This window comes from Sporosarcina sp. G11-34, from assembly GCF_026931025.1.
Genome location: NZ_JAHNZW010000007.1, coordinates 1 through 230,686, shown reverse-complemented (window position 1 = coordinate 230,686; position 230,686 = coordinate 1). Strand labels below are relative to the sequence as shown.

Below are 230,686 nucleotides of genomic sequence, written 5' to 3'. Positions count from 1 at the left end.
TCGCTTTACGGCGTTTGTTAGTGTAACCAGCGTGTTTACCCATACGTTTGAACTTTCCTTTGTAATTCATAACGTTTACTTTTTCTACTTTCACTCCGAAAACAGTTTCCACAGCTTGTTTGATGTGTGTTTTGTTTGCGCGAGTATCAACTTCAAAAGTATACTTTTTGAATTCCATTTGTTCAGAAGAACGCTCGGTAATGACCGGACGTTTTAGAATATCACGTGCTTCCATTAACCAAGCACCTCCTCTAGTTTTTCTACTGCGGCTTTTGTAATGACAAGCTTTTCGTGTGCAACAAGGTCTAGGACGTTGACGCCACTAGCAGTGATTACGCTAATTCCAGGGATGTTACGAGCGGACAATGCCACTGTTTCATCAAGGTCAGCTGTAACAATCAAAGCTTTCTTCTCGATTGAAAGGTCTTTCAATACTTGAACGAAGTTTTTAGTCTTTGGTGCATCGAATGCAAGTCCTTCAAGAACTAAAATGTTCTCTTCACGCACTTTCGATGAAAGAGCTGAAAGAAGTGCAAGTCTGCGAACCTTTTTAGGTAGTTTGTAAGCATAGCTTCTAGGTGTTGGTCCGAATACGATTCCGCCTCCACGCCATTGTGGTGAACGAATTGATCCTTGACGTGCACGACCAGTTCCTTTTTGATTCCATGGCTTACGTCCACCGCCTGCAACTTCTGAGCGGTTTTTTACTTTGTGGTTACCTTGACGCAAAGTTGCGCGTTGTTGGACCAATGCTTCAAACAGCACTGCTTCATTTGGCACGATTCCGAAAACCGCATCGTTTAGTTCGATGTCGCCAACTGAAGAACCTGTTTGAGTTAATACAGATACTTTAGCCATTCCAATTTCCTCCTTTCTTTAGTGGTCAGTTCCCTTTAATAGCACTTCTCAATTGAATGAGTGATTTGCGTGCTCCTGGAACGTTACCTTTTATGAGTATTAAGTTACGCTCAGCGTCAACTCGTACGATTTCAAGATTTTGACTTGTAACCGTTTTGCCACCCATACGACCTGGCATTTTTTTACCTTTGAATACACGTTGTGCATCCACTGAACCGATAGAACCTACCGCTCTGTGGAATCGTGATCCGTGGCTCATTGGTCCCATTGAATAACCGTGTCTTTTAATAACACCTTGGAAACCTTTACCTTTTGATTTACCTGTTACATCAATAATGTCGCCTGCAGCGAACGTATCGACTTTGACTTCCTGACCAACTTCGTACCCATTAACGTCTAACTCGCGGAATTCGCGAATGAAGCGCTTAGGTGCTGTTTCAGCTTTTGCAACGTGGCCTTTTTCAGGTTTGTTGGAAAGCTTATCTCGTTTATCATCAAATCCAAGTTGGATTGCTTCGTAGCCGTCCGTTTCTTGTGTCTTCTTTTGAAGAACAACGTTCGGTGTAGCTTCAATCACAGTTACCGGTATAAGATCACCGTTTTCAGCGAAAACTTGTGTCATACCGATTTTTCTACCTAAGATTCCTTTGGTCATTTGTCACACCTCCTACAATATAATAGTTTTATTAGAGCTTTATCAACCAAGTTTTATCAGCACGTACTAAGTGTTGAAAACAACTCTTCTTGTGTTGAAAATAGCCATTGTTTAATAATTAAAGTTTAATTTCAATGTCTACGCCAGATGGAAGATCTAGTTTCATCAACGCATCGACAGTTTGTGGTGTCGGGTTAACGATATCGATCAAGCGTTTATGTGTACGCATTTCAAACTGTTCGCGCGAATCCTTGTACTTATGTACCGCACGAAGAACTGTATAAACAGATCTTTCAGTTGGTAGTGGAATCGGACCCGATACACTAGCACCCGAACGTTTTGCTGTTTCAACAATTTTCTCAGCTGACTGATCCAAAATCCTGTGATCATATGCTTTCAAACGAATACGAATCTTTTGTTTTGCCATTATTTTCCCTCCTTTTCGCCTAATTTGATAGACATTCTCCACGAAAATTTCCCACACACCGCCATGGCAAAGCGGCCTGGTGTGTCGGCAACCTCTCGCTTCATCGCAGTCAAAGACCAACATTCAACAGTATACACAATTTTAAAGCATTGTGCAAGTCATTTGTCGAAATAGATTTCTTAACCTTTTTTATTATAGTTGTATCCCACTGAAATTGCAACCCTTACACAAAAAGTCAGAACAATTCATCCCGCAATCAAACACAAACCCGCAGATGATGTCTTGAATCATCTGCGGGTTTGCCTAGTATGCAGAAGTTTTTCAATGAACTAGATTGAACTCCGGTTGATTTAAGTTAAAAAAGAATCATAGCTGTAGCCCAACCAAAAATAATGAGTGGGATATTGTAATGCAAAAATGTCGGTACACATGAATCCCAAATGTGGTTATGTTGTCCGTCCGCATCTAACCCCGCAGTAGGACCGAGTGTAGAATCCGAGGCTGGTGAACCTGCATCGCCAAGTGCACCGGCCGTCCCGATTAGCGCGATGATTGCCATCGTGCTAAACCCAAATTCCAAACTTAGTGGTACAAAGATTGCAGCGATAATTGGAATTGTAGCGAATGACGAACCGATACCCATTGTTACGATTAATCCGATAAGGAGCATTAATAAAGCGGCTAGACCTTTATTGTCACCCAAAAGGTTACTCGTATTTTCCACAAGCGTTGCAATATGCCCCGTTTCTTGAAGCACTGATGCAAAACCGTTTGCAGCGATCATAACGAATCCGACGAATGCCATCATGCGCATTCCTTCATTGATAAGTCTATCTGCCTCTTTCCACTTCAATGCTCCGGTGATATACAAAATAAAGATTCCTGTAATTGCACCTGCAATCATTGACTGCGTAGGTATTTGAACGGCAAGTGCTCCGATAAGAGCAAGAACAGTGAACACAATGTTACGTGTCTTAATAGTGACTACCTCTTCAGCGATTTCCATTTTCCTATCTTCATATTCCCTTGGTTTGCGATAGGAGATAAAGACTGCAATCAGAAGTCCTACTACAAGTCCTGCGACGGGCAACGCCATCGCTTTTGGAATATCCGCCATGTTAATCGGTAATCCAGCTGCGTCCATTTGGATTGCAAGTATTTGGTGGAAAATAAAACCGAATCCATATGGAAGCAATATATAAGACGCTGTTAAACCAAAAGTTAAAACAGAAGCGATTAAACGACGATCGACTTTCAGTAAGTTTAAGATATGCAAGATTGGTGGAACTAATAATGGAATGAAAGCGATATGAATCGGAATTAAGTTCTGTGAAAAAATAGCGACTAGAAGAAGTATTAATATAATAAGTACTTTCCCAAGTGCCGTCCGATCTTCTTGTCCATCTTTCTTCACAATTTTAAGCATAGCGTTTACAAGAATTTGCGGTATACCTGTTTTTGATATCGCAACAGCGAAACCGCCTAAAAGCGCATAACTAAGCGCAATTGTTGCACCGGAGCCAAGTCCTTCTGTAAACGAAGTGATCGTTGCATTTATCGACATTCCACCGGCTAATCCGCCAGCAATTGCACCAGCTACAAGTGCAAGAACAACATTGACTCGAAGCAAGCTTAGTATCAACATAAGAAGAACTGCTATTATTACTGCGTTCATAAAATATCCTCCTAAAATCAATTACTTCACCCTACTAAAGTGGTGAAGTACATCTATTAATTTAGCAGAGACTGTCACACCTGTCAATGATTAAATAATGGACATCGCTGGACAAAGCGGACATTCTGGGCGATTGAGTGGAGATTAATCCCGGAAGAGTGGACATTAATCGAAATACAGTGGACATCCCTGGAAAGAGCGGACATTCCGCGCGATTGGGTGGAGATTAGTCCCGAAAGAGCGGACATTAATCGGAATACAGTGGACATCCCTGGACATAGACTACAATAGCAATAAATCTATCATTTTCTAGACAAAAAAATCCCGCCACAGTGGACGGGATTTAAAAATAAAATATTATTTTTGGATTGTTGCTACAACGCCAGCGCCTACAGTACGTCCACCCTCACGGATAGAGAATTTCGTACCTTCTTCAAGAGCGATTGGAGCGATTAGTTCGATTGTCATTTCAACGTTATCTCCAGGCATAACCATTTCTACGCCTTCAGGAAGATTACAAACACCAGTTACGTCAGTTGTACGGAAGTAGAACTGTGGACGGTAGTTTGTGAAGAATGGAGTATGACGTCCACCCTCTTCTTTTGAAAGAACATAAACTTCAGCTGTGAAAGATGTATGTGGAACAATTGTACCTGGTTTAGCAAGTACTTGTCCACGTTGGATATCTTCACGTGATACTCCACGTAGAAGAGCTCCAATGTTGTCGCCAGCTTCTGCATAGTCAAGAAGTTTACGGAACATTTCTACTCCTGTAACAGTAGTAGATTTTGCTTCTTCAACGATACCGATGATGTCAACAACGTCTCCTACTTTAACTACTCCACGCTCAACGCGTCCAGTAGCAACTGTTCCACGTCCAGTGATTGAGAATACGTCCTCAACTGGCATCATGAATGGTTTTTCAGTATCACGTGGTGGTGTTGGGATATACTCGTCAACAGCAGCCATAAGTTCAACGATTTTTTCTTCCCATTCTTCTTCGCCTTCAAGTGCTTTAAGAGCAGATCCTTTGATAACAGGAATGTCATCGCCAGGGAAGTCGTATTCAGATAGAAGATCGCGAATTTCCATTTCTACTAATTCAAGAAGTTCTTCGTCATCAACCATGTCACATTTGTTCATGAAGACAACTAGGTAAGGAACACCAACTTGACGTGAAAGTAGGATATGCTCACGAGTTTGTGGCATTGGGCCATCAGCTGCAGAAACAACTAGGATTCCGCCGTCCATTTGTGCTGCACCAGTGATCATGTTTTTAACATAGTCCGCGTGACCCGGGCAGTCAACGTGTGCGTAGTGACGAGTAGCTGTTTCGTACTCGATGTGAGACGTGTTAATAGTAATACCACGCTCTTTTTCTTCTGGTGCGTTATCAACGTCAGCGTAAGACTGTGCAGTCCCACCTGATCTTTTTGCAAGAACCGTTGCGATTGCAGCAGTTAGAGTTGTTTTACCATGGTCAACGTGACCGATTGTTCCTACGTTAGCATGTGCCTTGGAACGGTCGAATTTTTCTTTACCCATTTTTAGAAATCCTCCTTAGGAATATAAAAAGTTTTTTAGTTGAAGGTATCAGGGGAGTTTCCCCCGACAACCTGTATCTTACAATTTTTTTATTTATACTGCAAACAAAATTGAATTATAATTATTCGCCTTTGTTTTTCTTGATGATTTCTTCAGCAATTGACTTCGGAACTTCTTCATAGTGATCGAACACCATTGAGAATACTCCGCGTCCTTGCGTGTTTGAACGAAGTGATGTAGCGTAACCAAACATTTGAGCAAGAGGAACCATCGCGCGCACAACTTGTGCGTTACCACGAGCATCCATTCCCTCAACGCGGCCGCGTCGAGAAGTAATGTCACCCATGATGTCTCCCATATACTCTTCAGGAATAATTACTTCTACCTTCATCATTGGCTCTAATAGAACCGGGTTAACTTTTGAAACCGCGTTTTTAAGAGCCATAGAAGCAGCAATTTTAAACGCCATCTCGTTGGAGTCAACGTCATGATAAGAACCGTCATATAGACGAGCTTTAATATCAATCAATGGATATCCAGCAACTACACCGTTATCAAGTGAGTCGCGGATTCCCGCTTCTACCGATCCGATATATTCACGTGGAACTGATCCACCAACGACGTTGTCAATGAATTCGAATCCTTTTCCTTCTTCGTTCGGAGAGAATTCGATCCAAACGTGACCAAACTGTCCACGTCCACCAGATTGACGAACAAATTTACCTTCAACTTCCGCAGAGCTGCGGAATGTTTCACGGTAAGAAACTTGTGGAGCTCCTACGTTAGCTTCAACGTTGAATTCACGACGCATACGGTCTACAAGAACGTCAAGATGTAGTTCACCCATACCAGCAATGATTACTTCTCCTGTTTCTTGGTCTGTATGTGCGCGGAATGTTGGATCTTCCTCTTGAAGTTTAGCAAGAGCCATACCCATTTTATCTTGGTCAGCTTTTGTTTTTGGTTCAACAGAAAGTGAAATTACTGGTTCTGGGAAGTCCATTGATTCTAGGATAACAGGAGCTTTGTCGTCACAAAGTGTATCTCCAGTACCTGTATCTTTAAGGCCTACTGCAGCCGCGATGTCTCCAGAATGTACTTCCGCGATCTCTTGACGAGAGTCTGCGTGCATTTGTAGAATACGTCCTACGCGCTCACGCTTGCCTTTCGTAGAGTTCTGTACGTATGATCCGGACTGTAAAGTACCAGAGTATACGCGGAAGAATGTTAGTTTACCTACATAAGGATCCGTCATAACTTTAAATGCAAGTGCCGAGAACGGCGCTGAGTCGTCTGCATGACGCTCTACATCTTCGTTTGTTTCAGGATTAGTACCTTTCATAGGTGGAATATCGATTGGTGATGGAAGGTAGTCGACAACTGCGTCAAGAACGAGTTGGACACCTTTGTTTTTGAAAGCAGTTCCACATACAACTGGATAGAATTCAACAGCTAATGTCGCGTTGCGAATTGCTTTTTTGATTTCTTCCTTCGTAATTTCTTCTTCTTCCAAAAACTTATTCATAAGATCTTCATCGAATTCAGCAACTGCTTCGATTAGCTTCTCACGGTATTCTTGTGCTTGTTCAAGATGCTCAGCTGGAATTTCTCTTACTTCAGCGTTCAATCCTGAGTTGTCTGGATAGAATGTAGCATTCATTTCAACTAGGTCGATAATCGCTTCGAAATCATCTTCAGCGCCAATCGGTAGTTGAATTGGATGTGCATTTGCAGCTAGACGGTCACGAAGTGTTCCTACTGAATAAAGGAAGTCCGCGCCTGTTTTATCCATTTTGTTAATGAATACAAGACGTGGTACACCGTAGTTAGTAGCTTGGCGCCATACTGTTTCAGTTTGTGGCTCAACGCCTGATTGCGCGTCAAGTACAGTTACTGCTCCATCAAGTACACGAAGTGAACGTTCAACTTCAACAGTGAAGTCTACGTGACCCGGTGTATCGATGATGTTTACGCGGTAACCTTTCCACGCTGCTGTTGTTGCAGCAGAAGTGATCGTGATTCCACGCTCTTGTTCCTGCTCCATCCAGTCCATCTGAGATGCACCTTCGTGCGTTTCTCCGATTTTGTGGATTTTACCTGTGTAAAATAGAATCCGCTCAGTCGTTGTTGTTTTACCAGCATCGATATGAGCCATGATTCCAATGTTACGAGTATTCTCTAAGGAGAACTCTCTAGCCATAATGTATTTCTCCTTCCGTCTCGGATTAAAGTTGTAATGAAATTACGAACCTTACCAGCGATAGTGAGCGAATGCTTTGTTAGCATCTGCCATTTTGTGCAATTCTTCGCGACGTTTCACGGATGCACCTGTGTTGTTAGAAGCATCAAGAATTTCATTTGCAAGACGTTCTTGCATTGTTTTCTCTCCACGTTTACGAGAATAGTTCACAAAGTAACGTAGTCCAAGAGTCGTACGACGCTCAGGACGAACTTCTACAGGAACTTGATAGTTTGCTCCACCTACACGGCGTGCACGTACTTCAAGTACCGGCATTACGTTAGCAAGAGCTGCTTCAAATACTTCTAGTGGATCCTTGCCAGAACGTTCTTTTACAAGTTCGAACGCACCATAGAGGATATTTTGTGATGTACCTTTTTTACCGTCAACCATCATTTGGTTGATAAGACGTGAAACCAGTTTCGAGTTATAAATCGGATCTGGAAGTACGTCGCGTTTTGCAACAGGACCTTTACGAGGCATGTTGTTTTCCTCCTTTCGGGATTGGAGCTTTTAAGCGGGTTACGCTTAAATAGCTTTCATTAGTTTTTAAGCGGTTTACGCTTAAATAACTTTTGGTTAATTTATTATTTTTTAACTTTAGGTTTTTTTGCTCCGTACATTGAACGACTTTGCATACGGCCAGTAACTCCAGCTGTATCAAGTGCTCCACGAACGATATGGTAACGCACACCAGGTAAGTCTTTAACGCGTCCTCCACGGATAAGTACCACACTATGCTCTTGCAAGTTGTGACCTTCACCAGGGATATAAGCGTTAACCTCTAATGAGTTAGTCAAACGAACACGTGCATATTTACGTAGTGCCGAGTTCGGTTTCTTCGGTGTCATTGTTCCAACACGTGTACAAACACCCCGTTTTTGTGGTGAGTTTACGTTTGTCATTGACTTTTTAAAGCTGTTATAGCTTTTTCCGAGTGCTGGTGCTTTAGATCCTTCCACTTTAGATTTACGTGGTTTGCGGACCAATTGGTTAATTGTAGGCATCGGTTTGTCCTCCTCTCAAATGTTTATTTGTAAGACCACACATCCAGGTGGTTCATTTTTAGGTAAAAAACAAAGTCTTTGTGCCTCGAGAACACAAACACTGTTATACAGTAATCGCAACCACGGCTGCACTAACTTGTATGCCGCATGCTTCTCCAAGTTTCCTTTTCGAATCGACATATGTTACAGGGACACTAGCAAGTTCGGCTTCCTCCATTGCTGGAGTTATTATCCGTTCTTCAGCATCCTGCGCAATAATAACTTCCGCTACTATACCTGCACGAATTGCTTTCACTGTCTGCTTAGTACCGATGATTGTATACTTCGCCTGTTCCACTTTTTCATAAGACATTTACATATCCTCCAAAGCTCAGACATTTAACTATCAACCTTTTGTATATTATCACTTGTTTTAAAAATTGTCAATGCTTAAAGAAAAACAGGGGAAAACTTTTTTAATTTCCCCCATATGTTTAACACTTACTCTGCTGGTACTTTCTTGGCTGTCTTTTCCGTTTCGTCTTGGTCCATACGGATTTGACGGTAACGTTGCATACCAGTTCCTGCAGGTACAAGCTTCCCGATAATAACGTTCTCTTTCAGACCGAGTAACTCGTCTGTTTTTCCTCTGATTGCCGCGTCTGTTAGGACACGTGTTGTTTCCTGGAAGGAAGCAGCAGATAAGAAGGATTCCGTCTCGAGTGAAGCTTTTGTAATACCTAGAATCACAGGACGGCATGTTGCAGGAACTCTCCCTGCATCTAGCACAATTTTGTTAGCGTCTGAGAACTGATGGATATCGACTAATGAGCCCGGTAACAAGTCTGTGTTACCCGCCTCAATAATGCGCACTTTACGAAGCATTTGGCGAACCATTACTTCAACGTGCTTATCACCAATTTCAACACCTTGACTTCGGTAAACTTTTTGAACTTCTTTCAATAGATAATTTTGAACGGTAGCAACGTCTTTAACTACGATAAGTTCTTTCGGATCGATAGAACCTTCCGTAAACGCTTCTCCGCGTTCAATCATATCCCCAACGTCTACTTTCAGACGCGCATTGTACGGTGCAAGGTATTTACGTGTTTCAACTTCACCCGTAATTGTTATTTCTTTTTGACCTTCACGGATTTCATCGATTTCAGTAACTTCTCCTGTAATTTCCGAGATAACGGCTTGCCCTTTCGGATTCCGCGCTTCGAAAATTTCCTGGATACGTGGAAGACCTTGTGTAATGTCATCCCCCGCAACTCCACCAGTATGGAAAGTCCTCATTGTAAGTTGTGTACCCGGCTCACCGATTGACTGCGCTGCAATGATTCCCACTGCTTCGCCGACCTCGACGTGTTCACCTGTTGCCAAGTTAATGCCGTAACATTTCTTACATACGCCGTGCTTCGTGTTACAAGTAAATGCTGAACGGATTGTTATCGTCTCAATACCCGCATCCAAAATAACACGTGCTGCATCTTCTGTAATCATTTCGTCTCTAGCAAGAAGTACTTTCCCTGTTTCAGGATGCCAAATTGTTTTCTTCGTGTGACGTCCAACAATACGCTCGTCGAGTCCTTCAATAAGTTCTGCACCTTCCATAAGCGCGCTGATTTCCAGACCACGATCCGTACCACATTCGTCTTCACGAACGATAACATCTTGTGCAACGTCAACAAGTCGACGTGTTAAGTAACCTGAGTCAGCCGTCTTAAGGGCTGTATCTGCAAGTCCTTTACGCGCACCGTGCGTAGAGATAAAGTACTCAAGTACTGTTAACCCTTCACGGAATGAAGACTTGATTGGAAGTTCAATAATTTTTCCGGCCGGGTTAGCCATCAGACCACGCATACCAGCTAGTTGCGTAAAGTTAGATGCGTTACCCCTTGCGCCAGAATCACTCATCATATAAATCGGGTTCTGATTATCGAGGGATTCCATCAATTTGTCTTGAATGACATCCTTCGCATGACTCCAATATGAAATGACTCGGTCATATCGTTCTTCTTCCGTAATGAGACCACGACGGAACTGTTGCAATACCTTGTCTACTTTGCCTTGAGCTTCTTCAAGTATCTCTTCTTTGTTGTGGAGAACGATAATATCGGACATTCCGATTGTAAGTCCTGCACGCGTTGAGTATTTGAATCCAAGGTTTTTCATGCGGTCAAGCATTCTCGACGTTTCCGTAATGTGGAAAATCTTAAATATTTCCGCGATGATATTTTGTAGAATACCTTTTTTAAACGGAGGTACGAGTTCAGCGGCAGCGATATGCTTCTTCACGTCCACAGTTCCTGGGATAAAGTACTTGCTAGGTGTTTCTTCTTGTAAGTTGAAATCTGTCGGTTCGTTGATATATGGAAACGATTTCGGCAAAATTTCATTAAAGATGATTTTCCCGACAGTCGTTAGAAGAAGTTGACCGTTTTGCTCTTCTGTGAAATTCGGGTTATTTAGTGAACCTGCTTGAACAGCAACGCGTGAATGAAGATGAACGTGACCGTTATGATAAGCGATGAGTGCCTCATCTGCATCACGGAACACAAATCCTTCTCCAGCTGCACCCGCACGTTCAAGTGTTAGGTAATAGTTTCCTAAAACCATATCCTGAGAAGGTGTAACAACCGGTTTTCCATCTTTCGGATTCAAAATGTTTTGCGCCGCAAGCATAAGAAGACGTGCTTCAGCTTGTGCTTCTGCCGAAAGTGGAACGTGAACAGCCATCTGGTCTCCGTCAAAGTCAGCGTTATAAGCTGTACATACTAACGGGTGAAGAGTGATTGCTCGGCCTTCTACAAGTACCGGCTCGAATGCTTGAATACCTAGTCGGTGAAGAGTTGGGGCACGGTTCAATAAGACCGGATGCTCCTTAATAACTTCTTCTAGAACGTCCCAAACTTCTGAATGCAAGCGTTCAATTTTACGTTTTGCGCTCTTAATGTTATGTGCAAGTCCTCGTTCAACAAGTTCTTTCATAACAAACGGTTTGAATAGTTCAATTGCCATTTCTTTCGGCAACCCACACTGGTACATTTTAAGATTTGGTCCAACTACGATAACCGAACGGCCCGAATAGTCGACTCGTTTTCCAAGTAAGTTCTGACGGAAACGACCTTGTTTACCTTTCAACATATGAGAAAGGGATTTAAGCGGACGGTTTCCTGGTCCGGTAACTGGACGACCACGGCGACCGTTGTCGACAAGTGCATCGACAGCTTCTTGTAGCATCCGTTTCTCGTTCTGAACGATAATACCCGGTGCTCCAAGATCCAAAAGCCTTTTCAGTCTGTTGTTCCGGTTAATAACTCGACGATACAAATCGTTCAAGTCAGAAGTTGCGAAACGTCCACCGTCTAATTGCACCATTGGGCGTAGTTCCGGCGGGATAACTGGTAACACTTCGAGAACCATCCATTCAGGTCGGTTACCCGAGTGACGGAATGATTCAACAACGTCTAGACGTCTAATTGCTCGTGTACGACGTTGTCCTTGAACAGTTTTCAGTTCCTCTTTTAAGGAGTCTGCTTCTTTATCCAAATCGATTGCCGCAAGAAGTTTTTCAATTGCTTCTGCACCCATTAGCGCTAGGAATTTGTTGCCATACTTCTCACGGTAAATGCGATATTCCCTTTCGGAAAGCAATTGCTTTCTTTCAAGTGGCGTATCCGCGGGATCGACAACGACATAAGACGCGAAATAGATAATCTCTTCAAGCGCACGAGGCGTCATGTCGAGTATTAAGCCCATACGGCTTGGAATCCCTTTGAAATACCATATATGTGTTACTTGCGCTGCAAGCTCGATATGACCCATACGCTCACGACGAACTTTTTGACGCGTTACTTCTACTCCACAACGGTCACAAACGACACCTTTATATCGGACGCGTTTGTATTTCCCACAATGACATTCCCAGTCTTTCGTAGGTCCAAAAATTCTTTCACAGAATAGACCTTCTTTTTCCGGCCTTAATGTTCTGTAGTTAATTGTTTCAGGCTTCTTAACTTCACCGTATGACCATGAACGAATCTTATCTGATGAAGCAAGGCCAATCTTCATATACTCAAAATTATTAACATCTACCAAGGAGCCTACCTCCCTTTAGTCTTATCGCTAGCATTGCTTTTTCCGAGCAAGCGTGTTCCATTATGAAAAAATAAAGGGGAAACGTATCGCTTCCCCGTCTATTCACTTCGTTAATTAAATACTTCAATCTACTTTTTCAAGGTTCAATGCGTCCGTTGGCTGCATATCATCATCTTCATCAAGATCACGCAGTTCAATTTCTTCGTACTCCGCATCGAGCATCTTGACATCCAAACCGAGACTTTGAAGTTCTTTTATCAATACTTTGAATGATTCTGGAACTCCTGGTTGAGGGACACTTTCACCTTTAACGATTGCTTCGTATGTCTTCACGCGACCTACGACGTCATCTGATTTAACTGTTAGAATTTCTTGAAGCGTATAAGCTGCACCATATGCCTCAAGCGCCCAAACTTCCATCTCCCCGAAACGCTGTCCACCGAACTGGGCTTTACCGCCTAGTGGTTGCTGTGTAACGAGTGAGTACGGTCCTGTTGAACGCGCATGAAGTTTATCATCAACCATATGCGCAAGTTTGATCAAGTACATCACGCCAACCGATACACGGTTGTCGAATGCTTCACCCGAACGTCCGTCATAGAGAATTGTTTTCCCATCACGGTCCATTCCGGCTTCTTCCATCGTAGACCAAACGTCTTCTTCGTTTGCTCCGTCAAATACAGGTGATGCCATATGCAGGCCAAGTATTCTAGAGGCCATACCAAGATGCATTTCAAGTACCTGTCCAATGTTCATACGTGAAGGAACTCCAAGCGGATTAAGCATAACGTCGATTGGTGTGCCATCTGGCATGTACGGCATATCTGCCTCTGGTAAGATTCGAGAAATAACACCTTTGTTTCCGTGACGTCCGGCCATTTTGTCTCCAACAGAAATTTTCCGTTTTTGAACAATATACGCACGAACTAGTTGGTTCACACCTGGTGGCAGTTCGTCTCCGTCTTCACGGTTGAACACTTTCACATCCAGAATGATTCCACCCGCTCCGTGTGGTACACGAAGAGATGTATCGCGAACTTCGCGCGCTTTTTCTCCAAAGATTGCATGGAGAAGACGTTCTTCCGCTGTTAGTTCAGTTACCCCTTTTGGAGTTACTTTCCCGACAAGGATGTCACCGTCACGCACTTCGGCCCCAATACGGATGATTCCACGGTCGTCTAGATGACGAAGTGCTTCTTCACCGACGTTTGGAATGTCACGCGTAATTTCTTCGGGACCCAGTTTTGTATCTCTCGCTTCTGACTCGTATTCTTCAATATGAACTGAAGTATAGTCATCGTCTTTTACGAGACGTTCACTCATAATGATTGCATCCTCGTAGTTGAAACCTTCCCATGTCATGAATGCTGTAAGAACGTTACGCCCTAGAGCAAGTTCTCCGCTTTCCATCGATGGGCCGTCTGCAAGAATTTCATTTGGTGAAACTCGATCGCCAACGCTAACGATTGGACGTTGGTTATAACATGTTCCTTGGTTCGAACGAATAAAGTTATCTAAGCGATACGTTGAAAGCTCACCTTTTACTTCTTTACCTTCGACCGTTTCAATACGACGAACACGGATTTCTCTAGCTTCCACATGCTCTACAATACCATCATATACCGATAGAACAGCAGCTCCCGAGTCCCGTGCCGATACGTGCTCCATTCCGGTACCAACAAATGGCGCCTCTGGATTCAGTAAAGGAACGGCTTGACGTTGCATGTTCGCTCCCATAAGTGCACGGTTCGAGTCATCGTTTTCCAAGAATGGAATACATGCTGTTGCCGCAGAAACAACTTGTTTGGGCGAAACATCCATGTAATCAATTTGTTCACGTTTGAAAATCGTGTTATCACCTTGGAAACGCCCAACGACGCCCTCACTTACAAATGAACCATCTTCAGCAAGTACTGCGTTTGCTTGTGCAACTACGTAGTTATCTTCAATATCTGCTGTCAAATAATCAATTTGTTCAGTTACGCGGCCCGATACCGGATCGACTTTTCGGTAAGGTGTTTCGATAAACCCAAACTTATTCACCTTTGCAAATGTTGAAAGGGAGTTAATAAGTCCGATGTTCGGTCCCTCTGGTGTCTCGATTGGACACATGCGACCGTAGTGAGAGTAATGAACGTCACGCACTTCAAAACCAGCACGTTCACGCGTTAACCCACCGGGTCCAAGTGCAGACAATCTTCGTTTATGTGTCAATTCCGCAAGCGGATTCGTCTGATCCATAAACTGTGACAGCTGTGAACTTCCGAAAAACTCTTTTATCGATGCAATAACTGGACGAATATTAATGAGTTGTTGCGGTACAATAGACTGAGTGTCATTAATGGACATCCGCTCTTTTACAACCCGTTCCATACGGGAAAGTCCGATTCGGAATTGGTTTTGAAGAAGCTCGCCTACTGAACGAAGACGACGGTTACCTAGGTGGTCAATGTCATCTGTATTTCCTACGCCGTGTAGCAAGTTAAAGAAATAGCTAATTGACGCAACGATATCCGCAGGCGTAACATGTTTAATAGCATCTTCAACATACGCATTCGAAATTACATTGATGATTTGCTTTTCATCACTTTCAGTCGAGCTAGGATTAGGAGCGTATATTTTGATTGTTTGAATTGTGATACTCTCGTCAAGAACACCGCTTGTATGGGAAATTTCTTCAAACCCAATCCCCTTTTCAAGATGTGGCAACAGACGATCCAACGCCCGGCGATCAATGATCTCGTCTTTCTCTAAGAGAATCTCACCCGTTTCAGGGTCAACAAGTGTCTCTGCAAGAGTTTGATTAAATAGGCGGTTTTGGACATGAAGTTTCTTATTCATTTTGTAGCGACCGACGTTCGCCAAGTCATACCTTTTCGCATCGAAAAAGCGTGAGAATAACAGATTCTTCGCGCTATCCAGCGTTGGTGGCTCACCTGGGCGGAGTCGCTCGTAAATTTCAAGCAAGGCCTTTTCGGAGTTTTCCGTATTATCTTTTTCAAGAGTGTTACGTAAATATTCGTTATCACCGATTAACTCAATGATTTCCTCATCAGATGAGAAACCTAGTGCACGAAGCAGAACCGTAATCGGCAATTTTCGCGTTCGGTCGATTCGTACGTGAAGTACGTCTCTAGCATCGATTTCATACTCCAACCATGCTCCACGGTTCGGTATAACAGTCGCTCCAAATCCACGTTTCCCGTTTTTATCTACCTTTGCGCTGTAGTAAACGCTTGGTGATCGAACTAGTTGGGAAACAATTACACGCTCCGCACCGTTGATAACAAACGTACCGTTTTCTGTCATGAGCGGGAAATCACCCATAAACACATCTTGTTCCTTAACTTCTTCAGTTTCTTTGTTGTGCAATCGAACTTTAACGCGAAGTGGTGCCGCGTAAGTTACGTCACGCTCTTTCGATTCGTCCATTGGATATTTTGGTTCTTCCAAATGGTAATCGATAAATTCCAATGAAAGATTCCCCGTGAAGTCTTGAATCGGAGAAATATCACGGAACATTTCTAGTAAGCCTTCTTCCATGAACCACTCATAAGATGCCGTCTGTATTTCAATCAGATTCGGAAGGTCGAGTACTTCGGCGATCCTAGCGAAACTTCTACGCTGACGGTGTTGACCATATTGAACTAAGTGACCTGTCAACTCATTCACCCCTCATAATGCAATAATAGTTCTTTGCGAAATCATAAAAATAGTGTATGATATCGAAAAAACAAAAAAGAAAACGAGTTCTAGCAAGAGCTCATTTTCGGTTTGACAATCTTTTTTTACACATCGTCAGTATGCCATATATTCACAACGTTCATGCAAAAAGGCACACGACTGCATGATAATATTTTGTGCATCTTATAACGGTACCTTAAATATATTGTAAAGTCAAGACTTTACAGCTTTCAAAATATAGTAACCTTTCTTTTTAACGATCGTTTCAACATCACCAAAAAGTTTTGTTAAATGGTTGATTGTCGAAGGAGCACCTTGTTTTTTCTGGATAACTACCCACAACTCGCCACCCATTTCCAATTTCGAAAATGCGTCGTCAAAAAAACGAAACACCGTTGCTTTTCCTGCTCGGATTGGTGGATTTGTTAAAATTGCGGCAAACCCTTTTTCCTTAACAGCTGACAAGGAATCGCTTGAATAGATTGTTATATTTTTTATATCATTTCGCTCCGCGTTACGCTTCGCAAGACTTAGTGCCCGTTCGTTCACGTCGATCATATGCACTTTACGCTCTGCAAATGACGCCGCAATCGATAAACCTATCGGTCCATAACCGCACCCAACGTCTAGCACATCACCTTTCACTTCAGGCAGAACAAAGCTTTCAGCAAGAAGACGCGATCCAAAATCTACTTCCCCTTTACTAAAAACACCTGCATCCGTCTCGAAACGAAGGCTTTTACCACGTAATTCAGTTGACCATTCGGTCGGATTGCTTTTCGCTACTGGATCTTTTGTATAATAATGATCAGACATTATAGACCCTCCCCTTCATAAAGGAATATCTACAAAGAAAAATACTATATAGGTTAGAATAAAGAATCCCACCAAAAACGTTTGGTATCCAGATTCTTTAGTTCAATCTATATACATACAACAAAACGAAGAAAAGCCCGTCTTTCGCCGACGAGCTTTTCTTCATTTATTTAATAGATTACTTAAGTTCTACAGATGCGCCTACTTCTTCAAGTTTCGCTTTCAATTCTTCTGCTTCTTCTTTAGAAACGCCTTCTTTAACAGCTTTTGGAGCTTCGTCAACTACTGCTTTAGCTTCTTTCAAGCCAAGGCCCGTAATTTCACGAACTGCTTTGATAACTTGGATTTTTTTGTCTCCAGCAGCAGTAAGGACAACGTCGAATTCAGATTGCTCTTCTTCAACAGCAGCTCCGCCACCAGCAGCCGCAACAGGTGCAGCAGCAGTTACGCCAAACTCGTCTTCAATTGCTTTTACAAGGTCGTTAAGTTCAAGAACTGTCATCGCTTTAACAGCTTCTAGGATTTGTTCGTTAGTCATTATAATTTCCTCCTAATATTTGTTTTTGTCAGGTACTCGCAAGCAGTTTATCTTGTCGAGCTTTAACCCGCAAGGTTTGTTTCAAGCCGCAAAATTACGCGCCTTGTTCTTCTTCTTTTTGATCTGCAACAGCTTTTGTAATTGCAGCAAGGTTGCGCATCGGAGCTTGTAGAACGCTGAGAAGCATAGATAGTAGACCTTCGCGTGATGGAAGTTCTGCCAATGCTTTCACGTCTTCAGCAGATGCAATTGCACCTTCGATGATACCAGCTTTAATTTCAAGCTTGTCATTTTTCTTAGCAAAATCGTTAAGGATTTTCGCTGGTGCAACAACATCTTCGTTTGAAAATGCGATTGCGTTTGGTCCTGTCAGGTGTTCGTTCAACCCTTCAAGTCCAACAGATTCAGTAGCACGACGTGACATCGAGTTTTTGTAAACTTTGAAGTCAATTCCTGCATCACGAAGCTGTTTACGTAGTTCTGTTAGCTGAGTTACGTTAAGACCACGGTAATCAACAACAACAACTGAAGCTGCTGCGTTTAATTTATCAGTGATTTCACCAACTACTGCTTGTTTCGCTTCTAATACTTTGCTCATCTGGACACCTCCTAAAGATTCGTATCATCTATACCGATATGAAAAGCCCTCGTTCTACATGTGTAGGCACGAGGGCAGAAAAGTCGTCATCTTTAAATTAAAAGAGCGTCTTGTCCTCGGCAGGAATTTTAAGCGGCACGCCGCTCCTACTGTCTACGGTACAAATGGTTTATAAATAATCAACAACAACAGTCATCTTACTAGAAGATAACGACATTGTCAATATTATTTTTGAACTGCTACGCTTGACGTATCGATTTTAACAGCAGGGCCCATTGTAGTCGTTACGTTAACTGACTTCATGTATGTGCCTTTCGCTGAAGCTGGTTTTGCTTTTTGAACTGTATCAAATACAGTCAAGAAGTTTTCTACTAGCTTTTCGTTGTCAAATGATACTTTTCCGATTGGCGCGTGAATGATTCCCGCTTTGTCCGCACGGTATTCAACTTTACCTGCTTTGATTTCTTCGATTGCTTTCGCAACGTCAAATGTTACTGTACCTGTTCTTGGGTTAGGCATAAGTCCTTTTGGTCCAAGAATACGACCAATCTTACCAACTTCACCCATCATGTCAGGTGTTGCAACGATAACGTCGAAATCAAACCAACCTTGTTGAATTTTCGCAATGTAGTCTGCGTCTCCAGCAAAGTCTGCACCAGCAGCTTCAGCTTCTTTAAGTTTTTCGCCTTTAGCGAAAACTAAAACGCGCTGAACTTTACCAGTACCGTTTGGAAGCACAACTGCTCCACGGATTTGTTGATCATTTTTACGCGTGTCAATTCCTAGACGGAACGCCACTTCAACAGTTGCGTCAAAGTTAACAGTGCTTGTTTTTTTCGCAAGGTCAACTGCTTCTTCAACAGTGTACGTATTCATAGCGTCAACAAGTTTCAAAGCTTCTGTGAATTTCTTGCCTTTTTTAGCCATTTAAAATTTCCTCCTCAATTGTGGTTTTAACGGATTAAACCTCCCACGAATAAGGGCTGCGTGTCCTAAAGAACTACCGCAACCCCCACTACAACAAAACAACCTTACAGATCAGTCTTCGATCTTGATTCCCATACTGCGTGCAGTACCTTCAACCATTGCCATCGCCGCTTCAACTGACGCCGCGTTTAGATCTGGCATCTTTTGTTCTGCAATTTCGCGAACTTTATCACGTTTAACAGTAGCAACCTTCGTTTTGTTCGGTTCACCTGAACCTTTTTGAAGATTAGCTGCAACCTTTAGCAATACTGCTGCAGGTGGAGTTTTTGTAATAAAAGTAAATGAACGGTCTTCATATACAGAAATCTCAACAGGAATAATTAGACCTGCTTGATCTGCTGTACGTGCGTTGAACTCTTTACAGAATCCCATTATGTTCACACCTGCTTGTCCAAGCGCCGGTCCAACTGGTGGAGCCGGGTTTGCTTTTCCAGCGGGAATTTGTAATTTAACAATCTTAGTAACTTTTTTAGCCACGAAGCACACCTCCTTAAGTCCGTGATGTGGTAATAGGGTTGCCCCTCCCACTCAATATGTGTCTGCCGACTTGCGTCGATAGTATAAGTTAATTCGATCAGACCGTTAGATTATAGGCTGACCTTTGAAATGATACCATTGTTATGCCTTATATGCAAGCAATATTTTACTCTGTTTTTTGAATTTGTGAAAAGTCCAATTCCATATTCGTCTCGCGACCAAACATGTCGACTGATACTTTCACTTTTTCTTTCGCTTCATCAATCTCTTCGACCTTCCCTTGGAAGTCTGCAAATGGACCTTCAAGCACTTGAACCATTTCGCCAACAGCGAAGTCGATTTCCGTTCTTCCTTCTTTCACACCCATTTGTTTCAGGATGAACTCAACTTCTTCTGGAAGAAGCGGTGTCGGTTTTGCTCCACCACCTGAAGAACCGATGAAACCTGTAACACCAGGCGTGTTACGAACGACATACCATGAATCGTCTGTCATAATGATTTCGACAAGAACGTATCCAGGGAATGTTTTCTTCATAACTACACGCTTTTTGCCATCTTTGAAATCTGTTTCTTCTTCTTCCGGGATAATTACACGGAAGATTTTATCTTGCATACCCATCGTTTCTACACGTTTTTCCAGATTCTCTTTTACTTTGTTTTCATATCCGGAGTACGTGTGAACGACGTACCAGTTTTTCTCCATCTCCATAGTGACAAGGACTGTACGTCCGTCCCTCCTTTTCCCAAACAAAATGAAAAAACCCGTTCGCTCTACAAGACGGGCTATTTTATCGGATAATATTTATATTGCATTAGTTAAAGCGAAATGTACCATTCCATCAAACTTGAAATACCAAGGTCTGTAAGTCCAAAGTATACCGCCATGAAGACAACTGTCGAAAGAACAACAATTGTGTAGCGCGTCAATTGCTTACGCTTCGGCCAACTGACTTTTCTCATTTCTGATATTACATCTTTAAAAAAAGTACCGAGCTTTCCCATCGTATCGTAACCCTCCGACTAAAGATATATTGCCTTTACCGGCTTGCAACATTAATTATGCAGTTTGCCTGTGAACTGTATGTGCATTACAATGACTACAATGTTTTTTCAACGTTAACCGTTCTGACGATTGTTCTTTTCGTCCAGGCACGGAATAATTTCGAGAGCCACAAACGTCGCAGCTTAATATTACCTTCTTAGACATTTTCTCACCCTATACACTTAGAATTCATGTTCGAAAAAGAGAATATCATTCAAAAACGATTCCTCACGAAATTTTCGAGCATCTTCTCATAGTCTTGCTAAAGAGTACCATCTTACATAAGTAGTGTCAACATGATATGACAGTCGTTTAGTACACCGCATCCACTTGCATATACCTTTCAAGTTTCCGCTTAATGCGTTGCAATGCATTATCTACAGATTTAACTTGTCGATTTAACTCATCCGAAATCTCTTGGTAGGACTGGCCTTCTAAATAGAGTGCCAACACTTGCTTTTCGAGTCCGCTCAGCACTTTGTTCATTTCTTGTTCCATATGGGTAAAATCTTCTCTATGAATGATCAGATCTTCAGGATCATCCAAAGTCGGACCTGGCACCATATCGAGCAATGTACGATCGGAATCTTCGGCGTAAACCGGCCTGTCCAACGAAATCGATGTATTAAGCGGTATATGCTTTTGCCGCGTCGCTGTTTTAATCGCTGTTATTATTTGACGAGTTATACAAAGCTCCGCAAACGCTTTAAATGAACTGAGTCGATCTGCCTTAAAATCGCGAATCGCTTTGTATAGACCAATCATCCCCTCTTGAATAATATCTTCCCTGTCCCCACCAATCAAAAAATACGAACGTCCCTTCAGACGTACAAATGACCGATACTTCGTTATGAGAAAGTCAAGCGCATCCGTATTCCCTTCGTGGATAATCGAAATAACTTCCTCGTCAGATAACCTTGTAAAACTCGTCATTTTGCTACTAACAAACATTTTTTCCACCACTGGATCACCCCGGTTCGTCATAGGTCATATAACAAGTATAACGTATGGAAAAATTTTACGTCAAGCTTTCATTTTATTCCACGACGCCATTTTTCAAATTTTTCCGCAATTTCGTCAGTAAGGGGAATCTTAGAGAATGGGCGCTGTTCTTGAAAGTCTTTCACTTTTCCCGAAATCAGTTTATCGATTGCGTCCATTTCAATTTCTAGCTCACGTGCCGATTTTCTTAGCGCCCCGTGGGCAAAAATAACCCATTGCTCCGTCATATCCGATGTCGCGACATGAACTTGCACTCTTCTTCCACTCAGTTCAGTAACAAGTTTTTCAATTCGTTCATCCGCCGTTTCATTTTCCCTTGTAAATATAACTTCAACATCGTGTCGCCACTTCTTTTTTTCAATTCCCGCTGTTAAATAGGCGTCAAAAATAATAATGACATGCCATCCCGTATACGCTTTATATTCCGCCATCCGCTCGATTAAACGGTCACGTGCATTCGCAAGCAACTCTTCTTTTAATTGAACTAATTCTTCCCATGCGCCGATGACGTTATATCCGTCAACTAAGAGAATATCTTTTTTCATTTCCCAGGGAGGTTCGGTTGCCTTTTACGTAGCACTTCGTACATCAAAAGAGAGGCGGCTACGGAAGCGTTTAGCGATGTCACTTTACCGACCATCGGTAAATGGTAAAGGAAATCGCATTTCTCTTTCAATATGCGCGACATTCCTTTCCCTTCACTTCCAATAATGACGGCGAGGGGCAGCGTTGCATCCATTAATCGATAATCTGTTGAGCCTGTTGCATCTGTCCCGGCAATCCAAACGCCACGTTTTTTAAGCTCTTCTACAGTTTGCGAAAGATTATTCACTCGTACGACCGGAATATGTTCAATCGCACCTGTTGAAGCTTTCGCAACTACACCTGTTAACCCAACGGCACGACGCCTCGGAATGATAACACCGTGAACGCCTGAAGCATCTGCAGTCCGCAGTATAGACCCAAGATTATGTGGATCTTCTAGCTCGTCAAGGACGATAAAAAAAGGATCTTCACCTCGTTTTGTAGCTACGTCAAATAAATCTTCCAGTTCCGCATACTCGTAAGCCGCCACTGAGGCGATAATTCCCTGATGATTCATGTCTAACATGCCATCCAGTTTTCGTTTCGGCACAGCTTGAACAATAATCTTTGCCTCGTTTGCAAGCGATAGTATTTCCCCAATGCTTTTCTTATTAAGGCCTTCAGCAATCCAAATTTTGTTTAATTCCCTACCGGAGCGTAACGCTTCCACGATTGGATTTTTACCGCCTAGTAATTCTGTTTCAACTTCTGTCATGATGTCCCCTCCTCCTTTGGATTCTCAATGAGTCGAATCGACTCTTTAATAAATTCTTCCGTTCGTTCATTTTTCCCAAGCAAATGTAAAAATCCAAGTACCGCTTCAAAACCCGAACTATGATTGTATGTGACAACGTCCGTATTTTTCGGAACCGATCCGGACTTCGCATTACGACCACGTCTCATAACCGCTTCTTCTTCTTTCGTTAAAAAACTTGATTCCATCATTTCTTTAAGAATAGTCGCTTGGGACTTAGCCGAAACATAGCGGGTTGCTTCCCTATGCAACACATTCGGTCGTACGCGTCCAGAACGCAGAAGATGTTCGCGGATAGCTTGCTCATATACCGCATCCCCCATATAGGCGAGGGCAAGGGCATTGAGTTGTTTAACGTCGATATCTCGCAATGTGTACACGCCAATTCACCCTCTTTTCCAGCGCATACCTTGTGCTGTATCTTCTAGTAAAATCCCTTGTGCTTTTAACTCATCGCGAATTTCGTCTGCACGTTTAAAGTCACGGTTTTTACGCGCTTCCAATCGCTCTTCAATAAGCGCTTCAATGTCCTCGTCCAGCAATTCCGACTCCCCGCCAAGCGTTAGACCAATTACAGCCATAAGCTCTTCAAGCATCGCGATGAACTTTGTAATAATATCTGTTTGTGTATTCTTCTCCATCAAATAGACGTTTGCAAGCTTCACAAGTTCAAAAACTTCAGCAATGCCGTTTGCTGTATTGAAATCGTCATCCATTGCGGCCTTAAACTTTGTTCGACTTTCATCGACTTTATGTTCCCAAATATCATACTGATCACCAAGATCCGCAGATGTCTCTAGTCGGTGGCGTAAGTTTGTATACGTCGTACGTATTCGACCGAGTCCACTCTTCGCATTTTCAACAAGGTCTTCCGAGAAGTTAATCGGGTGTCTGTAATGAACAGACAACATGAAAAAGCGCAATACTTGCGGATCGATTGTTTTACGGATGTCGTTCACAAGAACAAAGTTCCCAAGCGACTTCGACATCTTTTCATTATCAATATTAATATAGCCATTATGCATCCAATAACGTGCAAATGGGTGCCCAGTCATTGCTTCAGATTGGGCAATTTCGTTTTCGTGGTGTGGGAATGCTAAATCCTGCCCACCTGCGTGAATGTCCATCGTATCGCCGAGGTGTTCGCGGGCCATAACTGAACATTCAATATGCCAACCAGGTCGTCCGGCGCCCCAAGGACTTTCCCATGAAACCTCGCCTTCTTTCGCTGCTTTCCACAGAACAAAATCAAGTGCGTCTTCTTTCTTGTCTCCTGTTTCAACGCGCGCTCCGACGATGAGCTCATCTGTCGATTGACCCGATAATTTGCCGTATCCTTCGAAACGTTTCGTTCGGTAATACACATCACCCTGTGATTCGTACGCAAACCCTTTGTCAATAAGTACTTGAACAAAATCGACGATGTCCTGGATATGGTCGGTTACGCGCGGATGCACATCCGCTTTGCCGCAACCAAGTGCAGATACGTCCTCAAAGTAGGCATTTATAAAACGGTCCGTTAATTCGCTCACGTCTTCACCTAGTTCTTTCGCCGTCGCGATAATTTTATCGTCGACATCCGTGAAATTCGAAACGTATTTCACATCATACCCTCTGTATTCAAGATAACGTCGAACCGTGTCAAAAACGATTACCGGACGTGCGTTTCCAATATGGATATAGTTATAAACCGTTGGACCACACACATACATCTTCACTTTTCCTTCTTCCATCGGGATAAAAGGTTCTTTCTGCCTTGTCAATGTATTATAAATTTGAATACTCATAATAAGTCCCCTTCCTTAACTCTTGAATTTTCTATTTGTTCAAGTCGTGCTTTTAGCCGTTCAAGTTCGCTATCAAGCGCGTCACATCTATCTTTCACTGGATCTGGAAGGTCTTGGTGGTCATGCCGCCCTACAATCCTTTCGCCATTCCGAATAACGACTGTTCCCGGGATTCCGACAACCGTAGAATCTGATGGAACGTCTTTCAACACAACAGATCCCGCTCCCACTTTACTATTCTCTCCAATTGTTATCGAACCAAGCACTTTTGCACCGGATGCAACGAGCACATTATTGTGAAGCGTCGGATGTCTTTTCCCCTTCTCTTTACCCGTTCCACCAAGCGTTACACCTTGGTAAATTGTGACATCATCGCCAATTTCACATGTTTCTCCGATTACAATCCCCATGCCGTGGTCTATAAAAAAACGTCGTCCTATTTTAGCTCCTGGATGAATTTCAATACCAGTGAAAAAGCGACTTACTTGCGAGACGCATCGCGCTAAAAATAACAGTCTCTTTTTATATAAAACATGCGCAATTTGGTGCGACCAAACTGCATGTAGACCAGAATACGTCAATACAACTTCAAATGAACTACGCGCCGCCGGGTCCTGTTCCATGATGCACTTGATATCTTCTTTCATTTTTCGGAACAACGTTTCTCCTCCTCTATTTTAGATCCAAATAAAAAAATACGCCCCCGTCAATAAATGACAGAGACGCATTAAATGCGTGGTTCCACTCCGCTTGAAAGGCTTTCACCTTCCCGCTTAAGGCCATATAACGTTGGCGATACGTCCAGCCTACTTAAGTTCGGCACGGCACTCAAAGGGGCATTTCCACATTGTAGAGGTACGAGTCACTTACAGCCGATGGCGACCCTCTCTGGAGAACTTACAATATGTACTTTTCCTTATCAAGGCTTTTCTATAAATCTACGTTCAATTAATTACTTACATTTTACACTCCAAAAAACGAATGTCAAACTTCCGCGTATTTCGCAATGCGTGCAATCGCTTTTTCTTTGCCGATAAGCGCAATTGCTGTTGGCAACTCTGGGCCGCTTGTCTGACCTGTTGTTACAACACGAACAGGCATAAATAGGTTTTTTCCTTTATGACCCGTTTCTTTTTGGACAGCTTTGATTGCTCCTTTAATCGAAGCAGCATCGAATTCTTCTAATTCTTCCAGCTGGCCTTTCAATGAGCTCATCACTTCTGGAACTTGATCTCCTGCAAGAACTGCTTGGGATGCTTCATCATATTCAATGTCATCTTCGAAAAACTGGGCGGAAAGCTCAATAATTTCTGCACCGTAGCTTAGTTGCTCATGGTAAAGAGCGATTAAGTCATGTGCCCACTTACTTTGTTCAGCTGATAACTCTTCCGGTAATGCACCCGATTTTTGCAAATGAGGCAACGCAAGTTCAATCACTTGTTCAAGCGGCATATTTTTAATGTATTGGTTATTCATCCACATCAATTTGTTTTTATCGAAAACTGCTGGTGATTTGGACAAACGATTCGCATCGAATATAGAAACCAACTCATCTTTCGAGAAGATTTCCTCTTCCCCTTCTGGAGACCATCCAAGAAGAACGATGAAGTTAAAGATTGCTTCCGGTAAATAACCGAGCTCTTCATATTGTTCGATAAACTGAATGATTGACTCATCGCGTTTACTTAACTTTTTCCGGCTTTCATTGACGATTAAAGTCATATGACCGAAGACAGGTTCTTCCCATCCAAATGCTTCGTAAATCATCTGTTGTCTTGGTGTGTTGGAAATATGGTCATCTCCACGAAGTACATGTGTAATTTCCATATAATGATCGTCTACGGCAACCGCGAAGTTATACGTCGGGATGCCATCTTTTTTAACGATTACAAAATCGCCAATTCCATCCGACTCAAACGTAACGTCGTCTTTTACCATATCTTTAAACGTATACGTTTTTCCCGCTTGTATTGCAAAACGAATACTCGGTTCTCTGCCTTCCGCTTCGCGTGCGGCACGTTCTTCCGCTGTTAAGTGACGACATTTCCCGCTATATCTAGGCATTGCGTTTTCAGCACTTTGCGCTTCGCGTTCTGCTTCTAATTCTTCCGGTGTACAGTAACATTTATAGGCCAATTCTTTTTCAAGTAATTGTGTATACAACTCTTCGTATAAGTCATTTCTTTCCGATTGACGATACGGTCCGAAATCTCCGCCGACATCGACACTTTCATCCCAATCAATACCCAACCATTTCAAGTAATTCAGTTGGGATGCTTCCCCACCGTCAATATTTCGTTTGGCATCTGTATCTTCAATACGGATAATAAATTTACCGCCTTTATTTCGTGCATACAAATAGTTGAACATTGCTGTCCGAGCATTCCCGATATGTAAATGTCCTGTAGGACTTGGTGCGTAACGCACGCGAACTTCTTTAGTCACTGTACATCCTCCTCGTTTTTCGTTAATAAAATAACTGCCATTGCGGCAATTCCTTCTCCACGTCCTGTAAATCCTAACTTTTCTGTCGTTGTCGCCTTAACATTGACTTGCGTAACGTCCGCTTGAAGCAACTCCGCAACACGTTTTCGAATCGCTTCAATATGTGGTGACATCTTCGGGTTTTCTGCAATGATTGTACAGTCGATGTTTCCTAGCGTATAGCCACGCTTCGTAACGATATCCCAAACATTCTCCAATAAAACCGCGGAGTCTGCATCTTTAAATGCTTCGTCCGTGTCAGGGAAGTGCCGCCCGATGTCGCCTTCTCCAATCGCTCCGAGTGCCGCATCCGTAATCGTATGAAGTAAAACATCCGCGTCTGAATGACCCGCAAGACCCAAGTCATGCGGAATCGTCACCCCTCCAATAATTAACGGGCGATTTTCTTCGAATTTATGTACATCGTAGCCTTGTCCAATTCGAATCATTTTTCATCCTCCTGTTGCCGTCTTTGGAGTAGTATTTCCCCAAAAACGAGATCTTCCGTCGTTGTCATCTTTACATTATCATACGTGCTTTCAACAATCCGTACTGGATGTCCCATTCGTTCCACGAGCATTGATTCATCTGTTCCTAAAAAGTCATCTGCTTTTGCTTTGTTAAACGCCTCTTTTAGTACGTCAAATGAAAATGCTTGGGGTGTTTGAATAATCCATAGTTTGTCGCGGTCAACGGTTTCTTCAACAATACCGACTGGTGCAAATTTCATCGTGTCTTTCGGTTTAACGCCAGCAATTGCCGCACCAAACTTAGCCGCCGTACTGACAAGTTCATCGATAACAAATTGGCGGATAAAAGGGCGCGCCGCATCATGCACGAGAACGATACCGCCCGTAACATGTGCTTTTAGACAAGCCGCCACACTGTATTGACGCTCGCTTCCCCCGTCGGCGAATCCAATCACTTTCGTAATGCCAAAACGATTTAGGTCGTCTTGTATACTTGGACGTTCTTCTGGTTTTACTGCCAGAACAATTCCCGTACATGCCCGATCTTTCTCAAAAACTTCAAGCGTATGCACAAGAATCGGTTTTTCTCCGAGTGTCAAAAAAAGTTTGTTATACCCCGCACCCATTCGGCGTCCGCTTCCGGCTGCCGGTATCATTACTGTGTAATCCACTATCCATCTTCCTCGTCTTTCCTTAGCTTCTTTATCATTATATATGTTGGAATGGGGATTCCCACTGAATAAGTCCAATGATAATAAATTTCATCTTCGAGCCGTTGATTTCCGTTCCGAGCGGACGATCGGAACGGAAATCAACTAGGTGTCACATTCTTTAATTCAACCTATCTATCCACTTTTAGTTCGCCCTAGTTGCTTTACCGTTTTTTGGTTTTGCGAAAATCATTCGCCCTGCAGATGTTTGCAATACACTCGTCACAACGACGTCAATTGCATTGCCGATATGATATCTACCATCTTCGACGACAATCATCGTTCCATCGTCCAAATAGGCAATTCCTTGGTTTTGCTCTTTTCCGTCTTTAATGACGACGACGTGCATCTCTTCACCTGGGATAACGACAGGTTTCACAGCATTTGCAAGGTCGTTAATGTTTAACACAGGTACGCCGTGAAGATCCGCTACTTTATTTAAATTGAAATCGTTTGTTACAACGAGTCCCGACATACTTTTTGCCAGTCGAACGAGTTTCAAATCCACTTCCGCGACATCAACAAAGTCTTCATCTGTTATTAAAACGGTAGGTCCATCGGCTGTTTGCAATAATTTCAAGACATCCAAACCACGTCTACCTTTTGTACGCTTCAACGTATCCGACGAATCCGCGATATGCTGAAGTTCCGTCAAAACGAATTGCGGAACGACAAGAATCCCCTCAAGAAATCCAGTAGCCGCCACGTCAACAATTCGCCCATCAATAATAACACTCGTATCAAGGATCTTGTGTAAATTACCATGTGTCGTCGCAGATACTTCCGCCACTTCTTTTTTCTTCGGGCCCGTATTTTTAGCGGAGTACACAGCAAAAATAAATTCCTCGCGCTTTTGAAATCCTACTTGAAATCCAAGATATCCGAGAATGACCGACAATACAATCGGCAAAACAGATGTGATTATGGGAATTTGAATACTTTCCAAACCGAAACTTACAAGAAACGCAACACTCAAACCAACCATTAGACCAATTGTACCAAATAGTAAATCAAAAATTGGTGCTTTCAGCAAACGTTCTTCCATCCATTTAATAAAATTCACAATCGGCATCGTAAGAACGACACTAATAAGAGCAAGAATAGCAGCACCAACGACAGCAGCAACGTACGGGTTATTTATAACTGGGTTCGTAGTAAAAGAAAATAATTTAAATAAGTGCGGTATGAATAAGACCCCTAAAGTACCCCCGATTAATAAAAATGAAGCTTGAATTACTCTTTTCAACATATGATCCACCTCCTTGTAATATAAATTATACATCTTTACGCAACATATCGCCTTATTTTGCATAGGACTAGATTCTTTCAGCCCTTTGGAGAATAACAGGGATACCTTTTTGGCAGCCCTGCACACTCATTTATTTCGTGAAAGCTATTTTTAATGCATCGCTTACAGTTTCGACACCAACAACGGAAATTCCTTTCGGATAATCCCATCCGCCCATATTTGAAGAAGGAATAATTGCCCGTTCAAAACCGAGCTTCGCCGCTTCAGAAACGCGTTGTTCAATCCGTGATACTCGACGAACTTCACCCGTAAGTCCAACTTCACCTATAAAACAATCGGATAGACCCGCTGCTGCGTCACGGTAACTCGAAACAATACTCACAAGAACGGCAAGGTCGATGGCCGGCTCGTCTAACTTCACCCCTCCAGCAACTTTTATATACGCATCTTGTGCTTGTAAAAGCATACCCATACGTTTTTCAAGTACCGCCATGAGCAATGAAACCCGATTTTGGTCTAACCCCGTCGCCATCCGCTTCGGATAGTTAAAACTTGACGGTGTGACAAGCGCTTGAATTTCAACAAGTATCGGCCGCGTTCCTTCCATCGATGCAACAACGGTCGAACCCGCACCGCCTTGCGATCTTTCACGCAGGAAAAGCTCAGATGGGTTAAGTACTTCTTTTAATCCCGATTGCAGCATTTCAAAAATTGCAATCTCATTCGTAGACCCAAATCTATTTTTCACGCTGCGCAAAATACGGTACGTATGATGGCGCTCTCCTTCAAAGTAAAGAACAGTATCTACCATATGTTCAAGCAGACGCGGTCCCGCAATTTGACCATCCTTCGTTACATGGCCTACGAGGAATATAGCAATGTTTTGAGTCTTTGCAATGCGCATCAGTTCCGCTGTACATTCACGGACTTGCGTAATGCTTCCAGGTGCAGACTTCACTTCTGGATGATGAATTGTTTGGATGGAGTCCACGATAACAAAACGTGGTTTGACTTCTTCAATCGTATGATGAATTTGCTCCAAATCCGTTTCCGCATAAATATAAAGTTCATCAGATGCAACGCCAAGTCGCTCTGCACGTAATTTTGTCTGACGAATCGATTCTTCCCCAGATATGTAAAGAACGCGGTGCCCTTTATTTGCTAGTAGTGAAGAAACTTGGAGAAGTAGAGTCGATTTTCCGATACCTGGATCTCCAGCCGTTAATATGAGTGAGCCCGGCACGATGCCGCCTCCCAACACACGGTTTAACTCTTCTAAATCTGTTTCAACGCGCGGTTCATCCGATGTCTCAATTGAACTAATCGGCATTGCTTTTTGACGCACGTTTTCCGAATGCTGAAATGCCGCACGCGGACCTTTTTGAACAACTTCGATTTCCTCGTCCATTGTATTCCATTCTCCGCAGCCCGGACAGCGCCCCATCCACTTCGGTGATTCATAGCCACATGACTTACAGACGAATTTCGACTTTCTCTTTGACATGTAATCCTCCAAATACGAAAAGGACAGCCCTCTCGCACCGAAAATACGGCTCGGCAGATGGGCTATCCTAATCGATCGTTATTTTTTCGCTGCCACTTTTTCTAGTTCTTTTTGTTCTGTGTTAACGACAAACTCTCCATCTTTCACATCGACGACAACTTTATTGCCCCTTAAGTCGGTTCCTTTTAGAAGTTCTTCGGACAACCGGTCTTCGATATGTTTTTGTATTGCACGGCGTAGCGGGCGTGCCCCGTAATCTGGATCGTAACCTACTTCGGAGATTTTAATTTTGGCATCATCCGTTATTTCAAGCACAATATCTTGCTCGGCTAGACGTTTGGATAATTCGTCAGCCATCAATGTCACGATTTTACGCAAATGTTCTTTCTCGAGTGAGTGGAAAACAATCATTTCGTCTACGCGGTTTAGGAACTCCGGACGGAATGCTTTCTTCAACTCTTCAAGCATAGCCGACTTCATTCCCTCGTAATCCCGGCCCGTATCTTGCAAATTAAATCCAACATATCTGTTCGTGCGTAATGTTTGCGCGCCGACGTTGGACGTCATAATGATAACCGTATTACGGAAGTCGACTGTGCGCCCTTTCGAGTCCGTCAATCTTCCGTCTTCTAATACTTGCAAAAGAATATTGAAGACGTCGGGATGCGCTTTCTCAATCTCATCGAGAAGAATAACAGAATAAGGTTTGCGACGAACTTTTTCAGTTAACTGTCCGCCTTCTTCAAACCCTACATACCCTGGTGGAGAACCGACGAGACGTGAAGTTGAATGCTTTTCCATATACTCGGACATGTCAACACGAATCATCGCATCTTCATCTCCAAACATTACTTCCGCAAGTGCACGTGCAAGCTCAGTTTTCCCGACACCTGTAGGACCGAGGAAAATGAATGAGCCAATTGGACGTTTCGGATCTTTCAGACCTGCTCGGGCCCGTCGAATGGCTTTGGAAATGGCTGTCACAGCTTCGGATTGTCCAATAACGCGTTCGTGTAGCATTTCTTCCATGTTCAACAGTTTCACGGTTTCGGTTTCAGCAATTTTCGATACAGGAATACCAGTCCACATAGCGACGACTTCTGCAATGTCTTCTTCCGTCACTTCCGATTCTGTTTTCCCTTGTTCTTCTTTCCAAGCTATATTCGTCGTTTCAAGTTCTTCTTTCGTCTTCTGCTCTTTGTCGCGGAACGAAGCTGCTTTTTCAAATTCCTGACTTTGTACAGCCGCATTTTTCTCCGAACGAATTGCTTCAAGCTTCAGTTCAAGTTCTTTCAAGTTCGGCGGTGTTGTATATGAACGCAAGCGTACTTTCGATCCCGCTTCGTCAATTAAGTCAATTGCTTTATCAGGTAAAAATCGATCTGAAATATAACGATCTGACATTTTCGCTGCCGCAATCACTGCTTCATCTGTAATTTTCACACGGTGATGCGCTTCATAGCGATCACGCAGTCCATAAAGGATTTGAATCGTTTCATCTACAGTTGGCTCGTCGACTTGAATTGGTTGGAAACGACGCTCAAGTGCAGCATCCTTTTCAATATATTTACGATACTCGTCAAGCGTCGTTGCACCGATACATTGTAGTTCGCCGCGTGCAAGTGACGGTTTCAAAATATTCGAAGCATCAATTGCACCTTCTGCACCACCCGCGCCAATTAGCGTATGAAGCTCATCGATGAACAAAATAATATTGCCGGCTTGGCGGATTTCTTCCATCACTTTTTTCATACGATCTTCAAATTCACCGCGGTATTTCGTCCCCGCAACAACGGTTCCCATATCCAGCGTCATCACTCGTTTATCCCGAAGGATTTCGGGTACTTCATTGTTAATGACTTGTTGTGCAAGACCTTCCGCAATCGCCGTTTTACCAACCCCAGGCTCTCCAATCAAGACTGGATTGTTTTTCGTGCGGCGCGCAAGTACTTCAATGACACGCGTAATCTCTTTGCTTCGTCCAATTACCGGATCTAGTAAACCTTCGCGTGCGACTTCTGTTAAATCGCGTGCCAAGCCGTCAAGTGTCGGCGTTGCCGCTGAATTAGAAGTTCCTTGACCTCCAGCGGTGCTGTCGTTGTTTCCTAGAAGCTGAAGCACTTGCTGGCGTGCCTTATTCAAACTGACGCCCGCATTGCTTAGAACACGCGCTGCAACGCCTTCACCTTCACGAATGAGCGCAAGTAAAATATGCTCCGTTCCAATATAAGAATGGCCGAGCTTTCTTGACTCATCAACCGATAGTTCAATTACTTTTTTAGCACGCGGGGTATAGTGAACGATTGGACCGACGTCTTTTGTCCCCGAGCCAACAAGCTTTTCGACGCCTTGTTCGATTGATTCTAAACTGACATCAATTCCCTCAAGCGCTTTTGCAGCAATGCCTCCGCCTTCACGAATGAGGCCAAGCAAAATATGCTCCGTTCCAATTGACTCGTGTTTCATGCGGATTGCCTCTTCTTGCGCAAGTTGCAATACTTTTTGAGCTCGTTGTGTAAATCGATTAAACATCATAATCAGTCCTCTCCTTCTACTATATATAATCTACTTATCTGAAACTCATACCTAATTATTAATGTTCCCTATTTAATTGTTTATAAAACAGTTGAAAATACCTAGCATTCAAAGACAATACAAAGCATTGACTATTTTTGACCTAACTATACTTTAAAGGAGCGCCCCCCCACAAAGTTGTTGCTTACTCTTCCCGATCCTCTTCCAAGGACGCGGGTGCATTAGCAATATTAAGTCGCTCTCGGAAGAGCTTCGCACGAAATACATCTCGTTCTTCTTGCGATAATTCGGTACCTGCATATTGCTGAAGGAAACCGGGTTGCATAAAAATCATCAATTCGTTCAATATCGACATATCGACATCTTGTATAATGCCAAGGTCAATACCTAAACGAACATCCGACAAACAACGCGCCGCCTCACCATTCGGAAGCAACCGGGCATAAGCAATCGTTCCGAGTGAACGGAAAAGCCTATTTTCTAGAGCTAGACGCGATTTAGCTATAAGAAGTTCCCTCGATTGACGCTCATGTGCGATTAAACGAGAAGTAATATTCCCAAGATCTACAAGTATTTCCTGCTCAGTTTTCCCAAGCGTCGTTTGGTTCGATACTTGATAGACGTTACCAGGTGCATCACTTCCTTCGCCGTAACTTCCACGGACGACGATGCCCAGTCTAGAGATTGCCGGAATAATCCGTTCAATTTGCTTCGTAATTGTCAGTGCCGGCAAATGCATCATGACGGACGCCCGCATCCCCGTTCCTGTATTCGATGGACAACTTGTCATATAACCAAAACTCTCATCGAACGCATAAGGAAGTTCACTCTCAAGTAAATTATCTACTTCGTCCGCTTTTTTATAAGCATCCTCGAGTTGTAAACCCGGGTATATACATTGAATGCGAATATGATCCTCTTCGTTCACCATAACGCTCACCGTTTCGTCTTCCGATAGAAGGACTGCACCGTGACGTTCCGGATTTGCGAGATGCGGACTGATTAAATGTTTTTCAATAAGTACAAGACGTTCTAATGAAGGAATTTCCGACATTTTCATATACGAATAATTAGGTTGATTGGTATCGAGTAGCACCCCTGAAGCTGCCCGGTCAACCGCCATTGCATCGTCTTCAGTAAAAGCAATCGGGAAACGATAGCCCGTTAAATTACGCGCAAGGCGAATTCGGGTCGACATGACAATGTCTGAGTGTTCACCGTGCGCAGACATCCAGCCAGTCACTCCGTCTTGAATGAACTTTTCAATCGACATCGGATTCTTCACCTCCGGCAACAAGTTGTTCTTTTAACGAATTGGCTTCATCGCGCAAGCTTGCCGCTTCTTCAAAACGCTCCGCCTCCACCGCTTCAGCCATTCTAGCTCGTATTTCTTCAATTTTTCGTTTGACAGCATATGTTTTGTTAAATGAAATCGGAATTTTTCCTATATGTGCGGCGTGTCCGTTATGAAGCTTTCCGAAAACATGCGGCAATTGCTCACGGAACGTGTCGTAACACGTCGCACAGCCAAACTTACCAATGTCGAGAAATTTCTTGAACGTTAACTTACACGTCGGACATTCCAGGTCGCTTCTATCTTCTTCGCGCGCCTGTTGCGGCTCTTCAAAAGAATCGCCCCCACCGAACCATTGCGAAAGGAATTGTTGAATGGAAAGCGGTTCCTGATTCGGATTGAAATGAAACGCCTCCGTTTGAAACGCACATTTTTCGCATAAGTGGTGTTCAGCCGATTCCCCCATATGACCTTTTGTTAAAATGACAGATGCCGGTCGTTCTTTACAATTTTCACAGATCATTACATGCCACCTCATATCGGTTTAATAGGATTAAATCTCAGTCCAACTGCTCGTAAATAAGCGTCAGTAACATTGCCTGTAATATACGCGCACGAATTACATCACGCTCAGGCAACGGTAAACGAATGGTCGTACGGTCAACAGCCGCGAGTATAAGTTTCGATTCACGTTCTGAGATAACCCCTTCTTCCATAAGACGGTACACAATATCCAATGCCATCGTATTGGATGCCCCTTCTTGCAAGCCCGACAATACATGGTCGATTAAATCTTTACGTGAATTTGTTCTTACTCGAAATATGCGAATATAGCCACCACCGCCACGTTTGGATTCAACCGCGTACCCACGTTCTTCTGTAAATCGGGTATTTATGACGTAATTGATTTGCGACGGGACACATTGAAATTTTTCAGCAACTTCATTTCGCTTAATTTCAATTGGACCGTTCTGTTCTTCTTCTAGTATCGCCTTTAAATATCCTTCAATAATGTCAGAAATGTTTCGCACGTTCTCACCTCTTTCACTTCAAGTGATAGAACATTGACCTTGACTATCTTTGACTTGATTGTACATGACAGGACTAAGGTGTCGCAATTGATATGCATTGCGGGCTATTGGTTGCTAAGTATCGACAATCCAGACCATTCTTTAATCATTTAAAAGACAACCGGGGTGCAAGGAAGTTTCCTACCTGCACCCCGATGGTCATTATTCTACGCTGGCGTTCGTCAATTCCTTCACTGGCAGGAATAATTCGCCCGTTTCCATATACGTGATTTGTAGTTGGTCACCTTCTTGAATATAAATAGAAAGTGGCACAGTCTCGGATGACACAAGGAAGTTCCGGCCGTCTTCCGACAAAATAGAGACGAGTGTGAAATCTCCTACACGTTCCTTAAAAACGCGTACAACGGTCACTGTCGCCTGATCCTCTTCTGCATTGGAACTTCCATCAACCGTACTTCCCCCACGCTGTATAGCCGTCTTGTAGAGCTTCAACGCTTCGTTTGGCGTGTTTCCAAAGACAGAGATTTCTGGATTAGCCGCTGATACGATAAAGTAATTTTGTAAAAAACCATTTGAGTCAAGCACAGGCGTTAACCAACTTGCTTCACCGTAGAAATTGTATAGCACCGGCATTTCACCAGACCATTTCTTTTCGATGAATTTCTTTTCAATAATTTGGAGGGCCCCTTGCGAATCCATATACGACTCTTCTAGGTTCCCAGTATAATACGTTGCTTTACCTGTTCGACCGTCTGTCAATGCATATCCGAGCATTGAATCGACGCCTTCTTTCGGGCTTGTAAAGTCGGTGAAGTAATACATATGCCCATTCTCGTCGAAAATCGGACTGACATTTGCTTCCGTTCCTTCATCCGACGGGAGCTTCACATCTTTTTTACCAACGACTGAGTTCCAAAAACCATGAATGTAGTTACCAAAGTAGCTGTTTTGCAGACTTACGGCTTCAGGAGATACAGCACCGTCAACGAATGCAGGCACTTCTGAAGTCGCATATTTCTCAACTTTTCCTGTCATCGCATCTACCATGACAATTCCTTTCACATCAAAACCATCACGTGCTGTAATAAATTCACCGTATGAACGGATGTAAAAAGGTTTTCCGTCATCATCAATTTCAAGCTGAACATCGCCGTAATAAATTAGATTCGGCGTTTCCATACGCATGTGGCGCTTAACTTGCTTACCGAAGAACGACGACGGCGTATACGCCATTTCAGCTTTCACAAACTTCGGATTGTCTGACGAGTCGGTCGCACTCATCGTGAAGTATCCTGGTGTTGTTTTCGCATTCCACCATTTAAAGAAGCCTGAAAATTCAACGGGTGCGATATAGACAAACTTGTTATCGACTTTTTGAATTTGCAAACTACCTAACTCATAATAACTCGTATTCGGTACTTGACCGAATGCTTTCTTCATCTTATTACGTGCAAACTTGGGTGGCACACTTGCTGGTGTTTTCGTTTCATCAAAAGCGGTGATTTCTACTTTCTGATCCATTTCGACTGCTTTATATTTCTTATCGGCATTGAATAATGGCGCGCTTAGTATATACACGCCGACAGCAAGCGCAGCAAGAAATAGGACGATTTTCGGCTTCCGATCCTTTGCCCCTGCTACAACTACGCCTAAAAAAGTAACGACGAGCAGTGCAACCCACAAGGATGTCCAATTTCTGTCCATATTTGTCACGTAATAGAGCACAAAGACAATGATTGCAAATAACGTAGCCGTACTAGCCATCGCTGCCCACCTATTGAACTTCACAGGCTCCTTCGTCTCTGAATTATTCATCGCCAACGGCACAATAATGACACTTGCCACGATACCTACTATAATTGAAAAAATAAGTAAATTAATCATAAATACACCCTTCTCCACTTTAAATATTTTCGTTAATAGTAAGTATACGGTTGAATTGGGGAAATAGTTTCATATTCATAATTAAATCAAAAACGAACTTCCCACCTTAATGGGAAGTTCGTTTTTGATTTACACTGTAACAGGTTCTTTTATTAAAGGTTCCAGATCGATTTCAAATCCTAGATCCTCAAGCATTTGTCGATCACGGTTACTTTCTTGACCTTCTGTTGTCAAATAGTCACCTATGAAAATTGAGTTTGCCGGATACAATCCGAACGGCTGAAGGCTTCGTAAATTCACCTCACGACCACCGGATATTCTAATTTCCTTTGTCGGATTCATGAATCTGAATAAGCAAAGTACTTTCAAGCAGTATCGAGGATTCAATTCGTCCGTACCGCCAAGAGGAGTCCCATCGACTGCATGTAAAAAGTTCACTGGAATCGAATCCGCATCCATGACATGTAAACTGCGAGCCATCGCTATGACATCCTCTTTCGTTTCCCGCATACCGATAATGACGCCGGAGCATGGTGAAATGCCGGCATCTTTCGCCAAATTAACCGTATTCACACGATCCCCGTATGTATGCGACGTCGTAATAGTTTCATGATGTGCTTCGGACGTGTTGATATTATGATTATATCGGTCCACTCCAGCCTCTTTTAAACGCTTTGCTTGGTCTGACTTTAAAAGTCCTAGACATGCACAAACTGTCATATGTTCATGCTTTGATTTAATTTCTTTCACAGAGTCGATAACAATTTCAAGCTCCCGATTTGCGGGTCCTCGTCCACTCGCCACGATACAAAATGTCCCTGCATTTAATTCCGCCGCACGCGCCGCGCCTGCAATAATTTCTTCTCGTTTCATCATCGAATACTTTTCAATCGGTGCTTTCGAGACAATTGACTGCGCACAGTACCCGCAGTTCTCTGGGCATAAGCCCGATTTCGTGTTCATAATCATATTCAACTTCACTTTGTTGCCGTAATAATATTTACGTACTTTGTATGCCCCGTGGAGAAGAGCTAGCAAGTCATCATCAGGACTATCCAATATAGAAAGCGCCTCTTCATCCGTCAATATATGTCCTGCAAGAACCTTTTCTGCTAATACATCATAATTTGTCATGTCATTTCCTCACTTTCAATACTTTGTACATGCGGTGTCCAAACATCCCTGCGAGTACTGCTAAAAGGATGTCTTTCGGTAATGGCGGCATCATTAAAGCCCATGCTACTTTGTACGAGAACGCGTCCGGGGCTGCTGCCCAAAACTTAAAAGCCACGTACATCCAGTTCGTTCCGAATAAGTAGTTCACACTCATTGCCACAAGTGCGGCGATGATGTATCCGTGTAGCTTTCCATTCTTTTCAACAATTTTCCCAGCAATGTATGCTGTAAAAATAAAAGAAACAATAAATCCAAATGTCGGGCTAATAATCGAGCTGAAACCGCCTCCGAATCTTGCAAATACGGGTGCACCCGCAAGCCCAATGAACATATAGACCGTCATTGCCAACGCGCCCCTACGGCTGCCGAGTAGAAGTCCGGCAAGTATTGCGAAAAACGTCTGCAATGTAATCGGCACGCTCCCGACGACCAAAAAAGGTACAAAAGCGGTAATGTTCGCACCAATCATCATAAGTGCGGCGAACATCGCACTGTACACAAGACTTAACGCACTCATTCCACTTTCACTTTTTGTTTTCACCGTTGCTATTGTCATACTTTACCTCCACAGTGTAGTTACTTTTAATAGAATAAACTAAAACTTTAAATAGGTCAACTAAATATTATTTTAGGTTAACCCATTTTCAGCGTGTGGACTCTTACATTTTTAAATTTAAAAAAAGCTACCAAAAGGTAGCTTTTCCGTTTCATATTTCATAAAAGCATGCCAACCAAAAGAGCTGAGGGTTAGATGTCATGCAATAGTACAAATTTTTTTCAAAAGAGGACTCCCGCACGGAAGTCTTTTAGAACTTCATAAATCATTGTAGTCATCAAGAAGCGCAAAATAAATTAAGTAGACCGTTGAAAACATAAAAAAAGTCCCACTTAAGGATAAATTTATTCTTTCAAAACTACTACCAAGCAATCCTTTGAATATAAACGTACCTAACAAGGATTGACTTAAATAATTTAGTACCATTGTCTTTGTAGTAAATTTCATGCGAGTAAAAAGGACAATTATTTTCGACACTAAATCTAGCACTAAAGTAATTAAATAGATGATGAAACAAAAGAAAGCAAAATATATTAAATTGCTTACTAAACTATCGGCAAAAGTTATTTTAACAAATCCATAATTCTTGAGAACCTTGTATAGTCCAGGCATTCCAAAGAAAGGTAAGACGACAAATCCTATGATGAGTACTAGAACGAATAAAGCGACCGAAATTTTCGTTACTCTATTAGCCTTTTCTAGTTTTTTATCATTCGCTTGTGTTGACAAATTAATCCCTCCCAAAAGCATTATTCGTTTGCAAAAGCTTTTTGTCAACTATGAAGGGAAATGTCAGATAGTTACTTCAAAACGATAAAAAAAAAGATCGGCGGCCTATTAGCCCCGATCTTCCTTTAAGAATTCTCGTTTTCGTCTCGTGGAAATAGGAAATACGAAATGATTCCGCTCACAATCATCGCACCGACCGTAATCAGCAGCTGCGTTGTTCCCGGAAGGTCTGCATAATTACGATTTAGCATATACAAACTAACCGTTGCAACGATAACCATGATTGGAACGACATATTTAAACACTCTCACTAGTTTCACCCTCAGAATAAAGTTATGGTAACTTTATTCTACCATAATTCGTTTTTAGAACCCCATTCTACGTCCTCGTCGTCTTCCACACCCTTGACCTTGACCATGTCCGGGTCCACCAAAGCCAGGACCGGAGCCAGGACCGAAACCAGGTCTAACTGGTCCACAATTCACATTCTGTGTCGACTCTGTATAGAAATGGCGAGGTACCGGAACCATATGTTCGCGGTTCACGTTCACAATTGGATGAATCACAGGAATTTCTTGCGGTGTAAACTGATCATGGAATCTGTACTGCGTCGGACAAACAATAGGTTGCTGCATGTGATGACCCATCTGGTTGCCCATAGGTTGTTGCATCTGATGACCCATTTGGTTACCCATAGGTTGTTGCATGTGATGACCCATTTGGTTACCCATAGGCTGTTGCATCTGATTGCCCCAATAGTTTCCTTGTTGCATCATATTCTCACCTCCTCCTTCTATTACATGTGAAAAAGAGAAGGACAGACGGGCGAGAGACTATAGCTAATTGACGGAATTGTAATTCAGGAGCAAACACACCCCTTAGTTGGAATAAATTCAAACGTTCCGCATACGCCTAGCATACAGGAAGGTCCGAATGGCAATACGGATAGGTATAAACGATGTCACGATTAATAGCCCTATTATAATTTGTTGGAAAAGGCTTTGATCATGTGCTTGATAAGTAAAAAAGTTAAGCCGCAAATTAAAAGCTAAAATTACTAGGAAATAAACAACTAAACTCGTACTCGTCAACAAGACTTTTCGAAACTGTGCTTTTTTCTCCGCCGCATCATATGTAAACTGTGGCTTCTCTCCACCGGCCTCATACTCTTTCTGCCAAATCGAGTATTTCGTAATTGAATGCGGCGACGTAAATTTCAACTGCCACCCTGCACTTTTATGGATATCATAATAATTCGGGGAAGTTTTCAACTGATAATCGTGCACATACGATACAAGTTTCGGGGTCCCTTTTTCAAAAACGAAACGCGTACCTAGTTTACCCACTTGAACAAGATGATTTCCTTCCTCCGACATATCCGAAAGCCAATTTTCTATTAAATCCGGTGCGTACATCCAGCTAAATTTCCATTTGGCAAACGTTTTCCCAATCGAAATCCCCGCGTCAACGGACGTACTGAAATACTTACGTTCGAATGCTCGCAATTTGGTTGTCATATAAAAGGTAAGAATAATGACAGCAATCGCTTGTATAAAGTAAAGGAATGTAATGGACCATAACGGACTTGGCACAAAAACCGAACTTTCCGGGAAAAATAAAAGTGATAACATAGCAAACGCGAACGGGATTAATTGGAACCCATACACGAAAGCAAGAATCGTTAGCAGTAAAGAATGCATCCGATTCCTTTTCAATACACCATCCCGAGATGGGTACGTACGAATCGTATCCCCACTATTTTTTACAAACTTCCAATTCCCTACTGATAATAGATTTTCCCAACCGGAATCACCCAACGCCCGCGGCAAGCCACTTATAGTCTTGTCATAGACAACTTGGTATTCCACTTCTTCGTGTTCCGCTTCTTCAAATAAAAACATCCGCGAAAAGGGATTCAAGCCGATGAGCCGCTTCCCTTCTGCCGCACTTTCCGACAACCAACGCTCCGTTTTATCGATATCATAACTCCAAAAAGGCCTCCACTTTTTTATCATTTAAATTCCTCCTCGTGCTGCATGACATTTGCGTACAATTCTTTCAATCGAGTCATTTCATGACGCATCAGCGCTTTCCCTATATCCGAAACTTCATAGATTGTTTTTCTTTTCTCATCTGCGTAGACGGTGACAATTCCGTCCCGTTGCATTTTCTTCAACGTCCCATAAATGGTTCCGGAGCCCAGAACTAGTCGCCCTTTTGTCAACTCTTCAACATGTTTAATAATGCCATAACCGTGGCGCGGGACAGTAAGCGACAACAATATATAAAACGCTGTTTCTGTCATCGGAATATATGATTTAATAACTTTCTCTATTTTCAATCGGAATCACATCCGTTTCTACTAGTTAGGTTGAGCTTATGATTTCCACGTAATCTCCAGCGAAGGCGACTACCGGGGTAGCCGAGCGTTGTAAGGAGGATTTTCCAGTTCAATATATCACGATTCGACTATATCATGTCGTGACATAGTCGGTCAATATTGATTTTTCACAAAACAAAAAAGAGCCCTCTAATTTGGAAGGCCCTGCTTACATACATTCTATTTATTGATAGTCCCTTGGTAATTCTTTTTCTTCTACCTCTTCTTCAAACACTGAATCATAGACCGGGGCACCTTCACCGATCATTTTTAGCGATTCAATAAAGTCCCTGTCAATCCTTCTTGCCATTTCTTCTGGATCAATTTGTACCCTTTCCATACGATCAGCCCCCTAAATAATTTTACCGCGGCAAAATACAATGGATAGCAACAATTGCAAAAAAACAGAACTTATATTGTTCACAATCATTATACTAAACTTTCAATCTTCTGTAAATGGGTTGAACTTATTCGTTTGACCATCCATTCGTTGGGTTATACTCACTGAAAGAACTAACCTTGAGGAGGTGTTTCGATGAAACGAATTGTTATGTTCGATGGAGATTGTAATTTTTGCGATGCGAGCGTCCAATTCATCATTAAGCGAGATCCCGCCGCACATTTCCACTTCACTTCATTGCAAAGCGAGATTGGACAAGAGCTCGTGAAGCATCATAACATTCCGGCTGAAGTCGACAGTCTTGTACTAATTGAAAAAGGTAAAGCATTTACGAAGTCTTCAGCAGCGCTTCGCATTGCAAAAAAACTAGACGGATTATGGCATCTCTTATTCTTATTTATACTCATACCTCGTCCAATCCGTGACGGTGTGTATAATTTCGTAGCACGGAATCGCTACAAATGGTTTGGCAAAAAAGATGATTCTTGTGCATTGCCTTCACCCGAAGTACGAAAAAGATTTATTTAACTCAAAATAAAAACCTTCTGAATTTCTCCAGAAGGTTTTTTAAAATTAAACTTGTAATTCTTTATTTTCTTCAGCCGTAAATGCTCGGGATCTTGTTAGGAAACGCTTTCCTTCTACCCCTTCAAGTGAAAACATCCCGCCACGACCTTCGACGACATCGATAATGAGCTGAGTATGTTTCCAATAATCGAACTGGTTTTTATGCATGTAAAATGGAGCTTCGCCAATATATCCAAGGAGAACGTCTTGGTCACCAACAATCAATTCCCCTTCCGGATAACACATCGGTGATGAGCCGTCGCAACAACCACCCGACTGATGGAACATAAGCGGACCGTGTTTACTTCTCAAAAACTCAATGAGTTCAAGTGCAGCGTCAGTAGCGAGTACGCGTTCCGTCACTTTCACTTCCCCCTATCCGTTTAAAAGAAGCCTTGTTTGTTTTCGTCATAACTAACAAGCATATTTTTTGTCTGTTGGTAATGGCTCAACATCATCAAGTGGTTTTCGCGACCAATACCCGAAGCTTTATATCCGCCGAATGCGGCATGTGCCGGATAGACGTGGTAACAGTTTGTCCATACGCGTCCTGCTTGAATGCCGCGACCGAAACGGTACGCTGTATTCATATCACGCGTCCAAATAGCCGAGCCTAAGCCGTACAATGTATCGTTGGCGATTTCAAGCGCTTCTTCTTTCGTTTTAAATGTTGTCACTGAAACGACAGGTCCAAAAATCTCTTCTTGGAAAATACGCATTTTATTGTCGCCCTTGAAAACAGTTGGTTGGACATAATATCCACCTTCCAAGTCGCCTTCCAGATGGTTTTGCGCTCCGCCTGTTAAGCATTCTGCTCCTTCTTGTTTTCCAATATCCAAGTAAGATAGAATTTTCTCAAGTTGCTCACTGGAAGCTTGGGCACCCATCATCACCGTTGGATCGAGTGGATTTCCTACCTTAATCGCTTTCACTCGTTCAATTGCCCGTTCCATAAATTTATCGTAAATCGATTCATGAATTAACGCACGTGATGGACATGTACATACTTCTCCTTGGTTTAAAGCAAACATGACAAATCCTTCTACTGCTTTATCGAAAAATGCGTCGTCTTCGTCCATAATATCTTCAAAGAAAATATTTGGAGATTTCCCACCGAGCTCTAGCGTAACCGGAATTGTATTTTCGGATGCATATTGCATAATTAAACGTCCCGTTGTTGTTTCACCTGTAAACGCTATTTTTCCGATACGTGGATTCGATGCAAGTGGCTTTCCTGCCTCTAAACCAAAACCATTCACAACGTTTAAGATACCAGCTGGTAGTAAATCTTCTATCAATTCAACGAGTACGAGAATTGATGCGGGTGTTTGTTCCGCGGGTTTAAGAACGACACAGTTTCCAGCAGCGAGTGCGGGTGCCAATTTCCAAACCGCCATTAAAATCGGGAAGTTCCAAGGAATAATTTGCCCTACGACTCCGATTGGTTCATGGAAATGATACGCAACTGTGTCGTTGTCAATTTGGCTGACGCCGCCTTCTTGTGCACGAATCGCACTAGCAAAATAGCGGAAATGGTCGATAGCAAGCGGAATGTCCGCATTTAATGTTTCACGGACAGCTTTTCCATTTTCCCACGTCTCTGCAACCGCTAGCATTTCTAGGTTTTGTTCCATGCGATCTGCAATTTTAAGTAATATATTTGAACGCTCTGTTACTGACGTTTTTCCCCACGCGTCTTTTGCCGCATGTGCCGCATCAAGTGCTAATTCAATATCTTCTGAAGTTGAACGTGCCACCTTTGTAAAAACCTTCCCTGTAATTGGAGTGATATTATCGAAGTACTCCCCGTTTACTGGCGGCGTCCAGTTTCCACCGATATAGTTTTCATAACGTTCCTTATAATTTACTTTAGCCCCATCTGTGTTCGGAAATGCGTACACCTGATTTTCTACAGCTTGTACCATTTTTACATTCCTCCCATTTCAATGATTTTCTTTAGCAATTTACCATGTGGATACCCCAAAGGATGTATACGCTTACAATTATCTCTAAATAAAAATAAGTTTCATATACTATTATTTCAGACTATACCAAATTTTGCAACCAATACTAGAAGCCAGTTGATTTAGCTCATTCAAATACTTTCCGAAAATAAAAAGACCTCACATAAATGTGAGGTCTACTTACTTTCAGCTTCGCGCTTTGTTTTCTCTTTTTCTTTTTGAAGATCCGGATAATTTGGATCCCCTTCTCCGACCATTTTAAGCGATGCAATGTAATCCTCGTCTCGTCTTCTGGCCATTTCTTGTGCATCTTCGAATGTTACTTTTTCATTCATGAGAAATCGCCTCCTCGTTGTTTACTCGTATTGCAATACAATCGGAAAGCTACAGTTTCTAATCCATTTCAATTACGCTGAATATCCTATTAGTAGTAAACTTTTTGATTCGGCGATAATTTCTCATAACCTCTTAATAGAGTCCTTGCTTGTTTTCGTCATAACTAACGAGTAAGTTTTTTGTTTGTTGGTATTCCTCCAACATCATTTTATGGTTTTCTCGTCCAATACCTGATGCCTTATAACCGCCAAATGCCGCATGTGCTGGATATTCATGATAACAATTCGTCCATACACGGCCTGCTTCGATTTCACGGCCAAGTCGGTATGCTGTATTCGAATCGCGTGTCCAAACGCCTGCACCTAAACCGTACAATGTGTCATTGGCGATTTCCAATGCCTCTTCTTTCGTTTTAAAGGTAGTAACCGAAAGAACAGGGCCAAAAATCTCTTCCTGGAAAATACGCATTTTGTTGTTACCTTTAAAAACAGTAGGCTCGATGTAATATCCGCCTTTTAATTCGCCTTTTAACTTATTCCGTTTTCCGCCCGTTAGGCATTTAGCACCTTCTTTTTTACCAATTTCCAAGTACGAAAGGATTTTATCCCGCTGCTCAATAGATGCTTGAGCACCCATCATCACAGTTGGGTCAAGTGGATTTCCCGTCTTAATCGCCTTGACTCGTTTAATTGCGCGTTCGATAAACTTATCGTAAATCGATTCTTGAATTAATGCGCGGGAAGGACTTGAACATACTTCTCCTTGGTTAAACGCGAACATAACAAATCCTTCTACCGCCTTATCTAATAACGCATCATCTTTGTCTAAAATATCTTCAAAGAAAATATTCGGTGATTTCCCGCCGAGTTCCAACGTGACGGGAATCGTATTTTGGGAAGCATATTGCATAATTAGGCGCCCAGTTGTTGTTTCACCTGTAAACGCAATTTTTCCGATGCGCGGATTCGACGCAAGTGGTTTTCCGGCTTCTAAACCGTACCCATTTACAACGTTCACTACCCCTGCTGGAAGTAAATCTTCTATTAACTCCATGAGTATGAGAATCGATGCAGGTGTTTGTTCGGCAGGTTTGAGGACGACGCAGTTTCCAGCTGCCAAAGCCGGAGCGAGCTTCCAAATCGCCATTAAAATCGGAAAGTTCCACGGAATAATTTGACCGACGACTCCGATTGGCTCATGAAAATGATACGCTACTGTATCGTTGTCAATCTGACTTACGCCACCTTCTTGTGCCCGAATCGCTCCGGCGAAATAACGAAGATGATCAACCGCAAGCGGCAAATCGGCATTTAGCGTTTCGCGGATGGGTTTGCCATTCTCCCAAGTTTCCGCAACCGCCAGCTTTTCCAAGTTTTCTTCAATTCGATCTGCAACTTTTAGTAGGATGTTGGCGCGTTCTGCTACGGAAGTTTTTCCCCAAGCATCTTTCGCCGCATGCGCTGCATCAAGTGCTAGTTCGATATCTGCTTCGGTTGAACGGGCTACTTTCGTAAACACTTTGCCTGTTATAGGCGTTGGGTTGTCAAAGTACTCCCCTTTTACCGGTTGAATCCATTTCCCCCCGATAAAGTTTTCGTACTGTCCCTTAAAGTTTACTTTCGCACCGTCTGTGTTTGGAAATGCGTATACCTTACTTTCTACCGCTTGAACCATTTCTACATTCCTCCCAATCTAATCGTCGTGCTATTTTCAAAACATGTGCAGTGAAATTTTTCGCACATTACATATCTTATGCAACGGTCTAGTAACATATGCATAATCTTCTTGTTTAAATTAAAAGAATACTTTTCTTTTAATCTAATCAACTGCGCTAATTTTTCCACACACTACTAACTTACGTATCAGCGCCCACGAATATGCATGATCTTTTACTTAAATAAAAATAGTGCAAACTAATATTCTAGTTTGCACTACACATTTTCATAGAATCTTTCTCCGCTTTTGAAATTAAAAAATACCCAACACACTACAAAAAGTAGGTTGTTGGGTATCTTTTCATTATAACCCTATCGAGAACAAAGCTACGGCTAAAATCACACCTAGTAGTGGCACAATAACTGTTAACGCTCCGAACGCAGGATAGGCATCTTTATGCGTTTCCCCAGCAATTGAACGAATTGTCGTCACAACATAACCGCCTTGCGGTAATGAATCCAAAGATCCTGAAGAGATCGCGACAACTCGATGTAACGCATCTGGATCTACGCCCATATCTAAATAATGCGGTGCAAGAAGTGGCAATGCAATTGCTTGTCCACCAGAAGATGAACCAGTTAAACCCGCGATAACAGCTACCGCAAGCCCACCACCAATAAGTGGGCTTCCCGGAATTGCCGTCATAAAGCTAACCGCGTCACCAAATGCTGGTGTTGCTTTTACAACTCCACCAAATCCAACAACTGCAGCTGTATTAGCAATTGCAACAACCGCACCCAGCGTTCCTTCTGAAACTGCTTTCCCGAAATTCACGAAGTACTTTCTGTTAATCAAGAACGTTGCAATCACACCACTTGTTAGTGCAACGATTAATGCAGAGGTCCCCAATGAATTGTGGAAAATAAATGAGATTGCCAACACAACTAGTAACGGAATCATGCTCAATAATGGATTTGGCAGTCTTTCCCTTACTTCATGATGATCCGTTTCCCTATCTACAAAGTGTTCGCCTTTGGCAACTGCTTTTCCAATCATCTTTTTCAGCCACCAATAACCGAAAATCATCATGAATACCGCAACAATAATACTAACTTGCCATCCAGCATACGCAGTCGTTCCTAAATATTCAATTGGAATCCAGTTTTGAATTTCAGGTGAACCTGCGGATGTCATTGTAAACGTTGTCGATCCAAATGCCAAAGTTGCCGGAATGAATCTTCTTGGCAAGTTCGCTTGTTTAAACAAACTGATTGCCATTGGATACACAGAAAATGCAACGACGAATAAACTAACTCCACCATATGTTAAGATTGCACAAGCAATGACAACCGCAAGGGCAGCCCGCTTCATACCAAGCTTGCCCACAATCCATTTTGAAACACTTTCCGCTGCGCCGCTGTCTTCCATAACTTTACCAAAGATTGCGCCCGTTAAGAACATTAAATACCATGAGCCGATGAATCCCGAAAATCCACCCATATAGTTTGTAACGAAGTTCGCCGCGCCCTCTTCCGCTAATTGCGGAAAGAGGGGTAAACTGCTTAATAAAGCGACGAAAAGTGCAGATAATGGTGCAGCAATTAGCAAGTTCATGCCTTTCATCGTCAATAATATGAGTAATATTAACCCACCAAACAAACCGATTATCCCTAACATTTCATTACTAACCCCTTTTACAAAAAGAAATTATTATTTCTTTCCGTATCTTCTTACTCGTAACAATGCTTGTTCAGCATGCCCCGCGAAGTTTTCCAATTGACATAGACGAGCCGCGTATTCCCCAATGTAAGCACTCGCTTCAGGTGTTACTTTTTGGTACGTGACCGTCTTGATAAACTTCCCTACCCATAGGCCGCCTGTGTAACGAGCAGCACCTTTTGTCGGTAATGTATGGTTCGTTCCAATGACTTTATCGCCATACGCAACGTTTGTTTCTGGCCCTAGGAATAAGCAACCGTAGTTCGTCATGTTTTCCAAGAAGTAATCAGGATTTGCTGTCAAAATTTCAACATGCTCAAATGCAAGTTTATCCGCTTCTATAAGTGCTTCTTCAATGCTATCCACCAATAAGATTTGGCCATAATCATCCCAAGAAACACGTGCAATGTCTGCTGTTGGTAATACTTTAAGCTGTCTTTCGATTTCTTCTACAGTTTCCATCGCCAGTTTTTCTGATGTTGTAATTAAAGCACCTGGTGATGTCGGTCCGTGTTCTCCTTGTCCCAATAGATCTGTAGCAATCATTTCAGCATCTGCTGTTTCATCTGCAACGACTAATGTTTCTGTTGGACCCGCAAACAAGTCGATTCCTACGCGACCAAATAATTGTCTTTTCGATTCGGCAACAAACGCATTCCCAGGTCCTACAATCATGTCGACAGACTGGATTGTTTCTGTTCCAATTGCCATTGCAGCCATTGCTTGAATTCCACCTAATAGGTAAATTTCATCCGCGCCCGCTAAAGCCATTGCCGCAATCGTTGCATTCGGAATTTCACCGTTAATTGGAGGTGTGCAAGCGATTACACGTTTAACACCAGCAACTTTAGCCGTTAACACGCTCATATGTGCAGAAGCAACCATTGGGTAACGACCACCCGGTACATAACATCCAACACTGCTTACCGGAATATTTTTATGTCCTAAAATAACGCCTGGAATATTTTCAACTTCTACATCGCTTAGTGACGCTAATTGCGCTTCGGCAAATTGACGAATGTTTTTTTGAGCAAACTTAATATCTTCGATGGCTTGAGCAGGTACTTTTGCTACAATTTCCTCGATTTGCTCTTGGGATAAACGAAATGATTCAGGCGACCACTTGTCAAACTTCTCGGAGAATTCTCGGACTGCTTCGTCTCCTCTTTCTTCAATTTCCTGTATTGCATTTGCTACAATTTTAGATACTTCGAGATTGTTTTTATTTAGTTCATCTTGTGATTTACCGGCTTTTAATACTTTAACCATTTTATTTCCTCCTTGTTTGCATACGTATGCAAAACGTATTATAGGTAAAGAATATTAGAAATTGTTGTAAAAGTCAACCCTATCCGGTTGTTTTTCTTTCAATTAATCCCCCATTTATTTCGATACTTTCAGCTAAACCTGTGTAAGACTTAATTTCCGCCACTAAATATTTTACGGTCTGTTCGACCATTTCAGTAATAGGTTGTTCCCAAGTCGTTAAACTATACGTTGGCCATGCAGACATTTCAATATTGTCGAAGCCAATTACTTTCGTGTCTGCTGGAACAGAAATTGAGCTTTCACGAAGCGCATCCAAAACGCCCAATGCCATAATATCGTTGGCCACAAAAAATGCAGAGGGAATTTTTTTTTCGTTAATGATTTGTACGGCTGTTTGATATCCACCTTCATATGTATAGTCTGATGAGTATTTCTCCAAGGGAATCCCATACCTTCTTAGTATTTCGGTAAAACCCTGTTCCCTTTCCTTACTAGTTGACGTGTTTTTATTCCCCGAAATATAAATCATAGATGAACTTCCTTTTTCAATTAGGAATTGCGCAATTTCCCTACTTGCATCTAAGTTATTACAGCAAACTGAATAGAAATCATTACTTTCTATTTTTCGGTTAAAAAGAACCAATGGGATTTTAGCATTTTTAAAGTTTTCATTTGCCTTCAATGACAAAGTTGCATCGGTAATAATTACGCCCGCTACATTGTAATTCAATAAGATATCAATATCTTCTTTTTCTATTTCATCGTTATTCGTATATACAAACAAAATACTATACCCTAACTTTTTAAACGTTGTTGTAAATCGTTTCAATACTTGCGGATAAAATGGATTCTCAACGCCCTTCATCACTAATCCAATGATTTTTGTACGATTCGTAATTAAACTTCTTGCAAATTCATTCGGTCGATAACCTAACTCCTCTGCAGCAGCTAAAACTTTTGCCCTTGTTTTTTCAGACACCGTCGCCCCTTCAAAATAAACTCTAGATACGGACGACTGTGAAACTCCCGCCCGTTTTGCAACGTCCATAGCAGTTACTAAATTCTTCACCTAACCCACAACCTTTTTAATCAATACTTTTATCTAAACTATACTATTTAAACCGTTCTTTTGAAATGCCTCATTTTTCACATCGATTGTTAACTTCTCCTTAATAGTTTGTTCATACTTACCTAGTAAAATAAAAGCAACAAGAACATACAGGAGGAATTTACGATGGAAAATGAAACACGAAATAAAAAAGGAAACCGATTTTTATCGACACTTGCAGCTGGGGTGATTGGCTCTGTTTTGACGCTCGGCGTAGTTGCCAATACAAACTTTATTCCACCGAAAGCACAAGTAGAAAAACCTGCCACGGAGAATGTGGCGTCACCTAACATTGTACAAACATCAGCAAACAATGAATTATCACTAGCCGACATGGTAGAACAATCTTCCGCGGCAATTGTTGGTGTGGTGAATTATAAAAGTGGTGGAAATCGTTTCGCGCAAGGGCAAGACGGACAAAGCGTTGCGAGTGGAACGGGATCTGGGGTTATTTACAATGCCGATAAGAACTACGCATACATCGTGACGAATAACCATGTCATCGAAGGTGCGGAAAAAATTGAAGTATCTCTTGAAAGTGGCGAAACAACAACCGCTCAACTCGTTGGATCGGATGCCCTTAGTGACTTAGCCGTTTTAAAAATAGATGCAAAATATGCAAAGAGCACGCTTGAATTTGGTGACTCCGATACATTACGTGCTGGCGATTCGGTCGTCGCTATCGGAAACCCACTTGGACTGGATTTCTCTGGTACGGTTACACAAGGGATTGTCAGTGCGATTGACCGTTCCATTGCTGTGAAAACGTCGGCCGGCGAATGGGAATTGAACGTTATTCAAACCGATGCAGCCATTAACCCAGGAAACAGTGGAGGGGCGTTGCTTAACTTACAAGGGCAAGTCATCGGCATTAACAGTTTAAAAGTTTCTGAAAGCGGCGTGGAAGGCCTTGGCTTTGCGATTCCAAGTAATGAAGTCGTTCCCCTAATTAAAGATATGAAGGAAAACGGTCATGTCGAACGTCCATATATCGGCGTTGGGCTGGCGAATCTTAACCAAGTACCTGGACAATATGTACAAAATCTACCTACATCCGTTGAAGGCGGTGTGATGGTTGTAACTGTGGACCCCGAATCAGCTGCAGGAATAGCCGGATTGCAAGAAGAAGATATCATTACTGCCATTAATGGAACAGATTTGAAAAACTCAACAGAACTACGAAAGTTTCTATACTCTGAACTCAACGTAGGTGACAAAGCGGCTTTCACCGTATATCGCGGGGCTGAAATGATCACAATCGACGTCACACTTACAGGTTCACCGTCGATTTCAAAATAACACCTATGAGGCACCTCTATCCGCCCACCCGGTAGAGGTGTTTCCATTTGCTTATTTCTCGTTTTCGATTTACTTTGGAATGAACGGCAATACGGAAGGAGATGCGATTTGGTGAAAATTTTAGTCATAGAAGATAACGAAAGTGTCTCTACGATGATTGAAATGTTTTTTTCGAAAGAAGGCATCGAAGGCGAGTTTGCAAAAGACGGTCTTGAAGGTTATAAACGTGCAAGCGAAGGAACGTGGGACTGCTTAATTATCGACTGGATGCTACCAGGCATGGACGGCATTTCAATTTGTCGGAAACTCCGAAAAGAAAATTATGCGGGTCCAATTATTATGCTCACTGCCAAAGATAGCGAGTCAGACCAGGTATTGGGACTTGAAATGGGCGCAGACGATTACGTCACAAAACCATTTAGCCCGTTGGCACTCATGGCACGCATTAAAGCCGTCACCCGTAGATACGGTTCGCTTAAAGAACAGCCCACAGAAGAAGGTATCATTGAAACCAATCATTTTAAGATCAATCAAAACACACGTGAAGTATTGCTAAACGGCAAGCCCGTACTTAATTTGACGCCAAAAGAATTCGATCTTCTCTCCCATTTCGTTCAGCACCCAAAGCAAGTATTTTCCAGAGAACAGTTGCTGGATAACGTCTGGGGATATGACTTTTACGGCGATGATCGGACAGTTGACGTCCATATTAAGCGGCTACGCACGAAAATTGCGACAGACAAACAACCCTTTTTCCATACCGTTTGGGGCGTCGGATACCGATTCGACGAAACAACCGGTGACGAATTATGAAAATCAAATACTTATACCAACAACTAGCTAGCCATATTAGCACCATCATTATTGCCTTTTTAATTTTGAGTTTGCTGTTCTCCCATTATGTCGAACAATTCGTTTATGAAAACAAAACCGAAGAGCTAACAACATATGGCGCCAACATTTTAAATGACATCGAACAAGATCAACGAAATTCAACACGTACGTTGCAGGAATATGGACATGTCTTAAATGGACGGGATATTCAGTACAGTCTATTCGATGAAAACTCAGCCATCATTTATTCGACAGGCCTGAAAACGCCACTTATCGAGTTAAGCGAAGAGGAATGGCAACATCTGAAAAACGGCAATGCCGTCACGGTTAAACAAGATTTTAAACGGTTCAACGAGGATGTCACATTTGTTTTACTTCCTTATCTTCATAACAACCAGTTTGTTGGAGGGATTCTTCTTACATCTCCGATTAAAGGATCGCGTGAAGTCATTTCACGAATGAACGAGTATTTAGTTTACACGACGTTAATCGCACTTGTTATTGCGCTTTTACTAAGTTGGTTTTTATCTACCTTTCACGTGAACCGTATTAAGCGGCTGCGAGATGCTACATCTACGGTTGCTGCGGGAGATTATTCCATCCGAATCCCTTCTTCCAACTTCGATGAAATCGGCGAATTAGCAGGCGATTTCAACGGAATGGTAGAAAAACTAAACGGATCTATGGAAGAAATCGAAAACTTGGAAAATCGCCGACGACAGTTTATGGCCGATGTTTCCCACGAACTAAGAACACCACTCACAACGATTAAAGGCATCATCGAAGGCATGAAAAACAATATGATTCCTGATTCGGAGAAAGAAAAAGGACTCGGTCTGGCGAGCAGTGAAACGACGCGACTCATTCGTCTCGTCAACGAAAACTTAGATTATGAAAAAATCCGTGCCAATCAAATTACACTCCATAAGCAAGACATTCAGCTCGTTGAAATGTTAGAAATTATTAAAGACCAACTCGACGGCGTGGCAACTGAACGAAATAATGAAATTTTCGTTACTGTAGACCCAACAGTTACTGTATTTGCGGATTACGACAGACTCACACAGATTTTAATTAACATTACAAAAAACAGTATTCAGTTTACTGATAACGGGAGCATATTTTTACGCGGCTTTGCCGGAGAACATGAAACTATTATTGAAATTGAAGATACGGGTATTGGCATCGACCCCGCCGATATCGAAAAAATATGGAGTCGTTTTTACAAAGCAATTGTATCGCGAACGACCAATCCTTACGGGGAATTCGGACTCGGGTTATCTATTGTAAAACAGCTTATTACGATGCATAATGGGACAATCAACGTAACGAGTGAAAAAGGCCAAGGTACAAAATTTACAATTACGCTACCAAATGTGTAGTTTTTATCATTTGTTAATAGTTTGTTCACATTCACGTTGTAGTATGGAACGTATTCGATGACTTGGAGGAGAAATTATGAGTAAGAAATGGTTAATTCCGCTTTTAGCGGCAGGTATACTTGCAATAGCAATTGTTGTGGTGCCCGGGTTTTCAAAAGGAGATACTGTTGCAACGGTCAATGGCGAAAACATTACGAAAGACGAGTTATATGATTTCCTCGTTGAGGCAAACGGACAAGAAGCACTCGATGCAATAATCGAAGAAAAAGTCATTGCACTTGAAGTGAAAAAAGAAAAAGTGAAAGTTTCCGATAAAGAAGTTGACGCAGAATACGCTACTCAAGCCGAACAATACGGTGGAGAAGAAGCTTTTACAGCAGTCTTAGAGCAAAACGGTATTACTGAAAAACAATTTAAAGAAAACATCGTTCAGTTTCTTTCCATTCAAAAGCTGATTGAACCACGTCTTAAAGTAACCGACGAAGAAATTGAAACAGTATTCAACGAAAACAAAGAAGACCTTGCTGAGCCTGAACAAGTAGAGGCAAGCCATATTTTAGTTGAAGATGAAGAAACAGCGAAAGAAGTTGCGAAAAGATTGAAAGATGGGGAAGATTTCGCGACACTCGCTAAAGAACTGTCTACAGATACAGGTAGTGCAGAAGAAGGCGGAGAATTAGGTTTCTTCCCTAGAGATAAAATGGTTGTCGAATTTAGTGACGTTGCCTTTGCAATGGAGCCTGGCACAATTAGCGATCCCGTAAAAACAGATCACGGATATCATATTATTAAAGTGACAGATAAAAAAGCCGCAGCAGAAGCTGTCTTTGAAGATCATAAAGAAGAATTAAAAAATCAACTTCTTGAAGAGAAATTCACGACTGAATATCCCGAGTACTTGGATGAAGTAAAAGCAAACTATAAAATCAAGAACACATTGACAGAAAAAGAAGCAAAATAATAAACAGTAGATTAGGAAAAGCCTTTGCGCTTTTCCTTTTTTATTTCATAATAGAACACTAAATATTCCGGCAATTACTTATTTCAAAATAGAGAATTATTTCAGTCAACCTTTGCCACCTATCAAGTTATCCCATGTATCACTAATCCCTTTGCAATAAGGTTTCTATTTTACTCCCTAATATTACTATTCTAATTATACGGATTAGACTATTAATTCACAAAGTTATATGCTATTATTATGAAACTTATTCACTACTAAAAAGGAGTAAATGATATGTCTCAAATGCTAGCTTTAGTAATTGTCGTTGCTGTTTTATACATTGGCGATGCTGTATCTGTTCGTACAAAAGCGTGGGTTCCTTCCGTTTTTGTTTGTGCTGTTCTTTTCCTACTCGGTTATTGGACGTTTTTTCCGCAAGACATCGTCGCAGTAGCAGGTGTACCGCCTGTCGTTGCTTCAATGATGATTTACTTACTGATTACAAATATGGGTACATTACTATCCGTTAAGCAATTGAAGCAACAATGGAAAACGATTTTAATTTCTCTTTCAGGTATTTTAGGAATTGTCGTAGCTTTATTTGGAATTGGAATACTTATTCTTGACTTTGAGACCGTTATTGTTGCAATACCTCCTTTAGTTGGCGGAATTGTATCTGCCTTAATCATGTCCGAAGGTGCCACGGCAGCTGGACTTACTACGTTGTCCGTATTTGCAATCGTCATTTACGCGATGCAAGGCTTTGCTGGATATCCTCTCACTTCTATTGTTTTAAATAAAGAAGGGAAAAGACTTCTTGAAAAGTATCGCAAAGGCGAATTGGTCGTCGAAGAAACAAGTGAATCATCAGGCGATGAGTCCCAAAGTGGACTTAAAATGTTTAAGAATCTACCGGAAAAATATAATACTTCTTATTTCAAATTTTTCCGATTAGCTTTTGTTGGGTATCTTGCGTATCTCACTTCTACTTGGCTTGCACCAATCGTTACTGTTAGTCCATATGTTCTTTGTCTGTTATTTGGAATCATCGGGGCTAGTGTTGGATTCTTAGAACGCCAAGTGCTTGAAAAAGCGAATGGTTTCGGAATGGCAATCCTTGTACTTATGCTGTTCGTTTTTGATGGCTTGAAAGTTGCAACACCATCCATGATGCTTGAAATTATCTATCCACTTATTGTTTGTATCATGTTGGGTGTCATCGGAATGTACATCTTCTCGTTCTTCATCGGGAAAGTTTTAAAAGTAAGTAAAGAAATGGCTTTTGCGGTTTCATTAACTGCTTTGTACGGATTCCCCGCCGACTACATTATTACGAACGAAGTGATTAATTCATTGACAGAAGATAAGAAAGAAAGAGAAGCGTTAACAAGTCATATGATGCCGCCTATGCTCGTCGGTGGATTTATAAGTGTTACAATTGTTTCAGTCATTTTAGCAGGTTTCTTCGTTGCATTATTGTAAAGGTGGAGGGATAAGTAATGAAAGCAAATCAACAGCGTATTGAAAATCATATCGAATTATTAAGCCAGTTCACGGCTACACCCGGTGAAGGCGTCACTCGGCTAACGTATAGTAAAGAAGATTTACATGCACGAAAATACATTAAAGAAAAAATGAATGAGTACGGTCTTACGGTGACGGAGGACGGGTTAGGCAATATATTCGGCAAACTAGAAGGTACATTACAAGATGCACCTTCTGTCATTGTCGGCTCCCATTTCGACTCGGTTCCAAACGGTGGTGCCTATGACGGGACTGCGGGAGTAGTCGTCGGGTTAGAAATCGCTGCACTGTTTCAAGAACAAAACGTACAACCCGCATACCCACTTGAAGTTATTGCGCTTATTGAAGAAGAGGGATCTCGTTTCGCTGGCGGCTTGATGGGATCTAGAGGGATGATGGGTTTACTTTCAGAAGAAGACTTTAACAAGCTGGCTGATGAAAACGGTGTGCTGGCGACAGCTGCGATGACCGAAATCGGGCTTGATGCGACAAAGGAGAAGTTCCGAAACCCTGAAACGATTCGTGCATTTCTTGAACTCCATATCGAACAAGGGCCAATTCTTGAAGAAAAAGATATCCAAATTGGTGTTGTTGAAGCAATTGTCGGATTGACACAGCTCGAAGTAACCGTCCAAGGACAGGCGGGACATGCCGGGACCACGCCGATGAACCGTCGTTCCGATGCACTCGTTTCTGCAGCACAAATTATTGCTAACTTACCTACTATTGCAATTGAAGAAGGCGAAGGGACAGTTATTACGACGGGGCGACTTAACGTGTTTCCTAACGGAGCGAACGTAATCCCCGATAAAGTTGTCTTTACACTTGATATTCGCTCGGGAAAAGAAGAGCATGTACTAAACGCAGTTCGTAACGTAGAAAAGCTTATTGAATCTGTAAACCGGGACGGAATCAGTATCTCGGCTGAACAGAAGCTTTATATTGCACCGAAAGAACTTGATCATGGAATCATATCTTTGTTGAAGGAAGCGAGCGAAAAGCTTAATATACCTTATTGTTCGATGAACAGCGGAGCAGGTCATGATGCAATGGTCTTTTCTGATTTCACCGCTTGCGGAATGGTATTCATCCCAAGTAAAGACGGGTTAAGCCATTGTCCAGAAGAATGGTCGGATGCGGGTCATCTGGCGAACGGAACAGATATTTTATTTGAAACGATAAAAAGGTTAACGGAGGCAAGGTAGACATGATTAGTAAAACAATTAAGGATGCCATTTTTAACTATAGTGATGAGCTGGTTCAACTTCGTCGGAAACTACATAGCGAGCCCGAGTTGCCATGGGAAGAAGTTAAAACGACTGCATTTATATGCGAATATCTAGATGATCTTGGTATCTCTTACCGCAAAATAGATCCAACAGGAGTCGTTGCGGAAATTCAAGGGGCATCTGGTGGTAAAACTGTTGCATTACGCGGCGATATGGATGCATTACCTGTTGAACAATTGAACACGCATGTGCCATACGCTTCGAAAACAAAAGGAAAAATGCATGCTTGCGGGCATGACGCACATACGTCTATGCTTCTTATCGCCGCAAAAGCATTGTCTGAAATCAAAGACGAGTTACCGGGCAATGTGCGTTTATTATTCCAACCCGCGGAGGAAATTGCGCAAGCGGCAAAAGCGATGGTTGACCAAGGCGCGATGGAAAATGTCGATAACGTTTTCGGCATTCATATTTGGTCACAAATGCCAACGCATAAAATTTCTTGTACTCCAGGACCCTCATTTGCAGCAGCAGATATTTTCAAAGTACGATTCATCGGAAAAGGCGGTCACGGGGCGATTCCTGAAGATTGTATCGATACGGCAATCGTTGCTTCTTCATTCGTTATGAATGTCCAAACAATCATTTCTCGGACGATTGATCCGCAGCATGCGGCTGTTCTTACGGTTGGAAAAATGGAAGTCGGTACCCGGTTTAACGTTATTGCTGAAAATGCGCTTATCGAAGGAACGGTTCGTACGTTCAACCAAGATACTCGCGATCATATTGAAAAAAGCATCACAGTTTACGCAAACAATGTTGCCGCGACATACGGAGCAACTGCTGAAGTTGAATATATTCGCGGAACACAACCTGTCATCAATGACGAAGCAAGTGCCCATCTCGTTCAACAAGTGGCTACTGAAGCATTTGGTCCAGATGTACTCTTTAACGAAAAACCGACAATGGGCGCGGAAGATTACTCGTTCTTCCTCGACAAAGCACCCGGCAGCTTCGCGCTTGTCGGTAGCGGAAACCCAGAAAAAGATACCGAGTGGTCACATCACCACGGCAATTTCGACATCGACGAAGATGCGCTTGCAACAGGAGCAGAACTGTATGCGCAGTATGCATGGGTTTATTTGAATAAGTGATTAATTGGAAGGAAAAGCCCTTGGGCTTTTCCTTTTTTTTGTGAATGATTGTCCTTTTATCGGATGTCCACTCTTTCTTGCCGAATGTCAGCGCTTTACCCGGGATTCTCCACTCTATCGGACTTATTGTCAGCTCTTTTTACGGATGTCCACTCTTTCGTGCTGAATGTCAGCTCTTTACCCGGGATTCTCCACTCTATTGGACTTAATGTCAGCTCTTTTTACGGATGTCCACTCTTTCTCTCTGAATGTCAGCTCTTTACCCCGGATTCTCCACTCTATCGGACTTATTGTCAGCTCTTTTTCCCGATGTCCACCCTTTCACGCCGAATGTCAGCACTTTACCCGGCATTCTCCACTCTATCGGACTTATTGTCAACTCTTCCCCTTTAGTAAACTTCACTCCCCATTACAAACAGGCTATCAAAGCACCCTCTCATACCGGGTGCTTTGATAGCCTGTTTAATTTGCCTACTTATTTAAATATCATTGCCGCTTTGACCGCTTTTTGCCAGCCGCCGTATAAGTTTTCCCGCTCTGTTTGTTCCATTTCAGGTTGGAATGGGCGGTCAATTTGCCAATGTGCAGCGATTTCTGAACGATCTTTCCAAAAACCAACTGCCAATCCAGCTAAGTAAGCAGCGCCTAATGCTGTTGTTTCATTAATAACAGGGCGTTCAACCGGCACATTCAATAAATCACTTTGGAATTGCATGAGGAAATCATTTTCCACTGCTCCGCCGTCCACGCGTAATGTTTTTAATGAAATGCCCGAATCTGCTTCCATTGCATCTAAGACATCTTTCGTCTGGTAAGCAAGCGACTCAAGTGTTGCGCGAACAAAATGCTCTTTCGATGTACCTCTTGTCAATCCGAAAACAGCTCCTCGTACATCGCTGTCCCAATACGGGGCACCAAGCCCGACAAATGCAGGAACGACATACACCCCATCTGTTGAATTCACCCGTTTTGCATATCGTTCACTTTCGGATGAGTTTCTGAACATACGAAGCCCGTCACGTAACCACTGAATAGCTGAACCTGCAATAAAAATACTGCCTTCCAATGCATACTCCACTTTCCCGTCAATTCCCCACGCAAGCGTCGTTAGCAAACCGTGCTCTGACTTAACGGCTTTTTCACCCGTATTCATAAGCATAAAGCAGCCTGTTCCATACGTGTTTTTCACCATGCCACTTTCAAAACAAGCCTGACCAAAAAGAGCCGCCTGCTGATCGCCCGCAATTCCCGCAATCGGGGCCCGATAGCCGAAGAATAAATCTTCATCCGTATGTGCATAGATTTCTGAAGAAGAACGGACTTCAGGAAGCATCGATGCCGGCACACCTAAAATATCGAGCAATTCTTGATCCCACTCGAGCTCGTAAATGTTGTACATCAGTGTTCTTGAAGCATTCGAATAATCAGTAACGTGTGTTTTACCGCCCGATAACTTCCAAACGAGCCAAGTGTCAATCGTACCGAATAAAAGATCGCCCCGCTCTGCTTTCTCTTTGGCACCTTCAACATTATCCAAAATCCATTTTACTTTCGTACCCGAAAAATAAGCGTCGATGAGCAAGCCCGTCTTGTCACGGAATGTATCACTATGTCCTTGCACTTTTAATTCTTCACAGATTTCGGCAGTTTGGCGTGATTGCCAGACAATTGCATTATAAATTGGATCTCCTGTATTTTTATCCCACACGACGGTCGTTTCCCGTTGATTGGTAATACCGATTCCTTCGATTTGCTTGGCATCGATATTTTTCTCCGACAATACACCCGCAATAACAGCTAAAATCGAACTCCATATTTCGTCCGCGTTATGTTCCACCCAACCTGATTTCGGGAAATATTGAGTGAATTCCTGTTGAGATGTATGAAAAATCGCTCCTTTTTTATCAAACAGAATCGCTCGTGAACTTGTTGTTCCTTGGTCGAGCGCCAGTATATATTTGTCCGTCATGCTCATTCCTCCTATGGTTCTTTATATTAATTATACTCTTTTCGCAACTTTTGGATTCAAAATGACTACCTTTTCTTTTCTAATCGTGAATTGAGCCCCTAATAAGACGGCCAGCGTAATCGCTCCAACAATCCAAAACCCGATACTATTTACACCTTCAAAAACTTGCTTGTAAAAGAGGGCTCCGAATGAGCCACCAATGATTGGTCCGACAACCGGAATCCAAGCGTAGCCCCAGTCAGAAGAACCTTTACCCGCAATTGGAAGGAAAAAATGGGCAATTCTCGGTCCCAAGTCGCGCGCGGGATTAATCGCATAACCTGTTGTTCCTCCAAGCGACACGCCAATTGCAACAATCAATGCTCCGACGATTAGTGGATTCAAGCCTTCCGTAAATTCGTTGGCTCCTATTGTTAGTAGCCCTAAAAGTAAAATAAACGTTCCGATAATCTCACTCGTCAAATTCGAAAGCGGATGACGAATTGCCGGCGCTGTTGCAAACACGGCCAATTTCAAATCGGGATCCTCTGTTTCCTGCCAATGCGGTAAGTAGTGAAAGTAAATAATAACGGCTCCAATCATTGCACCAATCATTTGTGCGGTGACATAACTTGGTACATCCGCCCACGGAAATTCACCAATAGATGCCATCCCGATTGTAACAGCCGGTTTTAAATGGGCACCACTGAAATTTCCAACCGCGTAGACGCCCATTGCAACTGCCAAACCCCATCCAATGGTAATAACAATCCAACCAGAACCTTCCGCCTTGGAGTTTTTCATCAGTACCCCACCGACAACTCCTGCCCCAAAAATGATTAAAATCATTGTACCAACTAATTCCCCCAAAAACGGCGTCATCATTACATCCTCCTATTTGTAAGCGATTACGAATAAATCTACAAAAAAACAAAAGTGGCCTAGACAGCAAAAAAAGTCCACATTTAATCACCGCCTTATGCGGAATGACTAAATGTGGACCTCAATACTCAACCACGTTTTATGAACTTATCAATAGTCTATAAAAGGGCCAAACTTTTGTCAACAATCTTCATCGGTCTATATCGTCCAAAAATGCCGACCAAAGCTGCTGATTGGACGTCGTCACTGCTTTTGCTCCGGCGGCCAACGCTTCATGAACATGCGCTTCCGAGCGAATCAATCCACCACTAATAATTGGAATTCCAGTTCGCTTATTCACTTCGCTAATCAGTTGCGGAATAACACCCGGCAAAATTTCAATATAATCCGGCTTCGTTCGCTCGATTAGCGAATAGCTTTTCTCCAATGCGATTGTATCCAATAAAAACATCCGTTGAATCGCAATAATGCCTTTCGCCTTCGCTTTCATAATCATATTCGAACGCGTAGATATAATGCCCGCCGGTCGAATGTCATTACAAAGAAATTCTGCGGCATAATCATCCGTTTTCAATCCCTGGATTAAATCCGCATGAATAATTAACTTTTTACGATGGCGATCCGCTTCATTTTTGATCGTTTTCAAATTGCTTATATGAACCTCCAGTAAGACGATATATTCATAAGGGCTATTTAACAAAGGTTCCAACTGCTTCAAATGCCGTAATGCTGGCAAGATTTTCTGCTTATGAAAAGGCATGGCGTCATTCCTCTCTGCTAATTGTTTGAAATGATTGATCACCTATTATAACTCAATTAGAACTCGACCGCAGTTGTAGCCGTTGTAATTTCTTGGTCTAATTCCTTTGCATAGTGCATCCGTTCTTCTTCCGTCCATCCGAACAAGCCCGACATCTCGGCTAGGACATGGTCTTTCCATGCCATTACCGTAGCCATATCGAATAATAAGGCGCCTGTTCTTCTAATAAAGAAATCCGTAGGCTTCACAGCCATTTCGTGATGAATTGCATACATTAATTGAGCATATAAAACCCGTGGAATCGGTGTTTTCGGTTCTTCTAAATAAGAAAGGACTGTATCGATATTGGATCCATACATTTTCGACAGTCTGCGTCCTTCTTGTTCTTCAAGCCCCAAACGAACGGCTTCCCTGCTTTTTTCATTTAAAAATTGCTCTAGCTTAGAGGAACCCCCGATATCGCCACCTGAAATCGGTAAATTTTTCGTAATGGAAGGACCAAATTTCTCATTTCCATCTTCGTTTAATTTTTCTACAACGATATTTACGACGGTCTCTGCCATTTTTCGGTAACCTGTCAGTTTCCCGCCTGCAATTGTAATGAGACCTTTTTCAGATTCCCAAATTTCATCTTTTCGCGAAATCTCAGAAGGATCTTTACCCTCTTCGTGGATAAGCGGACGAATCCCCGCCCAGCCCGACTCGATATCGGTTTCTACAACTTGTAAATCAGGGAACATATACCGAATTGCGCCCATAATATATGTGCGGTCTTCCTTCGTAATATCGATTGACACGCGATCTCCATCGTAAAATGTATCCGTTGTTCCTATATACGTTTTGCCGTCTCTCGGAATCGCAAACACCATGCGTCCATCGGGCGCATCAAAATAGACCGCTTGTTGAAGAGGGAAAACGGATTGATCAAACACTAGATGGACCCCTTTAGATAAAATCAAATGCTTCTTGCTCTTCGAACCGTCAATTTCTCTCACGTCATCTACCCATGGACCTGTCGCATTGACAATCTTTTTCGCACGAATGGAAATCGTTTTTTCCGTCAGTACGTCTTTAATCTCCGCGCCTATTGCCTGATTTTTTTCGTTATATATAAACCGCTCAGCTTTTGCATAATTCGTAATGACCGCTCCATTGGCTTCGGCGGCTTTGATCACTTCAATCGTCAAACGGGCGTCATCTGTACGATACTCAACATACAATCCGCCTCCCAATAAACCGTCTTTTTTGACGATTGGTACTTTGCGAATCGTTTCATCCAAAGAGAGCATCGTTCTTCTTTCCTTCTTCTTGACCCCAGCTAAAAAGTCGTAAACTCTTAGCCCAAAAGAGGTCGAGAACTTGCCAAATGTGCCGCCTTTATGGAACGGCAATAACATCCATTCGGGTGTTGTAACATGCGGACCATTTTCATACACAATCGCACGCTCTTTTCCAAGCTCCGCCACTTCCTTAATTTGAAATTGCTTCAAATAACGCAAGCCGCCGTGAACAAGCTTCGTCGAACGGCTCGATGTACCCGATGCAAAATCTTGCATCTCAACGAGAGCAACCTTTAGTCCCCGTGTCGCCGCATCCAAAGCGATACCCGCGCCCGTAATGCCTCCCCCAATAATTAGTAAATCGAAATCCTCGGTATTCATCTTTTCAAACGTAGCAGTTCTTTCTAAAGCCGAAAATCCAGCCATTATCATCTTCTCCTTTGAATATATATATTCCCCTCTAAATTCAATCGACAAAAAAAGAGACCTCAACGTACACGATTGCAATTGCAATCATGCCGTTAGGTCTCTCATCAGCTCAAACCGTAATTATTAACTTAAATTCAGTTTAGCATATCAATAGGAGTTAAGAAAATTTCAAGCCTCGCCATATGAAATATGCCGATATTTATTCAACGTCGTAATAATTACAAACAACATGCGCGACTGCCTTTGCTGAAACAAGCAGGGCATCTTCGTTAATATCGAATTTCGGGTGATGATTTAAATACACCTTTTCTACGCCTTCTGGCTTACAACCGATAAAGAAGAATGTACCTGGAACTTTTTCTGAATAGTACGCAAAGTCTTCAGACCCCGAAAATACAGGGAATTCTACGACTTCTTTAATGTCTGGGTCATTCGCATTTCCAAGAACAGAAACGACTTCCGCCGTAACTTCCGGGTCGTTATAAAGCGGCGGATAATCGGCTGTATAAGTCAATTCGCATATAACACCGAATTGCAGTTCGATTCCACTTACAATCCGGTGAATTTCTTCGTCAATTACCTGCTGCGTTTTGTCGTTCATATAACGGACATCGCCTTCAATTTCGATACTGTCTTTAATTATATTAAATGAACCTTTCCCGTCAAATGAGCCGATTGTAACGACACCCATTTCAAACGGGTTTAACCGGCGACTAACAACAGTCTGAACAGCCGTCACAAAATGAGCCCCGGCAACAATTGGGTCATTGGAATTTTGAGGCATGGAACCGTGACCGCCCGTTCCTTGAATCACCAGTTTGAAATACGTCCTTCCCGCCATCGCATAGCCACCGCGGTGACCGATTGTTCCAACTGGATGCGTCGGGAATAAATGCGTACCAAAAACAGCGTCCAAATCGTCCAAAGTCCCCGATTCAACAATACTTTTTGCCCCGCCTGGCGGTGTTTCTTCGGCATGTTGGTGAATTATTTTAATTGTACCCGCAATCGACGCTTTCATTTGAATTAAACAATCTGCAAGAACTAACATATACGCGGTATGCCCATCATGACCGCACGCATGCATGACGCCTTCGTTTTTCGATTTAAATGGTACATCGGTTTCTTCATGTATTGGCAATGCGTCAAAATCGGCACGCAGACCAATTGTTTTTCCACGTTTGCCGCCTTGAATCGTTACAATAATTCCGTAGCCATTGCCTACATTTGTTTGAATATCTACATCTTTTCCTTTATAAAAGTTGGCAATATATTGTGCCGTTTTCTCTTCTTTGAAAGACAACTCCGGATTCGCATGTAGATGCCTGCGAATTTCAATCATTTCATCTTTACGACTTTCTAGCATTTCCAACAACTGTTTTTTTGTCTGAATCGTTGCTTCCGCGTGTTTACTCATCTTTGCACTTCCCCTTTTCAAATTCATCTTTTACTCTCTAAAGTGTATCATGAAGGTTGTCGCTAAAAATGAAAATCGTTGAATCGGCTTCCCTTTGTAAAACGTTGAATTATGAAATTTACTAATACAGTAAAGAAAGGAAACAACTCGTTCGGATTCGAACGAATTGTTTCCTTTTTATTTTCACATCCAGTTGAAAGTTATGCGTTCATGACTTTTAAAGCTTCTCCGACTTTTACCGTACGTCTCGCTTGGTGAGCGACTGCTGCTTTAATGGTCGCTTCATCATCAACAATTTTACCGTCTTGTCCAACTGTTACGCTTGTCCCGTATGGATTCCCGCCAGCTGCAAATGTAACTGCATCCGTGTAACCCGGTGCCGCGACAACCGCACCCCAATGATACATCGTTGTGTAAAGAGAAAGAATGGTTGCTTCTTGTCCACCATGTGGATTTTGTGCAGAAGACATTGCGCTTACTGCTTTATTGGCAAGCTTGCCTTGGAACCAAAACCCGCCTAACGTATCGAAGAAGCTCTGAATTTGACTAGGTACGTTCCCGAAACGAGTCGGCGTGCTAAAAATAATTGCGTCTGCCCATTCAAGATCCTCACCCGTTGCAACCGGTACGTCTTTCGTTGCTTCGGCATTTGCTTTCCAAGCTTCATTCGAATCGACTACAGATTGTGGAGCCGTTTCCGCTACTTTCATAAGTCTCACTTCAGCACCCGCTGCTTCTGCCGCTTCCGCTGCCCATTGTGCTAATTGATAGTTTGTACCACCTGTACTATAATATACGATTGCCGTTTTAGTTTTTGTCATTTGTATGCTCTCCTCTTTTTGTGATCTCCCAAATAGTCTGTATAAGTAACCCACTAGTTATTCCTCACTTTTCATTCACCAATTTTTTTTGTACCATATTGCCGCTGCATCTACCTCTGTACGCGTTAGCGAGTGTCCGTTCATTTCCCAATGTACTTCGGTCTTTGCACCCGCTTCTGTCAGTAGCTTATCCAAATCCTCGGATTCCATCGCAGAACACATCGGATCATTTTTCCCCGCCGCTATAAACACTTGAACACCTGAAAGGTCCGGTAATTCAAGACCGCGCCGTGGCACCATCGGGTGGTGAAGAATGGCACCTTTAAGCGCTCCCTTATAATGAAACAGTAAACTTGCAGCAATATTTGCCCCGTTTGAATAACCCACTGCAACGACGTTTGAACGGTCAAAACCGTGTTCTTCCGCCGACGTTCCAATAAACTCATACAATTCTTTCGTCCGGAAAATTAAATCTTCCTCATCGAATACCCCTTCAGCCAATCGAGCAAAAAAACGTGGCATACCATTTTCGAGAACATTTCCTCGAACGCTAAGCACAGAAGCATCCGGATCAATCAACTCTGCCAACGGCAATAAGTCTCGTTCTGTGCCACCTGTTCCGTGAAGCATAAGCAATACTGGTTTCGATGCATCTTTTCCACGTTTAAATATATGTTTCATTCCTTATTCACCCTTTACTTAAGTATCTCGAATTCAAGGTAACTTTATCAAATAAAGTTTTGAATGTCAACAGGACCGTCTTCACGAACTCGATGACTATAGGTAAATACGAAAACGAGAAAGCATAATTGCTTCCCCGTTTGTCATTCAAAATTTGAAACGCGCCAATATTGCCATGCCGTAATAAAAGACATCCATGCAAGTCCCTTGCTCTCCGCCTGATGAATCGGTACCCAATCTTTCCCTTCGCCCCGCTTCATATAGATTTCATGATGCGGCGCTTGGTCATGAAAGCCCGTTATATCAAACGTCCCGTTGCGGCGCATTACCCCATGCACTTCATAGTCGATTCCAAATGCCGTTACGAGTGGGTTTCCAACGGTATGCGTTAAAAGGAACCCCACATCTTCTTTCGTATGATCCAATCGCTTCACGACAATTCCTTTCGAAGAAGCCACACCTTTCCTTCTAAGTTTCTTCGCATGACTATAGGAAGTCGTCTGCCCGACATCTTTTGTAAATGTTAAAGGAAGTTGAACTTGATTGTAGGCAAGTTCAACGTCAACGCGCGTCCTGTACGTTTCACCTTCCGGATTAAATCCTCTTCCATCGCCTTTGAAAAAATACTCTTTTGATAACATATTCGGATTTTTTATCCAGTCTTCGGCTAAAAATGTTGCATAACGAAAACACCATCTATCCACATTTGTGCGGCGTTCCTTTTCCAGTACGGGAATTAGTAACGTCTTCGGCTTCGCGATTATTTTCGTCATCCAAAACTCTTCAATTGCCGCTTTTTCTTTCGACGAAAATGGATTCAAGAATCCGAAAGCCTGTGCAATAACCGACGTACTTACATTCAATTTTTTCTCTGACTTTATAAGCGGTCGCTTGGATTTCACCGTATACGTATACGTTTCATCCAATGCAAAATCCCGGTCGATATATTGGTTTGACTCAACGGTTGTGACGAACACGTCGTTCCGATAAATTTCGTATACATCAACATCTGCAATTTCTTGCCATGATAAAGCGATTTGCGTCTTTGCAACAATCGTTGTCATGACAAGAAACTGAAGTGGGTTTTCTATATTTCTTTGCTCAGCAAAAGCAGATGTTTGGAGTGCAATGACGTCAATAACTTTTCCACCTTCAACCCGTTCGATTGCGTAATTGTACATTTTGGCATGTTTAAAGTTCCCATCTCCGAACTCCGGAACAGTTCCTTCATAAAGAAGAAATCCATCCCGATACACATTATACGACCCACCTATGTCATTCCATGTAAAATGAATTAAATCCGGATGATGTGTAACTGTCTGTATTTCAAATAAATTCATAACTGCACCTCCTTCTAAGAAGTGTGGCGCAGTCGAAAGCTCGCTATACGTTAAGACTTTACATTTCCACACCCGTCAACGAAAGAAGCACTTGCCCCTTTAGTTGACGAGCTGCCTCTTCTGGATTTTCGGCATCCGTAATGACCGAAGAAACCGCCACGCAAGAAGCACCCGCGCGAATGACAGAACCCATTTTCCGCTCCGTAATGCCGCCACATCCAACAATCGGCAATCCCGGTAATTGGAAGGCAACTTCACGAATTAACTCCAGTTTCGCAGTTGGTCGATTGACCTTCTCTTTTGATTCGAACAGTGGACCTATTTCGATGTAACTTGCACCGGCATCGGCTGCAGCAAATGCTTCAGACGCCGTATGCACGGATACGCCGAGAGACATATTTTGCCCCAACTTTTCACGTACTCTAGAAAAATCGATTTCTTCCTGCTCAAGATGAATACCATCTGCACCGACTTTAACAGCCAAATCTACATCCCCACTTATTATGAAAGGAACTCCGTACTCCTTACAAAGCGATTTACACTGGATTGCGAATTCCTCCAATTTCGCCCCGCTAAGTGCATCCGGACCTTTTTCACGCAGTTGAAAGCATGTCACCCCACCCTTTAATGCCCCTTCTAACACAGCTAGCGGATCGCTTCCGCCTATAACTTTTGATCTCATCACAAAATATAATTTTAGGTTATTATTGCTCATTATCCAAAACCCCTTTCGGTAACGTTCTGGCAGACTTTTAAAAAGTACCGCACTGACGCCTAAAGATATCTTATGCGACAGCATTCAAAAATATGCCTACTTTTCTGTAAATGTTTACGATATACTAAAAAGGGAAAAGTAGGATAAGGCCAAAATTCGAAAGAAGGTTAGAAGCATGCACAAAGCTGACAGTAGACCCGAAAATCCGGACAAGTCAATGTGGATTACACTTTTAGGAACACTCGTATTGATTGGAATTACGATTGTTGCGTCTTTAACGACTGGCTAAGAATGCAGAATTTCTTACTTTCATACTTTTCATCTGCAACACGACTGGGAAATCCTGTCGTGTTTTTTTATTTTTTTGACGCAATTCATTAACGATAATGATTCTAATGTGATACTATGTATTAATAACTATCATTACAAAAAAAGAGGGATCTATATGACAACAATTACGGAGGATAAAAGGCAAGCTACACGGAACTTTTTCGTTACGATTGAACTCATCGCCGCCCTGCTGTCAGGCGTACTCATTTTGACAGCTTGGTATATAGGATATAGTGGCAGCGACACAGCTTCGATCACTCTCTATCTTCTTGCATTTGCCATTGGAGGCTTTGCGAAAGCAAAAGAAGGTATTGAAGAAACGATAAAAAACAAAGAACTAAACGTCGAAATGCTCATGATCTTTGCAGCAGTTGGGTCCGCAATTATTGGCTATTGGGCAGAAGGTGCAATTCTTATATTCATTTTTGCAATTAGCGGAGCCCTTGAAACGTATACGTTAAATAAAAGCCATAAAGAAATTTCATCCTTAATAGACCTTCAACCACAAGAAGCTTGGCTTTTGAATGAAGACGGGCAGGCAACAAAAGTACCGACAGAATCCCTGGAAACAGGTGCCTTCATTCTTATTAAACCGGGTGAAAGCATTCCAGTCGACGGTGTCATTCTTGAAGGAAGAAGCTCAATTGACGAAGCGGCAATAAGTGGCGAATCCATCCCAGTTACAAAAGGTATTGGGGAAGATATTTATGCCGGTACGGTGAATATGAGCGGCGCAATTACGGTCGAAATGACCAAACCAAATTCAGAAACGCTATTCCAAAAAATTATTAATCTTGTTATGTCTGCACAAAGTGAAAAATCACCTTCACAGCAATTCATCGAACGCTTCGAAGGAACCTATGTCAAAATCGTACTTATTTCAGTGCTTGTTATGATGTTCCTCCCTCATTTTGTTTTCGGATGGGATTGGACGACAACGATTTACAGAGCCATCGTCCTTCTCGTTGTCGCTTCCCCGTGTGCGCTCGTTGCCGCTATTATGCCCGCGACACTGGCGGCCATTTCAAACGGAGCGAAAAAGGGGATTTTATTCAAAGGCGGATTGCATTTAGAGCATTTAAGCTCATTGAAAGCAATTGCTTTGGATAAAACAGGAACGCTAACACAAGGGAAACCAGTTGTAACGGATTTTATTGTTCGCGAAGGAATGGATCGTCAAACGGTACTTGAACTCATCGCGCGCATTGAAGATCAATCCAATCATCCACTTGCGACAGCAATTACAACGTATGCAAAAAGTGAAGGCGTAGAATTGATTGAGCGGATTGACATCGAAGACGTGCCTGGTTGGGGAATTAAAGCATTCGAAAACGGCAAAGAATACATCGTCGGAAAGCCCGCGTTTGTCGGGGAGGAAGAAGCAAACGCATTTGAAAACAGTGCCGCTTCCACTCTTTTGGATGAAGGTAAAACCGTCATTTTCATGCGAGACGAAGAAGGAATCATCGCACTGGCTGCACTGAAAGACACGTTGCGCCAAGAAGCAAAACGTGCGATTGCCTCTTTGCATGCGGCGGGAATCAAAACGATTTTACTGACAGGAGACAATGAAAAGACAGCAAAAGTGATTGCAAAAGAAGCGGGTATCGAGGCATACGTCGCTGAATGTTTACCCGCGGACAAAGTGGATCACTTAAAGCGTCTCATGGGCGAATATAAATTTGTCGGCATGGTCGGAGACGGCATCAACGACGCTCCCGCGCTCGCGACCGCCACGACAGGCATTGCGATGGGTGACGGAACTGGCGTCGCACTCGAAACAGCTGATGTCGTTCTTATGCGTAATGACTTGACGCAAATCGACTACGCCGTTAAACTTTCGCGGAAGATGAATCGAATTGTAAAACAAAACGTCTTTTTCGCCATTTCAGTCATCGCACTCTTAATTGCCGCCAATTTCATGCAAGTCGTAAACTTGCCCCTTGGCGTCATCGGCCACGAAGGAAGTACGATTCTTGTCATTTTGAATGGGTTAAGGATGTTGAACCGGAATGTTTGATAGGTAAAGGGGCTGTCCAATAAGACCGAGAATCGTCAGAACGGCTCCCTTTCCGCGGGCGTTGCCTCAGCCTCCTCGCTTCGCTTGCGGGGTCTTCAGCTAACGCTTTTCCCGCAGGAGTGTCGCCTTTTCTGACGATTCTCTAGATAATATATGCAATAAAATATGCGAAGAGGAATCTAGTATTTCCCTGCGCACATTTAGATTTAACTACTTATTGGACAGCCCCCTTTTTATTTTTCATAGTAAATAATGCACTTTCGCAAGCATACATTTTTTAATTTCTGCATATATTATGGATGAAAGCACAAACAAGCTACCGAACACTTTACTCGGAGGAATTCGGAGGTGACAGAGAGTATATACTCTTTGTCACCTCCGAATTTTTTATTCTTTATTTTTTCTTAACTGTGCACTTAACTTCAGAAATGCCTTATCTAGCTCCGCGTATCCTTTGTCTGTAGGTTTCATCATACTCAATTTCCCAAGCACCGCTTGTAGCTCTGTTTCAAGTCGTAGCCGTTCTTCCTCCCGCTTTTCCGGTTGCAACACAGTCTTACGTTCTTGCCATTCCGCATAAGTCATCGGTACTTTTCGTATCGTTCCATCCCCAAATAGCAGCAATCCATTCGCCATCCGTTCCGTGAAATAGCGATCATGTGACGCGAACAAAAGTGTTCCTGGAAACGTTTGTAACGTCTTTTCTAGTTCCTCCCTCGATGGAAGGTCAAGATGGTTTGTCGGTTCATCCAACAGCAATACATCCGTCCCTTCAAGAATGAACTGCATGAGTTTCACCTTCACGCGCTCTCCCTGACTAAGCGCGGACAACGGAAGCTCCCAATGTTTTTTTGAAAAACCTAGATTCGTCAAATTCGTTCGAATCAATCCTTGTTCGTGGAATGTATCTGCATAAAAATAATCCGCCATCGTTATATCCTCCGGTAGGTCGAGCACGGTCTGGCTCAAATAACCGATTGTCATTCCGTTCGTTGTCCAAAGATCGCCGTCATAACTCTCTTCCCCGAGCATCATTCGAAACATCGTCGATTTCCCTGAACCGTTCGGACCAACAAGACCAATTCGCTCACCAGCTTGCACCGTGAACGAGGCACTTGAAAACAATTCATGCGCCTCAAATTTCTTCCCGACATTTTTTAATTCTAATACCCGTTTCCCTTTTTTCTTCTGACTTTTTACGCCAAACGACACCGCCACTTCGTCCTCTGGCTTTTCGATACGATGCTTCTCCAATTCTCCTTCCAGCCGTTTCCGCTTTGAACGAATCTGTACGTCGCGCTTTTTCGCCTTCATCCGGAAATACTCTTTTGTTCCACCCTTTTTTGTTAATTCCGCATGCGCTTTTTCAGACCAAGCCCCCAATTCTTCCATCTGACTCTCCACTTTTGCGATCTTCCGTTGCTGCTGTTCAAAATGCTTCTGCTGAATGTCACGCTCCGATTCTTTCTTCTCTCTATAATCCGTATAATTCCCTTTGTACACTGTCAATTTCCCGTACTCAATTTCAAAGATAAAATCCGCCGTTCTGTCAATGAAATAACGATCATGGGAAACGATCAAATACGTATCTGTACCTTTATTAATCATGTGAATCAATTCTTCTAAACTTTCCACGTCCAAATGATTCGTCGGTTCATCTAGTAGAACGAGCTCACTCTTTTCGGCAAGCGCAGCTGAAAGTCGTATTTTCATACGTTCCCCGCCGCTTGCCGATTCATATTCTGCCCGCTCCGGAACTTTCCATTTCCTTCGGTAAATATGTGCCTCCGCCTGTTCCCAATCAGCCACGCCTTCATTTTCCTGCTCTTGCCTGAAATAAGTAATAGACGGTGCTTTCCCTTGCCAACTGATTGAACCTGAAGTCGGCGTTATTTCCCCTGCCAATAACGAAAGGAGCGTTGTCTTTCCCGCACCATTTGCCCCTACAACCGCAACACAAGCCCCTGCCGAAATATCCGCAGACACCCGGTCAAGAATCACGGTTTCTCCGTGTGTAAAAATTAATTGATTCAGTGTTCCAATAAGCATACTCATTCCTCCAATCCGGAGAGACAAAAAAGTCCCTCCGAAAAATAATCGGAAGGATTAGTCGCTATATATCCAATTTCAAGCTCCTAAAAAAACCCGTTGCATGCGCAAAGAGAAAGGAGATAACTTTAAAAGTGGACAGACTAATCCTGTTTTCCGTTCGAATTAAAAATTCATTTTCTCGGAATAAAAGATTAGTTAATCATCGTCCACCCGTCAGTCCTTTCTCTTTGAAGTTGCGTCTAGTATATCATATTATTCAATCTTTCAAAATGAACCTTTCTACGTTTGCTCCCGATGATTTCAAATGCCCGATTGCATTTCATAATTTTGAATGATCATACCACGTTAGCCTTAGAATGCCCGGCAAGGGAGCTGGTTCAACGATTTTCTTTTTTAGTGAAAATCTTCATTTCAACATAATCTAGAAACCAAAAATCACCTTTCATATTGACGTAGCATCTATAATGTGTTATTTTTTAAATTAGTTATTCAGTAACTTAGTAACTTACTAAATTACTAAAGATGAGAGGCGGAAAAATAATGAAAATCCCAACTACTTTAAAACACAAACCCGTTATTGTATCCGATAACTATGAGAATGTTGATGGTAGAAATGCTAATAATTCCGACGCTAAAGGTCTTTCGTTAGGATTGGCCCAATGGAATGATAGAGGAAAAGTAGATATTTCAGCGAAAGTTTGGAGGCACACAGGCGGAAAATGGTCAAGGCAGTCTGAGGAATTACCACTACATCGCGTAATTGACCTTGCCATTCTAGTTTGCAGTACAAAACTTCATTTTCGAGATGCTTACCGTCACGAAAAGTTATATGACCCCGAAAATCCTGTTATAGACAGAGTAGGTTTACAAGGCGATGCAATGACAGTAGCTGTATGTACAGACAATGAAAAAATTGACGAAGACATTCAATTATTTAGTCAAGCCCTTAGCGACGATGATGAGCTAATTGGTGAACGGTTACGCAACTTGTCACGTATCTTAAAGGAAATGGGTTATTAATCACTATTAGACTACAAACGAAAAGCAGGGACTATAAACCAAAATGGTTTTAGTCCCTGCTTTTTGCTAGACTCATGCGTTTGTCAAAAAGCGTTTCTTCAATTGCGTCGAGAAAACCTCGAGTGCGATTGCAACAATTAATATTGCGTATGTGATAAATCCAACTTCACGCAAGTCGAAATAGAATCCCGAAGCCATCAATAATTCAAAACCGATGCCGCCCGCTCCTGCAGCGGCACCCATTGCGACTGCCACGGTAAAATTCGTTTCAAAGCGTAGAAAGGTCCATGATAATAGGGAACTTGCCGTCGACGGGATCACCGCATGAGTTACGATATGCCACCAGTTGGCGCCACTGGCACGCAATGCCTCAATAATTCCATCATCGATTTCCTCAAAGGACTCCGAGTAAGCTTTCACCAAAAATGCAATTGAATGAAGCACCATCCCCAAGATCACCGCTTCACTCCCAAGCCCCGCCGCAATCGCAAAGATTAGCACCCACAAAACAGTCGGTACTGCACGAATAAACGTCACGACCACAATGATTGCGTTCGAAACAAATTTCGTCGATAAATTCTTGGCAGCAAACAAAGCGATGAACAAAGAAAGAACAGCTCCTAAAATCGTAGAAAGGAATCCAAGACCTAACGTCAGACCCAATTGAACCATTACATCCGCAAAGGTGAAGTGACTGAATGCCGGCTGCAAAAACATGACTTTCAAATTATAAAGCGTATCAATCGTCGCTCGCATGAAGGAAATACCTTTATAATCAAACGTTAAAAATCCGTAAATCGTTAACAGGAAGAGTGTCACAAAGGTAGCTGTCATGACAACTTGAGACTTTCCCCAAACTTTAATCTTTATTTTCCCCGAGTCCGTCTTTTTAAAGTCATACGCCAGCTCGCTTTTAATGATCGTCATTATAAAATAACCCTCCTGACATAATTGGAAACGAGTTCAATCCCAATTACAACTAAAACAATACTCATCGTAATCAAGCTCACGACGTTATAGTTCATGCTCTTATAATATAAATCGAACATAAATCCAATCCCTGTTCCCGTCAAAATACCAACGAGTGTCGAACTTCTAATATTTGTTTCAATCATATACAAAATCCAACTAATCATTTGTGGGGAACATTCTGGTATAACCGCTTTCGATACGACTTGGAAATACGTAGCGCCTGTTGCCCGCAAACCTTCCACCGAACTACTGCTTGTCTCATCGATTGTTTCAGTGAATGCACGAGTTAGAAAACCAAATGTCGCTAAAAACAATGCAAAGTAACCCGTTAATGCATTTTGACCAAATGATAAAAGAAGGATAAGCGCCCATGCGACAATCGGAATATTTCTATAGACCGAGGCAACAATTCTGCTAAGTGATGCGAAAAAGTTATTCACCTTCGTCGTCTGTGACCCCATCAATGCCAAAAACAAAGCTAGGACACTAGCTGTTGTCGTTGACGTAATGGAAAGAAAGATTGTTTCTATTAATTTATCCATAATGGATGGCATTTTTGCCAAAGACTCTTCTGTAATATATAAGTTAGAAATGATCCAACTAAAAGCTTTTGGCACCGTTTGAATACCATGGATGATATTGAAATCGGTCAGCTTTGCAGATATAACCGTAATTCCAATAAGAATGAGCCAGAAAATCGTCATTTGTCTTTTGTTTTTCTTAAATGCCTTACTATCCATTAAAGAGCCTCCTATTCCATTATGAGATCCCCGGCTTCAGAGCCATAAATCTCATGGATGGATTCCGACGTCAATTCTTTAGAAGTTCCATCAAACACAACCTGCCCACCGTTCAAACCAATTACCCGATCCGAATACTTTTTCGCTACATCGACTTGGTGAAGGTTAACAATACAAGTGATATTCATTTCCTTCGAAATGCTTTTCAAATGATCCATTATTACTTTAGATGAGTTAGGGTCGAGCGAAGCGATTGGTTCATCACATAGAATCAGCTTCGGTGACTGTATTAAAGCACGGGCGATTCCGACACGCTGCTTTTGTCCGCCACTTAATTGGTCGCATCTTTTATATGCATGCTCTCCCATTCCTAACTTTTCAAGAAGACGAAACGCCTCCACCTTCTCTTCCTCAGTGAATATGCCCAATACACCTTGAAGCGTCGATTTATAGCCAAATCTTCCGTGCAGCACATTTTCAATGACCGTTAGGCGAGACACTAAATTATAATGTTGAAAAATCATCCCAATCTTGGTCCGGTGTTTACGTAAATTAGATTTATTTAACGACATGACATCCGTTCCATCAAAATGAAGCTCACCATCCGAAATATCGATCATCCGATTAATGCAACGAAGAAATGTTGATTTCCCTGCCCCAGATGGACCAATAATCGATACAAACTCACCTTCAAATATTTCCATGTTAATGTTCGATAAAACTTGTTTACCCTTGTCATATTGTTTCGATAAATCTTTAACATGTAATAAAGCCACCTGAAAAACTCCTTGTATCGATATTTGTCTGCACATTGGACCAAACAGGGCATATGCACGATTTTTTAATAATTTCTCGGCACATGCTCTCCTAGTATAATTTTACCTAATCATCTTATTTTGATAGTTCACGGATAGGATTAAACCAGTCGTCGTTAACAGAAACAAATCTCTCATTCGCTTTTTTGGTGAATAGACCAAAAGCTTCGGAGTCTGCGGGGACAAAGATACTCTCGTTATTCGAAATTTCATCTGATATTAATAACTCTTGGATTTTTTTGAAATCTTCTTTACTTAAAGTTTCCATATTTGCTGCAAATGGAGCGTTTAAAACAGGCGTCACATTAATTAATGTAAACTCTTCGCCTTGCTGCGTGTTAAAAGGCTCCGCGGCATCTGCTTGTATTTTGTAGATTGCACCTTTTGTATTCTCTTCACCTTCGGCAAGTTCTACATAGTTTGCTACACATGTATCACAGAACGCTGCGACATCCGCGCGACCATTCAAAAGGTTTACAGCGGATCCTTGGTGCGAATCACCATATAAAACATCTTTAAAAAATGGCCCGCCATCCATCAAGTCTTCTTGCGTCAACACTTTCCATTTTTCTTCTTTTGAAAAGTAAGAAACGATATCACTAGACGGAACTTTAAAGCCTGAAGTTGAACTACTCGATACGAAAGAGAATTTAGCGTCTACAATATTATCAATCGTTAACTCACCGTCTGTTTTGTAGTTTTCCGTGTCCGCTTTTCTCACAGCCAACCAGCTATAGTAAACTGCATCGTCGATTGTTCCCGACTCTCCACTAGGTACAACAATTGGTTGAATTTTATCGTTTTTATTCTTCGCTTCGATATACCCTTGTGCACCCATAAAAGCGAGCTCCGCATTGCCATTGGCGATTGTTTCAATCGCAATCGCATAATCTGTCGTCAATTTATGATCAATCTTTTTTCCCGTTACGTCTTCAATCGCTTTACCAATTTCATCACGAGCTGCTTTTAAATCATTTCCTGATTCATTTGGGTACCAAACCATCGTTAACTTATCTGAATCAGCCGCACTGCCAGTTGAACACGCTGTTAAAATCAATACGAGAAAGAACATCGTTAGAAAGGATAAAAGATTTTTTTTCATAAACTTCTCCTTTTATTATGTAGTTTGTTGTAATAAATAACTTTTACTGAACACGCTAGGTGATGTCGCTCCGAACGGAAATCAACGGCTCCGTAAAGTGATCATCATTAGACTTTTTCAGGTTAGAATGTTTAGTTCAACATATCTCTATAGTTTGCAAGTCCCTTATAAAACTAGCATTCAATAACCCATTCGGACTTAGTTCATCGCCTAGTTTAAATGGCGGTCCATAGTCACCGTGAAAGTCGCTCCCACCGGTCTGGAATAACGAATACTTTTTTGCGTAGTGCTCAACTCTTTCCCGATCTTCTTCTGAATGATCTGCGTGATTTCGTTCGATTCCGTCCAGCCCGTTTTTCACAAGCTCTGGAATAAGGTCGAAAGAATCCAGCTGGCCTGGGTGGGCTAAAACTGCATAACCGTTATCCGCCTTGATCGCTTGAACCGCTGCAACTGCATCCACATACCCAATGTCTCTTGCACAAATCCCGTTGCCTTTAAAAAGCTTCTGATACAACTCCTTATACGATGGCGTGTTGAACCGATCATCCACCAAACAATCCATAATATGTTGTTTGTAAATAACACCAGACATCTTCGCTTTTTTCACAACATCTTCCAATTGAATTTCGAACCGATTTGTTTGTAGCTGCTCAATTTGCCATAAGGAATTTTCATGTCTTCTTTTTAACAGTGGATCGCAAAGTGCTTGGATATGCGCTGCTTCTTTATCAAACAAATACCCAAGAATATGCACTTTACGATTTCTTTTAAAGTCATAAGCCGAGATTTCAATACCACGAACGACTATAATTCCATGTTCCTTTCCTGCAATCTGAGCAGATTCAATGCCACGGATTGTATCATGGTCAACGAGACCCAAATGCGTTACACCTACTTTTGAAGCTATTTGCATGAGCTCTTCAACTGAGGAAGCGCCATCTGAATAATGGGAATGAACATGTAAATCCACCTTCATAAGAATCACCTCCTTTTTTAGTGCACTACACTCCAGCGGCCAGGCTCACTGTTTGTTTTTGCAAGTCATATACTTTATCGCATAGGCCATCCATAAACTCTAAATCGTGAAAAATTCCTATTAGCGTTGTTCCTTCCGCTTTCAACCGCTCAATCATTTCACGCACTTTCAATTTAGAGGCGTCGTCTAAACTAGCCGTTGGTTCATCGAGCAAAAGGAGACGAGGTTGTTTGACAATGGCACATGAAATATTCAATCGTAACTTCTGCCCTCCTGAAAACGTGTTCGGATAGCTATCCCAAAGCTCGGGTTCAAGTTCGAAATGAGTCAGTGCATCTTCTGCCGCTTGTTTTGCTTCTTCATGCGACTTCCCCATTTCAATCACCGCTTGCTCCACGAGTTCACGAGCTGTCGTTCGTGGCATCACGTTCAAAAACTGTGAAACATAACCAATTTCATGCTTGCGTAAATACAACACATCTCTTTCGGACAGCTGCGATAAGTCGATTGATCCGAATTTTTCAGAGTTATACGTAATCGTACCTTTTTCAGGTAAATACGTTCGGTAAATACTTTTTAAAACAGTTGATTTCCCGCTGCCGCTTTTACCAACAATCCCGATAAACTCCCCTTCCTCAAGGGAAAAACTAATATCGTCTACTGCCTTCATATTTTTATTTAAATGATGAATCGTAAAGGATTTACTTAAACTTTTAACTTCAAGCAACTTTGACATGAAATCCTACCTTTCATCGTATCTTTCGACAAATTTTTCAATATCGAGATGGAAGTCATCCATTCGCGCTTTAATCGTTTCGTAAGACCAATTCCACCATGCAATACGTTCCAATGCCTCAATCGTTTTTTCTGGAAAACGGTACTTAATCACTTTTGCGGGAACACCGACTACAATTGCATACGGTGGAACGTCCTTCGTGACGACAGCTCCACTTCCGACAATCGCCCCGTTACCAATCGACACTCCAGGTTGAATAATAGCCCCATGACCAATCCACGTATCATGGCCAATCCATGCCGTTTGGCTTTCACGTTGTTCAAGAAACGGTTCATCATCTTTGTCGCTAAAGCCATACATCCTCTTTCGATAAGTAAAATGATGGAGCGATGGCCTTTCATACGGGTGATCTGTAGGACCAATTCGCACCATTGCTGCAATGTTTGCGAACTTCCCAATCTCCGCGTTTTGGATAAAACAAAACTGCCCCGTATACGAATAATTATCTATCACCGTATTTTCGATGAAATTATACAATCCAATTTCGGTATACATACCAAGGTCAGATTTTTTCAACTCAACATGTTCATGAATGTAGGGCTTCTGGGATAAGCGAACTTCCTTTGTTTTCAGTGACACGGTACACCGTCCTTGTAATTAGTTTTCCATCGACTATGGAAGTTGTCACCATAGGAAAGCCATCGTCCATTCTCTTTATAATGATAATGTCCGCTTTCTTTCCTTCTTTAATGGACCCAATATCGCCATCCATTTGAACAGCCTTTGCCGGATTCAATGTCACAAGCTGGAACATTTCGTGAAGATCTTGCCCGTACGTCTCACTTAGTTTAAAAATAGAATGGAGCAATGCGGCTGGGTAATAATCACTACATAAAATATCAATTGTCGATTCTTCAATTGCTTCTGCGGCCGATAAATTTCCAGAATGAGAACCTCCGAGTAACACATTCGGCGCTCCTGCAATTGTCCAAAGACCCATTTCTTTCGCTTTTCTTGCCACTTCTATCGTCGTCGGGAACTCGCTAATCGTTGTCCCATAGCTCTTTACTAACGACAGTTTTTGTATATCATCGTCATCATGTGATGCAATGGCAATATTGTTATCTAAAGCAATTTGGGCGATTTCTTTAATTTGTTCCAGCGTAATCTTTTCTGTTTTCATGTTACTAGCAATGAGTGCATCCACTTCTTCATCGGATAACTCGTTAAAGCCTTGCAATGTCTTCCGGTAAATTTCCAAGTCTCTGTATTGCCCTTGTCCCGGTGTATGATCCATGAAAGAAATTAAATGGACTTTCTCTTCTTCAATGTTTTGAATGAAGCGAGTCACTTCTTGAATGTTGTCGATTTCAAAACGCGCATGCATACGATTTCGGATTAAATGCTCACTCGTATGTGTTTCATTAATCGCGTCAATAAGTCGATTGACGTTTTCCGGATTGCGTATCGGTTTATGCGAAAAGCCATCGTCTTTATAGATGGAAAGCGAGTGAAACATTGTCGTAATGCCGTGACTCACTAATATTCTTTCTGCTTCCCGAATCCCCATATTAAAGTCCATTAAACACGTCGGTCTTGGAGATATGATGCCTTCTATATAATCCGAATGGATGTCTACAAATCCTGGTGAAATGTACCCGCCTTGCGCATCGATTATTGAATAACCGCTATACATTGCGATACTTCCTTCTGGAATGATTGCTTGAATTCGATCATTTTCAATAACGACCGCATGACTTTTAAGAATTTGTTCCTCCATAATAATTTGACCATTTGTCAGAATGTACATAGAAGCACTCCCTTAAATTAATGAATAGACAAGTTGTTGCGTATACGCGTGTTGTGGGTCTTCCAAAATTTGATCGGTTAGTCCCTCTTCAATAATTTCCCCGCCTAGCATGACAATCGTGCGGTCTGCAAGCATTCGAATGACTGCAAGATCATGGGACACAACAAGCATGCTAATTCCAAGTTCTCGCTGAATTCTTTTGATTAAATCAAGAACACTCGCCTGTACCGATAAGTCCAAACCAGTCGTGACTTCATCCAATAAAAGAATTGGAGGATTATTGGAGAGTGCTTTTGCAATTTGAACACGCTGCTGCATGCCACCCGAAAACTTCTTCGGTTCATCTTTCATACGAGCAAGTGGAATATGGACATGCTCAAGCAGTTCTTTACTTCTTGCTTCCATATGATTGACTCTACGATTACCAGCAGCAATCAGTTTTTCGGCAATATTTCCGACAGATGAAAAGTCCATTTTTAAACCAAGTATCGGATTTTGGTACACCATACCAAGAATATAATTTCGAATATATCTTTGGTGTTGTGATGATTCTTCAAATACATTCGTTTGTCCATTTTCATAAGAACCGATATACGCTTCCCCGTCTGTTACGGATTCGTCGAAATACAGGCATTTCATCAGCGTCGATTTTCCACTTCCACTTTCGCCAACGATCCCCAATATTTCACCTTCATGTAACTCAAACGAAATATCACGGCAAGCATAGACCGTTTGACAATGGGGGCAATAGTTTTTCTCAATTTGTCGTTTACCGGAACCTGTACAAATAGAGCAACTTGGACCATACTGCTTATTTAAGTTTTTCACTTGTAAAATTGGATTATCTTGCATAGGCTACCTCCTCCGAAGCAGGGACGTTTTCGTTCAATTTCGATAAACAATAACTCGTATCATTGCATTCGTAATCCGTTTCTCCAGTTTCTGGATTGACCAATTCATCCATGAAGACATTTGATGAAGAACATAGGCGGCACTCTTTGCCTTCGAATGACTCCACCTCAAACGGATAATCCTCAAAGGCCAATGAAACCACATTTGTGAAAGGAGGAACTGCGTAAATTTTCTTTTCCCGCCCGGCCCCAAATAACATTAACGCTTCTGATTGGTGTATTTTCGAATTATCGAAACGCGGAATCGGACTAGGTGCCATGACATAGCGGTCATGTACGAGCACCGGATGATCTGCGTCTGTCGCCGTTTTTCCGTACTTCATAATTTGTTCAAACAACATAAGCCATGCGCCGCTGTAATCATTTTCCGCGTGAAGTTTTTTCGTTTTAAACTCACTCGGTTCGACCCATCGCAACGGTTCAGGAATCGGAACTTGCAAAACCATAATTTGTTTTTCCGACAAAGGTACTTCTGGAATCCGGTGCCTTGACTGTATAATTGTCGCTTCGCTTGTTTCAATTGTCGTTTCAACGCCTGTTGTTTCATTCACCAATTTTTTAATGTTGACCGCATTGACCGATTCATCGGATCCTTGGTCGATCACTTTTAAGACATCCTGTTTCCCGATAATCGACAGCGTTATTTGAAGCCCACCTGTCCCCCAACCTCGTGCGATTGGCATTTCCCTTGAGGCGAATGGCACTTGATACCCGGGAATGGCGACTCCTTTTAAAATAGCTCGGCGAATTTCTTTTTTGGAACCTTCATCAAATAAAGCGAAGTGGGTTTGCATATGCATTATTTTTCAGACTCCTTTTTTATCTTCCGCATACTATCCAGCTTGGATTGGAACGTCACATAATGAGGCAATTTCAAATGGGATATAAAACCGCTAGACTCTACCGAATCGATGTGGAGAAGAACGAATTCTTCATCCTCCGTCGGATATCCCCCACTTCCAGCCTCCAAACTATAATCTAAAATACTCATCGCAATGGCTTTCGTTTCGTTCTGTCCGTAACAAACGCCATACCCTATTTCAAATTCCATTTCTTCTGTATTATTTTCCTTTTGGACTGTAATCGGTATGAATGATTCGACTTCCGTCACTTTAATTTCACCGATATAATAATCATTTGTTTCATCGTTCGATCCGTCGGTCGGATGACCAATCGTAAGCGGCAGCTTGCCGACTCGCAGTTCCCCGACGGTTGGATGGACTTCACCGTATCCACGGATTGCCGCATACCCTAGGGACGTGACAGCCCCGGTTTGCCCTCTCGTCAACACTTGCAAACGTTCACCGCGTGTTGTCGGAAATTGAATGCTTTGTTTCGTTACGTCTATCGGCTCCGCATCATCATGCTCGACAGGAGTCAGTAGTTTTTCATTTCGAAGGTATTCAACAACTTTAGGCAACGCATTCAAATCCGATTCCTCTGTCGTCGCAATTTCATCGTTCAAAAACTGGGACACCCATTCGTTCATCCCCGGTTTCGTTTCAGCAAGCAAATTGAAATCCATTAAACGATGCGTATAATCATATGATGCGCCTAAAATTTGACCACCCGGAATATCTTTAAAACTCGCCGATATTCTCCGTTCCACCGCCATCATGTCTGTTTCAACAACGCGTGTATAATACGTCCTAGGTAAAGTGGATCGATGGGCACGTAACAAAAATACTGCTTCTTCCACATTGCCCTCCGACTGCTTAATCGCAAGTGCGGCCAAAAACTCCGAGTACAAACTACTTTCAGACATGACCTGATCAATCATTCCACGCATCGTCGCCATAATCGTCTCGATTTCCAGTAACTCATTTGCATGGATTCGTTTAAAAGTAAGGCGTTTAATCGATTCCTCAATCGCCTTTGTACCACCTTTTACGGCTGCATAAGCCATTTAGCTCACCTCGCAATCGTGAATCATTGTCGTTCTTGGTAGGCATATCATATTGCTTTCACGGTCGATTAAAACCATATCCACACCGAGAGGATATTCTTTATTTACTTCTGCTCTTTCCATTACCCAGAACTCACTGCCATCAATTTTCACGTTTTCTGTATGCTGAATCCCCGGCCCTTTTAACAGAAGATCCTTTCCGTTAGACAATGCGTCTGTTTCAACAATAATTGTTGCAGACTCATGAGGATTAAGGAGTGTTCCTTTTTTCGCTTTATTAAAAATGTCACTTATCGTTTGTTTTTTAGCGTCCTTCATAATGAAGATATAATCTGCTATATGTACATCAGCTACTTTTGATAATGTAAAAGCTGAAAGGTAATTTTCGATTGCCGTGGCATTTTCACCGATGACGTGAAAACTTACTTCGGCATCCAATAACGTAATCGCAGTTACACTAGTCGAGTGTTGACAGTATCCAAACGGCTTTACCGGTTTGCCAACTTCCTCAATATTTTTTATCGTTCCCGGTCTCGACATGCAATGGAGAATAGTACGAAATACTTCTTGTGTATCATGTACGACGTCAATAGCCATCATTTCACTCCTACATATTGTTTTTATAATTGAGTTCTCGCCGAATGAAGTTAAACATCCATCATTTCAAAATTTACTTTTGTTTTTAAAATAGAGGCTTCTTTTTTCTTTCTATTTTCATGGATTCTTTTCTCTTCCTCTTCAAAAAGGAACGTCCAATGTATCGTTTCTACTAAGTTCCCTTGATATGCTGCATCGATTACTGCCAGCTCATAGGAAAGTTGTTCTTCGTTCCCTACAACAACACCGATGCCCAACTTATTATTGATTTGGACCTTCGTTTCCGTCACTAGTACTTCGCCAAGATAGAAAAGTGAATTCTTAGCTGTCTCTCTCATCTTGATCATCGTCAGTGCATGTTGCGGTTTTGACAAAATATGAATATCATAATTGCGTTCAATTTCACTTGCCAGTTCATTTACAAATTTAGGTGAGCCATCGATTAAAATTTCCGTTCGTTTGCGTCGATTCATGTCCTCACTCCTTTACAACTTAAGCTTAACTTGTTGCCAAGTGGCGTAGTGTTAAGGGTTTGTAAAGTAATTGTTAACCGATTGTAAATTTAGGAAAATAAAAAAAACCTTGTCAAATGACAAAGTTTTTCCGTTCATTCAGCAGCTAAAACATAATTAAAAAAGTCGCTACGGTAGATTAGTTTCGTATACTCCAAGACGTTATCTTGGTTTGTCTCGATGCAATCACTTTCAACGACGAGTAACGGAACAAGCGATGCGCATTCGAATAGCGAACTTTCAACACTTGTCGGAAACGAGATGCTTACATGACTTTCATTACTAGCGAAATCCGTAAACCCTTGGTCGCCGTAATAGGCAAACATCGATTGAATATGGTCGCCATCCCGTTCGATTTGTGGGAAAACAGACTTTGCTACATATGAAATATGTAAAGCGATTGGCTGCTTGTTCACGCTATGTAGACGAGAAATCTTAAATACCTCGTCAGCTTGTTGCACACGTAGTTTGGAATAGACTTTTGCATCATAGGGAACTTTGACATAACCAAGATTTTGGGTCTCCAAATCATGCCCAGCACTTTTCATCTTTTCACTAAAGCTCGTACTTCCCGTTAGATGCAATTCAATCTGAAGTTTTTCGGGCTTTAAAAACCGACCTTTCCCTTGTTTCGAATAAATATAGCCCATGTCTTCCAATTTCAAAAGTGCCTTTCTCGCATTGATGCGTGGAATATCGTAGGACACTGCAAGTTCATTTTCCGATGGAAATCGACCGTGTTCTTTATAATCTCCCCGACCAATCGCTTGAAGAAGATTGTCGACCATTTGCGATTCAATTTGTGCCAGCATTTCCTCACCCTTTTCAACTGGATATGTTGAGATAAAGATACTTGCTAAACAAGAAAATCGTTGAAACGGCTCCCTTTCCGCGGGCATTGCCTCAGGAGTGTCGCCTTATTCAACGATTTTCAGTTATGCTGAAATATAGGTGTTCCTATTAAAAAACCTACTGTTTATTTAATAGTGGAAACAATTATTTCCTACCATAAAAAACTTTCTTGTTGCATAGTCTGGCCTTCTTTAAACCAATGCTCGATTTCTCTTTTATAATTTTGATCCGTTAGTTGAACTTCTAAAGGTGTCACTGTAATGTAGCCTTCTTCAAGCAACTTGAAATCGCTTATCGGATTATCAGCTATATGCTCGGCTTGGTGTTCTTTCAACCAATAAACAATGCGCCCACTTGGATCACTCATTTCAACATGCTTATACCGTTGAATACTATAATCTAGCTCTGCAAACTTTATCCCTGTGCACTGGGTTTCTTCTATATATGGAATATTTATATTAAGCAATAGATTGGACGCATATTGTTTTTGGAGTAACGTCTTCATCACATTCGAAAAAAGTTTTTTCGATTCACTAAAGTTTGTAAGACTTCCGTCAAAAACATCCAGCGAAACTGCAACAGCCGGAATTCCGAAGAATGAAGCTTCCCTAGCTCCAGCAATCGTACCCGAATAATAACTATCCCGACCGATATTCGACCCGATGTTCATGCCTGAAACGACAAAATCGATTTCATTTGGCACTAACATTTCCAGAGCCATCTTCACACAGTCCGCGGGCGTTCCATTTACTGTCCACGCCTTCACATTTTCACCGAAAACAGTCGTCTCCTGAACCTTCAGAGCTTCCCGGAAAGTAACTGAATGACCCACCGCACTTTTGTCCCGATTCGGACAAACGACAATAACGTCCCCATATTGCTCCATCACTTCAACAATTGCAGCTAAACCCGGCGAAGAAATGCCATCATCATTCGTTAACAAAAATTTCATACAGTCATCCCCAACTTTCTTAACATTTTTTTTGGTTAAGTTGCGTGTTTTTCACCATAGTTCAATTACCGAGAAAATCGAATGCGTCTACAGAACTTTTTTTCGAATGAATAGTCTTTCTGTGTCCTTCGGTTTCCTCAGTTCTAATGATAACGTTCGATTGTTAAGAAACGATTGATATTTCATGAAGAGATTGTAAAGTTTTGGCTATCGGTGTGAGTAGACTTACCTCCGGATTTTAGATAGAGTTCAAAGCCTTATCAATTAGGTCGCCCACTTAGACAGAATCAATCAAATATTATAACAGTATGGAATTCATGCCAAGATGGGAAAATCATATTGACACGCCAATTTTTCTCTGCTAAATTAGCGTCTAATAACTAAAGTCTATAGCAAGAAAAAATACAAGAAAACCCTTGTCCCATAATGTTTCAATAGTTTTCCAAATTGCCTGAAAGCTCTAATTGGCAAACATTGAGCCGGATCGTGAGCACAAACTCGTCCTTTGATTGGGGCGGTTTTTTTACAAGTACCGGAAGGAGATTTTGTGTTTATGAAAAATTTAATTGTTGTCATAGGTTCACTCATTGTTGCATTTGCTTTTAACTTCTTTCTCGTTCCTTTTGGTATTTTAAGCAGTGGAATTAGCGGGATTGCCATATTACTTGGATTAATTACTCCATTCAACACCGGTCTACTTAATTTCGTGCTGAACGTACCGTTACTGATTTTAGGCTATTACAAACTTGGAAAAACAATTACCGTGAATACACTTGTTTGCGTCACTTCGCTTTCCTTCTTTTTATACTTATTACCGGTCGTTGCCGTTACAGACAATATTCTGTTGTCGACAGTATTCGGCGGAGGCATTGGCGGTCTCGGAGTAGGTCTTATCTTAAAATACTCTGGAACTTCTGGCGGCTTGGATATTATTGCAATTATCGTTTCCCGTACAAGTTCTTTCAGCATCGGCCTTCTTCTCACGGGGATGAACGGAATCATCGTTCTATTATCTGGATTTGTATTCAACTGGGAACTTGCGTTATACACCATGTTGTCTATTTATATAACAGGGAAAATGATCGATGCCATTTTTACGGATCATGTTAAATTGACGATGCAAATTGTCACAACAAAAGGTGAAGCGATTCGAAACGAATTGCTTGGATCCATCTATCGAGGCATTACGATTACAGAAGGTTACGGTGGCTATACGAAGGAGAAAAAAGATATTTTAATGATGGTCGTTACACGCTACGAAACACTACACGTTAAAAACATCGTCCGAAAGCATGACGAAGACGCGTTTATTAATATTTATGAAACAGTTGAAGTTGACGGAAAGTTTCATGTGAATTAAAAAGGTACCTCGTTCTTGGTTATTCCAAAACGAGGTACCTTTTTTATTCAACTAACGAGTAATGAAAACCCCGAAGAATACCTAGTAATTAGTCGAACCTTACTCTAAAAATCTATTTCTTCCTACAACATTCAACATTCTACAAAGGTAAGCATAAAATATTGGTTGCTTTCCGTTTCAGGCGGACGCTTTCCACTCCAATCAACCTAATTAACTCACAACAAAGTTTCCAAAGGGTGTACCCTTTTCTTCAATCCCCCTCTATATAAGGAGTAAAAGGGGGATTTTAAAATGACTACGTACTTAACAGACCATGCATACTTCAATAACAAAAACGATATGGACGAAGCCGTAAAGCAGCACGTTTCAGCACACTCGGACAACCTGAATGCCACCGACCGGGCTGTTCTCGATACGATTCGCCAATACTCCATTACATGTGGCGCCGCCCACCTGAAACACGGTACCATTGAAAGTACCGTCAAAAAATCGAACGCCACTGTCCGGCGCGTAATTCGGAAATTGGAACGACTCGACATCATCGAGCGAATCCACTACATCCGCCCAGTAATGAGCGGTCTAGGTGCTAATATTTATGTTGTTAAACCTTTTACGAAGTAACTTAAGGCCGTTTGGTATTCTGCCAGACGGCCTTTTATATTGTTTAATACGTACTTTCATGCCCTATACATCAGCGACACACTACGATATATTAAAAACAGGTGATCACATGAAAACAAACATATACGTAAACAATGACAAATTCATAACAGGAATGACGATGAAAGATGAAGCCGAATTTGAAAATAACAATATGGCGCTTCATGCCTGTGAAAACATTGAACATATAGTCTCAAATCGGAAGAAATTAGCCGCTTCCTTGCATTGCGAACTAGAAAACTTCATCTGTGCCAATCAAACACATAGCTCCAATTTCCACCGTGTTACGCTCGCCGACAAAGGACGAGGCGCGGATCGAATAGCTACCGCTATTGCAAATACAGACGCCCTTTATACGTACGAGCCAAATGTATTACTGTGCAGCTTTTCTGCAGATTGTGTCCCCGTGATTTTTCACAATGAAGTAAATGGACTCATTGGCGTAATCCATTCCGGATGGCAAGGAACGGTCAAAGAAATTACCGTGAAACTTTTCGAGCACTTAAAACAAATCGAACACTGTAATCCAAGCGATTTCCACATCCAAATCGGCGCGGCGTTAAGCCAAGAAAAGTTTGAAGTCGACGAAGATGTGTACGTAAAGTTCAAAGACCTCGGCTATGCGGATGATTTTATGTATTACAATGATCAAACCCAGAAGTATCACATTGACAATCAGCAAACCGTTAAGAAGCAATGTGACTTGGCGGGAATTCCGGCTGAGCGAATTACGATCGATCCGACCTGTACTTATGTAAGCCCGGATGGTTTCTCTTATCGCCAAGACAAACAATGCGGCAGGCATTTGAGTTTTGTCATGAAAAAAAGCGAATGACCGAATAAAGATAAATTAACAATCGACTTTTTCAGCGAAATATACTTAAAAGAGCCCATCAATTATATATTGATGGGCTTTCATATAATTAGGATTTTCTAGAACAGAAACCTTGCCTAGGTATGGTCTATAGACGGGACTTTTAAATTAGATTAAACCTAGTGCTAACCCATGCCCAATTTGCATTTGTGATAGTGCCAAATTAATTCCCCTTTCAATTAACACGTTTTATTAAACGGTGTTAGCATTCGCGTTAAAGTGACTGGTGAACACTATCCCTACGAATTGTTCCTGTACGGCAGACACTCTTTTCCTTGCCTAACGGTTGCTGTACCCTTCGTTGTTGTATAAGGCGGTGTTTCCGGCAAAACGTTCATGACTAAGAGCCGGATTGAATGATCTTTATAAAATAGTTCATCAAATGAAGGAGTTATGTGTGGATCTGTATTTTCAAATACCCTTTTTTGTAATTCTGCTATGTCTACATCAAATGGAACCCCTATTAAAACATTGTCTATTCCCCGTACTCTGTCGGCCACGCCGAAAACAACACTTCCTCCGCCGCCATTTGCCATACAAACAGCGTATTTAATCATTTTATTGATATTTTCCTCCAAAGCACTAAAATTCCATTGTTTAAAGTCTAGGTCCTGCGCCTCAAAATCATCTGCAATATGATGATCCAATTGCTGAATGATCCTCATGATTTCACTTTTATTCTTCATAAGAATATCCTCCTTTCCAGCAAAATTGATCTATATACCATGCAAATACGTTAACCAATGCTTATACAAAAAAGGCAGTCCCTTATCACAAATATACTTGTGGGAACTACCTCTTATTATAGTTATATGTTTGTTTCGTCATGGTTGTTTATAAGTAAGCGTCAAGTAGCCCTCAAAGCTTTACGAAGCCTGCGGGGGTTATTGTCTCATATTGTTACGGTGGGCTTAGTATTGTATAGTATCCTGAAAATATAAGAAGCTAGGGCTAACAAATACTATCGTACGGCATTTTCCGATTAATGAATTCTATCAGCACTATGGATTGGTAGAGTATATAGTTATCGAGCGATTCGTTCTGTTCTTGACCGCAATAACTTCGGTATTGATACGTGTTGGTTCAATCCGTCGAGAAAAAGCGTAAAGCCCCAGTTTCCACCGGGCCCTTACGCTTTTTTTGATTGCTCAAGTAAAATACTCCAACTTCGCATTCGGAAAGTACTTTTCCATATAGCCGTATAGGTAAGACTTTATTTCATCCTCTTCGTCCTTTTGGTAAATATATTTACCGATTCCATACTTGCCCCATTTGTAGCGTCTTTTTTCTTCATCTAACTCCAACTTCGTCTTCGGATAGTTCTTTTCAATCACTCTTTTCGCAGGCTTCGTAAACCGGTGTTGAATGAATTCAAATGTAATATCCTCTCTTGCATCTTGCGGCAATTCCTCGTCAAGTCGCTCAAACAAGTGGTGGTAGCCTTCCTCCCAGCCTTCATGAAGGTAAATGGGAGCAACGATAAAGCCTAGTGGGTAGCCGGCTCTTGCCACTTTCCCTGCAGCCTCGATTCTTTTATTCAGAGGAGAAGTGCCGGGCTCGAAATTCTTAATGACATAATCAGCGTTTACGCTGAATCTGAATCGCGTATTGCCATTATGTTTGGCATCGAGTAAATGGTCGACAAAATGGAACTTCGTCACAAAACGTAACCTACCTAGTTCTGTCTGACCAATATGTTCAATTGCTCTTTTTAATGAATGAGTCAAATGGTCAATTCCCACAATATCGGATGTACACGCGGCTTCGAACCGGGTAATCTCGGGTGCGCGTTCTTCGATGTAGCGATTGGCCGCTTCGAAAATCTCCTCCACGTTTACGTAAGTTCGAATATATGGTTTGCTGCCCATCGTCGTTTGCAAATAACAATAATGACAATGCCCCATACACCCTGTCGCAAGCGGGATTGCATATTCGGCTGAAGGCTTGGACGTATCGAATTTCAACGTTTTTCGAATGCCTACGACTAAGGTGGATTTTGCGATACGATATTTTTGAGCGTCCGTATCACCCGGCAAATCTCGAATTTGATTATGCGAGGTCGTAAAGCGCGTTTCAATCCCCATTTTCTCAAACTTTTCCTTCAGTTCTTTTCCAAGTGGGTATTCAAGTGCATTGGGCTCAAAATAGACAAGCTGTGGTGTGAAGGGTTTATTCATTCTGTGAACTACCTAATCCATAATTATTATCCATTCGATCACCTTTCTCTTTTTATATAGCTTGCCTTAAAAGTGAGAAAGTATGACAACGGACTTACTTTCGGTTACCTGTTCACGACGTTATTCAGTTATCACAATACAATTGCATAAATTTGAACGTCCCTAAAATACCAAAAACCTTATTTACTTATGGCACGGTTCCCCTCCTTATTGATTACTTTTATCATTTCGATTACATGACAAACTATTATCAGATTAAATGCCATCTAAACGTTATGTAAGTAAATAAGGTGCCTCGTTCTGAAACAACCCTAAATTGTTTTAGAATGAGGCACCTATTTTTATTTTATGATTTCTATAAAGTGTTTTAAAATCCTAGCTGTTAAACCCCAAATTGTATACTTCTCATAATCAAAAAACCATTCTTCAATCGGACGAGCTCTCCATTGATACTGATCACCATTCATTATTTTTTCAAAAGGAAAGTCGGCTGGAGGCACTGGTTCAGCGGATACCAAATGCATATACGGCTCATAATTCAACAGCCATTTAACTGGCACCGTAAATACCTCTTCAACTTCCTCTTTGTTGTAAGAATGTATAATTTGATCGTAATCAATGGCTGCTACAAATGGGTAGACAACAAATGCAGGTGAAGCAATATAAGGACTTAATTGATGTACAGAAGTAACCGTTTTTGGGTCGACACCTAACTCTTCATGCGTTTCTCTTAAAGCCGCTGCCAATGGAGTTGGGTCCGTGGCGTCGATTCGACCACCAGGAAAACTAATATCGCCTGGTTGTTTTCTCATCGTGAATGCACGTACTTCGAAAAGAATATGCCACTCCCCATCCACTTGAACTAATGGAATTAAAACAGCCGAACGAAAAGCTGTTTCCTCCCCTATAAATAGAGGTTGATTTTCATTTAATTGGTTTTGCAGTTTATCTAGGAACACGGAATCCCCCCCACTTCAACGTTTATATTACTCTTATCGTATCATTAATAGATTAGTGGATAAAGCACATTATTATAGAAAGTCCGGCATCACTAGTGGGTCGCCACCATCAAAAGTAATCTTTTCGTTAAGCATACTACGCACTGATGAATTTGTCAGTATTACATAACGGTTAAATGTATGTAATTATAGGTAGATAAGATAAAACAATAGTTCGAAAATGACCGATATCCGAAAACAGTTAAATACTCTTGGATTACCTACCTTTGATGTCCTATCACCAGAGTTAATGGATTTACTTGCTGCTAAAGCTGCTGAACTGAATGGCACATCGCAGGAATAAAAGTTATATTTTAATGTGGTAATTAAGAAAAAATAAACTAGTTAGATGAATCTTTTGTTTTTATAAACTAACGGTTGTTCATTAATCGGAAAATCGTTAGTTTATAAAAAACTATTGTCGGCAAGAGTCCTTGTAAACTCAAATTTTGCTTCAGTCTCACATATATTAAAGGATTCTACAGATTGAAAAGATATACAAAAACACTGGATCTAATGAAAGACTTACATAGTAATTGCAAGAGACCAAACTATTTGATTAGCATTTTGAAGTGGTTCTTCTAGTTTAAATGCAACAGCAGCTCTACTTTTCAGATAAATACCTTCTTTCTATTTTTTTCACTCTTTACTTTACCTATCGTTACATACTATAATACATCAGACCATACTGACACTTTTGTCACTACAGTCATTATCTTATGTAGAAGGGAATTGGAATATATGATTATTCAGTATAAAGACAAAGAATTTTTCACTGGCAAAGATTTGGCTTTATCCGTTATAGGAGGACGTTGGAAAATAGCAATTATATGGTGTTTGCTTCACCAGTCTCCATTAAGATTAAGCGAAATACAAAGAAAGCTCCCTCAAGTCAATCAACGCATGTTAATTAGGCAATTAAGGGAATTAGAAGAGGATAAAGTAATCACTAGAACTGTATACCCTGTTGTACCACCTAAAGTTGAGTATCAACTAAGCGAAATTGGTCTTCGCTTAGAACCCGTTGTAACGTCTATCTGTGATTGGGGAGATAGTTTTGCAGTATTTTTGGAAGAAAATGCTGATAAAACATGAGTTGAATAATGAACTGTGCCTGAATCGGGCCAATGAAATAAAGTCTTGCGAAATCAGGATGCTTTTTAAAACTATAGAAATACATTTTGAGTGGGATTGATTTTAGTGTTTGCCGTCAACTTTTGCTAAGTTTCGATATGCAGACACGCAAGCAAAATTATTTGAATATTTAAAAACTACCGTATAATAAAGACATTGGATAAAGGAGATTAAGAGAAGATGACTACTTATGAAGATAATATAGCTAGTTTTGATAAAGTTGTTTCGTAGTGTTAGCAGCGGGAGAGTAAAAATCAGTAATATGAAAATTCATCTTAGGTTCCAGCGACATGCAATGCTAATAGGCTTATAGGAAGCGCGTAAAGACCGTTCAATTTATTCAAGTTCCTTCCCAAATACTTAAATTTAAAATACACACTGACTAATTTGTCAGTATTGTATGATTGCTAAATGTATGTGATTATGGGTAAGTAGATAAGATAAAACAATAGAAAGTAGGAAATTAAATGAAAAGTAGAGCAGCTGTTGCATTTGGACCAGGAGAACCACTTAAAATTGTAGAAATCGATGTAGAAGAACCTAAAGCAGGCGAGGTAATGGTAAAAATTCTTTACACGTCTGTTTGTCACACAGATGCGTACACATTATCAGGCGCAGATCCAGAAGGCGTATTCCCTGCGGTACTTGGCCACGAAGGTGGCGGTGTTGTCGTATCCGTCGGTGAAGGCGTAACGTCCGTACAACCAGGAGATCACGTTATTCCACTTTACACACCTGAGTGTGGAAAATGTAAATTCTGTCTATCTGGAAAAACAAACTTGTGCGGTGCAATCCGTGAAACACAAGGTAAAGGCCTAATGCCTGATGGAACGACTCGTTTTTCTTATAACGGAGAGCCTGTTTATCATTACATGGGAACGAGTACGTTTAGTGAGTACACAGTCGTTTCTGAATACTCCCTTGCAAAAGTGGAAGACAAAGAAGTTCCACTCAATAAAGTCGCACTACTTGGTTGTGGGGTAACAACAGGAATTGGTGCTGTTCACAACACAGCAAAAGTAGAAGAAGGCGCTGTCGCAGCCGTATTTGGTTTAGGTGCGATTGGTTTAGCAGTTATCCAAGGATTGGTACAAGCAAAAGCAAGCCGTATTATTGCGATTGATATGAACGAAGATAAATTTGAACTTGCTAAAAAAATGGGTGCAACGGACTTTATTAACCCTTCTAAATTCGATAAACCGGTCCAAGATGTCATTGTTGAAATGACAGACGGTGGCGTCGATTATAGCTTTGAGTGTATTGGTAACGTAGATGTTATGAGATCTGCTCTTGAATGTTGTCACAAAGGTTGGGGAGAAAGTATTATTATCGGTGTTGCAGCTGGTGGTAAAGAAATTAGCACTCGCCCATTCCAATTAGTTACGGGTCGCGTATGGAAAGGTACTGCATTTGGTGGCGTTAAAGGAAGAACGGAACTACCAGGAATGATCAATGACTTTATGGACGGGAAAATCGATTTAGATTCGTTTATTACACATAACTTAAACTTTACGGATATCAATGAGGCATTTGACTTGCTTCATAAAGGTGAGTCAATCCGTACAGTACTAACATATGAGGAGTGAAACAATGAGCCTTAAACAAGTTGATAATAAACGTTCATTTAATGGAGAACAACGCAAGTACACGCATTATTCCAATGTATTACAGAGTGAGATGACATTTAGTATTTATTTGCCATCAAATAAGGAAAACAAAGAAATTCCTCTAGTTTGGTGGTTATCTGGTTTAACGTGCACAGATGATAATTTCAGCGAAAAAAGCGGCTTCCAAGGATGGGCTGATAAATATCAAGTAGCAGTCGTTATTCCAGATACTTCACCACGTGGAGAAGATGTTGCAAATGATGAAGCATATGACCTTGGGCAAGGCGCAGGATTTTTCCTGAATGCCACTCAAGAGCCATGGGCAAAGAACTACCAAATGTATTCGTATATTACAGAAGAATTAGCAGAGATTGCCTCTACTTTAGTGCCAAACTTTTCTGGTAAGGAAAGTATAATGGGCCACTCAATGGGTGGACATGGTGCTTTAGTGATTGGGATGAAAAATGCATCGAGATTCAAAGCAATCTCTGCATTTGCTCCTATTACAAACCCAGTTCAAGTGCCATGGGGAGTAAAAGCATTCACAAACTATTTAGGTGAAGACAAAGCAACTTGGACTGAATGGGATGCTTCTGAGCTTATCAAAGAAGTTAACGCTCCACCTATTTTGATTACGCAAGGAACTGCAGATACGTTTTATCCAGAACAATTGGAAGAAACTACTTTCTTAAAAAATGCCCATGAAAATAACCAAGAAGTAAATTACAACAAAGTTGAAGGTTATGATCATAGCTATTTCTTTATTGCTACGTTCTTGGAAGACCATTTCGCTTTCCATATGAAGCACTTAAAGTGACAACCTTTTACAATAAGATTTAGAATGAAAATATCCACATTAAATGCAATGTGGATATTTTTCATTACCGTATAATATAATGTTTAACATGTTACTATTAATGAATGAAAAGTATGTCAATTTAAGGACGTGATAATATGGATATAAAAAAGATATTAGTCGATGAACGTGTTAAACCATACTTATTAAAGGCCCGTTATGGGATTGAAAAAGAAGGTCAACGTGTTGACTTATTAGGTAATTTAGTTACTACCGATCACCCTAAAAGTATTTCAATAAAAGATGATCACCCTTATATTCAGCGAGATTTTGCAGAAACACAAATGGAATTAATTACACCTGTTACTGAGACACTAGAGGAACTGTTTAATTACTTATCAGCTATCCATGACGTTGCTTACGGTTCTATGGGTGAAAATGAAATGCTTTGGCCATTAAGCATGCCTCCTCAGTTACCAGAAAAAGAAGAAGATATTATTATTGCAAAATTGAAAAACCCTGAAGGTGTTGAATATCGTCAATCGTTAGCCAATTCTTATGGCCGCCGAAAACAAATGATTAGTGGTATTCATTTCAACTTTGAATTCGGTGACGAGTTAATCCAAGCGTTATTTAACTTACAATCAGAGATAAAAGATTATCGACTTTTCAAAAATGAGATTTATCTAAAAACCGCAAGAAACTATTTGCACCATCGATGGTTAGTAACTTATTTATATGGTGCTTCACCTAGTAGTGAAAAAGGTTTTTTTGAAGAAGATTCTTTGAATGAGCCAGTAAGAAGTATTAGAAGTAGTAAATATGGTTATACGAATCATGAAGATGTTCAAGTTTCATATAGTAGTATACAGAACTATATATCCGATCTCTCTTTAATGGTTAAAAGAGGACTACTAGTGGAAGAAAAAGAATTTTATTCAGCTGTCCGTTTAAGAGGCGGGCATCATGTTGCAGATTTAGAAGATCACGGTGTTAGTTATATTGAACTCCGAAATATAGATTTAAATCCTTTCGAAAATAATGGAATTAGCTATGAACAAGCAGAATTCCTACACCTCTTCTTACTTTATTCGCTATGGAAAGATGAAGGTTTTGAACCTGATGAATGGGTAAAAACAGGAGAAGTAAACAATGACCTAGTGGCTCTTGAGCATCCTTTAAAGCATACAGAACTTGGAGTAGATGCTAAAAGTATTATTGATGGGATGGAAAGTTTAGTAGAAATCTTAGATTTGACTGTTTCAGATACGTTATTTGTTAATCTGAGGGATATGTTAGTCGATCCAAGTAAGACTTTAGCTGGAAGACTTTATAAAGAGAATGAAAATAGCAGTCAAGGTCAAGTCGCTACATCTCTTGCCAAAGAGTTTTATAAAAGTTCTTGGGATAAACCATATCAATTAACAGGATTTACAGACATGGAGTTGTCGACTCAACTTTTAATGTTTGATGCTATTGAGCAAGGTATCAAAGTAGAAATCTTGGATCGACAAGACCAATTTCTAAAACTCAAATTGGACGACCATGTTGAATATGTTAAAAATGGTAATATGACAAGTAAAGATACGTACGTTTCTACTTTAATTATGGAAAACAAAACAGTTACAAAGAAAATCCTTCACCAAGAAGGTTTTCGTGTTCCGCTAGGCGAGGAATTCAACGATATCGAACATGCTTTACGTTCATATGAATTGTTTGCTGCCAAACCTTTTGTTGTGAAGCCAAAAACAACAAACTACGGATTAGGAATCTCCATCTTCAAGGATGGGACAAATTACGAAGACTATAAACAAGCAATCACGCTCGCATTTCAAGAAGATACTTCCGTATTAGTAGAAGAATTTCTTAAGGGAACCGAGTATCGCTTTTTCGTATTAGACGATAAAGTACTTGCTGTTTTGTCTCGAATTCCTGCGAATGTTCAAGGGGACGGTAAACAGACAATTGAAGAATTAGTCATTGAAAAGAACCGTGACCCTTTAAGAGGACAAGACCATAGAACTCCATTGGAATTAATCCAATTGGGCGAACTTGAGGATCTTATGCTTAAAGGACAAGGTTACCAATTTGATTCCGTACCTAAAGAAGGCGAAATCGTGTACCTGCGTGAGAACTCAAACGTGAGTACAGGTGGAGATTCCATTGATGTGACAGATGATATTTCTGAGGACTACAAAAAAATAGCAGTGGACGCTGTTGCGGCACTAGGTGCTAAAATTAGTGGTATCGATTTAATTATTGAAGACCTAAACGTTCCCGCTTCTGAACCGAATGCGTACGGAATTATTGAAGCAAATTTTAATCCTTCTATGTATATGCATATCTATCCTTACAAAGGTAAGTCTAGACACCTGACAATGCATATAATAGAATACTTATTCCCTGAACTATTGCAAAATGATACTGATAAATAAAATAGACAGATGTTTATTCGTTTTCCTTACCAAAGATTAGCTTAATGGCCCCATCCTTTTTATGTAGCAGTGACTTCTACATAAAAAGGATGGGGCCATTTGCATTTCCGGTTAAAGTTTGTCGTTAAACTCGAAAACTTCATTTATTTATGATGCCCTTCACCATGACAAGTCTAAATACACTTAGACAAAAAAACTGTGAAGCATTCCTAGTAAAGTGAAAACGATTAAATAATCCCCTATTTGCTCCTTTCATCCTCGAGGACATAATCGGAACAAAACAAAGTTGAATAGACCGAGATCAGTTACACCAGGCTTGTCTCTTGACTTAAGTCAATGCATATAAATATCCCCGTAGTTACAATGTAAGCGTTAACTTCTTTCTTTTCTTAAGAATACAACTATTCACCATATGTTGTTTCAATTAAACCCAGAATACTCTAAAACCGGTTTGACTTAAATTATTTGGTGCTATACAATAAGACAATATTGAACTATTTAAATATTAACTCAATTATCCGCGACAAGGAGCGACAAGATAAAACAATTATTCTAGTAAATTTAAAGTAATATTTGCTAAGAGTTTTTTTTATTAACTTCGATTGATCGAGCGCTCAGTCTTAATTGTTTTAATCCTAGACACCTATGTGTACAAGCTTGTAAGTAATCATTTTATGAAAAGGGGCAGATTCAAATGAGCGTTCCATTAGTACTTATGCGTTTCTTAGACAGAGCAGTTAAACTTTATGGTGATAAAACAGCTATCATCGATGACGAGGTAAGTTACACATACAAACAAGTAAATGGTCGGGTCAATCAACTTTCGAGCGGTTTACAAGAACTAGGTATTAGTAAAGGGGATCGTGTCGCCTATTTAGCACCGAATACTACTGGCATGTTTGAAGGTTTTTATGGTGTTTTGCAATTAGGGGCTATAATCACTCCGCTTAATACAAGATTAAAACCAGAAGAATACGTATATATATTAAATAATTCCGGGGCAAAAGCATTGTTTGTCGATAATGATTTACTTGATCTCATTTTACCAGTTCGGGAGAAATTAAGAACAATCGAAACTATTATCGTCCATAATATGAATGAAAACCAAAATGGACTTATTTCTTACGATAAATGGATGGCAAACTATAGCACCGAAAAGATTACTAGGCCGGACGTGGAAGAACTTGATGTAGCAACGTTACTTTACACGAGCGGCACAACGGGACAACCAAAGGGTGTTATGCTAACACATCGCAATAATTATCTACATGCCATGAGTTCCATGCATTACTTGCGTGTTACTGATAAAGATGTCCTACTTCATATTTTACCAATGTTCCACGTCAATGGATGGGGTTCTCCATTCTACTATACGGCAAATGGAGCAACTCACGTTTGCTTAAGAGAAGTAAGAGCAGATGATATTATCGAACGAATTGATAAGTACGGCGTGACAGTAATGCATATGGCTCCAACAGTGTTAAGTACTATTCTGGACTATAATGACGAGCGTAAGATTCCAAAACAACCACAATCAATCCGAACTTATGTCGCGGGCGCCGCGCCACCTCCTGCTTTCATAAAACGCGTTGAGGATGACTTGGGATGGGAGTTCGTCCAAATATACGGAATGACAGAAGCCTCACCATTAATTACGGGTTCTGCAATACGCGATACACAAGAATATTTAAGTAGGGATGAAAAAATAAAAATAAAAGCTAAAGTCGGTTATGAATTTATTGGTTCTGAAGTAATTGTTGTCAACGAAGATGGAAATGAAGTAACCCATGACGGAAAAGATATAGGTGAAATTATCGTCAGAGGTAATGGGGTTATGAAAGGCTATTGGAATGATCCACAATCGACAAGTGAAGCAATACAAAATGGTTGGCTTCACACGGGAGACATGGGGGTTGTTTATCCAGATAATAACATCGCCATTGTTGATCGAAAAAAAGACATTATTATTAGTGGCGGGGAAAACATTTCTTCCGTTGAAGTAGAAGGTGTGCTTTTTGATCATCCATCTGTACAAGACGTCGCAATTATTACAAAACCGCATGAAAAGTGGGGAGAAACACCTCTAGCTCTGGTCGTTATTCGGAGCGGTCACGATGTAACTGAAGAAGCACTTATCACATTTGTCAGAAGCAAGCTAGCTCATTTTAAAGCACCTAGTGAAGTCATCTTCGTTGATGAACTTCCAAAAACAGCTTCAGGTAAAGTATTAAAACATAATTTACGCGATCATTATGTTAAATAAAAGTGATAGTTTACTAACTTTCTTAAGTATTATAGCCTTAAAGATATTTTAATCGGGGGGAGATAACCATTGGCTTACAAAAAGAGAGTACACGGAAAAGAACAACCACATATACCATTTGGGCCTTTTAAAATTCGGTTACCTTTTCTTCATTATAAATTGGAAAAAGCAGAACTAGTTCAAGCTTTTGTAATGTTTGTTGTAAGTGTTAGTATGATACCTCTTTTAGAACAAAGTTTAGGCTTACCCTATAAAGTGGCAATGGCATACGTTTTCGTTTGCGGGATTGGTTTTATGCTTCCTGCTCTACTAGGAGAACCCGTAGTACCAGGGTGGATTACGCCAGCTATTCCGATTATTATTTTGTACTTAAGTGATTATCCAGCCGGACCTGAAGCTATTAAAGCGTTAGTCGCTTTACAATTATTAGTTGCATTTATCTTTTTGTTTTTAGGCATAACAGGGCTTGGAGGTAAACTCGCCAATAACTTACCGAATTCACTAAAAGGTGGAATCTTAATTGGGGCTGGAATTGCAGCACTTCTAGGGGAAATCCAAACGGGCGGCCGACTTGCGGAAACACCAATTTCATTAGTTATTGGTAGTTTTATTGCAATCTACTTACTATTTTCATTATCGTTTAAAAAACTTTCAGCCAAGAACAAAGTAGCAAGATTTCTTTCAAATGCCGGCTTTGTACCTGCATTATTAATCGCTGTCATTATTGGATGGTCTTTTGGTGAATATAAGTTACCTAACATAGAATGGGGTATAAATTTACCTGCTTTCGGGGAAATGTGGAACTACTTACCATTTACAATAGGTTTTCCCGGCATGGGCTTATATATCGCAGCAATTCCTACCGCTATTATTGCATACATAATCGCATACGGCGACATCGTTGTCGGAACCGCGTTAATGGATCGAGCTACTAAAGATAGAGACGATGAACTTGTTGACTCAAATACAAACAGAATCCACATTATCACAGGAATACGAAACCTAATTCATGCATTCTTTGCGCCTTACCCAGGCTTATCTGGTCCTATATGGACAGCAATTACTGCAACGGTTGCAGAACGGTACCGAAATGGTAGAGAGGCAATGGACTCTATTTACGGCGGAGCAGGAACTTTCTGGATTGCAGGTTTTCTCGCATTATTCATTTTACCGCTTGTAACAATATTCCAACCTGTGTTACCGATTGCACTATCACTGACACTTATTTTGACCGGTTATTTATGTATCACAATTGGTATCGAGCAATTGACTACCGAAGTCGAACGTGGTGTCGCGGGTATAATGGCCGTCACACTTGCTGTGTATGGAGCCGCACCTGGACTCATTGCAGGAGTTGTCCTCTATATTATTATTGAAAAAACTTCGCTATCTAGGTCCAATAAAGAGAAAAATATAGAGAAAAGTATAGAGCAAGAAATTGATAAGGTCGCATAAAAAATAGAATTGATTTCAAATTGAACGATTACTAAATACGCATTAATAATTCCTAACTATTCATATAACCAAAAAGAATCCCTGGGTGATCATTGCCCAAGGATTCTTTTTGATTTCTTGCTGTCAGCCGCTCTTATTCTAAAGTCTCAATAGTATTTATTCATCAGTTAGCAATTAACTTATTGGTCATTTGTGGTACGGCTCCCCTTACCACAAGTAGTGCCTCCCTATTCATTCTTCTATCAAATAATGATAAAGCTTACCCTCCACCGCCTGCTCCATCACCATGTTCATATGAACGACCGGAAGATCCTTCCCCTTCTTATCAACCATTCAATCCTCTTCAACGCTAGGTTTGTCCGGAAATCCTTTGCCTAAATAATAAAAATCAGTTCCTTCATCGTTTTTATGGTAAGTGACTACTAATGAATTTAAACCCTGTTTTTATTTTATGATTTCTATAAAGTGTTTTAAAATCCTAGCTGTTAAACCCCAAATTGTATACTTCTCATTTACTTGAACTAATGGAATTAAAACAGCTGAACGAAAAGCTGTTTCTTCCCCTATAAATAGAGGTTGATTTTCATTTAACTGGTTCCGCAGTTTATCTAGGAACACGGAATCCCCCCACTTCAATGTTTATATATTTTTATCGTATCACTAATTGATTAATCCATAAAAAGTATCAGACTGCCAAGTTTCATTATTTATTCGATGAAAAACAGTAAGTGAACTAGGTTTATTATTTTGCTATTGGAATTGTTTATTGCAAAATAACAGTGCAGACTTGTTTAACGTATTTGTACAAGTATTCACACCTTTTTAGCCCGATAAGCTGTGGTGTTTTAACTGAAAAATCGATGGAATATCCAATAATTTAATGCCGCCTTTTTTGAAATACGTAACTTACACCCTGCTATGGCCATTTAGCCAAACATACTATCATCACAAAGTTGTTATTGACAAGGGGGAAAGAAGTATATATCATTGACATTGATAATCATTATCAATTAAAAGGAGAGTTTAATAATGAAAGCAAAACGAAAAATCTCATTAAGTATTTTATTTGTTTCAGCTATGATACTACTATTTGGCTGTTCAGCCGATAAACCTAATTCCACTTCTACTGGCACAGCAGATACAAAACCGGAAGAAACAACTTCCAAATACCCGCTAGTCATCGAGCATGCTTTTGGCGAAACTGTAATTGAAGAAAAGCCTGAACGCATTGCAACGATTGCATGGGGAAACCATGACGTTGCGCTCGCTCTCGGAGTTGTACCTGTAGGCCTTTCAGCGGCGAATTACGGCGTTGAGGATGGCAATGACCTATTACCTTGGACAGCAAACAAGCTCAAGGAACTTGGTGGAGAAAGCCCTGTTACTTTCCAGGATACAGACGGACTTGACTTTGAGGCCATTTCAGATGCAAACCCAGATGTAATTCTTGCAGCATACTCTGGTCTTACGCAAGAAGAATATGACACATTAAGTGAAATCGCACCAGTGGTTGCCTACCAAACAAGCCCTTGGTTAGCTTCATGGCGTGAACAAGTGACATTCAATTCAAAGGGTATGGGAATGGAAGAGGAAGGTAAACAACTAATTGCCGATACAGAGAAATTAATTCAAGATAAAGTAAATGAATATCCTGTTCTTAAAGGTAAGAAAGCCGCATTTGTTAGCATATCAGCGACAGATTTATCTAAATTCTACATTTATACACCAACAGATTCTCGCGGGGAGTTCCTTGGTGAGTTAGGAATGGAATACCCTGAAAATATTACGAGTCAAATTACTGATCCAAATAGTTTCTATTTAGAATTAAGTGCTGAAAATGCAGATATACTGAGCGATGTTGATCTTTTCGTATCATACGGAGATGACAATACATTAAAAGCACTGCAAGCTGATCCAATCCTTGGAAAAGTTCCAGCAGTTCAAAGAGGGTCTGTTGCCATTATTGGAGATAACACGCCACTTGCGGCAGCCGGAACGCCAAACCCGCTTGCAATTGACTATTCAATTGACGAATATTTAACTTTACTTTCAGAAGCTGCTAACAAGGTAAAATAACATGCTCCATACATCTGTTTCAGAAAATAAGCAGTTACTTATTCCGAAAAACTTTATAAAAATCTTTGTGCTTTCTATTGTTTTACTCGGTATATGTGTACTGGCTTCCCTTGCCTTTGGGTCACGTACAGTTGGATGGGATGAACTAATGGCTGGTTTATTCCACCCAACTGTACAATCTCATGGGGCAAATGTTGTGCGTCAAAGAATTGCTAGAACTGTGTTTTGTTTAATGTGCGGTGCCGCATTAGGCGTTTCTGGAGCGCTTATGCAATCAGTCACGCGTAATCCGATTGCAGATCCGAGCATATTAGGCGTAAACACAGGGGCTGCTCTCTTTGTCGTTTGTGGAATTTCCTTTTTAAATATCACGACTGCTAGTCAATACATTTGGCTTGCACTAGCGGGAGCAATCATAACTGCCATTTTTGTATTCGGAATTGGTTCTATGGGGAGTGGGGGTGCCACGCCCCTTAAACTTGTTTTGGCGGGTGCTGCTACAAGTGCAGCCTTATCATCTCTCGTAATTGCAATAATGATTCCCCGCTCAAACGTTATGGACCAATTTAGATTTTGGCAAGTAGGCAGTGTTGGATCAGGAAACTGGAGCAACATCTCTACTTTGATTCCTTTTCTTCTTGTAGGCATACTCATCGCTTTCTGCTCGGCTTCAGCACTTAATGCATTAGCATTAGGCGATGAAGTTGCGAAAAGTTTAGGTGTACGAACTGGCACCCTTAGACTGATTGCCGCTTTTGGTGGTGTCCTATTATGTGGTGCAGTAACAGCACTAGCTGGCCCTATTGGCTTTATCGGTTTATTGGCCCCCCACGTGATTCGACTCGTTATTGGGCCTGATTTACGATTTATCATCCCGATGTCAGCCCTTTCAGGTGCAATTATTTTAACGATAGCAGATGTATGCGGTAGGCTTATCGGCAGTCCGGGTGAGCTTGAAGTTGGTATAGTAACGGCATTTATTGGGGCTCCTATATTAATCTTACTAACGATGAAAGCGAAGATGCGTACATTATGATAAACGAATCAATGAATCTTATTATAGTTGGCAGAACAAAGAGACGTCGTCGTTTTATACTCGTGACTTCCTTACTTGCAGTCATCGCTTTCGCTCTTTGCTGCACTATGCTTATGCTAGGAAACACAATTTACCCCGTTCAAGATGTCATACGTGTACTGCTGGGTGAACAAGTAAAAGGCGCATCATTTGCAGTGGGGACCATCCGTTTCCCACGAATGGTGGCAGGTGTTTTTGCCGGATTCGCTTTCGGAATAGCCGGTACAGTATTCCAGACAATGTTGCGAAACCCTTTGGCAAACCCTAATGTCATCGGAATTACAGCTGGTTCAAGTGCAGCCGCTGTTTTTTGCATCATTATTCTTCAGGCAAGCAATTTGGTTGTTTCAATTGCTTCTGTTGTTGGTGGACTTGCTACAGTCATTGTTATTTTTCTATTATCAAAAGGGACTTCTTTTTCAATCGGGAGATTAATCTTAGTTGGAATTGGCATTCAAGCAATATTGAACGCTGTCATATCCTATTTACTACTGATTGGTCAAAAACAGGACATTCCTACTGCAATGAGATGGCTTAGCGGGAGTCTAAATGGCGCTAAAATGGAGAATCTTTTCCCTTTAATCCTAACAGTTCTTATCTTCGCACCTGTCATCATCTTCCTCGGGAGACGATTGGATATGTTGGAACTAGGAGAGCAGGCTGCGACTTCACTTGGAATTGATACAGATAAGACAAGACTTGTACTTATTATTAGTTCAGTCCTAATCATTGCGTTAGCTACCGCTACAACGGGACCCATTGCATTTATCGCATTCCTTTCTGGACCTATCGCAAAAAGATTAGTTGGTGCGGGGTTTTCAAACATTATTCCGGCGGGTCTTGTTGGCATCGTTTTAGTCCTAGCGTCGGATCTGATTGGGCAATTCGTATTCGTTGCGAGATACCCTGCAGGTGTCATCACAGGCATTCTAGGAGCTCCCTACTTGATCTACTTGTTAATCCGAATGAATCAAAAAGGAGATTTATAATGAAACAGGCACATACTTTTCAAGCTGAACAAGTCGTTTCGGGCTACGATCATAAAACCATTGTCCATGGCGTAAACCTTTTGATTCCGAGCAATAAAATCAGCGTCATTATCGGCCCAAACGGCTGCGGAAAGTCTACGCTTCTTAAAACATTGGCAAGACTTATTAAACCGACATCCGGAAAAATTACACTGGATGGAAAACCGCTCAGCAAAATCCCGCCGAAACAATTGGCGCGCGTTTTAGGGCTTCTGCCGCAATCCCCCATTGTTCCAGAGGGAATATCGGTGACGGATTTGGTTGGCCGAGGAAGGTACCCCTACCAATCCATGTTCTCCGGTTGGACAAAAAAGGATTATGAAGCCGTTGCCGAAGCGATGGATATTATGGACATTACCGAATTTGCAAACCAGAACATTGACGAACTATCCGGCGGACAAAGACAGCGCGTCTGGATTGCAATGGCGTTGGCGCAGCAAACCGATATTTTATTTCTTGATGAACCGACGACTTTTTTGGATATTACGTATCAAATTGAAATTCTTGACCTGTTGACTGATCTTAACCGAAAACACGGAACAACGATTGTAATGGTCCTTCATGATATCAACTTGGCCGCACGTTACGCAGACCATATTTTTGCCCTTCGTCAAGGAAAGCTAGTTGCGGAAGGTAAGCCTTCAAAGGTCATTAAAAGTGAATTGATTAACGACATTTTCGGGCTTCGTTGCACAGTGATAAAAGATCCGATTTCGGGCTCTCCTTCTGTGGTACCAATAGGAAGATATCATGTTAATAGTGAATATACTCTATAAATAAAGACTAATACTACTGCCTAGTAACTTTCCTCATAAGTCGCAGAAAGCCCTTCTCCCCGTAGGAGAAGGGCTTTCTGCGACCTATGCGCGGTTATAGCAAAAATTCGTCGTTACTTATGGTACGGCTCCCCTTACCACAAGTAGAGCCTCCCTATTCATTCTTCTATTAAATAATGATAAAGCTTACCCTCCACTGCCTGCTCCATCACCATGTTCATATGAACGACCGGAAGATCCTTCCCGTTCTTATCAACCATTCGATCCTCTTCAACGCTCGATTTGTCCGGAAATCCTTTGCCTAAATAATAAAAATCAGTTCCTTCATCGTCGTCCTTTTTTACAAAGATGTGAATATCACTTTTGTTTTCCACTGAGTTGATAAATTTTTGGACTTCTTGGGATTTCAACGTTCTGTTACTGTTTCTGAGTTTTAAAACATAATCCACTAGTAAATAAGGTGCCCGGTTCTAAAACACCCCCAAATTGTTTCAGAACTAGGCACCCATTTTAAAAGTACATAGTATTACCAAGGAATAAACCCTTGTAACACTATGTACTCATTATTGCAGAAATGTGTAGCTCGCTTGCGGTTCACTATTGTTTAACCTATCCAATGGATTGGGAAGGCTATGTGAAAAAGGTGGTTCATCATGGCTGACATCATGTCCAAGGAACAGCGAAGCAAGTTAATGGGCAAAATTAAATCCATATCCAAACTTGAGAACCTGTTCGCCCGCGCCCTATGGGATAAAGGGCTACGCTATCGCAGAAACGTAAAAAATCTCAAAGGGACTCCCGACATTGCTATTAAAAAATATAAAATTGTTATTTTTGTCGACTCCTGCTACTGGCATGCTTGTCCGATTCATCTTAAAAGACCCAAAAGCAATCAAGATTTTTGGAATGCAAAGTTTGCACGGAACATCGCAAGGGATCTTGAAGTAACTGCTTATTATACAGAAAGGAATTGGAATATTAAGCGGGTCTGGGAACACGAAATCAAAAAGGACTTTACAAAGGCAGTCAATGACACGATGGAATTCGTCAATGAAATAAAAGCTGCTTACCACGACAAATCCTTGGAATGAAAAACACTTTTCAGGATAGGTTAGACTTATGAGCGACTTAAATAATCTTTAACCTGTTTAAATATATAATGATTATTAAGCCAGAAACTTTGAATCGTCATAAAATCTCCATTAGGTAGTTGGTCTCCATGTCGTTCAATATTGCCTTTAGTGTAATTGAGTTCCCTTATTAAATATGCTGATTTTCCGGTGTGCGGACGGACGTGAAGGATATTCGTATTAGAACCTTTCGGCAAGTCATTATGCACGAAGATGCCATTCTTTTGCTCTTTCAACCTAAACTTAACCCCACGTTTAAATGTGTCCCTAGCTCTCGTCCACTCTTTTTGCAGATCCCCGTCTATTTCAGAAACAGGCATATTCCAAAATAATGCCCCAGATAAATAGTATCCATCTTCATCTTGTTGATAAAGTACAAAGAGGAACTTTGTTTCTTCAAAATACTGGCGAGTCTCAGATGTTTCCCACTCTTCTTCCACAAGTTCCTTAATTTCAAATGCAGGAAAAGACATAGATTCAACAATTTTATTTCGTCCCCGATTATCAACATCGATACGTATTGCTTTCACAACAATACTCGCCTTTTCAAATTCCTCTGCATTTTCTGTTCGGACGCCTAAAATTGCATAAGCAATTCGACTATAATCCGAGTAAGAGTCTTTGTATTCTCCTGCTAGAAAGCGCTTGAATAAATCTCCGCTCCTGCATCCTTTATATTCATTTATTTTCCCAAGTACATACGCTTCAAAGTCAGTAACATCACTATCTTGGATGACTTTATCTTGTTGCTCTTCTTGTCCTGCTTGTGGCACGATTTCATTACGAAGTAAATATGTCATGTATGAATTTTTAAGAGAAAATGCTCTCGGTTTTGCAAGTTCTGATGAGCATGGTTGGGATGTCCTCTGCTTTGAACTACTTGATTTCGTTGCAGCCCCCAAATAAATAGTATCGCCCTCGGACAATTCATGGGCTTTCCCGTCCAGCACTTTTTTTTGAATCGTATCATAGTCATGAAGGATAATTTTCAAATCTGCTTCCGAAGGGGAATAAAGGTATATGTAATCAACAATATAATTTAAGCGATCTTGGATTTCTGAGTCCGCATGGTAATAAATGAGTAAAATATTCTTGATTTTCTCCCACGCATTACTGTCATAAAAGTCGGTGTCAATAATTTTCATATAATCTATCATGGAAATACTCAATCGTTCTTTTGCTGACAACGTTTTGTTTTTATTGATTTTATAAGGAGTTACCTTTAATTCTAATTCCGCCTTTGGAAAATCGGCTCTTGCTTCATTGTCAATTTTGTAGTGGAAATAGCGTTCTTCTATAATTTCACCTAATCCACCTTTTCTCTTTTTATTTTTATATTCTTCTTTATAAATTAAAGGATCTTGGTCAGGTTGTAAAAAAACTTTGTCTTGATCACAGACCTCATTAAAGGTTTGACCTTTCAACTTTTGGGCATATTGAAAGATTGATTCTTTATTGGTTTCGTCATATTTTCGATTCATAAAGTAAGCCTCCTAATTTTCGTTACATTAACTTATTATCATACTCTCTTAGGTATATTTGTAATGGAATTTTTATACAGATACACAATATACATCTTCTCCATACAATTTACTTTCACCTTTATATTTATAACTTTACATTTTATATTTTCATTGGACTTTTATTTATTCTTGCCTTTTTCTTGATCTTCTTGTCGAAATAAGGTATAATAAATCAAATGAGTCGAAAGGATGTTCGTAAAGTGAAAACTAACAATACGATACGCGTAATGGAATTATTCGCCGGTGTAGGTGGTTTTCGTCTTGGATTAGAAAAGGCCAATCCCTTCCTTTTCGATGTTACATGGGCCAACCAATGGGAACCTTCCCGTAAAGCACAAGATGCTTTTAATTGTTATACACGGAATTTTAAAAGTGGAGAACATAGCAATGAAGATATAGCACAAGTATCAGATGAGAAATTCCAGCAACTTGCTCCTGACCTATTAGTCGGGGGATTTCCTTGCCAAGATTACTCTGTTGCTCGCACACTTTCAGGCGAACAAGGAATTCAAGGTAAAAAAGGAGTCCTTTTCTGGGAAATTAAAAGAGTTATAGAAAACTCTCATCCAAAATATGTTCTTCTTGAAAATGTAGATCGACTACTGAAATCTCCTTCGGCCCAAAGGGGTCGGGACTTCGCAGTCATGCTTTCCACGTTTAGCGATTTGGATTATAGCGTCGAATGGCGCGTTATTAATGCCGCCGAGTATGGTTTTGCGCAGAGGCGAAGACGAGTTTTCATATTCGCTTATAAAAATGGAGTTTCGTTTGCAGAAAAACAACTAGAATTAGATTCACAAGATATCGTGTTCAATGAAGGATTCTTTGCAAAACCATTTCCCGTCAAAGACGAACCCTACAAAGGGCGGACAGGCTCGAAGGTACTTCCAGAAGATATTATAGAGGTATCTAATGATTTTTCATTTAACTTTCACACTGCTGGACTAATGAGAAATGGACAGATTTTCACTGCACACGTAGATCCTAAACTTGAAGAATCGATACCACTTCAAGATATCTTATTAGATGAAGACCTAATTGATGAAAAGTTTTATCTCTCCCCGGAAGTTGAAGTAAAGTTCGATTACCTAAGGGGTGCGAAAAAGATAGAAAGAACTACGGTTGATGGGCATAAATATACTTTTTCAGAAGGTGGAATGTCCCCCACTGACTTATTGGACAAGCCCGGGAGAACAATGTTGACAAGCGAAGGCTCAACAAACCGAAGTACTCATATTGTTGAAGTCAATGGACGAAAAAGGTTTTTAACTCCCATTGAATGCGAAAGACTAAATAGCTTTCCGGATGACTGGACAGCGGGTATGACAGACCGAATGCGCTACTTCTGTATGGGAAATGCACTCGTCGTCGGTCTAATCGAAGTAATGGGAAATCGAATTGCCGAAATCGAGGCAACCGATACACCCTCAGAAGTACAATTAGAAATTTCTTTTGGCTGATACATTCTTGTATCGGCCTTTTTCTTATGCGTCTTGTTCAAACATGAATTTTCCGTTCCAATTTTTCTCGCCTTCGACAAGCCTCGTCACGAAACTTTTTGCTTCCCACTCTTCCAATACGGGCCACGGAAAGTCTTCTGGATATTCTCCGTCGTCAAAACGAACTGACTCAGAAGACTCTTCATCCTTCTCCTCTTTTTTGCTTTCCTTTTCATCCGTACTTTGTACCCCATTATACGAAGTACAGGCTAAGCTACAAATATAAATAACAATTTGGTATATAAGTACCATCGTTTCTTACCGCATAGATTCCAATTCACAAAACTTTATTGGGAATCTTCATTTCCACAGCACAATCATAATCCATAAATGCATCGCTAAATAATGCCTTGTCGATTAATTCACGGAGGACGCCGTCATAATAGCCAAATAAGTTACGGATAGTCTTCTTTTTGGTCGCTTGGAACGTGATCTTAATCGCCTGAATAGAAAGTGCTTCTAAAAGCTCTTTTTTCCCTTTGTGGATATCGAATTTCAATAGGCGCAACACTTTTGCACGATAGATGCCATACAATCGGCTGACGAGTGGCTGATTGTCTTCGCCTTTGAATGATTGGATACAATTTTTGAATCGTGTGTAATGAGTGACGGTCACTTGCTCATACGTATTATGAATATAAAGATCTTTATTGCTTATAGAAAGAATAGGTTCATTCTCTGAAATAGTGGCTTCAGTCGTTGGTGTGTCTGGCTTAGCTACTTCCTTGCGAGGTGACAGTTCCGATATGACATTCGGCGGTAAAAAAATATAAAGATTGGCTCCAAAACCACCAGATACTTGTCGAAGAAATGGCTTTTTTTCGATGATTAATAAAGCTTCTAGTTTCCGAATGGTGCGTTGAACTGTGCGATTCGATTTCTTAACTTTTTCCGCGATTGTGGACGTCTTTAAATGGGCCACGCCTGGGTATTTTACAGAGTAGCGACTTAACATGAGCAGTACTTCTCGGTCTGTTTCGTTCAATTCAAAGTTGCAGCGGTCAAAATGTGAAGATACCGCTTCGTTTAATTCCTTTTTACTTTCAAATGGTTGGTAGTCGGTTAAATAATTCATAAGCTCGTCCCCTTTTGCACGATATGACTGGTCAATAACACCGTCATATCGTATATAGGTTGGAACGTTCAAAAAGGGGACATTTATGTAAAAATACTTTATAAAAAAGATACCCGGTTTTGGAACAACTACGAAGTTGTTTCAAAACTAGGTATCTAACATTCTCGATTTAGATGAAAAACAGAATTTGGGTTGTAGATTCTAAAAACATTGGCGCAATAATTACTGGAAGTTTACGCGTTTTCAATTATCACCGCAATTCCTTGTCCACCGCCGATACATAAACTCGCCACTGCGTATTTTGCATTGCGGCGTTTCAACTCGTAAGCTGCTGATAGTAAAATTCTTGCACCACTTGCGCCGACAGGATGCCCAAGTGCAACGGCCCCACCGTTGACGTTTGTTTTCGAACGATCTAAGCCCAATTCTTTTTCTACAGCTAAGTATTGAGCGGAAAAAGCCTCGTTTATTTCAATAATATCCATATCTTCAATCGTCAAATCGGCTCTTTCTAATGCCTGTTTAATTGCAGGTACTGGACCGATTCCCATGATTGTTGGGTCCACACCGACGACTCCCCAAGAAACGATGCGTGCGATAGGTTGTAGACCATGTTCTGTTACAGCCTTTCCACTGGCAACGACAACGGATGCCGCCCCGTCGTTAATTCCCGAGGCATTTCCAGCGGTCACTGTTCCATCCTTTTTAAACGCCGGTCGAAGCTTCGCCATCCCTTCAGCATTCACTTCTGGCTTAATATGCTCATCTTTATCAACAATTACTGTGCCTTTACGCGTTTTCACTTCAACCGGTACGATTTCTTCCGCGAATATGCCATCTGCCGCCGCTTTTGATGCGCGTTGATTTGATTCAATCGCAAATGCATCTTGGTCTTCCCTGGAAATCTCGTATTGTTCCGACAGTTTTTCTGCTGTCATCCCCATACCACTTCCCGTGTATTGGTCTACCAATGTCGCTTGTAGCATGTCTTCAAATTGCACATTTCCTAACTTAGATGCACTGAATCGTTGTTCAAAATTCGAGTACGGTGATTGCGACATATTTTCCGCACCACCCGCTAAAACGATTTCTGCTTCCCCCAATAAAATATGTTGTGCTCCCGATACAATACTTTGCATTCCAGATCCACACAGACGATTCAATGTTAAAGCCGGAACCTCTTGCGGAACTCCAGCATTTAGCCCAATATGGCGGGCAAGGTAGGAAGCATTTTTTCCTGTATGAATGACATTTCCATAAATGACATGATCTATTTTTTCAGGTTGCACATTCGAACGCCTCAATGCTTCAATGGCAGTTGCTGTGCCGAGCTCTGCTGCATCCACTTTTGCAAAGGATCCTCCGAACTCGGTAAACGCCGTTCTTGCCCCGTCAACAATATATACATTTTTCATAGTCTGATTTCTCCTTTTGGCTTATACTCTCGCTTCTTTACTTGACGAAAGTGTATGTTTCAACACTTTTCCGGAAGCATTTCGTGGTAATTCGTCCATAAGTTCAACTTCCAATGGAACTTTAAATTTCGCTAGTTGCGTTCCACAATAGGCAATAATTTGTTCTTCCGTAATCGATTGCCCTTCTTTTAAGACAGCAAATGCTTTTGGTACTTCACCGTAAACTTCGTGAGGTACCCCAACGACCGCCGCTTCTAGCAATTCAGGGATTTGGTAAAGCACTTCTTCTACTTCGACGGGATAGACGTTTTCACCACCGCGAATAATCATATCGTTTTTACGGTCGACGACATACAAGAGTCCATCTTCGTCAAACTTTCCTAAGTCTCCTGAATATAACCAGCCCTCTTTAATCGTGCGGTTCGTTTCTTCTTTATTCTTCAAATAGCCTTTCATTACTTGAGGCCCTTTTACAACAATTTCTCCGACTTGACCTACTGGGACCGACCTTCCGAACACGTCTACTACCCGGATTTCGGTTTGCGGAAGCGGTTCTCCGACTGAACCTATTTTTTCGAGTGCAAGATGGTCTTTTAATGTAGAAGCCGCGGGTACATTTTCTGTTTGACCATATAAATTTTGTACCTTCACACTTGGAAATGTTTCTTTTAATTTCTTCAAGATTTCATAAGGCATTGGTGCCGCCCCATAACCAAATAAACGTAATGTTGGTAGTTCAATCTCCTTAATATGAGGCAAGTTCAAAATAATCGTATACATTGCCGGAACACCAAAGAACATCGTCGGTCTTGCGTCCTTCAACAACTTAAGCGTTTTGTCTGTCGAGAACGTTTCCTCGATAATAATCGTTCCACCTCTATATGTCACCGGTACGACGAATACATGGGCTGCTGCGCAGTGAAATAACGGTGTGGAGACGAGCATTCGATCGTTTACGGTAATATCCATTGCTTTCGACCAAATTTCACCCGCAGCAAGAATATTTCGATGTGTCAACATGACCCCTTTTGGCTTGCCTGTCGTTCCAGATGTATACATGACAACCGACGTGTCGTTCCCGCCTAATCGCGCTCGCCGAAACTTTAGTGATGCATCTTCGATAATTGCTCCAATTGCATCTTCTCCACCAATTGCTAGTTTTTCTTGAAAGTCGTGTTTTGTATCAGTAATAATATTTTCAAGGCGGACATCGTAAATAAGTGATTTGGCTTCCGAATGGTTGAAAATATATTCTACTTCGGGTGGAGCCAATTTCGTATTGATTGGCATGACTGAAAATCCACCCAATTGAATCCCATAATAGCAAACTAGAAATATATCTGAATTCAAGGAATAAAGTGCGATAATATCCTCTTTCTTATAACCCCTCGCTTGAAAATAAGCCGCAACCCGTTTTACTTTTTCGAAAAACTCGCCATATGTCCACTGGCGTCCATTGTATGAAGTAAATATTTTATTCGGCTGACTTTTGGCATGACTAGCTAAAATTTCTGGTAAAAACATTTCCAAAACTCCCCCTGCTTCAGTAATCTAAATTATCAAATATTGATAACCTTGAAGATAGTTTACCAACCACTGGAATTAATTGCAATGAAGCCTCTAGCATTTTTCATTCAAGAACGGCTAGTTGTTAAGCTATTTCCGTATTGCTATTCTCAATTGCTTCGATAAACTTTTCGATTGTCGAAGTTACGTATGAATTCGATCGCCGAATGAAAACCGTGTTGATTTTACTATACTTTTCGGGAAGTTCATGACATTGAATGAGGTTTCTTTTGACTAAATAACCAATGGATGATTTAGGAACGAAAGTGATGCCAAGGCCTACGACGACACTGCTTAAAATGGTTTCCAACGTGCCAAACTCCATTACTTTTTGAGGGGTAATATTTTGGTCTTTATACCATTCTTCAAGTCGTGCTCGATAGCCACATCCTTCGCTAAAACAGAGGAATGGCCTATCTTTTAATTGGTCGAGTGAGGTTGCATTGACATCTGAAATTAAGACAAGCTCTTCTTGGAATACCGCGTGAGAAATAAGGTCTGGATGGGGGCCTGTTTCTGTGACAAATGCCCCGTCCAACTTGTGGTTCAATACGTCTTCCTGCAGTTTTTCCGTAACACCCGATAAAAGAGAGAGATCTACATTTTTATACTTTTTATTGTAGGCAGATAAAATATTTGGCAATTGGATAACGGTTTCCACTGTACCAATTTCTAATTTTCCAGATGGCTCGTCTTTACTTTGGACGACTTTTTTCATTTCATTCGTCAGCGTTAAGATTTTTTCACAGTACACTAAAAGTTTTTTCCCTTCAGGTGTTAACGTCATGCCTCGGTTATGTCTATTAAACAACGGCGTGTTTAGTTCGGCTTCTAGCTTTTTAATTCTCGCGGTAATGTTCGACTGCACATAGCTTAGTTCTTTTGCGGCTTCTGTAACAGTCCCTTTTTTGGCGACCATTTGAAAAATCTCTAAATCTTTAAATTCCATTATTGTATCTCCTTTTTAGGTATCATTAAAATTGATAACAAACATCATTATCATTCATTTTACATGATGTCCGTTCTGTAGTCTAATAGGTATAGAGAAAGATATAGAAGGAGATTTTTATTTCGTGAAAAATAAAGTTTTATTAGGGGCTTTCTTGTGTTTTATAGCGAGCGTGTCTTGGGGCGCGATGTTTCCGGTAGCGAACCATGCGTTCAATTATATTGACCCGTTTTATTTCACTATTTTCCGTTATGTTTCCGTAACCGTTATTTTAGTTGTCATTCTGTTATGGAAGGAAGGAAAACAAGCATTTCGTTTTGAAGGAAAAGGTTTATTGTTATGGTTTTTCGGAACAATGGCTTTTGCCGTTTACAATCTGCTCATCTTCTGGGGACAAGATTTGTTGGGTGGTCCCGGTACGATGGTGGCGTCAATCATGGAGTCTTTAATGCCGATGATTTCGATTGTTATAGTATGGATGCTCGTTAGGAAACGCCCTCATGCATTCACATTGTTCTGCGTGTTTCTTGCGTTTGTAGGGGTTTCACTCGTTATCACAAAAGGTGATTTCGGAGCATTTCTAACAGCGACGGATGATATTATTCCATCATTACTCATTCTAATCGCAGTTATTGGATGGGTTGTTTACACAATGGGTGGAAGTAAATTTAGCGAAAGTGGCTGGTCTGCACTGCGCTATTCGACAATGAGTTGTTTACTTGGAACGATTACAGCAGCGGTTGTTGTTGCGCTAGTCACTTTGACGGGCTATGTAACCGTGCCGACTGTAGCAACGATTGTAACTGTGAGTCCACATTTATTATTCATGATTATTTTCCCGGGTGTAATTGCGTTAGTTGGTTGGAACGTTGGTGTTAGTATTCTTTCGCCATTAAATGGACTGTTGTTTATTAACTTCGTGCCCATTACAACGCTAGCTATTTCATACTTTCAAGGTACACCCCTTACCATTTATGATTATATCGGAACGATCTTCATCATCCTTTCATTAATTTCTAATAATATATTTGTCAGGTTGAGCGAGAAAGAAGTCGCTCCAAGAAAGTCGAAAGAAAAGCTTCGAGAGATTCTATCTTAATTATAAAATCACTAAAAGCGTTTGCCTCTACAAAGTAATTTTTGTAGAGGCAAACGCTTTTTTGTATGGATCGGGATAGGCTTTGGGCGCGGGGAGTGGAGATTAATGAGGATTGGGCGGACATTTCCCGCGATTGAGTGGACATTACGCACCATTCAGTGCACATCCGCGCCGGGAGTGGATATTTCATCCAATTGAGTGCACATTAACCGTGATTGAGCGCACATTACGCACCATTCAGTGCACATCCGCCCCGGGAGTGGACATTACATCCAATTGAGTGCACATTTCCCGCCATTGAGCGGACATTACGCACGATTCAGCGCACATCCGCGCGGGAGTGGACATTTCATCTAATTGAGTGCACATTTCCCGCCATTGAGCGGACATTACGCACCATTCAGCGCACATCCGCCCCGGGAGTGGACATTTCATCGAATTGAGTGCACATCTCCCGCCATTGAGCGGACATTACGCACCATTCAGCGGACATCCCAAATAAAAAAGGAACGCCCACTGAATCTTGGACATTCCCTCTCCTGCTTAGCCATTATAATAATCTTCTTTCACTCGTTCCTTTTCTTCTTTCAACTTTTTCTCTTCTCTATTTTTACCTTCCACGATTTCCCTACTCGTTTCGAAATCGAATATCTTTCCAAATTCGGCGGCCATAACCTTTTTCTCATAATAATCGGGTACTTTTTGATTTCTCAAAACCGGGGTCGGTAACACTTGGTTTTGCATATATCGGTGGAAAAAAGCCTCCGCAAATGCGACGATGATGGCTGTTACAATGGCTACCGTTACTAATCCGGCAAACGGCTCGAACAAATAAAAGCCGAGCGACCAGATCAGAACTGCCGCTACTCCAAAGTCGGCAATTGTTGCGGCACCATTCCCCATTCTTGGTAAAATGAATAAGTCACCGACGATAAACGAAATTCCCGTAAATAGGATACTCGTGATAATTACATCTCCAAAAGAAAAGCCGAAATAACTTAAAAAGACCCACATCAACGCAGTCACCATAATAAATTTAAAACTTATTGCCTTAAAAAAGTCCATTTATCATTCTCCTCGCTTCCTATTTTCTCATTTCACACACTAATTATTTTGTCCCTTATATATATAATTAACCCTTTTTCAACGCACCAAAATATACCAATATTTTTCCGCAAGAAAAAACCCCACATCTCAAACTCTATTTTCGAGTCCAAGATGTGAGGTTTTATTCAAATTAGAAGGAACTGTTTCAACGTATATCTAACGTTTTTTTATTTATCGTCCACGACAATATACGTCGATTCCACTGGTCCATGTACGCCAACAATGAGGTTCATTTCAATATCCGCGCTATTACTCGGTCCGGAAATGAAACTTACACATGAGGAGACGTCTTGCCCGCGCTGATTAGCTTCGTGAATTTGTTTAACTGCTTGCGTCATCCGCGGCACCATTGTGCTTTTGGGGATAATTGCTATATGAACTCTTGGCAATAAACTAATCGAACGACCATTGTCTTTATCGTTAAATAAAGTGAGCGTGCCGGATTCAGCTAGAGTAATATCGCTAAACGTAATTCCGATATCCGCTTGCTCCGAAAATACTTGGTTTTCTTTTCCGATAGTCCAATCCCACAGCCGAACGTCCTTGCCTTCACTTCGAAGGTCACCATACACAACGTCCACCCCATATTCGGCATTTCGTTTATCGTTTACCGCAATTACTTTGTTTCCGTCATGTGATTTGATCACTTCTTTAAGTAAATCGGCCAACCCATTTTGGTCCGTCTTTTTAAAATTTGTATGAATCGATTTGCATTGTTTTTCTAACACATCGACCAATTCATCTTTTGAATAGCCTTCGTACACATCCCATTGCGGACTCAAACTCCATTTTGGGCGCACGACTCCTTCTGTAATACGAGGCCTCCCAAGACTATTTGCCAACTTATCTAAAAAAGCATCTCTGTTTTGAATGGTCATCGTGTTGTCTCCCCTTTTTGACGTTCTTTAAACCAAGAACGAAACGTTTGTTGACTTGGAGCGGGGAAATCGCGCTGTGCGGTCCACTCTTTTAAAGGACCTGGACCTTTTATAATTGTTTCATCTTTCGACCATGGTTTTAAAGCGGTTCTTGCAAGTTTCGCGCTCATTTTGTAGGCGGCTGGATGTGTCGACCACTTAACGAACCCATCCATTGCGACTTTTTCCATCTTCGGAGATATTTTTTGTTCCACCATAATTTCCCGATGACGAATTAAATGATTGTGAAGTGGAATTTTTACAGGGCATACATCCGTACAAGCTGCGCATAGCGTAGAAGCATGTGGCAATTCTTTATGGTTTTCGTATCCGTCTAAGAGTGGCGTCAGAACCGCACCAATTGGCCCCGGGTAAATCGAACCGTATGCATGACCACCAATATGTCGGTACACCGGGCAGACGTTAATGCATGCCGCGCAACGGATACAGTGAAGTGCCGATTGAAATTCGGTTCCTAAAATTTTAGAACGCCCGTTATCGACAATGACTAAGTGAAACTCTTCCGGTCCATCGACTTCGCCTTCTAAACGAGTGCCTGTAATTGAAGTGACATAACTCGTTAGTTTTTGACCTACCGCGGCCCTTGTCAATAAACTCACTAATACGTCGAGTTCTTCCCATGTCGGAACAATTCGTTCCATGCCCATCACTGTAATTTGGGTATCTGGTAACGTTGTCGCAAGTCGTGCATTTCCTTCATTCGTCACAAATGTAACCGCGCCCGATTCCGCGACAGCAAAGTTACAGCCTGTAATTCCGATATCGGCCGACAAAAAGTCTTTCCGTAATTGTTCACGTGCAAACAAAGCCAATTCTTTCGGCGAATTCGACTTGTCATAACCTCTTTTATCCTTGAAGGTCTGCTTCACTTGATCTCTATTCAAGTGCAAAGCTGGCGCTACAATATGCGAAGGGACATCCCCATCCAGCTGTAAAATCCATTCACCTAAATCGGTTTCAACGACTTCCGCGCCGACTTCTTGCAGCGCTTTATTTAAACCGATTTCTTCCGTAACCATCGATTTAGACTTTACGACTTTTTTCGCGTTTTTTCTTTTCACAACTTCTTGAATATAATTGTTTGCATCTTCCGCCGTTTCAGCGAAATAGACCTGTCCGCCACGCTTGGAAAGATTATCGCTTAATTGTTGTAAATAGTAATCGATATTTTGCAATGTATGTGTACGAATCTCTTCTCCTAATGAACGCCAATCTTCCCAGTTTCCGAGTTCTTCAGCTGCATCTTTTAGTCGACCTCCAAGCCGGTCTTGGGCAGATGCCACCGACCCCAACATGAAATCATTGTCAATTCCTTCTTGTACGCGCTCATCGAATGTACCGGTTTTAATTTTAATACCCATCTATTTCACTTCCTTTTTAGCGATAGTTTAGTATTTCGGCGAGATGGACTACTTTGATGTTTCGTCCTTCTCTCGATAATCGGCCGCCGATATTTATCAAACAAGCCATATCTCCACCCACCAAATATTCCGCTTCCGTTTCTACAACATGATTTGCTTTTTCTTGAACCATTTCACCTGAAATGACAGCGTTTTTAACAGCAAAAGTTCCACCAAACCCGCAACAATCTCCCGCGTTCGGGAGTTCGATAAGTTCCACACCTTCAATTTGGTTCAGAAGTTTCTTAGGCGCATCTTTCACTCCTAATAGGCGTGTCATATGACAAGAAGGATGATAAGTCACTCGCCCTTTGAAATGGGAACCGACATCTACAATGCCCAATACATCCACAAGAAATTGACTAAGCTCAAACGATTTTGCGGCGAGTTTTCTTGCTTCCTCTTCCCACTCGGGATCCCCGCGGAAGATTTCTTCGTATCCACGCAACATCGCCACACATGATCCCGAAGGTCCAACAACATACTGTGAATCACGAAAAACCTTTATCATATGTTTCATCGTTTCTTTCGTATTTTCCAAGTATCCACTATTGTAAGACGGTTGACCGCAACAAGTTTGCGCATCCGGAAAATCGACTTCACAACCAACCCGTTCTAACACTTCGACCGTGTCTTTCCCAACATTCGAAGCGAAAATGTCAGACAAACACGTAATGAATAAAGAAACTTTCATGTAGCCTACCTCCGTTATATTCTAAGTTTCATATAAGTGAACTTTTTTCATCGGCGTATCCTAATATACTTCTTAACTTAAGCCTACTGGATAGGAAGGTATTTGAAAAGATGAAATAGTCAATTGTCTCTAAATGTTTCAAGTTTATGAAGGAAATGCCCCAATTCAAAAGACATCCCACGTATTTAGGCACTTCGACGTGCATATGCTTATTGGATGAAGTCCTTTCCTAAAGAGGATTCCCACTTTATCTGATAAAGTAGTGAATACACAATCAACAAACCAATACTGTTAACTATACGGAGGTAAATAAATGCTTCAGCGTACTCGTACTTTATTAACAAAAGAAGATTTTGCAGAACGTACAGATTTGCCTGATTGGCTTCTGAATGAATACAAAACATTTCGGGAAATAGTGACGGATAAGACATTTCCTTGTTATTTCGGTATGGCAGCCGAATTAGGTGGCGAGTTGCGCTACGCCTACGTGACACAAGAAGATTGGACGAACTTGCCACTTGCACTGGAAACCTTTTTGGAGCTTTTCGATAATCCAAAGCACAAACGGCATGGGCTATTTGTTTTCGTAGAGCCGTTTAAAAAAGAGGGCACAATAGAACAATACCGCAAGCAGTTTTGGGACATTTTACAATACTTGCATGACGTCGATGGCATCGAATGGCCTGCGGAAAGTCCACGCGATCCAGATCATCACTTATGGGATTTCCGTTTTCACGGCGAACCAATCTTCGCCTTTGGTAATGCCCCTGCTTATAAGCAGAGAAAGACACGTGATTTAGGAAATTCAATGGTGCTTGGATTTCAACCGCGGAAAATTTTCGAAGGACTGAAAGGGACTGAAAAAGGTGGCGTTATGTCCCGAGAAAAAGTGCGGGAACGTGTCGAAGTATGGGACGGATTACCAAAACATCCGGACATTAGCCATTTCGGAGATCCAACACATAATGAGTGGAAGCAATTTTTCATTGGAGATGATATTGAACCAATTGTCGGAAAGTGCCCTTTTATGCATAAAGACGAAAAACCTCACACAATGTGAGGTCTTTCGTCTTTATGTCGATTTCCCGGGAAATAGGTCGATTACTTTTTTCCGGTCGCGTAATATAAATTCATTTCTTCTTCCGGTACCATACTTCCACCGGTTCCCCAGACAATATGTGTAGCACCCGGCAAGTTCGCTTTTTCCACATTCCCACGAATAAGGTTTACAGGCCCTGTCATTCCAGCAAGTGCAGATGGTTCGAGTTTGATGCCTTCCGAATCCGTCAGAAGTTTAAGTAAATCGAACATTGTCTGATCCGCGATTGTATAGCTACCCGCCAGCAGTGGCTCCATTGTTTTTCCAACGAAACCGGAAGCAACACCTACTGCCAGTCCGTCTGCCGCGGTTTTATTGTCTAAACCGAAGTCTTGTACAGAAATCGAGTCATGTAGCCCAGTCATCATACCGAGCACCATACAAGGTGAATGAGTTGGCTCCGCGAAGAAACAGTGTGCATGATCTCCAAATGCAAGTTTCAATCCGTATGCGACACCACCTGGTCCGCCGCCAACACCGCAAGGCAAGTAAACGAATAGTGGATTGTCTGCGTCAACAACGGTTCCACGCGCTTTCAATTGCGCCGCTAACCGTTCTCCAGCAACCGCATACCCTAAAAATAAGTCGAGCGAGTTTTCGTCATCGACAAAATGGCATGTTGGATCGGCATCTGCCTGACGACGCCCTTCTTCCACTGCTTTGCTGTAATCGTCCGCATATTCAACGACGATTACTCCTTTTTCACGCAATAAGTCTTTTTTCCATTGTTTCGCATCTGCCGACATATGGACAGTGACATTGAATCCAAGTTTTGCACTCATAATGCCGATGCTCAAACCCAAGTTCCCTGTCGAACCAACCGCAATTTTATGTTCGGAAAATAGTTTTTTGAATTCTGGTTCGGCAAACTTTCCATAATCATCTTCTGTTGTGATCAATCCATGTTCGATAGCAAGTGTTTCCGCATGCTTCAACACTTCGTATATACCACCGCGTGCTTTAATAGAGCCCGAAATCGGTAGCGCGTTATCTTGCTTTAGAAGAATTTCCCCGGGGATATTTGTTTTATATTTGTTCCCCAACGCTTCTTTCATTTTTGGAATGGCAGTGATTGGAGATTCAATAATGCCGTTCGAAGCTTTTGTTTCCGGGAATACACGCTGAATGTAAGATGCAAAACGTTGAAGACGATCCGATGCATCTTGGACGTCGGCTGCACTCACTCCGGACTTTTCAAGGCCAATTACTGCCGGTTCGATTAAAGGATTCATCCATAGAACTTCTTGACGTTCAATTATTTTCTCGATTAGCGGATGCTTTTCCACCCATTTATTCACTTCTGCTTGATTCATCATATTTTTTCGCTCCTTCGTTTCCAAATGTTCTACGAATAGTATACCATGTGAGATTGTTTCATATAATTTATAAACTTGTGTCGTACTACATTCCGCAAAAGCACACGCAAGCCTCGCTACGTCGGAATAAGATACAGTAATGGTGGTGCTTCAAATGAAACGAAAAACGATGTTCCATATGCCTTACTAGTTTTCTCCATGAATGCAACTCCAAATTCACTTTTACGTATCCTGTAAAATAATTCACAGGAAAGGAGGGGATGCACTTCATGCTACAAGGCATTTCAAAAGAGGAGCAATGAGCTACAGCGGTTCGTGGAGGCGTTCCTATTGTCGATGGGCAATCACTTCGACCAGTTCGTTGCTGGCACCTTGTTATAACGAATGGACTGAACAACTTTGGACATTCTAAAATTCATTAACCCTATAAAACTCCGCTCATTTCAAACTTTAGCGGAGTTTTTTATTTACTTTCCCCCTTCAATTGGTCTGAGCACCGCGCGCACCGGACTTCCATCACTATCCGCAAGTGCAAGCGGCAATGCGATCAGCTCATAATCTCCGGACTTTACCTCATCGAGTACGATGTTTTCTAATATGAAAACTCCGTTATCATTCAATGAATGGTGTGCATCCAACGTTTTACTATTTTCGGAATCGACCGAAGGCATATCGACACCAACTAGCCGAACACCCCGTTCCTTCAATAGTGGACCAATATCTCCCCGCAAATACGTAAATGTTTCCGGGAACACGCTAAAATCCCTACCACTTCCAGTTTTCAATAAAATCCGTTCCGCACCCCCGAAATCGAGTCCCTCTAACTCCGCACGTCCAATGCTTTCCTTCCCGGTAAAATCAAGGACACGCGCACGTCCAATGTACAACTCAATTGGTAAATCGAGCACTTTCAAACCTTCGTTATCAAAATGAAACGGTGCATCGATATGCGTGCCCATATGTGTACTTGTCGTGATCTTACCAATATTGACGGACCCCGTGTCCGCTTTACTAAATGCGATCTCATAAGTAAATGGCGTATCCCCAGGCCATTCAGCAATTCCATTTTGTAGCGGTTGCGATATATCTATCCACTTGCCCTTCATGCGACGACACTCCTCTTATTTTCAATTGTATTATGCCCACCATATATCTCCTCGTCAAGATTCACCACAATACTTTCAAAAACCGTACGTTCCACGTGAATCATTTTCGCTATGTATTCAGTCAACTCAAGCGGTGTTTTTCTCATTATTCATTCCCCCACCCATAAATGATACCATAATCTTTTTAGACAAAAAAATACAAGAAAGACTGTATTGCTACAATCTTACTTGTATTCATTTAAACCAACCTTTCTCCTTAAAACGGGAAATCGCTTCAATCCGGTTGCCTACATCGAGTTTATCGAGAATTGTCGAAATATAATTTCGCACAGTACCCGGCGACAAAAATAATTCCCCCGCTATTTCCTTCGTCGTTCTTCCATCGGCAATGAGGCTTAGCACTTGTGTCTCACGTTCTGTCAGTGGGTTTTCGGTCGCTTCACCGTCCCCAAAAACGAATTCCACAAGTTCGGGCGCATAAATTCGCCGACCATCGACAATTGTTCGAATGGAAGCGACAAGCTCCTCAATAGGGCTGTCTTTTAGCAAATAACCGCGTACTCCCGCTTTTCGCGCACGCTCAAAATAACCCGCACGTGCAAAAGTTGTTAAAATAATAATTTTACAAGACGTACCTTGTAACTCCTCCGCTGCATCCAAACCTGTCTTCAACGGCATCTCAATATCCATCACGCAAATATCCGGTTCATGCTCTTTCACTAAGGCAACTGCCTCTTCACCATTTCTTGCTTTGCCGACAACTTCCATATCATCTTCCATATTTAACAAGGAACCGAGTGCGCCGAGCATCATCCCTTGATCTTCCGCTATGACAATTCGAATCACATCAATCAACCCCCATAATATGTGTCAGAACAACAGGTACACGAATCGACAATTTCGTACCTTGTCCGCCCTCTACTTTTAAAGTTCCATTTACAAACTCAAGTCGTTCTCGCATCCCTCTCAAACCGTTCCCAGGCAATGTTTCGCCACCTCTAGCAATGCCGATCCCATCGTCTTCGACAGTTATCACAAATTCGTTTGGCAATTGCTCAAACTTCACGTGGCAATACGTTCCGTAACTATGTTTGACAACATTGGTCACCGCTTCTTTCAAGCACATACTTAACACATTCTCTACAATTGCCGGGATTTGGATAAAAGAAGGATCCCCTACAATGATCAAATCCATTTCAGCAGCTTTTAACATTTGCCCCGTTCGAATTAATTCATCTTTCAATTTCATAGCCCGCATATCCGCAACGAGCTCCCGAACTTCCTTAAGGGCCGTGCTGGCGGTTTGCCTAATGTCATGTAACTCTTTCACCGCGGCTTCCGGATCCCTAGAAATGAGCTTTCCAGCCAAGTCGCTCTTCAAACCTATCAAAGATAACTTCTGTCCAAGCGTATCATGCAAATCACGAGAAATTCGTTCACGCTCTTCCAAAATAATTAGTTGTGAAATACGTACGTTTGCATCTTCCAATTGTACTTCCAACTTTTCACGCTTATTCCGGTTATATAAATTAAAAGGTAAAAGTACTGTTCCGATGACAGAAATGAGTAAGAAGTGGATTTGTGGAAGAAACAAATCGATTTCGATGAAAAAACCAGCAACAATTGCAAGGACTGTAAAGGCGATATGAAGTCCATAAATAATGAAAAAACCTACTGGATTACGAATATTACCGATGAAAAACGCCGTAAATATAGACAAATACACGTAACCAAATAACAGCGTCATAATGACGTTAATGACAATTTCAAAGCTCACCCACATATAAACAATCCCGCTTTTCGATCGGAATGAAAATCGGTACGAAAGGAAAAATAATAATAGCAAAAAAATCCCGATAGTGATTTCAATCGGTGATGAAGATCTAAAAATGAAAAAGAACGGTAGAAAACAAAAGATTGCCCACGCATAAATACTAAGCCATATATTTTTCGGGAAAATACTATACCAACTTTGCATATCGCCCACTCACCACCCTGTCTTATTATTCCATTGTATCAATAATAAGAAGGAAAGGAAAAGCCATTCGACCAGGATCGAATGGCTTTTCTCATATTATTTACTTAGTGTCATAACTCGTACGTTTTGGTTTCAAGTCAATAGAAGGTCTTGGCATACGAAGACGGTCTTTAACTTGTTTGAAACCGACGAACATTTTCTTGTCTTCATCGTACAGTCGATACTTAAGTGACGCTAAGCTCGTTTTAATCGTAATTGTTGTTGTGTTATGAAGAGGCGGTGTAGATTCGTGTGCTTCTTCAAGATTGTAGTTCGGAACGCGTGGTGACAAGTGATGGACGTGATGATATCCGATATTACCCGTTGCCCATTGCAATACTTTTGGCAGTTTGTAGTATGAGCTACCATCAATAGCTGCTTTCACATAATCCCACTCCGACTCCTCTTCGAAATAAGAGTCTTCGAACGTATGTTGAATATAGAACAACCAAATGCCTAGTGAACCTGCGACAAACATGATCGATCCTTGAACGATAACAAATGCTTGCCATCCAACAAGTAGGATCATTAGTGTGTAAAGTACAACGAGTATTGCATTCGTTAAATACGTATTGTTACGTTCTTTTTTACGTGCATCTTTGCGATTAAATCGGCTTGTTACAAGGATAAGATAAATCGGTCCAAATCCAAACAGAACAATAGGACTACGATATACCCGGTAAGCAAAACGTTGCCATTTCGATGCTTCAACATATTCCTCAACTGTCATTACCCAAATATCGCCTATCCCGCGCTTATCAAGGTTTGAACTTGATGCGTGGTGAATCGCATGCTCGCGTTTCCATTTTTCATATGCGAAAAGTGTAAGGACTCCAGTAATTGTACCGACGATATCATTAGCTTTTCTGTTTCTGAAAAACGAACCGTGCGTACAGTCATGAAAAATGATGAATGTGCGGATTACAAAACCTGCTGCAATTACAGCGAATCCAAGCGTTAACCAAATGGATACGGACAAACTTTGATACGCAAGAAACCATAAAATTAGAAATGGGGGAACCGTGTTAATAAGTTGCATAATACTTTTCTTTTTATCGGACTTGGCAAATGGGGCAACATCTTTGTGCAACTGCCTTGTTTTTTCTTTAGTCATGTTATCCTCCCAGATTATGTTTTATTTTTTATTTATCAATCATTCGTTACTTCTAATAATAGTACCAAGTCCTAATTTGAAAAAGACATAAATGTCATGACTTCCATATGACAACTGTCATGTATTGTGAAAGTTTTCACGTAAGAAAATCGGAAGTGCCTGAATATAACCCGAGCCCCTGCTGAAGACTAGACAAAAAAGAACCGCAATCAAAAGTTCGATTGCAGTCCTTTTCGTGGATAGTTGGAATTTACATCTTTGCACATGTGGATATCTTTTAAATTGGGTTATCCACACTTAGTAATTTAAACGTTTTCTTTTATCCCTTTATCGATTTCAGTTTGGTTGACCGCTCCGTGCGATGCATTCCACACTGCTTTTCCTTCATTTAAAATAAAGGCCTGCGGAGATTGGTGAACGACACCTAAATCGCTTTCGATAGCATTGGATACAGGGCGACTTTCTCTTACTTTTAAAAAGTATTTTGGCATTTCTGTTTCATATGCATGGAACCGATTGAAAGCAGCTGCACTAATTGGACATGTTGTACTATGTTTGAGTACAAGTAAAGGTGCACTTTTAGATTGCTCTAAAATATCTTTCCACTCGTTAATTGATTGTAATTCTTTCAAAATGAACCTCTCCCTTTTTGATTGAAGTATATTCTATTAGCTTACCAGCTATATGGAACAAGAACATTGATACAACTTACGAAATACGTCGAGTAAATCGTCTAAATCTTTGTCCGACACATCATTCATGCAAGCGATTTGGAGCCAGTTTCTTTCTTTTAAATAACTGCTTTCATAGTGCACATGAAAGCCATTTAAAAATAAATCATTTCCAAATCGTGTAGCCGATAAATCCAGTGGTAATTCCAGTGTTAAAATGGTCGAAGCCGCTATACTTTCTTGTGCAAGTATCTTCAATCCGATTTCTTCTACAACTTTTCGTACCTTTCTTGCGCGGTCCCCAACTTGTGCAAACACTTCGGCGGAATTGTCATATTTACATAGCGCAACATCGAGTGCGGAAAGTAAATTCGAAGATTGGGAGTAGGGGATTCCCCCCGCTTTTGCGTATGCACCAAGATCGAGATACCGCGGCAACGTTTGGTTTGGGAATACATCCTCATTATGGAATACGAAAGAAATTCCGGTGTAACTCAACAGCCCTTTTCCACTTACCCCTGAAGCGTATGTAATTCCATCAAGATTGACTGGCATCGCTCCAATCGAGCTTACACTGTCAATTGCTAGGGTTGCATTAGACTCTCCGCACACTTCTTTCAACATGTCCAAATCGTTTAATACACCTGTCGATGTTTCACAGTGGACTGCCCACAACCAATTATAATTTCCTTCCGCGACCGCTTTTACAATGCTTTTTTCATCAAATTTGCTTCCCCATTCGACTTTCAGCGTTTCAAAATCCATTCCGAACCGGGTTGCATGATCTATGAGCCTCGAACCGAATTCTCCGTTGACTAAAATCAACCCTTTGCCGCCCCTAGTAGTTAATTGTGCCGCAACAACATCATTTGCCAATGTACCTGTTCCCTGAAGAAGTTGAACATGCTTTGCACTTGTAAGTGTCGTCAATTTATCTTTCACACGCTTCAACATGCTTTCAAATTCAGTTGAGCGATGGGAAAAAGGTTGTGCCATCATTGCATTTTGCACTTCTTTAGCAATCGTTACGGGCCCTGGCAAAAAATTAACACACGGTTTAGCAAGCCTTCCCGCAATACCTGCGTCGAAGGTTTTCCTTGTTAAGTACATCGGTTGAAACTCAGCCCCAGCCTTACCCGTTAAATGCGCGAACGGCATAAAACCGAGTTGCCCATACAGTTTTTGTTCACGAACCGTACCGGATATAAAAGCCGAGTCATAACCTACTTTTAAGCAATATCCCACTAGTGCTTGGGTTAATCCGAGAAAGGCCCGTCCGTTCCGATACTTTTTTTCGATAGATAGAAGTCTAATCTCCACGGGATTTTCAACGTTAAATGACAAATGACCTTCGATTTCACCTATTTTTCCATCGAGAGAAAATGGACGCTTACTACGAATCGCCAACATTCCAATGACTCGTCCCTCTTTTTTGCAAATGATATATGTATTTTCATCATGGAATTTATCCATCAAGGCACGAGACGAATTCCGTTCGTGTTGCGGAATTTCTTCAACGAATGTTTCGTAATTTAATTGATGAATCTGTTCAAATTCCAACGGTGTTTCTGCAATTTTGTAAACGAAACTCATGAGTCCCGCCCCTTTCTTCGACAAGTTTTTTCTTTTAAATTTTCACGGTGGGCTAAAAGGACAAGCCCCGATAACAAACATGCTGCAAGAAGAGTAAATTGTTCGTATGAAAATAAAAGAAGGATGACGGGTAACGAACTAACTGCTCCAACTCCTGCGATTGTAAAGCTTTTTATGAAAGGATATACAATCAAAAAGATACTTATAAAAACGGCGACTACAAGCGGGTTAAATAAAAGAAGACCGCCAATAAATGTTGAAATTCCTTTCCCACCCCGAAACTTAAAAAGGATTGGATAAACATGGCCTAGCGTCACGGCAAACAATGTAAAAAGTTCAATCTCCGAACCTAAATCAAGCGATTGGGCGGTAAAAATCACAAGCATTCCTTTCATTGCATCGCCTATGAATGTGATAACGAATGCTTTCTTTCCATACAATCTGCCGATATTGCGTGCTCCGGGGTTACCACTGCCTTTGTCACGGATTTCCTGCTTATAGAACAACTTGCTTATAATTGGGCCTGTCAGTACATTCCCAAGAAAATATGAACCTATTAGTACTAGTAATATCAAAGTTATCGATCCTTTTTGGTAAATGATAGATGTTTCTATAGTTTACCATTTTTCATTTCCACTGCGGGTGGATTTATGCGGATAATCCGAATGATAAGACTCTTTTCCATCGTTAAGGGAAATACTATACAATTAAGGAATGTAAAAAGGAGCTATTTGTCTATGCAAAAACTTTCATTACGATTTGTCGTGGCGTTTATCATTTGTGCCGCGGGCAGTGTTTTATTCGGTTATGTTGCGTCTATTATTAGAAACAAATCCATCGAAAATTTTGATACGTCCATTATCGCTTTCGTACAGGGAATGGAGTCGCCATGGCTGACACCCATTATGCAAGCTTTTACTTGGATTGGCTCCGGGTACGTTGTCGCAACTGTTACAGTAATTGGATTCATCCTTTTATTTTTCGTATATCGTTACCGACAACAAGCTTTTCTTCTTGTTACTGTCATTGCAGGCACTGTTTTATTGAATGGTCTTCTGAAGGTTTATTTCAAACGGGAGCGCCCTGAAATTCACCGAATTATGGATGCGCCCGGCTTTAGTTTTCCAAGCGGGCATACGATGATGGCTTTTAGTTTGTATACGATTCTTGCTTATATCGCGTGGCGGAATGTAAAAACAGCAACCGGTCGTACACTACTCGTTTTAAGTGCCGGACTAATGATTACTTTAATTGCGGGAAGTCGTATTTATCTTGGCGTTCATTATCCAAGCGATATTGTTGGCGGCATCGCGGCCAGTGCATTTTGGGTAACGATTGTCATTAGTGTTTATGGGTTGTACCAACAACAAAAGACCACCTCACGCCAATAAATAGACGTGGTGTGGCCTTTTTTGTATATCACTCAATATTAGACGTGAAATTCTTTATTCTGTAGACTTTTCAAGGGTTAATTGCCATGAAACACCGTATTTGTCTTCAACCCATCCAAATTTCATACTAAACGGGGTTGCCGCCAACTCCATAAGAACTTTTCCATCTTTGGAAAGCTGTTCGTATATACTGTCGATTTCTTTTTCTGTGTCGCATGTGACAAATAGAGACATAGCAGCCGTGAACGGGATTTCTTGCCCGGTCGTATTATCAATTGCCATAAACGTTTGTCCATTCAGCGTAAACGTAGCATGCATCACAGTTCCATTTTCTTGATGAAGCAAATTTTCGATTTTAGCATCGTTGAATATCGACGTATAGAAATTCATTGCCTCTTCCGCATTTCCGTAAAACATTAAAAATGGCGTGATTTTTTGATTCATCGTCTTTTCTCTCCTTATTCCGATAAAATTTTCGGTGAAAACCCGCCTAACTCGATACGTTCGACCTTTCCGTTCGCTTCTACTACAAAAATATCTTGGTCTTTTGTAGCTGTTATGCGATCAACTTCTACGCCTTTTTTTACATAGAACTCCCTTATCTCCTGTTCCGCCTGCCACGGGACAAGTGGATGGGGTTGATTCGGTTGATTCGGTTTTTCGGGTTCTTCCGACAAAGATAACTTTTTTTCTGCCGGTTCATTTTGATTAAAAATCCGTTGGAGCAAATCAATGACTTCTCCAAACCCGATGATCAAAAAACCAACCAATATAGGCGTGAAAAAGACTGACCAAACACCAATAGGAAGTTCACCCATGTACTCATCATAAACTGAAACTAAAAATACGATACCACTTAGAATTCCCCATGCAATCACGATTAACCCCATGATTTTCAAAATAAGTGCAATTAAATTATTTCGTTTAAAATGATCAAGTAACATTCATGAACCCCCCGTTTTCTTTACTATACGTTCAAATACCTTGAAGAGTTTCAGTTTCTGATATACTAATTTTATTGGGGGTGACTTCTTTTGAATTTATTTACTGAACGAGTCATTCAAATTATTACGGGGATTCCTCCTGGACATGTCATGTCATATGGACAAGTTGCTGCCGCCGCGGGAAGTCCACGTGGAGCAAGGCAAGTCGTGCGGGTACTCCATTCGATGAGTGAAAACTATGAACTTCCTTGGCACCGGATTATTAATGCGCAGGGGGAAATTTCCTATACAGCAAAAGATCAACGAGGGCTCCTTGAAGCAGAGGGTATCGTTTTCAAAGACAATGGGAAGGTAGATTTTGCAAAGTATCGCTGGTTTCCACTGGATGCAGAGGAAGGCTAATCTAAATACGGAGGTTATTGCAATGAAGTTATTAAAATGGGCGGGAGTACTCGCGTTGGCAATTATACTTGTAGGTTGTGGAAAAACGCCAAGTAATGCAACACCAGAAAAACTGCTAGCCGATGCGTCGGTCGTACTTATAGCGAGCGAACAAGAAATTCTTACGGATACGACAATGTGGACGATTACCGGTCAAACCATTTTCCATACAAATATGAGTACAAAAGTTTCAGCAGCGGATATTAAAATTGGGGATTTGATCAGCTATAAAAGCGAAGATAAAATTCTTGAATCCTATCCAGCCCAAGGAACCGTCAAAGAAGTCTTCTTATTTGATGATGAATATAGCTTAAAAGTAAGTGCCGCAATTACTTCATTTCTTGAAAATCAACCCGAAGGTGATTTGTTAGCATTCGACTTATTGTCACTGGATGATAAGAAACTGACCGCTGAAATAAAAAAATGGAACTTCGAAGATGACCAAGTTTATGTAGCAGAGATTGATTTGGAAACACATGCATTTGAAATGAAGAAACGAGATTAAGTTAAGCCTAGTTTTTTACACGTTTCGATTGAATATTATACTAATATACAACATAATACTAAAAAGTGGTTTACTTTATTGATATAGGAGTATTATTGATTGTTGGCATGCACTTCATATTAAATTTATAAAGTAGGAGCTGGTTTGGATGTGGAAAGATTTTAAGGAATTCGCGTTTCAAGGAAACGTGTTTGACCTTGCCGTTGCCGTTGTCATTGGTGCCGCGTTCGGTAAGATTGTTTCGTCACTCGTCGAAAATATTATTACACCATTGATTGGTATGCTTTCGGGAGGTATTGATTTCTCTGGAATGCATAAAAAGGTAGGCGATTCAGATTTTACATATGGCGTGTTCTTGCAATCTATTATTGATTTTCTAATTGTTGCCATTGTAATATTTTTCGTCATTCGCTTGCTTTCGAAGTTTAAAAAGAAAGAAGAAGCGGTTGAAGAAGTTGTGGAAATCGACGCACAAGAAGTACTTCTTACCGAGATTCGTGATTTATTGAAAGAAGGAAAAAAACTTTAAGTTTTCATGGAAAAAGGACAACCGAGCTAAACCGGTTCGTCCTTTTTTTGTTTGCATGATGGATACCGGCGCATCCAACATACTTATCGACGAATTCCCATCAAAGCACAACCTTGCCACAACTACCACCTACTCAAACCCTGATTGCATTGCCTGGGACTGATGATGGTGGTATAATAGGGTTACCATTTATCGAATAGAAGGAGTGAAGTTCTCATGTGGTTCGTATACATCATGTTTATACTTTTCGCATTCGTCATCGTAGGTAACATTGCTGGCCTTGTTCGTACATTCAGCAATCATAAATAAGTACACAAAAGCCCTCTTATGCAGAGGGCTTTTTTTCATGCAGTAATATCCCTTTTAATGAATGTCGTATAACTAATCGTAAGGAAAATCGCTACATAGGCAACTAAGATTACAATTGAAAATGGCATCGTATTGCCATCTAATACTGTGTAGCCCAGCTCATACTGCGTCAAATCGTGTGCGAAAAGAATATACTTCGCAATCTCAAATCGTTCAAGAAACATCACAATCATCGAACCCGTAAAAAATAAGAACAGCGATACTCCAATCGCCAATGCGGACGAACGGAACACAGATCCAATCATGAAGGCCAATGTCGACATGACAACAACATAAATAAATGCAAGTAGCACTAAGTAAGCAGATTCACTAAATACCGCTGTAACTGCAATTTCCGAGTCGTAAAGAAAAATCGTTTTTCCCTCCGCGGCCGGATAGAAAATATATGCACTAATGATACTTAAAACATACGTAATTACCGTAAGTGTAGAACCAAATAATAAAACAGTCACATATTTTGACGTCAGTATTTTCCATCGTTTAACCGGACGGGATAATAACATCTTAATCGTCCCTTGTGAAAACTCTGAAGCAACAATCCCCGCGGATGCAATAATCATAAGAAGCAGCACGAGCGACATCATACCGTACGTACCCAAAATGGTTTGTTCGCGGCTTGTCGGTTTGCTATTTTCAATACTATACTCGATATTTTGCTGAATTTCATTTTGTCTTTCCATTAGTTCAATCTTTTTATCTTCCGCTAAATCAGGCGCGGCCAGTTCTTCTTCCACCTGTACGAGTTCTTGCTGTAACTCTTCCGTCCAAGCCGAATCATCATATAGTTCTTCCATTATCTTAGAGAGTCCAGACAATCCAACAACCATAACCGCAAGGAGAATGACCATAATCCAAGTGCCTTTTTTATTCCACAATTTCATCCATTCATTTTGTATGAGCTTCAGCAATCTGGCCACCTCCTGTCATTTCTAAAAATTCATCTTCCAACGTTTTTCGGTAAGGTTGAACCGCAAACAGCTCGTATTTTTGTGCTGTGAATTGTTGAATGAGTGCTGGAATCTGTCCTTTTTCCGCATGAATAATAAATCCATCTTTATACGATTCGACAGTGAATCCCTCTTCTGTAAGAAGAACTTCAGTCGCATCAAGAGGTAGTGCTTCAATATAATAATGCGACTCTTGCGTTTCCGACATTTCCCGAATGTCGATTAACTTACCATTTTGAATGACCGCAATCCGGTCACACATCAGTTCGATTTCGGACAGCATATGGCTTGATACAAATACAGAAACCCCTTCGTTTTCCGCAACGTTCCGCAAATGCTCACGAAACTCGCGAATTCCTGCTGGATCTAGACCATTCGTTGGCTCATCGAGAATCAAAAACTTCGGGTTGTGAAGAAGCGCTTGCGCAAGACCAAGGCGCTGCCGCATTCCAAGTGAATACGTCGACACTTTCTCATGAATCCGATTTTGCATCCCTACCTGATTCACAACCTCGTCAATTCGCTCTTTCGTTACACCTTCATGCATGTTCGCAAAATGGATTAAATTTTTATAACCGGAAATGAACTTATACATCTCTGGATTTTCCACAATAACGCCGATTTTTGACAGTCCGCCTTCAAAATCATCCGCCAGTGACACGCCTTCAATGAGGACGTCCCCACTCGTCGGATTCATAAGGCCCACCATCATTCGTATTGTCGTTGTTTTTCCAGCCCCGTTTGGACCGAGAAATCCGGTTATTTGCCCTGGATATAAAGACAAACTCAAATCGTCAATAATCTTTTTCTTGCCAATCGTTTTCGATAAATTCTTCAGTTCTACTACTGGTTGCATTCCCATATTATTGCTCCCTTCTAAATAACGACACCATCCATGAAGTGGCGTCCTTCCCGTACGTATCGCGGATTACATCGACCGCTTCGTGTGCAATGATTTGTCCACCTCTTAGTACTACGATTTCATCAAGCAATGGTTCCACTTCTTTTAACTCATGTGTCGACATCAGCACTGTTTGTCGCTCTATATCTGTATAACGAATAAGTCCTTTTGCAATATCATCGCGCACCATTGGATCCAGTCCCGAGAACGGTTCATCGAGTAAATAATAGCTTGCTTCTCGTCCGAGCGTCACCGCAATTTTTACCCGACCACGGTTTCCTTTTGATAAGCCTTTTATTTTTGAATCCAAGGAAATGTTTAAAAACTGGGCAATCTCTTTTGCTTTAATCAAATCGAAATCAACAAACTGCGAATCGTAAAAATCAAACAGCTGATTCACGGTGAAATACGGATAGAACAAATCGGCATCGGGCATATATGCAATATCCGTCGCAATTTTACGCGTAATTGGTTGACCGCCATACGTTGCTTTTCCCAAATCCGGAGTCAATAGCCCTGCCGTTAATTTTAAAAGCGTCGTTTTACCACTACCGTTCTCCCCAACTAGACCAATTATTTTGCCCTTTGGAATCGCCAGTGTCAAATCCACTAACGCTTTCTTACCCCTATACTTTTTCGATACATTTAGTAACTCAATCATTTCCCCCACCCCGTTTCTGTAAATCATGTACCATTTCATCGGTCGTGAAGCCAAGTGCTTCCACACTTTGAATGAATGATGTCACAAGTTGGTTTTTCACTTCTCCCCGGAGCGCGGCAATTTTCTTTACATCTTCCGTCACGAAAGACCCCTGACCCCTCTTCGTTTCAGTAATTTCCATTTGCTCCAACTCCTTATAGACGCGCTGCATCGTATTTGCGTTAACCCCAACTTCAACCGCATATTCACGGACAGACGGCAGCTTTTCTCCCGGTTGCAATGTACCCCGGATGATATCCCCCGTAATCCGTTCGATGAGCTGCTGGTAAATTGGTTTGTCTGGAAGAAAATCTATGCCCATCGTCAGAACCTCACTTTCTTCTCAAATAAAACTGCCGAAGTTACAAATAAAAGAATCGTAAACAAGACATTCACCAGAAGATCGCCTGTATGAAAAATCGTTTCATTCGCTTCAAAAAAGAATTGTTCCTTTTCAATAGAAAAGCCATTCTTTGATACGCTCCTAATTGGACCAAAAGTAGTTATTTTTTCGTAAATCATCGTCCCTTCGATTCTTTGGAATATCCAGGATACGACAAAGAAGAAACCAACTAGGATTGGGATTGCAAACACCTTCACAGACGGTTCGATTACAAGGTAAAGCACTCTAGCAAATAGACCTATGCACATAGCCATCAGAGACACTAGGAATAACACAAAAATAAACACAACGCCCGCCCCACTAAATGCAAAATCTATATCCAAATTAGAATTACTTAATTGAATTGAACCTACAAACGTAGCAAAGAACAAATTCACAGCCCCGACAAATCCTGCAAAAATGGCTTTTACGCCAAATAATTTAAAAATTGATACTGGGGAATGCAACCAAATATCGAGACGCCCTGTCTCTTTCTTCAATGAATTCAATAAAACGATAACAGGAAGAATTAAGCTGAACAATATCCAACTCGGGATAAGAGCGAATAGCAAAACGTCAAAGACTCCCTTTACAAACATCGATACGACAAAAGGAATTATCAAGACAAATAGTATTGAAGCTCCGACCGTACCGTAAAGCCACCCCTTCATAGATACCCACTCTTTTTTCAATAACCCATTCCATTGTTTCATTAGTCCATCTCCTTTCTACTCCGGTGTATTAGTTACATAGTACACTATACGTGAGTGTGTTGTAAAGAGACTATTAGAATTACTTTTCCATATAAAAACACCCCTTCCATGAAAGAAAGGGGCATTTCGTCAAATAAACTGATTAATAATGAGTTGAACAATCAACGTAATCGTCACTACACGCAGTAAGGTTTTAACATGCTTCGGATTCAATTTTTCAGCGAGGCGGACCCCGATTTGCGCACCGGATATGGAACCAGCCATAAGTGCAAATACAATTGGCCAAATGATTTTCCCCATGGCAATATAACTGATCGCCGCCCCAAATCCGCTTGAAAATGTAGCAAGACGAACAAAACCAATCGCCCGCATATACGAGATACGTAAGTGATTAAACAAATAAAGAAGAAGTGTACCTTGGCCGGGTCCAAACATGCCATCATACATTCCAACTCCAACTAATCCCGGAACAGCAACTTTCGTCGGACGAAGATTTTCCGTACCAGTGAAGTCGGATTTTGAAAGAAATGATGTAAAGAAAGCAAATATAAGTAAAATGATTGCGACCGTGTACATCGTACTTTCCGTCAAACGTGTGGCGATGAAACCACCTGTAAATCCACCTACCATCGATGCCGGAATGATCCAAAATGACTCTTTAAACGTAATCTGCTTTTTTAAAAGAACGGTGATGAACGTTGTGAACGAACTAACCGTGTTCGATATTTTCGCCGCTCCGATAGCCGAATGAATCGGAATCCCCATCAAAAGCATCGCTGGCATCGTAATTAGGCCACCGCCGCCAGCTAACGTACCAAGCGTCATCGCCGCCATCCCGATGAAATATAATAATATGTAATCCAATCCGCACACCGCCTTTCTTTCTAGTATACGGATATTTGACTAATTAGGATATTCGATTGTTTTGTATTAAGTCCATAAGAATACCTTATGTGGAAGAATTGAATGCCCCATCAATCTTTATCGGCGAATCATGACCATATGACTATCCATCACGACTCAATAATCTCTGCCTGCTGTATGTCCAACCGTTCCAATTCATGATTTACTTCATCACGTTTTCTAGCGAGTTGTTCTTGCACTTTACGTACATCTTGCAAGACAGCATTCAATTTACTTTTTGCGTCAGTAATCCTTGAATGAACCATCCAATCCGAAAAGATGTTATCGAAAAAGATATCTGTAAATGCGACAATGTCATTTTGATTCACAGTGAATGATTCTGACGCGATGTTTTGAACGTCCATCAATTCTGCTTCAAAATGGCGAAGTGCACGCTGTGCGCGGTGGACGTGATCGTCTGAGCTATTAATCTCAGAGTACTTAAGTGCGGACACAATTAACCCTCCGCCGAGGAACGTGTCCCAAACCGACATACCTTCTGCGGACCCAAGCTTATCAAGCGCAGCCTCGAGTGCACGACTTGCTAAATTGCCGGCATCCCGTGCTTCTTCAATCTCACGCAACGTCGAACGAAGTGTCACCCGCTCATCTGCAATTTTTTGAAGCGTGCCGTTCGCGACTGAATCGTACCTGCGAATCCACGTCTCTTTTTCCTTCAAAAAAGCTGTCCAATCCTCTTCGATATATGCGAAATCTGGGTTTTGCATCTGGGCTCTAAATTTTTTTGCTTCAGCTTCAAGATCGACGACGTTTTTTTCCGCTTCATTAAATTTAAGCTCCGCCCCCGCTGCTTCTGAGATTTCCTTTTCCATCTTTTCATCCCATTTACCTGTCCACTCGCTTATTTTATTCATAAAAGAAAACTTTCCAAGCTTCACAACATCTTGCTGTTCTTTCGTTAGCAGTTTGTGAAGTTCGTCACGCAACTTGTACGCTTCTCGTAGTTGAACTTCTACCCCTTCCAATCGACGCTTTACCCGATTGCGGTCAGTCCGTTTCATCGTTAGCTCCATTTGTCTTGCATGTATACCTTCTCTCATTCCGAACACCCCTTTTTAATCTATACGGAATTGGACAGATTAAGTTTCAATTATTGATGGAAATCAAGGTCGTCTGTCTGAATCATCGATATACTAAAAGTAGAGGTGATCTTATGAGCCGTCTATTTTTCATCGTGTTCATACTTATACTTGCCGCTTGTGGAAAAGAAGCAACGGTTCGAATGTTGCCTGACCCTGCCCCAGATCAAGAAATGAATTACGCTCAGAATGGAATTACACTTATTCTCGACGAGAATTCATTCGACACATCACCTTCCCTAATCGGAACGACTTTACAAAATGACAGCCTTCGTAATTATGGATACGGGGCATTTTATCATATCGAAATACGCGTCGATGGTTTATGGCATATGATTACCTATTCGGACGCGGTATTTTTGAAAAACAAACGGTTCACAGATTCGGGCAACATCCTTTTAGCGGGTGAAAAAGTTCATCAACAGTTCTCCGTTGAAGAGCTTGGTGTAACACTTTTACCCGGGGAATACCGATTAGTAAAATCATTTCTAGCACAAGGGGAACCCTTTCACGAAGTCTCCGTGGCTGCACCATTTACCGTGGAATGAATCCTTCTTCACACACTAGCAAATATAAGAAAAAGGAGCTAAAACCATTATGGTTTATAGCTCCTTTTTTTAATTAACCCCAAACTTCCTTGGAAAGATCCACGATGAACTTCAATTTCTCCCATTGCTGTTCTTCTGTTAATTTATTGCCATGATGTGTAGAAGCGAATCCACATTGCGGGCTTAGGCATAATTGGTCATGCGGTACATGTTTTGCAGCTTCTTGAATGCGTGCCTTAATCGCTTCTTTGTCTTCTATTTCTCCATTTTTCGAAGTAACAACGCCAAGAATCACTTTTGCTCCGCCATTCGGAACATGTTCCAATGGTTTAAAGTCTCCTGAACGCTCATCATCATATTCCAAGAAGAAGCCATCCACTTTTTCTTTTGCGAGTAATGTTGGTGCAATTAGTTCATAGCTTCCTTCAAACGCCCATGTCGATTGGTAGTTGCCGCGGCATAAGTGCGTTGTCACAACTAGATCTTCCGGTTTTCCTTCTAGGACGCCGTTAATGACACGAAGTGCTAGATCAATAAGTTGGTCTCTTGAACAGGCCCCGTCATTGAATGGGATATCCGGAGCAGAAAGTCCAGCGATATAGACGTCATCCAATTGTAAGTAACGGACTCCCGCATCGTAAAATGCGTTTAGCGCATCCTTATACGCTTGAATAATGTCATTTGCGTATTCCTCGATGTCTGGGTATATATTCTCGTCACGAATACCGATATTGAATAGTTGGTTCGGACTTGGAATTGTTTGTTTCGCAACCGCACGGCCACCAACAATTTCGTTAAACTCGATAAAGTCTTTAATGAACGGATGCTCCGGGTTAAATGAAATTTTCCCACTGTTACGAACGTTATACCGCTCTGTTTCAACGCCTTCAAATACGTATCCAGTCTCAGGTACAAACCCTTCAAATCCATTCAAATGCTCTAGGAAATCTAGATGCCACCATGTCCGTCTGAATTCACCGTCCGTGACCAATTCTAATCCTACTTCAATTTGCTTATCGACAATTCGTTTAATTTCCTTCGTTTCCACTTCACGTAATTGTTCTGCAGTCACTGTACCTTCTTTAAATTCTTTACGTGCTTGGTGCAAGTTATCTGGTCGTAGTAAACTTCCTACGTGATCCGCTCTGAATGGTGCTTTCGTTAAAGTAGTCGTTTTGTTTGTCATTATAAATTCCTTCTCTCTGTTTTTATTTCTGAGGCAACTTCGCTTTCCAGATAAAGTAACAAATAGAAAAACCTCTTCTGTAAGTTAAGAAGAGGTTTTGGCATAATCGCTATTTGCTCTTCTCATCTCCAAGTCTTAAGCATGACACTTAAGCTTCTGGAATTAGCACAGTACTTAAAAAGTCTGTTGCTGAGATATCATAGGGCCAGTCCCTCCATCTCTCTGGATAAGAAAGTTACGTATTCAGTTGTTAATCATTACCTTACATGCATCTAAATTAAAAGTCAATAGAGAAAGTATTGAATGTTTCAAATATACTACTTAATAATTACACCTTGTTCAATCACTTAGTGTCTCATCTCGCTTCGTAATTTCCGATGCGCTCGGCGTTCTGGACCTGTTTCGTACAAACTTGTTTCCTTTTCTGTTTCCGGATAAATTCCGGGAACAGGAGTCGATTTATTGTGTTCGTCCATAGCAACCATTGTAAGGAATGACTCCGTTGTCAATTTCGTATCCCCTGTTAAAAGGTTCACAGAATGAACCGAAACGAATACTTCCATCGATGAACGACCCGTCGATGTTACAATTGCTTCGAGTTCCAATACATCCCCGACACGTGCAGATGAAAGAAAATCGACAGAATCAATTGACGCTGTGACGACAGCCGTCTTTGAATGTTTCATCGCCGTAATGGCTGCAATTTCATCAATATACGATAGAACTTTTCCTCCAAAAATTGTTTGTAAGTGATTCGTATCTGGTGGCAATACGAGATGCGTTTGAATTGTACGTGAATGACTCATCGGTCTAGTTTCATTCATTTTGTATGCTCCTTACTTTTTCATAATTAATTAAAACAACAAAACAGGACACCGAGGTGTCCTGTTTTAAACCATCTCTGCTAGCAACGCATACACCCGTTTCATTTCTTGCTGCAACGCCCACTGATCGCGGCCAAGCCACCTACAATGGATCGCATTGCCCTCAAGCCGTGTCATTCCTGCCTGCAACCCATCGCCCACTCGCAACGTTTCTTGAATTGCACGGATATCCACTTCAGCTACATTCGGTGCTACGAGCCAAACAGATCCAACATACATTGCACCTTCGAGAACACCAACACCGCTTAGGTCTACTTCTTTCGGTGAAAAATGAAGGGAATCGAATGCGATTAATTCGTCGTCAACAAATATTTTGAAATTCGAACGAAACGATTCATAATCGAAAACTTCACCGCGTTTTTCTCGTCCCGGCGCAATGATTTCTCCCCATAAAATGGTTGAATCGGCGGCTACACTAAGTGTCGTATCCACTTGAAACTTTGCATCTACAAACGGGATAATCACTTCGGGCATCCATTCAAGACGGGCACGTGCCCCCATTTCCACATCAATCTTATAAAAACAAGTGTCTCCGGTATGCGATGGATAGATTTTCAACGCCGATTGCTGAGTCAAACGAACTTTGCTATCCGGAGCAATCTTCACCGTAATATCGTTCCGGTCGCCAGCGACCATTCCACCAGACGACTCCATAACGTAGACCGTTGCTGTCGGGTCTTTGCCTTCATACAATTCTCGACTTGCTTTTAACGGAGGTTGTTGGAAAACATGGGGCATCCGCGTATATCCCCTTCTCGGTTCAAATTCTAAGTCGAGTCTTCCGTTATGTCTCGGGCGGTTTACTTTATGCATTTTCACCAGCGGGCTTTACGCCTTCTAGTAACATATTGTGTTTAATCCAATTGACAACTTGGTCAACGTTTTTCTGTGTGCGGACGTCTGCAAAAATATAAGGTCTGCCATTGCGCATTTTTTTCGCGTCGCTATCCATAACCTCAAGATCAACGCCAACATACGGAGCAAGGTCTGTTTTATTGATTAATAAAAGATCCGAGCGCGTTAATGCCGGTCCGCCTTTTCTCGGGATATCTTGGCCTTCTGCAACATCGATTACATAAATGTATGCGTCAACAAGTTCCGGGCTAAATGTTGCGGACAAATTGTCGCCGCCACTTTCAACGAAAATAATATCCAAATTATCAAAACGACTGTTCATTTCATCGATTGCAGCGAAGTTCATGGAAGCATCTTCGCGAATCGCCGTATGTGGACAACCTCCCGTTTCAACGCCTAAAATACGATTCTCTTCAAGTACACCGTTCGTCATCAAAAACTTCGCGTCTTCACGTGTATAAATATCATTCGTAATAACAGCAATTTGATAATCTTTATGCATCGCGCGTGTCAGTTGGTCAACGAGCGATGTTTTGCCCGATCCAACGGGTCCGCCGATACCGATTCGTACTGGTTTCATATAGAAAACTCCTTTTAGTTAAGAAATAAATAGTCTTGAATATAAGTATTCGTGCTTCATAGATGCCAGTTCAATTCCGAGCGCATTGTTGCTAATATCTTCCTCACCTAACGTATCAACCAATTCGGCCGCTTCTGTTATAGGTAAAATCATTTCATGCATTGCCTGCACACCGGTATTTTGACCGAACGGCACAGCACGGACCGCATTTTGGACGAGTCCATTGACCGCCGCAAATAAATACATCATGATTGCGTGATGAACGTTAATCTCCATATTTGCACTATAAATGCCGTACAAAACCGCGTAATGTCCTTTGATTGATTTCGAATCGATGCGTTCCTTCCACTTGGCAAGAAAATCATCTGTCGCAAGTGGGGAAACCGTCCGAATGAATTGTCTTCCAAGATTCACACTTGCTTCGCGTGATTCTTTTGCAAGCTTCATGGCGCCACAAAGCTGCTCAAGATAAAGAAGCCTATCCACATCTTGATTTTTAGCGGCGAGATACGCTTCTTTAATAAGAATCGCATCGCCGCGAACTAAGTTGTGGAATAAGAAAGACGTACAAAAGTCGACCAATTCGGTTTTCGTTTGAATTAGATCCTCTTGAATATACGTCTCCATTCCGTAAGATTGTGTAAATGATCCAATCGGAAAGGCTGAATCGTGAATTTGGAAAAGCTGTAAAAGCGCAGTATCAGTGGGAATGTCCACGGTATTTGAACGGTTGTTTAAATCTTCTTTCAGTTGTTTCATACGAAACACCCACTTCATCCAATAATTTATTTAACGTATGATCTGCACGTACAATGATTTCGTTTTCATCAATCAAAGAGGGCGTATGACGGTTCCCAAGTTCGAATGCCGCTTTCCCCATTTCCGTCATATCTTTCGGGCTAATGACAATGACCGGTTCCATTTTCGTACGTACCGCGATGCGGCGGTTGTGGTCTTCAAAAAGAAGGTCACCGTACTGAAGCGGTTCTTCCTGATCAAGCGACAACGCAATGTCTGTTCCTTGATCCGTTTCTGTACGAAGAATGCGTTTGCTCAACTCTTCCCAGTCCAGTTCAATCCATTCTGTTTTCTTATCGGAAACATCTTCTTTTGTACCAATATTGCCGATGACTTTATTAATAAGCATTCATTAATCCCCTTTTTTAATTAGAATAAAAAGTACCTTTGCGCCATTGGAAGAACGCTGACAGGTTCACAAGTAGCAAGTTCCCCGTCGATTTTCACTTCATACGTTTCTGGATTCACGTCAATAACTGGCGTTTCACTGTTATGTTTCATGTCCGCCTTCGATATATTACGGCAGTTCTTCACAGTCCCAATCATTCGCTTCAAACCAAGTTTTTCAGGAAGTCCTTCCTCGACAGCAATTTGTGGCAAGAATGTCATTGCTGCATTTTGTGGACCTTTACCGTGAAAACCGTACATTTTTCTTCCCATCATCGGTTGAGGTGTCGGAATCGAAGCATTCGGGTCGCCCGTCATTGCATAAACGGCAATTCCGCCTTTAATAACAACTTCTGCTTTCACTCCGAAGAATGCTGGATCCCAAAGAATAATATCCGCAAGTTTTCCTTCTTCAATCGAACCGACCTCATGGCTAATGCCATGTGCGATTGCAGGGTTAATATTTAACTTCGAAATATAGCGTTTTACGCGATAGTTATCATTGTCTTTTCCTTCGTCTTGGGGAAGGGGACCGCGCTGCATTTTCATTTTATTTGCCGTTTGGAACGTTCGAATCGTCACTTCACCCACGCGACCCATCGCTTGCGAGTCCGAGGACATAATGCTGAGGATACCAAGATCCTGCATAATATCTTCCGCCGCAATCGTTTCCGGACGGATCCTCGAATCGGCGAACGCCACATCTTCTGGTACATCGTGTTTCAAATGGTGACAGACCATCAACATGTCCAAATGTTCATCAATTGTATTTGTCGTAAACGGTTTCGTCGGATTCGTCGACGCAGGTATCACATTCGGATATGCTGCCATTCTCAGCTGATCCGGCGCATGTCCACCGCCCGCACCTTCCGTATGGAAAACGTGAATGACACGGCCATCGATTGCTTTAATTGTATCTTCTACAAAACCCGCTTCGTTGAGCGTATCTGAGTGAAGTGCAACTTGGATATCATACTCATCCGCAACCGACAAACTTTGGTCTAGCGCATCCGGTGTCGCACCCCAGTCTTCATGAATTTTCATGCCGATTGCGCCCGCTCGGATTTGTTCAATAATTGGTTCGTGAGTGGATGCGCTCCCTTTCCCAAGAAGCCCAACGTTAACCGGTAAATCTTCAACCGCTTGAAGCGTGCGGTGAAGATGCCATTCACCCGCCGACACACTCGTAGCCTTCGATCCAGCAGCCGGACCCGATCCCCCGCCAATGAACGTTGTCGTTCCAGCATTAAGTGCAGTCTCAACTTGTTGTGGACTAATGAAGTGAATATGTGTGTCAATGGCGCCCGCTGTCGCAATCAACCCTTCACCCGCGTACACTTCGGTTCCAACTCCGATAATCATGTCCTGATCGACACCATCCATCGTATCTGGGTTCCCCGCTTTTCCGACACCAACAATACGACCATCTTTCATACCAATATCCGCTTTCACAATCCCTGTATAATCAATAATCATGACGTTCGTAATGACCGTATCGAGAACACCTTCGTCACGTGTTTTTCTTCCATTTTGCCCCATCGATACACGAAGTGATTTCCCACCTCCGAAAACACCTTCATCTCCGTAGGTTGTATAATCCTTTTCAATTTCAATCCATAAATCCGTATCTGCAAGACGTATTTTGTCCCCTACCGTCGGACCGAACATCTTCGCATATTGATCATGTGTTACTTTCATTCCTTCTCAGCTCCTTTATAGCCGCCTTCGGATGCTTTCTCAATAATTTCTTCCTTATTATGTGTCGATCCTTCTGTAAGCATGTTCAATCCGAATACATGACGTTTTCCACCGAATTCGACGAGTTCAACTTCCTTCTCCTCACCTGGCTCAAAACGCACCGCAGTGCCCGATGGAATATTCAAATGCATACCAACCGAATGTTCACGATCAAATTCAAGAAACTTATTTACCTCGATAAAGTGAAAATGGGATCCGACTTGAATTGGGCGATCTCCCGTATTTGAAACACTTACTGTTTTTGTCGGACGCCCGACATTTATTTCAATTAAGCCTTCTGCTGGTCTAATCTCTCCTGGAATCATTAAAACACTCTCCTCTTATTGAATTGGGTTGTGAACCGTCACAAGTTTTGTTCCATCGGGGAATGTACACTCGATTTGCACGTCACTAATCATATCGCCGACACCTTCCATAACATCCTCGACTGTTAGCACTTGCTTCCCTTCACTCATTAACTGAGCAACCGTCTTTCCGTCACGTGCCCCTTCCATAATGTAATGGCTTAGTAATGCCATGGATTCGGGATAATTTAATTTAACCCCGCGCTCCTTACGTTTAAGCGCTAGTTCGCCCGCTACGTGAAGAAGTAGTTTTTCCTGTTCAACTGGTGATAATTTCAATATAAAGCGCCCCTTTTTTGTATAGTAAATAAACCTCAGTCTTTGATGAAAACAATAGGCTTATACTTCATTATTCAAATTTTGTGTAGTTGTTGCGCATGAACATGCATTTTGGACATGAGTCCTGTTGATTGGAACCCGGCTTAGGCGGGTTTATAAAGGCGTGTGGAGGTAACGTGTCGATTGTCTAATTATAATGGATTGGATAACTTTAGTAAACATTTCCGCAATTGGGATGTGTGGAAAATCATTTTTTAATAATAACAAAAGAGCTGTCCCAAACAATTAGGACAACTCTTTATGAATAGGAACAGCGTCTTCCCGTGCCATCACTTGTTCATCATGCAAATGGCATGCAACAAAATGACCTGGTACTCTTTCCACGAAATCCGGCTCGATTATCGAACATACGCCCATCGCTTTTGGACATCTTGTTCGGAATCTGCAACCACTTGGAATATCTATCGGGCTTGGCACATCGCCTTTCAACACAATTTGTTTTCTGGAACGCTCCATTTTCGGATCAGGTAGCGGAATTGCCGAAAGTAGTGCTTCCGAATAAGGATGCATCGGATGCTCGTAAAGTGTTTCACTTTCAGTCAACTCGACAATTTTACCTAAATACATAACTGCAATTCGATCACTTATGTATTTCACCATCGACAGATCATGCGCTATAAATAAATAAGTAAGCTCTTTTTCTTTTTGAAGCGTCTTCAACAGATTCACGATTTGAGCTTGAATCGACACATCAAGTGCGGCAATCGGTTCATCCGCCACAATAAACTTCGGATCGACGGCAAGTGCACGGGCAATACCGATTCTTTGCCTTTGCCCACCGCTAAATTCATGCGGATAGCGCCCCGAATGGGTTTTGTTCAACCCAACAAGCTCCAGCAACTCATTTACTTTTTGTTCTCGCTCTTGGACGGATGAATTCGTTGCATGGATAAGCACACCTTCTGAAATGATTTCCATAACGGTCATACGCGGATTGAGAGACGAATACGGATCTTGGAAAATCATTTGCATATCCCGCTTCTTCTTTTTTTGTTCCGCCTTACTATACTTACCATGGACGTTTTCATCATCAAAAATGATTTCACCACTCGTAGGTTGATAGATTTGGGTAATCGTCCTTCCGACTGTTGACTTCCCACAACCCGATTCACCTACAAGCCCTAGTGTTTCCCCTTTTTTAATGGTAAAACTAATCCCATCGACGGCTTTTAGCGTCTCTTTTCTGTCTATCTTAAAATGCTTCTTTAAATCTTTAATGACGAGTAAATCCTGTTTTTCCTTCATTCGTGTGCACTCCCAACTGTTTCAGGTGCATGATTCGCGGGTGTGCGAGAATCTTGCAGCCAACATGATACTGAATGGCTGTTACTTAAATGCGTTGTTTCAGGATGGAAATCGTGACAAACTTTCATCGTATACGGACACCGAGCAGCAAATGGACATCCGGTCCCTAATGTAGCCAAGTCTGGTGGAGAACCGGGAATTGGAATAAGCGGCTCTGACCTGCTGGCATTTAAATTCGGCATGGAACCAAGAAGTCCCAGTGTATAAGGATGCTGTGTTTCGTAAAAGATTTCATCCAACGTGCCGTACTCCACAACTTCACCCGCATACATAACCGCTACCCGATCGGCCATATTTGCAACAACACCCAAGTCATGCGTAATGAGAATAATCGCAGTATCCATTTTTTCTTGCAAGTCTTTCATAAGTTGCAAAATTTGTGCCTGTATCGTCACGTCTAGTGCCGTTGTCGGCTCATCCGCTATTAATAGTTTAGGATTACATGCAAGCGCCATCGCAATGACTACACGCTGTCTCATGCCACCAGAAAATTGGTGCGGATAGGCGTCCAATCGAGATTTTGCGTTCGGTATGCCAACAAGTTCTAACATCTCCAACGCTCTTTGTCGTGCTTCGGCTTTTGTTAACGTTTGGTGTTTCGAGAGCCCCTCCATAATTTGCTTACCAATTTTCATCGTCGGGTTCAACGAGGTCATCGGATCTTGGAATACCATGGAAATCTCTGAGCCTCTTACTTTTTGTATTTCTTTTGCGGACATTTTTAGTAAATCCTGGTTTTCGTATATAATCTCACCAAGCGGAGTATCCGCACTATGTTTAGGTAATAAGCGCATAATCGATTTTGCCGTGACCGATTTTCCGGAACCCGATTCACCAACAATTGCGAGCGTTTCTCCTTTTTTTACAGAGAAACTTACGCCTTTTACTGCAGTGATTGCTCCGTTTCGGGTCTTAAATGAAACGTGCAAGTTGTTAACGTCTAAGATGTTTTCTTTCAATTTTTGACCCTCCCTATCTTCTCATTTTTGGATCCAGGGCATCGCGGAGACCATCTGCCAGCAAGTTAAATGAAATCATTATTAAACTAATAACAGCTGCTGGATAAATAAGTTTGTACGGAAAATAACGCATAGACTTGTAGCCATCTTCAATCAATACCCCAAGCGACGCAAGCGGCGCCTGCAAACCGAGTCCGATGAAGCTAAGAAACGCTTCAAAAAAGATGGCTGTCGGAATGGTGAACATAACCGTAACGATAATCGGTCCCATGACGTTTGGCAGTAAATGCTTACCAATTAGCCGGGCATTCGATGCACCAAGCGTTCTAGATGCAAGAACGAACTCTTGACCTTTTAGTTGCAGGATTTGTCCCCGTACGACACGCGCCATTCCAACCCATCCGGTAACGACGAGCGCAAGAATGATCGACGTAATCCCAGGTTCAAGAATAAGGATGAACAAGATAATTATAATTAGGTTCGGAATACCGACTAACACCTCAATAATCCGCTGCATGACGTTATCGAGTCGACCGCCGTAAAATGCGGAAATCCCTCCGTAAAGAACACCAATCGCCAGGTCAAGCCCGGCAGCGACTAAAGCGATAAAAAGAGATATTTGTGTCCCTTTCCAAACCCTCGTCCATAAATCTCTTCCAAATTCATCTGTACCAAACCAGTAATTCTCTTCTATATTCCTTGTTTCATACACATCATTACCTTTGACATCTTTTCCATCAAAACCGAGCCAACCGAGCCCGTCTATTTTTGCCGGTAAATTGGAATGGACTAAGTTTTGACTCTTATACGTGTGATCATTCAACATGGGTCCTATTAAAGCAAATCCAATCAATATAACAAGAACAATCAAAGAAACGACCGCGCCTTTGTTTTTGAATAGACGCTCCCTAGCTTCTTTCCAAAACGAAACGGATGGAGTCATTATTTCTTCGGATACATCTTTGTCTAACGGTGCAGGCACAAATAAGTCTGCTGTAGGTTCTGCAGTAGTTCGTTTAATGCTAGTTTTTTCGTTTAACGGCTTCATGACTGTTCCGCCCCCTTGTATTCAATTCGAGGATCGAGGAACCCATAAAGAATGTCGACAACGAAAACGATAAATATAAACAATGCACTATAAAAAAGTGTAATTCCCATTATGACACTGTAATCAAGGACAAGAATCGATAACGTAAATTGTTCGCCAAGTCCCGGAACCGAAAATATTTTTTCGATGACAAGCGTTCCTGTCATAATCGATACAGCCAATGGACCGAGCATCGTTACAACCGGAATAAGCGCATTCCGAGTTACGTGTTTTACAATGACTGTCGTCTCACTTAACCCTTTTGCACGTGCTGTCGTAACATAGTCTTGTCCCAACACTTCAAGCATTTCACTACGTATGAACCTTGCCACCGTGGCAATTACTGTTACCGACAAGGCGAAGGAAGGTAGAATTGTACTTGAATAGTTTTCCCATAGTGCGACCGGTAGCCATCCTAATTTGACACCAACGTAATATTGCAAAAGTGCTGCAAAAACGAATGACGGAATGGACATACCAAGAACAGCAATTGTTACAGATATGTAATCGAGTGCTGAGTTGTGACGTAATGCAGAGATAATACCGAGCCCAAGCCCAATAATCGTCCCGAAAATAAGTGCTTGCAAACCGATGAACGCAGAAGGACCAATGCGGCCACCAATCATGCTCATAACTGTTCGGCCTTCATATTGGAACGAATAGCCAAGGTCTCCTTGGAGCAAACTTCCTACATACTTAAGATATTGAATTGCCACTGGCTGATCAAACCCGTATTTTGCGTTAAGGATTGCCAGCTGACTTTCCGATAACTTCTCAGGATTCGAGAATGGTGTTCCCGGTATTAATTCCATTAGGAAAAAAGTAGCCGTAATAATAACAAACAGTGTAACAATCATAAATCCAAGTCTTTTTAATATGTAACGTTTCATACAAACACCCCAATTCTTTTAAGCTCTAGCTTCTTAGATGGAAAAAAACGAGGGGCACCAGCGGCGGCCCCCCGTTTTTCTTGTTGCCTTTAGTATAAACTCTTACTCTTCAATATAAGCCCATTGGTACGAGAATTCAGCACCTGATGGATGTTTAACTAATCCTTTAATTTTGTCTTGCATAAGGATTGCCGTTCCTGTTTGGTAAAGTGGTGCGATTGCAGCATCTTCTTCTAACAAGATTTTCTCAATGCCTAGTAGCATTTCAAAACGTTTGCTTAAGTCTGTTTCTCCACGAGCTTCAGCAACTAATGCATTTAGTTTAGGATTATCGTAATCCATACGGTTTGCTGATCCGCCTGTCAACCACATATCCAAGTATGTCATCGGGTCACTGTAGTCAGGCCCCCATGAAGATAATGAAATATCATATGTGACAGCTTTTTCAATTTCAAGACGTTGTGCAAATGGTACTGCTTTAATATCAAGTTTGAATCCTGGTAGATTATCTTCAAGCTGTGCTTGTAAATATTCTGCAACTTTTTTCATCGACTCAGAATCTGCGATGTTAATAGAAACAGTTACTTCATCTTCACCAAGTTCTTTTAATGTTTTTTCCCATAATGCTTTTGCTTCTTCTGGCGTTCCTTTATTAATATCGCCATTCAACTCACGGTAATCTTTTTGCTCAGGAGATAAGTAGTATCCTTCTGCAACAACTCCGTATAACGGTGTTGAACCGTCTTTCAAAATAACGTCTGTTAGTCCTTCACGGTCAATTGCCATATTGATAGCTCTGCGGATTTCCATGTTTCCTAAAACAGGGTGGTTATGGTTGAAACGTAAAAAGATGATATCTGATTCTTTAACAATTTTGAAGTCGTCATCAGATGAAAATTGATCGACAAGTGCAGATGTAAGGACTGTTCGATCAATCTTCCCAGTTTCATAAAGGTTTGCGCCAGCTGAAGGCTCTTTTACAACAACTACTTCAACTGCATCCAATTTAACATTGTCGGCATCCCAATAATCTTCGTTTTTCTCTAATTTCCAACCTTGTTCATGCGTCCAGCTAACGATTTTAAATGGACCGTTTGATAATACTTTATCTGCTTCTAGTGAATACTGGTCACCGAGTTCTTCAACAAACTTTTGGTTTTGTGGAAGGAATGTCGGGAACGCAAGTAACGTTTCGAATAGCGGATTCGGGCTTTCTAGTGTAACTTCAAGTGTGTAGTCACCTGTTGCTTTAATTCCAAGTTCTTCGGCATCCATTGTCTCGTCCATAATTGCTTCAGCATTTTTAATGCCTGCAGTGACGAGCATGTAGTTATATGCCCCTGCTTCTTTCATGACGCGTTTCCATGCATATTCGAAGTCGGCAGCCGTTACGGGGTCGCCATTACTCCATGTCGTTTCTTTTAACGTAAACGTATGTGTTATTTTGTCATCACTTTGCTCATGCTTTTCAGCAAGCGCAAGAATAGGTGCGTTATTTTCATCTTGACGATAAAGTCCTTCATTTGTGTTATTCAACACGTTAAATGCGACTCCGTCATGTGCTTTCGTCGAGTCTAAAGTTGGAATTTCTGCTGAGGCGCTTAATTTGAGAACTTGTGCTACCTCTTCAGTTTTCCCGTCTTTACCCTTATCCTCTTTTTTCCCATCGTCTTCTTTTTTGTCTGATGAGTTAAAATTACATCCTGAGAGGACTAGTGTAAAAATCGTCAAGAATATAAAGGCAAACCATTTTTTGTTCTTCATCTTTTGTTACCCCCTTGAAAAGTTTGTTCTATATTCATATAATTGTAAATGCTTACATTCATAATAGCAATAGAATTTTTAATTGTCTAAATCTACTAAAGTAAGTAAATAAATGGATTTTAAAGGAGTCGACTATTAATATGCATAGGTATTTACTCATTAACCTACTAGTAGCCCCATTAGTACTATTTATATTTACAGCTGTTTTCTTTTCTACTCGTATAGTTACTTCACTGGATTTCGTTTTTTATGTAGGACTTCTCCTATTACTTGTCGGCAGTGTAATGCTTGTCCTTCAAGCTGGATTTTTTAATGCGTTCATATCAACGTCCAAACACTTTTTTTCTACTATTAGCAGAAAAGAGCAAGCGATACAAAACTTCGAAGGTAAAAAAGGAGAAGCCGCAGTTTACAAAAAAGAATACCCTATTTTAAATACGTTTTTAGTTGTCGGCGGTGTGTATTGTTTGTTCAGCATTATCGGTTCAATCGCCGTTGTCTATTTGAACTTTTGAGTTCTTTCACTCTACTCCTGGAAGTATCGTCAACGTCTTTTCCGTCGCATCTAATTTTGCTTCTACCCCAAGTGGAACAGCAAAATGTGGCTCACAATGGCCAATCTTAAACCCTTTTAAAGCAGGCTTATTTAAATTTCCAAAGTAATGATCTAGTACTTCATCTACCGTCAGTGACCGATCTTTTTTCTTCGGTTCTGATTTCGCAAAATCTCCAATAACGAAACCAATTGCATCATCAAGCTTTCCAGATAACTTAAGTTGATTTAACATACCGTCGATTTGATAAGGTTCTTCACCGACATCTTCTAGTAGCAGCAATTTCCCTTTTGTATCTATTTCGTATTTCGTTCCGATACCGCTGGCAAGAAGCGATAGATTACCGCCCACTAGCTCTCCTGTTGCACTACCGCCCGCTACTATTTTCAATGGAGATATGTCTTCTGTATAATGCAATTCCATTGGAGTAAACAACTGTTGGAACATTTTCTTTGATAATTCATGGAACGAATCATGCCCTATATCTGACGATAACATCGGGCCATGAAATGTCGCTATGTTTGAAAAGTTTCCTAACGCTGTGTGCAAGTAAGTGATGTCACTGTATCCCCAAAATATTTTCGGGTTTTCGGCAATCAATTGATAATCAATTTGCTGAGCAAATCTTGCAGACCCATATCCCCCGCGTGCACAAATAATGGCATCTACTTCTTTGTCTTCAAACATATCATGAAAGTCTTTTACCCTTTCTTGATCCGTTCCCGCAAGATAACCGTTCACATTGTGAACATGTTTACCCATTTTATAATTAAGGCCAAGCTCTTCTAAAAAATGTAACGCTTTTTCCAAACTTTCTGCTTCGGGAGGACCAGCCGGGGCAATAATCCCTACCGTGTCCCCCACTTCTAATCGTTTCGGTCTAATTCGCATCGATATCCCTCTTTCTATTATGTGTGACACTTTTTCGGATAAAAATTTATTCGCATCGAACGCAATCATAATAACAGATATACAAAAATACCTCGCAACATAAGCATTGAATCCGCATCCTCTTACTTACAATTAATTGCAATAAATCCGAAACCTTTCAAGACCTGCAAACGTATATGTACATACTGATAGATTAGGGGGTTATTCTTTGGTCGATTTTGTAGATCAACGAAAAATTGTTTGCGTTTCTATTGCTATTATTTTATTTATTTTAGCTTTCCTTGCACCCGCCGCTATTATTTACCCTATAAAAATCGGTTTCATAACAGAGGCGTTATTCATTGGAACGACACAATGGGCACTTCTTACAGGTGGCGTTGGAATCATGGCCCTTGCCACAATCTTCTTAGCTATCGCCATTTCTAAAAATACGAAAGTGACGGGCGGTGTTGCAATCTTACTTAGTACGGTAGCAGCTGTCGGAATCATGTTATCTATAAAAGATTATTACTACGTAACTAACAATCATTTCGTATCCAATGGACCGTTTTCATTCGAAGAAAAAGTGTATGAATGGGATGACTTCGAAAGCGTTGAAGAACGCCTCGGCAAAGAAAACGGAATAACCTTTGTTGAAACTGTCATACTTCGTATGAAAAACGGAGACCGGCTGGAATACAAAGGTGGACAAATGAGTCGTATGCACAGAACAATTTCCGACAAAGTAGTAGATGCGGGTGGCGAACTTATCCGCATTGAAGCGCCATCTGGAGAATGAAAAAAGGTGCTATATGAGTCAATTTCATAATAGAAAATTTAGTGTTGAAATACGAACAAAGTTGGTTTCCGCTTCGGGCGGACGCTTTCCGTGGGCACGGCTTCAATCTCCTCGTCACTGCGTTCCTGCGGGGCTTTCAGCACGCGCCGAGCGCTGTGAGGAAGATTCTTTAGTTCAGTTTATATAGATACAAAGAAAACAGGGTACCCCACTCGGAGTGTCCTGTTTTCTTTGTAAACGCGCTTAATCATCTCAAAGATTTCGGGTTAAATGCATCTTTTAATCCTTCACCTACGAAGTTAATCGACAAGATGACAAATGTGATTGCAAGTGCTGGTGGCATCCAAATCCAAGGTTTCCCTTGTAAGACGTCTGGTTCGTTCGCAAATGCAAGCATATTTCCCCAGCTCGGTGTCTGCTGTGGAACTCCAAAGCCCAAGAAACTTAGACCCGTTTCCGCAATGATTAATGATGCAAAAAGAAGTGTAGATTGAACAATAATTGTCGACATAACATTCGGCAATAAATGTTTCGTAATTACTTTTATAGGCGAACAACCAATCGAAATCGCAGCGAGCACGTAATCATTCTCTTTTTCAGCGAGAATTTTACTACGTACAATCCGCGCAACTCCACCCCAAGTAAGCAACCCAATAACTCCAATCAGTACCCACAATCCATTCACTCTTCCATGTAGAATTGTGTTCAAAACGATAACAAAAATAAGAAATGGGAACGTTAATACGAAGTCTGTGAACCTCATTAGAAGGCCATCAACAAATCCCCCAAAGAAGCCCGCAATTGAGCCTACAAGGGTTCCTAAAAAGATAACAATTGCAGTTGAACTAATTCCTATTAAAAGGGAAATTTGTCCTCCATACAAAAGTCTCGTCATTACATCTCTTCCGCTTTTGTCGGTACCAAGAATATGTTCGCCGTTCGGCGGAATGCTCATCTTACTAATGTTCACCTTTTTTATGTCAGGTATAGGCGATAAGTGAGGCGCCAAAAACGGGGCTAGAAGAGTCAAGATAATGACTATTATTAAAAAAACAAGACTAATCATTGCCAATTTATTTTTTAGAAACTTTTTTCTCGCTATACCCAAAGGCGACAAACTTTTTACTGGTGATTTCGGTTCTATCGTAGTTGTATTTGTTGTCATTTCCGTTCCCCCCTTAACTTAAACGGATCCGTGGATCGACCACACCGTATAATATATCTGCCAATAAATTTCCTACAAGAATTAAAAATGAAAGCATCATCGTAATTGCCATCATTGTTGGATAATCATGATTGCCTACCGAATCAAGGAACAATAGACCAATTCCCGGATACGTGAAAATTTTCTCCGTAATAATCGCCCCACCTAACAAAGCAGCGATATCAAATCCTAAAAATGTGACAAGTGGAATAATCGAGTTACGTAAAATATGTACATTATATATTCTTGACATCGGCGTTCCCTTTGCACGTGCCGTTCTCACAAAGTCTTTCCGTGAGTTCTCAATAAGGTCATTACGCAAAAACTGCGTATAAGATGCTGTACTGAAAATCCCAAGAATAGCTGCCGGCGCAATGACGTGATGTAAACGACTTAACCAATACTCCATTGTCCCTTTCGTTACTTCAATATCGACGGAACCTGCAAACGGAATGACTCCCCATTTAAATGAAAAGAAGTAAATAGCAAATACACCGGCGACGAATGAAGGTATTGCTAAACCTGTATAGTTGAAACCCGCTATCAAGTTGTCGCCAAGCGTATAAGGTTTCCTTCCGGCGTACATTCCCATGAGAAACGCAAGAACATAAGTGATAATAAGCGAGACAAAGGCAAGAAGAACCGTGTTAGGGATTTTCTCCATTATCAATTCAGATACAGGTATTTTGTAGCGAGTGGATTTCCCAAAATCACCTTTGGCAAATTTCGAAACCCAATCATAATACTGAACATATACCGGATCATAATAACCCGTTTTTTGGCGCATTTCTTCGATGTATTCTGGACTTGTGTTCAGCGGATCAATTTCACCACTAAAGGCATCCCCTGGCATCGCTTTTCCTAACGAAAACACAACGACTGAAACTAAAAATAGCATCGGTATCATTCCAAGAATGCGGCGAACTATAAGTTTTATCATAGCAATACTCTCCTTATCTAGCACACTCTTCGTTGATGTTCTTAAACAATGGTAAGGTGCATGTCAATCAGGTTAAGGCATTCGCCATTGGCTTTAACTTAATTCAGCAGGGGTCCTAAACCCCTGTTGAATTAAGTTAAATGAAATACTCCTTACCCCATATACAATAGACTTTTATAAAGAAACAGTGATGGACAGACATTCTGTCCATCACTGATATCCTACTTACTTATTCTTATTTTGTACCTGCTTTCAAGTACCAATTCGCAGAGTTATTGAAGCCGGATACATCAATTTCGAATCCGCCAACATTTTCGTTTACGCCAACGATTTCTTCAAGCTCTGTAATGAAAAGCATTGGAAGTTCTTCGTTGATCAGTTTTTGCCATTCAACATAGATATCTTTACGTTTTTCAGTATCGTCACCTAAGTCAACATTCAACGCATCTTCAAGTAACTTATCTGATTCAGGGTTGTTATAACGTGGGTAGTTCCAAAGAACATCTGATTTCCAAAGACCTGATGGATCCGGATCTGTTCCAGTACCCCAACCGCCGTAGAATGTTTCCATTCCTGGGTCATCTTTTTCAATCATTTCATAGTACAAGTTCACTTCTGTCATATCAACTTCTGCTTGAAGACCTACTTCTTCCCAATATTGTGCAAGCGCTGTTGAACGAGCTTCAAATGTTGGGTTTCCTGTAGCATAGTGTGCAAATTTAATAACGAACTTTTCACCATTTGGATCTTCACGGAAACCGTCTCCGTCGATATCTTTATAGCCTGCTTCGTCTAAAATTTGCATCGCTTTTTCTGGATCGTAATCATATGTGTTTAACTCACTATCATCTGCTGAAATCCAGTGTGATGATGGAACTGGTTTGTTTACTGGTTTACCATATCCGAAGAAGAATGCGTCAACCCACTCTTGGCGGTTCAGTGCATACATCATCGCATGACGGAGATTTTTATCTGCATATTTCGTTTTTTCTTCTACAATTTCAAGTTTGTCATTATCAAATACACCTAGTTTAAATCCTACATAGTAATATGAAAGACCCGGTGCTGTTACAACTTCAACGTTCTCAAGTTTTTCAACATCAGGAGCGGAAACTGGTTGCAGCGTCATCAAGTGAATATCGCCTTTTCCAAGTGCACCAACAGTAGATGTGTTATCAATTACGCGTAAAATAATTTTGTCTAATAGTACATCGCCATTCCAGTAGTCATCGTGGCGAACGAATTCGACAGACTCACCCGGTACGATTTTCTCAATTTTGAATGGTCCTACACCAATTGGGTTTTTACGTACAACGTCAGATGCCGCCATGTCTGCAACTGCAATACCTTCATACGCTTTTTTCGGAAGTGGGTATGACCATACGTCAACTAGGTTATTCAAGCGTGGCTCTGCAAACGTTACTTTAATTTCATAATCACTTACAACTTCAAGACCTGAAATGCTATCCGCAGTTCCAGCACGGTAAGCTTCGGCACCTTCAATGTTAGATACGTTCGTATAACGTGAACCTTCGTAGTCTTTATCTGCAAGTGTTTCTAGTGCGAACACCCAGTCATGAACTGTAAGTTCTTCACCGTTATGCCATTTCACGCCTTCTTTAAATTTGAATGTATAGTGCTGGTAATCTTCTGTTTCCCAGTCGGCTAAGTTTGGCTCTGGTTGAAGATTTTCATCAAAATTGATAAGGGCTTCATCAAAAAAGTCAATAACCTCTTTATCCGTTGAAATTTGGTAAAACGCAGAGCTGTATTTACCTTCTGGTTCAGCATCGATACCGTAAACGAGCGTACCGCCTTTTTGCGGACCTTCATCCTTTACTACATCTTCTTTTTTGCCGGTATCTTTGTCATCGCTTTTCGGCTTAGTATCACCGTCATCGCTGTTACAAGCTGCAAGGAAAGCCGAAAGAACAAGCATCATTGCGAACAGCAAAAATAAGGATTTTTTCTTCATCTTTTTACCCCCCCAATATAATTTTAGAAATGAGCGATCAATACAACACACATGCTACGTAATGCCCCGGTTTCACCTCCCTTAAAGGTGGCTTCTCCTGAGAACAAATTTCTTGTGCAACTGGACAGCGCGTATGAAACGGACAGCCAGTTGGTGGATTCGCAGGACTTGGAACATCCCCTTTCAACACAATTCGCTCTTTTCTTAACGATGGATTTGGCTCCGGAATCGCTGAAATGAGTGCTTGTGTGTAAGGGTGTAGCGGCTCCTTGTATAGATCTTTATTTGAAGCAACCTCAACAAGATTGCCTAAATACATTACACCAATTCGATCACTCATATGCTTCACGACGCTAAGATCATGCGCAATGAACAAATAAGTAAGTTCGAATTCCTTCTGAAGGCTTTTCAGAAGATTTAACACTTGGGATTGAACCGAGACATCTAGTGCAGATACCGGTTCGTCAGCCACGATCAATTTAGGGTTTAAAGCGAGCGTACGGGCAATCCCTATACGTTGACGCTGTCCGCCGGAAAACTCGTGTGCATATTTATAATAAGCTTCCTCGGGAAGACCTACTTTTAAAAGTAAAGATTTAACGTATGCTTTTAATTCCTTTTTATCGCGTTTTTCATAATTTAATATCGGTTCCGCAACGATATTTCCAACCATTTGCATCGGATTGAGTGACGCGTATGGATCTTGGAAAATCATTTGAAAATCACGACGCGCTTCTTGAAGTTTCAATCCACTTAAGTTGGTAATATCTTCGCCGTCAAAAATGATTTTTCCTCCTGTCGGCTTCATAAGGCGTAAGATTGTCCTACCCGTGGTCGATTTACCACAACCCGACTCACCAACAAGTCCCATCGTTTCTCCTTTTTTAATAGCAAAAGAAATATCATCGACAGCCTTTACATTTCCAACGACGCGGCGAAAAAATCCCCCATGGATCGGATAATATGTTTTCAAGTTTTGTACTTCCAATAAGTAGTTATTCTCTTTGTATTTTACCGTATCTTCCGTCAATTCTTTCGATGTCATTTTGCACCCACTCTTTCTTCTTGTGGCCAGCTTTCTTCGTATAATAAGCAAGCTGCTTCATGTCCTTCAACAACTTCCCTAAGAAGAGGTGTTACTGTCAAACATTCTGGCATCGCTTTAGGACACCGGTTCGCAAACCTACATCCTACTTGCGGCATATCTATAACAGACGGTACAAGCCCCTCAATTGTGGCAAGTTCTTCTACCTCTTCATCCATTTTTGGAATCGCATTCATAAGCAGTTGAGTGTACGGATGCTTTGGCGATTCGAATAACTCTTTTACATGTGCACGTTCTGCAACTTTTCCTGCATACATAACAATTACTTCATCACAAATTTCCGCAACGACGCCCAAATCATGGGTAATTAAAATGATTGACATGTCATTCACTTTTTGAATGCTTTTTAGCAAATCTATAATTTGTGCCTGCACGGTTACGTCTAGTGCCGTAGTCGGTTCATCAGCAATAAGAAGCTTCGGCTGGCATGCGATTGCGATTGCAATCATTACACGCTGCCTCATTCCACCCGATAATTGGTGTGGATACTCCATTACAACTTTGTCAGGACGCGATATCCCTACGCTATTAAGCAACTCAATCGACTTGACTCGGGCTTCTTTTTTAGTGATTTTTTGATGATTGAGTAGCACTTCTGCAATTTGGAAACCAATTGTGAAGACGGGATTTAAAGACGTCATCGGTTCTTGAAAAATCATTGAAATGTCTTTTCCGCGTAAGTTATTCATTTCTTTTTCCTTTAAGTTCGATATATCCTTGCCTTCAAACTTCACTTCGCCGCCCCGAATTTTACCAATTCCAAGTGGCAGTAGTTGCATAATTGACAATGACATTACACTTTTCCCGCAACCTGACTCACCAACAACGCCAACAATTTGGTTACGCTCTACTTTAAAAGACACATTCTCTACTGCATTATAGTAATTTCCATCAATCTTGAATCCCGTTTGAAGGTTATTTACTTCAAGTAATGGAGTACTTTTCTTTAAATTTGATTCTACTGTCATTCGAACACCTCGAAATATCATTTTTTTCAGTTAATTAAAATTAAGGATCCTTCTTTTTAAGAACGTTTCGGAAACAATTGGCTCATAAAAGACAACTTTCTGAAATACTATTTGTAAGAATCAATATACTACAAATATATAAAGATAACAACACCACTTTGTGGAAGTCCATTTTGTCTAAAATTAGTAATTTGTAACAAGATGGTCACAAGTAGAGGTCTGACAACGTTTACTTTTCGAACAAGTTTTATTAATCTTTCAAAAGAAATATTAATATAATGTTTAAAATGCACAAAAAAAGGAACCTAAGCAATTATTCACAGGTTCCTTTTCAGCATTTATATTTCGTAGATTTTAAACTAGTCACTCGAGGAATTTGTAGCCGATGAAGCAGCCATTGCGGCTATCGTTGCGGCCATTACTGCTTGCTGGGCTTGCAAAATCATCTCGACAGATGCGACGAGGCTTACACCTGTTTCTTCCATCATGTCTGTCAGTTCTTGCATAACGTAACCAATCGCAATAGAAAGAGCCATTTCCCTCTTCCATTTAAAAGGTTTTGAGTCCTCCAAGGCACGGGTGAGTTCAACAATTTTCATTAACCCGTCATCTCCTACGCCGAATACGGCGAGAAATCCAATCATTGGGTAATGCACAGGACGCACTTTCGTTTCACGCTTAAAATAATCTAAAACTTCCGTAGCCTGCGAAACTAATTGTGAATCGAACACGCTATTTAAGTACGTCATCACTTGCGACATCCACTGCAGTTCGTTCCCTGAACGAAATCCTTCCACACGCAAGGTATCATAGTATGTACGCATGAGTTTCGCATGGGCTACCGGATTCTCATTTCTTTTCCCAAGCAAGACTGCATATGCATAGTCGTCATCGGAAGTTAAGAAAAAATGTTGTTTTTTCATTTCATTGTATAGTTTTTTTGCCCGCTGCGCTTCATGATCATATAATTCTTCATTATCCGTCATTAAAAGCGCCGCCAAATACGAATGAATTGTATTGCGAAAACCAACGCCCCTCAATACACGCTGTTTTTCGAATAAACGATCCGTTTCTGTTTCTATGTTCACTCTTGGCTTGTCAAGAAAAGCACCCACCATCGGAAGAAGATTTCCACGCAACGGGGAAAGCCAGCCCGATTTACTCTTTAGCGCATCCATTGCACGGTTTAGGTTTTCCGCATCGAATTCGCGTTCAGACGTTACATAATAAGATGTAATCGTTAAAACAACGTTTTTGTCTACAGTCCATCCCGCCAACGATTTTACTTTCTCATACGTTTCTTCGACTTCACGTACAATCGCATTGGTGTCCAATTCCGATCAACTCCTTAATGTATATGTACGCTTCGGTTTGGAAAAGGTTTCAAAAAGACTTGGAAAGATCAAGGATGTACCATAATTTGAAAAGGCTATCCTGTTCGTCAGAGAAATTCTGATTTACAAGGTAGCCTTTTCTCTTCTTAAGTTCTACTATAGCCGATTAGTTATTTTCCTAAACTTAATTACTTTTATATAGTTGATTGCTTGGCACTATTTTTCGTTGCATCGACGAGCGACTTTATTAACTCTTTTTCATTATTATGAAGCGCATTTACAATCGCACTCCCAACGATGACCCCATCAGCTAGCTCACCTATCGATTCAACTTGTTGGGGTGTCGATATTCCAAATCCCGCAAGTACAGGAACAGGACTAATTGCTTTTAAGCGTTGGAGATGCGTCGCAAGATTATCATCAAAACCGTCTCGTACCCCAGTAATACCGTTTACCGTAACTGCATAGATGAATCCTTCGCCTGCTTCGGTAATTTTTTGAATTCGTTCCGGGGGACTTGTTAACGAAACAAGTGGAACAAGTGCAACACCAGATCCTTCCAACCCGTCGCGCAATAACTCACTTTCTTCTAGCGGTAAGTCAGGTACAATTAATCCGCCAACGCCACTTGAAACACAATCCTTTATAAACGCGTCGATTCCGTAACTAAGAATTGGGTTTAAGTACGTCATGATGACGATTGGCACAGTTATTTCGGCGCGAATCGATTCGAGTTCTTTGATAACTGAGCGTAGTGTCACCCCATGTGTAAGTGCCCGCTCGCCTGCTTCCTGAATAACCGGACCGTCTGCAACTGGATCAGAAAACGGAATACCAAGTTCAATCGCGGTTACTCCAATTTCTTGAAGAAACTTAATATTTGTTTTAAGCGTTTGCATGCCGCCGTCGCCTGCCATAATATAGGGAACAAATGCTTTTTCTCCCCGTTCCAAACACTCATTGATTGCGTTCGTTAAGTTTTTATTCGTCAATTGAATTACCTCCTAAAGCATCCCGTACGGTTTGAACATCCTTATCGCCGCGTCCGGATAAACAGATTACAAGAATTTCTTCTTTGTCCATTTCTTTAGCGAGCTCATAAGCAAATTGAACCGCATGGGCACTTTCAAGAGCTGGAATAATGCCTTCCGTTCTCGATAATAGCTGCAATCCTTCCAATGCACCCGCATCGGTTACGGATGTATATTTCACACGACCTATATCATGTAAATGACTATGTTCCGGACCGACTGCTGGATAATCAAGACCCGCTGAAATTGAATGCGCTTCTTGAATAAGTCCATCATCGTCTTGTAATATATACATATAAGCCCCGTGGAGGACTCCTTCCTTACCGCCTGCGACTGCCGCTGCGTGAAGTCCTGTTTCGACACCGCTTCCCGCTGCTTCGACACCGTACAAAGCAACTTTTTCATCATCCAAAAACGGATGGAACATGCCGATTGCATTACTTCCCCCGCCGATACACGCCACAATTGCGTCAGGTAAACGACCTTCTTTTTCAACAATTTGCCTTCGTGTTTCTACACCAATCACTCGTTGGAAATCGCGGACAATTTTAGGGAACGGATGTGGACCAAGAGCCGAGCCCAAAATATAATGCGTATCTTCGACATGAGAAACCCAGTAGCGTAGGGCTTCGTTCACTGCATCTTTCAATGTCCCAGCGCCTTTATCGACAGAAACAACTTTCGCACCAAGAAGTTCCATGCGGAAAACGTTCAATTCTTGTCTTCTCACGTCTTCTTTACCCATGAAAATAATACACTCAAGATCAAATAACGCACAGACAGTTGCCGTTGCTACACCGTGCTGTCCTGCCCCAGTTTCTGCAACAATTTTCTTTTTCCCCATTCGTACCGCGAGTAACGCTTGACCGATTGTATTATTTATTTTGTGGGCTCCTGTATGGTTTAAATCTTCCCGCTTTAAGTAAATCTTTGCCCCGCCTGCTTTTTTAGTTAAACGTTCAGCGAAATAAAGAGGATTTTCGCGCCCGACAAAATCTTTCATGTAATAACTTACTTCGTCATTAAAAGCTGAATCTGCAATCGCTGCGTCGTATTCTTTTTCCAATTCAATTAGTGCCGTCATTAACGTTTCCGGAACATATTGACCACCAAACTTGCCGTACCTTCCCGCTTTACCAGGTTCTGTCGCATTAACTTTTTTCACCATAACTCATCTCTCCCCATCTTTTACTGCACTTATAAATGCTTTGATTAATGACCCATCTTTTCTTTTATTACGCTCTACTCCACTCGAAACGTCTACCATATAAGGTTGAACACGCCGAACTGCTTCTTCTACATTTTCAGCATTCAATCCACCTGCAAGGATGATCTTATTGGAAGCAATACCCGAGTCATTCAACAGTTTCCAATCAAATGTGACTCCACTTCCACCTTTGTAAACCGTTCCAGGTGCATCGAATAAATAATAATCCGTCGTATACGATGTTGCTTCCTGTACATCTTTTTCACTATGAACAGAAAACACTTTAATGGAAGGAAGTTGAATTGAGTTGATGAATTCTTCACTTTCTTCACCGTGAAACTGAACAAAATCGAGGGGAACTTCTTTATACGTTCGCTCAATTTCTTCACGTGATGCATTGACGAAAACTCCGATTTTCATCACTTGGGGGGGAACATATTTAGCAAGTTCTTTTGCTTCATTTATCGTTATACGCCGGCTGCTTGGTGCAAAAACAAATCCGATTGCATCGGCCCCGGCGTCCACAGCAATTCTCACATGCTCACTTTCCATCAACCCACAGATTTTCACTTTCGTCATTTGTCTGTCCCAACCGGAACAATTTGCATCGCATGAATCGATTCTTCGACTGTCCCACTACGCATGAGTGATTCACCAACGAGAACTGCTTTTGCACCGGCATTCGACACGCGCCTTGCATCAGCTTGTCCCGTAATCCCACTTTCACTGATCAACACACGTTTCTCATGAAAAGGGAAAACAGCTGCAATTTCTTCTGTACGAGCCAGATCTACTTCGAACGTACGAAGGTCTCGGTTATTCACACCAATCAATTTTGCACCGAGCGCAAGTGCATGTTTCAATTCTTCTGTATCATGCACTTCCACAAGCACTTCAAGGCCAGATTCGACGGCATATGCATACAGTTTTTCAAGTTCTTCCGCGTTAAGTGCCGCAACGATAAGTAAGATGATTGAAGCGCCCGCCTGTTTTGCACGGTCAATTTGTATTGGATGAATCATAAAATCTTTACAAAGAAGCGGAATCGGTACGACTTTTGCAACGGCTGCTAAGTCTTCAAATGACCCTTTAAAAAAGTTCGCATCCGTAAGTACTGAAATACACGCCGCCCCTGCATTGTAGTAAGTGAGCGCTTGGGCAACGGGATCTGCACCTTCTGCAATCAGCCCTTTTGACGGAGAGGCTCTTTTCATCTCTGAAATAACATGCAAATGCTCCGCGTTATACAGTTTTTCGAATAGTGAAGGGCGAGATGCACCACTTACTTGTACAACTTTATTTTTACCTAGCATGACTTCTACTTCTCTGCGTTTCTCACGAATGATTTTGTCTAAAATCGTCATCATACAATCTCCTTCTGGGCCACTTTTGCACTAAATGCAATGACAGCCTCTAATTTTTGTAATGCACGGCCAGACAAAATACTGTCGATCGCTGTTTGAACACCTTCTTCAATTGTCTCTGCTTGCCCATTTGCAAACAGGCCAATCCCTCCATTAAATACGACTGTATCGAAATGAGGACCACGTTTTCCGCGAAGTACGGAGCGTAAGATTTCCGCATTTTCCTGCGCATCTCCTCCGCGTATCGCCGATAGTGGTGCACTCGTCAATCCAACATCTTCCGCTGTCAATGTGAATGGAATAAGATCCCCACGGTCAAGAAGTACAAATGAGTTCTGTCCGGAAAGAGACGCTTCATCCATTCCACCTGCGCCTGAAACAACGATTGCACGTTCTCTACCAAGCATATGAAGAACGGTTGCATATTCCATCGTAAAGTCGATTTTGCTAATCCCTGCGAACTGAGTCGAAAGCTGAACTGGGTTTGTTAGCGGACCTACAAGATTAAAAATAGTTCGTTTCCCTATTTTTTGTCTTACTGCGCCAATTTTCTTCATCTTAGGATGAACATTCGGTGCATATAGAAAAGTAATGCCTTCTCGGTCTAGTAGCTCGGTCATTTCTTCCGGACTAAAATCAAGTCGAATACCTAATGCTTCTAAAACATCGGAACTTCCGGCCGCACTCGATATTTTCCGGTTGCCATGTTTAGCAACATGTGCACCAGCACCCGCAAGAACAAATGCAGTTGTCGTACTAATATTGAAGCTGTCCGAACCATCTCCGCCCGTACCACAATTGTCCATGAACGATCCGTCCGGGACATCTATACGGCTCGCGAAACTTCGCATGACAGATGCAAGTGCAGCAATCTCTAAAGCTGTTTCCCCTTTTTCAGATAGTGCAATTAAGAATTCCTTTATTTCCAAGTCAACCGCTTCTTCGTGAAAAAGTAACTCTGCCGCTGCTTTCATTTCCTCATAAGTTAAATGTATGTTAGCCTCTACTTTTTGAATATATTCTCTCAACTCAATCTCTCCTCTGCTCTGCTCATTTTCTACACACTTTACTAGATTAGCTCTAAAAGAGAGCGTGCTTTATTTACGGTCTCTTTATATTCCAATTTAGGAACAGAACCCGCGACGACTCCCGCTCCCGCCTGGACATAGGCTTTCTTGTTTTTAATTAACAATGTTCGAATCGTTAACGCAAAATCCATATTTCCGTTAAAACCTAGATAACCGATTGCGCCGCCGTAAATTCCCCGGTGCACATCTTCTAATTCATCAATAATTTCCATCGCCCGCTGTTTCGGGGAACCTGTAACCGTACCCGCTGGTAAACAAGCTGTAAGTGCATCCAATGCGTGCGTTGAATGGGACAACTCCCCTTCAACTTCAGACACGATATGCATGACATGTTGGTAGCGAACGACTTCCATATGCTTTGTTATTTCGATTGATCCCGGGACACAGACTTTTTTCATGTCACTTTCGCCAAGTTCTACAAGCATCTCGTGTTCAGAAAGCTCTTTCGGATCCGCAAGTAATTCTTTTTCTAGTGCTAAATCTTCGGCTCTGTCTTTGCCGCGTCTTCGTGTTCCCGCAATTGGGTTTGTCATCACTTTTCCATCTGATACACAAACGAGGCTTTCCGGCGAAGCACCTACGACAGTATGATCACCGAAGTCCATATAATACATATATGGTGAAGGATTTCGTTTTCTCAGTTTCCGATAAAGTGAGAAAGGATCGCCTTCAAAGTCGGCTTCCAATCTTCTAGACACAACTACCTGAAACACTTCACCAGCTTCTATATATTCTTTTGCCCGAAGTACGAGGCCTTCAAATTCAGGCTGTGTTGTTGATGAAACGAAGTCCGATAACGCATAACTTGTGTTGTCCCCCTCAGAACTAGATAAAATCTGTTCCGCAAGTTCGTCTAAGTCTCCCACTTTTGGTTCCGCATCAATTGCCGTACGCAGCAGTGTAACTTCGTGTAACACATGGTCGTAAACAATAATTGTTTCATAAACGTTAAAATGGACATCTGGCAATCCAACTTCATCTACGGGACTCTCGTCGGAATGATGCGCTACGCCATATCCGAAATAACCTACAGCGCCGCCAGTAAACGGAAAATCGACATTGTCCATAATTCTAGGCATCAGTCGTTTCAATAGAACAACCAAATCACCTTCATGCGTATACGTCTTACCCGTTGAAAAGACGTATTCTTCGAGCTTATTTCCGCTTCCACTGTACGATTTTCGTGGATCCATTCCCATGAACGAATAGCGTCCCGAACCTTCATGCATGGAGCTACTTTCAAGTAAAAACTTTTGCTTGCCTTTCATTCGTCTAAATATCAATATCGGTGTTAAAGAATCACCGTCTAATTTTTTCATCATCGTTCGTAAACCCGTATTTTCGTTCTTCATCTGAACTCTCCTCGCCTCAACCGTTTTATGGAATTAAAAAAAGCCCCCTGCAACAGGACAGAACTGTCCGATTGCAGAGGACGGAATTTACCGCGTTGCCACCTCAAATTGAAGCATTTCTGCTTCCACTTAGCGTACCATTTAAGGTACATCCCATAACGTGGGATCAACGTCCGCCTTAAATAAGTTCTTCAAGGAGGCTCTCATAAGTCCATTCACAAAGACCGCGAATCAGTTTTCACCACGCACTGACTCTCTATTCTCGCAAATCATTGCTACTCTTCTTATTCAATAATTTCTCAACTATGCTCATCTCGTCTATTCCGTGGGCGATACCGCTATCGATATCTTCTGCCCGTCTTTAAATAAAAATATTGTCCTTATCATAATACGCAAACTATGAATTGTCAACCTTTTCTGTTTACGATAAGGAGAGCGTAAGAATCTTTCAATGACAAAAACCATAGACTAGCCTTAGAGGTGAATGGCTTGCTTTTTTTGGGTGCTTTTATTATTTTAGTCGTTATCTTCTTACTAGGTATATCGTGGATGCGTATCGGACTTTTTAATATTTCTGGAAGGAGAATGGAGCAATGGTTAAAGAAAGTAACAAATACACCTACTAAAGGGATGTTTTCGGGGATCGTCATGACGAGCATTTTACAAAGTAGTTCGGCCGTTATGATCATCACCATTGGCTTTGTTTCTACTAGATTACTACTGTTTCCGCAAACGATTGGGATTATTTTAGGAACCAATATTGGCACTACGTTAACGTTAGGTCTTATTTCTTTCAATTTATCGGGTTTAGTCATTCCATTGATTGTAGCTGGACTTTGTTGTCTTATTTTTAAAATCGTATGGATTAAAAGCACCGGCTTTGTTCTAATCGGATTTGGGGGCATTTTTGGTGCAATGTCAGGGTTTGAAAAACTCGCTACGCCTTTGACGAATACGCCAGTAATGAAACAAATGTTACTTTTACTTGATCAACATATTCTATATGCTTTTTTTATAGGAGTACTCATTACAGCTATTATTCAATCAAGTACCGTCGTAACAGGGATTGCAATGAGTTTTTTAAACGCTGGTATTTTCCCTTTAGAAATAGCCATTATTATTATGTTAGGAGCCAACATCGGGACATGTGTCACTGGATTATTGGCAAGTATCGGGGGCGGTAAAGAAGCGAGACTCACTGCCTTTGCACATGTTTGGCTAAATGTTGGCGGAGCGGTTCTATGCTTGCCTTTCATAACCCATTTGGCAGACGTCAGCAGGTTAATGGCCCATCAACCCGATGTACAACTGGTCTATGCAAGCATTCTTTTTAACACACTCTCCTCATTAATCGTCCTGCCATTCGCCGTTCGATTTGGGCAATTTGTCACTTGGCTACATAGTCCACGAATCGAATAATTTCTATGTATACCTACTTAGATAGATTGAATTAAAGAGTTCGGCTAACAATGCTTGTCGCTAGGGAGGGATTGAACTGTATCCCTCTTTAGTTTCATTGCTTCGGCTACCCCAGTAGTCGCCTTCGCTGGAGATTATGTGAAAATAATAAGTTCAACCTATCTATACAGGCTGAACTAAAGAATATGCCACCTAGTTGATTGTAGTGGAGAGCGGCGACTCCAGCGGCAAAAGCGCGTCCAGGTAAGACCCCGCAGGAGCTTGCGACGAGGAGGCTCACGGACCGCCCGCGGAAAGCGTCCGCTCGCAACGGAAATCAACGGCTCCGTAAAGCAAGCATCATTGAACTTCCAGGTTAAAATCTTTAGTTCAACCTATATAATAGTTACATTTAGTCGTTTGTTTTCAAATACTGTATACTTGAAACATTAATAAAAGCAGGTGATCTTGATGAGAATTAATAAATATTTAAGCGAAGCGGGCATTGTTTCAAGGCGCGGGGCTGACAAATGGATTGCGGACGGACGCGTAGTCATTAATGGACAGCTTGCCGAATTAGGCAGTCGTGTAAGCGATAGTGATGAAGTTTTAGTAGACGGTAATCGAGTGAAAACAGAAGACCAACTCGTTTATATCGTCCTCAATAAACCCGTCGGTATTACAAGTACGACAGAGCGTCACATTGAAGGAAACGTCGTGGACTTTGTGAATCATCCCCTTCGGATTTTCCATATCGGAAGACTTGACAAAGATTCAGACGGACTTCTACTTTTGACGAATGATGGCGACATTGTCAATGAAATTTTACGTGAAGAACACGGTCATGAAAAGGAATACATCGTAACCGTCGATCGACCAATTACGGGGTCATTCATTCGCGAAATGGAATCTGGCGTCGACATTTTAGGAACGACGACAAAACCGTGTAAAGTAAAACAACTAGGACCTCGCAAGTTCAACATCACACTTACACAAGGGTTAAACCGCCAAATTCGTCGCATGTGTTCAACACTCGGATATAGTGTTCGAAAACTGCAACGGACACGCATAATGAACATTCACCTTGGCAATCTGCCCAACGGTAAATGGCGCGATTTGACTGATGATGAATTGTCTCAAATGTTTAAAATGCTTAATTATGAACCAAAACGTTGAAAGAACCTGTTTCACACTGCATACCAGTGTGAAACAGGTTCTTTTATTGTCTAACCGGGTTGTAATTCGCTAACGCAATAGCGATTTGATCCAAGACTTCGTACGTCGTATCATTCAAATGATTGTTAACGATAACGGAAAAAATAAGGGTTTCATTACTTTTCGTTGTTACATAGCCTGACAAAGCAGTCACCCCATTAAGCGTCCCTGTTTTCGCCAATACATTACCTTCTGCCGCTGTTCCTTTCATCCGTTTACGCAGTGTTCCGCCTATAAAGCGTTCGTCGGCCCCCGCAACTGGAAGTGAATCCAAGAATGCGGGGTACCAGGACTTTGTCTGCGCAATATAAAGTAGTTTCGTCACTTCGTTCGTGGTGACAAGGTTTTTATGAGACATGCCCGAACCATCACGAAGCAGCATCGTCTTCGTATCGACGCCAAAATCTGCGAGAGTACCTTCCATAACGGCGAGCCCTTTATCCCAACTGCCCGTGCCGCCTATCGCTTTACCCATTTCTTTAACGAGCACTTCACCGTGCCCGTTGTTGCTTAACTTCATAAAAGGAATGAACAAATCTTTTAGCGGCATGGACTGCTTCATAACGAGTTGGGTCGCATCTTTAGGAACTATACCTCGTTCCATTTCAGGCTCGGAAGCGAATGTGATCTTTTGATTTTGAAGCGCGTTGACAAATAGACGGATCGTGTAGTCTGTTGGCTCCCAAACAGATGCCCACGTACGTGTTTTTTTTGAGGTGAGCGGAATTGTTCCAGACACAACGAGTGTATTGGAACCGTGTAACCGTTCAACCGCAATATTTTTATCACCCTTTTTCGCAACAGTTTCGGTCTTATTTATGATTTTCATATAGTTATTCTCCGGCACCATACGAACGATTCCCGGCTTACCTGCTTTACGTTCAGGATTTACTTCCACAATGACCGTTCCCGCGTCATAGTCGCCGTTTGGAGCAAACGTTAACGCTGATACTTGTGAACCTGTATAATACGGCTCGTCTGACCAGTTTAAATCTTGGGACAGGCGCACATCGTCATACCATGTGTCGTCTCCATAGACATTGCCGTTAATCGCATGAATCCCTTGTCCTTTTAAGTCCGATGCGAGTGCCGTTAAAACCGTATTGGTCACCGTCGGATCTCCTTTTCCGCGCAAATAAAGATTTCCATGAAGAACGCCCTTTTTTATCTTTCCGTCCGTATATACTTCAGTTTGAAATCGATAATCTTGTCCCAATGTCTCAAGTGCAGCTGTGCCTGTAAATAGCTTCATGACAGATGCTGGATGGACTCGTGTATCGCCCAACTCTGAATAGATCACTTCACCATTCGATGCTTGTCGGATGCTTACACTTGTTGTCGCCCCTTGCACTCTTGGGTCAGTCAATAGTTTATTGATTTCACCTACAAGTTCTGCATCGTTATTAGATGCAATTACAGGGTGCTCTAATTGTTTCTTTCCAAACGGAATGATTGCCAACAATACAATAAGTAAAAGTACAACTAATGAATTCACTAAACCCTTTCGTTTCAACGCCTTCAAACCTCCCAATACTCCATTTTCTTGCATGATGTATAGTATGGTCAACATGTGGGGTTTAAGACTAAAAACATGTTTTCATAGGGAAAGGAACTACAATAATCACAAAACCATTTATGGAAACAACAAATAAATTCCGGTAAACAATAACGCAGTGTATGTAAAAATCCTGAAGTACTTCTGATTAATATGTTTGAACAGAAGCTGTCCAAAATAAAGGCCAATTCCTACAAGGGGCAACGCTAGTCCAATTGATGTCCAGACTGTTTTACTCGTTCCCGCAAAGACAACTTGAATAAGAAGACTAATCGGGTAAATATAAAGATAAAAAGCAAAAGCTGTCGCACGTAAACGTTCTTTTTGCGTGTCCGTCCCGGAAAAGTAAAGTAAAATGGGTGGTCCCGGCATACCTATCCCTGTCGTTAACGTACCCGATATCCCCCCAACAATGACGTCTTTTCGTTTCGTTTTTTTCAAACGAAAGTTCGCCATTAAGAGAAATGTTAACGTCAAAATGACAAGCCCCATTCCAGTTTTCAGATGACTTGCATTTGCCATAAGAAAAATGAGAATCCCGATTGGCAAACCGGGCAAACTTCCGACAATAAATCGTCTCAATACGCCCTTATCCACGTCTTTATATGCTTTTTTAATGAGTGCGGCCGAAATAACTAAAGACAACACTAAATTAATTTGAATTGCTTCATTTGGCTCAAATATCATAAGTAAAAATGGTGTTGCCACAATCGAAAATCCAAAGCCGGTACTCGTCTGTAAAACAGACGCAACCAAAATAATCGTAACAAATATAAAAACAGTCAATCCTACACCGCCTTCTTCAATTCGCATGACAAACAAGTTGTTTAAGATCCATTTTGATTGTACTTCTCATAAAAACTATTCATAAACCGCTCATCTGGATCAATCAACCTCTTTTTTTCAAAAAAGTCATCTATATTCGGATAGGTCCCACGGATTTGCTGTTGATTAGCAAACAATTGATACGTTAAATAATAGGTACCATTCAGCGATAACGCAGAATCAATAATTTTACGTGTTGCTTGCTCCATATGAGCGATTCCTTTTTCTGTAAGGGGGTGATTGAACGTAAGAACGAAAGCAAATGTATCTTCGTTTGCATAAGTCAAAAAGCCTTCGTCTGTCGCTTTCGTGTATCGAATCGTTGCATTTAGCAGATTCAATTCTTCCTCTTCGACAATCAATCTTAATTCATCTACAAAATGTGCGAAATGCGCCGTTGGAATAAAGTATTCTTGTAAAATATCCGTCTTGTTCGACGCGTCATACTCCAAAAACTCTACAAGGGGCCTCATCGTATTATTTCGAGACGTAATTTTCCCCACATTTTTTTCTACATGAAACTTGTTCTGTATATACCAACTTAAGTTTTTTCCCCAATCGTACTTGCGAGATAAATCAAATAAAAACTTATTTCTTTTAACACTTTTCTCATTTTGAAGCGTCGTCAGTTCCTTGTACTCCTCGTTCGTAGGATACAATTCACTTCCGTCTTCCAACACTTTGAATGTTGTCATATACATTTCATCAAAAAGAGAATTGGGTGTAATGGACAATCTCGCATAATGTAAGCCCGTCGCATCGTCTGATAAAATATTTTCCGCGAAATAATCAGGGTACTTTTTATAATCGATTTTCTCTATTTCTGAAACATATAAAACATCATCCGTTAATTGAATAGTGACGTCTAAAATCACACCGAAAAGACCGTATCCCCCAATAACAAGCGGAAAGAGTTCCTCATTTTCCGTTCGACTCACTTTTTTTATATGTCCATCAGCTGTCAATAACCGAAAGGAGTCGATTGTTTCAATAATTGTTCCATACTTCGGATCACGCCCGTGTACATTGGAACTCAACGAACCTCCAACGGTGAATATATTGGATGACTGCATAACTTTTATGGACAACCCATACGGATTAATAAAGTCTTGAATTTGCTTCCACGTCGTCCCACTTTGGACTGTAATTGTTTTCCTGTCTTCATCTAATTCCAATATTTTGTTGTAAGTGCTCATATCAAGCCATACTGAATCTTTGTAAAAGGCATGGCCACCTTGACTATGTTTCGAGCCGGCAATCGAAATCTTCAAATCCTTGTCTCTTGCTATTTTAACCGCCGCAATCAATGCCTCTTCTTCCCGACCTTGCACAATTTCTTTTACATATGCCGGAAATAGGCGGCTAACATCGTGTATTAAGAGATCATCTTTTGTCCGATTTTGATAAAGTGAATAAGAAAACAATGTAGCGGATAAAATAACTACGAAAAAGATAATTGTTAAATAGTGCCTCCTCCTCATATGTTTCCCCCCGTCTGTGCCTATATTGTAAATAACTATACCACTTGGAATGTAAGCGTCATAAAAAGGAATAATAAAAAGAGCAGAAGCGATTAAATCCGTTTCTGCTCTTTTTCATTTCATTATACGAGTTCCGCGACACGTTCCAGCATCGTGCCATGCTCAGCAAAGTTCGTATGCCATGAGAATGCTTTTTCCATCACATGTGGTGTCTGGCCACCTCTTTCAAGTGCTTCACGGTAATACTCACGTAATTGCTCACGATACATCGGATGCGCACAACGCTCGATAATAAGCCCTACACGTTCCCTCGGAGCCAATCCTCGTAAGTCCGCATAACCTTGCTCCGTTACAATCACGTCCACATCGTGTTCTGTGTGATCGACGTGAGATACGAATGGAACAATACTTGATATGTCTCCACCTTTTGCAACAGATTTCGTAACAAATATAGCTAGACGCGCGTTTCGTGCAAAATCGCCTGATCCACCAATCCCATTCATCATTTTAGTCCCCAGTACATGCGTCGAATTGACGTTGCCGTAAATATCCAACTCAAGCGCCGTATTAATAGAGATAAGTCCCAAACGACGGATGATTTCTGGGTGATTCGATATTTCCTGTGGACGCATAATAAGCTTATCTTTGTACTTCTCAAAGTTATTAAACACTTGATCCATCTTCTCTTCCGACAACGTAATAGAAGCGCAAGAAGCAAATCGAACTTTTCCAGCGTCAATCAAATCAAACACCGCATCCTGTAACACTTCCGAATATACTTCCAGATTTTCAAACTCAGAATTTACCATACCGTGAAGAACCGCATTCGCAACAGATCCAATCCCAGACTGTAACGGGGCAAGATTTTCTGTTAAGCGACCCACTTGAACTTCGGTGCGTAGGAATGTTAATAGATGTTCAGCCATGATTTCTGTTTCCGCGTCCGGTAACTCGATTGTAGACGGAGAATCGAGTTGGTTCGTGAAGACAATTCCCTTCACTTTACTTACGTCAATCGGAATACCCGTCGTACCAATTCGGTCATCCACTTTCGTTAATTGAATAGGCTCCCGTTCACCTTGTTTTCCGGGCGCAAATAGATCATGCAACCCTTCAAGTTGTGGAGATTGCGCCATATTTATTTCAATAATAATTGATTTGGCATGCTGTGCAAACGTCAATGAATTCCCAACCGACGTCGTCGGAATAATCATTCCATCTTCCGTAACTGAAACCGCTTCCAATATAGCGAAATCGATAGGCTCAATAACCTCTGCCCGAATCAGTTCTGCCGTATGTGAAAGATGATGGTCTACGAATAAATGTTCACCTTCATTAATCTTTTTTCTCATCGTAGGATCTGCTTGGAAAGGTAAACGTTTATGTACAATTCCTGACTCGGCAAACAGTCGATCGATATCCGATCCAAGCGATGCACCCGTAAACACGTTTACTTTAAAGCTTTCTGTTTTCGCACGTTTTACTAATGCCAACGGAACCGCCTTTACATCTCCGGCACGTGTAAAACCGCTTAAGCCTAGTGTCATCCCGTCTTGAATCCAAGATGCCGCTTCTTCTGGTGTAACAACTAAGTCTTTCAACCTCACATGTTTAATTCGATTAATAGCGTTGTCCATTTTCTCATTCCCCTTTTCATAACTTTTAGTTAACTCTATCTGATGAACTTGTACGAATGAGAATAAGTGGACTAAATAAGGAATTTCCGGTTAAAGCAGAAGAAACGATGCGTAAAGCAGTAATCTCAAAAGTCCAGTAATCGACGAAAATAACTTGAATACGATTGACTAACAGGTATTCTCGTTTGATCGTCCATTGCCAAGACAAATGTCGAGTGTGTATCTGGGTATATTTCACGAATATGATGCACATTCACGATAAAAGAACGGTGACATCGTACAAATAATTCCCTGGGCAATATATATTCAAATTCCTGCAACGTATTTTTATGTGTACCAGAAAGTTCTTTTGCATAGACATGCGTTTTCCGATCTTTCACTTCTATGTATTTCACATCCGAAAAAGGTGTAGGAATCCATCCATCATTTGTTTTTATAGTCACTACTGATTTGCCATCTGTAAATGCGGGGGAAATGGCCAAGACGCACCCTTGAAGCTTTCCTTCATGTTGAAAAGGAACCGCCATTCCATGATAAGGCACGCCAAATACGTCGCGGTTAATAAACTCTGATACTTTTTGGTTATCAGCGATTGCTTTATATGCGATTGTGCCTTCCTTTAGCAAATCTCCCGGCCTAATTTTCAAGTCGATTCGCTTACTCGGTTGATAATAAACATATTCGGTCGTATTCGCGACCGCAATTGATATTTCATCGGAAAACAACTCCCCCATAACATCCAACAATGACCCTATTGTCAAACTTTCCATAATAGAAACCCCTTTTCATTTTTATAGACTAGTAAAGCCAGCTTGTATTGTTATATCCAACCATCTCTATTATAATAAAGTAGTACAGTAATCTAAAAATTTAGATAACATTATTTACTAGGAGGAAATTTTATGTTTGTACGAGACCTGTATTTAGATATCCAAAACGTGGTTACAGTGAAAAATGATCAAAGCGTAGCTGAAGTATTGGATTTCATCAAAGAAAGTGGATATCGATGCATTCCTGTTATCGATAATGACGGGTTATACAAAGGGATGATTTATAAAGTTCACTTAATGGAAGATCTTTATGAAAATGACGGTGATAGGGATGCCAATATCGATCACTTATTAGAACATAAGGATATCTTTATAGCCCAACAATCCTCGTTCTTAAATGCATTAGTGGAAATTAAAGCATTGCCTTTTGTAAGCGTTGTTGAGAATGGAAAACTTATTGGAATCTTAACGCATAACAAAGTGGAGAGTGTATTAGGAGATGCTTTTGGTCTAACTACCGGAGGCATAAATATCACACTTTCTTCTATTGAGGCAAAAGGAATGATTGAAAAGCTAACAAAAACGCTTCGTGGTGAAAACATTGAAGGGATGTTCACACTAGATAATGGATCCGTCATCGCCAGACGAGTTGTTATTACCCTTGAAAATGGTAAAACAGAAGATGATATAACAAGACTAAAAGAAAAACTCGAAAAAGGCGGCTTCCGAATACTACACATCGACCACATTGAAAAAAGTGAATGAGCTACAGAAACCCACACAACTAAAGCGAGGATGCGCATTTATATGTGCACCTCGCTTTTTATTTTATCATACTCGTTTTACATCTGGCTCAGGAACAAACTTTAAAACAATTATTCCAATGATGAACAAAATAACGAGACTGAACACACCGTATGATGTATTGCCTGTTACCTGTGCGGTTACACCGACCAACAAAGGTCCCATAACAGACGCGAACTTCCCAAAAATATTATAAAACCCAAAAAATTCATTCGACTTTTCTTTCGGGACCAATTTCGCAAAGTATGAACGACTTAGTGCTTGAATACCACCTTGGGATGTCGCAACGAGCATCGCAAGAATCCAAAAGTCTGTTTCCGTTTTCATGAAAAATGCGTAAATACAAACGATAATATAGACACAAATTCCGACGTACAACATTTTTTTCCCCGTAAATCTTTGAGATAGTCGTCCGTAAATAATCGCAAATGGTGCCGCGACTACTTGCGTGACGAAAAGAATTATAAGAAGCGTCGTCGCACTAATTCCTAAATCAGTCCCATACGCTGTAGACATCGAAATAATTGTTCCAACACCGTCAATATAAAAGAAATACGCGATTAAAAATAAAAACACATGCTTATATTTACGAATATCTTTAAATGTGGCTTTAAGTCTTCTAAAACTCCCCGCAACAATGCTCGATTCACGTGGAATCGAGTGAATTTGGACAACATGTTTTAGCATTGGAACCGTGAAAGCTATCCACCAGATAGCTGTAATGATAAACGCAAGTTTAGTGGAAAACGTCATTGAAAGCGGAATTACTCCCGTATCCGACAATAAAATGATGGCAATGCTAATAATAAAAGGAATCGTACTTCCGATATACCCAAGTCCAAAACCTCTAGCTGAAACCTGATCCATCTTCCCGGGTCGTGTTACATCCACAAGAAATGCATCGTAAAATATATTTGCTCCGTGAAAACCAACCGCAGTAACGGTATAAATAATTAATAATAAAATCCAATTTCCATCAGGTACAAATGCCAGTGATAGCGTCGACAATGAACCTACTGCAAAAAAGAAAAAGAAAAACTTCTTTTTTAATCCTTCGTAATCCGCAATGGCCCCCAAAATAGGTCCAATCATCGCCAATATAAACGTTGCCGCTGCAACCGCATACCCCAAATATGCAGTCGAGTCCGCATTATCTACGCCCGCGCTTGTCGCAACAGATTTATAAAAAATAGGAAAGACCGCGGTTGTTATAATGATTGAGTACGCAGAATTTGCCCAGTCATACACCATCCAACTGTTCTCCGTTTTGCTAAACTTCCTCAATTCATTACCCCCTTTTACACTACTTATCTCTAGTGTACAACAAACCAAATTCAATTATATCCAAAATTCTAAAAACTAATATTCAAGAAACTCTTTAACCACTCTGCCATCCGTCTGCCCAAGGTCAAGTCCTAGTAATCGTGCAAACGTTGGTCCTTCATCTATCAACTTCATTGACTCAATTTCTACATTTGGCTTAATACCTTTCCCTTTCGCAATAAAGATTGTCGAATAATCCTCTTTTTCCGGCGAATACCCATGCGTTGCACATGTGTATTTACCCGCCTTTACATCTTCTGCCGTAATGACGTCAATCGCCTCTCCGTCTAGATGTTCGGTGAAATAAAAACCTCGGTCCGCTTCCAACATAAAATCTGCTTGCTCATCCGCACCACGCAAACCCGCCTCGACACTATCCAATACAAACTCGATACCATTCTCTTTATTAATAGAAAGTGAATGAAGCAAAGCTTTCACACGTTCCCTCGTTCGTACATCACTCTTATCTTTCAAATAAATATATGCTGAACCATCATTACTTTTGCAAAATGCTTTCCAACTCTTCACTTTTCCACGCGCATTCAATTCAATTAAACCGCTTTCCCTAAGCAAGACATTCAATTTCACCGCTTTCGCATGATCCAACGCACTATGATCCCCAAGAACAACAATCGTAGACTGTTCGTACATTCCACTTTCCTTAAGTGCCGCTATAATCTTTCCGAGTCGCACATCATGACGATAAATTGCCTCATGCGCCTCAGAAGATGAAAACCCATGAATATGTCGCTGGAAATCTAAATCTACGAGATGAACAAGCGTTAGGTCTGGTTTTTTCGTTTGAATTGTGTAAACCGTTGATTCGGTAACAAAATCATCAAGTTTCGGTTGCCGTATGCCATTTCGAAGGTGACCAAATTGTTTATTCATTTCCAACTGGTAAAGCTTGCTACCGTTCATGAATGACACTGCGAGTTGGTTGTGCCACGGTCTATTCGCAAAAATCTCTGGCATATGATAATCAATTTTCGCTCCCGCTGTCACAGGCCACAGCAAGGCCGCTGTGGACATGCCCGCTTTTTTCGCCTCATCGTACACCGTCGTCCCTTTCACATGACGACGGTGCCAATACCAGTCGGGGGACAGGCTTCCAGGTTGAAGTAACGTATTTGACGTAATCCCGTGCCGATTCGGATAATTTCCAGTGAGGATACTCGTATGACATGGGTAAGTAGCCGAGGGATAAATCGTCTCGACATTTCTACAAATTGACGCATCGTTAAATAGTTCCTTAAAATTCGGCAGCTCCTCCAACATTGGAAAATCTAGCGATGATAAACAATCAAAAGAAATCACCAATAAATGATTCGTTAATCGTGTCATAAGTAGTCCTCCATTTTTATATTTCGCACCGTTCATATTATTACTTTACCGTATAGCTTTATAAGAAAAAGGGGTTGTCCAATAAGTTGCTATAATAGAACAAGCGAAGGAAAATCACGCTTTCCTTCGCTTGTTTTTTACGATTATTATTTCTGGCGATTTTCGGTCTTTTTGGACAACCCATTCTTCAAGTTAAATAAACATCCCCGCAATTGCCGCACTTAATAATGAAGCGAGCATTCCACCAGCGACCGCTCGAATACCTAACCTTGCGATATCTGGGCGTCTGCTTGGTGCTAGTTCACCTAATCCACCTAAAAGAATCGCCAATGAACTTAAGTTGGCGAACCCGCATAGTGCAAAACTTACAATAATGACCGTTTTAGGCGTTAATGAGGCCATCTCAAGTGTAAATGCCGCATATGCGACAAATTCGTTTAACACAAGTTTTTGCCCGATAAAACTACCTGCCGTAACGGCTTCCGCCCATGGTACGCCAATTGCAAACGCAAGCGGAGAAAACAAAACACCCAAAATGCCTTCAAGGGTAACGGATTTAAATCCAAACCATCCCGCAATGCCGCCTAACATCCCGTTTACTAAAGCAATTAATGCAATAAATGCAAGTAACATTGCCCCTACGTTTAATGCGAGTTTTAACCCGTCACTTGCACCACGTGCCGCCGCATCAATGACGTTTACAGAGGAATCGTCTCTTCCCATTTCAAAATCAGTGACGCCTGACTCTTCTTGCTCGGGGATCATTAGCTTCGCAATTACTAATCCCGCTGGTGCTGCCATGAAGCTTGCTGCGAGCAAATATTCAAGAGGTACACCTAAAAGCGCATAGCCGGCTAGGACAGAACCTGCAATAGAAGCAAGGCCACCCGTCATAACTGCAAATAGTTCGGATTTAGTCATATTTGCTAAAAATGGACGGATGACAAGTGGTGCTTCCGTTTGACCAACAAATATATTTGCAGCCGCCGACATTGACTCCGCTTTACTCGTTCCAAGAAGTTTCGACAATGCCCCGCCAATTAACTTAATAAACCACTGCATAATCCCAAGATAATACAATACTGAAATCAAAGCAGAAAAGAAAATAATGATTGTCAACACTTGAAAGGCAAAGACAAAACCAAACTTCTCTGTATCCGCGGCAGGTCCAAACACAAATCCAATGCCTTCACCTGCATAATCAATTACATTTTGCACTTTCCCGGAAACCCATTTTAATGCTGACCTTCCTGCTTCCCACTTCAATACAATAAACGCAAAAGAAACTTGAATTGCTAAACCGATTACGATCGTTCTGTAATTTATAGACCTTTTCGCATTTGATAAAAGAAATGCGATACCGAGCACAACAACCATGCCGAAAAGTCCCCACAGTAAATTCATTTATTCCACCTCTATAACTTATTATTTCCATACAGAAAAACTATTAAGAAAATGCATACAATTGCATCATTATAATCCCTTTTCAATATGCGACCTTCGGAATTTTAACAAACTATTTCATTGAAGTAAAGTGAAATTTACCCCGAAACAAAAAAGCTACATCCCGAATAAATTAGGATTAGCCTTTCCACTTTTTTAATACATTTTTTAAGCTAAACATGTGCTTCTATAATAACCCACTTTATTCTTTCAATCCCTTTACTTCTTCATCCGATAAATAACGCCAACAACCGACTTCTAATTGCCCGAGTGAAATATTCTTAATACGCACCCGCTGTAGCTTAGTAACCGTATATTGGAAACGTCTGCACATGCGTCTAATTTGACGATTTAAGCCTTGCGATAATGTAATTTTAAAGGAGTAATCATCTATTTGTACGACCTTACACCGTTTGGTCATCGTATTTTGTTTTTTTCTCGGATTATAAATGTCTACGCCCGCGGACATACTTTCTATAAATCCCTCGGTAACTTTTTTATCAACCGTTACAATATAATCTTTTTCCTGATTGTTTTCTTCCCTTAAAAGTGCATTGACAATGCTACCGTCATCCGTCAGCAGGATAAGTCCTTCTGATTGTTTATCGAGCCGGCCGACCGGGAAAATTTGTTCCGGGTAATTGACGAAGTCAATAATATTTCCTTCTATGTGGCTTGCTGTCGTACACGTCACACCAGGCGGTTTATTGAGCATAATATAAATATCGTTTTCTTTCGCCAATATGAGTTGCCCGTCGACCTCTACACGATCTCCTTTATTTATCACATGGCCAAGTTTAATGATTTGTCCATTTACCGTCACTTTCTGTTCTTTAATAAACAAATCTGCCCGTCTTCTTGAACAAAATCCCGATGAGCTAATAAATTGATTCAACCTCATAGTCGTTCCTCCACTTATGTTCACCAATCCATTTGAAAGGTTTTTTAGAACTTTCTATTTTCCACGATTTCAACGAATTTCGTTGCAGCCCGTGACAAAGGCACACTTTTCAAGAAACATACACCAATATTTCTTTTAGGGACTTCTTCAACTAATGGTACTTTAGCGACTAATCCCTTGTCTAAATACTCCCTAGAAAAGTCTTCTGTTACACATGCAATACCTAAGTTTATCTTTGCAAATTCCAATAATAAATCATGTGAACCTAACTCGAACTCGGGTGAAATTTTAACACCTTTGGAGATCATATAGTCCTCTACATACCTTCTAGAATTGGATTTGCGTTCAAGAAATATTAACGGCAACTTTACTAGCTCATCCAGATGCAACGGTTTGGATAATATGCTTTTATACTTTTCTCCACAAACAAAAATATCTTGAATATCGATGCATGGTCGCATTTCTAGCGCGGGATCGACGAGCGGAAAATTACAAACTACAATATCGACCGCCCCTGATTTCAGGATTGAACAAAGCTCCAATGTTGTACCATTTACAATCTTAAACTTGATATTCGGGTAATTATTATGAAAGTACTCTAAATAAGGCAGTAAAAAATACCGAGAAATCGTGTCTCCCACGCCTATCTTTAATTCACCCGCTGTTAAATTCTTGAACTCTAAAATCTTTTCTTCCCCTACGTGAAGCAAGTTAATCGCGGAGTTGGCGTATTCAAATAAAAGTACTCCCTCTTGCGTTAAAGATACCCCTCTAGACGTTCGATTAAAAAGTCGTATATCTAATTCTTTCTCTAGCTGCATGATTGATTGGCTCACGGCCGATTGCGTCATATATAGATCTTTTGCTGCTTTGGAGAAACTTTCACTTTTTCCTACTGTACAAAATACTTTATACAAATCTAATTTACTAACCATATAAGCACCTCTTATGTCTACCATTCAATACATTAATTTTACTTATACCACTAAAGTGGTGTATATTACAAGTATATAATTAGATCATATAAAGACACTTTATATTTATTAAGGAGCGATTTTATTGGAAAGAGTAGTTGGAACAGTTGCTAGAGGTCTTCGTTGCCCAATCATTAACGAAGGAGACAATATCGAGGAAATCGTTGTAGATAGCGTACTCAAAGCTTCAGAAGTTGAAGGCTTACAAATTCTTGACAAAGATATCGTTGCAATTACAGAATCGATTGTCGCTAGGGCGCAAGGTAATTACGCAACAACCGACCAAATCGCGAAAGACATTCATTCAAAATTTGGTGACGATACAATTGGCGTTATATTCCCTATCCTAAGTCGGAATCGTTTCGGGAACTGCCTACGTGGTATTGCAAAAGGTGCTAAAAAAATTGTCATTATGCTTAGCTACCCAGCAGACGAAGTTGGAAACCACTTAGTCGACCTCGACATGCTCGATGAAAAAGGTATTAACCCATGGATAGACGTCTTAACTGAAAAACAATTCCGTGACTTATTCGGCTTTAATAAACATGCCTTTACGGGTATTGACTACATTGATTACTATAAGTCATTGGCAAAAGAAGCTGGCGTTGAATGTGAAGTCATTTTCTCCAATAACCCTAAAACGATTTTAGAGTATACAAAAAGTGTGCTGGCTTGTGATGTGCATTCAAGACATAGAACGAAGAAGATTTTAAGAGCAAATGGCGCAGAAAAAGTTTATAGCCTTGATGATATTTTAACTGAATCGATTGACGGCAGTGGCTATAACGAAGAATTTGGCCTTCTAGGATCAAACACGGCAACAGATGACGGCATGAAGCTTTTCCCGCGCAATTGTCAACCCGTCGTCGATAAAATCCAGCTAATGCTCAAAGAGAAGACTGGAAAAGATGTAGAAGTTATGGTTTACGGCGACGGTGCATTCAAAGACCCGGTCGGTAAGATTTGGGAATTGGCCGATCCGGTTGTATCCCCAGCTTACACATCCGGACTCAATGGTACTCCTAACGAAGTAAAGCTAAAATATCTTGCGGATAACAACTTTGCTGACTTAAGAGGCGATGAACTTAAACAAGCCATTTCCGAGTTCATTGATAACAGAGAAGACAACCAAGTCGAATCCATTGAATCCCAAGGAACAACACCACGGAAACTAACTGATCTAATCGGTTCTTTAGCCGACTTAACTTCAGGTAGCGGCGACAAAGGTACACCGATTGTCTTTATACAAGGTTATTTCGATAACTTCACAAAATAAACGATAAGCAGTTCATGAAAAAATAGGCTATCTTCCTCCAATATAACTTGGAGGAAGATAGCCTATTTATGTTTAATTTCTGAAAAGGTGTAAAATCGAGTACAAGTTATTTGTTCATCTGGGCGAGAAAGTCAGCAAGCGGATCCACTTCATCTACATCTTCCTCGGTAGACGAGCTCGTCTCTTTCCTCACTGTTTCCCAATCAAAGTCATCTAAACCAGCATCCAAATCGATATCTTTCAAGTCGACTTCGACTTCAACTTCAGTTCGTTCATCTTCACGATCTGCTTGCCAAATTGGCTCATGGTCTTCCGAGTCCCCTACTTCTTCTCGACGATACAAAGGATCTTCTATATCCACCACGTTGCTGTTCAACGAAGTAAGAAGAGCCGCAGTACGGACTGGATTAGACATTAGCTGATACACGATACTCCCCAATAAGGCTTCAGAGTGCTCATGCTTTAACCAATCCCGCTGCGCTTTACTTAGTCCTTTTGGAAGAGGTACGACGATTGCTTCTTTATGCTTTAATAAAGAAGCATTCACGCCTTCAATGACGAACTCTGCAATTTTACTTGAAAAGTTTCTTCTTTCGACTTCCTTCAACTTTTGCAGACGCTTTAATGTCTGGTCTGACGTATCGGATGGAATGCGAAATGTAATGGGCTGACCCCTTTTCAATCCAGTTTCTTTCATGAAATATCACCTTATTTCGTTTTGACCAGCTTATCTTCCCTTGGTTTCACTTGTCGATTCTTTCTCGCGAAATCTGAAATTAGTTTGTAATACGCATTGGCCATCATCCATACGCTTTCTTTTTCATCTTCAAAGAAATCGATATTATAACCATCTAAGCTGTTATTCAACGCTTTAAGATACTCTTTTAGGACAATTGAACCTCCGCCGATGAAGTAGCAAATCTCTGATTGGGAGTTTCTTTGCCATACGTTACGTAAATGACGGTATTGCTTTTTCGCTAATTCTAAAAGAATACGATCTACAATATCGTGAACGCTTGTCCGACTACCTTTTACCATAATGTGATTTCGATCATTTTTCTTCGTAATAATTTCTACAACGTCTAGACGGCTGTCCAGCTCCACACCGTGCCTAGAGAATATCTCCTCACGGATAGCGTCAAGAGACTCTGAAACGCCTAGATTGAAGCCCTGTGCTTTGTCATCATCAACTTTACGGTCCCTAATTACCGCAACGTCCGTCGATAGCCCGCCGATATCTTGAATAAGGATTCGTTTATCGATTAACTCTTTGTTAGTGACATTTAAATTATTGTCCATCACAAGGTTAATAAACGCAGCAAAGCCTTCTGGATAGACTTTTACTTCATCAAATTTAATATTTACTTTTAGACCTTGGTATTTAGGTGTAACTAAAAATTCAACTTGGTGAACAGATCCAAGTAATTGGGAACGATAACCAACGTCTTTCCCTTCTTTTACTTCCCTAAGCGGAAGTCCAGTTCCTAACGTATACGTAGCTTCGATTACATTGTTTGAACGTTTAAAAATACCTTTATTTTCATCTCTTGCTGCGTCAAGTGCTAATGCCGACAACAACATTACAATTGTTTGATCTTCTTCCGATTTATTACTACCTGGATCTAGCTCGGTAGAATTCCCGCTTTTCGTAGCTAAATTTCCAACTCGGTAAATCGAGTTATTTTCCTTTAATGTAGGAGAGTGCAAACGAATATGAATGCCTTCAGTAGGCTCTTGGTTGTCTAGTTCCTCAATTCCAATAATCGGACGATCTGCAACGTCCCGTGCGATTACGTTCGGTATATTGAATTCTACTTCCAGTTTACCGAAAAGTGCTTTTAGTGAATCATTTCCAACGTCAATTGCTGCAATGCGTGCTTCTGTCAAAATAATCATCCTTCCCATTGTTTTATCTTACTAATAGAACAATATAGGAATTTTGGCAATAGGTCAATGCTATCTACCTATCTATTACACGCCTACAGTGATGTGTACTAATTAGTAAACTTGTATACATTAATGTACACAACTACAATTATTGAGTGTGTACTTATTTGTAATAATGTATACATTATTGTTTACATTATTACTTATTCGTATACAAGTTTACTTATTTGTATACAATGTAACTATTTGTGTATACATGAATAGTTTAAGTGCAGATTTAATTTTATAGATACCCCTTCTGCTATTATTCATATAAAATCACACGTAACTTTATTGTCGTAAATAGTAAAAGTTTAAATATCATTGTATATTATTAACATATGAACACGTATACAAATTCAATGTAGTTTGCTTGACTTCGTTAGCAGAAGTCTCAGGACTGACGGCGAAGCTCGCTAACCTACCGCAGGCCACTTATACTTTTAAAGTTTGTAAGTATACGTCATATCAAAAAAGACGATTCATTCGATTATGAACGAATCGCCTTTTTTCTCTAAAGTCATAATTACTTTTAGATTCACTACAAATATAGTGATGACTCCCCATATCCACGCACATTCGATGCTGATACAACTGTTTGTAGCCTTATGCTTGAATACCTAGGAATGTCGAGCACAGGTACCTATAAGACAAAGAAGGATAAAGTTCAATCGCTTTCCGACCGTGGTTTTCCGTCAGGCTGATTGCCCATCATCCATAAAGCGCCGCAACGTGTATTCTGGATCATTCTCAATACAAGACCCCATTGTATTGCAATTAATTGCGTCCTATATAGGTTGAACTAATCAATGTAAACAGTAGAGACACCTTATTTCAGCACACTTCGAAAATCGTTGAATAAGACGAAATCCCCGCGGGAATATCAGCGCTAAAATGGAAAGAGGAAGTTCGTCTTCTCCCTTTATTGACGAAAGACGCCTGCGCTGGAGATTATGTCAAAACTATTAGCTTAATGTATATAATTACTTATGATAAGGCTCATTCTTAATAATCTTAAATGCCCTGTACACTTGCTCGAGTAAAATTAACTTCATCACTTGGTGGGGGAACGTCATTTTTGAAAACGACAATAACTCATCTGCTCTGTTTACTACGCTACTATGGAGCCCTAGTGAGCCGCCAATAACAAATACTACCTTACTACGCCCGTAAGTCATTAAAGACTCTATACCGGCCGCTAGTTCCTCAGATGTCTTCATCTTTCCTTCAATGACGAGCGCAATTACATAGGCATCCGCCCCAACTTTTGCAAGTATGCGATCTGCCTCTTTTTTCTTTACAATTTCCATATCTGCTTCACTTAGCGATTCAGGTGCTTTTTCATCTGCTACTTCGACTAAACTTACTTTTGCATAAGCCCCTAAACGTTTAGCATACTCGTCGATGCCCATTTTCAAATACTTTTCTTTCAATTTACCGACTGTCACAATTGTAATATTCACAGGTTGTCCACTCTTTTCTTCTTTTTATAAACCGATCTTATACACATATCCACGATACTTATCTACATGTAGGGGGCCGATTATTCGTTCGCCACAACATACAATGCAGGCTCTGTACAGTATGTACAACATGTGGATAACTTTTCTTTTTCAGATAGCGCTTTCATAATTGGAAACTTAACTTGTTTTGCTACAAAAACATCAAGTGCATGGTTTACATGGGTTTCACAGCTATAAATGATTATATTATTCACCACTTTTCCCGTCTATCTTTTCAAAAAACTTATTCACATATTTTTCAATCTATCCACAATTGGTTGAATTAACAGTAACGGAGTCGGACAGTCCGCCGTTACTCACCTTATCCACTTGTGGATAAGGTGAGTATTACATTATAATGAGTTTCCATCCTTTAACACCATTTCTATTTCCAAAAGTTCATTGCCTCGATACACTTTCATACGCATCGTATCACCGATTTCTTTTTCGTTAAATAGATGTTTGCGTAAACTAATCATATCATTGATCTTTTCCCCATCCATTTCTATAATCACGTCATATTGCTCTACACCCGCGATTTGTGAGGGAGAATTACGGATTACTTCGTTTACAACTACTCCTTCTGTAACTGTAGTCGGTAAGTTTAAGAAGCCTCTTTGTTGTTGTGCAGGTATTGTCGACAAATCAATCAATGTAACACCCATTGTCGGGCGATGCACTTCACCGTGTTTTTCAAGCTTTTCAATAATTGGAATGGCCAAATTGATTGGGATTGCAAGCCCAATACCTTCTACCGTTTCTTGCGAAATCTTCATCGAATTAATACCAATTAATTGGCCAGCAAGGTTCATAAGTGCGCCGCCCGAGTTGCCAGGGTTAATGGCAGCGTCTGTTTGTAATACATCTGCATACCAATCGACTTGACCGTCATTATTAAAGTCGATTGGTATCGAACGATCTTTTCCTGATACGACACCTACAGTTACAGAACCTGAAAAACCAAGACCGAGTGGATTACCGATTGCCATAACCGTTTCCCCTCGTTTTAAGGCGTCTGAATCACCAAATGCGGCAACGGCTTTAACTTCTACTGCATCGACTTCAATCACTGCTAAGTCCGTCCAAATATCGCTACCGATTAGACGCCCCTCTACTTTTGTTCCATCATCGAACGTAATATCAAGTTCTTCTGCACCTTCTACGACGTGATGATTTGAAACAATATACGCTTTGCCGCCTTGCTTCTTATAAATGACTCCCGAACCCGTCCCAGTCTCTTCCGTCATTTCAGAAGAAGACCAAATGTCACGGACTCGTTGTAAATTAGTTACCCCGACAACTGTGTCCGCAACTTGCTCCACTATTTCGGTTACATCCGTATTAATATCAATGGATATACGTTCCGTTTGTGCCGTTTTCTCTTCGTTCACAACAGGTTTCGGTGCGCCCATTTTACCATCTACAAGAAACCAAATAACAATTGATACAACAACCCCAAACAGTAGTCCCATTATAAAGTTACTCTTTTTCTTCGGTGGTTTCTCGTTTCGTTTTTTATAATCTACTCGTTCGTGTTCACTTTCATGATGACCGGGCTCTTTAATATCAGGTATTTTGTTTATCCCATCCATATGATTCTCCCCTTCTGCCTTAGTTATGTTGTACTTCACTTTACCCTATTTCCTATGTTTCCAAAATACTGTTCCCCTAAAATGTAAAAAACCTCACCCGAAGGCGAGGTTTATACAGGAAGTCATACAGTTACAAGCTCTGTTGCCCGGTCGGGATCCGTATCAAAAAGATGAACGTATTCGCCCGTTACAATGCCACACGTTTCTAGCGTCTGTGTCACACTCATCCGCGCAAGGTCTTTCATATTATTATCTTTACTTAAATGCGATAAATAAATTTTTGTTTCCTTCAAATCGACCACTTCGCTTATAGCGACCGCTGCATCCTCATTCGACACATGGCCTACGTCGCTGAGAATTCGTCGTTTAACAGACCACGGGTAGCGTCCCATCTGCAACATACTTACGTCATGATTGCTTTCAAAAACAAACGCATCTGCACCACGAATGATTCCTTTCATGCGATCACTTACATAACCTGTGTCCGTAATAATGACTAGTTTTCTTCCGTTTTGATGGAATGTGTAAAACATCGGATCGACTGAGTCATGCGAGACAGCAAAAGACTCTACATCTAGCTGGCCAAACGACTTTACTGTTTCCATATCGAACTGAAAACGCTGCTCGAGGGGCACTTTTCCGATAAGGCCGTCCATCGCCTGCCATGTTTTTTCATTTGCATAAATAGGAACGCCATACTTTCTAGCAATTACACCAAGTCCTTTTATATGGTCGCCATGTTCATGTGTCACAAAAATTCCGTCTAGCTGCTTCATCGAACGACCAATTTCCTCAAAAAGACTTTCCATCTTCTTTCCACTTAGCCCAGCATCAACAAGAAAATTATGTTCATCATTTTCTATATATATTGCATTTCCACTACTACCACTCGCAAGTACACTAAAACGCATTTTTAAATCTCCTTATTCTTCTTCATCATCTTCTAATTCTTTTAGTTCCTCTTGTTTTTCTTCACTTTGAAGCTCTATAACTTTACCTTCAATCGCATTGACGAAGTAATCTTCAATCTCTTCGTCACTTAATTCTACACGAATGCGCCATGTCGGGGCAAACACTTGGTTTTTTGTCAGTTGAACAAGTGTCGAATAGCCTAGCGATACTTCGATAACTTTAGAATCTGGTTGTAAATAGTTTCGGTTATTTAACGTATTAATTGCTTGAAGTGGAGTAAGTAGATCCTTTTTCCGGTTAAAGCTTACAAATTTCCCAAACATGCGTTGCTCATAGCCCGTTACTTCCCCACTTTCATTCCAATGAATCCTTAACATTGCATTCCGATTAAAATAGATTGGACTTTTATTGACCATTTGAAAAAATAATGCTTCTTCTTTATCTTCATCAATATTCCAAAGCGTGTATTCCTCACCGTTCAAGACATACTTCAATAGAAACTCCCTGAGGTTATAATTTCCTTTGGAATCTTTAATTCTGACGGGTTTATCCATTTTCACCACGAGTTCAGTGTCATTTATTAAACTGACGAATTGATTTTCAAGACTGCTTATTTGTTCTTCCGTAATTGTCGCAACTTCGGATGACACATAATAGGCATCTTCATTGTAATCAGGTAACTCTACAACCTTAATATTATCCAATTTTAACGAGTCTTCAATAGACATTTTACCTAAAGTTTGAACGTTTAATGTTTCGTTATGGGCTTTTAAATAGACTGAGTATAGGAACACATTTAAAATTGAAAATAAGATGATGAAAATAGTCTTTGTTTTATTCCAATCCAATCTTTTCACCCCCTAATTCTTCGGGTGAATAACGGTTCCATTTTCCTTTTATCAAATAAAACCAAGACGGTTCTAAAACAAATAATCGTTCTTCTGCATCATGTTCTGTGTCATGTTTTAAAAAGTAACCTAACTCAATTGCTTCAACCGTGCTAAAATCAACAGTTTTTGACTCTATGAGCGCTTTTGCTACATCGACACCCGAAGGAAGCAATACTTTCAACGGTTCGAAATCGAATGTCAAATCAAGCATATAGTACGGACGCACATATCGAAAAACTTGATCAATTCCCCATGTTTGTTCAATTTCGGTTGAAGTCATCTCGCTATGAACGGGAAGATCATGGACAAATAATTGAAACTTGACTTTCCGTGACTTTGGGTCCATATAAGTAAATCGGTATTCATCCGTCCAGCCACCATGTTCATTGACAAAGTCTATCGTCTTTTTTAGTAATACGGAAGGAATTGCGCTATCTTTACTTTCGACTATCGGATGAACAAAGTTCAATACTTTCCTTTTCGAATCGATACTCATAATTGCGTGGTTATCTTGATATTCTTCACGAGTCGTTGTAATTTGTCCCCTGCGAACGGCATGCGGATCACTGAACAAAGCATCACGAAAACGCGATGGAAGTACTCCATCTTGATAGTATATGTTACGCACAATTTCAATCGGCTCAGTCGGTACCGCTATAAACGATGAATTTCCGGAATTGATTTCTTTGTAGTCTAGATAGTCCTTGGCCTCTGTAAGTACCGAACGATTAAAGTCTTGAAAATCATTAATCTTTACTTCTCCCGTGTATCGCATCCCTTTCATGCTACTTGTAAAGTGAACCTTCAATAATGGATCCCCGGGGCTCCATTCAACAGTCAGTCGATCAAACGTTGTTTCTGGATAATTGGAAGCTTCTTTATTTAGCACCATGTCGTAAACAGGAAGTGGAACTTCTCCATGGAAATATAAAGTAAAACGATTGATTTCATGGAAAAACTTGTTCACTTTAGTTCCCGAAAACTTTGAATCCGCCAAACCAATATTCGTTATTTCCCAGCTTTTTAAAGCTTCAACAATGCTACTCTTTTCCCGTAAGTCTGTTGTGCCTTTCAAGCCTTCCTTAAAATTAAATATTATTTTATACGGTTTAAGAACATCCTCAACATCTCTTTTATCTGCAATGGAAACATCAACTGTTGTAGCTTCTTCAATTGTTGGGTATTTTGGTGTGTACGTCCATATGGAAAATGATAGAGTAATACTCATAAAAACTAATAATATTAAAACCACTGATTTAACCGGTTCAATATACTTCAATCCCATTCACCATCCTCTTGAGGTTCGAATGGTAATGTGAAGAAAATAATAGTTCCTTTTCCTTCTTCACTTTCTGCCCATATTTCTCCCCCGTGCGCTTGTATCATTTCCCGGGCAATCGCCAAACCTAGTCCAGTCCCACCCATTGCACGTGATCTAGCCCGTTCAGCTCGGTAAAAACGATCGAAAATTCGTTTGACGTTTTCCATCGGTATACCCATACCATCATCCGAAATCATTACTTGAATGTATTTATCAAAAACAGTTACACCAAAATTGACTTCTCCTCCGTCTGGAGAATACTTTAGTGCATTCGAGATGATATTATCCAATACTTGGGTCATCTTGTCTGTATCAATTTCTACAAACAACTCCTCCGACGGTAAATGACGCCTAAAATGAACATTTCGCGATTTAGAAAACTCAAATCGATCAATAATCAAATTGAAAAAGTAATTAAATTCTGCCCACTCTTTGTTTAAATCATAATCTCTACTATCCATTCTTGACAATTTTAATAAATCATTGACAAGACGAATCATCCGTTCCGTTTCTGTTTGTGTCACATGTAAAAATGACGGGGCAATTTCAGAGTCTTTCCATGCACCATCAGCTAGTGCCTCTAAATAACTACGCATCGTCGTGAGTGGTGTTCGTAGCTCATGGGAAACATTCGATACAAATTCACGTCTCTCCATATCAATTTTTTCTTGTTCAGTATTGTCATGCAACACGGCTATCAAGCCGTTCACAAATCCCGTATTTTTTTGGGTAACAGAAAAACTTGCACGTAAAACATACGGACGTTCTCTCGTACTAAAATCGAGTACGAGTGAATCCTTCATTTCAGTGAGGTCTTCGAATGTGTATTCAGTTTCGACACCAAGAATCGCAGAAATAGGTCGATTCAACACCAAGTCTTGTGTCATTCGAAGCATAAGTAATGCAGCGTCATTAATAAGTATTACACGGCCTTTACGATCAGTGGCAATTACACCATCGGTCATATTTTCAAGCACGGATGCCAGTTTTCGCCGCTCTCCTTCTGTAGTAGCTTGTGACTCTTGGAGACGATTTGTGAGATGGTTGAACGCAATTGCAAGTTGACCAATTTCGTCATTTCCATACACACGGACTTTACCGGAAAAGTTTCCTCTCGCCATTGCTTGAGCTTGTCTTCGCATATCTGCTATCGGCCTGGTCATCGTCTGTGCAATAAATATTCCAATAATAATAGTGATCGTCAAAGAAATCGCTGTTCCGCCAGCGAGGATTTGGTTAATTTCATCCATCTGTTTGAATACTTTTTCTATGTTCGACTCAACATAGAGCGTTCCTATCACTTCTTCTCCGGAGATAATTGGAGCTGTAAGAACGAGTACACGTGTCCTAGTTCTTTGGTCGAGGTAAATATGCTCGTCAGGCGCTTCCGATGTGTTCGATCTTCTAATAATATCGTCCATCGACTTTTGTCCAACCATTGACTGGTTATCTAAAGATGTCGCAAGGACAAGGTTTTTAGAATTAATAACTCGAATTTCATTTATATCTCCCGGTGAAAAACCCGAAAGGACGGTTTCCAAACTCTTAATGAGCGAAGGATCATCTGCCGTTCTTTCTTTGATCATTTCTTCTCTTACGCTAAACTCAACTAAGTTCATGTGGTCGACAACGGACGTTGTAAAGTTTGTTTTTAATGTCTGCTCGAGCCCTTTGGCAAAATAGAGCCCAATGATTTGCATGGCCATTATAATTAACAACACATAAATTAGAACGAACTTAACATGAATAGATCGAAAAATACCGACTTTCTGCATGTTTTTTAGTCCTGTTCCGGATCTCTTAAGTAATAACCGACCCCGCGTCTTGTCACAATCCAAGTTGGATGACTTGGTGTATCTTCAATTTTTTCACGCAATCGTCTAATCGTCACATCAACCGTCCGCACGTCCCCGAAATAGTCGTAACCCCATACCGTTTGAAGGAGATGCTCCCTCGTCATTACTTGCCCGATATGTTTTGAAAGATAGTGAAGTAGTTCAAACTCACGATGTGTAAGTTCAATTGTTTCATCTCTTTTAAGTACCCGATATGCGTCGGGTTGTATAATTAAGTGACCAATTGTAATATCGTTCGTCTCGTTTTCTTCCTCTTCGGAAACCGATTTCATATGTCTGCGCAAGTTTGCTTTAACCCGTGCGATTAACTCCCTCGTCCCAAATGGTTTTGTCACATAGTCATCTGCCCCGAGTTCAAGTCCCAACACCTTATCAATCTCGGAGTCTTTAGCTGTTAGCATAATAATAGGGAAGTCGTATTTTTTCCTTACTTCACGACAGACTTCCATGCCATCTACTTTAGGCAGCATAATATCAAGAAGCATAATATCAGGCTTCACCTCTTCTACTTTTTCAAGCGCCTCTTCCCCGTCATAAGCACAATGAACGGTAAATCCTTCTTTTTTTAAATTAAATTCAAGAATATCTGCGATTGGCTTTTCATCATCTACAATTAAAACTATTTTATTTTGCATTATTTTTGTCCCTTCTCGCTTCGTTAGCGCACTGTTTGTATTCTTTTTACTTTATCATTCTTTGACACGATTCGCACGTTCTAGAATAGCCATTCCCTTTTGGATTTCCCGGGAAATAGGCTGTTATTTCCCAAATAAAAAAATGATACAACTTTCTGCACCCTTTAACTAACTGTTTATTTTAAGACACTCATTGGATTGACGAGCAATCCACTTTTACGTACTTCAAAATGAATATGAATACCCGTAGAACGTCCTGTCGTGCCCATTACCCCTATAGTGGCGCCTTGTGCTACTGTTTGTCCTAATTCAACGTTTGTCGATTCTAAATGTGCATACAGCGTTTCATATCCGTTGTTGTGGCTAATGTAATCTGTGCTGTAGGTTCTTTAACAATCTTTTCTTCTATTCCCGTCTTCCCAAGAACTTGACTATTTTGTTTCCGAATCCGTTCGGTTATAATGGTATGTTTTAGGCTGACATTCCGGACGATAGGGTGGACATCCAGCGAAAACAATGATATTCCGGGCACGTACTTTGATCAAAACAAAAGATGCCCCATTAGCCGAATTTTATCGGTTTGATGGGGCATTCCAGTTCTTAGTATGCAGGCGCTTCGTGTTGACTCCAGTCAACGTTAACGAATTTGTTATATTCCTTTGCGAATGCTAGCGTTACAGTACCTGTTGGACCGTTACGCTGTTTCGCGATAATTATTTCAATCATATTTTCATTTTCAGTTTCTTTATCGTAATAGTCTTCACGGTAAAGGAAAGAAACGATATCGGCATCTTGCTCAATACTCCCCGATTCCCTGAGGTCGGACATCATTGGGCGCTTGTCTTGTCGTTGCTCAACGCCACGTGATAGCTGTGAAAGAGCGATAACGGGAACTTTAAGCTCCCTTGCAAGTCCTTTTAGTGAGCGCGAGATTTCCGATACTTCTTGCTGACGGTTATCAGCAGATCCCGCGTTCCCTTGAATTAGCTGTAAATAATCAATAATAATCATGCCTAATCCATGCTCTTTTTGAAGACGACGACATTTCGAACGAATTTCACCTACTCGAATACCTGAGGCATCATCTATGAAAATGCCGGCATTCGAAAGGCTACCCATCGCCATTGTCAATTTACGCCAATCCTCGGCTTGAAGTGCACCCGTTCTAAGCACTTGTGCGTCAATATTCCCTTCGGCACAAAGCATCCGCATAACGAGTTGCTCCGCCCCCATCTCCAAACTAAAGATGGCCACATTTTCATCCGTTTTTGTTGCCACGTTTTGTGCAATGTTCAACGCAAACGCTGTTTTACCAACGGAAGGACGTGCCGCAACAATAATAAGGTCGTTCGGTTGGAAGCCGGCAGTAATCTTATCTAAATCTCGGAAACCTGTCGGAATACCCGTTACATCACCTTTTTGCGTATGGAGAAGTTCGATATTATCATAAGTTTGAACAAGGACGTCTTTAATATGTCTGAAGTCACCGGCATTTTTCCGGCTTGCAACTTCCATCATCTTCTTCTCTGCTTCTGATAGAAGAGATTCTACTTCGTCCTCTCGTGTATATCCATCTTCGACAATCGTCGTTGCGACACGGATAAGGCGACGAAGAAGTGCTTTCTCTTCAACAATATGGGCGTAGTGCGCAATGTTTGCCGCAGTCGGAACAGAATTGGAAATTTCACTTAAATATGAAATCCCGCCAACGTCTTCTAGCTCATTCTTAGCAGAAAGTTCTTCCGTGACAGTAACAATGTCAATCGGCTGACTTCTTTCACTCAGTAAAATCATTGTGTTAAATATTTTTTCATGTGCTGTTCTATAAAAATCCTCAGGGATAAGAACTTCTGCTGCCGTAATTAGCGCTTGTGGCTCAAGAAAAATTGCTCCAATAACCGACTGCTCAGCTTCATTATTATGGGGTGGGATCCGATCATTCATTTGGTTCATAATTCAGTCGCTCCCATTACTTTTCCTCAGTTACGTGTACTTTAAGTGTTGCAGTGACTTCAGGATGGATTTTAATTGGAATATTTGTGTAACCAAGCGCGCGAATAGCGTCGGGTAATTCCATTTTACGTCGATCTACTTTAATGCCATTTATTTTGTTTAGTTCATCCGCAATTTGTTTTGTCGTAATTGAACCAAACAACCGGCCGTCTTCTCCCGATTTTGCTTTCATTTCGACAGTAACTTTTTCAACTTGCTCTTTTAATACGATTGCTTCTTGAAGTTCCTCAGCGGCATTTTTTTCGACCCGCTTTTGCTGGCCTTGTAGTTTACTTAAATTAGCAGGTGTCGCCTCAACAGCCATTTTGTTTTTCAATAAAAAGTTTTGTGCATACCCAACAGATACATCCTTCACGTCACCTTTATTACCTTTACCTTTAACGTCTTGCAAAAATATTACTTTCATTATGAATTTCCCCTCTCCATCATCATATCTAATCTTGATTTTAACATTTCTTCGGCTTCTTTTACTGTTTTTGCTTCTATTTGGCAAGCCGCGTTTGTTAAATGTCCGCCGCCACCGAGTTCTTCCATAACAAGTTGGACATTCAATTCACCAAGCGAACGTGCACTTATTCCAATTTTTCCATCCGCACGCCCCGCAATAACAAATGATGCAGCGACATCTTTCATGGACAACAATATATCAGCGGTTTGGGCAATAAGGACAGAGTTATAAGCAACGTTTTCTTTACCTTTGGCAATTGCAATCCCAGAGTCGGTTAGCTCAACCGTTTCGATTAACTTGGCCCGTTCAACATATGTTGCAATATCTTCTGTTAATAAACGTTGAACAAGTACTGTATCCGCACTGTTTGTTCTAAGGAATGAAGCCGCCTCAAATGTTCGTGCACCCGTACGAAGTGTAAAGCTTTTCGTATCCACTATAATACCAGCTAGAAGTGCCGTGGACTCGAGCATTGTAAGCTTTTCATGTTTCGGCTGATATTCAAGCAGTTCTGTAACAAGTTCCGCGGTTGACGAAGCATAGGGCTCCATGTAAACGAGCATCGTATTGTTAATGAACTCTTCGCCTCTTCTATGATGATCAATAACTACAACTTTTTCTGTCTTGTTAAGTATTCGATCATCGATTACCATACTCGGTTTATGTGTATCAACAACAATTACAAGTGATTGCTCAGTCAACATCGATAATACCGTGTCAGGATCAATAAACTGGTTATACAAATCGGTGTCTTGCTTAATTTCATGCATTAGCCTCGTTACACTGCCGTCTAGCTCATCAGGCTTTACAACAACATAACCTTCTACATTATTCATACGTGCCATCTTCCGAACACCGATAGCCGCTCCTATCGAATCCATATCCGGAACTTTATGTCCCATTATGAATACTTTGTCGCTATCCCGAATTAAATCACGAAGTGCATGTGAAATAACTCGTGCACGTACTCGAGTTCTTTTTTCCACCGGGTTTGTTTTTCCGCCGTAAAACTTCACTTTACCATCAAATTGTTTAATCGCTACTTGGTCGCCCCCACGCCCTAGAACGAGATCAAGACTAGACTGTGCCAGTTCACCCAGTTCAATAAGGGAAGTCGATCCAGTACCAACACCAATACTAAGCGTAAGCGCTCTACCTTGCTTCGCTGTTTCTTCACGGATAGCATCCAAGATTGAAAATCTATTTTTTTCTAATTTACTTAAAGTCACTTCGTTAAAAACAGCTAAAAAGCGATCTGATGCAATTCGCTTAACGTAAATACCGTTTTCTATTCCCCAACTATTAACGAGAGACGTAACGAGTGAATTCAATTGGCTTCTTTTTTGATCATCCATCGCCTGTGCAAATTCATCGTAGTTATCGACGAGAATGATTCCTAGAACCGTGCGATCCGCATAATACAAATTCTCAATCTTAGTCTTCTCCGTTGTATCAAATAAATAAAGCAACTTTTCCTCAGCCTTGTACAAAACTTTAAAAGAACGTTCTCCTACAAGCACTATTTTATCTTCTGTGTCGCTTTTCACGACAGAATAAAATTGTTCACTCAAGCTAAACAAATCTCGTCCAATGAGAGTATCCATTCCAAAAGCTTGTGATACATACGGGTTTGCCCATTCAATCACATTGCTATCATTTATGAGAACTATTCCAATTGGCAACTGAAGAAGTGCTTCTTCGCCCACTTTCTTCATCCGATATGAAAGTGTTTCAATATGCTTGTCTGTTTCAACAAACGTTCTCTCTTCAATCTTCCATGCAAAACCTAGAGCAATGGCAAATAGGACAAAGAAAAGAAGACCTACCCAAAACTGACTCATGAGTAATATTACCCCGGCTATCGCGCCGAGAAGCGACAATACCGTTAGTGGATAGCGTATTGCCCTTTTCCTGAAAAAGGACGTCATTGTCATCATCTCCTTTACTTCGCTTTGTTTTTCCCAATCCAAGCCCGAACATTAAGCCCAGTGTCTAGCACGCCGAGTAAAACTGTAATAGGATAGAGCGGAAATGCAAAAAGGGTTAGTATGACAATCGCCCATTTCGGTAATTTCATTTCTTTCAAAGAATAATTTATAAAAGAAACGCCTTGTAAGAAAAACATGAATCTAAGTATTATAGAGGCGTTTGTATATATTAAAAATGAGGTTGTACCTATTTTCATTTCAAAAAATAGTCCCCAAAGCATTACAACTAAATAATACCACACTGTAATAAGTGGTAACTTCATATCTTGAAATGGTGGGAAGCTCTTTACATCATTCCCAAGTCTTTTTACAATCAGTAAATTAAGGGAAACAAATATGAAAGCTAAGATGAATGTAAAAATTATAAATGTTGACGGGAACGATATTTCAGTAAGTGTTAGTGAAGCTCCTAATTGTTCTTCAAAACCTTCCGGAAGTTCACCCGATTTTTCAAAGAAAGTAATCACTTGTTTTTGAGATGCACGTGCCCCATCCATTATTGCATCTATAAAGTTCACTTTAAATACTACAATAGCTGCAACATAGCTCGTGATTGTTAGTATAAGAAGCGTAGTTCCAGTAGCCATAAATGTATATAGTTTTGACTTTTTCGTTGCAATGGTATCTCCAATAATCAATCCTAATAATCCATAAAGAAATCCAAATGGAATAAGGACTATCCCTCCGACAAACATCGACAAGACGATTCCTGTCATCATAACAAATATCGAGGCAGTTCTGTTGTATTTAATTCTATAAAGAATGATTGGCAGCGGAATGAAGAACATCGCAAGGGCTCCTATTAACGGTACGTATAACGAAACCGCTAGTAAGACAACAAACAATCCAATCATCATCGCACCATATGTAACTTTTCTAGCCTTTTCTTCTTCCATAATATAAATTCCTCCGGTTACTCAATGTTCCACAAATCACTTTCTAAAATATCGATTGGCAGGCAGTTGTTCAATCAATTTTAATTGTATCATGATTTCCAGATATAGACCAAAAAAGGAACGTATATTCCCACTGAAAAAAAGACCACCTTTTAACCGAATATCCGGTTTAGAGGTGGTCAGAACAATTGATATTATCTTTCTTCCGAGCTAAACGGAAGTAGTGCCATGATGCGTGAACGCTTGATTGCAAGCGTCAATTTACGCTGATACTTCGCGCTTGTACCAGTTACACGACGAGGCAAGATTTTCCCACGCTCAGAAATGAATTTCTTAAGCAGGTCAGTATCTTTATAGTCGATGTGTGTAATGTTGTTTGAGTTAAAATAACAGACTTTACGGCGTCTTTTACCTCCACGACGTGGTGCCATAATGTTTTCCTCCTTTTTTAAGTAAGGACGTTAGATTATCAGAACGGCAGGTCATCGTCCGATACAGTTACCGGACCTCCACCTGTCGAAAATGGATCATCGTCAGTACGAGTATAATTTTGTTGGTTTGGTTGGTAATTCGATTGTTGATTCGGTTGTTGTTGGAACTGTTGTTGGAACTGTTGCTGCTCTTGTTGTTGCGGTGGAGCATCATAAGACGGTGCACCATTGTTTGGTGCTCCAGATCTTTCGGTAGTTGCACTGCGCGGTTCAAGGAACTGTACGCTATCTGCCACGACTTCCGTCATGAAAACGCGATTGCCATCCTTACCATCGAAGCTGCTCGTTTGAATACGCCCTTCGACTCCAGTAAGGCTACCTTTCCTTAAAAAGTTCGCTGTGTTCTCTGCCTGTTTTCTCCACGTTACACAGTTGACAAAGTCTGCCTCACGTTGACCTTGTTGGTTCGTGAACGCTCTGTTTACAGCTAATGTAAAGCGAGTAACCGCTACACCACTTTGTGTATACTTGAGTTCAGGGTCTTTCGTCAGACGGCCAACTAAAACGACACGATTAATCATCGGAATTCAACCTCCCTCATGATCTATATTGATTAAGCATCAACGCGAATAACCATATGACGAATGATATTCTCGTTAATGTTTGCAAGACGTGTAAATTCGTCAAGTGCTTCTGCAGTTGCGTTAGCAGTTACCAATTGGTAAAAACCTTCACGTAAATCGTCGATTTCGTAAGCTAAGCGGCGTTTTCCCCACTCTTTCGACTCGATGATTTCTGCACCTTTAGAAGTAATCGCTTCGTCAAAACGTTCGATCAAAGCTTTTTTCGCTTCGTCTTCAATTGACGGGCGCATGATGTACATAATTTCATATTTTCTCATCTTTAGTCACCTCCTTATGGACTTGGGCCTGCTGTTGACAGCGGGCAAGGAGCAAGTAATTCTATTACTCACATCTACACATTCTATCACAGGATATTATGAATTTCAACCTTTTACCTTGTATACTTATTAACAGAGGTGATTATTTTGAATGAACTTCCGGAACCTGACAAAGTAATCGATATCGATTTGCCAGTTGTTGCAAAAAAAGGGCTTTATATTACAGGTCTAGCACTTATCATTTTGCTAGTCATTCATTTTGTATTGGAAAAAGGGATGTACATTCGCCTAAGTTTTATTTCAATTTTACTTTTTATAGTTGGCTATGTACTTCTAATTGTTTTACACGAACTTTTTCATCTGCTTGGATTCCGCCTTTTTGCAGGCGTGCCCTGGAGAAAAATGGTCGTTGGTGTCAATCTAAAACTGGGTATTGCTTACGCAACGACCGATGAACTCATGTCGAACAAAGAAATAAGAAAAGCGCTGCTTCTTCCATTTTGGATGACTGGTATCCTTCCCGCGCTTATCGGGCTTTATATTGGAAGCGGTGTTGTAATCGTTTTATCTGCTTTACTTATTGGCGGTGCAGTCGGTGATTTCGTGATGTACAAAGAATTAAAAAAACTGCCTGATAATTGGTTCATAAAAGATGATCCTGAGTTACCAAGACTTTACGTATTCTCACCAAAAAAAACTGCTTAAAGTCGATATCGACTTTAAGCAGTTTTCTTATCTTTATACGTTAAAGCGGAATAGAATGACATCGCCGTCTTGAACGAGGTATTCCTTTCCTTCTTGACGCACTTTCCCAGACTCTTTTGCAGCTACCATTGAGCCCGCTTCTACTAAATCGGCATATGCAACTGTTTCTGCACGGATGAAGCCACGTTCGAAGTCCGTATGGATAATTGCCGCACATTGAGGTGCCTTCATCCCTTTACGGAACGTCCAAGCACGTACTTCTTGTACTCCGGCTGTAAAGTATGTTGCATATCCAAGTAATGAATACGTTGCTTTGATAAGTAAATCAAGTCCTGATTCCTGAATACCAAGCTCCTCGAGGAACATTTCTTTATCCTCATCATCGAGTTCAGCCATTTCTTCTTCAATCCTTGCACAAACAACAATAACTTCAGCGTTATCCTGTTTCGCAAATTCACGAACTTTATTAACATACTCATTATTTTCTGTATCTGCAATTTCATCTTCAGCTACGTTTGCCACGTAAAGCATTGGTTTAATCGTTAGCAAGTGCATACCCTTAATCAATTCAAGTTCATCTTCTGACAATTCAACAGAACGTGCCGGCAATTCATTCTCAAATGCCTCTTTTAGTTTCGTCAAAATAGGTGCTTCCACAATTGCATCCGGGTCTTTTTGTCTAAGCATTTTCGTGACACGATCTAAACGCTTGTCTACGCTTTCCATATCCGCAAGAATCAATTCAAGGTTAATCACTTCAATATCGTTAATCGGATCTACTTTTCCAGCGACATGTGTAATGTTCTCGTCTACAAAACAACGAACAACTTGACAGATTGCGTCAACTTCACGGATATGAGATAAGAACTTATTCCCAAGTCCTTCACCTTTGCTGGCCCCTTCAACAATTCCCGCGATGTCCGTAAATTCAAAAGCAGTCGGCACTGTTTTCTTTGGTTCGACAAGCTCTGTTAATTTCTCAAGTCTTTCATCGGGTACTTCTACGATTCCAACGTTCGGATCAATTGTACAGAACGGATAGTTCGCCGCCTCTGCCCCCGCTTTTGTAATTGCATTAAATAATGTTGACTTTCCAACGTTTGGAAGTCCAACGATTCCTGCTGTTAAAGACATTACTCCACTACCTTTCATCTATATAGAACATTCATTTAATCGCTTTGGTAACTCTTTTATTATAGGGATAACAGTTCTAGATGTCCATTTTATCCTTCAGCTTCGGCTTTTACGATTACCTTTTTCATCTTCTTTGTAAATTGATTGCGCGGAATCATAACACTATGGCCGCAACCTTCGCATTTGATTCGAATGTCGGCGCCCATACGAATGACTTTCCACGCATTTGTTCCACAAGGATGTTGCTTTTTCATCTCAACGACGTCGTTAAGACCGAATTCCTTATCATTCATATCTGTTAACCTCCTTCTTTTCGTTGATAAGTAACCATTTTAGGGTATGGGATTTCAATCCCGTGCGCATCTAGAAACAACTTTAAATCTTTACGAAACTTCCTGGCGAATGCCCATTGCATAACCGGCTGTGTTTCTGCCGTCACACGTAACACTACTTCAGATGCAGATAAGTCTTGAATCCCGATTAATGTTGGCTGAGAAATAAGTTCTTCATACCCAACTGATAAATCCGCTAGAAATTGCTCGATAAGCTCTTCCGCGCGTTCAATATCTGTTTCATATGCGATTCGGATATCTACAATTGCTAACGAATTATTAATTGAGTAATTCACAACTTCGGATATATCCCCATTAGGGATAATATAAATTTCTCCTCCATAGGCACTTACCTTCGTTGTTCGTAATCCAATTTCTTCTACAGTACCGACAGCATTACCTATTTGTACATAATCCCCTACAGAAAATTGGTCTTCAAAAATAATGAAAAAACCCGAAATAACATCTTTCACTAAACTTTGTGCACCGAATCCAACTGCTAATCCAAGTACACCGGCCCCTGCGAGAAGTCCAGCAACCTTAATATCGACTGCCTCAAGCACCGCAATAATTGCCGCAAAATAGACGACATAAGTAAGCGCATTTTCTAATAGCTTAATCAATGTTTTTTCACGTCGTTCTGAAGGACGTAATCGTGTTTTTAACTTTATTGTAAATACTCTTCTAATTATTGATTTTCCCACACTAACAACAATGACAGCAAGTAGAATAATTACGAGTATTTTAAAAAACACCATTCCTATTGATAGCCATGTTTCTTGATTGAATAAAAACTTTTCTACTTTCGCTGCACTTTTTGCGAACTCTGTTACTACTTTTTCACTTTCAGTAGAACTCATCATTTTTCTCCTTCCGTATAAATAAAACTTCCTAGGCATATACTTCTTAGTAAAAAGGAATGGAGTTTTGTCATGAAAGCTGCTCCTTCATCAACGTATAATTATCGGGTTCACTTCAAAGAAACAGATGCGATCCGGAAGTTAAGTACTTTACTTCTTAAACACATTCCATTCAACTCTTCCAATCTTATCTTTTTTTGTATCGGGACAGATCGCTCTACCGGCGACTCCTTCGGACCATTGACAGGTTCACGCCTTTTGGAATTACAAACTTTCCCTTATACTGTCATCGGAACGTTGGAGAGTCCACTACACGCACTTAACTTACAACAACAAATAGACGAAACAACAGAATTGAATCCCGCCGCTTATATTATTGCAATCGATGCTTGTCTCGGAAAAAGTAGTTCTATCGGACAACTTCTTTTTCACGAAGGACCCATTCAACCGGGTAAAGCAGTGGGCAAAAAATTACCTTCTGTTGGCAACGTTTCAATTAAAGGCATTGTTAATATCGCCGGTTTTATGGAACACGCTGTATTACAAAGCACCAGGTTGCATCTTCCCTTTGAAATGAGTCGCACCCTTGCCCTTGCACTTCAACTGGCATCCAATCGATCCCAATCACAGTGCATAAACAACTCCTACGACAATACTTACAATGAGAATACCGGGAATTAAATTGGCAACCCTTATTTTAGTCAAACCAATCAAATTCAAACCAATTGCCACTATCATAAGTCCACCCGTTGCCGTCATTTCAGCTATAAAGAACTCCAATAACGCATCCGGAATAAATCGACTCATTTGAGTAGCAAAAAGTGTAATAACCGTTTGATATAGAAACACCGGTATTGCTGCGAAAATAACACCTATACCGAGCGTTGAACTTAAAATAATGGAAGCAAACCCATCAATAATACCTTTCATAATAAGTACATCATGATCATTTCGAAGCCCACTATCAATTGCACCAATTATTGCCATAGAACCTACAACAAAAATAAGCGTTGCAGTTACAAAACCTTGTGCAATACTTGGTCCTTCCCTACGCGCTGGCAGTTTGCTTTCGATCCATTCTCCAAGTTTATTTACTTTAGCGTCGAGATCTACCCATTCTCCAATCACTGCGCCGAACACAATGCTAACAATAACAATAAGTATTTGTGTACTTTCAAATGTCATTTGAATACCAATTACAGTGACTGCCAAACCAATTCCGTACATAACGGTTTCTTTCATACGTTCCGGTATATTATGTAAAAAACGACCAATTATAGTTCCAATAATAATTAACAACGTATTAACGATTGTGCCAAACAAAATCATAGATTCACATCCGCCCGTTAAAAATAATACCTATTTTGCAAGTACGCAAAATAGGTATTGATTTATTCATTCAATAATTCAAGGATTCGTTCTAAATCCTCTTCAGAGAAAAACTCTATTTCTATTTTCCCTTTATTCTTACTTTTACTAATAGTCACACTTGTCCCAAAGTAATCTCTAAGATTCGATTCATGTTCTGCTATAAATATATCTTTCTTCTTCGCTTTTGTTTCACGTGGAACATCTTCATTCATCTTTTGGACAAGCTTTTCAAGTTGGCGAACGTTTAATCCTTCTTTTAATACATGTTCTGCGACAGGGAAAATCTGTTCTTTTTTTTGTAAACCGAGTAAGGTGCGTCCATGTCCCATCGACAAAGTACCTTCCATAATATAAAGTCGGACTTTTTCCGGAAGGGAAAGCAATCTGATGTGGTTAGCTATATGGGATCTACTTTTACCTAGTCGGAATGCAAGTTGTTCTTGTGTAATTTTTAAATTCTCCATGAGGTTTTGATAAGCTTCTGCTTCTTCAATTGGAGTAAGGTCTTCTCTTTGCAAGTTTTCAAGGATAGCGAATTCCATCGTTTCTTCATCGGTAAGATTTCGAACAACTGCTGAAATCTCCTTGAGGCCTGCTAGTTTTGCTGCACGAAATCGTCTTTCACCAACGACAATTTCATAAGTCATCCCTTTTTTTCGAAGTATGATAGGTTGGAGAATACCGTGTTCTTTAATCGAATTACTTAATTCAATGATTGCATTTTCATCGAATATCTTTCTTGGCTGGTACGGATTTACTTTTATACTTTTTACATTAATGTTTTCCACCGACTCCGCTTTGGAGAGTGACTCTCCCGGAAATAAAGCACTCAACCCTTTTCCAAGGCCTTTAGCCATTGTGTACCACTTCCTTTGCTAACTCTAAATATGCCTCTGCACCACGTGATTTAGCATCATAAGTAATAATTGGTTCTCCGTGACTCGGTGCTTCACCTAATCGAACGTTTCTAGGTATAATTGTTCCGTATACTTTATCTTGAAAGTACTTTTTCACTTCTTCAATTACTTGAATGCCTAAATTAGTTCGTGCATCAAACATCGTTAACAGTACGCCTTCAATCATCAAATCTTCGTTTAAATGTTTTTGAACGAGCCTTATCGTACTTAATAATTGACTTAATCCTTCAAGTGCATAATATTCACACTGGACTGGAATAAGTATCGCATCAGATGCTGTAAGTGCATTAATTGTGAGTAAACCAAGTGACGGCGGGCAGTCAATAATCACATAGTCATACATACCTTTTGTTTCTTGTATTGCATGTTTCATCCGTACTTCTCTTGATATAGTCGACACAAGTTCAATTTCTGCACCAGCCAATGAAATTGTAGCGGGAACAATATCAAGGTTTTCTATTTTCGTTGATAAAATTACATCTTTTATATCTTTATCGTCTATTAAAACATCGTAAATACACATATGTGCATCACCTTTATTGACACCTACCCCACTCGTTGCATTTCCTTGTGGATCACTATCTATCAAAAGAACTTTTTTGCCTAAATGAGCAAGGCAAGCACTCAAGTTTACCGATGTCGTCGTTTTACCGACCCCGCCCTTTTGGTTGGCAATTGCTATAATTCTACCCACGCTTGCACCTGCTTTCATACATCTAAAATGTAATCATACATTCTATTCGTCTACTTTCTATTTTAGCAAATTAAGTGGACGTTGTGTGAATAACCATATAGACAAAAAACTCTTGCCGTTTTCTCGCAAAAGTTTCTCTACTTTTTCTTCGGAATCTTTACAGTAATTATGTAAAAATCCTCAGAATCCTCTTCTTCTGTATTTAAATCCATTCCACTTTTCGTTACCAATGCTAATGATTGTCGTATTGTATTTACTGCAATTCGAACATCTCTACTAACCGACTTTCTTTTTGCAGTTTGCTTTTTTACTACTTCTTCTTTTGGATTTAAAACTTCTTGTATTCGTTTTTCTAATTGTTTTACATTCAGTTGTTCTTCGATAGCATTTTTAAAAACTATAAGTTGTAAATCGGAATCCTTTATAGAAATTAATGCCCTTGCGTGTCTCTCCGATAATTCTTTTGTCATCACAGCATTTTTTATTTCATCGGGTAGTTTCAGTAAACGTAGTTTATTTGCAACTGTTGACTGACCTTTTCCTAATCTCTGTGCTAACGCTTCCTGTGTTAATGAATGAAGTTCAAGTAACTTCTCATAAGCATATGCTTCTTCAATAGCGGTTAACTCTTCGCGCTGCAAGTTTTCTATAAGTGCAATAGATGCCGTTTCTTTATCATCAAGGTCACGAATAATTGCAGGTACTTCAGTCCATCCAAGTGTTTTAATGGCTCGGTATCTACGTTCCCCTGCAATTATTTCATATCTGTTTCCTTCTACTGGTCGAATAACAATTGGTTGAATGACGCCGTGTGTATGAATTGTTCTTGCCAGTTCTTCGATTTTTTCTTCAGAAAAAATTGATCGCGGTTGATATTTATTCGGCGTTATCAACTCGATTTTTACTTGTTCAATTTGTTCATGATGCTTTCCTTCAACGATTTCTTCCAATGCATCAGCTTTTTCTCCACTACCAAAAAAACGTGAAAAAGGACTTTTCATTCTCGGCACCACCTTTTCAAAACTACTCCTGTTGCATATAATTTATATATATAAGTTGAATTAAATATTCTGCCCCGAAAAAAGTCCAATGATGATCGCTTTATCGGGCCGTTGATTTCCGTTTCAAGCGGATGCTTTCCGCTACAATTAACTAGGTGTTACATTTTTTAGTTCAACCTATATAGTTATTTATACATTCAATTTATAAAAATCCCTCTTGATTTGATTCGGCATAATTATAGTATACCCTTTATAATTTGTTCCACGTGAAACGTATTATTATTGAATAGGAGTCTTATTTGGTATTCCTGGTTTACGTGGATACTTTTTAGGCGTGCTTTTAGTTTTTTCAAAAATGCTAATATTCCGTTCACTATTCTCTTTAGGTAAATTAAAAGAATGTTCCTCTTTAAGCGTGGCACCAAGAACCGAGAGTGCTTTAACTGCATCTGCTAGTTCGTCTTCGGCTGCCGCACCTTTCATTGATATAAACAATCCACCCTTTTTAACGAGAGGTACACAAAGTTCCGCAAGAACAGAAAGTCTTGCAACCGCTCTCGCAGTAACAAAGTCAAACTTTTCACGGTAGGCAGGGTTTTGTCCAAAGTCTTCCGCCCTCGCATGAACGAAATGAACGTTTTCAAGTTTAAGTTCACTCGCCAAATGTTCTAAAAATCCAATTCGTTTATTAAGCGAATCTACAATAGTCACTTCGAGGTTAGGAAAACAAATTTTCAATGGAATACTTGGAAATCCTGCTCCTGCTCCTACATCACATATTGTTTTTCTTTCACTAAAATTATTGAAAAATGCTGCGGATATAGAGTCATAAAAATGTTTCAAATAAACAGAAGGTCCATCTGTGATCGCTGTTAGATTCATTTTTTCGTTCCACTCGACAAGTGTTTCATAATACGTATTGAATTGGGATTGTTGAAAGGAGTCCAATTCAATTCCTTTTTGCTTCAATGCTTCAAAAAATTGTTCTTCGTTCATCGTATTTCCTCCCCCTATTAAGAAAAGCACAAGTACTTTGGTAAACCCATTAGATATCTAATAAAAACTGACGCAGAAAAGAATCCACATCAGTTTATAAATTAGCTAGTCACTTTAGCAATTCTTCCATGTTCGATGTAAACAAGCAAAATGGATATATCGGCTGGGTTAACACCTGGCATACGTGAAGCTTGTGCAATTGAAAGTGGTCTTACTTTCTTTAATGTTACTTTTGCTTCATTCGCAATTCCTGAAATCGCGTCGTAATCAATATTGTCTGGTATCTTTTTGTCTTCCATCTTCTTCATTCTTTCAACTTGTTGCATCGATTTCTCGATATAACCTTCGTATTTTATACGTATTTCAACTTGCTCTTGTACTTCTTCTGATAATTGTTGTTCAGGAGGAACGATTCTTCCAATCTGTTTGTAAGTAATTTCAGGGCGTTTTAAAAGGTTTGCCGCCTTCATCGGTTCTTTCAGTTCAGACCCTTTCGTTTCGCGCATAATTTCATGGACATGTTCTTCAGGTTTTACCGTTATTTTGCGAAGCCTTACTACTTCATCTTCTATTTGTTGTTTTTTTATCGTGTAAGCTGCATATCTTTCTTCACTTATGAGACCCAATCCGTAGCCAATTTCAGTTAGACGTAAATCAGCATTGTCATGTCGAAGCAAGAGGCGATATTCTGCACGTGATGTAAGTAATCTGTATGGCTCACTTGTCCCTTTTGTAACAAGATCATCTATTAACACTCCGATGTATCCATCCGCACGTCCAAGCACCAATTCTTCTTTACCGAGCGCGCGCGCTGCGGCATTAATACCAGCCATTAGTCCTTGTCCCGCGGCCTCTTCATAGCCGGATGTTCCATTCAATTGACCTGCCGTATAAAGATTACGAATCTTTTTCGTTTCAAGTGTTGGCTTTAGTTGTGTCGGTACAATTGAATCATATTCAATTGCATATCCAGCACGCATCATTTCAGCTTTTTCTAGTCCCGGCACACTTTCAATAAGTTGCTTTTGAACATGTTCAGGTAAACTTGTGGAGAGCCCTTGAACATAAACCTCATTCGTATTACGTCCTTCAGGTTCCAAGAAAATTTGATGGCGCGATTTATCGTTAAAACGGACGATTTTATCTTCAATTGACGGACAATAACTCGGTGATGCACTTTTTATTTCCCCCGAATACATCGGTGACAAATGGAGGTTCTCGTTAATAAGCTCATGCGTTCGCGGAGAAGTATACGTCAGCCAGCAAGGTAATTGATCCATAATAAATTCTGTCGTTTCATAGCTAAATGCTCGTGGTACATCATCGCCCGGTTGAATTTCTGTTTGACTATAGTCAATCGTTTTGCTATTAATACGCGGTGGTGTTCCTGTTTTAAAGCGGACCATATCGAAGCCAAGCTCACGTAGACTGTCTGCAAGTTTAATGGATGGCATCTGATTATTTGGTCCACTGGAATATCTAATATCTCCAATAATAATTTCCCCACGTAAAAATGTCCCTGTCGTAACGAGGACTGTCTTTGCACGATATACTGCGCCTATTTGTGTAATAAGGCCTTTTACTTCACCGTCTTCTATAATAAGTTCTTCAACCGCCGCTTGACGAAGTGTTAAGTTTTCTGTTTCTTCAAGAATTCTTTTCATTTCCTGTTGGTAAAGAACTTTGTCCAATTGTGCGCGAAGTGCGCGAACAGCTGGACCTTTTCCTGTATTCAACATGCGCATTTGGATATGCGTTTTGTCAATTACTTTTCCCATAGCGCCGCCAAGAGCGTCAATTTCTCTTACAACGATTCCTTTAGCTGGACCGCCAATTGATGGATTACATGGCATAAAAGCAACCATATCTATATTTAATGTTAAAACCAATGTCGATGCACCCATTCGGGCAGCAGCTAAAGCTGCTTCCACACCGGCGTGGCCGGCTCCGATGACTATACAATCGAACGTGCCTGCTTCAAATTTTGGCATGTTCATATCCTTCTTTCTATAATCTATTTTCCGAGGCAAAAACGTGAAAACAATTCATTAATTAAACCTTCTTGCACAGTATCTCCAATAATTTCTCCGAGAATTTCCCATGTTCTTGTGACATCGATTTGAATCATATCTATTGGGATACCAATTTCGGCAGCTCCAAGCGCTTCTTCAATCGTCGTTCGTGCTTTATGCAGCAATGCAATATGTCTAGCGTTTGAAACGTATGTTAAGTCCTCTGATTCTATATTGCCTTCGAAAAAGAGTCCCGCAATCGCTTCTTCAAGCTCATCTATTCCTTCATCTGCCAAAAGTGACGTTGTCACAATTGTGGCATCATCTGTAAGTTCTTTTACTTTTGCTAAATCTATTTTTTGTTCCAGATCTGTTTTATTCACAACGACAATCTTATCCATTCCGGATACTGCCGTAAAGAGACGTTCATCTTCCACCGAAAGCTCTTCCGCACTGTTCAAAACGAGAAGAATTAAATCGGCTTCCTTCAATACTTGCCTTGACCTTTCAACACCAATCCGTTCAACAATATCTTCTGTTTCCCGGATACCGGCAGTGTCTACAAGACGAAGTGGTACACCTCTTACATTGACGTACTCTTCTATAATATCACGGGTTGTTCCCGCTATGTCAGTTACAATTGCTTTATTTTCTTGGACAAGACTATTTAAGAGTGAAGACTTGCCTACGTTAGGTCTTCCCACAATAACTGTAGCAAGTCCTTCCCGTAAAATCTTACCTTGTGCGGAAGTACGAAGTAGTTTATCAATTTCTTCTTTTACCCATGTGCACTTTTCAATCATATACGGGACTGTCGTTTCTTCGACTTCATCGTATTCAGGGTAATCTATTTTCACTTCGACTTGTGCTAATGTCTCAACGAGTGCAAGTCTTAACTGTTTAATTAACCTAGAAAGTTTACCTTCCATTTGGTTAAGCGCAACGTTCATAGCGCGATCTGTCTTCGCGCGTATAAGGTCCATGACCGCTTCTGACTGCGAAAGGTCAATTCGTCCATTTAAAAATGCACGTTTTGTAAACTCACCCGGTTCTGCAAGACGCGCTCCTTCTCTTAGCACAAGTTCAAGAACACGATTAACAGAAACAAGTCCACCATGACAATTTACTTCAACAACATCTTCGCGTGTAAATGTTTTTGGTTCTTTCATCAAAGATACCATTACCTCTTCAACAGTTTCACCCGAGGATGGATCTGTTAAATGACCGTAATGAATTGTATGTGATTGTTCATTTAATAAACTTTTTCCACTTGGTGAACGGAAAATCCGATCAGCTATTTGGATAGCTTCGTCCCCACTTAACCTGACGATTGCGATTGCGCCTTCTCCCATTGGGGTAGAAATGGCGGCTATTGTATCAAAGTGCACTTCTTCACCTTCCTAGCTTAGTTATTCACATGTGCATAACGTATTCCAGACATGACTATCTAACATAAAATAGTACCACAAATACACCCCATCTCAAAATACTAGGGCTAATTAATGTGGACAATTCATCAATATATGTTAATACAATAAAAAAAATCCCGACAAAAGAAGTTTTTTGCTTCCTTGTCGGGACTTTTTTACCGCATTCGTTCAATTGTAAGATACCTATAAGGATCCTTTCCTTCTGAATACGTTTCAATATCGAGTCTGTTTGACAATGCATGATGAATTACTTTTCTTTCGTAAGACGGCATCGGTTCAAGTTGGACTTTTTGTCCTGTCCTGACAGCTTTGTCTGCCATTCGATTGGCTAGTTGTTCTAAGGACTGTTCTCTTCGATCACGGTAATCACCTACATCGATTCGAACTACTTTAAACTGATTGGCATATTTATTGGCAACGAGGTGCGATAATTGTTGCAATGCATTCAACGTTTGTCCTCGTTTACCAATTAAAAGAGCCGCTTTACTACTTTCAAGCTGGAATGTTACATACTTCCCGTCCGTTTCATGGGTAACTTTGAGATCCTTTATACCCATCTCTTCGGCTATTTTCTGTAAGTATTGCTTCGTTTCCGTAATTGCATCTTTATCTTGGGACTTTTCTAAATCCACTTTTTCAAGAAGTACCGCAGATCCACCCGTTTTTACTTCGGTCGTTTCCTCGGAATCCGTTAAAACTTCCGCTTCAATTGTTTCCTTAGCTATTGCGGGCATTGTTTTTTCTTTAATTGGAAAAGATTCAACTACTTTTATGACGGTCACGGTTACTTCAGCATCTTTTGCACCGAAACCGAGAAATCCTTTTTTCCCTTTATCGATCACTTCAACTTCCACTTGGTCACGTGTTACATTAAGTGTTTTTAAAGCTGCTGAAATTGCCTCCTCAACGTTGGCTCCCTTTCGCGTCACTTTTTTCATTTTCTTTTCCCTCCTACTTTTATAGGCTCCACTTCTTTTTTCTTAAACGGCTTGTATATGAAAATATTTTGAATAATAGAGATGAAGTTACCGATTACCCAATAAAGTGCGAGTGCTGCCGGCAAGAATGTACCAAAGCCCATAATCATAAATGGCATAATGTACATCATCATTTTCATTTGTGGATTATCCATCGCTGGTCCAGTACGAAGTACAGCGAATTGCATAAGTCCCGCTAAAACTGCAAGTGTAATACTTGGCACGCCAAGTTCAAACCAAAGGAATTTCCCAATTTCAATTTCCGGTGTACTATTCATTCGGCTTATCGCATGATAGAAGCCGATTAGGATAGGCATTTGAATAAATACTGGTAAACAACCCGCTGCAGGATTAATCTTGCGTTCGGACATAATCTTTTGCATTTCAGTGCGGTATTTCTCTTGAGTAACAGCATCTTTCGATTTGTACTTCTCTTTAAGTGCTTTCAATTCAGGTTGAATTTCTTGCATCTTTTTAGAGCTTTTTGTTTGTTTAATCATAAGTGGCAATAAAACCAATCGAATAATAATTGTAACAGCAACAATTCCGTATCCATATGTACCTAGTAAGTCTTTAAACAATGTAATGAGTGAAACTAATGGCCAAACGATATATTCATTCCAAAAACCTGCGCTGTCGGCGTAAATTGGATCTCTAAATTCTGAACACCCGGCAAGGAATACAGACAATGCCGTCAACATGAGCAGAAGCCCTAACTTTTTCTTCAAATCGGTTCCCCCAAATCATTCTTCTTCCATTGTAAGACCTTTACGGTCAATAATTTCAGTTTATCATTTTCATATGAAGCATTCTACTTAATATTCTTCTTTAAGACTCGTGCAATTCGTAAAACATGCTGTAAACTTTTTTTAGATTCGTGAAAATCGATTTTGGCCGCCTGATGTCGAGCGATAATAACATAGTCCATATTGTTTTGCAGTTCGTCTTTCATTTCAAGGAATGCTTGTCTTACGTAGCGCTTGATGCGGTTTCTTGTAACCGCATTACCTACTTTTTTACTGACCGAAAGTCCGATACGAAATTCGGTTTGTTCTTCTTTTCGATAACAATAAACAATGAACTGTCGATTCGCAAAAGACTTTCCACTTTTAAAAACCTTTTGAAATTCCTCGTTCTTTTTTATTCGCTGGCGTTTGTTCATTTAAATACACCTGCTCCGTCAATATAATTTTCTTTAATTTGAATAAAAGTTCAAAAGAAGGGCAAAAAAACCAAGGTCTACTAAATAACGAGGTCTTAAACGCTTAAAAAGTTAGCATATCCCATACAACTTCAGATTTTTAAACTCCTTCTAAAAAAAAAAAGACCACTGAGGTATCAGTGGCCTTATGCTGAAAGTACTTTTCTTCCTTTGCGCCGACGAGCTGCAAGTATTCTGCGCCCGCTTTTCGTGCTCATTCTCGCACGGAAGCCGTGAACTTTACTACGTTTTCTTGTATTTGGTTGGAATGTACGTTTCATCTGTTAAGACACCTCCTGCATGATTGTAGGTTTATTCCCCTGACAGTCTTGAACAGTATAGCTGTTTTTTAGTCCTTCTGTCAACTGTTAAATAAAAGTCATTCATTTTCTCTTTGGTTTTTAAATAATTCCGTGCAAAAGTTACCCACAACATTAAATTAGTTCTGAGGAGTAAAGCGTGTATATTATTTTTCTTATTTTTTTCATCCACAGGACTTATTGACACCTTCTTCACATATTAATGGCTGTGGATAAGGGTTTTGTCCACACGATACGGCATTGTGGATAAGGTATTAAACATCTTGTAATATCCGTCATTCCCTGTTACAATTAAGAATGATTTCCTGTGTATATAATTATATAGCAAAACACTTATCCACAATTGTTAATACATTGTGGATACTTTTTTCCACTCTTTTGCATAATTGTTGTCCACAGGAGTGGAATCTGTGTATAATACATATCTTGCGCATTTTATTGTATTTGTAAGGGAGGCACGATATTGGAACACTTAGAAGAATTATGGGTGGAAGTTTTGGCGAAGGTTGAGCAGAAGATTTCGAGACCAAGTTTTGAGACTTGGCTTAAATCGACGAAGTTAATCTCGTATGGCGAAGAAAACGTTACAATTGCCGCACCAAACTCATTCGCAAAAGACTGGTTAGAAAGCCATTATGTACATCTTATTACGGGTATTTTATCCGAATTGACTGGTGAGGACAGGCTTATCCAGTTTGTCGTACCTAAAGAAATGGAAGAAAGTGATTTCTCTGTACCTAAACCTGTTGTAAAACCAATAGAAAAAACAAATCCGCCTACTGTATCCGGCATGCTTAATCCAAAATATACATTCGATACATTCGTTATTGGTTCCGGCAACCGTTTTGCACATGCTGCTTCACTCGCTGTTGCTGAAGCCCCCGCAAAAGCATACAATCCGCTGTTTATATACGGTGGCGTTGGTTTAGGTAAAACCCACTTAATGCATGCAATCGGACACTATGTAATGGATCAGAACCCGAACGCTAAAGTTGTCTATTTGACGTCTGAAAAGTTTACAAATGAGTTTATCAACTCCATCCGAGATAACAAAGCCGTTGAATTCCGTAATCGATATCGAAATGTCGACGTGCTTCTAATAGATGATATTCAATTCCTTGCTGGAAAAGAACAAACTCAAGAAGAATTCTTTCATACATTCAATACGCTTCACGAAGAATCCAAACAAATTGTTATTTCTAGTGATCGACCGCCAAAAGAAATTCCAACGTTAGAAGATCGCCTTAGATCCCGGTTTGAGTGGGGACTTATTACAGATATTACCCCTCCTGACTTAGAAACACGGATAGCAATTTTACGTAAGAAAGCCAAAGCAGACGGACTTCTTGATATTCCTAATGAAGTAATGACTTATATTGCAAGTCAGATAGACACAAATATTCGTGAATTGGAAGGCGCACTTATACGAGTTGTCGCTTATTCATCTCTTGTCAATAAAGATATATCAATGGATTTAGCAACAGAAGCATTAAAAGAAATCATTCCAAACGCTAGGCCACGCACGGTTACAATACTCGATATTCAAAAAACAGTCGGCGAACACTTTAATATGCGACTTGAAGACTTCTCTGCAAAGAAAAGAACACGTTTAGTGGCCTTTCCGCGTCAAATAGCAATGTATTTGTCAAGAGAGCTTACCGATTTCTCGTTACCTAAAATCGGATCTGAATTCGGAGGGCGTGATCACTCAACTGTTATTCATGCGCACGAGAAAATTTCTACAATGTTAAAGGATGACCAAGCTTTACAACAAGATGTCCAAGACATAAAAAACTCACTTGGTAGAGGATGACCTGTTAGTAACATAGGATAAGTTGAGCATACTAGTAAACAGGTTGTGCACATGTGGAAAACCTCTACTCAACTATGAAAAAACTACTTACTAACATATCCACAGCCCCTACTACTATTACTACTATTTAATTACTAATACATTAATATATAAGCGAGGGTAATAAATGAAATTTGAAATCGTAAGAGATCAGTTACTAGATGCATTGAATGACGTTATGAAAGCAATTAGCCAAAAAGTCGCAAATCCAATTTTGACTGGGATTAAAATTGAAGTAGATGAAAAAGGAATGACGATGACAGGAAGTGATTCGGATATAACAATCCGGACATTTTTACCTGTAGAAAAAGACGGGGAACAAGTAATTCGTGTTTTTAAAAAAGGGAACATCGTATTACAAGCAAAAGTTTTCAGTGAAATTGTTCGTAAATTACCAACAAATGATGTAATGATCGAAGTTGAAGACGGTTTACAAACACATATCCGTTCGGGTAAATCAGATTTCAAGTTAATCGGAACAGACGCTGAAGAATATCCAATCCTTCCAGACGTAAATAATGAAAATTACTTTTCACTACCATCTGACCTTATGAAGTCAATTATTCGTGAAACTGTATTTGCCGTATCACAACAAGAAACTCGACCTATTTTGACAGGCGTTCATTGGGAAGTAACCGACGAAGAACTTGTTTGTGTAGCTACAGACAGCCATAGACTTGCAAGAAGACTAACAACACCTGAAAAAATGCCTTCCGAGTCATTTAGTTTTGTAATACCGGGGAAAAGTCTCCAAGAACTAAATAAAGTATTACCCGATAATACTGAAACAGTAGAAATAGTAATCACAGACCAACAAGTACTGTTCAAAACGAGAAATGTTTTATTTTACTCACGTTTGCTTGAGGGAAATTATCCCGACACGTCTAGATTAATACCCGACGAATATAAAACGTCGATTACGGTTAACGGACGTTCACTTTTACAAGCAATTGATAGAGCTTCACTTCTTGCACGTGAAGAAAGAAATAATATTGTTCGTTTTTCTGCAACTGGTGGAAATAGCATTGATATATCATCGAATTCGCCTGAAGTTGGGAAAGTTGAAGAAACAGTGGAAGCTATCGGTATAACCGGAGATGATCTAAGTATTTCTTTCAGTGCTAAATATATGATGGATGCACTAAGAGCAATTGACGGTCAAGATGTACTTATTCAATTCACAGGTGCGATGCGACCATTCATTTTAAAATCCGTTGATGACGACACGATACTACAACTCATCCTTCCCGTACGGACATACTAAGTAAAAGGATAGTCACTTAAATGGCTATCCTTTTTACTTATGGATGAAAGTTAGGTAAAATAGAAGGATAGACTAACAAACGAAGGATTGAGTGCAAATGAATGAACTTAAAATTGATACGGAGTTTATAACTCTTGGCCAGCTTTTGAAAATGACGAATGCAATTAGTTCGGGCGGCATGGCAAAATGGTTTCTTGAGGAACACATTGTTTATGTAAATGATGAAAAAGAAAATCGTCGGGGTAAAAAACTTCGCGAAGGAGATATAATAACGATTCCAGGAGTCGGAAACTTTAAAATTCACGGAATGGTTACTGGATCACCAGATGTATATTGAACGTCTTGCATTAAAAGATTATCGGAACTATGCATCACTTGATTTGTCTTTTTCCCCGAAAATTAATGTTTTAATCGGGGAAAATGCTCAAGGAAAAACAAACATCATGGAAGCAATCTACGTTCTTTCAATGGCGAAATCCCACAGAACATCAAATGATCGTGAGTTAATACGCTGGGACCAAGAATATGGTAAAATAGAAGGAGACATTCAGCGTAAATATGGACGTCTACCTCTTGAGTTAACTCTTTCAAAAAAAGGGAAGCGAGCAAGGGTTAATCACCTGGAACAAAAACGTCTGAGCTTATACATCGGACAACTAAATGTTGTTATGTTTGCTCCAGAAGACTTAAATCTTGTGAAAGGGAGTCCACAAGTAAGAAGAAGATTTCTTGATATGGAAATTGGACAAATATCTCCTACTTATCTCCATGACCTTCTTACATTCCAAAAGATTCTAAAACAGCGAAATGCAATCTTGAAAGCCAATCGTGGGAAATTAGATTTTAAAGACGTCATGTTTGACGTGTATACAGAGCAGTATATTCAAGTAGCTATACAAATTATTCGTAAACGGTTTTATTTCATGGAACTTTTACAAAAATGGGCAGAGCCTATCCATAAAGGTATTTCACGTGGAAAAGAAACGCTTAAAGTATCCTATGGAACACTAAAAGAACTCGATTCAGGACAGACTACTGAAGAAATGGAACTACTTCTTGAGAAAAGATTGATTGAAGGAAGGCGTAGTGAACTAGAACGCGGTCTTACTTTAATTGGTCCACATCGAGATGATCTTCACTTTTATGTGAATGGGTACGATATCCAAACTTATGGTTCACAGGGGCAGCAACGTACAACTGCGCTGTCGCTTAAACTAGCGGAAATTGAACTCGTAAAACAAGAAGTAGGTGAAGCACCCGTTTTGCTTTTGGATGACGTTTTGTCTGAGCTTGACGATTACCGGCAATCCCACTTATTGAACACTATTCAAGGGGAAGTTCAAACATTCGTAACGACGACGAATGTTGCCGGAATTGATCACGATACAATCCGCCAAGCCGATTTATTCGAAGTAAATGCTGGGGAAGTAGCTAAAGCTGTCAATGTAGAGGAATAGCAAATTTTAACGATTTCACATGAATGGGGTTGAATAGTCCATCCATGAAAATCGTTGTCTTCGAATATTGAGTTGCTATAGGGTTAGAAAGGGAAGGTGAACAGTTTGGCAATGGATGAGAAAGATATGCAGATGGCCTATGATGAAAATCAGATACAAGTGCTCGAAGGACTTGAGGCTGTCCGCAAACGCCCCGGTATGTATATTGGGACGACAAGTTCAAGAGGACTTCACCATCTCGTTTGGGAAGTTGTCGACAATAGTATCGACGAAGCACTCGCAGGTTACTGCGATCATATAGAAGTTACAATGCAAAAAGACGATTGGATTCGTGTCGATGATAATGGGCGGGGTATTCCTGTTGGAACCCAAGAGTCAACGGGTCGCCCAGCCGTTGAAGTAATTATGACTGTTCTGCATGCCGGAGGTAAATTTGGCGGCGGGGGTTATAAGGTTTCAGGTGGATTACATGGCGTCGGTGCAGCCGTTGTGAATGCATTATCCGAACAAACGGAAGTATTCGTTAGACGTGATGGAAAAGTTCACTCCATTGAATTCAAAAAAGGAATACCTACAAAAGAACTTAGTGTAATTGGTGATGCAGATGAAACAGGAACAAGCGTCCGTTTCAAGCCTGACGCCGAAATTTTTACTGAATCCACACACTTTGAATACGATATTTTAGCTAACCGCCTGCGGGAGCTTGCGTATTTAAACCGTGGTCTTCGAATAACTATTACAGATGAACGTACAGAAGAGTTACGGACAGACATGTATTACTACGAAGGTGGGATTAAATCCTACGTTGAACATTTGAATAAAAACAAAGAACCAATTCACGAGGAGCCAATTTTTGTTGAAGGTGAAAAAGACGGAATCTCAATTGAAATCGCGATGCAATATAATAGCGGTTATGCAGAGAATCTATTTTCATTTGCTAACAATATCAATACGTACGAAGGTGGAACTCATGAATCGGGATTTAAAACAGCACTTACACGAGTTGTGAATGATTACTCCCGAAAAAGTGGTGCACTAAAAGAGGCTGATCCGAACTTATCCGGTGACGATGTACGTGAAGGTTTGACAGCAATTATCTCAATCAAACATCCAGATCCACAGTTTGAAGGGCAAACAAAGACGAAACTTGGAAACTCTGAAGTGAGTACGATAACAAACTCATTATTTTCAGAAGGATTGCAACGTTTTCTTCTTGAAAATCCGTCAACTGCAAAACAAATTACCGAGAAAAGCTTAATGGCTGCACGTGCGCGTCTTGCTGCAAAAAATGCACGTGAATTTACACGTAGAAAATCGGCCCTTGAAGTGTCAAGTCTTCCGGGTAAATTAGCAGATTGTTCTTCACGCGATCCAGCTATTAGTGAATTATATATCGTTGAAGGAGACTCGGCGGGGGGTTCTGCAAAAATGGGACGCGATCGTCATTTCCAAGCAATTCTCCCGCTTCGAGGAAAAATCTTGAACGTCGAAAAAGCTCGACTTGACCGGATTTTAGGTAATCTTGAAATCCGTGCGATGATTACTGCTCTTGGCACGGGTATTGGAGAGGAATTCGACCTTTCAAAAGCGCGTTATCATAAACTCGTTATTATGACGGATGCAGATGTCGATGGTGCGCATATTCGTACGCTTCTGTTAACGTTTTTCTTCCGTTTTATGCGACCACTTATCGAGGCTGGTTATGTTTACATTGCACAACCCCCTTTGTATCGTGTTAAACAAGGAAAAATACAAGAATATTGCTATACTGAAGATGAACTTCAAGAGATAATCAATCGATTATCACCTACGCCAAAACCAGTTATTACAAGGTATAAAGGTCTTGGAGAGATGGATGCAACACAATTGTGGGATACAACGATGGATCCAGGTCAGCGTACACTCCTTCAAGTAGAACTCGATGACGCGTTTGCTGCAGACATAACATTTCAAGACCTTATGGGTGACGAAGTCGAACCACGTCGGAAATTCATCGAAGATAATGCAATATATGCACAAAATATAGATACATGATAATTATGAGCTTTTTAACAGGAAGGAATGAAGTTCAATACCTCCCTGTTAAAGCCCTCGGCGGATGCCACGGATTTTAAAAGGAGCCAATTGAGCAAGCTCAATTCAAAATCTAGGCACAATTACACCAAGGCGAAATTGATTTACCTTTTTAGGATCGTTGAGTTGAAAGGAGTTTAACAACATGGCAGATATGCCGAAACGTGGTGTGAAGGGGATTAACATAAGTACGGAAATGAAGACATCATTCCTTGATTACGCAATGAGTGTTATCGTTTCACGTGCGCTTCCCGATGTGAGAGATGGTTTGAAACCGGTTCACCGTCGGATTCTGTATGCAATGCAGGATCTCGGAAATACCGCGGATAAACCACATAAAAAATCCGCACGTATCGTTGGGGACGTCATTGGTAAGTATCACCCACACGGTGACAGTGCAGTTTACGACACGATGGTACGGATGGCACAAGACTTTAACTACCGCTATATGCTAGTCGACGGTCACGGAAACTTTGGTTCAGTCGATGGCGATGGTGCCGCAGCGATGCGATATACAGAATCACGGATGTCGCGTATGGCGATGGAACTTCTTCGTGATATTAATAAAGACACTGTCGATTATCAAGATAACTATGATGGGCAGGAAAGGGAACCAATCGTTCTTCCAAGTCGTTATCCAAACCTATTAGTCAATGGGACGACGGGAATCGCGGTTGGAATGGCAACGAACATTCCCCCACATCATCTTGGAGAAACAATTGACGCTGTTCTTGCACTAGCGGATAATCCTGCGATTACTACGGATGAATTGATGGAAATTATTCCAGGCCCAGATTTTCCAACGGGCGGAATCATTCTCGGGCGTAGTGGAATCAGAAGAGCTTACGAAACGGGGCGGGGTTCAGTCCTTATCCGTGGAAAAGTAGAAATTGAACAACAATCGAACGGCAGGGAAACCATCCTTGTTAACGAGTTACCGTTCCAAGTGAACAAGGCACGTCTGATTGAAAAGATTGCAGAGCTCGTTCGTGATAAGAAGATTGAAGGTATTACTGACTTGCGGGATGAATCGGATCGTACTGGAATGCGTATCGTCATGGAAGTACGTCGTGATGCAAATGCCAACGTACTGTTAAATAACCTGTACAAGCAAACAGCACTTCAATCGAGCTTTGGTGTCAACATGCTTGCACTCGTCGATGGTCAGCCAAAAGTTCTTGCGTTAAAAGAAATCTTATATCATTACCTTGAACATCAGAAAGTTGTCATCCGTAGACGCACTCAGTACGACCTAAAAAGGGCTGAAGACCGTGCGCACATTTTGGAAGGACTTCGTATTGCACTTGATAATATCGATGCAATCATCACTTTAATTCGTGGGTCGAAAACAACGGACGAAGCCAAAACTGGATTGATGGACCAATTTAATTTATCGGATCGACAAGCACAGGCAATTCTTGATATGCGTCTCCAACGTCTAACAGGACTTGAGCGCGACAAAATTGAGGATGAATACAATACCTTGCAAGTTCTTATTTCAGAACTCAAAGCAATTCTTGCTGACGAAGAAAAACTTCTTGAAATTATTCGTGAGGAACTACTTGAAGTAAAAACCCGTTTTGCGGACAAACGCAGAACAGAAATTACTTTAGGTGGAGCAGAGATGATTGAAGATGAAGACCTAATTCCGGTTGAAAACTCAGTCTTGACGCTTACTCATAACGGATATATTAAGCGATTACCCGCGAATACATACCGCAGTCAACGGCGGGGCGGTCGTGGTATTCAAGGAATGGGAACAAATGATGATGATTTCGTAGAGCATCTATTGAACACATCCACACATGATACCATCCTGTTTTTTACAAGCAGGGGACGTGTATTCCGAACAAAAGGTTATCAAATCCCAGAGTTTAGTCGTACAGCAAAAGGACTTCCTATCATAAACTTATTAGGCGTCGACAAAGACGAAAAAGTAACAGCTATGATACCAGTTGAGGAATTTGAAGAAGATAAGTACTTTTTCTTTGTAACTCAAAACGGAGTTGCCAAGCGAACTCCCGTCTCTGCCTTTGCAAATATCCGCTCAAATGGACTGATTGCACTTACGTTGCGTGGCGACGATGAACTTATTGGAGTTAAAATGACAGATGGTAATGAAGATGTCGTTATTGGAACGAAAGACGGGATGCTCATTAAATTTAACGAAACAGATATTCGTTTAATGGGTCGATCCGCTGGTGGTGTTCGTGGTATACGTCTTCGAGAAGGCGATATTGTAGTAGGTATGGATATTGTAAACGATGACCAAGAGATACTCGTTGTTACTGAAAAAGGTTTCGGTAAACGAACACCAATAGAAGAATACCGTATCCAATCCCGTGGCGGTTACGGATTAAAAACATTGAATGTTACTGAACGAAACGGTTTACTCGTTGCAATGAAAGCCGTAGATGGTACGGAAGACCTTATGTTAATTACGATAAATGGAATTTTAATTCGTATGGATATAAGTGATATCTCCGTAATCGGCCGTAGCACACAAGGTGTCCGACTCATTCGACTTGGGGATGATGAACTAGTAGCAACCGTTGCCAAGGTTGAAAAAGATGAGGACGAAGATGAAGAAGAGAACGTTGATGAAAACAACGGGGCTGAATTTACTGAAGATGAAGTTAAACAAGAAGTAGATCCCGTTGAAGAAGATGAAACTGAAGCTTAACGTATAATTAGCAATCGTCGGAGTGGCCAAGATGCCATTACCGACGATTTTTTTATAGATTAAATTAAACCTATTATAGAAGGAAGATGGTTTAAGACCTAATTCAAGGTGTTGAATTAAAGATACTAACTTGAACAAGTCCAATGATAATCGCTTTATCGAGCCGTTGATTGCCGTTGCAAGCGGACGCTGTCCACTACAATCAACTAGGTTACCCTACGCAAACACCAAGTGTTTTTAGTCGGATACCTTATTCTAACTTGCTTTGGTTGCCATTGGAAAGGCGTCTACACCCGGTTTTTATATGTATTCGTGCTTTCAGGATATTGAACAGAAAAGTTGGACAAGACTTGAAACAATTAAAAAACCATGATGAAATCATGAAGAAAGCCTTATAGAACGCGGATTGAGGGATAAACAATATAGTATTCTAGTTAGTGCCAAATAGTTTTTTTAAAAAAGGGTTGCATTATGAAGTAGAAGCTGTTATATTTAAGAAGTTGTCCGATCAACCGAAACAAACATCTGAAACAAACGATAAAAAAGAAATTTTAAATTGTTGTTGACAAGTTGAATGTAACTTGATATGATGTAGAGGTTGCTGTGGAAAACCAGTAACGAAATAGAAAAGGAATGCAGTTCGGTTCCTTACTATAATGAATCTTATGAACCTTGAAAACTGAACAGCAAAACGTCAACGAAGCGTTTGAGTGGTTTCCACTTAAATAGCTTACAACTCGGAACACTTCGGTGAACAGAGTATAAACGTTTCCAAGTAAGTCGATTTCCGTCGAACGAACAGAAACAAAGGAGAGGAATTCAATTCCTCTTTGCTAGCAAGAAATGAGCTATTCATTTTCTTCTATTATGGAGAGTTTGATCCTGGCTCAGGACGAACGCTGGCGGCATGCCTAATACATGCAAGTCGAGCGAATCTTTAAAGGAGCTTGCTCCTTTAAAGATTAGCGGCGGATGGGTGAGTAACACGTGGGCAACCTGCCCTACAGATGGGGATAACTCCGGGAAACCGGGGCTAATACCGAATAAACAGTTTGTCCGCATGGACAAACTCTGAAAGACGGTTTCGGCTGTCACTGTAGG

General features: G+C 40.9%; 226 protein-coding genes, 1 rRNA gene, 3 pseudogenes, 1 riboswitch and 3 other annotated features (1 of these 234 cut by a window edge). Of the genes and pseudogenes, 49 read left to right on the top strand and 181 right to left on the bottom strand.

The features are described 5' to 3' along the window. From rplW to KSU66_RS11990, 44 genes are all read right to left on the bottom strand, one after another. A protein-coding gene (rplW, locus tag KSU66_RS12205) for a 50S ribosomal protein L23 (protein WP_269051733.1) crosses the window boundary here: on the bottom strand, positions 1 to 235 show its 5' portion. It extends 50 nt beyond the left edge of the window; only the first 235 of its 285 coding nucleotides appear in the window; it begins with the start codon at positions 233 to 235; the stop codon falls past the left edge of the window. Further along, on the bottom strand, positions 235 to 858 hold the full coding sequence (gene rplD / locus KSU66_RS12200; protein ID WP_269051732.1) for a 50S ribosomal protein L4: 624 nt from the start codon (positions 856 to 858) through the stop codon (positions 235 to 237). Before rplD ends, rplW begins: the two co-directional genes overlap by 1 nt. A gap of 25 nt (positions 859 to 883) precedes the next feature. Beyond that, a complete protein-coding gene (rplC, locus tag KSU66_RS12195) occupies positions 884 to 1,513 on the bottom strand; it encodes a 50S ribosomal protein L3 (RefSeq protein ID WP_269051731.1) in 630 nt (209 codons plus the stop codon). A 118-nt stretch (positions 1,514 to 1,631) separates the two neighbouring features. After that, positions 1,632 to 1,940: a 30S ribosomal protein S10 gene (gene rpsJ, locus KSU66_RS12190; protein WP_060203412.1), complete on the bottom strand. Its 309-nt coding sequence runs from the start codon at positions 1,938 to 1,940 to the stop codon at positions 1,632 to 1,634. Between the two features lie 355 nt (positions 1,941 to 2,295). Then, positions 2,296 to 3,615: a Na+/H+ antiporter family protein gene (locus KSU66_RS12185; RefSeq protein ID WP_269051730.1), complete on the bottom strand. Its 1,320-nt coding sequence runs from the start codon at positions 3,613 to 3,615 to the stop codon at positions 2,296 to 2,298. A gap of 357 nt (positions 3,616 to 3,972) precedes the next feature. Next, positions 3,973 to 5,160 carry an elongation factor Tu gene (gene tuf, locus KSU66_RS12180; RefSeq protein WP_269051729.1) on the bottom strand — a complete coding sequence of 396 codons (1,188 nt, stop codon included), beginning with the start codon at positions 5,158 to 5,160 and terminating at the stop codon, positions 3,973 to 3,975. A 121-nt stretch (positions 5,161 to 5,281) separates the two neighbouring features. Then, entirely contained in the window at positions 5,282 to 7,360 is a 2,079-nt protein-coding gene (gene fusA, locus KSU66_RS12175) for an elongation factor G (protein WP_269051728.1), read from the bottom strand. Positions 7,361 to 7,411: 51 nt separating this feature from the next. After that, entirely contained in the window at positions 7,412 to 7,882 is a 471-nt protein-coding gene (rpsG, locus tag KSU66_RS12170) for a 30S ribosomal protein S7 (protein ID WP_269051727.1), read from the bottom strand. 104 nt (positions 7,883 to 7,986) lie between these two features. After that, a complete protein-coding gene (gene rpsL / locus KSU66_RS12165; protein ID WP_269051726.1) occupies positions 7,987 to 8,406 on the bottom strand; it encodes a 30S ribosomal protein S12 in 420 nt (139 codons plus the stop codon). Between the two features lie 103 nt (positions 8,407 to 8,509). After that, a complete protein-coding gene (locus tag KSU66_RS12160) occupies positions 8,510 to 8,758 on the bottom strand; it encodes a ribosomal L7Ae/L30e/S12e/Gadd45 family protein (RefSeq protein ID WP_269051725.1) in 249 nt (82 codons plus the stop codon). A gap of 128 nt (positions 8,759 to 8,886) precedes the next feature. Beyond that, the gene (rpoC, locus tag KSU66_RS12155) at positions 8,887 to 12,489 is read right to left on the bottom strand and encodes a DNA-directed RNA polymerase subunit beta' (RefSeq protein WP_269051724.1); all 3,603 of its coding nucleotides are present in this window, start codon (positions 12,487 to 12,489) and stop codon (positions 8,887 to 8,889) included. Between the two features lie 123 nt (positions 12,490 to 12,612). After that, the gene (gene rpoB, locus KSU66_RS12150) at positions 12,613 to 16,152 is read right to left on the bottom strand and encodes a DNA-directed RNA polymerase subunit beta (protein WP_269051723.1); all 3,540 of its coding nucleotides are present in this window, start codon (positions 16,150 to 16,152) and stop codon (positions 12,613 to 12,615) included. Positions 16,153 to 16,386: 234 nt separating this feature from the next. Continuing rightward, positions 16,387 to 16,989 carry a class I SAM-dependent methyltransferase gene (locus KSU66_RS12145; RefSeq protein WP_269051722.1) on the bottom strand — a complete coding sequence of 201 codons (603 nt, stop codon included), beginning with the start codon at positions 16,987 to 16,989 and terminating at the stop codon, positions 16,387 to 16,389. Between the two features lie 178 nt (positions 16,990 to 17,167). Next, positions 17,168 to 17,527, bottom strand: a complete 360-nt coding sequence (gene rplL, locus KSU66_RS12140; RefSeq protein WP_269051721.1) for a 50S ribosomal protein L7/L12 — start codon at positions 17,525 to 17,527, stop codon at positions 17,168 to 17,170. Between the two features lie 94 nt (positions 17,528 to 17,621). Further along, the gene (gene rplJ, locus KSU66_RS12135; RefSeq protein WP_269051720.1) at positions 17,622 to 18,125 is read right to left on the bottom strand and encodes a 50S ribosomal protein L10; all 504 of its coding nucleotides are present in this window, start codon (positions 18,123 to 18,125) and stop codon (positions 17,622 to 17,624) included. Positions 18,126 to 18,155: 30 nt separating this feature from the next. Next, positions 18,156 to 18,302 (bottom strand) — a sequence feature (ribosomal protein L10 leader region). Between the two features lie 48 nt (positions 18,303 to 18,350). Continuing rightward, entirely contained in the window at positions 18,351 to 19,052 is a 702-nt protein-coding gene (rplA, locus tag KSU66_RS12130) for a 50S ribosomal protein L1 (RefSeq protein WP_269051719.1), read from the bottom strand. 111 nt (positions 19,053 to 19,163) lie between these two features. Beyond that, on the bottom strand, positions 19,164 to 19,589 hold the full coding sequence (gene rplK / locus KSU66_RS12125; RefSeq protein ID WP_269051718.1) for a 50S ribosomal protein L11: 426 nt from the start codon (positions 19,587 to 19,589) through the stop codon (positions 19,164 to 19,166). Positions 19,590 to 19,755: 166 nt separating this feature from the next. Then, positions 19,756 to 20,292 (bottom strand): transcription termination/antitermination protein NusG, encoded by a 537-nt coding sequence (gene nusG / locus KSU66_RS12120; protein ID WP_269051822.1) that lies wholly within the window; start codon positions 20,290 to 20,292, stop codon positions 19,756 to 19,758. 113 nt (positions 20,293 to 20,405) lie between these two features. Beyond that, on the bottom strand, positions 20,406 to 20,591 hold the full coding sequence (gene secE, locus KSU66_RS12115) for a preprotein translocase subunit SecE (RefSeq protein ID WP_269051717.1): 186 nt from the start codon (positions 20,589 to 20,591) through the stop codon (positions 20,406 to 20,408). A 55-nt stretch (positions 20,592 to 20,646) separates the two neighbouring features. After that, positions 20,647 to 20,796, bottom strand: coding sequence for a 50S ribosomal protein L33 (gene rpmG, locus KSU66_RS12110; RefSeq protein WP_269051716.1), 150 nt, complete (start codon positions 20,794 to 20,796; stop codon positions 20,647 to 20,649). Between the two features lie 147 nt (positions 20,797 to 20,943). Then, a complete protein-coding gene (sigH, locus tag KSU66_RS12105) occupies positions 20,944 to 21,615 on the bottom strand; it encodes an RNA polymerase sporulation sigma factor SigH (RefSeq protein ID WP_443028969.1) in 672 nt (223 codons plus the stop codon). Between the two features lie 47 nt (positions 21,616 to 21,662). After that, entirely contained in the window at positions 21,663 to 22,178 is a 516-nt protein-coding gene (locus tag KSU66_RS12100; RefSeq protein ID WP_269051715.1) for an NYN domain-containing protein, read from the bottom strand. Then, a complete protein-coding gene (rlmB, locus tag KSU66_RS12095) occupies positions 22,175 to 22,933 on the bottom strand; it encodes a 23S rRNA (guanosine(2251)-2'-O)-methyltransferase RlmB (protein WP_269051714.1) in 759 nt (252 codons plus the stop codon). The genes KSU66_RS12100 and rlmB overlap by 4 nt, the downstream gene beginning before the upstream one ends. Beyond that, positions 22,930 to 23,352, bottom strand: coding sequence for a Mini-ribonuclease 3 (locus tag KSU66_RS12090; protein WP_329958815.1), 423 nt, complete (start codon positions 23,350 to 23,352; stop codon positions 22,930 to 22,932). The genes rlmB and KSU66_RS12090 overlap by 4 nt, the downstream gene beginning before the upstream one ends. Before the next feature lie 6 nt (positions 23,353 to 23,358). Then, on the bottom strand, positions 23,359 to 24,759 hold the full coding sequence (gene cysS, locus KSU66_RS12085) for a cysteine--tRNA ligase (protein WP_269051713.1): 1,401 nt from the start codon (positions 24,757 to 24,759) through the stop codon (positions 23,359 to 23,361). Then, on the bottom strand, positions 24,756 to 25,418 hold the full coding sequence (cysE, locus tag KSU66_RS12080; protein ID WP_269051712.1) for a serine O-acetyltransferase: 663 nt from the start codon (positions 25,416 to 25,418) through the stop codon (positions 24,756 to 24,758). Before cysE ends, cysS begins: the two co-directional genes overlap by 4 nt. Before the next feature lie 56 nt (positions 25,419 to 25,474). Beyond that, positions 25,475 to 25,691, bottom strand: a binding site (T-box leader). Positions 25,692 to 25,743: 52 nt separating this feature from the next. Continuing rightward, the gene (gene gltX, locus KSU66_RS12075) at positions 25,744 to 27,204 is read right to left on the bottom strand and encodes a glutamate--tRNA ligase (protein ID WP_269051711.1); all 1,461 of its coding nucleotides are present in this window, start codon (positions 27,202 to 27,204) and stop codon (positions 25,744 to 25,746) included. Continuing rightward, the gene (gene ispF, locus KSU66_RS12070) at positions 27,201 to 27,692 is read right to left on the bottom strand and encodes a 2-C-methyl-D-erythritol 2,4-cyclodiphosphate synthase (protein ID WP_269051710.1); all 492 of its coding nucleotides are present in this window, start codon (positions 27,690 to 27,692) and stop codon (positions 27,201 to 27,203) included. The genes gltX and ispF overlap by 4 nt, the downstream gene beginning before the upstream one ends. Continuing rightward, positions 27,689 to 28,384: a 2-C-methyl-D-erythritol 4-phosphate cytidylyltransferase gene (gene ispD, locus KSU66_RS12065; protein WP_269051709.1), complete on the bottom strand. Its 696-nt coding sequence runs from the start codon at positions 28,382 to 28,384 to the stop codon at positions 27,689 to 27,691. Before ispD ends, ispF begins: the two co-directional genes overlap by 4 nt. A gap of 184 nt (positions 28,385 to 28,568) precedes the next feature. After that, on the bottom strand, positions 28,569 to 29,672 hold the full coding sequence (locus KSU66_RS12060; RefSeq protein ID WP_269051708.1) for a PIN/TRAM domain-containing protein: 1,104 nt from the start codon (positions 29,670 to 29,672) through the stop codon (positions 28,569 to 28,571). A 130-nt stretch (positions 29,673 to 29,802) separates the two neighbouring features. Further along, positions 29,803 to 31,176 (bottom strand): DNA repair protein RadA, encoded by a 1,374-nt coding sequence (gene radA / locus KSU66_RS12055; protein ID WP_269051707.1) that lies wholly within the window; start codon positions 31,174 to 31,176, stop codon positions 29,803 to 29,805. Positions 31,177 to 31,254: 78 nt separating this feature from the next. After that, positions 31,255 to 33,711 (bottom strand): ATP-dependent Clp protease ATP-binding subunit, encoded by a 2,457-nt coding sequence (locus KSU66_RS12050; protein ID WP_269051706.1) that lies wholly within the window; start codon positions 33,709 to 33,711, stop codon positions 31,255 to 31,257. Between the two features lie 184 nt (positions 33,712 to 33,895). Beyond that, positions 33,896 to 34,984, bottom strand: a complete 1,089-nt coding sequence (locus KSU66_RS12045) for a protein arginine kinase (RefSeq protein ID WP_269051705.1) — start codon at positions 34,982 to 34,984, stop codon at positions 33,896 to 33,898. Further along, positions 34,974 to 35,528 carry a UvrB/UvrC motif-containing protein gene (locus KSU66_RS12040; protein ID WP_269051704.1) on the bottom strand — a complete coding sequence of 185 codons (555 nt, stop codon included), beginning with the start codon at positions 35,526 to 35,528 and terminating at the stop codon, positions 34,974 to 34,976. Before KSU66_RS12040 ends, KSU66_RS12045 begins: the two co-directional genes overlap by 11 nt. 37 nt (positions 35,529 to 35,565) lie before the next feature. Beyond that, complete coding sequence (locus tag KSU66_RS12035) at positions 35,566 to 36,036, bottom strand: CtsR family transcriptional regulator (RefSeq protein ID WP_269051703.1); 471 nt, start codon at positions 36,034 to 36,036, stop codon at positions 35,566 to 35,568. Between the two features lie 201 nt (positions 36,037 to 36,237). Then, positions 36,238 to 37,920, bottom strand: a complete 1,683-nt coding sequence (locus KSU66_RS12030) for a hypothetical protein (protein ID WP_269051702.1) — start codon at positions 37,918 to 37,920, stop codon at positions 36,238 to 36,240. 129 nt (positions 37,921 to 38,049) lie between these two features. Beyond that, a complete protein-coding gene (gene bioB / locus KSU66_RS12025) occupies positions 38,050 to 39,054 on the bottom strand; it encodes a biotin synthase BioB (RefSeq protein WP_269051701.1) in 1,005 nt (334 codons plus the stop codon). A gap of 1 nt (position 39,055) precedes the next feature. After that, complete coding sequence (locus tag KSU66_RS12020; protein WP_269051700.1) at positions 39,056 to 39,652, bottom strand: biotin transporter BioY; 597 nt, start codon at positions 39,650 to 39,652, stop codon at positions 39,056 to 39,058. Positions 39,653 to 39,910: 258 nt separating this feature from the next. Continuing rightward, positions 39,911 to 40,381, bottom strand: coding sequence for a hypothetical protein (locus KSU66_RS12015; RefSeq protein ID WP_269051699.1), 471 nt, complete (start codon positions 40,379 to 40,381; stop codon positions 39,911 to 39,913). Positions 40,382 to 40,506: 125 nt separating this feature from the next. Next, positions 40,507 to 40,692: a histidine kinase gene (locus KSU66_RS12010; RefSeq protein WP_269051698.1), complete on the bottom strand. Its 186-nt coding sequence runs from the start codon at positions 40,690 to 40,692 to the stop codon at positions 40,507 to 40,509. A gap of 54 nt (positions 40,693 to 40,746) precedes the next feature. Then, a complete protein-coding gene (locus KSU66_RS12005) occupies positions 40,747 to 41,157 on the bottom strand; it encodes a hypothetical protein (protein ID WP_269051697.1) in 411 nt (136 codons plus the stop codon). 117 nt (positions 41,158 to 41,274) lie between these two features. Beyond that, positions 41,275 to 42,396 (bottom strand): DUF2812 domain-containing protein, encoded by a 1,122-nt coding sequence (locus tag KSU66_RS12000; RefSeq protein WP_269051696.1) that lies wholly within the window; start codon positions 42,394 to 42,396, stop codon positions 41,275 to 41,277. Then, positions 42,393 to 42,722, bottom strand: coding sequence for a PadR family transcriptional regulator (locus KSU66_RS11995; protein ID WP_269051695.1), 330 nt, complete (start codon positions 42,720 to 42,722; stop codon positions 42,393 to 42,395). The genes KSU66_RS12000 and KSU66_RS11995 overlap by 4 nt, the downstream gene beginning before the upstream one ends. A gap of 223 nt (positions 42,723 to 42,945) precedes the next feature. Then, positions 42,946 to 43,101 carry a hypothetical protein gene (locus KSU66_RS11990; RefSeq protein ID WP_269051694.1) on the bottom strand — a complete coding sequence of 52 codons (156 nt, stop codon included), beginning with the start codon at positions 43,099 to 43,101 and terminating at the stop codon, positions 42,946 to 42,948. 195 nt (positions 43,102 to 43,296) lie between these two features. Between KSU66_RS11990 and KSU66_RS11985 the strand changes: the two genes are divergently transcribed. After that, positions 43,297 to 43,689, top strand: coding sequence for a thiol-disulfide oxidoreductase DCC family protein (locus KSU66_RS11985; protein WP_269051693.1), 393 nt, complete (start codon positions 43,297 to 43,299; stop codon positions 43,687 to 43,689). A gap of 45 nt (positions 43,690 to 43,734) precedes the next feature. Here the strand turns inward: KSU66_RS11985 and KSU66_RS11980 are convergent, their stop codons facing one another. The 7 genes from KSU66_RS11980 to KSU66_RS11950 form a co-directional block, all read right to left on the bottom strand. Continuing rightward, positions 43,735 to 44,091, bottom strand: coding sequence for a DUF779 domain-containing protein (locus KSU66_RS11980; protein WP_269051692.1), 357 nt, complete (start codon positions 44,089 to 44,091; stop codon positions 43,735 to 43,737). A gap of 20 nt (positions 44,092 to 44,111) precedes the next feature. After that, on the bottom strand, positions 44,112 to 45,653 hold the full coding sequence (adh, locus tag KSU66_RS11975; RefSeq protein ID WP_269051691.1) for an aldehyde dehydrogenase: 1,542 nt from the start codon (positions 45,651 to 45,653) through the stop codon (positions 44,112 to 44,114). 215 nt (positions 45,654 to 45,868) lie between these two features. After that, a complete protein-coding gene (locus tag KSU66_RS11970) occupies positions 45,869 to 46,027 on the bottom strand; it encodes a hypothetical protein (RefSeq protein WP_269051690.1) in 159 nt (52 codons plus the stop codon). A 133-nt stretch (positions 46,028 to 46,160) separates the two neighbouring features. Beyond that, positions 46,161 to 47,702: an aldehyde dehydrogenase gene (gene adh, locus KSU66_RS11965; RefSeq protein ID WP_269051689.1), complete on the bottom strand. Its 1,542-nt coding sequence runs from the start codon at positions 47,700 to 47,702 to the stop codon at positions 46,161 to 46,163. A 345-nt stretch (positions 47,703 to 48,047) separates the two neighbouring features. Continuing rightward, positions 48,048 to 49,361, bottom strand: a complete 1,314-nt coding sequence (locus KSU66_RS11960; protein ID WP_269051688.1) for a GntP family permease — start codon at positions 49,359 to 49,361, stop codon at positions 48,048 to 48,050. Positions 49,362 to 49,394: 33 nt separating this feature from the next. Beyond that, positions 49,395 to 50,672, bottom strand: a complete 1,278-nt coding sequence (gene hisD, locus KSU66_RS11955; RefSeq protein ID WP_269051687.1) for a histidinol dehydrogenase — start codon at positions 50,670 to 50,672, stop codon at positions 49,395 to 49,397. 79 nt (positions 50,673 to 50,751) lie between these two features. Continuing rightward, positions 50,752 to 51,741 carry a LacI family DNA-binding transcriptional regulator gene (locus KSU66_RS11950; protein WP_269051686.1) on the bottom strand — a complete coding sequence of 330 codons (990 nt, stop codon included), beginning with the start codon at positions 51,739 to 51,741 and terminating at the stop codon, positions 50,752 to 50,754. A 165-nt stretch (positions 51,742 to 51,906) separates the two neighbouring features. Between KSU66_RS11950 and KSU66_RS11945 the strand changes: the two genes are divergently transcribed. From KSU66_RS11945 to KSU66_RS11915, 7 genes are all read left to right on the top strand, one after another. After that, positions 51,907 to 53,079, top strand: a complete 1,173-nt coding sequence (locus KSU66_RS11945) for a S1C family serine protease (RefSeq protein ID WP_269051685.1) — start codon at positions 51,907 to 51,909, stop codon at positions 53,077 to 53,079. A 111-nt stretch (positions 53,080 to 53,190) separates the two neighbouring features. After that, positions 53,191 to 53,892, top strand: coding sequence for a response regulator transcription factor (locus tag KSU66_RS11940; protein ID WP_269051819.1), 702 nt, complete (start codon positions 53,191 to 53,193; stop codon positions 53,890 to 53,892). After that, positions 53,889 to 55,295 (top strand): HAMP domain-containing sensor histidine kinase, encoded by a 1,407-nt coding sequence (locus KSU66_RS11935; RefSeq protein WP_329958814.1) that lies wholly within the window; start codon positions 53,889 to 53,891, stop codon positions 55,293 to 55,295. Before KSU66_RS11940 ends, KSU66_RS11935 begins: the two co-directional genes overlap by 4 nt. Before the next feature lie 76 nt (positions 55,296 to 55,371). Next, positions 55,372 to 56,256, top strand: a complete 885-nt coding sequence (locus tag KSU66_RS11930; protein WP_269051684.1) for a peptidylprolyl isomerase — start codon at positions 55,372 to 55,374, stop codon at positions 56,254 to 56,256. A gap of 276 nt (positions 56,257 to 56,532) precedes the next feature. Further along, positions 56,533 to 57,720, top strand: a complete 1,188-nt coding sequence (locus tag KSU66_RS11925) for a hypothetical protein (RefSeq protein ID WP_269051683.1) — start codon at positions 56,533 to 56,535, stop codon at positions 57,718 to 57,720. A gap of 17 nt (positions 57,721 to 57,737) precedes the next feature. Then, positions 57,738 to 58,967 carry a Zn-dependent hydrolase gene (locus KSU66_RS11920; protein ID WP_269051682.1) on the top strand — a complete coding sequence of 410 codons (1,230 nt, stop codon included), beginning with the start codon at positions 57,738 to 57,740 and terminating at the stop codon, positions 58,965 to 58,967. Positions 58,968 to 58,969: 2 nt separating this feature from the next. Continuing rightward, positions 58,970 to 60,145: an amidohydrolase gene (locus KSU66_RS11915; protein ID WP_269051681.1), complete on the top strand. Its 1,176-nt coding sequence runs from the start codon at positions 58,970 to 58,972 to the stop codon at positions 60,143 to 60,145. 259 nt (positions 60,146 to 60,404) lie between these two features. Here KSU66_RS11915 and KSU66_RS11910 read toward each other — a convergent pair whose 3' ends face one another. The 10 genes from KSU66_RS11910 to thiE all read right to left on the bottom strand — a co-directional run bounded on the left by KSU66_RS11910 (position 60,405) and on the right by thiE (position 70,418). After that, a complete protein-coding gene (locus tag KSU66_RS11910; RefSeq protein WP_269051680.1) occupies positions 60,405 to 60,548 on the bottom strand; it encodes a hypothetical protein in 144 nt (47 codons plus the stop codon). Between the two features lie 72 nt (positions 60,549 to 60,620). After that, positions 60,621 to 62,114, bottom strand: coding sequence for a glycerol kinase GlpK (gene glpK / locus KSU66_RS11905; RefSeq protein WP_269051679.1), 1,494 nt, complete (start codon positions 62,112 to 62,114; stop codon positions 60,621 to 60,623). A gap of 30 nt (positions 62,115 to 62,144) precedes the next feature. Continuing rightward, positions 62,145 to 62,975, bottom strand: a complete 831-nt coding sequence (locus KSU66_RS11900; protein WP_269051678.1) for an MIP/aquaporin family protein — start codon at positions 62,973 to 62,975, stop codon at positions 62,145 to 62,147. Between the two features lie 190 nt (positions 62,976 to 63,165). Continuing rightward, positions 63,166 to 63,735: a glycerol-3-phosphate responsive antiterminator gene (locus KSU66_RS11895; RefSeq protein ID WP_269051677.1), complete on the bottom strand. Its 570-nt coding sequence runs from the start codon at positions 63,733 to 63,735 to the stop codon at positions 63,166 to 63,168. Between the two features lie 56 nt (positions 63,736 to 63,791). Beyond that, entirely contained in the window at positions 63,792 to 65,441 is a 1,650-nt protein-coding gene (locus KSU66_RS11890) for a glycerol-3-phosphate dehydrogenase/oxidase (RefSeq protein ID WP_329958812.1), read from the bottom strand. A gap of 202 nt (positions 65,442 to 65,643) precedes the next feature. After that, positions 65,644 to 66,861 (bottom strand): amidohydrolase, encoded by a 1,218-nt coding sequence (locus KSU66_RS11885; RefSeq protein ID WP_269051676.1) that lies wholly within the window; start codon positions 66,859 to 66,861, stop codon positions 65,644 to 65,646. A gap of 200 nt (positions 66,862 to 67,061) precedes the next feature. Next, positions 67,062 to 67,682, bottom strand: coding sequence for an NAD(P)H:quinone oxidoreductase (gene wrbA, locus KSU66_RS11880; protein ID WP_269051675.1), 621 nt, complete (start codon positions 67,680 to 67,682; stop codon positions 67,062 to 67,064). A 75-nt stretch (positions 67,683 to 67,757) separates the two neighbouring features. Then, a complete protein-coding gene (locus KSU66_RS11875; protein ID WP_269051674.1) occupies positions 67,758 to 68,363 on the bottom strand; it encodes an alpha/beta hydrolase in 606 nt (201 codons plus the stop codon). A gap of 143 nt (positions 68,364 to 68,506) precedes the next feature. Next, complete coding sequence (locus KSU66_RS11870) at positions 68,507 to 69,703, bottom strand: DUF3238 domain-containing protein (protein WP_269051673.1); 1,197 nt, start codon at positions 69,701 to 69,703, stop codon at positions 68,507 to 68,509. Between the two features lie 58 nt (positions 69,704 to 69,761). Next, complete coding sequence (thiE, locus tag KSU66_RS11865) at positions 69,762 to 70,418, bottom strand: thiamine phosphate synthase (protein WP_269051672.1); 657 nt, start codon at positions 70,416 to 70,418, stop codon at positions 69,762 to 69,764. Positions 70,419 to 70,863: 445 nt separating this feature from the next. Between thiE and KSU66_RS11860 the strand changes: the two genes are divergently transcribed. Further along, positions 70,864 to 72,768, top strand: a complete 1,905-nt coding sequence (locus KSU66_RS11860; RefSeq protein ID WP_269051671.1) for a heavy metal translocating P-type ATPase — start codon at positions 70,864 to 70,866, stop codon at positions 72,766 to 72,768. 387 nt (positions 72,769 to 73,155) lie between these two features. On the opposite strand, the gene abc-f is transcribed toward KSU66_RS11860, so the two are convergent. After that, complete coding sequence (gene abc-f / locus KSU66_RS11855; protein WP_269051670.1) at positions 73,156 to 74,817, bottom strand: ribosomal protection-like ABC-F family protein; 1,662 nt, start codon at positions 74,815 to 74,817, stop codon at positions 73,156 to 73,158. 543 nt (positions 74,818 to 75,360) lie between these two features. On the opposite strand from abc-f, the gene KSU66_RS11850 reads away from it, so the two are divergent. Further along, positions 75,361 to 75,840 (top strand): DUF6530 family protein, encoded by a 480-nt coding sequence (locus tag KSU66_RS11850; RefSeq protein ID WP_269051669.1) that lies wholly within the window; start codon positions 75,361 to 75,363, stop codon positions 75,838 to 75,840. 72 nt (positions 75,841 to 75,912) lie between these two features. Here the strand turns inward: KSU66_RS11850 and KSU66_RS11845 are convergent, their stop codons facing one another. From KSU66_RS11845 to surE, 15 genes are all read right to left on the bottom strand, one after another. Further along, the gene (locus tag KSU66_RS11845; protein ID WP_269051668.1) at positions 75,913 to 76,767 is read right to left on the bottom strand and encodes a PhnE/PtxC family ABC transporter permease; all 855 of its coding nucleotides are present in this window, start codon (positions 76,765 to 76,767) and stop codon (positions 75,913 to 75,915) included. Then, a complete protein-coding gene (locus tag KSU66_RS11840) occupies positions 76,767 to 77,552 on the bottom strand; it encodes a PhnE/PtxC family ABC transporter permease (protein WP_269051667.1) in 786 nt (261 codons plus the stop codon). The genes KSU66_RS11845 and KSU66_RS11840 overlap by 1 nt, the downstream gene beginning before the upstream one ends. Positions 77,553 to 77,563: 11 nt before the next feature. Beyond that, a complete protein-coding gene (phnC, locus tag KSU66_RS11835) occupies positions 77,564 to 78,328 on the bottom strand; it encodes a phosphonate ABC transporter ATP-binding protein (RefSeq protein ID WP_269051666.1) in 765 nt (254 codons plus the stop codon). Positions 78,329 to 78,443: 115 nt separating this feature from the next. Continuing rightward, positions 78,444 to 79,469, bottom strand: a complete 1,026-nt coding sequence (locus KSU66_RS11830) for a PhnD/SsuA/transferrin family substrate-binding protein (protein WP_269051665.1) — start codon at positions 79,467 to 79,469, stop codon at positions 78,444 to 78,446. A gap of 136 nt (positions 79,470 to 79,605) precedes the next feature. Beyond that, positions 79,606 to 80,448, bottom strand: a complete 843-nt coding sequence (locus KSU66_RS11825; RefSeq protein WP_269051664.1) for a PHP domain-containing protein — start codon at positions 80,446 to 80,448, stop codon at positions 79,606 to 79,608. A gap of 25 nt (positions 80,449 to 80,473) precedes the next feature. Then, positions 80,474 to 81,184, bottom strand: a complete 711-nt coding sequence (locus tag KSU66_RS11820) for a phosphonate C-P lyase system protein PhnL (protein WP_269051663.1) — start codon at positions 81,182 to 81,184, stop codon at positions 80,474 to 80,476. Positions 81,185 to 81,190: 6 nt separating this feature from the next. Further along, complete coding sequence (locus KSU66_RS11815) at positions 81,191 to 81,760, bottom strand: DapH/DapD/GlmU-related protein (protein WP_329958811.1); 570 nt, start codon at positions 81,758 to 81,760, stop codon at positions 81,191 to 81,193. A gap of 10 nt (positions 81,761 to 81,770) precedes the next feature. Further along, positions 81,771 to 82,994, bottom strand: coding sequence for a phosphonate metabolism protein PhnM (phnM, locus tag KSU66_RS11810; protein WP_269051662.1), 1,224 nt, complete (start codon positions 82,992 to 82,994; stop codon positions 81,771 to 81,773). A 12-nt stretch (positions 82,995 to 83,006) separates the two neighbouring features. After that, on the bottom strand, positions 83,007 to 83,846 hold the full coding sequence (locus KSU66_RS11805; protein ID WP_269051661.1) for an ATP-binding cassette domain-containing protein: 840 nt from the start codon (positions 83,844 to 83,846) through the stop codon (positions 83,007 to 83,009). Continuing rightward, positions 83,836 to 84,705, bottom strand: a complete 870-nt coding sequence (locus KSU66_RS11800; protein ID WP_329958810.1) for an alpha-D-ribose 1-methylphosphonate 5-phosphate C-P-lyase PhnJ — start codon at positions 84,703 to 84,705, stop codon at positions 83,836 to 83,838. Before KSU66_RS11800 ends, KSU66_RS11805 begins: the two co-directional genes overlap by 11 nt. Next, the gene (locus KSU66_RS11795) at positions 84,705 to 85,811 is read right to left on the bottom strand and encodes a carbon-phosphorus lyase complex subunit PhnI (RefSeq protein WP_269051660.1); all 1,107 of its coding nucleotides are present in this window, start codon (positions 85,809 to 85,811) and stop codon (positions 84,705 to 84,707) included. The genes KSU66_RS11800 and KSU66_RS11795 overlap by 1 nt, the downstream gene beginning before the upstream one ends. Continuing rightward, positions 85,812 to 86,408: a phosphonate C-P lyase system protein PhnH gene (gene phnH, locus KSU66_RS11790; RefSeq protein WP_269051659.1), complete on the bottom strand. Its 597-nt coding sequence runs from the start codon at positions 86,406 to 86,408 to the stop codon at positions 85,812 to 85,814. A 50-nt stretch (positions 86,409 to 86,458) separates the two neighbouring features. Next, on the bottom strand, positions 86,459 to 86,881 hold the full coding sequence (gene phnG, locus KSU66_RS11785; RefSeq protein ID WP_269051658.1) for a phosphonate C-P lyase system protein PhnG: 423 nt from the start codon (positions 86,879 to 86,881) through the stop codon (positions 86,459 to 86,461). A 134-nt stretch (positions 86,882 to 87,015) separates the two neighbouring features. After that, positions 87,016 to 87,819: a GntR family transcriptional regulator gene (locus KSU66_RS11780; protein ID WP_269051657.1), complete on the bottom strand. Its 804-nt coding sequence runs from the start codon at positions 87,817 to 87,819 to the stop codon at positions 87,016 to 87,018. A 104-nt stretch (positions 87,820 to 87,923) separates the two neighbouring features. Beyond that, the gene (gene surE, locus KSU66_RS11775; protein ID WP_269051656.1) at positions 87,924 to 88,724 is read right to left on the bottom strand and encodes a 5'/3'-nucleotidase SurE; all 801 of its coding nucleotides are present in this window, start codon (positions 88,722 to 88,724) and stop codon (positions 87,924 to 87,926) included. 553 nt (positions 88,725 to 89,277) lie between these two features. Between surE and KSU66_RS11770 the strand changes: the two genes are divergently transcribed. From KSU66_RS11770 to pgeF, 3 genes are all read left to right on the top strand, one after another. Beyond that, positions 89,278 to 90,084, top strand: a complete 807-nt coding sequence (locus tag KSU66_RS11770) for a YitT family protein (RefSeq protein ID WP_269051655.1) — start codon at positions 89,278 to 89,280, stop codon at positions 90,082 to 90,084. Between the two features lie 291 nt (positions 90,085 to 90,375). Beyond that, positions 90,376 to 90,705, top strand: coding sequence for a hypothetical protein (locus KSU66_RS11765; RefSeq protein ID WP_269051654.1), 330 nt, complete (start codon positions 90,376 to 90,378; stop codon positions 90,703 to 90,705). 109 nt (positions 90,706 to 90,814) lie between these two features. Next, positions 90,815 to 91,579 carry a peptidoglycan editing factor PgeF gene (pgeF, locus tag KSU66_RS11760; RefSeq protein ID WP_269051653.1) on the top strand — a complete coding sequence of 255 codons (765 nt, stop codon included), beginning with the start codon at positions 90,815 to 90,817 and terminating at the stop codon, positions 91,577 to 91,579. Positions 91,580 to 91,857: 278 nt separating this feature from the next. On the opposite strand, the gene KSU66_RS11755 is transcribed toward pgeF, so the two are convergent. From KSU66_RS11755 to KSU66_RS11745, 3 genes are all read right to left on the bottom strand, one after another. Next, on the bottom strand, positions 91,858 to 92,304 hold the full coding sequence (locus KSU66_RS11755) for an ATP-binding protein (protein ID WP_269051652.1): 447 nt from the start codon (positions 92,302 to 92,304) through the stop codon (positions 91,858 to 91,860). Between the two features lie 462 nt (positions 92,305 to 92,766). Then, positions 92,767 to 93,795 carry a spore photoproduct lyase gene (gene splB, locus KSU66_RS11750; protein ID WP_269051651.1) on the bottom strand — a complete coding sequence of 343 codons (1,029 nt, stop codon included), beginning with the start codon at positions 93,793 to 93,795 and terminating at the stop codon, positions 92,767 to 92,769. Positions 93,796 to 94,136: 341 nt separating this feature from the next. Next, positions 94,137 to 94,754 (bottom strand): NUDIX hydrolase, encoded by a 618-nt coding sequence (locus tag KSU66_RS11745; protein WP_269051650.1) that lies wholly within the window; start codon positions 94,752 to 94,754, stop codon positions 94,137 to 94,139. Between the two features lie 220 nt (positions 94,755 to 94,974). Between KSU66_RS11745 and KSU66_RS11740 the strand changes: the two genes are divergently transcribed. The 7 genes from KSU66_RS11740 (at position 94,975) to KSU66_RS11710 (ending at position 104,483) form a co-directional block, all read left to right on the top strand. After that, positions 94,975 to 95,097: a hypothetical protein gene (locus tag KSU66_RS11740; RefSeq protein ID WP_269051649.1), complete on the top strand. Its 123-nt coding sequence runs from the start codon at positions 94,975 to 94,977 to the stop codon at positions 95,095 to 95,097. A gap of 437 nt (positions 95,098 to 95,534) precedes the next feature. After that, positions 95,535 to 95,888, top strand: coding sequence for a winged helix-turn-helix transcriptional regulator (locus KSU66_RS11735; RefSeq protein WP_269051648.1), 354 nt, complete (start codon positions 95,535 to 95,537; stop codon positions 95,886 to 95,888). 506 nt (positions 95,889 to 96,394) lie between these two features. Next, a complete protein-coding gene (locus KSU66_RS11730; protein ID WP_269051647.1) occupies positions 96,395 to 97,513 on the top strand; it encodes an S-(hydroxymethyl)glutathione dehydrogenase/class III alcohol dehydrogenase in 1,119 nt (372 codons plus the stop codon). A gap of 4 nt (positions 97,514 to 97,517) precedes the next feature. Continuing rightward, positions 97,518 to 98,351 (top strand): S-formylglutathione hydrolase, encoded by an 834-nt coding sequence (fghA, locus tag KSU66_RS11725; protein WP_269051646.1) that lies wholly within the window; start codon positions 97,518 to 97,520, stop codon positions 98,349 to 98,351. A 137-nt stretch (positions 98,352 to 98,488) separates the two neighbouring features. Beyond that, positions 98,489 to 100,765, top strand: coding sequence for a bifunctional glutamate--cysteine ligase GshA/glutathione synthetase GshB (gene gshAB, locus KSU66_RS11720; protein WP_269051645.1), 2,277 nt, complete (start codon positions 98,489 to 98,491; stop codon positions 100,763 to 100,765). A 694-nt stretch (positions 100,766 to 101,459) separates the two neighbouring features. Further along, a complete protein-coding gene (locus KSU66_RS11715) occupies positions 101,460 to 103,028 on the top strand; it encodes a long-chain-fatty-acid--CoA ligase (RefSeq protein WP_269051644.1) in 1,569 nt (522 codons plus the stop codon). A 69-nt stretch (positions 103,029 to 103,097) separates the two neighbouring features. Further along, positions 103,098 to 104,483 (top strand): solute carrier family 23 protein, encoded by a 1,386-nt coding sequence (locus KSU66_RS11710; protein ID WP_269051643.1) that lies wholly within the window; start codon positions 103,098 to 103,100, stop codon positions 104,481 to 104,483. Between the two features lie 231 nt (positions 104,484 to 104,714). Here the strand turns inward: KSU66_RS11710 and KSU66_RS11705 are convergent. Beyond that, a pseudogene (locus tag KSU66_RS11705) lies at positions 104,715 to 104,888 on the bottom strand (DUF3427 domain-containing protein); the annotation flags it as partial. A gap of 90 nt (positions 104,889 to 104,978) precedes the next feature. Then, positions 104,979 to 105,101 (bottom strand): annotated as a pseudogene (locus KSU66_RS11700) (NUDIX hydrolase); the annotation flags it as partial. A gap of 411 nt (positions 105,102 to 105,512) precedes the next feature. Here KSU66_RS11700 and KSU66_RS11695 point away from each other — a divergent pair. The 4 genes from KSU66_RS11695 to KSU66_RS11680 are packed head-to-tail and all read left to right on the top strand — an operon-like array spanning position 105,513 to position 109,438. Next, the gene (locus KSU66_RS11695) at positions 105,513 to 106,559 is read left to right on the top strand and encodes an iron-siderophore ABC transporter substrate-binding protein (protein WP_269051641.1); all 1,047 of its coding nucleotides are present in this window, start codon (positions 105,513 to 105,515) and stop codon (positions 106,557 to 106,559) included. A gap of 1 nt (position 106,560) precedes the next feature. After that, positions 106,561 to 107,595, top strand: coding sequence for a FecCD family ABC transporter permease (locus tag KSU66_RS11690; RefSeq protein ID WP_269051640.1), 1,035 nt, complete (start codon positions 106,561 to 106,563; stop codon positions 107,593 to 107,595). Beyond that, positions 107,592 to 108,623, top strand: coding sequence for a FecCD family ABC transporter permease (locus tag KSU66_RS11685; protein WP_269051639.1), 1,032 nt, complete (start codon positions 107,592 to 107,594; stop codon positions 108,621 to 108,623). The genes KSU66_RS11690 and KSU66_RS11685 overlap by 4 nt, the downstream gene beginning before the upstream one ends. After that, positions 108,623 to 109,438 carry an ABC transporter ATP-binding protein gene (locus KSU66_RS11680; protein ID WP_269051638.1) on the top strand — a complete coding sequence of 272 codons (816 nt, stop codon included), beginning with the start codon at positions 108,623 to 108,625 and terminating at the stop codon, positions 109,436 to 109,438. The genes KSU66_RS11685 and KSU66_RS11680 overlap by 1 nt, the downstream gene beginning before the upstream one ends. 158 nt (positions 109,439 to 109,596) lie before the next feature. Here KSU66_RS11680 and KSU66_RS11675 read toward each other — a convergent pair. Continuing rightward, positions 109,597 to 109,863 (bottom strand): annotated as a pseudogene (locus tag KSU66_RS11675) (DUF3427 domain-containing protein); the annotation flags it as partial. A 228-nt stretch (positions 109,864 to 110,091) separates the two neighbouring features. Between KSU66_RS11675 and KSU66_RS11670 the strand changes: the two are divergent. Further along, positions 110,092 to 110,529, top strand: a complete 438-nt coding sequence (locus tag KSU66_RS11670) for a very short patch repair endonuclease (RefSeq protein WP_269051637.1) — start codon at positions 110,092 to 110,094, stop codon at positions 110,527 to 110,529. Positions 110,530 to 110,555: 26 nt separating this feature from the next. Here KSU66_RS11670 and KSU66_RS11665 read toward each other — a convergent pair whose 3' ends face one another. Further along, a complete protein-coding gene (locus KSU66_RS11665; RefSeq protein WP_269051636.1) occupies positions 110,556 to 112,049 on the bottom strand; it encodes a Sau3AI family type II restriction endonuclease in 1,494 nt (497 codons plus the stop codon). Positions 112,050 to 112,318: 269 nt separating this feature from the next. On the opposite strand from KSU66_RS11665, the gene dcm reads away from it, so the two are divergent. Then, positions 112,319 to 113,551, top strand: coding sequence for a DNA (cytosine-5-)-methyltransferase (gene dcm / locus KSU66_RS11660; RefSeq protein WP_269051814.1), 1,233 nt, complete (start codon positions 112,319 to 112,321; stop codon positions 113,549 to 113,551). A 24-nt stretch (positions 113,552 to 113,575) separates the two neighbouring features. Here the strand turns inward: dcm and KSU66_RS11655 are convergent, their stop codons facing one another. The 5 genes from KSU66_RS11655 to KSU66_RS11635 all read right to left on the bottom strand — a co-directional run bounded on the left by KSU66_RS11655 (position 113,576) and on the right by KSU66_RS11635 (position 118,595). Continuing rightward, entirely contained in the window at positions 113,576 to 113,842 is a 267-nt protein-coding gene (locus tag KSU66_RS11655; protein WP_269051635.1) for a hypothetical protein, read from the bottom strand. A 25-nt stretch (positions 113,843 to 113,867) separates the two neighbouring features. After that, positions 113,868 to 114,665 carry a helix-turn-helix domain-containing protein gene (locus KSU66_RS11650; protein WP_269051634.1) on the bottom strand — a complete coding sequence of 266 codons (798 nt, stop codon included), beginning with the start codon at positions 114,663 to 114,665 and terminating at the stop codon, positions 113,868 to 113,870. A gap of 233 nt (positions 114,666 to 114,898) precedes the next feature. After that, a complete protein-coding gene (locus KSU66_RS11645) occupies positions 114,899 to 116,080 on the bottom strand; it encodes an acetyl-CoA C-acetyltransferase (RefSeq protein ID WP_269051633.1) in 1,182 nt (393 codons plus the stop codon). 21 nt (positions 116,081 to 116,101) lie between these two features. Further along, positions 116,102 to 117,604 (bottom strand): class I adenylate-forming enzyme family protein, encoded by a 1,503-nt coding sequence (locus tag KSU66_RS11640; RefSeq protein WP_269051632.1) that lies wholly within the window; start codon positions 117,602 to 117,604, stop codon positions 116,102 to 116,104. A 127-nt stretch (positions 117,605 to 117,731) separates the two neighbouring features. After that, positions 117,732 to 118,595, bottom strand: a complete 864-nt coding sequence (locus KSU66_RS11635; RefSeq protein WP_269051631.1) for a LysR family transcriptional regulator — start codon at positions 118,593 to 118,595, stop codon at positions 117,732 to 117,734. 124 nt (positions 118,596 to 118,719) lie between these two features. Between KSU66_RS11635 and KSU66_RS11630 the strand changes: the two genes are divergently transcribed. Both KSU66_RS11630 and KSU66_RS11625 read left to right on the top strand, forming a co-directional pair. Continuing rightward, a complete protein-coding gene (locus KSU66_RS11630; protein WP_269051630.1) occupies positions 118,720 to 119,694 on the top strand; it encodes a DMT family transporter in 975 nt (324 codons plus the stop codon). 215 nt (positions 119,695 to 119,909) lie between these two features. After that, a complete protein-coding gene (locus KSU66_RS11625) occupies positions 119,910 to 120,137 on the top strand; it encodes a hypothetical protein (RefSeq protein WP_269051629.1) in 228 nt (75 codons plus the stop codon). Positions 120,138 to 120,237: 100 nt separating this feature from the next. On the opposite strand, the gene KSU66_RS11620 is transcribed toward KSU66_RS11625, so the two are convergent. From KSU66_RS11620 to KSU66_RS11605, 4 genes are all read right to left on the bottom strand, one after another. Further along, positions 120,238 to 120,759 carry a DUF2512 family protein gene (locus KSU66_RS11620; protein ID WP_269051628.1) on the bottom strand — a complete coding sequence of 174 codons (522 nt, stop codon included), beginning with the start codon at positions 120,757 to 120,759 and terminating at the stop codon, positions 120,238 to 120,240. Between the two features lie 209 nt (positions 120,760 to 120,968). Beyond that, positions 120,969 to 121,679 carry a LutC/YkgG family protein gene (locus KSU66_RS11615; RefSeq protein ID WP_269051627.1) on the bottom strand — a complete coding sequence of 237 codons (711 nt, stop codon included), beginning with the start codon at positions 121,677 to 121,679 and terminating at the stop codon, positions 120,969 to 120,971. Continuing rightward, positions 121,676 to 123,100: a LutB/LldF family L-lactate oxidation iron-sulfur protein gene (locus KSU66_RS11610; protein WP_269051626.1), complete on the bottom strand. Its 1,425-nt coding sequence runs from the start codon at positions 123,098 to 123,100 to the stop codon at positions 121,676 to 121,678. Before KSU66_RS11610 ends, KSU66_RS11615 begins: the two co-directional genes overlap by 4 nt. Positions 123,101 to 123,116: 16 nt before the next feature. Further along, complete coding sequence (locus tag KSU66_RS11605; RefSeq protein WP_269051625.1) at positions 123,117 to 123,833, bottom strand: (Fe-S)-binding protein; 717 nt, start codon at positions 123,831 to 123,833, stop codon at positions 123,117 to 123,119. A 313-nt stretch (positions 123,834 to 124,146) separates the two neighbouring features. On the opposite strand from KSU66_RS11605, the gene KSU66_RS11600 reads away from it, so the two are divergent. Continuing rightward, positions 124,147 to 124,893, top strand: coding sequence for a YqcI/YcgG family protein (locus KSU66_RS11600; protein WP_269051624.1), 747 nt, complete (start codon positions 124,147 to 124,149; stop codon positions 124,891 to 124,893). Positions 124,894 to 124,934: 41 nt separating this feature from the next. Here the strand turns inward: KSU66_RS11600 and KSU66_RS11595 are convergent, their stop codons facing one another. The 9 genes from KSU66_RS11595 to KSU66_RS11555 all read right to left on the bottom strand — a co-directional run bounded on the left by KSU66_RS11595 (position 124,935) and on the right by KSU66_RS11555 (position 133,324). Next, positions 124,935 to 126,245, bottom strand: a complete 1,311-nt coding sequence (locus KSU66_RS11595) for a D-serine ammonia-lyase (protein ID WP_269051813.1) — start codon at positions 126,243 to 126,245, stop codon at positions 124,935 to 124,937. A 470-nt stretch (positions 126,246 to 126,715) separates the two neighbouring features. Next, complete coding sequence (gene kynB, locus KSU66_RS11590) at positions 126,716 to 127,354, bottom strand: arylformamidase (RefSeq protein ID WP_269051623.1); 639 nt, start codon at positions 127,352 to 127,354, stop codon at positions 126,716 to 126,718. Next, positions 127,351 to 127,500 carry a hypothetical protein gene (locus KSU66_RS11585; protein WP_269051622.1) on the bottom strand — a complete coding sequence of 50 codons (150 nt, stop codon included), beginning with the start codon at positions 127,498 to 127,500 and terminating at the stop codon, positions 127,351 to 127,353. Before KSU66_RS11585 ends, kynB begins: the two co-directional genes overlap by 4 nt. Before the next feature lie 88 nt (positions 127,501 to 127,588). Beyond that, positions 127,589 to 128,200: a response regulator transcription factor gene (locus tag KSU66_RS11580; RefSeq protein ID WP_269051621.1), complete on the bottom strand. Its 612-nt coding sequence runs from the start codon at positions 128,198 to 128,200 to the stop codon at positions 127,589 to 127,591. 1 nt (position 128,201) lies between these two features. Then, entirely contained in the window at positions 128,202 to 129,332 is a 1,131-nt protein-coding gene (locus KSU66_RS11575) for a sensor histidine kinase (protein WP_269051620.1), read from the bottom strand. Between the two features lie 100 nt (positions 129,333 to 129,432). Beyond that, entirely contained in the window at positions 129,433 to 130,485 is a 1,053-nt protein-coding gene (locus KSU66_RS11570) for a fatty acid desaturase (protein WP_269051619.1), read from the bottom strand. 305 nt (positions 130,486 to 130,790) lie between these two features. Next, positions 130,791 to 131,117: a bacillithiol system redox-active protein YtxJ gene (ytxJ, locus tag KSU66_RS11565; protein WP_269051618.1), complete on the bottom strand. Its 327-nt coding sequence runs from the start codon at positions 131,115 to 131,117 to the stop codon at positions 130,791 to 130,793. Between the two features lie 48 nt (positions 131,118 to 131,165). Next, positions 131,166 to 132,749, bottom strand: a complete 1,584-nt coding sequence (locus KSU66_RS11560) for an aminotransferase class V-fold PLP-dependent enzyme (RefSeq protein WP_269051617.1) — start codon at positions 132,747 to 132,749, stop codon at positions 131,166 to 131,168. Continuing rightward, a complete protein-coding gene (locus tag KSU66_RS11555; protein ID WP_269051616.1) occupies positions 132,746 to 133,324 on the bottom strand; it encodes a glycerol-3-phosphate acyltransferase in 579 nt (192 codons plus the stop codon). Before KSU66_RS11555 ends, KSU66_RS11560 begins: the two co-directional genes overlap by 4 nt. Positions 133,325 to 133,486: 162 nt before the next feature. On the opposite strand from KSU66_RS11555, the gene KSU66_RS11550 reads away from it, so the two are divergent. After that, positions 133,487 to 134,140, top strand: coding sequence for a phosphatase PAP2 family protein (locus tag KSU66_RS11550; protein ID WP_269051615.1), 654 nt, complete (start codon positions 133,487 to 133,489; stop codon positions 134,138 to 134,140). A gap of 54 nt (positions 134,141 to 134,194) precedes the next feature. Here KSU66_RS11550 and KSU66_RS11545 read toward each other — a convergent pair whose 3' ends face one another. Beyond that, positions 134,195 to 134,584: a VOC family protein gene (locus KSU66_RS11545; RefSeq protein ID WP_269051614.1), complete on the bottom strand. Its 390-nt coding sequence runs from the start codon at positions 134,582 to 134,584 to the stop codon at positions 134,195 to 134,197. Between the two features lie 14 nt (positions 134,585 to 134,598). Beyond that, positions 134,599 to 135,084, bottom strand: a complete 486-nt coding sequence (locus tag KSU66_RS11540) for a hypothetical protein (RefSeq protein WP_269051613.1) — start codon at positions 135,082 to 135,084, stop codon at positions 134,599 to 134,601. Positions 135,085 to 135,174: 90 nt separating this feature from the next. Here KSU66_RS11540 and KSU66_RS11535 point away from each other — a divergent pair, with 90 nt between their 5' ends. From KSU66_RS11535 to mscL, 3 genes are all read left to right on the top strand, one after another. Beyond that, positions 135,175 to 135,486 (top strand): MGMT family protein, encoded by a 312-nt coding sequence (locus KSU66_RS11535; protein ID WP_269051612.1) that lies wholly within the window; start codon positions 135,175 to 135,177, stop codon positions 135,484 to 135,486. Between the two features lie 22 nt (positions 135,487 to 135,508). Beyond that, positions 135,509 to 136,030: a DUF3221 domain-containing protein gene (locus KSU66_RS11530; protein WP_269051611.1), complete on the top strand. Its 522-nt coding sequence runs from the start codon at positions 135,509 to 135,511 to the stop codon at positions 136,028 to 136,030. Positions 136,031 to 136,178: 148 nt separating this feature from the next. Beyond that, a complete protein-coding gene (gene mscL / locus KSU66_RS11525; protein ID WP_269051610.1) occupies positions 136,179 to 136,559 on the top strand; it encodes a large conductance mechanosensitive channel protein MscL in 381 nt (126 codons plus the stop codon). A gap of 344 nt (positions 136,560 to 136,903) precedes the next feature. On the opposite strand, the gene KSU66_RS11520 is transcribed toward mscL, so the two are convergent. From KSU66_RS11520 to KSU66_RS11490, 7 genes are all read right to left on the bottom strand, one after another. Beyond that, complete coding sequence (locus KSU66_RS11520; protein WP_269051609.1) at positions 136,904 to 137,836, bottom strand: ABC transporter permease; 933 nt, start codon at positions 137,834 to 137,836, stop codon at positions 136,904 to 136,906. Next, entirely contained in the window at positions 137,814 to 138,737 is a 924-nt protein-coding gene (locus tag KSU66_RS11515) for an ABC transporter ATP-binding protein (protein ID WP_269051608.1), read from the bottom strand. The genes KSU66_RS11520 and KSU66_RS11515 overlap by 23 nt, the downstream gene beginning before the upstream one ends. Before the next feature lies 1 nt (position 138,738). Further along, positions 138,739 to 139,437 (bottom strand): ABC transporter ATP-binding protein, encoded by a 699-nt coding sequence (locus KSU66_RS11510; RefSeq protein WP_269051607.1) that lies wholly within the window; start codon positions 139,435 to 139,437, stop codon positions 138,739 to 138,741. Then, complete coding sequence (locus KSU66_RS11505) at positions 139,430 to 139,798, bottom strand: GntR family transcriptional regulator (RefSeq protein ID WP_269051606.1); 369 nt, start codon at positions 139,796 to 139,798, stop codon at positions 139,430 to 139,432. Before KSU66_RS11505 ends, KSU66_RS11510 begins: the two co-directional genes overlap by 8 nt. 2 nt (positions 139,799 to 139,800) lie before the next feature. After that, the gene (locus KSU66_RS11500; protein ID WP_269051605.1) at positions 139,801 to 140,571 is read right to left on the bottom strand and encodes a hypothetical protein; all 771 of its coding nucleotides are present in this window, start codon (positions 140,569 to 140,571) and stop codon (positions 139,801 to 139,803) included. 129 nt (positions 140,572 to 140,700) lie between these two features. Continuing rightward, the gene (locus tag KSU66_RS11495) at positions 140,701 to 141,435 is read right to left on the bottom strand and encodes a sulfite exporter TauE/SafE family protein (protein ID WP_269051604.1); all 735 of its coding nucleotides are present in this window, start codon (positions 141,433 to 141,435) and stop codon (positions 140,701 to 140,703) included. Positions 141,436 to 141,584: 149 nt separating this feature from the next. Further along, positions 141,585 to 142,535: a hypothetical protein gene (locus tag KSU66_RS11490; protein ID WP_269051603.1), complete on the bottom strand. Its 951-nt coding sequence runs from the start codon at positions 142,533 to 142,535 to the stop codon at positions 141,585 to 141,587. 113 nt (positions 142,536 to 142,648) lie between these two features. Here KSU66_RS11490 and KSU66_RS11485 point away from each other — a divergent pair, with 113 nt between their 5' ends. Further along, a complete protein-coding gene (locus KSU66_RS11485) occupies positions 142,649 to 143,122 on the top strand; it encodes an immunoglobulin-like domain-containing protein (RefSeq protein WP_269051602.1) in 474 nt (157 codons plus the stop codon). A gap of 73 nt (positions 143,123 to 143,195) precedes the next feature. On the opposite strand, the gene KSU66_RS11480 is transcribed toward KSU66_RS11485, so the two are convergent. The 14 genes from KSU66_RS11480 to KSU66_RS11415 form a co-directional block, all read right to left on the bottom strand. Beyond that, positions 143,196 to 144,308, bottom strand: coding sequence for a 5-methyltetrahydropteroyltriglutamate--homocysteine S-methyltransferase (locus KSU66_RS11480; RefSeq protein WP_269051601.1), 1,113 nt, complete (start codon positions 144,306 to 144,308; stop codon positions 143,196 to 143,198). A 119-nt stretch (positions 144,309 to 144,427) separates the two neighbouring features. Continuing rightward, a riboswitch (SAM riboswitch) is annotated at positions 144,428 to 144,541 on the bottom strand. A 114-nt stretch (positions 144,542 to 144,655) separates the two neighbouring features. Continuing rightward, complete coding sequence (locus KSU66_RS11475; protein ID WP_269051600.1) at positions 144,656 to 145,132, bottom strand: acyl-CoA thioesterase; 477 nt, start codon at positions 145,130 to 145,132, stop codon at positions 144,656 to 144,658. Between the two features lie 66 nt (positions 145,133 to 145,198). Further along, positions 145,199 to 145,930: an urease accessory protein UreD gene (locus KSU66_RS11470; protein WP_269051599.1), complete on the bottom strand. Its 732-nt coding sequence runs from the start codon at positions 145,928 to 145,930 to the stop codon at positions 145,199 to 145,201. A 67-nt stretch (positions 145,931 to 145,997) separates the two neighbouring features. Beyond that, positions 145,998 to 146,627 carry an urease accessory protein UreG gene (gene ureG / locus KSU66_RS11465; protein WP_269051598.1) on the bottom strand — a complete coding sequence of 210 codons (630 nt, stop codon included), beginning with the start codon at positions 146,625 to 146,627 and terminating at the stop codon, positions 145,998 to 146,000. An 18-nt stretch (positions 146,628 to 146,645) separates the two neighbouring features. Continuing rightward, complete coding sequence (locus KSU66_RS11460; protein ID WP_269051597.1) at positions 146,646 to 147,386, bottom strand: urease accessory protein UreF; 741 nt, start codon at positions 147,384 to 147,386, stop codon at positions 146,646 to 146,648. Next, positions 147,328 to 147,774, bottom strand: a complete 447-nt coding sequence (locus KSU66_RS11455; RefSeq protein ID WP_269051596.1) for an urease accessory protein UreE — start codon at positions 147,772 to 147,774, stop codon at positions 147,328 to 147,330. The genes KSU66_RS11460 and KSU66_RS11455 overlap by 59 nt, the downstream gene beginning before the upstream one ends. Positions 147,775 to 147,794: 20 nt before the next feature. Next, a complete protein-coding gene (gene ureC, locus KSU66_RS11450; RefSeq protein WP_269051595.1) occupies positions 147,795 to 149,510 on the bottom strand; it encodes an urease subunit alpha in 1,716 nt (571 codons plus the stop codon). Next, positions 149,507 to 149,875 (bottom strand): urease subunit beta, encoded by a 369-nt coding sequence (locus KSU66_RS11445; protein WP_269051594.1) that lies wholly within the window; start codon positions 149,873 to 149,875, stop codon positions 149,507 to 149,509. Before KSU66_RS11445 ends, ureC begins: the two co-directional genes overlap by 4 nt. 15 nt (positions 149,876 to 149,890) lie before the next feature. After that, positions 149,891 to 150,193: an urease subunit gamma gene (gene ureA, locus KSU66_RS11440; RefSeq protein ID WP_269051593.1), complete on the bottom strand. Its 303-nt coding sequence runs from the start codon at positions 150,191 to 150,193 to the stop codon at positions 149,891 to 149,893. Between the two features lie 285 nt (positions 150,194 to 150,478). Beyond that, positions 150,479 to 151,498 carry an ABC transporter ATP-binding protein gene (locus tag KSU66_RS11435; RefSeq protein ID WP_269051592.1) on the bottom strand — a complete coding sequence of 340 codons (1,020 nt, stop codon included), beginning with the start codon at positions 151,496 to 151,498 and terminating at the stop codon, positions 150,479 to 150,481. Beyond that, a complete protein-coding gene (locus KSU66_RS11430; protein ID WP_269051591.1) occupies positions 151,495 to 152,517 on the bottom strand; it encodes an ABC transporter ATP-binding protein in 1,023 nt (340 codons plus the stop codon). The genes KSU66_RS11435 and KSU66_RS11430 overlap by 4 nt, the downstream gene beginning before the upstream one ends. A gap of 13 nt (positions 152,518 to 152,530) precedes the next feature. After that, positions 152,531 to 153,565, bottom strand: a complete 1,035-nt coding sequence (gene opp3C, locus KSU66_RS11425) for an oligopeptide ABC transporter permease (RefSeq protein ID WP_269051590.1) — start codon at positions 153,563 to 153,565, stop codon at positions 152,531 to 152,533. Beyond that, positions 153,562 to 154,494: an ABC transporter permease gene (locus tag KSU66_RS11420; RefSeq protein ID WP_269051589.1), complete on the bottom strand. Its 933-nt coding sequence runs from the start codon at positions 154,492 to 154,494 to the stop codon at positions 153,562 to 153,564. The genes opp3C and KSU66_RS11420 overlap by 4 nt, the downstream gene beginning before the upstream one ends. Positions 154,495 to 154,596: 102 nt before the next feature. Then, complete coding sequence (locus KSU66_RS11415) at positions 154,597 to 156,258, bottom strand: peptide ABC transporter substrate-binding protein (protein ID WP_269051588.1); 1,662 nt, start codon at positions 156,256 to 156,258, stop codon at positions 154,597 to 154,599. 140 nt (positions 156,259 to 156,398) lie between these two features. Between KSU66_RS11415 and KSU66_RS11410 the strand changes: the two genes are divergently transcribed. Continuing rightward, positions 156,399 to 156,773: a DUF3899 domain-containing protein gene (locus KSU66_RS11410; RefSeq protein WP_269051587.1), complete on the top strand. Its 375-nt coding sequence runs from the start codon at positions 156,399 to 156,401 to the stop codon at positions 156,771 to 156,773. A 6-nt stretch (positions 156,774 to 156,779) separates the two neighbouring features. Here the strand turns inward: KSU66_RS11410 and KSU66_RS11405 are convergent, their stop codons facing one another. Then, positions 156,780 to 157,703: a S66 peptidase family protein gene (locus KSU66_RS11405; RefSeq protein WP_269051586.1), complete on the bottom strand. Its 924-nt coding sequence runs from the start codon at positions 157,701 to 157,703 to the stop codon at positions 156,780 to 156,782. A gap of 208 nt (positions 157,704 to 157,911) precedes the next feature. Here KSU66_RS11405 and KSU66_RS11400 point away from each other — a divergent pair, with 208 nt between their 5' ends. Then, a complete protein-coding gene (locus tag KSU66_RS11400; protein ID WP_269051585.1) occupies positions 157,912 to 158,481 on the top strand; it encodes a hypothetical protein in 570 nt (189 codons plus the stop codon). Positions 158,482 to 158,728: 247 nt separating this feature from the next. Here KSU66_RS11400 and opp4C read toward each other — a convergent pair whose 3' ends face one another. The 12 genes from opp4C to trpE all read right to left on the bottom strand — a co-directional run bounded on the left by opp4C (position 158,729) and on the right by trpE (position 172,049). Then, positions 158,729 to 159,646, bottom strand: a complete 918-nt coding sequence (gene opp4C / locus KSU66_RS11395) for an oligopeptide ABC transporter permease (protein WP_269051584.1) — start codon at positions 159,644 to 159,646, stop codon at positions 158,729 to 158,731. Between the two features lie 13 nt (positions 159,647 to 159,659). Next, entirely contained in the window at positions 159,660 to 160,625 is a 966-nt protein-coding gene (gene opp4B / locus KSU66_RS11390) for an oligopeptide ABC transporter permease (RefSeq protein ID WP_269051583.1), read from the bottom strand. Between the two features lie 235 nt (positions 160,626 to 160,860). Beyond that, positions 160,861 to 162,600, bottom strand: a complete 1,740-nt coding sequence (gene opp4A, locus KSU66_RS11385) for an oligopeptide ABC transporter substrate-binding protein (RefSeq protein ID WP_269051582.1) — start codon at positions 162,598 to 162,600, stop codon at positions 160,861 to 160,863. 37 nt (positions 162,601 to 162,637) lie between these two features. Continuing rightward, a complete protein-coding gene (locus KSU66_RS11380; protein WP_269051581.1) occupies positions 162,638 to 163,645 on the bottom strand; it encodes an ABC transporter ATP-binding protein in 1,008 nt (335 codons plus the stop codon). After that, on the bottom strand, positions 163,642 to 164,673 hold the full coding sequence (locus KSU66_RS11375) for an ABC transporter ATP-binding protein (RefSeq protein WP_269051580.1): 1,032 nt from the start codon (positions 164,671 to 164,673) through the stop codon (positions 163,642 to 163,644). Before KSU66_RS11375 ends, KSU66_RS11380 begins: the two co-directional genes overlap by 4 nt. 359 nt (positions 164,674 to 165,032) lie before the next feature. Next, positions 165,033 to 166,007, bottom strand: coding sequence for a DUF4003 family protein (locus KSU66_RS11370; protein ID WP_269051579.1), 975 nt, complete (start codon positions 166,005 to 166,007; stop codon positions 165,033 to 165,035). A 194-nt stretch (positions 166,008 to 166,201) separates the two neighbouring features. Beyond that, complete coding sequence (gene trpA / locus KSU66_RS11365; protein ID WP_269051578.1) at positions 166,202 to 166,999, bottom strand: tryptophan synthase subunit alpha; 798 nt, start codon at positions 166,997 to 166,999, stop codon at positions 166,202 to 166,204. Continuing rightward, complete coding sequence (gene trpB, locus KSU66_RS11360; RefSeq protein WP_269051577.1) at positions 166,989 to 168,206, bottom strand: tryptophan synthase subunit beta; 1,218 nt, start codon at positions 168,204 to 168,206, stop codon at positions 166,989 to 166,991. The genes trpA and trpB overlap by 11 nt, the downstream gene beginning before the upstream one ends. Positions 168,207 to 168,209: 3 nt before the next feature. Then, complete coding sequence (locus KSU66_RS11355) at positions 168,210 to 168,824, bottom strand: phosphoribosylanthranilate isomerase (protein ID WP_269051576.1); 615 nt, start codon at positions 168,822 to 168,824, stop codon at positions 168,210 to 168,212. Continuing rightward, complete coding sequence (trpC, locus tag KSU66_RS11350; RefSeq protein ID WP_269051575.1) at positions 168,821 to 169,609, bottom strand: indole-3-glycerol phosphate synthase TrpC; 789 nt, start codon at positions 169,607 to 169,609, stop codon at positions 168,821 to 168,823. The genes KSU66_RS11355 and trpC overlap by 4 nt, the downstream gene beginning before the upstream one ends. After that, positions 169,609 to 170,643: an anthranilate phosphoribosyltransferase gene (gene trpD, locus KSU66_RS11345; RefSeq protein WP_269051812.1), complete on the bottom strand. Its 1,035-nt coding sequence runs from the start codon at positions 170,641 to 170,643 to the stop codon at positions 169,609 to 169,611. Before trpD ends, trpC begins: the two co-directional genes overlap by 1 nt. 35 nt (positions 170,644 to 170,678) lie before the next feature. Continuing rightward, positions 170,679 to 172,049, bottom strand: coding sequence for an anthranilate synthase component I (gene trpE / locus KSU66_RS11340; protein ID WP_269051574.1), 1,371 nt, complete (start codon positions 172,047 to 172,049; stop codon positions 170,679 to 170,681). A 73-nt stretch (positions 172,050 to 172,122) separates the two neighbouring features. Next, positions 172,123 to 172,350: a binding site (T-box leader), on the bottom strand. Positions 172,351 to 172,529: 179 nt separating this feature from the next. Here trpE and KSU66_RS11335 point away from each other — a divergent pair. Together KSU66_RS11335 and rluF are read left to right on the top strand one after the other, a co-directional pair. Continuing rightward, complete coding sequence (locus KSU66_RS11335) at positions 172,530 to 173,468, top strand: Na/Pi symporter (protein WP_269051573.1); 939 nt, start codon at positions 172,530 to 172,532, stop codon at positions 173,466 to 173,468. Positions 173,469 to 173,918: 450 nt separating this feature from the next. Beyond that, entirely contained in the window at positions 173,919 to 174,623 is a 705-nt protein-coding gene (gene rluF, locus KSU66_RS11330; protein WP_269051572.1) for a 23S rRNA pseudouridine(2604) synthase RluF, read from the top strand. Between the two features lie 43 nt (positions 174,624 to 174,666). Here rluF and dacB read toward each other — a convergent pair whose 3' ends face one another. From dacB to KSU66_RS11305, 5 genes are all read right to left on the bottom strand, one after another. Further along, on the bottom strand, positions 174,667 to 176,175 hold the full coding sequence (dacB, locus tag KSU66_RS11325; protein WP_269051571.1) for a D-alanyl-D-alanine carboxypeptidase/D-alanyl-D-alanine endopeptidase: 1,509 nt from the start codon (positions 176,173 to 176,175) through the stop codon (positions 174,667 to 174,669). Between the two features lie 120 nt (positions 176,176 to 176,295). Further along, positions 176,296 to 177,030, bottom strand: coding sequence for a sulfite exporter TauE/SafE family protein (locus KSU66_RS11320; RefSeq protein ID WP_269051570.1), 735 nt, complete (start codon positions 177,028 to 177,030; stop codon positions 176,296 to 176,298). 14 nt (positions 177,031 to 177,044) lie between these two features. Continuing rightward, on the bottom strand, positions 177,045 to 178,523 hold the full coding sequence (locus KSU66_RS11315; RefSeq protein WP_269051569.1) for an FAD-binding oxidoreductase: 1,479 nt from the start codon (positions 178,521 to 178,523) through the stop codon (positions 177,045 to 177,047). A gap of 122 nt (positions 178,524 to 178,645) precedes the next feature. Further along, positions 178,646 to 180,160 carry an acetyl-CoA hydrolase/transferase family protein gene (locus KSU66_RS11310; protein WP_269051568.1) on the bottom strand — a complete coding sequence of 505 codons (1,515 nt, stop codon included), beginning with the start codon at positions 180,158 to 180,160 and terminating at the stop codon, positions 178,646 to 178,648. Between the two features lie 125 nt (positions 180,161 to 180,285). After that, positions 180,286 to 180,930, bottom strand: coding sequence for a LytTR family DNA-binding domain-containing protein (locus KSU66_RS11305; RefSeq protein ID WP_269051567.1), 645 nt, complete (start codon positions 180,928 to 180,930; stop codon positions 180,286 to 180,288). Positions 180,931 to 181,062: 132 nt separating this feature from the next. Here KSU66_RS11305 and KSU66_RS11300 point away from each other — a divergent pair, with 132 nt between their 5' ends. Beyond that, positions 181,063 to 181,695, top strand: a complete 633-nt coding sequence (locus KSU66_RS11300) for a CBS domain-containing protein (RefSeq protein ID WP_269051566.1) — start codon at positions 181,063 to 181,065, stop codon at positions 181,693 to 181,695. A gap of 66 nt (positions 181,696 to 181,761) precedes the next feature. Here the strand turns inward: KSU66_RS11300 and KSU66_RS11295 are convergent, their stop codons facing one another. The 5 genes from KSU66_RS11295 to KSU66_RS11275 form a co-directional block, all read right to left on the bottom strand. After that, positions 181,762 to 182,985: an MFS transporter gene (locus KSU66_RS11295; protein ID WP_269051811.1), complete on the bottom strand. Its 1,224-nt coding sequence runs from the start codon at positions 182,983 to 182,985 to the stop codon at positions 181,762 to 181,764. 108 nt (positions 182,986 to 183,093) lie between these two features. Beyond that, on the bottom strand, positions 183,094 to 184,401 hold the full coding sequence (locus tag KSU66_RS11290) for an alkaline phosphatase family protein (protein WP_269051565.1): 1,308 nt from the start codon (positions 184,399 to 184,401) through the stop codon (positions 183,094 to 183,096). A 192-nt stretch (positions 184,402 to 184,593) separates the two neighbouring features. Then, a complete protein-coding gene (locus tag KSU66_RS11285; protein WP_269051564.1) occupies positions 184,594 to 185,805 on the bottom strand; it encodes a NupC/NupG family nucleoside CNT transporter in 1,212 nt (403 codons plus the stop codon). A gap of 241 nt (positions 185,806 to 186,046) precedes the next feature. Continuing rightward, positions 186,047 to 186,745 carry a pseudouridine synthase gene (locus tag KSU66_RS11280; protein WP_269051563.1) on the bottom strand — a complete coding sequence of 233 codons (699 nt, stop codon included), beginning with the start codon at positions 186,743 to 186,745 and terminating at the stop codon, positions 186,047 to 186,049. Between the two features lie 44 nt (positions 186,746 to 186,789). After that, positions 186,790 to 187,680, bottom strand: a complete 891-nt coding sequence (locus KSU66_RS11275; protein WP_269051562.1) for a LysR family transcriptional regulator — start codon at positions 187,678 to 187,680, stop codon at positions 186,790 to 186,792. Between the two features lie 124 nt (positions 187,681 to 187,804). Between KSU66_RS11275 and KSU66_RS11270 the strand changes: the two genes are divergently transcribed. Then, positions 187,805 to 188,995, top strand: coding sequence for a coenzyme F420-0:L-glutamate ligase (locus KSU66_RS11270; protein WP_269051561.1), 1,191 nt, complete (start codon positions 187,805 to 187,807; stop codon positions 188,993 to 188,995). Between the two features lie 106 nt (positions 188,996 to 189,101). Here the strand turns inward: KSU66_RS11270 and KSU66_RS11265 are convergent, their stop codons facing one another. The 19 genes from KSU66_RS11265 to rpsF form a co-directional block, all read right to left on the bottom strand. Then, positions 189,102 to 189,692, bottom strand: a complete 591-nt coding sequence (locus KSU66_RS11265) for a hypothetical protein (RefSeq protein WP_269051560.1) — start codon at positions 189,690 to 189,692, stop codon at positions 189,102 to 189,104. 11 nt (positions 189,693 to 189,703) lie between these two features. Further along, positions 189,704 to 190,882 (bottom strand): ParM/StbA family protein, encoded by a 1,179-nt coding sequence (locus KSU66_RS11260; protein ID WP_269051559.1) that lies wholly within the window; start codon positions 190,880 to 190,882, stop codon positions 189,704 to 189,706. A gap of 1,022 nt (positions 190,883 to 191,904) precedes the next feature. After that, positions 191,905 to 192,384 (bottom strand): 23S rRNA (pseudouridine(1915)-N(3))-methyltransferase RlmH, encoded by a 480-nt coding sequence (gene rlmH / locus KSU66_RS11255; RefSeq protein WP_269051558.1) that lies wholly within the window; start codon positions 192,382 to 192,384, stop codon positions 191,905 to 191,907. Between the two features lie 80 nt (positions 192,385 to 192,464). After that, a complete protein-coding gene (locus tag KSU66_RS11250; protein WP_443028968.1) occupies positions 192,465 to 192,641 on the bottom strand; it encodes a CxxH/CxxC protein in 177 nt (58 codons plus the stop codon). Between the two features lie 135 nt (positions 192,642 to 192,776). Further along, positions 192,777 to 194,015, bottom strand: coding sequence for a S1C family serine protease (locus KSU66_RS11245; protein WP_269051557.1), 1,239 nt, complete (start codon positions 194,013 to 194,015; stop codon positions 192,777 to 192,779). A 122-nt stretch (positions 194,016 to 194,137) separates the two neighbouring features. Continuing rightward, positions 194,138 to 194,926, bottom strand: a complete 789-nt coding sequence (locus KSU66_RS11240) for an MBL fold metallo-hydrolase (RefSeq protein ID WP_269051556.1) — start codon at positions 194,924 to 194,926, stop codon at positions 194,138 to 194,140. A 12-nt stretch (positions 194,927 to 194,938) separates the two neighbouring features. Then, positions 194,939 to 195,775, bottom strand: coding sequence for a two-component system regulatory protein YycI (locus KSU66_RS11235; RefSeq protein ID WP_269051555.1), 837 nt, complete (start codon positions 195,773 to 195,775; stop codon positions 194,939 to 194,941). Beyond that, complete coding sequence (locus KSU66_RS11230; RefSeq protein ID WP_269051554.1) at positions 195,762 to 197,102, bottom strand: YycH family regulatory protein; 1,341 nt, start codon at positions 197,100 to 197,102, stop codon at positions 195,762 to 195,764. Before KSU66_RS11230 ends, KSU66_RS11235 begins: the two co-directional genes overlap by 14 nt. Further along, positions 197,093 to 198,913, bottom strand: coding sequence for a cell wall metabolism sensor histidine kinase WalK (walK, locus tag KSU66_RS11225; protein WP_269051553.1), 1,821 nt, complete (start codon positions 198,911 to 198,913; stop codon positions 197,093 to 197,095). Before walK ends, KSU66_RS11230 begins: the two co-directional genes overlap by 10 nt. Positions 198,914 to 198,918: 5 nt before the next feature. Beyond that, positions 198,919 to 199,629 (bottom strand): response regulator YycF, encoded by a 711-nt coding sequence (yycF, locus tag KSU66_RS11220; RefSeq protein ID WP_269051552.1) that lies wholly within the window; start codon positions 199,627 to 199,629, stop codon positions 198,919 to 198,921. 176 nt (positions 199,630 to 199,805) lie between these two features. Next, positions 199,806 to 199,970, bottom strand: a complete 165-nt coding sequence (locus KSU66_RS11215; protein WP_329958816.1) for a M23 family metallopeptidase — start codon at positions 199,968 to 199,970, stop codon at positions 199,806 to 199,808. Beyond that, a complete protein-coding gene (locus KSU66_RS11210; RefSeq protein ID WP_269051551.1) occupies positions 199,955 to 200,161 on the bottom strand; it encodes a hypothetical protein in 207 nt (68 codons plus the stop codon). Before KSU66_RS11210 ends, KSU66_RS11215 begins: the two co-directional genes overlap by 16 nt. 68 nt (positions 200,162 to 200,229) lie before the next feature. Continuing rightward, positions 200,230 to 201,582 (bottom strand): replicative DNA helicase, encoded by a 1,353-nt coding sequence (gene dnaB / locus KSU66_RS11205; protein WP_269051550.1) that lies wholly within the window; start codon positions 201,580 to 201,582, stop codon positions 200,230 to 200,232. A gap of 16 nt (positions 201,583 to 201,598) precedes the next feature. Further along, positions 201,599 to 202,048, bottom strand: a complete 450-nt coding sequence (rplI, locus tag KSU66_RS11200; protein WP_269051549.1) for a 50S ribosomal protein L9 — start codon at positions 202,046 to 202,048, stop codon at positions 201,599 to 201,601. Then, positions 202,048 to 204,018: a DHH family phosphoesterase gene (locus KSU66_RS11195; RefSeq protein ID WP_269051548.1), complete on the bottom strand. Its 1,971-nt coding sequence runs from the start codon at positions 204,016 to 204,018 to the stop codon at positions 202,048 to 202,050. The genes rplI and KSU66_RS11195 overlap by 1 nt, the downstream gene beginning before the upstream one ends. Positions 204,019 to 204,032: 14 nt before the next feature. Further along, on the bottom strand, positions 204,033 to 204,974 hold the full coding sequence (locus tag KSU66_RS11190) for a YybS family protein (RefSeq protein ID WP_269051547.1): 942 nt from the start codon (positions 204,972 to 204,974) through the stop codon (positions 204,033 to 204,035). A gap of 194 nt (positions 204,975 to 205,168) precedes the next feature. Beyond that, entirely contained in the window at positions 205,169 to 205,405 is a 237-nt protein-coding gene (gene rpsR / locus KSU66_RS11185) for a 30S ribosomal protein S18 (protein ID WP_269051546.1), read from the bottom strand. 38 nt (positions 205,406 to 205,443) lie between these two features. After that, positions 205,444 to 205,986 (bottom strand): single-stranded DNA-binding protein, encoded by a 543-nt coding sequence (ssb, locus tag KSU66_RS11180; protein WP_269051545.1) that lies wholly within the window; start codon positions 205,984 to 205,986, stop codon positions 205,444 to 205,446. 32 nt (positions 205,987 to 206,018) lie between these two features. After that, positions 206,019 to 206,306, bottom strand: a complete 288-nt coding sequence (gene rpsF / locus KSU66_RS11175; RefSeq protein WP_269051544.1) for a 30S ribosomal protein S6 — start codon at positions 206,304 to 206,306, stop codon at positions 206,019 to 206,021. 147 nt (positions 206,307 to 206,453) lie between these two features. Between rpsF and KSU66_RS11170 the strand changes: the two genes are divergently transcribed. Further along, positions 206,454 to 207,011: a DUF3267 domain-containing protein gene (locus KSU66_RS11170; RefSeq protein ID WP_269051543.1), complete on the top strand. Its 558-nt coding sequence runs from the start codon at positions 206,454 to 206,456 to the stop codon at positions 207,009 to 207,011. A gap of 33 nt (positions 207,012 to 207,044) precedes the next feature. Here the strand turns inward: KSU66_RS11170 and ychF are convergent, their stop codons facing one another. From ychF to KSU66_RS11155, 3 genes are all read right to left on the bottom strand, one after another. Beyond that, on the bottom strand, positions 207,045 to 208,145 hold the full coding sequence (ychF, locus tag KSU66_RS11165; RefSeq protein ID WP_269051542.1) for a redox-regulated ATPase YchF: 1,101 nt from the start codon (positions 208,143 to 208,145) through the stop codon (positions 207,045 to 207,047). A gap of 89 nt (positions 208,146 to 208,234) precedes the next feature. Next, positions 208,235 to 208,438, bottom strand: a complete 204-nt coding sequence (locus tag KSU66_RS11160; protein ID WP_269051541.1) for a DUF951 domain-containing protein — start codon at positions 208,436 to 208,438, stop codon at positions 208,235 to 208,237. Positions 208,439 to 208,443: 5 nt separating this feature from the next. Further along, on the bottom strand, positions 208,444 to 209,337 hold the full coding sequence (locus KSU66_RS11155; protein ID WP_269051540.1) for a mechanosensitive ion channel family protein: 894 nt from the start codon (positions 209,335 to 209,337) through the stop codon (positions 208,444 to 208,446). Positions 209,338 to 209,409: 72 nt separating this feature from the next. Here KSU66_RS11155 and yyaC point away from each other — a divergent pair, with 72 nt between their 5' ends. Next, positions 209,410 to 210,018 (top strand): spore protease YyaC, encoded by a 609-nt coding sequence (gene yyaC / locus KSU66_RS11150; protein ID WP_269051539.1) that lies wholly within the window; start codon positions 209,410 to 209,412, stop codon positions 210,016 to 210,018. On the opposite strand, the gene KSU66_RS11145 is transcribed toward yyaC, so the two are convergent. The 11 genes from KSU66_RS11145 to rpmH form a co-directional block, all read right to left on the bottom strand. Then, positions 209,962 to 210,666 (bottom strand): DUF554 domain-containing protein, encoded by a 705-nt coding sequence (locus tag KSU66_RS11145; RefSeq protein ID WP_269051538.1) that lies wholly within the window; start codon positions 210,664 to 210,666, stop codon positions 209,962 to 209,964. The two genes, yyaC and KSU66_RS11145, sit on opposite strands and share 57 nt — an antisense overlap. Positions 210,667 to 210,728: 62 nt before the next feature. Next, positions 210,729 to 211,565, bottom strand: a complete 837-nt coding sequence (locus KSU66_RS11140; protein ID WP_269051537.1) for a ParB/RepB/Spo0J family partition protein — start codon at positions 211,563 to 211,565, stop codon at positions 210,729 to 210,731. Beyond that, complete coding sequence (locus KSU66_RS11135) at positions 211,558 to 212,319, bottom strand: ParA family protein (protein WP_269051536.1); 762 nt, start codon at positions 212,317 to 212,319, stop codon at positions 211,558 to 211,560. The genes KSU66_RS11140 and KSU66_RS11135 overlap by 8 nt, the downstream gene beginning before the upstream one ends. A 137-nt stretch (positions 212,320 to 212,456) precedes the next feature. After that, complete coding sequence (gene noc, locus KSU66_RS11130) at positions 212,457 to 213,320, bottom strand: nucleoid occlusion protein (protein ID WP_269051535.1); 864 nt, start codon at positions 213,318 to 213,320, stop codon at positions 212,457 to 212,459. Positions 213,321 to 213,599: 279 nt separating this feature from the next. Next, complete coding sequence (gene rsmG / locus KSU66_RS11125; protein WP_269051534.1) at positions 213,600 to 214,316, bottom strand: 16S rRNA (guanine(527)-N(7))-methyltransferase RsmG; 717 nt, start codon at positions 214,314 to 214,316, stop codon at positions 213,600 to 213,602. 101 nt (positions 214,317 to 214,417) lie between these two features. Continuing rightward, positions 214,418 to 216,307 (bottom strand): tRNA uridine-5-carboxymethylaminomethyl(34) synthesis enzyme MnmG, encoded by a 1,890-nt coding sequence (mnmG, locus tag KSU66_RS11120; RefSeq protein ID WP_269051533.1) that lies wholly within the window; start codon positions 216,305 to 216,307, stop codon positions 214,418 to 214,420. 23 nt (positions 216,308 to 216,330) lie between these two features. Next, positions 216,331 to 217,716, bottom strand: a complete 1,386-nt coding sequence (mnmE, locus tag KSU66_RS11115; RefSeq protein ID WP_269051532.1) for a tRNA uridine-5-carboxymethylaminomethyl(34) synthesis GTPase MnmE — start codon at positions 217,714 to 217,716, stop codon at positions 216,331 to 216,333. 197 nt (positions 217,717 to 217,913) lie between these two features. Then, on the bottom strand, positions 217,914 to 218,696 hold the full coding sequence (gene jag, locus KSU66_RS11110) for an RNA-binding cell elongation regulator Jag/EloR (protein WP_269051531.1): 783 nt from the start codon (positions 218,694 to 218,696) through the stop codon (positions 217,914 to 217,916). After that, entirely contained in the window at positions 218,693 to 219,463 is a 771-nt protein-coding gene (yidC, locus tag KSU66_RS11105; protein ID WP_269051530.1) for a membrane protein insertase YidC, read from the bottom strand. The genes jag and yidC overlap by 4 nt, the downstream gene beginning before the upstream one ends. A gap of 83 nt (positions 219,464 to 219,546) precedes the next feature. Continuing rightward, positions 219,547 to 219,897, bottom strand: coding sequence for a ribonuclease P protein component (gene rnpA / locus KSU66_RS11100; RefSeq protein ID WP_269051529.1), 351 nt, complete (start codon positions 219,895 to 219,897; stop codon positions 219,547 to 219,549). 185 nt (positions 219,898 to 220,082) lie between these two features. Next, on the bottom strand, positions 220,083 to 220,217 hold the full coding sequence (gene rpmH / locus KSU66_RS11095) for a 50S ribosomal protein L34 (protein ID WP_269051528.1): 135 nt from the start codon (positions 220,215 to 220,217) through the stop codon (positions 220,083 to 220,085). Between the two features lie 502 nt (positions 220,218 to 220,719). Here rpmH and dnaA point away from each other — a divergent pair. The 7 genes from dnaA to KSU66_RS11060 form a co-directional block, all read left to right on the top strand. Then, positions 220,720 to 222,069 (top strand): chromosomal replication initiator protein DnaA, encoded by a 1,350-nt coding sequence (gene dnaA, locus KSU66_RS11090; protein WP_269051527.1) that lies wholly within the window; start codon positions 220,720 to 220,722, stop codon positions 222,067 to 222,069. A 166-nt stretch (positions 222,070 to 222,235) separates the two neighbouring features. Beyond that, positions 222,236 to 223,372 carry a DNA polymerase III subunit beta gene (dnaN, locus tag KSU66_RS11085; RefSeq protein WP_269051526.1) on the top strand — a complete coding sequence of 379 codons (1,137 nt, stop codon included), beginning with the start codon at positions 222,236 to 222,238 and terminating at the stop codon, positions 223,370 to 223,372. A gap of 97 nt (positions 223,373 to 223,469) precedes the next feature. Next, positions 223,470 to 223,709, top strand: coding sequence for a S4 domain-containing protein YaaA (gene yaaA, locus KSU66_RS11080; protein ID WP_269051525.1), 240 nt, complete (start codon positions 223,470 to 223,472; stop codon positions 223,707 to 223,709). Then, positions 223,699 to 224,829 (top strand): DNA replication/repair protein RecF, encoded by a 1,131-nt coding sequence (recF, locus tag KSU66_RS11075; protein WP_269051524.1) that lies wholly within the window; start codon positions 223,699 to 223,701, stop codon positions 224,827 to 224,829. Before yaaA ends, recF begins: the two co-directional genes overlap by 11 nt. Positions 224,830 to 224,940: 111 nt before the next feature. Next, a complete protein-coding gene (gene gyrB, locus KSU66_RS11070) occupies positions 224,941 to 226,863 on the top strand; it encodes a DNA topoisomerase (ATP-hydrolyzing) subunit B (protein WP_269051809.1) in 1,923 nt (640 codons plus the stop codon). Between the two features lie 184 nt (positions 226,864 to 227,047). After that, positions 227,048 to 229,585, top strand: a complete 2,538-nt coding sequence (gyrA, locus tag KSU66_RS11065) for a DNA gyrase subunit A (RefSeq protein WP_269051523.1) — start codon at positions 227,048 to 227,050, stop codon at positions 229,583 to 229,585. An 864-nt stretch (positions 229,586 to 230,449) separates the two neighbouring features. Continuing rightward, positions 230,450 to 230,686, top strand: a 16S ribosomal RNA gene (locus KSU66_RS11060); the annotation flags it as partial.

Bases quoted from the DNA above. Each gene is read 5' to 3' on its own strand.
- KSU66_RS12160 (WP_269051725.1), bottom strand. From the start codon at position 8,758: ATGTCTTATGAAAAAGTGGAACAGGCGAAGTATACAATCATCGGTACT.
- KSU66_RS11455 (WP_269051596.1), bottom strand. From the start codon at position 147,774: ATGCTTATTAATAAAGTCATCGGCAATATTGGTACAAAAGAAGATGTT.
- phnG (WP_269051658.1), bottom strand. From the start codon at position 86,881: ATGAATCGACGCAAACGAACGGAAATTTTAATCGATGGCTCACCTAAA.
- KSU66_RS11755 (WP_269051652.1), bottom strand. From the start codon at position 92,304: ATGAAGAATAAAAGTGAAATCATGAGGATCATTCAGCAATTGGATCAT.
- KSU66_RS12185 (WP_269051730.1), bottom strand. From the start codon at position 3,615: ATGAACGCAGTAATAATAGCAGTTCTTCTTATGTTGATACTAAGCTTG.
- abc-f (WP_269051670.1), bottom strand. From the start codon at position 74,817: ATGCTTATTGGAACACTGAATCAATTAATTTTTACACACGGAGAAACC.
- KSU66_RS11885 (WP_269051676.1), bottom strand. From the start codon at position 66,861: ATGAGTAAACACGCGGAAGCAACGATTCAGACAAAAAAACAGTTGTTG.
- KSU66_RS11550 (WP_269051615.1), top strand. From the start codon at position 133,487: ATGCAAAAACTTTCATTACGATTTGTCGTGGCGTTTATCATTTGTGCC.
- KSU66_RS11970 (WP_269051690.1), bottom strand. From the start codon at position 46,027: ATGAATGAAAAAGTAACATTCGAAGATGCACAAGAAATGGCCAGAAGA.
- trpB (WP_269051577.1), bottom strand. From the start codon at position 168,206: ATGGTGAAAAAAGTTAATGCGACAGAACCTGGTAAAGCGGGAAGGTAC.
- glpK (WP_269051679.1), bottom strand. From the start codon at position 62,114: ATGACGGACAAATATATACTGGCGCTCGACCAAGGAACAACAAGTTCA.
- KSU66_RS11680 (WP_269051638.1), top strand. From the start codon at position 108,623: ATGAAACAGGCACATACTTTTCAAGCTGAACAAGTCGTTTCGGGCTAC.
- KSU66_RS12145 (WP_269051722.1), bottom strand. From the start codon at position 16,989: ATGTCTGATCATTATTATACAAAAGATCCAGTAGCGAAAAGCAATCCG.
- mscL (WP_269051610.1), top strand. From the start codon at position 136,179: ATGTGGAAAGATTTTAAGGAATTCGCGTTTCAAGGAAACGTGTTTGAC.
- rplI (WP_269051549.1), bottom strand. From the start codon at position 202,048: ATGAAAGTAATATTTTTGCAAGACGTTAAAGGTAAAGGTAATAAAGGT.
- rplC (WP_269051731.1), bottom strand. From the start codon at position 1,513: ATGACCAAAGGAATCTTAGGTAGAAAAATCGGTATGACACAAGTTTTC.
- KSU66_RS11575 (WP_269051620.1), bottom strand. From the start codon at position 129,332: ATGCAAAGTTGGTATAGTATTTTCCCGAAAAATATATGGCTTAGTATT.
- kynB (WP_269051623.1), bottom strand. From the start codon at position 127,354: ATGAAGGGCAAGTGGATAGATATATCGCAACCGCTACAAAATGGAATT.
- sigH (WP_443028969.1), bottom strand. From the start codon at position 21,615: ATGACGAACCGGGGTGATCCAGTGGTGGAAAAAATGTTTGTTAGTAGC.
- walK (WP_269051553.1), bottom strand. From the start codon at position 198,913: ATGCAGAAAGTCGGTATTTTTCGATCTATTCATGTTAAGTTCGTTCTA.
- rpsL (WP_269051726.1), bottom strand. From the start codon at position 8,406: ATGCCTACAATTAACCAATTGGTCCGCAAACCACGTAAATCTAAAGTG.
- KSU66_RS12100 (WP_269051715.1), bottom strand. From the start codon at position 22,178: ATGAAAAAAGATATTCTCTTAGTTGACGGATATAACGTCATCGGCGCA.
- recF (WP_269051524.1), top strand. From the start codon at position 223,699: ATGTATATTGAACGTCTTGCATTAAAAGATTATCGGAACTATGCATCA.
- phnH (WP_269051659.1), bottom strand. From the start codon at position 86,408: ATGGCTATTGACGTCGTACATGATACACAAGAAGTATTTCGTACTATT.
- trpE (WP_269051574.1), bottom strand. From the start codon at position 172,049: ATGAAGAACGAAAATACGGGTTTACGAACGATGATGAAAAAATTAGAC.
- KSU66_RS11740 (WP_269051649.1), top strand. From the start codon at position 94,975: ATGACCGATATCCGAAAACAGTTAAATACTCTTGGATTACCTACCTTT.
- KSU66_RS12000 (WP_269051696.1), bottom strand. From the start codon at position 42,396: ATGATAAAAAAGTGGAGGCCTTTTTGGAGTTATGATATCGATAAAACG.
- KSU66_RS11635 (WP_269051631.1), bottom strand. From the start codon at position 118,595: ATGGAATTTAAAGATTTAGAGATTTTTCAAATGGTCGCCAAAAAAGGG.
- KSU66_RS11195 (WP_269051548.1), bottom strand. From the start codon at position 204,018: ATGACGTCCTTTTTCAGGAAAAGGGCAATACGCTATCCACTAACGGTA.
- KSU66_RS12045 (WP_269051705.1), bottom strand. From the start codon at position 34,984: ATGTCGATTGAAAAGTTCATTCAAGACGGAGTGACTGGCTGGATGTCT.
- KSU66_RS11615 (WP_269051627.1), bottom strand. From the start codon at position 121,679: ATGACCATTCAAAACAGAGATGCTTTTTTAGATAAGTTGGCAAATAGT.
- rpsG (WP_269051727.1), bottom strand. From the start codon at position 7,882: ATGCCTCGTAAAGGTCCTGTTGCAAAACGCGACGTACTTCCAGATCCG.
- KSU66_RS11300 (WP_269051566.1), top strand. From the start codon at position 181,063: ATGTTTGTACGAGACCTGTATTTAGATATCCAAAACGTGGTTACAGTG.
- KSU66_RS11695 (WP_269051641.1), top strand. From the start codon at position 105,513: ATGAAAGCAAAACGAAAAATCTCATTAAGTATTTTATTTGTTTCAGCT.
- KSU66_RS11670 (WP_269051637.1), top strand. From the start codon at position 110,092: ATGGCTGACATCATGTCCAAGGAACAGCGAAGCAAGTTAATGGGCAAA.
- KSU66_RS11640 (WP_269051632.1), bottom strand. From the start codon at position 117,604: ATGTTTTTACCAGAAATTTTAGCTAGTCATGCCAAAAGTCAGCCGAAT.
- noc (WP_269051535.1), bottom strand. From the start codon at position 213,320: ATGAAAAGTCCTTTTTCACGTTTTTTTGGTAGTGGAGAAAAAGCTGAT.
- rsmG (WP_269051534.1), bottom strand. From the start codon at position 214,316: ATGAACGAAGAACAATTTTTTGAAGCATTGAAGCAAAAAGGAATTGAA.
- KSU66_RS11595 (WP_269051813.1), bottom strand. From the start codon at position 126,245: ATGAATCAAGCAGAAGTGAATAAATGGGTGGAAAAGCATCCGCTAATC.
- KSU66_RS12030 (WP_269051702.1), bottom strand. From the start codon at position 37,920: ATGATTAATTTACTTATTTTTTCAATTATAGTAGGTATCGTGGCAAGT.
- KSU66_RS11290 (WP_269051565.1), bottom strand. From the start codon at position 184,401: ATGACACGATTAACGAATCATTTATTGGTGATTTCTTTTGATTGTTTA.
- dnaN (WP_269051526.1), top strand. From the start codon at position 222,236: ATGAAATTTGAAATCGTAAGAGATCAGTTACTAGATGCATTGAATGAC.
- KSU66_RS11410 (WP_269051587.1), top strand. From the start codon at position 156,399: ATGCATAGGTATTTACTCATTAACCTACTAGTAGCCCCATTAGTACTA.
- ureC (WP_269051595.1), bottom strand. From the start codon at position 149,510: ATGAAAGTAACACATGATCAATATGCGAAGATGTTCGGTCCGACGGTA.
- opp4B (WP_269051583.1), bottom strand. From the start codon at position 160,625: ATGATAAAACTTATAGTTCGCCGCATTCTTGGAATGATACCGATGCTA.
- KSU66_RS11820 (WP_269051663.1), bottom strand. From the start codon at position 81,184: ATGTCAAAGTTGCTTGAAGTTAAAAGTTTAAGTAAATCCTTTACGATT.
- adh (WP_269051691.1), bottom strand. From the start codon at position 45,653: ATGGTACAAGCTGTAGAAAATCAGGTGTACGCATTTCCGAACACAGAT.
- KSU66_RS11930 (WP_269051684.1), top strand. From the start codon at position 55,372: ATGAGTAAGAAATGGTTAATTCCGCTTTTAGCGGCAGGTATACTTGCA.
- gshAB (WP_269051645.1), top strand. From the start codon at position 98,489: ATGGATATAAAAAAGATATTAGTCGATGAACGTGTTAAACCATACTTA.
- bioB (WP_269051701.1), bottom strand. From the start codon at position 39,054: ATGACAAATTATGATGTATTAGCAGAAAAGGTTCTTGCAGGACATATA.
- rplA (WP_269051719.1), bottom strand. From the start codon at position 19,052: ATGGCTAAAAAAGGCAAGAAATTCACAGAAGCTTTGAAACTTGTTGAC.
- yaaA (WP_269051525.1), top strand. From the start codon at position 223,470: ATGAATGAACTTAAAATTGATACGGAGTTTATAACTCTTGGCCAGCTT.
- tuf (WP_269051729.1), bottom strand. From the start codon at position 5,160: ATGGGTAAAGAAAAATTCGACCGTTCCAAGGCACATGCTAACGTAGGA.
- KSU66_RS11920 (WP_269051682.1), top strand. From the start codon at position 57,738: ATGAAAGCAAATCAACAGCGTATTGAAAATCATATCGAATTATTAAGC.
- rplD (WP_269051732.1), bottom strand. From the start codon at position 858: ATGGCTAAAGTATCTGTATTAACTCAAACAGGTTCTTCAGTTGGCGAC.
- KSU66_RS11765 (WP_269051654.1), top strand. From the start codon at position 90,376: ATGACTACGTACTTAACAGACCATGCATACTTCAATAACAAAAACGAT.
- rplL (WP_269051721.1), bottom strand. From the start codon at position 17,527: ATGACTAACGAACAAATCCTAGAAGCTGTTAAAGCGATGACAGTTCTT.
- KSU66_RS11900 (WP_269051678.1), bottom strand. From the start codon at position 62,975: ATGACGCCGTTTTTGGGGGAATTAGTTGGTACAATGATTTTAATCATT.
- KSU66_RS11380 (WP_269051581.1), bottom strand. From the start codon at position 163,645: ATGACATCGAAAGAATTGACGGAAGATACGGTAAAATACAAAGAGAAT.
- KSU66_RS11770 (WP_269051655.1), top strand. From the start codon at position 89,278: ATGAAAAATTTAATTGTTGTCATAGGTTCACTCATTGTTGCATTTGCT.
- KSU66_RS11895 (WP_269051677.1), bottom strand. From the start codon at position 63,735: ATGCCTTTTCATAAGCAGAAAATCTTGCCAGCATTACGGCATTTGAAG.
- rluF (WP_269051572.1), top strand. From the start codon at position 173,919: ATGAGAATTAATAAATATTTAAGCGAAGCGGGCATTGTTTCAAGGCGC.
- KSU66_RS11515 (WP_269051608.1), bottom strand. From the start codon at position 138,737: ATGGGAATGCAACCAGTAGTAGAACTGAAGAATTTATCGAAAACGATT.
- KSU66_RS11840 (WP_269051667.1), bottom strand. From the start codon at position 77,552: ATGGATAGTAAGGCATTTAAGAAAAACAAAAGACAAATGACGATTTTC.
- KSU66_RS11600 (WP_269051624.1), top strand. From the start codon at position 124,147: ATGCTTCAGCGTACTCGTACTTTATTAACAAAAGAAGATTTTGCAGAA.
- wrbA (WP_269051675.1), bottom strand. From the start codon at position 67,682: ATGACAAAAACTAAAACGGCAATCGTATATTATAGTACAGGTGGTACA.
- trpC (WP_269051575.1), bottom strand. From the start codon at position 169,609: ATGACGATTTTAGACAAAATCATTCGTGAGAAACGCAGAGAAGTAGAA.
- KSU66_RS11655 (WP_269051635.1), bottom strand. From the start codon at position 113,842: ATGGTACTTATATACCAAATTGTTATTTATATTTGTAGCTTAGCCTGT.
- KSU66_RS11645 (WP_269051633.1), bottom strand. From the start codon at position 116,080: ATGAAAAATGTATATATTGTTGACGGGGCAAGAACGGCGTTTACCGAG.
- KSU66_RS11295 (WP_269051811.1), bottom strand. From the start codon at position 182,985: ATGGTGTATGACTGGGCAAATTCTGCGTACTCAATCATTATAACAACC.
- KSU66_RS11485 (WP_269051602.1), top strand. From the start codon at position 142,649: ATGAGCCGTCTATTTTTCATCGTGTTCATACTTATACTTGCCGCTTGT.
- KSU66_RS12005 (WP_269051697.1), bottom strand. From the start codon at position 41,157: ATGATGCAACAAGGAAACTATTGGGGCAATCAGATGCAACAGCCTATG.
- KSU66_RS11280 (WP_269051563.1), bottom strand. From the start codon at position 186,745: ATGAGGTTGAATCAATTTATTAGCTCATCGGGATTTTGTTCAAGAAGA.
- opp4C (WP_269051584.1), bottom strand. From the start codon at position 159,646: ATGACAACAAATACAACTACGATAGAACCGAAATCACCAGTAAAAAGT.
- KSU66_RS11715 (WP_269051644.1), top strand. From the start codon at position 101,460: ATGAGCGTTCCATTAGTACTTATGCGTTTCTTAGACAGAGCAGTTAAA.
- KSU66_RS11605 (WP_269051625.1), bottom strand. From the start codon at position 123,833: ATGAAAGTTTCTTTATTCATTACGTGTTTGTCTGACATTTTCGCTTCG.
- KSU66_RS11460 (WP_269051597.1), bottom strand. From the start codon at position 147,386: ATGAAACAACTGAAAGAAGATTTAAACAACCGTTCAAATACCGTGGAC.
- KSU66_RS11540 (WP_269051613.1), bottom strand. From the start codon at position 135,084: ATGTTACTTGATCATTTTAAACGAAATAATTTAATTGCACTTATTTTG.
- KSU66_RS11405 (WP_269051586.1), bottom strand. From the start codon at position 157,703: ATGCGAATTAGACCGAAACGATTAGAAGTGGGGGACACGGTAGGGATT.
- KSU66_RS11830 (WP_269051665.1), bottom strand. From the start codon at position 79,469: ATGAAAAAAAATCTTTTATCCTTTCTAACGATGTTCTTTCTCGTATTG.
- KSU66_RS11650 (WP_269051634.1), bottom strand. From the start codon at position 114,665: ATGAATTATTTAACCGACTACCAACCATTTGAAAGTAAAAAGGAATTA.
- KSU66_RS11620 (WP_269051628.1), bottom strand. From the start codon at position 120,759: ATGGACTTTTTTAAGGCAATAAGTTTTAAATTTATTATGGTGACTGCG.
- KSU66_RS11665 (WP_269051636.1), bottom strand. From the start codon at position 112,049: ATGAATCGAAAATATGACGAAACCAATAAAGAATCAATCTTTCAATAT.
- KSU66_RS11305 (WP_269051567.1), bottom strand. From the start codon at position 180,930: ATGGAAAGTTTGACAATAGGGTCATTGTTGGATGTTATGGGGGAGTTG.
- KSU66_RS11735 (WP_269051648.1), top strand. From the start codon at position 95,535: ATGATTATTCAGTATAAAGACAAAGAATTTTTCACTGGCAAAGATTTG.
- KSU66_RS11275 (WP_269051562.1), bottom strand. From the start codon at position 187,680: ATGGTTAGTAAATTAGATTTGTATAAAGTATTTTGTACAGTAGGAAAA.
- KSU66_RS11240 (WP_269051556.1), bottom strand. From the start codon at position 194,926: ATGCGTTTTAGTGTACTTGCGAGTGGTAGTAGTGGAAATGCAATATAT.
- KSU66_RS11160 (WP_269051541.1), bottom strand. From the start codon at position 208,438: ATGAATGATAAGGAATTCGGTCTTAACGACGTCGTTGAGATGAAAAAG.
- KSU66_RS11445 (WP_269051594.1), bottom strand. From the start codon at position 149,875: ATGATTCCAGGAGAGATTAGACCAGCAGAAGGCTTAATTGAAATAAAT.
- KSU66_RS11610 (WP_269051626.1), bottom strand. From the start codon at position 123,100: ATGGGTATTAAAATTAAAACCGGTACATTCGATGAGCGCGTACAAGAA.
- KSU66_RS11570 (WP_269051619.1), bottom strand. From the start codon at position 130,485: ATGACTAAAGAAAAAACAAGGCAGTTGCACAAAGATGTTGCCCCATTT.
- pgeF (WP_269051653.1), top strand. From the start codon at position 90,815: ATGAAAACAAACATATACGTAAACAATGACAAATTCATAACAGGAATG.
- rplJ (WP_269051720.1), bottom strand. From the start codon at position 18,125: ATGAGCAAAGTATTAGAAGCGAAACAAGCAGTAGTTGGTGAAATCACT.
- KSU66_RS11925 (WP_269051683.1), top strand. From the start codon at position 56,533: ATGTCTCAAATGCTAGCTTTAGTAATTGTCGTTGCTGTTTTATACATT.
- KSU66_RS11355 (WP_269051576.1), bottom strand. From the start codon at position 168,824: ATGACGAAAGTGAAAATCTGTGGGTTGATGGAAAGTGAGCATGTGAGA.
- thiE (WP_269051672.1), bottom strand. From the start codon at position 70,418: ATGAGCAATAATAACCTAAAATTATATTTTGTGATGAGATCAAAAGTT.
- ispF (WP_269051710.1), bottom strand. From the start codon at position 27,692: ATGATTCGAATTGGACAAGGCTACGATGTACATAAATTCGAAGAAAAT.
- KSU66_RS11825 (WP_269051664.1), bottom strand. From the start codon at position 80,448: ATGAAGGTGGATTTACATGTTCATTCCCATTATTCAGATGGCGCTTCC.
- radA (WP_269051707.1), bottom strand. From the start codon at position 31,176: ATGTCAAAGAGAAAGTCGAAATTCGTCTGTAAGTCATGTGGCTATGAA.
- KSU66_RS11690 (WP_269051640.1), top strand. From the start codon at position 106,561: ATGCTCCATACATCTGTTTCAGAAAATAAGCAGTTACTTATTCCGAAA.
- rpsR (WP_269051546.1), bottom strand. From the start codon at position 205,405: ATGGCACCACGTCGTGGAGGTAAAAGACGCCGTAAAGTCTGTTATTTT.
- fusA (WP_269051728.1), bottom strand. From the start codon at position 7,360: ATGGCTAGAGAGTTCTCCTTAGAGAATACTCGTAACATTGGAATCATG.
- surE (WP_269051656.1), bottom strand. From the start codon at position 88,724: ATGAAATTTTTGTTAACGAATGATGATGGCATTTCTTCGCCGGGTTTA.
- rlmB (WP_269051714.1), bottom strand. From the start codon at position 22,933: ATGACAGAAGTTGAAACAGAATTACTAGGCGGTAAAAATCCAATCGTG.
- KSU66_RS11245 (WP_269051557.1), bottom strand. From the start codon at position 194,015: ATGGATGGGATAAACAAAATACCTGATATTAAAGAGCCCGGTCATCAT.
- KSU66_RS11960 (WP_269051688.1), bottom strand. From the start codon at position 49,361: ATGTTAGGGATAATCGGTTTGTTTGGTGGGTTAATATTACTCATATTA.
- rpmH (WP_269051528.1), bottom strand. From the start codon at position 220,217: ATGAAACGTACATTCCAACCAAATACAAGAAAACGTAGTAAAGTTCAC.
- opp4A (WP_269051582.1), bottom strand. From the start codon at position 162,600: ATGAAGAAAAAATCCTTATTTTTGCTGTTCGCAATGATGCTTGTTCTT.
- KSU66_RS11310 (WP_269051568.1), bottom strand. From the start codon at position 180,160: ATGGACAACGCTATTAATCGAATTAAACATGTGAGGTTGAAAGACTTA.
- KSU66_RS11860 (WP_269051671.1), top strand. From the start codon at position 70,864: ATGACAACAATTACGGAGGATAAAAGGCAAGCTACACGGAACTTTTTC.
- opp3C (WP_269051590.1), bottom strand. From the start codon at position 153,565: ATGAAGCCGTTAAACGAAAAAACTAGCATTAAACGAACTACTGCAGAA.
- fghA (WP_269051646.1), top strand. From the start codon at position 97,518: ATGAGCCTTAAACAAGTTGATAATAAACGTTCATTTAATGGAGAACAA.
- mnmG (WP_269051533.1), bottom strand. From the start codon at position 216,307: ATGCCAAAATTTGAAGCAGGCACGTTCGATTGTATAGTCATCGGAGCC.
- dcm (WP_269051814.1), top strand. From the start codon at position 112,319: ATGGAATTATTCGCCGGTGTAGGTGGTTTTCGTCTTGGATTAGAAAAG.
- KSU66_RS11480 (WP_269051601.1), bottom strand. From the start codon at position 144,308: ATGACAAACAAAACGACTACTTTAACGAAAGCACCATTCAGAGCGGAT.
- nusG (WP_269051822.1), bottom strand. From the start codon at position 20,292: ATGGAGAAAAACTGGTACGTCGTTCACACGTACTCCGGATATGAAAAC.
- KSU66_RS11800 (WP_329958810.1), bottom strand. From the start codon at position 84,705: ATGCATATGCAAACCCACTTCGCTTTATTTGATGAAGGTTCCAAAAAA.
- KSU66_RS11985 (WP_269051693.1), top strand. From the start codon at position 43,297: ATGAAACGAATTGTTATGTTCGATGGAGATTGTAATTTTTGCGATGCG.
- rnpA (WP_269051529.1), bottom strand. From the start codon at position 219,897: ATGAACAAACGCCAGCGAATAAAAAAGAACGAGGAATTTCAAAAGGTT.
- KSU66_RS11265 (WP_269051560.1), bottom strand. From the start codon at position 189,692: ATGAAAGAAACTGGATTGAAAAGGGGTCAGCCCATTACATTTCGCATT.
- KSU66_RS11945 (WP_269051685.1), top strand. From the start codon at position 51,907: ATGGAAAATGAAACACGAAATAAAAAAGGAAACCGATTTTTATCGACA.
- KSU66_RS11730 (WP_269051647.1), top strand. From the start codon at position 96,395: ATGAAAAGTAGAGCAGCTGTTGCATTTGGACCAGGAGAACCACTTAAA.
- KSU66_RS12040 (WP_269051704.1), bottom strand. From the start codon at position 35,528: ATGATCTGTGAAAATTGTAAAGAACGACCGGCATCTGTCATTTTAACA.
- KSU66_RS11780 (WP_269051657.1), bottom strand. From the start codon at position 87,819: ATGCCCGCGGAAAGGGAGCCGTTTCAACGATTTTCTTGTTTAGCAAGT.
- KSU66_RS11415 (WP_269051588.1), bottom strand. From the start codon at position 156,258: ATGAAGAACAAAAAATGGTTTGCCTTTATATTCTTGACGATTTTTACA.
- KSU66_RS12060 (WP_269051708.1), bottom strand. From the start codon at position 29,672: ATGTTGAAAAGAGTAATTCAAGCTTCATTTTTATTAATCGGGGGTACT.
- KSU66_RS11315 (WP_269051569.1), bottom strand. From the start codon at position 178,523: ATGAGGAGGAGGCACTATTTAACAATTATCTTTTTCGTAGTTATTTTA.
- KSU66_RS11845 (WP_269051668.1), bottom strand. From the start codon at position 76,767: ATGACGATCATTAAAAGCGAGCTGGCGTATGACTTTAAAAAGACGGAC.
- KSU66_RS11585 (WP_269051622.1), bottom strand. From the start codon at position 127,500: ATGAGAAAAACACCGCTTGAGTTGACTGAATACATAGCGAAAATGATT.
- KSU66_RS11420 (WP_269051589.1), bottom strand. From the start codon at position 154,494: ATGAAACGTTACATATTAAAAAGACTTGGATTTATGATTGTTACACTG.
- gyrB (WP_269051809.1), top strand. From the start codon at position 224,941: ATGGATGAGAAAGATATGCAGATGGCCTATGATGAAAATCAGATACAA.
- cysS (WP_269051713.1), bottom strand. From the start codon at position 24,759: ATGAGTATTCAAATTTATAATACATTGACAAGGCAGAAAGAACCTTTT.
- gyrA (WP_269051523.1), top strand. From the start codon at position 227,048: ATGGCAGATATGCCGAAACGTGGTGTGAAGGGGATTAACATAAGTACG.
- secE (WP_269051717.1), bottom strand. From the start codon at position 20,591: ATGGGAAAGCTCGGTACTTTTTTTAAAGATGTAATATCAGAAATGAGA.
- KSU66_RS11155 (WP_269051540.1), bottom strand. From the start codon at position 209,337: ATGAGTTCTACTGAAAGTGAAAAAGTAGTAACAGAGTTCGCAAAAAGT.
- KSU66_RS11795 (WP_269051660.1), bottom strand. From the start codon at position 85,811: ATGGCTTATGCAGCCGTAAAAGGTGGTACAAAGGCGATTGAGGAATCG.
- rpmG (WP_269051716.1), bottom strand. From the start codon at position 20,796: ATGTCTAAGAAGGTAATATTAAGCTGCGACGTTTGTGGCTCTCGAAAT.
- KSU66_RS11285 (WP_269051564.1), bottom strand. From the start codon at position 185,805: ATGAATTTACTGTGGGGACTTTTCGGCATGGTTGTTGTGCTCGGTATC.
- KSU66_RS11850 (WP_269051669.1), top strand. From the start codon at position 75,361: ATGAAAATCCCAACTACTTTAAAACACAAACCCGTTATTGTATCCGAT.
- splB (WP_269051651.1), bottom strand. From the start codon at position 93,795: ATGAATAAACCCTTCACACCACAGCTTGTCTATTTTGAGCCCAATGCA.
- KSU66_RS11435 (WP_269051592.1), bottom strand. From the start codon at position 151,498: ATGAAGGAAAAACAGGATTTACTCGTCATTAAAGATTTAAAGAAGCAT.
- KSU66_RS11560 (WP_269051617.1), bottom strand. From the start codon at position 132,749: ATGAGTTTCGTTTACAAAATTGCAGAAACACCGTTGGAATTTGAACAG.
- KSU66_RS11545 (WP_269051614.1), bottom strand. From the start codon at position 134,584: ATGAATCAAAAAATCACGCCATTTTTAATGTTTTACGGAAATGCGGAA.
- adh (WP_269051689.1), bottom strand. From the start codon at position 47,702: ATGGTTCAAGCGGTAGAAAGTAAGGTATACGCATTTCCAAACACAGAC.
- KSU66_RS11500 (WP_269051605.1), bottom strand. From the start codon at position 140,571: ATGAAACAATGGAATGGGTTATTGAAAAAAGAGTGGGTATCTATGAAG.
- KSU66_RS11685 (WP_269051639.1), top strand. From the start codon at position 107,592: ATGATAAACGAATCAATGAATCTTATTATAGTTGGCAGAACAAAGAGA.
- KSU66_RS11530 (WP_269051611.1), top strand. From the start codon at position 135,509: ATGAAGTTATTAAAATGGGCGGGAGTACTCGCGTTGGCAATTATACTT.
- rpsJ (WP_060203412.1), bottom strand. From the start codon at position 1,940: ATGGCAAAACAAAAGATTCGTATTCGTTTGAAAGCATATGATCACAGG.
- jag (WP_269051531.1), bottom strand. From the start codon at position 218,696: ATGAAAAAAGTGACGCGAAAGGGAGCCAACGTTGAGGAGGCAATTTCA.
- KSU66_RS11475 (WP_269051600.1), bottom strand. From the start codon at position 145,132: ATGAATGAAACTAGACCGATGAGTCATTCACGTACAATTCAAACGCAT.
- KSU66_RS11890 (WP_329958812.1), bottom strand. From the start codon at position 65,441: ATGGCTGGATTTTCGGCTTTAGAAAGAACTGCTACGTTTGAAAAGATG.
- KSU66_RS11230 (WP_269051554.1), bottom strand. From the start codon at position 197,102: ATGGGATTGAAGTATATTGAACCGGTTAAATCAGTGGTTTTAATATTA.
- KSU66_RS11470 (WP_269051599.1), bottom strand. From the start codon at position 145,930: ATGCCCCATGTTTTCCAACAACCTCCGTTAAAAGCAAGTCGAGAATTG.
- KSU66_RS12050 (WP_269051706.1), bottom strand. From the start codon at position 33,711: ATGATGTTTAATCGATTTACACAACGAGCTCAAAAAGTATTGCAACTT.
- KSU66_RS11805 (WP_269051661.1), bottom strand. From the start codon at position 83,846: ATGCAAGATAATCCAATTTTACAAGTGAAAAACTTAAATAAGCAGTAT.
- KSU66_RS11990 (WP_269051694.1), bottom strand. From the start codon at position 43,101: ATGGAAAGGGTACAAATTGATCCAGAAGAAATGGCAAGAAGGATTGAC.
- KSU66_RS11915 (WP_269051681.1), top strand. From the start codon at position 58,970: ATGATTAGTAAAACAATTAAGGATGCCATTTTTAACTATAGTGATGAG.
- KSU66_RS11320 (WP_269051570.1), bottom strand. From the start codon at position 177,030: ATGCGAATTGAAGAAGGCGGTGTAGGATTGACTGTTTTTATATTTGTT.
- KSU66_RS12020 (WP_269051700.1), bottom strand. From the start codon at position 39,652: ATGACAATAGCAACGGTGAAAACAAAAAGTGAAAGTGGAATGAGTGCG.
- KSU66_RS11145 (WP_269051538.1), bottom strand. From the start codon at position 210,666: ATGATTTTGTTTGGCACAATCGTTAATACGTTGTTAATTATTATTGGA.
- rpsF (WP_269051544.1), bottom strand. From the start codon at position 206,306: ATGAGAAAATATGAAATTATGTACATCATGCGCCCGTCAATTGAAGAC.
- hisD (WP_269051687.1), bottom strand. From the start codon at position 50,672: ATGGTTAAAGTATTAAAAGCCGGTAAATCACAAGATGAACTAAATAAA.
- KSU66_RS11935 (WP_329958814.1), top strand. From the start codon at position 53,889: ATGAAAATCAAATACTTATACCAACAACTAGCTAGCCATATTAGCACC.
- KSU66_RS11505 (WP_269051606.1), bottom strand. From the start codon at position 139,798: ATGGGCATAGATTTTCTTCCAGACAAACCAATTTACCAGCAGCTCATC.
- ychF (WP_269051542.1), bottom strand. From the start codon at position 208,145: ATGTCTTTAACAGCAGGAATCGTTGGACTTCCAAACGTTGGAAAGTCA.
- phnM (WP_269051662.1), bottom strand. From the start codon at position 82,994: ATGTACATTCTGACAAATGGTCAAATTATTATGGAGGAACAAATTCTT.
- ssb (WP_269051545.1), bottom strand. From the start codon at position 205,986: ATGATTAATCGTGTCGTTTTAGTTGGCCGTCTGACGAAAGACCCTGAA.
- yycF (WP_269051552.1), bottom strand. From the start codon at position 199,629: ATGCAAAATAAAATAGTTTTAATTGTAGATGATGAAAAGCCAATCGCA.
- KSU66_RS11490 (WP_269051603.1), bottom strand. From the start codon at position 142,535: ATGAGAGAAGGTATACATGCAAGACAAATGGAGCTAACGATGAAACGG.
- yyaC (WP_269051539.1), top strand. From the start codon at position 209,410: ATGAAAGCTGCTCCTTCATCAACGTATAATTATCGGGTTCACTTCAAA.
- KSU66_RS11190 (WP_269051547.1), bottom strand. From the start codon at position 204,974: ATGGAAGAAGAAAAGGCTAGAAAAGTTACATATGGTGCGATGATGATT.
- ureG (WP_269051598.1), bottom strand. From the start codon at position 146,627: ATGAAACCAGTACGAATCGGTATCGGCGGACCCGTTGGATCGGGCAAA.
- KSU66_RS11140 (WP_269051537.1), bottom strand. From the start codon at position 211,565: ATGGCTAAAGGCCTTGGAAAAGGGTTGAGTGCTTTATTTCCGGGAGAG.
- dnaB (WP_269051550.1), bottom strand. From the start codon at position 201,582: ATGAACCAAATGAATGATCGGATCCCACCCCATAATAATGAAGCTGAG.
- KSU66_RS11375 (WP_269051580.1), bottom strand. From the start codon at position 164,673: ATGACAGTAGAATCAAATTTAAAGAAAAGTACTCCATTACTTGAAGTA.
- KSU66_RS11510 (WP_269051607.1), bottom strand. From the start codon at position 139,437: ATGATTGAGTTACTAAATGTATCGAAAAAGTATAGGGGTAAGAAAGCG.
- KSU66_RS11875 (WP_269051674.1), bottom strand. From the start codon at position 68,363: ATGAAACATATATTTAAACGTGGAAAAGATGCATCGAAACCAGTATTG.
- KSU66_RS11870 (WP_269051673.1), bottom strand. From the start codon at position 69,703: ATGAATTTATTTGAAATACAGACAGTTACACATCATCCGGATTTAATT.